The sequence below is a fragment of the Actinomycetospora sp. NBC_00405 genome (genome assembly GCF_036044095.1).
Classification (GTDB): domain Bacteria; phylum Actinomycetota; class Actinomycetes; order Mycobacteriales; family Pseudonocardiaceae; genus Actinomycetospora; species Actinomycetospora callitridis.
Genome location: NZ_CP107938.1, coordinates 4195229 through 4425914, shown reverse-complemented (window position 1 = coordinate 4425914; position 230686 = coordinate 4195229). Strand labels below are relative to the sequence as shown.

Below are 230686 nucleotides of genomic sequence, written 5' to 3'. Positions count from 1 at the left end.
CGGCGGGTCTGTGCGCACCTCGGGGCGACCGTCGTGTCCGTCGACTACCGGCTCGCCCCGGAGCACCCGCACCCCGCGCCGCTCACCGACGCCCACGCGGCGCTGCGCTGGGCCGGGGCCCGGCGGCCGTCGGACCGGCTCGTCGTCGCCGGGGACAGCGCGGGCGCAGGCCTGGCCGCCGGCACCGCCCTGCTCGCCCGTGACTGGGGTCCGCAGCTCGACGCGCAGCTCCTGCTCTACCCCGGGCTCGACCCGTCGATGGCGTCCGCGTCGACGGCGGAGAACGCGGACGGGCCGTTCCTCACTCGCGCGGACCTCGAGTGGTTCTGGGAGCGCTACCTGCCCGATCCCGCGCTGCGCCACGACCCGTCGGTGGCCCTGCCCGAGGTCGCGGGCGACCTGCAGGACGTCGCCCCGGCCGTCGTCGCCACCGCCGAGCTCGACCCCCTGCGCGACGAGGGACGGGCCCACGCCGACGCCCTCGAGGCCGCCGGCGTGATCGTCCGCCGGCTGGAGGGCGCCGGGCTCATCCACGGCTACTTCGGGCTCGCCGTGGCGTCGAGGGCAGCCCGTGAGGAGGGCGACCGGGCCCTCGAGGCGCTCCGGGACCTGCTCACGCGCTGAGGCCGACACGCGGGACCCGCCCGACGGCGGCACGCTGCGCCGAAGGGTTGTGGAGCCCTGGCGCGTCTGCGAGGCGGCCATCGAGCGTCCGCCCAGCGCCGGATGGACCGCCCGCCGCGCACCGATGGCCGCTCGCGGGGATGGCTGGGTGCGCACGAGCAACACGGTCCCGCCCGTCGAACCTCTCGTCGCCACGACCCGGGGACGACGCCCGTTCGAGGTCTCCAGGGCGCCGGAGGGGCTCGTCGCAGCCGTCCGAAGGCTCGCTATGTTGAAACGGTCCGATCACGGAAAGGTCACGACGGCACGCTCCCCCGTTGCGCCGCCGGGCCTGTAGTCGATGACGAGCGAGGTGACCGTGCCCCGACACGGCCTAGGCGAGCCGGACACCGTTCCGTTCTCCCTGAGCGGTACCCGGACGACGACGCGCGGAACCCGGTTCTCCCCGCGCTCCACCCCCGGCACCATCCTCGTGGCCGCCGTCGCCGCCGGTGCGGTCCTCCCCGCCGTGCAGGCCCTCAGCACGGCCCACGTCGCCGACGCGGAGGCCCCGCAGGCGCCGGACCCCGCGTCGACCACCGCCGCGCTGTCCCTGGCCTCCCAGCACCGCGCCGCGGGCACGGCGGGCCACTCGAGCTCGGTGAGCCCGATCTCCATGCCGGCCACCTCGACCGGGACCGCACAGCCCGCGGCCTCCTCGTCGTCCGACGACGAGCCCAGCGCCGGCGACGCCTCCGACGTCTCCTCGATGCTGAAGTCCATCGAGTACGAGCGCGAGAACGGGCCGCTGGAGTTCGGGCGGCCGTACGAGGCCGGCAACGAGCGCACCCTCGACGGCCAGATCGCCAAGGCGCTCGGGCTCATGGGTCTGCCGCAGCGCCTGGCCCCGGGCGTCAAGAAGATCATCATGCGGGAGTCCACCGGCAACGCCGACGCGGTGAACGACTGGGACTCGAACGCGGCGAGCGGCACCCCGTCCAAGGGCCTCATGCAGCTCATCGACACGACGTTCCGCAACGCGGTGCTGCCCGAGCTCGCCGACCGCGGCATCTTCGACCCGGTCGCCAACATCACCGCGGGCGTCCGCACGATGATCGCGAACCACAGCATCGACGACGTCCTGGCCGGTGGCCTGCGGAACTCGTCGGGCAACTACATCGGCTACGGCGGCGCGGCGATCCCCGACGACGGCCTGGGCCTCGCCGACTGACATCCCGTGCCCGGTGCGGGTATGCCGGAGCCATGAGCGAACGAACCTGGCTGATCACCGGCGCCTCGCGCGGTCTCGGCCGCGCCCTCACGGAAACGGTGCTCGAGGCCGGTGACCGCGTGGTGGCCACGGCCCGCGACGCCGGCGCCCTCGACGACCTCACCGCGAAGCACCCCGAGCGGCTCCTGACCCGCGACCTCGACGTCACCGATCGCGACGCCGTGTTCGCGGTGACCAACCAGGTCGCCGGCGAGACCGGCCGCATCGACGTCCTCGTCGCCAACGCCGGCTACGGCCTGGCCGGCGGGGTCGAGGAGGTCACCGAGCAGGAGGCGCGCCGGCAGGTCGAGGTGAACCTGTTCGGCGCGCTCTGGTCGATGCAGGCCGTGCTGCCGACCATGCGCGCCCAGCGCCGGGGCCACCTGCTGCCCATCTCGAGCATCGGCGGCGTCGGCGCCTTCCCCAACACCGGGCTCTACCACGCGACGAAGTGGGGCCTGGAGGGCTTGTCCGAGTCGCTCGCCCAGGAGGTCGAGCCCTTCGGCATTTACGTGACGATCGTCGAGCCGGGCCCGTTCCGCACCGACTGGAACGGCGGCAGCATGGTGCGCGCGACGCCGATGCACGCCTACGACGACGTCCTCGGGCCGCGCCGGCAGGCGATGGACGGCTCGTCGGCGTTCACCCAGCCCGGCGACCCCCGCCGCGCGGGCGAGGCGATGATCCGCGTCGTCGACGCCGACGACCCGCCCCGTCGTCTGCTGCTCGGCGAGTTCGCGGCGGACCTCGCCCCGAAGCTGTGGTCGCAGCGCATCGACGAGGCCGAGGCCTGGCGCGACGTCGCCGTCGGCGCCGACTTCCCGGAGGGCGAGCGCTGAGTTCTGTGGAGCGGGGCAGGTGGGCCCGAGGACCGCGAGCTGGAGATCAGCGCCGCGGCCTCGGGCAGGTCGAACCGTCCTGACCCTGCTCGAGGCGCCCGCCTAGACCTCCGGCCCCTTCTGCAGCGCCGGGCGCAGGGCGTCGAGGACGCCCGGGTCGTCGATCGTCGACGGCACGGCCTCGTCCTTGCCGTCGGCGATCCCGCGCATGGTCTTGCGCAGCACCTTGCCCGAGCGGGTCTTGGGCAGGGCGGGGACGATCGCGACGTTCTTGAACGACGCGACGGCGCCGACCTCGTCGCGCACCATCTTCACCAGCTCGGCGTTGAGCTCGGCCTCGTCGCGCTCGACCCCGGCCTTGAGCACGACGAACCCGCGCGGGACCTGGCCCTTCATCGCGTCGTGCACGCCGATGACGGCGCACTCGGCGACATCGGGGTGGCCGGAGAGGACCTCCTCCATCGAGCCGGTGGACAGGCGGTGCCCGGCGACGTTGATGACGTCGTCGGTGCGGCCCATGACGTAGAGGTAGCCGTCCTCGTCGAGGTAGCCGCCGTCCCCGGTGAGGTAGTAGCCCTCGTAGCGCGACATGTACGACTCGCGGAACCGCTCGTCGTCGTCCCACAGCGTCTGCAGGCAGCCCGGGGGCAGCGGGAGCTTGATCGTGATCGCACCCTCCTCGCCGCGGGGCAGCACCGACCCGTCCACGTCGAGGATCTCGACCTGGTAGCCGGGGACGGGCACCGACGGCGAGCCGGCCTTGAGCTCCATCGGCTCGAGCCCGCGCAGGTTGGCCGCGATCGGCCAGCCCGTCTCGGTCTGCCACCAGTGGTCGACCACCGGGACGCCGAGCTTCTCCGACGCCCAGGTCCAGGTCTCGGGGTCGAGGCGCTCTCCGGCGAGGAAGAGCGTCTCGAGGCTCGAGATGTCGTAGTCCTGCAGGAGCACCGCGTCGGGGTCCTCCTTCTTGATGCCGCGGAACGCGGTGGGCGCGGTGAACAGCGCCTTCACCCCGTGCTCCTGGACCACGCGCCAGAACTGGCCGGCGTCGGGCGTGCCGATCGGCTTGCCCTCGTAGAGCACGGTCGTCGCCCCGATGAGGAGCGGCGCGTAGACGATGTAGGAGTGCCCGACGACCCACCCGACGTCGGACGCGGTGAACATGACCTCGCCGGGCCCGACGTTGTAGATGTTGGGCATCGACCAGGCCAGCGCGACGGCGTGGCCGCCGTTGTCGCGCTGGACGCCCTTGGGCTTGCCGGTGGTGCCCGAGGTGTAGAGCACGTAGAGCGGGTCGGTGGCCGCGACGGAGACGCAGCCGACGGGCTCGGCGGCCTCCTCGGCCTCGGCCCAGTCGAGGTCGCGCTCGGTCATCGCGGCCTCGGCCTGCGGGCGCTGGAAGACGATCACCCGGCCCGGGTCGTGCTCGGCGAGCTCGACGGCCTTGTCGAGCAGGGGCTTGTACTCGATGACCCGCTTGCCCTCGATGCCGCAGGACGCGCTGACGATGGCGGTGGGCCGGGCGTCGTCGATCCGGACGGCCAGCTCGCGGGCGGCGAACCCGCCGAAGACGACGCTGTGGACGGCGCCGATCCGCGCGCAGGCGAGCATCGCGACGGCCGCCTCGGGGATCATCGGCATGTAGATGATCACGCGGTCGCCCTTGTCGACGCCGACCGAGCGCAGCACCCCCGCGAAGCGGGCGACCCGGTCGCGCAGGTCGGAGTACGTGTAGCGCTGGCGGTCGTCGGTCACCGGCGAGTCGTGGATCAGCGCGACCTGGTCGCCGCGTCCGGCGTCGACATGGCGGTCGAGCGCGTTGTGGCAGGTGTTGAGCTCGCCGCCCTGGAACCACCGCGAGAACGGCAGCGCGGAGGAGTCCATGATCGTGTCGGGTTCGCGGTACCAGTCGATCAGGCCCGCGGCCTCGCGCCAGAAGCCGTCGGGGTCGGTCATGCTGCGGTCGTAGGCCTGCTGGTACTCGCCACTCATGGGGCGACCCTAACGACGCGACAAGGCCCGGCGCACCGCCCGAGGCGACGGACAGATCGTTCCGTTCTGGATTTTCCCGTAGCCTCCCTACATGGCCCGCGTGTCTCCGGATCTCAGCTTCCTCGTGGACAAGGCGAGCGAGTCCCTCGCCGTACGGATGACCGCCGCGCTCGCCGACCTGGGCCTCACCGCACGGCAGTACTGCGTCCTCGACAAGGCCTCGGCCGGCGATCGGACGCAGGGCCAGATCGCCGAGGAGGCCCTGCTCGACAAGACCACGATGGTCACGACGCTCGACGGCCTCGAGCAGGCAGGCCTCGCCCGCCGTATCCCGTCGCCGACCGACCGGCGCGCCCGCCTCGTGGCGACGACCGACGCCGGCGAGGCCCTCGTCGAGAAGGCCGCGGCCGTGATCCAGGACCTCTACGACGAGGTGCTCGGCGTGCTCGGGCCGGAGCGCGAGGCCGTGGTCGACGGCCTGTCCCGGCTGGTCGGCCCGGGTGGACCCCTGGCCGTCGACGCGGGCGCCGCGCGCCGCCGACGATCGTCCCGAACCTGATGGAACATTTCGGGATAGTTCTGAAATAGACGTTCTGCTACGGTCGGACCATGCTTCGTGCCGCCCGCCCACGCACCGCGTCCCCCTGGGTCGCCCTCGCGGTGCTCAGCACCGCCATGCTCATGATCATCTTGGACGGGACGATCGTCAGCGTGGCCCTGCCCGCGCTGCGCGCCGACCTGGGATTCACCGACGCCGGGCTCTCGTGGACCGTCAACGCGTACCTGATCCCGCTGGGCGGGCTGCTCCTGCTCGCCGGACGTCTCGGCGATCTTGTCGGGCGCCGCCGGATCCTCGTCGCGGGCCTCGTGCTCTTCGTCCTCGCGTCGCTGGCGTGCGGGCTCGCGGCCGGCCCCGCGATGCTCGTCGCCGCCCGGGCGGTGCAGGGCGTGGCCGCAGCGCTCGCCTCGTCGGTGGTGCTGGGGATGGTCGTCGAGCTGTTCGAGAACCCCGGGGACCGCGCACGGGCGATGGGCGCCTACGCCTTCCTCGGCGCGGCCGGGGCGTCGATCGGGCTGCTGCTAGGCGGGGTGCTCACCGAGGCCCTCTCCTGGCGCGCGATCTTTCTGGTCAACGTGCCGATCGGGGCCGTCGCGACGGCACTCGTGCTGCGGATCCTGCCGCGCGATGCGGTGCGGCCCGGTGGCAGCCGCCCCGACCTGCTCGGTGCCCTGCTCGTCACGCTCGGCCTCGCCGGGCTGGTGTTCGCGATCGTCGAGCCGGGAGGCGCGCGTGGGGTCGCCGCCGCGCTGGCCGTGGTCCTGCTCGCCGGCTTCGGTCTCCGCCAGGCCCGGGCGTCGGCGCCGCTCGTGCCGCCGCGGGTGCTGCGCTCGCGCGCGGTGTCGCTCGGCAACCTCGCCCAGGTGCTCACCATCGCTGCGATGATGGGCTTCCAGTTCGCGACCGCCCTGTTCCTGCAGCAGGTGCTGGGCTACTCGCCGGCGGCCACGGGGGTGGCGATGACGCCGGTCGCGGTGATCATCGGGGTCGTCGCGCTGCGGGGCGCGGGGCCGCTCATCTCCCGGTTCACCGCCCGCCGCGTGCTGCTCGCCGGGCTCGGGCTGCTGCTCGGGGGCTTCGCCGTCCTCGTCGGCGCGCCGGGGACCGACTACCTCAGCGACCTCCTGCCCGCGCTCGTGCTCCTCGGTCTCGGGGCCGGGCTGGTCATGCCGTCGGTGACCACGATCGTGATGGCCGACGCGGACGCCGACACCACCGGTCTGACCTCGGGGCTGGCGAACACGGGTCAGCAGGTCGGCGGCGCGATCGGCATCGCCGTGCTCGCCGCCGTGGCGGCGACCGACGGCTTCCGCGCCGCCTACCTCGTGGCCGGCGCCCTGGTCCTCGCGGCATCCCTGGTGGTCACCGTCGGCCTCCGGCCTCGTGCCTGATCTTCTGAGCTATAGCTCAGAAGATCACGCACGTCGGGACTTGACCTTGGTGGCCACGCGGCGGGCCCCGGCGAGCACGTCGCCGGGGTCGACGCGCGTCAGGGCCCCGTCGGTGAGCACCGGCTCGCCGGCCACCCACACGTCGCGCACGCCCCGGGAGCCGCTGGCCCACACGAGGTTGGAGACGAGCTGGGCGTCATCGTCGGGGTCGATGAAGGCCGGGTCGTCGAGGCGGACGTGCACGACGTCGGCCCGGGCGCCGGGGGCGAGGACGCCGAGGTCGTCGCGGCCGAGCGCGCGGCCCCCCTCCCGCGTGGCCATGGCCAGGGCGTCGGCCGCGGTGAGCGCGGTGGCGTCGGCGCCCCGCAGGCGGGCGAACAGCGACGCGAGGCGCTGCTCCTCCCACATGTCGAGGTCGTCGTTCGAGGCCGGCGAGTCGGTGCCCAGGCCCATGCGGACGCCGGCGGTGCGCAGCTCGGCCACCCGCGCCGTGCCGGCGGCGAGCTTCGCGTTCGAGCCCGGGCAGTGGGCCACGGCGACGTCGTGGCGGGCGAGGATCGCGATGTCGTCGTCGGAGAGCTGGATCGCGTGTGCGGCGAGCACCCGTCCGCCCAGCGAGCCCGTCGCCTCGAGCATCGCGGGCACCGAGCCGAACTCGGCGCGCACGTCGTCGTCCTCGCCCACCGCCTCGGCGACGTGGAGCTGCATCAGCGCGCCCCGCTCCCGCGCGAGCGCCGCCGTGGTCACGATCGCCTCGGTGGGCAGCGTGTACGCGGCGTGCGGGCCGTAGCCGAGCTCGATGCGCTCGCCGGGTCCGAAGCGCAGCCCGTCGGCGTCGATCCAGCGCGTGATCGCGTCCCGCATCTGCTGCCAGGTGCCCAGGCGCTCCATCCCGGGCGCGGTGATGATCCCCGGCGTCATCACCACCCGGGAGCCGATCTCGAGCACCGCCTCGACGACGTGCTCGCTCTGGAAGTACATCTCGGCGGACGTGGTGACGCCGCCGCGCAGCATCTCCGCGGTGCCCGCGAGCATCCCGGCGCGCACGTCGGCGCCGTCGAGCTTGGCCTCGGCCGGCCAGACGACCTCGAGCAGCCAGCGCATCAGCGGCAGGTCGCCGCCCATCCCCCGCAGCACGGTCAGCGGGGTGTGCGCGTGGGTGTTGACCAGGCCGGGCATGAGCAGACCGGTCACCCGCGTCACCGGCGCGTCCGTGGCCGGCGCGGTGTCGGCCGGCCCGACGTGGGCGATCCGCCCGTCGTCGTCGAGGTCGACCACCGCGTCGCGCAGCACCGACATGGAGGCGTCGCAGGGCAGGACGACCGGAGCAGCGAGACGATGGGAGAGGCGGCGCACGGTCTCAGACTGTGCCACGGCCCGCGCCGAGCCCGAACCAGGCGAGGACGGCGAGCACGCGGCGGTGGTCGTCGCCCGAGTCCCGGGCGAGGCCGAGCTTGTCGAAGATCGACGAGATGTGCTTCTCGACCGCCCCCTGACTCAGGGCCAGGGTGCGCCCGATCGCCCCGTTCGCCCGGCCCTCGGCGACGAGCGCGAGCACCTCGCGCTCCCGCGCCGTGAGCGAGGCGCGGGGGTCGCGGCGGGCGAAGAGCGCCGAGACGACCTCGGGGTCGAGCACGGTGCCGCCCGCGGTGACGCGGGCCAGGGCGTCGGCGAGGTCGTCCAGGCGGGTGACGCGGTCCTTGAGCAGGTAGCCGACGCCCCCACCCGCGCCCAGGAGGTCCTGGGCGTAGGACACCTCGACGTACTGCGAGAGCACGAGGATCGCGGTGCCCGGGACGTCGCGACGCACGCGCAGCGCCGCCCGCAGCCCCTCGTCGGTGAAGTCCGGCGGCATCCGGACGTCGACGACCGCGACGTCCGGCCGGTGCTCCGCGACGGCCGCGACGAGCGCCTCCCCGTCGCCGACGGCCGCCACCACCTCGGCGCCGTTCTCACCGAGGAGGCGCACGAGTCCCTCGCGCAGCAGCACCGAGTCCTCGGCGAGCACGACGCGCATCAGCTCTCCCGGACCGGGAGGCTCGCGGTGAGCACCGTCGGGCCGCCGGCCGGGCTGGTGATCGCCAGCGTCCCGTCGACGGTGGTGACGCGGTCGGCGAGGCCGGCGAGGCCGTGCCCCTTGCCGGAGTGCGCGCCGCCCCGGCCGTCGTCCTCGACGGAGACGACGAGCCGGTCGTCGTCGAGCGCGGCGGTGACCGTGGCGCGCGAGGCCGCGGCGTGCTTGGCGACGTTGGTGAGCGCCTCGGTGACGACGTAGTACGCCGTCGTCTCCACCGCCGCGGGCAGGCGCCCGGGCACGGCCACGTCGAGGGTGACCGGGACGGGGCTGCGCGCGGCGGCCGCGCCGAGGGCGGCGTCGAGCCCGCGGTCCGAGAGCACCGGCGGGGCGATGCCCCGGGAGAGCGCGGAGCTCGGCGAGGGCCTCGCGGCTCTGGGCGATCGCCTCGTCGAGCAGCGGGCGGGCCTTCTCCGGGTCGTCGTCGAGGCGTCGCGAGGTGGCCTCGAGGTCCATGGTCATCCGCACCAGCCGTTGCTGCGGACCGTCGTGCAGGTCCCGCTCGAGGCGGCGCATGGTGGTCGCCTCCACGTGGACCGCGGCCCGCCGGCCGGTCGCGAGCTCGTCGGCGCGGGCGCGCAGGGCGGCGGTCTGGTTGGTCAGGAGCCCGCGGGCCAGCGCCGCCCGGGTCGCGACGAGCCCGCGGACCAGCCAGGGGAACACGGCGAGCATCACCGCACCCAGCACGGTGTTGACGACGATCTCGGCGACCCGGCTCTCGGTGCCGCTGAGCAGCCAGAACAGGCCCCGGCGGTCCTCCGGGCCGTCGGGCAGCGCCCACTCCCACGCCACGAACAGCAGGCCCCCGAGGCCGCCGACGCCCCAGCACAGGGCGATCAGGGCGGTCGCGAGACGGACCGGGAACCCGAGCACGGCGTGCAGCAGGTCCCGCCACGCCTGCGGGTCGCCGATCATCGCCAGCGAGAGCGCCGGGCGGCCCGCCCCGGGCACCGCCACGCGGTAGTGGTGCGGCGGCAGGGCACGGCCGGTGACGCGTTCGGTGCTGCGGCGCTCCACGGTGGCGAGCCCGCGCGCGGCCCACAGGGTGGCGGCGAGGATCGGGACGCCGATCCAGAGGATCAGGGTGGACACCCCCAGCGAGAAGCCCGCGACGGCGACGACGAACGCGGCGACGCCCAGCGGGAGCCCGGCGAGCAGGTAGGCGGTGCGGCGCCACAGGCCGCCGGCGGCCTCGTCGGTGTCGGTGGGCGTGGGTACGGCGAGCGACATCGTGGTCATGCCTCCGGACCCTGCTCGTCGTCCACGGCCGGCCCCAGCCGGTGATCCTCCCGGTCAGGGTAGGGACAACCCCACCCCGGACGGGGCGCCTGCCGGCTGTCGAGGTCGCGCGGTGCCGCGGACCGTGGTCCGCATGTCGATCCTCGCCGTCTCCCCTCCTGTCCCCCGCCCCGTGCGCGCCGCGGTCGTCGTCTGGCTGGTCGCCGTCGGCGCCGGGGTCGCCGAGACCCTGGTCCACCTCGCCCTGCCGGACCCTCCCGGCCCGGCCGCGCTGGCCAAGCGCGCCCTGATCTACGCCGGGGTGGTCGTGCTCGTGCTCGCGCTGCCGGGGGGCCGCAACACCGTGCGGTGGACGCTCGCCGTGCTGCTCGGGGTGGTGGGGACGGCCTCGCTGGTCGTCGAACCGCTGACCTGGCTGGCGACCGGGGCCTCACCCGTCGCGTACCTCGCCGGCGCCGGGGTGCCGGACCTCGCCGTCGTCGCCCTGCGGGTCGTGCACCTGGCGGCGGTCGTCGTCGCCCTCGTGCTCATGTTCCGGCCGGAGGCGAACGCGTTCTTCCGTCACGCGCGGCCAGCTCGGCGAGCGTCCGGAGCTGGCGACGCATCATGACGAGATCACCCCAGGCGAGGGCGTACCGCAGGAGCCCGCCGCGGCGGGCGCCGTCCACCGTGACCGTGGCGACGAGCCGGGAGCCGCGGGGGTCGGGCGCCACGGCGTAGGTGACCGCGAACTCCGCGAGCGAGCCGGTCCCGCGCCGCCGGAGCCGCAGCGTCAGCTGCTCGCCGGGATCGAAGGAGTCGACGACGAAGAGCACCAGCAGGCGCTGCCCGACACGCAGGTCGTCCGCGCCCGGGGTCAGCAGGCGCGGGCTCCGTCGGCCGCGGTTGTCGAGCAGGTCGTAGCTGTACGGCGCGACGGTGAGCTGGCAGACCCAGAGCCACAGGTCCTCCGGGCTCGCCGCCGACGTGACGCCGCGGGTCCAGCGGGCCCGGGGCACGGGCACCAGGACGTCGGCCGGGGTGTGCCGGGCGCGCTCGTCGGGCGTCGTGCCCCAGTGCTCCGGCAGCTCCACCGGGCTACCGCTCGAGGAGAGAGCGCAGCGAGCGCAGCGGCGGCAGCCAGGCGCCGGCGTCGGGCAGGGTGTCGAGGCTGACGCGCGGCAGGGGCTCGCGGAAGACGCCGTCGATGTCCTCGAGGTCGAGGAAGTCGACGATCTCCGAGGACACCGCGAACGCGGCGTACTCGCGGAACCCGATGACGGTGACCGTGACGCCCTGCGCCACCAGGTCCTCGAGCGGCTCGCGGAACGCCCGCCCGTCGCCGGAGGCCACGACGACGTGCGCGAGCCCGCCCTCGGACCGGCGCAGCTCGATGTGGGCGAGCATGTCGTCGTCGACGTCCGAGTCGTCGGCGGACTTGGGCTTCGCGAAGACCGCGAAACCGACGTTGCGCAGCGCCTCGACCCAGGGCCGCACGATCTCGGTGGAGCCCGGCACGACGTTGGTGAACACCGTGGCCTCGGCGACGCCCTCGGGCCCGGCCTCGCCGAGCAGCCAGCGGCCGACCGCGTCGAAGCGGGGCCGGAACGCCGACGTCGGACGCGTGCCGAGCAGCGAGCCGAGGCTCATGTCGATGTTCGGCGCGTCCCAGACGAGCAGCGTGCGCGCGGGCGGCGCCTCCGTCGTGGGTACCGCGCCGACACCCTCGTCGACCCGCACGTCGGCGCCGCCGGCGATGTCGGTGGGCGGGCTGGCGAGGTCGGCGGGCGACGGCGCGGGTGACACGGGGCCGACTCTAACCGCCCGGCGCCGGGTCCGATGGGTGCTCAGGACTCGCCCCCGGCAGCTTCGGTGCGCACCAGGAGGAGATCGCGGCTCGGGCGCCCCTCCTGCTCGGCGCGGGCCTCGAACTTGGTGCGCGGACGCCACGCCGGCCGCGGCGCGAAGCCGCCGTGCGGGTTCTCGAGCAGCGGCTCGGCGTCGGTCACCTCGAGCATCCACTCGGCGTAGTCGGCGACGTCGGTGGCGAGGTGCAGCGTGGCGCCGGGCGCGAGGCGGGAGGCCATGAGGGCGACGGTCGCGGGCTGGACCAGGCGGCGCTTGTGGTGCCGGCGCTTCGGCCAGGGATCGGGGTAGAAGACGCGCAGGCCGGCGAGCGAGTCCGGGGCGACGAGGTCCTCGAGCACCACGACGGCGTCGCCGCGCAACAGGCGCAGGTTGGGGAGCTCCTGCTCCTCGAGGCGCATGAGCAGCTGCGCGAGCCCGGGGGGATAGACCTCGACGGCCACGTGGTCGGCGTCGGGCTCGGCGGCGGCGAGGGCGGCGGTCGTCTCGCCCATCCCGGAGCCGATCTCGAGCCGCAGCGGGGCCCGTCGGCCGAACCAGGCGGAGGCGTCCAGCCGGCCGTCGTCGAGCGGCGGCCGTGGGCCGTCGGGGTCCCGGTCGAAGCCGGCGGCGTTCGCCCCGTACCGCGTCCAGAGGCGGTCCCAGGCCCGCTGCTGACCGGCGGTCATCCGCCCGCCGCGGTCGGTGAAGCTGACCACCGAGCGGCGCGGGACGTCCGGTCCGGACGTCGGGCGCGTGTCGTGATCGGTCTCCACGTCCTGATCCTCACATCCCGCGCCCCGGCGCGAGAGGTGCGGGACCGGTGGTGGGGTCAGGTCCTGCGCAGCGAGGCCAGCGACGCGTCGTCGGGGGTGATCCGGATACGGACGGCCGCGTCGGGCAGGCCGAGGACGGCGCCGACGAGCCTGCGAGCCGAGGCGTCGGCCTCCGCGAGGCGGTCGACCACCACCTGCTGCCCGGAAGGGCCGAAGCGCAGCGTCCATCCGCCGGAGGCGAAGGTGGCGGTCACCGCGTGCACCACATCGGTGAGTCGCGGCAGCGGCCTGGTCAGCGGCTCTGCCAGGGCGGGCGTGCGGCGCCGGGTCAAGGGGACGAGGGTCACATCCGCACATCGCGCAGATCACAGACCGGGTTAGCGGATTCGCGCGAGATGACCCGGTCGGGCGATCGGTGGTCCCCGGACGGCCTCCGTGAGGGCCTCTGTCAGGGCCCCTGTCAGGGCCTCCTCTGTCAGGGCCTCTGTCAGCGCCCGCCGCCGCCGGACGAGGGGCCGCCCTCGATCACCTGCTGACGCTGCGTCTGCCGCGCGCGGCGCTGCTGCTCGTACTGACTGCTCATCTCCGACTCGATGGTCTCGCTGCGCCGCCGGCTCCGGACGCGGGCGAGCAGCAGCAGCGTCAGCCCGTGGAGCACGCCGAGCAGGAGCATGACGCCGCCGAGCTGCGTGATGACGATCTGCACCGTGCCCTGGACGTCGAAGGGCCGGTACGTCGAGATGAGGGCGAGGAAGCCCAGCGCCACGAGGTGGAACAGCACCCCGAGCAGCCGGTTGGTCGAGACCGCCGTCTCCTCGGAGTCGAAGACGTCGCGAAGGAATCCGATCCCCGAGCGCATGAGGATCTGGCCCACCACCAAGGTGATGATCGCGCCGACCACGACGATGAAGAGATACGTGCCGGTGTCGAGCACGGGGTGCCTTCCTCGCAGGTGACGGTTGGTGAGCAGTCTCCCCCGATGGGCGATCACGCGAAACCCTCCGGAGTCCTGCCGAACCGGCCTCGCGGGCACGGTCCGGCGCCTACGCTGCCACGGCTGTGGGCCCCCTGCGCAGCGCCGTGGTCGCGACATGCCGTGCGCTGTCCCCGCGGGTGTCGCTGCCTACTGCCGACGCGGTGGAGGCGATCGCCGACCGGATGCTCGCCACGCCGTCCCTCGTCGTGGCCGGGCCCGTCTCGTCGGGCAAGTCGACGCTGGTCAACGCCCTGGTGGGACGCCGGGTCGCCCCGACGGGGGCGGGCGAGTGCACCAGGCTGACGGCCCATTACGTCCGCGGCCCGGCCGATCGGCTCGACGTCGTGCTCGTCGACGGCACGCGCCGGCCGCTGCCGCTCGCCGCGGGCGGGCGGGTGCCGGCCGCGGTCGGCGACCGGCTGGGCGTCCGCCCCGAGGACGTCGACCACCTGGTGGTGACGCTCACGAGCGCGGCGCTGGACGACCTCACGGTGATCGACACCCCGGGCACGGGCTCGGCGCGCCGACCCGGGGGTGTTCCCGGCGGCGCCCACGCCGATACGGCGCTGGTCGTGCTGCCGGCGACGGCGCACGCGGGGGACCTCGACGTGCTGCCCGGGCCCGCGGCGCACGGCCCGGCGGGGGTCGTCGCCGTGCTGGGACGCGCGGACACGGTGGGTCCCGACGACGGCCGCGACCTCGCCGTCGAGCTCGGGCGACGGCTCGGCGACCGCGTGGGGCCGGTGACCCCGGTGATCGGCCTGCTCGCCGAGACCGCGGTCACCGGGGCGCTGCGCGCGGAGGACGTCGGCGCACTGCGGGTGCTCGCGGGGGCCGACCCGGCGGTGCTCGAGGTGGCCCTGCTCGACGCCGAGCTCTTCACGACCGCCGAGCTGCCCCTGCCGGTCGAGGCCCGGACGCGGCTGCTCGAGCTGCTCGACCTGCGCGGCCTCGCCCTCGGGATCGCGCTCCTGCGCGCCGACGCCGCCGCGGGGGTCGGGGAGCTCTGCGACGCCCTGCTCGCGGCGTCCGGGCTCGCGACGCTGGTCCGACGACTGCACGACGAGGTGCGCGCCCGCAGCGACCTGCACGCGGCGACGGCCGGGGTCCGCGACCTCGCCGCGCTGGGCGAGGCCCTGGGCCGCACCGAGGCGCAGGACGGCGCCGGGCGGGGCGAGGGCACCCGGGTCGGCGCCGCGGCCGCGGCGCTGGCGCGCCGGGAGGCGTTCACCGAGCGGGCGCTGCTCGCCGCCCGGGCGCGGCTGTGGGCGGGCGCCCTGGGGCTGCCCGCCGAGCTGCTCGACGAGGTCGACCGGCTCGCCTCGGCCGGGCCCCCGGACGTCCGCGCGGGCCGCCCGGGCGCCGGTCCGGTGGAGGTGGCGGGCCACGCCGCCCGGCGCGCCGCCTGGTGGCGCGCGTACGGGTCGTGGGGCTCGCCGCGGCGCATCGCCGACCTCGCCCACGTCGTCCACCGCACCTACGTCGGGATGTGGCAGGACCTCACCGCGCAGCCCCGAGGCGCCGCGGAGCGGAGCCCGACCCGATCGAACCCCGACCCGATCGAACGGAGCGCCGCCGTGACCGGGCCGTCGTGACCGCGTCAGGGCGGGACGTCCCCGCCGAGGTCGCGCGCACCCGCGAGGCGCTGACGACGCTGCTCGCCCGTCTCGACCCGGACGCCGCCGCCCGGGCCGCAGCCCCGCCCCCGCCGGCGCGGCCGACCGTGGTGCTCGCCGGTGCGCCCGCTCGGGGTCGCCGGGAGCTGCTGGCGGCGCTGCTCGGTCTGGACGAGGTCACCGTCGGGCACGCCACCCACGACGACCTCGGCGTGCCGCTGCTCGAGGAGCTGGACCTCGTCGTCCCCGCCCGCGGCCCCGACCCCGGGAGCTGGCCGGTCGACGGCGCCACCGCGGCGCTCGTGCTCGCCGACGCCGCCGCCCCGCTCGGCGCCGAGGAGCTCGACGCGCTCGCCCGCGCGGCCGGCCGGGTGGACACCGTGGTGTTCGCGCTGACCCGCACCGAGGCGCACCGCGGCTGGCGCACGGTGCTCGAGGCCGACCGCGCCCTGGTCGCCGAGCACGTCCCGCGCCTCACGGGTGCGCCGTGGTTCCCGGTCTCCGCCGAGCTCGCCCGCCGCGCCGGCACCGCGACGCCGGAGGCGGCCGAGGCGCTCCGCCGGCGCTCCGGCCTCGCCGCCCTGCAACGCGAGCTGCACCGCCTCGTCGCGCGCCGGCGCCGGATGCTCGCCGAGGCCAACGCGCTGCGCCTGCTCGCCGCCGGGCTGGACGGCGTCGCGGCGCGGGCCGAGGCGACCCGGAGCGCCCTGCGCGCCCCGGCCGACGGCGTCGGCGACCTCGCCCGCCGTCGTGACGAGCTCCTCGCCGCCCGGGCCGCGCTGCGCCGTGACCACCACACGCGCTGGCGCGCGGACCTCGCCGCCGCCCGCGTGGCCGCCGCCGACGACCTCGCCGCGCGCGTCCGCGCCCTCGGGACGGCCATGCGCGGGCGCATCGACGACGCCGACCGCCCCGGGCTCGCCGCGATGCCGCGGGAGCTCGCCGGGGAGGTCGAGACGCTGGCGGCCGCCGTGGTCGAGGGCCTCGGCACGCGCCTGCGCGCGCTGGTCGCGGCGACCCTCGCCGACCTCGTCCCGGCCGGTGAGCTGCCGTCCCTGCGGGTTGCCGATCTCGGGGCCACCGACGTCGCCGGGTCCGGCCTGGTGCCACCCCCGCGGACCCGTCCCGCCGAGGACCGCCTGCTCGTCGTGGCGGGCGCGTCGGGCGGGCTCGGGCTCTCCCGCCTGGCGCTGCTGCCGCTGCTCGCCGTCCCGATCGCGCCGGTCGCGCTCGGTGCCGCGCTCGTCCCGGTATCGGTGGGGCTCGGGCTCGGCGCGGCGGGCTGGGTCGCGCGGGCCCGGCGCCTCGCCGCCGACCGCGCGCACCTGCGCCAGTGGACGGCGGAGGCGCTCGCGGAGGTGCGCGGCGACCTCGACCGCGTCCTCGCCGACGCCCTCATCACCACCGAGCGGGAGGTCACGCTCGCCCTCGACGCGGCGCTCGAGCACCGCGCGCGGGATCTCGACGACGCGCTGGCCGCCGCGGAGCGCGCCGTGCGGCACGCGGGCGCCGACCGGACCGCCGCCGACCGCGTCGCCGCGCACACCGCGACGGAGGCCCGCGAGGGGCGCGACCGCGCCGAGACGCTGCTGCGACGGCTGGCCGCGCTGCGGGACCGCGTGGACGTCCCCGAACCGCACCCACGCATCGAGCCCGCGACCTAGTCTCGCGGACATGGTCGAGCTGCCCGACGACTCCGCACTCAACCCCGAGGCGCACGTCGATCCGGGTGGCCCCGCCGCGGAGCTGCTCGTCGCGGCGCCCGACGGCCCGCACGCGCTCGGTCCGGCCACGGTCGACAGCGACGCCGACGGCCGCGCCGACACCGCCGTGGTCGCCGGGCCGGACGCCCTCGAGCTGGGCACGGACGTCGACGGCGACGGGCGCGTCGACGTGCTCACGCGCGTGCTCGCCGACGGCACGGCCACCACCGCCACCACGCCCGGACTGCCGGGCGAGGGCTGGGACGAGGGCCCGCCCCCGCCCGCGCCGACCATCGATCCGGTCACCGGACGGTGGGTCCGCGGCGGTTGATCCTCGGGGTCGGTCGCTCCCGGACGGTAGGTTCGGCGCCCGTGGAGAGCTCCGCGACGCACGCGGTCGGCCACCCGGTCGACCAGGACTTCCTCGCCCTGCCCCTCACGGCCCTCGCCGACGCCGCGCTCGACGCCGCGCGCCGGGGCGGGGCCCAGCACGCCGACCTGCGCGTGCACCGTCTGCGCACCCAGCACCTCGAGCTGCGCGACGGCCGGGTGGTGGTGGCCGCCGACTCCGAGACCCTCGGGCTGGCCGTACGCGTGCTGCGCGACGGCGTGTGGGGGTTCGCCGCCCACGTCGACCTGACGCCCGAGGTCGCGGTAGCCACGGCGCGGCGGGCGCTCGACGTCACCGCGACTCTCGCGTCGCTGGCCACCGAGCGCGTCACGCTCGCCGACGAGCCCGTGCACGCGGGAGCGGTCTGGGTCTCGCCGTACGACGTCGACCCCTGGGCCGTCGACGTCGCCGAGAAGATCGCCCTGCTCACCGACCGGTCGGCGGCCCTGCTCGCGGCGTCCGGCGTCGACCACGTCTCGGCGAGCCTCGTACAGGTCAAGGAGCAGAGCTTCTACGCCGACACGGCCGGCACCACGACCACCCAGCAGCGCGTGCGCGTCGACCCCGACATCTCGATCACCACGGTCGACCGGGCCGGTGGGGCCTTCGAGTCGCTGCGCACCCTCGCACCCCCGGCCGGGCGCGGCTGGGAGTACCTCACCGGCACCGGCTGGGACTGGGGCGCCGAGCTCACCGAGCTCCCGGAGCTGCTCGCGGAGAAGGTGCGGGCGCCGAGCGTCGAGGCGGGCCCCACCGACCTCGTCATCGACCCCACCAACCTCTGGCTCGTCATCCACGAGTCGATCGGGCACGCCACCGAGTACGACCGCGCCATCGGCTACGAGGCGGCCTACGCCGGCACGAGCTTCGCGACCCCCGACAAGCTCGGCACCCTGCGCTACGGCAGCGACGTCCTCACGGTCACCGGCGACCGCACCGTCCCCCACGGCCTCGCGAGCGTCGGCTACGACGACGACGGTGTGGCCGCGCAGGAGTTCGACCTCGTCCGCGACGGCGTGCTCGTCGGCTACCAGGTCGACCGGTCGTTCGCGCCGCGCCTCGGCCTCGACCGGTCGAACGGCTGCGCCTACGCCGACTCCGCGGAGCACGTGCCCCTGCAGCGGATGGCGAACGTATCGCTGCAGCCCGACCCCGTCACCGACCGGCCGACGTCGGACCTCATCGGCGCGGTGGAGGACGGCCTCTACGTCGTCGGCGACCGCTCCTGGTCGATCGACATGCAGCGCTACAACTTCCAGTTCACCGGGCAGCGCTTCCACCGGATCCGCGGCGGCGAGCTGGTCGGGCAGGTCCGCGACGTCGCCTACCAGGCGACGACCACCGACTTCTGGGGCTCGCTCGAGGCCGTCGGCGGGCCCTCGACGTGGCGCCTCGGCGGTGCGTTCAACTGCGGGAAGGCCCAGCCCGGCCAGGTCGCACCGGTCAGCCACGGCTGTCCGTCGGCCCTGCTGCGCGGCGTGACCGTCCTCAACACCGGGAGCGGATCGTGAGCACCACCGGATCGGCCCTCGTCGAGCGCGCCCTCGCGATCGCGGCCGCGCAGGTGCCGGACGCGGGCGCGGTCGCCCTGGTCCGCGAGGTCTCCGAGGCCGTCGTGCGGTGGGCGAACTCCACGATGACCACGAACGGCAACACCGTCGAGCGACGGCTCTCGGTGGTCGTGCTCGTGCCCCTCGAGGGCGGCACCGGCGCGGGTGTCGCGACCGTCCCGGCCCCGACGGGACTCGCCGACGGGCCGGAGGGCGACGCGGTGCTCACCGACGCCGTCGCGGGCGCGGTGCAGGCCGCCCGCCGGGCCGGTCCCGCCCGCGACGCGGCGCCGCTGCCCGAGCCCTCCGGCGCCGCCGACGCGCACTGGGACGAGGGCGCCGAGGACACCTCGACCGCCGTCTTCGCCCGGCTCGCCGAGGAGCTCGGCGCGTCCTTCCGACCCGGCGAGGCGTCGTTCGGATTCGCCGACCACCGCGTCACGACGACGTGGCTGGGCACCTCCGCGGGGGTCCGCCGCCGCTGGGTCGAGCCGTCCGGGTCGGTCGAGCTCAACCTCAAGGACCCGTCCACGGGCACGTCGGTCTGGGGCGGGGAGGGTGCGACCGACATCGCCACGGTCGATGTCGCCGCCCTCGTCGGACGTCTACGGAACCGGCTGCCGTGGGGTGCCCGGCGGATCGACCTCCCGGCCGGGCGCTACGAGACGCTGCTGCCGCCGTCCGCGGTGTCCGACCTGATGATCTACCTCGCCTGGTCGATGGGCGGGCGGCCCGCGCAGGAGGGCCGCTCGGCCTTCTCGCGCGCCGGCGGTACCCGCGTCGGCGAGCGGCTCGGGGACCTGCCCCTGACGCTCGCGGGCGACCCGGCCGGCGCCGGGTTCGCCGACCTCGCCTACACCCCGGTGCTCGCGACGACCTACTCCGGCGACGAGGTCTCGGTGTTCGACAACGGCGCCACCACCGGGCGTGTGGAGTGGGTGCGCGACGGCACGGTCGCGACACTCGCCTACCCGCGGGCGGCGGCCACCGAGTACGGGGCGTCGTTCGCGGCGCCCACCGACAACCTCGTGCTCACCGGCGGTGACGACGCCACGGTCGAGGAGATGGTGGCGACCACCGGACGCGGCCTGCTGCTGACCTGCCTCTGGTACATCCGCGAGGTCGACCCGACGACGCTGCTCCTCACCGGCCTGACCCGCGACGGCGTCTACCTGGTGGAGGGCGGCGAGATCGTCGGCGAGGTGAACAACTTCCGCTTCAACGAGTCGCCGCTCGACCTCCTGCGCCGCGCCACCGAGGCCGGCGCCACCGAGCGCACGCTGCCGCGCGAGTGGAAGGACTGGTTCACCCGCGCCGCCATGCCCCCGCTGCGCATCCCCGACTTCCACATGACCTCGGTGTCCCTCGGCCGTTGATGGGCTCCGCCCACGTGAGGGTTCTGGGTCGTCCCGGCTACCCGAACCACTCACGTGCGCGAAGCGCATCATGGAGGGCGTGATCCGGTCGGTGATGCGCTACACCGCGCCCCAGACGGCGTGGGAGGCCGAGGTCCCCGTCCGCGGGGACGTCGCCGCGCTCGCGACGCTGCTCGCCGAGGGCGGGGCGGTGGTCCTCACCGGCGCCGGGATCTCCACCGACTCGGGCATCCCCGACTACCGGGGCCCGACGAGCGCGCAGCGCCGCCACGCCCCGATGACCTACGACGCGTTCGTCGGCGACCCCGTCGCCCGGCACCGCTACTGGGCCCGCAGCCACGCCGGCTGGCCGCAGATCGCCGGCGCCCCGCCCAACGACGGGCACCGGGCCGTCGCGTCCCTGCAGCGCGCGGGCCTGCTGACCGGCGTCATCACCCAGAACGTCGACGGGCTGCACCAGAAGGCGGACGCGCGCGACGTCGTCGAGCTGCACGGGGCACTGGGTCGCGTCGTCTGCCTCGGCTGCCGCGCGGCGCTGGGACGCGAGCGGGTCCAGGAGGACCTCGCCGCCCTGAACCCGGACTTCGACACGCGGGCCACGGAGATCAACCCGGACGGCGACGCCGAGCTGCCGGACGCCGAGCTCGACCGCTTCACGATGGCCGGCTGCCCGTCCTGCGGCGACGGGCCGCTGAAGCCCGACGTCGTCTTCTTCGGCGAGACCGTGCCGCGCCCCCGGGTCGACCACTGCTTCGAGCTCGTCGAGCGGGCGCGCTCGCTGGTCGTCCTCGGCTCCTCGCTGACGGTGATGTCGGGGTTGCGCTTCGTGCGCGCCGCGGCCCGCCGTGATCTCCCCGTCGCCGTCGTGACCGCCGGCCCCAGCCGGGCCGACGACGCCGCCACCATCCGTCTCACCGAGGCGCTCGGAGAGGTCCTGCCTGCGACGTTGACCATGCTCGGCCTCGGCGAACGAGCCTGAATCGTTCAGCTTGATCGTGTAAGTGAGTCCCCCGACAGCGACTCGGCGGTGTCGCGGAGAAGAAGTCTCGTTAACGTCGGAGACCACCATCGGAGGCTGATCCCGGGCACGTCGCCGTGTCGGGGGTTTCTTCCGTTCCCGAGGCGACCGGGCCGCTTCGCGGTCTCGGCGTTCGGCGATCGAGCGACCGAGGAGACGCATGACTGCCGTTCCGACAATCCAGGGACTCGACAACCCGCCGATCCGACGCCGCGAGGTGCTCGACTGGGTGAACGAGGTCGCGGACCTCACCACGCCCGACAGTGTCGTGTGGTGTGACGGGTCCCAGGACGAGTGGGACCGGCTCACCTCCGAGCTCGTCGAGGCCGGGACCTACGTCCAGCTCGACCCGGCCAAGAAGCCGAACTCGTTCCACGCCGCCTCCGACCCCGACGACGTCGCGCGCGTCGAGGAGCGCACCTTCATCTGCTCGGTCAACGAGGCCGACGCGGGGGTCACCAACAACTGGATGGACCCGGCCGAGATGAAGGCCACGATGAGGGAGCTCTACCGCGGCTGCATGCGCGGTCGGACGATGTACGTCATCCCGTTCTGCATGGGGCCGGTGAACGCCGAGCACCCGAAGCTGGGCGTCGAGATCTCCGACAGCGCCTACGTCGTCACCTCGATGCACATCATGACCCGCATGGGCCCGGAGGTGCAGCGACGCCTCGACGAGGGCGACACCGAGTGGGTCCCGGCGCTGCACTCGGTCGGCGCCCCCCTCGAGCGCGGCCAGCAGGACGTCAAGTGGCCGTGCAACGACACGAAGTACATCAGCCACTTCCCGGACACCCGCGAGATCTGGAGCTTCGGCTCCGGGTACGGCGGCAACGCGCTGCTCGGCAAGAAGTGCTACTCGCTGCGGATCGCGTCGGCGATGGCGCGCGACGAGGGCTGGCTCGCCGAGCACATGCTGATCCTCAAGCTGATCAGCCCGGAGGACAAGGCGTACTACATCGCGGCCGCGTTCCCGTCGGCCTGCGGCAAGACGAACCTCGCGATGCTGCAGCCCACCATCCCGGGCTGGCGCGCGGAGACCGTCGGTGACGATATCGCCTGGATGCGCTTCGGTGCCGACGGCCGGCTCTACGCGGTGAACCCGGAGTTCGGCTTCTTCGGCGTGGCGCCCGGGACGAACTGGAAGACCAACCCGAACGCGATGCGCACCATCGAGCAGGGCAACGCCCTGTTCACCAACGTCGCGCTGACCGACGACAACGACGTGTGGTGGGAGGGGCTCGAGGGCGATCCCGAGCACCTCACCGCGTGGACCGGGGACGACTGGACGCCCGGCTCGGCCAAGCCGGCGGCCCATCCGAACTCGCGCTACACCGTGCCGATCTCGCAGTGCCCCGTCGTCGCGCCCGAGTGGGACGACCCGCAGGGCGTGCCGATCTCGGCGATCCTCTTCGGCGGCCGCCGCAAGACGACGATCCCGCTGGTTACGGAGTCCTTCGACTGGCAGCACGGCACCTTCATGGGCGCCACGATGTCGAGCGAGATGACCGCCGCGGCCAAGGGCGGCAAGGGCCAGGTCCGCCGCGACCCGATGGCGATGCTGCCCTTCCTCGGCTACAACGTCGGCGACTACTTCCAGCACTGGGTGGACGTGGGCAAGAACGCCGACGCCACCAAGCTCCCGTCGATCTTCTACGTCAACTGGTTCCGCCGGGGCGAGGACAACCGCTTCCTGTGGCCCGGGTTCGGCGAGAACAGCCGCGTGCTGAAGTGGATCATCGAGCGCCTCGAGGGCAAGGCCGCGGCGACCGAGACGCCGATCGGTCACGTCCCGAGCGCCGACCAGATCGACGTCGAGGGTCTCAGCGAGCCGATGGAGGACATCGAGGCGTCGTTGCGCTTCGACGTCGACGAGTGGCGCGAGGAGCTGCCCCTCATCGAGGAGTGGTTCTCCAAGATCGGCGAGAAGCTGCCGACCTCCATGCGCGACGAGCTCGAGTCCCTCAAGCAGCGCCTCGACGCGAGCTGATCCGCTCTCCCCGACCGCACGACACGGCGCCCTCGCTGCTCACGGGAGCAGCGAGGGCGCCGTGCGTTCGTCCGGGATCAGCAGCAGCGTCCCTGTGGGTGGCGTTCCTGGTGGTCGGTGCGCGCCCGCCAGAAGGCCCGCTCACTCATCGGCGGCTCGTCGTGACCGGCACGCGCGTGGTGCGCGAGGTACCGGTCGTAGGCGTCGGCCCCGAGCACCCCGCGGAACCACCAGCGCACGGCCCGGTATCCCTGCCCGAGTGCGGCGACCATCAGTGCCCTCCTCCCCGGGTCGGCGCCCCCGCCGAGGCGAGCCACTGCTTCTCGAGCTCCTTCTCCGACGGGGTGGGGATCAGGCCCGAGGGCCCGTAGCGCCGCGACGGCACGGGCTCGTCCTCCTTGCCCGGGGACCCGCCCGACCGGACCGAGCGCACGGCGGCGACGGTCGCGGCCGCGAGCACGATCAGGGTCAGCACCAGGAAGATGATCGACAGGCTGCCCTGGATGAACGTGTTGCGCACGACCGCCTCCATCTGGGCGGGGTTGCGCGCCGCACCCATGCTGGTGCGGCCCGCGGCGATCGCGTCCCGGTAGGCGAAGTGCTGGGCCCAGTACCCGACGCCCGGCACCGGGGAGAAGATCTTGTACAGCGACGCGGTCACCGTGATCACCGCGACGGCGACCAGGGGCACCAGCACGATCCACAGGTACTGCACGGTGCCGCGGCGCGCGATGATCGCGAGACACACCGCGAGTGCGATGGCCGCGAGCAACTGGTTGGCGATCCCGAACAGCGGGAAGAGCGTGTTGATCCCGCCCAGCGGATCGGTCACTCCCATGATCAGGATGCCGCCCCAGCCGCCGACCATGACGACCGTCCCGATCCACGCCCCGGTGCGCCAGGAGGTGTCGCGGAAGCGCGGGACGAACGTCCCCACCGCGTCCTGCAGCATGAAGCGCGCCACCCGGGTGCCGGCGTCGACGGCGGTGAGGATGAACAGCGCCTCGAACATGATCGCGAAGTGGTACCAGAAGCTCGCGAGCGCGGCGCCGCCGAGGAACTGCGACAGGATCTGGGACAGGCCCAGCGCCAGCGTCGGCGCACCTCCGGTCCGCGAGATGATGCTCTGCTCGCCCACCATCGCCGCGGTCCCGGCCAGCTGCTGGGGGGCGATGTCGACGCCCGCCAGCCCGAGCGAGTTGACCCACACCGCCGCGGTCTCGACCGTGCCGCCGGTCAGCGCCGTGGGCGCGTTCATCGCGAAGTAGATGCCGCGGTCGATGGAGATGGCCGCGACCAGGGCCATGATCGCGACGAACGACTCCATGAGCATGCCGCCGTAGCCGATGAAGCGCGTCTGGCGCTCCTTCTCGATCAGCTTCGGCGTCGTGCCCGACGAGATGAGCGCGTGGAAGCCGGAGAGCGCCCCGCAGGCGATCGTCACGAACAGGAAGGGGAACAGCGGACCGGGGACGACCGGCCCGTCCGACCGGGTGGCGAACTCGCTGAACGCGGGGGTGGCGACGTCCGGCCGCACCACGACGACCGCGACGGCGAGCAGGACGATCGTGCCGATCTTCATGAACGTCGACAGGTAGTCGCGGGGTGCGAGCAGCATCCACACCGGCAGCACCGCGGCGACCACGCCGTAGATCACGACACACCAGGCGAGGGTCGTACGGCTGAGGGTGAACGCCTCGGCCAGCCCGCTCTCGGAGATCCAGCCGCCGGCGATGATCGCGAGCAGGAGGAGGGCCACCCCGATCCCGGAGACCTCGCCGACCTTGCCGGGTCGCAGGTAGCGCAGGTAGAAGCCCATGAACAGCGCGATCGGGATCGTCATGGCCACCGAGAACACGCCCCAGGGGCTCTCGCCCAGGGCCTGGACGACGACCAGCGCGAGCACCGCGATGAGGATGATCATGATGGCGAGCGTCGCGATCACCGCGGCGGCACCGCCGATGACCCCGAGCTCGTCGCGCGCCATCTGGCCCAGCGAGCGCCCGCCGCGGCGCATCGAGAAGAACAGCACCAGGTAGTCCTGGACCGCCCCGGCCAGCACCACGCCGACGATGATCCAGATGGTGCCCGGCAGGTACCCCATCTGCGCGGCGAGCACCGGACCGACGAGCGGGCCCGCGCCCGCGATCGCCGCGAAGTGGTGCCCGTAGAGCACCCGGCGGTCGGTCGGCAGGTAGTCCTGCCCGTTCTCGGAGTGCTCGGCCGGGGTGGCGCGCCGGTCGTCGGGCTTGAGCAGCTTGCGCTCGATGTAGGTCGAGTAGAAGCGGTAGGCGATGAGGTAGGTGGCCACCGCGGCGAACACGAACCAGATCGCGTTGACCGTCTCGCCCCGGACGAGCGCGACCATCACCCAGCCCAGGCCGCCGAGCAGGGCGATCACCGCCCAGACGGCGATCCGCGCGGGCGTCCAGCGCCGGCGCTCGTGCTCGAGCACCTCGTCGTCGACCGCCGGTGGCAGTTCCTGGTCGGGCGGCGCGGCCACGCCGCCCGATCCTCCTGACGTCGTCGTCATCGCGACCTCCGCTCGGAACGGATCGGACTTCCGGGGAGGATAGGTCCTGGGACGCCGCGGTGTCCTTGATCAATTCACGCGAAGTGTCCGCTCGGTGACCGTCCGCCGTGTGCGCCTACGCTCTGCCCGCATGGACCAGCTCGGTCGGCCGCCGTTCCGGCCGACCCCCGCCGCCGGCACGCTGGCCGACGTCTCGCCCTCCCTGGCCGCCGCGCTCGGCGTCGAGGGGTTCGACGACCACCTCGGCGTCGGGCCGGCGCGCGGCACGGCGCTGATGCTCGTCGACGGGCTGGGCGCGGACCTGCTCGCCGAGCACGCCGACCGGGCACCGGTCCTGGCCGAGCTCGCGGCGCGCGGGCAGACGCTGCTGGCCGGGTTCCCGTCGACGACGGCCGTCAGCGTCACGAGCCTCGGCACCGGCCTGCCCTCGGGCGAGCACGGCATCGTCGGCTACAGCATGGGCGTGCCGCCGCTCGACGACCCGGGCGCGCCGGCGGAGACGGTGCTCAACACCCTGCGCTGGTGCGCCCACGGGGCCACCGACCCCGTCGACCTGCGGCGCGAGCTCCCGCCCGAGGAGGTGCAGGCCGCCCCGACGGTGATGCAGCGCGCCGCCCGGGCCGGGGTCGCGGTCACCACGATCGCCCCGGAGATCCAGCGTCGCTCCGGCCTCACCCGGGCGGCGTTGCGGGGCGGCCGGTTCCACGGGGTGTCGGCCCTGGGCGACCTGGCCGCCGCGGTGCTCGACGCGCTCGCCCCGGGAGCGGCCGGGGAACGCGCGTTCTGCTACGCCTACCACGGCGACCTCGACATGCTCGGGCACACGTTCGGCCCGGGCTCGACGCCGTGGCTGATGCAGCTCACGGTGATCGACCGGCTCGTCGGCGCCATCGCCGAGGAGCTGCCGTCGGACACGCTGCTCGCCGTCGTCGCCGACCACGGCATGGTCGGCACCGACTCCGGCTGGCGGATCGACCTCGACACCAGCCCCGAGCTCCTCACCGGGGTCCGCCGGCTCGCGGGCGAGGCCCGCGTGCGCCACGTGTTCACCGCCGCGGGTGCCGCCGACGACGTGGCCGCGGCCTGGCGCTCCGAGGTCGGCGACGCGGCGTGGGTGCGCACGCGCGACGAGGCGATCGATGAGGGCTGGTTCGGCCTCGAGGTCACCGACACCGCCCGCGGGCGCATCGGCGACGTCGTCGCGGCGGCCCAGGGGAACTGGACGCTCGTGCGCTCCCGCATCGAGCCGATGGAGACCGCGCTGGTCGGCCACCACGGCTCGCTCACCGACGCCGAGCAGCGCGTCCCGCTGCTGCTCGCCCGGGGCTGACGGTCCGTACGATCGGGCCCCGATGAGCGAGGAACCGTCGGCCGACGTCCGGGAACTGGCCACGCGCGTGTTCGACATGGCCCGCGACGGCGACGCCGCCTCACTGGCGGCCTACCTCGACGCCGGGGTGCCCGTCGACCTGACCAACGAGAAGGGCGACACGCTCGTCATGCTCGCCGCGTACCACGGGCACGCCGACGCGGTGGCCGTGCTGGCCGCCCGCGGGGCGGACGTCGACCGTCTCAACGACCGCGGTCAGGCGCCCGTCGCCGGCGCGGTCTTCAAGGGCGAGGACGCCGTGGTCCGCGTCCTCGTCGAGGCGGGCGCCGACCCCCTCGCCGGGCACCCCACGGCCGTCGACACCGCCCGGATGTTCGGCCGCGAGGACCTGCTGGCCCTGCTCACAACGCCTTGAGGATGTCCTCCACGCGCGCCTTCGCGTCACCGAAGATCATCGATGTGTTCGCGCGGAAGAACAGCGGGTTCTGCACACCCGCGTAGCCCACCGCCATCGAGCGCTTGAACACGACGACGTTCTTGGCCTCCCACACGCGCAGGACGGGCATGCCGGCGATCGGGCTGCCCGGGTCCTCCATCGCGGCGGGGTTGACCGTGTCGTTGGCCCCGATGACGAGCACGACCGAGGTCGACGCGAGGTCGTCGTTGATCTCGTCCATCTCGAGGACGACGTCGTAGGGCACCTTGGCCTCGGCGAGCAGCACGTTCATGTGCCCCGGCAGGCGCCCGGCGACGGGGTGGATGCCGAACCGGACCTCGATCCCGCGCTCGACGAGCCGCCGGGTGAGGTCCGCGACCGGGTACTGCGCCTGGGCCACCGCCATGCCGTAACCCGGGACGATGACCACCGACGACGCCTCGGTGAGCATCTCCGCCACGGCGTCGGCGTCGACCTCGCGGTGCTCGCCCTCCTCCGTGCCCGACGACGCCGTGCCCGACTCGACGCCGAACCCGCCCGCGATGACCGAGAGGAACGAGCGGTTCATCGCCTGGCACATGACGTAGGAGAGGTACGCACCCGAGGACCCGACGAGGGCGCCGGTGACGATGAGCAGGGTGTTGTCGAGCAGGAACCCCGACGCGGCCGCGGCCCACCCCGAGTAGCTGTTGAGCATCGACACGACGACCGGCATGTCGCCGCCACCGATCGACGCGACGAGGTGCCAGCCCAGCGCCAGGGCGACCGCGGTGATCGCGATCATCAGGCCGAGCGAGGGCGTCACGGTGAAGGCGACGGTCAGCGCGGCGAACGCGACGAGCGCGCCCAGGTTGAGGGCGTTCTTGCCCGGCAGCGTCAGCGGGCGTGACTTCATCCGCCCGGAGAGCTTGCCGTAGGCGACGATCGAGCCGGTGAACGTCACCGCGCCGATGAAGACGCCGATGCCGACCTCGACGGAGTGGATCCCGAGGAGCTCGGTGGGCACGGTCGTCTGCGCCGGACCGACCGCCTCCACCTCGAGGTAGCCGTTCCACCCCACCAGCACGGCCGCGAGGCCGACGAAGCTGTGCAGCAGCGCGATGAGCTCGGGCATGCCCGTCATCTCGACGACCCGCGCGCGCCAGAGCCCGATGCCGCCGCCGACGACCATCGCGACGGCGAGGAGCGCGATCGCCCCTGCCGTGAGCGACTCGGCAGCGAGCACCACGGTCGCGACGAGGGCGACGGCCATGCCGGCGATGCCGTAGGCGACGCCCGCCCGCGCGGTCTCGTGTCGGGAGAGCCCGGCGAGACTCATCACCGTCAGCAGGGCTGCGACGATGTAGGCGGCCGTGGCTGCGCTCCCGGCGCTCATGAGGCAGGCCCCTTCGTGAACATCGCGAGCATCCGGCGGGTCACCGCGAAGCCACCGACGATGTTGATGCTGGCCAGCAGGATCGCCACGAACGCGAGCACCGAGACGACCGCGCCGTGCTGCCCGAACTGCAGCAGCGCCCCGACCACCACGACGCCGGAGATCGCGTTCGTCACCGACATCAGCGGCGTGTGCAGGGCGTGGTGGACCTTGCCGATGACGTAGTAGCCGATCACGACGGCCAGCACGAACACCGTGAGGTTGGTGGCGAGTGCCGGCGGCGCGAAGGCCGTCGCGGCGAAGAGCACTGCGAACGCCACGGCGATCAGCGTGTAGCGCCGGGCCGGGGAGGTCGGCTTCGCGGGCGCCACCACCGGCGTCGACGCCGCAGGCTCGACCGGCGCGCCCGGCGCCGCCGACACCGAGATCGGCGGCGGGGGCCAGAGCACCTCGCCGTGGTGGGTGACGGTGACCCCGCGGACCACGACGTCGTCGAGGTCGAGCACCAGCCGCCCGTCCTTCTCCGGGACGAGGAGCCTGAGCAGGTTGACGAGGTTCGTGCCGTAGAGCTGGGAGGCCTGCGCGGGCAGCCGGGCCGCGAGGTCGGTGTCGCCGACGATGATGACGCCGTTCTCGGTGACGACGACCTCGTCGGCCACCGAGCCCTCGACGTTGCCGCCCTGGCCCGCGGCCATGTCCACCACGACGCTGCCGGGCTTCATGAGCGCGACGTCGGCGGCGGTGAGCAGCCGCGGCGCCGCGCGGCCCGGGATCAGCGCGGTGGTGATGACGACGTCGACGTCCGCGGCCTGCTCGGTGTAGATCTCGGCGGCCCGGGCGTCGTAGGCCTCCGAGGTCGCGCGGGCGTACCCGTCGGAGGACTCCTGCGCCGCGTCTCCAGCCTCCACGGCGAGGAAGTCGCCCCCCAGGGAGTGGACCTGCTCGGCGACCTCGGGCCTCGGGTCGGTGGCCCGCACGACGGCGCCGAGACTGGACGCCGCCCCGATCGCGGCGAGGCCGGCGACCCCGGCCCCGGCGACGAGCACCTTGGCCGGCGGCACCTTGCCCGCGGCGGTGACCTGCCCGGTGAAGAAGCGGCCGAAGCGGTGCGCGGCCTCGACCACCGCGCGGTAGCCGGCGATGTTGGCCATCGAGCTCAGCACGTCCAGCGACTGCGCGCGGGAGATGCGCGGGACGGCGTCGGTGGCGAGGACCGTGATCCCGCGACGCGCGAGGTCGGCGAGCAGGTCCGGGTTCCGCGCGGGCCCGACCATGGCGATCAGCGTCGTGCCCGGGGCGAGGCGGTCGAGGTGCTCGGCGTCCGGCGTGCGCAGCGCGAGCAGGACGTCGGCGGACCAGGGATCCCCGATCTCCGCGCCGGCCGCCGCGTAGGCGTCGTCGGTGAAGCTCGCGCGCTCCCCCGCCCCCGGCTCGACGACGACCGTCGCCCCGAGGTCGATCAGACCCACCACCGTGGCCGGCGTTGCGGCCACCCGGGTCTCGCGGGCCCCGGGCTCCCGGGGGACACCGATGCGCACCGTCGCGCTCCTCTGCTCTCTCGCCCGCCACGTGCGCCGTCACCAGCAACGACGCCGCGCGGACCGCCCGGACGTTCGTCCGAACGGGCTGCTGATGGCGACCCTAATCTCACGTCCGAGAAACATCCGCGTGGAGGTCCTGTGTCACATCTCCGACGATCGTCGCCGCGCCGTGGAGGGCGCACCGTCCTCGACAGGTGCCGGGGACGGCGCCACGCTCGCCGACGTGCCCGACGTGCCCGACGTGCCCGACGTGCCCGACGTGCCCGACGTGCCCGACGAGCTCGAGCAGCGACTCGACGACCTCCGCGCGCAGGCCTCCGACCGCATCCCCATGCGCGAGCTGTTCGCCCTCGCGAAGGCCTTCCCCGCCGCCTCGGTCGCGGACATGGAGCACCTGCTGGACGGCCCCATCCACGAGCACAAGGTCGTCGCCGTCAGCCCATGGACTTCCCGCGCGCGCCGGAAGAAGATCGACGACGAGGAGCTGGTGCAGAAGGCCGTCGGCGGATGGGTGCGCGAGGCGGGCAAGCGCGACGGCGCGGCCCTACGCGCCCTGCTCGACACGCACGCGGCGACGATGCCGCGCACGGCGCTGCGCTACGCCGTCGAACAGCTGCCCGCCGAGGAGAAGGCCCACCACCTGGGCCTCCGCGGCCACTGACCGGACCCGGAATCCGGACGCGAGCCCACGACGTTGTACCCAACATGCGTGATCCCGTCCTCTCGGTCCTCGACCTCTCCCCGGTCCCCTCCGGCACGCCGACCTCGGCGGCGCTGCACGAGACCATCGAGCTGGGGAAGACCGTCGAGCGAGCCGGCTACCGGCGGATGTGGCTCGCCGAGCACCACGGCATCCCGAGCGTCGCGAGCTCCAGCCCCGAGATCCTGATCCAGGCGGTCGCGAGCGCGACGAGCACGCTGCGCGTCGGGTCCGGCGGGATCATGCTGCCGAACCACAGCCCGCTGAAGGTCGCCGAGACGTTCCGCGCGCTGGAGGGGCTCCACCCGAACCGCATCGACCTCGGCATCGGCCGCGCCCCGGGCACCGACCCGCGCACCGCGATCGCGCTGCGGCGCAGCCGCGAGGCCCTGACGGCCGACGACTTCCCCGAGCAGTTCGCCGAGCTCCGCGGCTACGTCGACGGCTTCCCCGAGGAGCACCCCTTCGCCGGGATCGTCGCCATGCCGAACGACGTCCCGTTGCCGCCGGTGTGGATCCTCGCGTCGAGCTACTACGGCGGGCAGGCCGCGGCCGCCTTCGGCACGGGCTTCGCCTACGCCGGACACTTCGGCGGCGCGGACCCGGGCCAGGCGACCCGGATCTACCGCGAGCAGTTCCGCCCGAGCGACGCCGCGGGCGCCCAGGACCCGCACGTCATCCTCGCCGCCGCGGTCATGTGCCACGAGGACCCGGAGCGCGCCCGCGCCATGGGCCGCGCGCACGCCCTGTCGATGGCCCGCCTGCGCACCGGCAACCCGGGCCCGCTGCCGAGCCCGGAGGAGGCCATGGCGCACGACTGGAGCCCCGCCGAGCTGCAGGTCGAGCAGTCCATGGCGTCGAAGATGACGGCCGGCACCCCCGACGAGGTCCGCGACGACCTCGAGCGCCGGGCCCGCGAGGCGGACGCGGACGAGGTCATGCTCGTGACGCCGATCCACGACATCGCCGAGCGGCGCCGTTCGTACGAGCTGGTGGCGCAGGCCTTCGGCGTGTCCGGGCCCGGCGTGACGAACGCCCCGCCGTCGCTCGCCCAGGTGTAGTGCTCGTGTAACCGCCCGGAAACAGCTCCCCCGCAGCGTGGGGGCATGCCCGCGACCACCACCGGGGCGGCCACCCCGGTGCCGACCCACTGCCCGTACTGCTCGCTGCAGTGCGGGATGACGCTGACCCCGCGGGAGCAGGGTGCCGGCCCGGTGCTCGAGGTGGCGGGCGCGAACTTCCCCACCAACCGCGGCGGGCTCTGCGAGAAGGGCCTGTCGTCGGCCGAGCTGATCGACCACCCGGACCGGCTGACGACGCCCCTGGTCCGCGACCACCGCGACGCGCCCTTCCGCGAGGCCACCTGGGACGAGGCCTACGACCGCATCGCGACGGCGCTGACCGTCGCCCAGGAACGCCACGGCCGCGACGCCGCGGGGCTCTTCGGCGGGGGCGGGCTGACCAACGAGAAGGCCTACCAGGCCGGCAAGTTCGTGCGGGTCGCGCTGCGCAGCGCGTCGATCGACTACAACGGCCGCTTCTGCATGTCGTCGGCGGCCGCCGCGGCGACCAAGGCGTTCGGGATCGACCGCGGGATGCCGTTCCCGCTGGCCGACATCGCCCGCGCGGACACCGTCATGCTCGTCGGCTCCAACCCGGCCGACACCATGCCGCCGGCGATGCGCTGGTTCGCCGCCGGCGTCGAGCGCGGCGCGCGCCACCTCGTCGTCGACCCCCGCTACACCGCGACCGCGGCGACGGCCGACGTGCACCTGCAGCCGGTGCCGGGGACCGACCTCGCCCTGGCCAACGGGCTGCTCCACCTCGCGATCAAGCACCGTCTCGTCGACGCGGGCTACGTCGCCGAGCGCACCACCGGCTGGCCGGCGGTGCGGCGCGCGATGCGCCAGTACTGGCCCGACCGCGTCGAGCGGATCACCGGCGTCCCGGTGCGGGTCATGGAGCGCGCGGTGCACCTGCTCGCCGAGTCGCGGGCCACCATGATCCTCTCCGCGCGCGGCGCCGAGCAGCACGCGAAGGGCTCGGACACGGCCCTGGCCTGGATCAACCTGGCGCTCGCCCTCGGTCTGCCCGGCCGCCCGTCCTCCGGGTGGGCGACGATGACCGGCCAGGGCAACGGCCAGGGTGGGCGCGAGCACGGACAGAAGGCCGACCAGCTGCCCGGCTACCGGATGCTCGCCGACCCCGCCGCCCGCGCGCACGTCGCCGGCGTCTGGGGCATCGACCCCGACGAGCTCCCGCAGCCCGGGGTGTCCGCCTACGAGATGCTCGACCGCCTCGGCACGCCCGGTGGTGTGCGGGCGCTGCTGGTCATGGCGTCGAACGTCGCGGTCTCGGCGCCACGGGCCGCCCACGTCCGGGAACGGCTCGCCGACCTCGACTTCCTGTGCGTCTCGGACCTGTTCCTCAGCGAGACCGCCGAGCTCGCCGACGTCGTCCTGCCCTGTGCCCAGTGGGCCGAGGAGGAGGGCACGATGACCAACCTCGAGGGGCGCGTCCTGCGGCGACGCCGGGCCGTCGAGGCCCCCGACGGCGTGCGCAGCGACCTCGTCGTCCTCGCCGAGATCGCCGACCGGCTGGGCCGTGGGTCGTTCTTCGACCGCGAGCCCCGTGCCGTGTTCGACGAGCTCCGCCGGGCGAGCGCGGGCGGGAAGGCCGACTACGCGGGCATCAGCTACGAGCGCATCGACGCCGAGCGCGGCGTCTTCTGGCCCTGCCCCGCCCCGGGAGACGACGGAGTGGCTCACCCCGGCACGCCGCGCCTGTTCCGGGACGGCTTCGCCACCCCGGACGGGCGCGCCCGCTTCCACGTCGTGCACCACCGCGACGCCGCCGAACCGCCCGACGACGAGTACCCGTACCGCCTGACGACCGGGCGCAGCCGGGCGCACTACCAGTCCGGCACGCAGACCCGGCGGACCAAGGCTCTGCTCGACGCCGAGCCCGAACCGGTCGTCGACATCCATCCCGACCTGGCCGCGCGGCTCGGCGTCACCGACGGGAGCGACGTGTCGCTGCGCACCCGGCGCGGGACGGCGCGGATGCGCGCGCGGCTCTCGCCGGAGATCCGTCCCGACACCGTCTTCGCCCCGTTCCACTGGTCGGGCGGGGCGACGATCAACGACCTCACGAACCCCGCCCTCGACCCGACGTCCCGGATGCCCGAGTTCAAGACCTGCGCCGTGGCCCTCGAGGCCGCGGAGTCCACCCACGGAGAGGACGCCGACACGTGATGACCACCCCGCGATTCCTGCAGGGCGCGTTCGAGTTCGAGGGGCACGGGCTGGCCAAGCCCGCGCTGCTGGACCCGAGCCTGAGCTACACCGTGCCCGAGGGGGTCACCGGCCAGGTGCTCTACGTCCGCGCCGGCAACTCCTCCGACGAGCTCGTCTCCGTCCTGCTCGCCTTCGACGGCGCGCCGTCACGGTGGCTCCCGGTCGGCGCGAGGAGCGACATGCACGTCTCGCTTCGCGTCGTCGAGGACCTCCTCGCTGGCAGCACCGTCGAGATCCATTACTCGGCGCCCGAGGGTGCCACCGGCACCCTCGTCGTCGACTGCGGACTGGTGGAGGTCTAGGGGTGACGCAAACCGCGGAACGACCGGAGACCGAGCAGGAAGGCTCCTCGCAGAGCCGCCTCGTGGTGGTGGGCAACGGCATGTCCGGGGCCCGGGCACTGGAGGAGATCCTCGCCCGCGGGGGCGGGGACACCTTCGCCATCGAGGTCTTCGGCGACGAGCCGTACGGCAACTACAACCGGATCCTGCTGTCCGAGGTGCTGGCGAACGCGGCGGGCAAGGCCGTGGACGACGAGGACGCCGACGGGGAGGACGAGCTCTACCTCAACCCCCTGGACTGGTACGACGAGAACGGCATCACGCTGCACGCCGGTGTACGGATCGTGCGCATCGACCGGCACGCCAAGGTCGTCTACGGCGACGACGGGTCGGTGACGCCGTACGACACGCTCGTCCTCGCCACCGGCAGCCGCTCGTTCTTCCCGCCCATGGAGGGCATGTGGGCGTCGAAGACCGAGCTCACGCGTGGGGTGTTCGGGTTCCGGTCGCTGGACGACGCGACGTCGATGCTCGCCCACATCACGGAGCACCGGACCGCGGTGGTCATCGGCGGCGGACTGCTCGGGCTCGAGGCGGCCGCGGGGCTGCAGGCGCACGGGGTCGCGGTGCACGTCGTGCACCCCACCGAGGTGCTGATGAACCAGCAGCTCGAGGCCGAGGCGTCGAAGGTGCTGCGCTCGAAGCTCGAGGACATGGGCATGCACCTGCACCTCGGGGTGAAGACGAACGAGATCCTGACCGACCACGGCCGGGTCTCCGGGGTCCGCTTCACCGACGGCTCCGACCTCGCGTGCGACATGGTCGTCGTCACCGCCGGCATCCGCCCCAACATCGGGCTCGCGATGGTCTCGGGGCTCGAGACGCAGCGCGCGATCGTCGTGGACGACAAGCTGCGGTCGGTCGACGACGACTCGATCTTCGTGGTCGGCGAGTGCGCGCAGCACCGCGGCGAGGTCTACGGCGTCGTCGGGCCGTTGTGGGAGCAGGCCGCGGTCCTCGCCGACGTCGTCACCGGAGCGAATCCCGATGCCGAGTACCACGGCTCGCGGCTGGCGACGAAGCTCAAGGTCGCCGGTGTGGACGTCGCGCAGATGGGCGTGAAGGTCCCCGAGAGGTCGTCGGACGAGTTCGTGCAGTTCTCCGAGACCGGGCGCGGCGTCTACCAGACCGTCGTCATCCGCGACGGCACGCTGATCGGCGCGACGCTCGTCGGCGACGTCAGCAAGGTCGCGGCGCTGACCCAGGCCTTCGACAGCCGCTCGGCGCTGCCCGAGGAGCGCATCAAGCTGCTCTTCGACCTCGGCAGTGCCGGCGACGCCGCGAGCGCCGCCGACCTCCCGGCCGACACCCAGATCTGCAACTGCAACGGCGTTTCCAAGGGCGACCTCGTCGCCTGCGTCCACGACGGCGCCGAGTCGGTGTCGGCGTGCATGGCCGCGACCCGGGCGGGCAAGGGCTGCGGCTCCTGCAAGGGGCTCGTCAAGGAGGTCGTCGAGGCGGCGCTCGGGGGCGCGGGCGTGGAGGACCCGGCAGACAGCTACTACGTGCCGGGCATCCCCCTGGACAAGCCGACGCTCATGGCCGAGATCCGGTCGCGGGGCCTGACATCGGTCTCGAGCGTGTTCGCCGAGCTCGCCCCGGACGGGAAGGAGCACGTCGGCTCGAAGATGGGCCTCACCGCGCTGCTGCGGATGATGTGGCCCGACGACCACGTCGACGAGCGCGACGGCCGGTTCATCAACGACCGGGTGCACGCCAACATCCAGCGCGACGGCACGTTCTCGGTCGTGCCGCGCATGTCCGGCGGCGTCACGAGCCCCGACCAGCTGCGCCGCATCGCCGACGTCGCCGACAAGCACGAGATCCCGATGGTGAAGCTGACCGGCGGTCAGCGCATCGACCTGCTCGGCGTCCCGAAGGAGAAGCTGCAGGAGGTCTGGGCCGACCTGGACATGCCCTCGGGCTGGGCGTACGGCAAGAGCTTCCGGACGGTGAAGACCTGCGTCGGCACCGACTTCTGCCGGTTCGGGCTGGGGGACTCCACGCGGCTCGGGATCGACCTGGAGGAGCGCTACAAGGGCGTCGAGGGGCCGGCGAAGATGAAGCTCGCCGTCTCCGGATGCCCCCGCAACTGCGCCGAGTCGATGGTGAAGGACGTGGGTCTCGTCGCCGTCGAGAGCCAGGAGGAGGGGCAGGACTGCCGGTGGCAGATCTACGTCGGCGGCGCGGCCGGGGCGACGATCCGCAAGGGCGACATCCTGGCCACGGTCGACTCCCACGAGGAGGCGCTGCGGATCACCGGGCGGTTCCTGCAGTACTACCGCGAGAACGCGAACTGGCTCGAGCGCACCTACGACTTCGTCCCGCGCATGGGACTCGACCACCTGATCGGCGTGGTCGTCGACGACGTCGAGGGCATCGCGGACGAGCTCGACGCGCGCATGCAGGAGACCGTCGACCGCTACGCCGACCCGTGGGCGACCGACCGGACCGAGGCGACGCCCGGCCAGTTCCACGACGCGCTGCCGCTGGTGCCGCTCCCGCAGGTGCCCATCAGGACGAGCTCGAGCCGGGACGGCGTGTCGTCGTGAGCAGCACCGAGGAGGCCGTCGAGGTGCGTCTGGGCCCCGTCGACCGCATCCCCCTGGGTGAGGGGCGGGCGTTCCTCGTCGGCGACGAGCCCGTGGCCGTGTTCCGGCCGCGCTCGGGCGGGCTCCACGCGCTGCGGGCGATCTGCCCCCACCGCGGCGGGCCGCTCGCCGACGGGCTCCTCGACGGCGAGGTCGTGATGTGCCCGCTGCACAACCACCAGTTCTCCCTGGTCGACGGCTCCTGCGCGACCGGCGCCGACGACGTCACGGCCTATACGGCGACCGAGGAGGACGGCGAGCTGGTGGTCCGTCTGGGCTGACGCGCTCGTGGGGGCAAAGAATGGGCGCCATGCCGACCGTCGACCGCTTCTCCGACGAGATCGTCCTGCACACCGCGGCCTTCGCGGACGCCGTGCACACCGCAGGCCCGGAGGCGCGGGTCCCGTCGTGCCCGGACTGGTCGGTGCGCGACCTCGCCGAGCACCTCGGCGCCGTGCACCGCTGGTGCGCCGGCACGGTGTCCCGGCCCGGCGAGAAGCTCGTGCGCCGGGGGCCCACCGACCCGCCGATGCCGGCCGCCGACGACGAGATCTCGACCTGGCTCCTCGAGGGCGCCGCGACGGTGACCGCGGCGATCCGCGCCGCCGGCGAGGACACGGTGGTCGGTGGCTTCGGGACCATGGTCCCGGTGTCGTTCTGGGCGCGGCGACAGTGCCACGAGACGCTGGTGCACCGCATCGACGCCGAGCTCGCGGCCGGCGGTCCGGTGCTGGCGGGCGTCGACCCGCTGATCGCCGTGGACGCCGTCGACGAGCACCTGGCGATCATCGCGATGGGGGCCGGGCGCCGTCCCGAGCTGCGCGCGGACGGCGCGACGCTGCACCTGCACGCGACGGACGAGGGTCTGGACGGCGCCGGCGAGTGGGTGGTGACGCTCGGCGCCGAGGGCCCGGTGATCGAGCACGCGCACCGCAGGAGCGACGCGGCGGTGCGCGGTCCCGCGAGCGCCCTGCTCACCGTGCTCACCGGCCGCGAACGCCCCGAGGACGCCGGTGTCGACGTCCTCGGGGCCTCGGAGCTGCTCACGCTGTGGCGTGAGCAGGGGGCCATGTAATTGGAGCGACGGAGCTACAGCGACCCGGTGAAGACCGCGTGCTCGTGGTCGAACGAGGGCACCACGTCGACCTGGGCCTCGCCCGCGTCGGTCGTCGTGGAGAACGCGACGTCGTAGGTCAGGCTGCGGCCGGGCTGGAGCTGGTTCTGCGGGGGCAGGCCCATCTCGCTGTCGAAGACCTGGGAGGCCGGGGCGCCTGCGGTCGACATCGCGACCGACAGCAGGGTCGGGTCGAAGGCCTGGCCGGTGTTGTTGGTGACGCGAACGGTCACCTGGAACGCGTGCGGGTTGGTGTTCCCGGCCGCGTAGCTGGAGGGGTCGTAGGCGGTCGGCCGGTCGACGGTGACGGCCAGCCCGTCGGCGTAGGTGAAGGTCTGGCCGAAGCCCACCGCGGACGTGGCCGGGGCCGAGGTGCCGGAGGTGCCGGGCGTGCCGGAGGCGGCCGGGGTGGTGGCGCCGATCGCGGACAGGTCCTCGCCCAGCTGGGTCACGGCGTTGGCGACGATGACCATGCCGGTGATCCCGAGCGCGACGGCCAGCACGCAGGCCACGACGCCGCTGACGGCCGTCCTGGTGTTGGTGGCGGCGCGGCGACGGGCGCGCTGCACGCCGACGAGGCCGAGCACCAGGCCGACGACCCCCAGCAGGATCGCGCCGATGCCGAACAGCGGGATCAGGCCGACCACCAGGCCGCACAGGCCCAGCACCAGCCCCGCGATGCCGAGGCCGTTGCGCGGCGGGACGGGCGGCTGGGGCATCCCCGGCGTGCCCGGCATCCCCGGCGTGCCCGGCATCCCCGGCGTGCCCGGCATCCCCGGCGTGCCCGGCATCCCCGGCGTGCCCGGCATCCCCGAACCCGGCGCCATCCGGGGCGCCGGCACCGCCGCCGCGCGGGCGGCGTCGAGCGCGGCCCGCGGGATCGGCATGGTCGGCGGCTCGACCGGCGCCGAGGTCTCGGCGGGAGCGCGGTGACGCGGCGGCTGGACGGTGGTCATCGTGTGCGTATCCCCCGACGAGATGCGTGGTGCCCGCCGGATGGCGGACCTGCCGCTGATGTCGTCGGGGGCGACGATCCGTTAGCGCCGTCACCGGAACGAGTGAACGCTCGCTCAGAGGGTCAGCACGAGCTTCCCGAACGTCGAGCCCTTCTCGAGCTCGTGGTGCGCGGCGGCGGCGTCCTCGAGCGGGAACGTGCCGGCGATCCGGACCGTGAGGACGTCCTCGTCGATGAGCCGGGCGATCCCGGTGAGGGCGACGCCGTCGGGCTCGACGAGGAAGTCGGTGACCCGCTTGCCCTCGGCGTGCGCCCGCTCGGTGAGGCCCTCGGGCACGCCGGAGGGCACGCAGACCAGCAGGCCGCCGGGGCGCATCACGGCCAGCGAGGTGGGGCCGTTGATCTCGGTCAGGTCGACGGCGACGTCGATGTCGCCCGTGGCCTCGGCGACGTCCTCGGTGCGGTGGTCGATCGCCTCGTCGAGCCCGAGCGCGACCAGATCGGCGTGCTTGCCGGCCGAGGCGGTGCCGATGACGTAGGCGCCGCGGGCCTTCGCGATCTGCACCGCGAGGTGGCCGACGCCCCCGCCGGCGGCGTGGATCAGCACCCGCTGGTCGCGCTGGACGTCGGCAGTGTCGACGAGGATCTGCCAGGCGGTGAGGGCGGCGAGCGGGGTCGCGGCGGCGGTCACGTCGTCGACGTCGTCGGGGATGCGCGCGAACTGGCGGGAGGGGCCGGTGACGTACTCGGCGTAGCCGCCGGCCTGCCGCGGGAACCAGGGCATCCCGTACACGCGGTCGCCCACCGCGAAGCGCGTGACGCCCATGCCGACGGCGTCGACGACCCCGGCCACGTCCCAGCCGACCGTGAACGGCGGCGCGGTCATGTCTCCGCCGGCTGAGCCGAGCCCGGCACCGCCCGCGCGGACCTTGGTGTCGACGGGGTTCACGCCCGCGGCCGTCACGCGGACCCGGATCTCGGTGGGGATGGGCTCGGGCACCGGGGCGTCGGTGAGGTGCAGGACCTCGGGCCCGCCGGCGGTGTCCTGGGTGATCGCGCGCATCGTCGTGGGCATGTCCCCCGCGTGCCCCGGGACCGCCGCGGGCACACCCCGTCTGCGCAGCTCCGCTTCGCTGCGTGCGTCGCGAGCAGGCCGGGAACGCGCCGGACCCCGTCGGTAAACTGGGTGTCATGGTGCAGTCCGAGCCCGGCACACGCGTGCCCGAGAAGCCGACCCTCGACGGCCTCGAGGACCGGTGGGCGCGCGTATGGGAGGACGAGGGCACCTACGCGTTCGACCGCACGGCCACGCGCGAGCAGGTGTACTCGGTCGACACCCCGCCGCCGACGGTGTCGGGGTCGCTGCACGTCGGGCACGTGTTCAGCTACACCCACACCGACATCGTCGCCCGCTTCCAGCGGATGCGCGGCAAGCAGGTCTTCTACCCGATGGGCTGGGACGACAACGGCCTGCCCACCGAGCGCCGCGTGCAGAACTTCTACGGCGTGCGGTGCGAGCCGAGCCTCCCCTACGACCCGGACTTCACCCCGCCGGAGAAGCCCGGGAAGCAGCAGGTCCCGATCTCGCGCAAGAACTTCGTCGAGCTCTGCGAGACGCTCACCGCCGAGGACGAGAAGGCGTTCGAGGAGCTGTGGCGCCGCAACGGCCTGTCGGTCGACTGGTCGCACGGCTACCAGACCATCGACGCCCGGGCCCGCGCGATCAGCCAGCGCGCGTTCCTGCGCAACGTCGAGCGCGGGCAGGCCTACGTGTCGATGGCGCCGACGCTCTGGGACGTCACGTTCCGCACGGCCGTGGCGCAGGCCGAGCTCGAGGACCGCGAGCACACCGGCGCGTGGCACCGGGTCGGCTATCACGGTGATGCGGGCGACGTCTTCATCGAGACCACGCGACCGGAGCTGATCCCGGCGTGCGTCGCGCTCATCGCGCACCCCGACGACGAGCGCTACCAGCCGCTGTTCGGCACGACGGTGCGCTCGCCGCTGTTCGACGTCGAGGTCCCGGTGCTCGCGCACCCGGCGGCCGAGATGGACCGCGGCGCCGGCATCGCCATGTGCTGCACGTTCGGCGACCTCACCGACGTCCAGTGGTGGCGCGAGCTCGACCTGCCGAACCGCACGGTGATCAACCGCGACGGCCGGCTCCTGCGCGAGACGCCCGAGTGGATCACCTCGGAGATCGGCCGGCAGCGCTACGAGGAGCTCGCGGGCGCGACGGTGCACACCGCCAAGGAGCGGATCGTCGCGATGCTCACCGAGACCGGCGAGCTCGTCGGCGACGTCCGTCCCGTCACGCGCCCGGTGAAGTTCTTCGAGAAGGGCGACAAGCCGCTGGAGATCGTCTCCAGCCGCCAGTGGTACATCCGCAACGGCGGGCGGGACGCGGCCGTGCGCGACGAGATGATCGCCCGTGGCCAGGAGCTGCAGTGGCACCCGGGCTACATGCGCCACCGCTACGAGGACTGGGTGCGCGGCCTCAACGGCGACTGGCTGGTCAGCCGCCAGCGCTTCTTCGGGGTGCCGGTGCCGGTCTGGTACCGGCTCGACGCCGACGGCGAGGTCCTGCCCGACGAGGTGCTGACGCCCTCCGACGACGCCCTGCCCGTCGACCCCTCGACCGACCTCCCGCCCGGATTCACCGCCGACCAGCGCGACGTCCCGGGCGGGTTCACCGGCGACCGCGACATCCTCGACACGTGGGCGACGTCGTCGCTGACCCCGCAGATCGCCGGGCTCTGGAGCATCGACGACGACCTGTTCTCGCGGGTCTTCCCGATGGACCTGCGTCCCCAGGGCCACGACATCATCCGCACCTGGCTGTTCTCGACGGTGCTGCGCAGCCACCTCGAGCACGACAGCCTGCCCTGGGCACACACCGCGCTGTCCGGCTGGATCCTCGACCCGGACCGCAAGAAGATGTCGAAGTCCAAGGGCAACGTCGTCACGCCGATGGACCTGCTCGTCGAGTTCGGCTCCGACGCGGTGCGCTACTGGGCCGCCAGCGGGCGTCCCGGCGTCGACACCGCGTTCGACCGCGGCCAGATGAAGGTCGGCCGCCGCCTGGCGATGAAGCTGCTCAACGCGTCGAAGTTCATCCTCGGCGTCGGGGTGCCGGCCGGGGAGCCGGACCTCACCGCGGTGTCGATGCCGCTGGACCGCGCGCTGCTCGCCCGTCTCACCGAGGTGGTCGAGAAGGCGACGACGGCCCTCGACGGCTACGACTACGCGGTCGCGCTCGAGGCCACCGAGCAGTTCTTCTGGTTCTTCTGCGACGACTACCTCGAGCTGGTCAAGTCCCGTGCCTACGGGGAGTTCGACGAGGCCGGACGCGACTCCGCGCGCGCCACGCTCGCGGCCGCGCTGCGGGTGCTCCAGCGGCTCTTCGCGCCGGTGCTGCCGTTCGTGGCCGAGGAGGTCTGGTCGTGGTGGCAGGAGGGCTCGGTGCACCGCGCGCCCTGGCCCGACATCCACGAGCTGGCCACCTCCGCGGAGGCCGACCCGCAGGTCCTCGAGGTCGCGTCCGACGTCATCGGGAGCATCCGCCGGGCGAAGTCCGAGCAGAAGCTCTCCATCCGCACCGAGGTCGAGAGCCTCTCGGTGCAGGCCGCGCCGGCGGCGCTCGAGGCGCTGCGTGCGGCGCTCGCCGACGTGCGGGCCGCCGGGCGGGTGCGCGACGTCGAGCTCGTGGTGTCCGCGGACGGCGAGCTCGTCACCACCGTCGGCGCCCCCACCGGCTGACCTCCCCGTGGACGACCTCCTCGACTGGGTCGACGATCCGGACGCGGGCTGGAGCGTCGGCACGTTCGGCGCGCTCGCGGAGTTCCTGCGCGACCCCGACGAGCCCGCCGACGTGGTGCACGCGGCGCGTCGGGCCTCGGTGGTCACGCCGCGCGGGGGCGTCGCCGTCGCGCTGACCGACGACGTCCTGGCGGTCGCCTGGGAGCGGCGGGCCGGCGAGAGCTGGAGCCAGGCCGTCGCGCTCTGCCTGCTGCTGCCCTCGGGCGGACGGTCGGTGATCACCGAGCTCGGGCCCGACGAGGATGCGCTGCGCGCCGGGGACCGCGACGCGGTGCTGGTCGACCTCGGCGTCGGCGCGCCGCACCTCGAGGCCTGCGTGCGGACCGGCGACGCGTCGCTGCTGGCCGAGCTCCGAGCGGTCGAGGGGCGGCCCCTCGCGGAGGCCGGGCACCTGGCCACGGCGCTGGTCGAGGCCGGCCCGCACCGGGTGTTCCGCACCGGGATCGCGCGGCTCGAGGTGTTCACCCCGATCCCGCCGCCGACCGGCGCCAGCCCGGACGGGCCGCACACCCACCTGCTGCCGCGCCTGCTCGCACGCGGCCGGACGCACGCGGCGACGGACCCGATCCCGGCCGGGCACGCGCCGGGCGCGACCATCCATCTCCCGCACCCGACCCGAGCCGTCGACGGGCGACGCGTCCCGACGCGCGCCGACCGGCACCGCCGGGGCCAGGAGATGCTGGCTCGGTTCGGCGACCCGGCGGTGGTGGCGGCCAAGGCGGCGGTCGACGATGCGCTGGCGACGTCGACGGAACCGCCCGCGTGGGCGCTGGGACGGGAGTACCGGGCGGCGGTGGAGCTGGCGCTACGGCAGTGCGAGGAGCTGTCGCCCGGGCATCCCCACGTCCAGGCGTGGCGACGACACGTCCCACGGGAGCGGGTGGACGGCGGGTCCGACGGTGCTGATCAGCCGCTCACCCACGACCCCGCCCAGTAGTGATCGGGCGGGCAGGCAGCGGAGGGGCTCAGTCCTGGAGCTCGGACTGCGGCGTGATCGCGAAGCGGAACTCGTCGCCGTCGCCGCGCTCGGCGTCCGGGACGCGCTCGACGTCGAGCACCTTGTCGTCCAGGGCCGACGCGGCCTGGGGCTCGAGGAAGATGACGGCGCCGCCGCCCTCGAGCACGGTGTCGTCCGCCGCAGGGGTAGGTGCCACGGAGAGCTCGAGGCCCTCCTCCGCCATGTTGGGCGTGGCCGCGATGCGCAGACCCGACCCTTCAGGCATCTCATTGGTCTCGAGGATGGTCGAGATCGCCTCGGCCGCCGTCTCCGTCAGTGCCAGCATGCCTCGTTACCATACGGATCACGGATTGGTCACGCACGTGGATGCGCGTGCCGTCACGCGACCGAATCCCCAGCTCAGGCCAGAACGACTGCCCGAACACGGAGGGGAACGACCGAATGGCCCTCCCGGTGAGCCCGGACCCCACCGATCGGCGCGCGGCCGTACTCCGAATGCTCGACGCGTCACCGGACGGCCTCTCCGACGCCGCCCTCGCCCGGGCGCTAGGCGACGGCACCCGCCCCCAGACGGTCAACCAGCTCTGCCGGCGCCTGGTCGCCGAGGGTGCCCTCGAACGCGTCGGCACCCGTCCGATCCTCAACCGGCGCCCCACCCCTCCCGCCCGCCGGCGGGGTCGCAAGACGGCCGCGCCGAGCGCTCCGGACCCGTCGCCCGGTGCGCCGCCCACGGAGCTCCGTGCGCGCGGGACCGGCAGCCGCCGGACGGGGAAGGCCACGCCGGCGACGAGCGGCCGCACGGCCGGAGACGTCACGACCCCCGCACCGAACGCTTCGAAAACCGAAGCATCTCCCGCAGCGCCGCCGACCCGGGCGTCAGCCCGGTCGAAGAACGGCCGCCGGACCGCCGACGTCACCGCTCCCACGCCGAACGCTTCGAGAACCGAAGCGTCTTCCGCGAGGGAAGCGACCTCAGAGCCGCAGAACACGTCCCCCGAGCCGGCGAAGCCGAAGGGGCGCAAGCAGAGCACGGCCGAGAGCGCGGCACCCCAGGCCGACGCCGTCCAGGCCGAGCCGGCCCACGAGGGCCTCACCCCGGCGCCGACACGGACCGCACCCGTGGCACCGACCTGCGGGCCGCCACCGTTCGACGTGCTGCAGGCCTGGTCGCGGGTGGCGAACGTACAGGCGCTCGTCGCGGACTGGCTGGTGCGCCGGGGGGCGACGCTGCGGTCGGCCACGCTCGACGGGCAGGGACCGACCCGCGACCTCGTCGCGTCTCTCGACGGCGACGACGTGCACGTGGAGGTCACGGGATGGCCCGCGGACGGCGCGCGGACCCATCCGACGACGATCGCCGGCGACTGGTTCTCCGGCGCCGAGCAGGCGGCGGCACAGCGACGTCGCGCACACCCGAAGGCGCGCATCGTCATCGCGCTGCCCGACACGCGGCGCTACCGCAGCCTCACCGAGCAGCGCGCGACGTCGTTGGCGGGCGCGGGGGCCGAGGTGTGGTTCGTCGACCCGGCGGGGTCGATCCACGCCCGGTGAGGCTTGCCTACCGGTTCACGCCGGGCGGCCCGGGGTAGGACCTCGGTGCCACCACGCGAACGAGAGGTACCCATGTCCGCCGACATCACCGAGATGATCCTCGACGACCACGACTGGTTCCGTCGTCAGTTCCTGCGCCTCGCGGACCTGCGGGAGCAGCCCGAGGAGGCCGAGCAGGTCTGGAACGCGCTGGCGATCCACCTCGAGGTCCACGCCTCCGCCGAGGAGCAGCACTTCTACCCGTCGATGGCCCGCCGGGCGGACGACGAGGACGCCTCCGCGACCGAGGACGCCGTCGGTGACCACGACGAGATCCGCGAGGGCACGGAGAAGGCGCGGAAGGCGACGGTCGGCAGCCAGGAGTGGTGGGACGCCATCGACGAGACCGACCAGGCGAACAACCACCACATGGCCGAGGAGGAGCGCGACGACCTCGAGCCCTTCCGGAAGGTGACGTCGCTGGCGTTCCGTCAGGAGCTCGGGGCGAAGTTCGAGCAGTTCAAGGTCGAGCACGCCGGTGGGCGCGGGCTGTCGTTCGAGGAGAAGGACCCCCAGAAGTACGTCGAGTCCGTCACCTCCTGACGTCGCCCGGGCTGACGTCCATCCGGGTCAGCGCGGCGGGTCCCCGGCCCCGTCGAAGCCGACCGGGGACACGGCGTCGGCGTTCGACGTGAGCCCCGGGATGTCGGGCTCGGTGACCAGCACCGCCGCGGACCCGGCCAGGACGAGGACGAGCAGCGTGGAGAGCGCGGGCACGACCCAGCCCGGCCGGTCGCCGCGCGGCCCGTCGGCGCGCGGCAGGGGGACGAGCGCGTCGTCCGGCAGCGGGAAGCCGTCGGTCGGGCACGGGTCGTCCACCGGGCCGGCGTCCTCCTCGTGCCGGGGGAGCACCAGGGCCGCGGCCCACGGCAGGGAGCTGGCCTCGGGGGGCGCCCAGAGCAGGGTCGCGTCGGCGCCCTCCGGGTCGGCGAGGTGCTCCACGACGGGCGTCTCGCGGTCGGCCACGACGATCGTGAGGACGTCGGTCACGTCATCGCCGAGGCCGTCGGTGATGATCTCGAGCAGCGCGTGCTCGACGAGGCGGGTGAACTCGCCACGGGTGAGGTAGACCTCGGCCTCGCCGGCGGTCACGACCAGTTCCTCGCCGTCCGACACGCACATGATGTGGCGGGCCTCGCGCAGCTCGCGGCTCAGGTGTGCGGCGTCGCGCCGGCTGACGGCGTCGGGACGGTCGCGCAGCGAGTCGGCGAGCTCCGGTGCGACCACCGCGAGCTTCGCGTGCACGACGCCCGAGAGCAGGCCGTCGAGGCGCGCGTTCAGGTCGACCGGGCCGCCCTCGGCGATCTCGACCCCGTCGTCGGCGGCGCGCACCGGCCACACGGCCAGCTCGTCGCCCCGGGTGTCGACGACGACCGCCGGCGAGCCGGCGGCCGAGCGCGCGAGCTGGTCGCCGGCCCACGCCACCGCGTCGGGCAGCCAGGAGGGATCGGGCAGGCCCGCGAGGTTGACGGCTTCGGTCAGCACCGCGAACCGGTGCTCGTCGAGGTCGCCGGGCACCACGAGCACGAGGTGGTCGGGCCGGCTGCCCTCGGCGGCGACGAGCTCGGCCAGTGAGGCGCCCAGCACCTCGGTGTCACCGTCGGCGAGCTCCACGTCGATCGTGCGGTACTCCGCGTCGTCCACCCGGATCACCGCCGAGGAGCCCGGGACGGCTTCCAGCACCATGACCCACCGGTCCACGTCTCCTCCTTCCCTTTCATACTCCGAACAGGCCGACGTTCACTCGTCTGTTCGGTCTACCAACGCGCTGCGTCAGCCGGTTGCCGGGATCTTCACTCATGAGTGATCGAGAGGGATAGTCCGTTCGGCGATTGGCCAGTGCCGGGTCCGCTACGCTCGCGCTCCTCGCCCGGGAGGTGCGCCGACGGGAGGTGTCGTGGTCACCGCCGACGCCTCCCCGCGCGCCCGCGCCCATCCCCACCTCGTCCACCCCCACCTCGTGCCACTGTGGCGGGGGCTCGTGGTGTACCGGGTCGTGGCGCTGGTCGCGGCCGTGGTCAACCTCGTGCGCTTCGACGAGGTGTGGGCGCGCCCGGTGCTCGGGATCGTGGTGGTCGCCGCGATGGCCGTCTGGACCGCGATCTCCTCGCGTCGCTACCTGCGCTCCGGCGACCCGGCCACCGCCGTCGCCGACCTCCTGCTGACCGCGCTGGCCACCGCCTCGACGCTGCTCGTCGACACCCCCGACCGCGTCGCCGCCGGCGGCTCGGTGATCACCACCGTGTGGTCGGCGGGGCCCGTGCTCGCGATGGCGATCGCCCTCGGGTGGCGGGGCGGTCTCGCCGGGGCGGTGGTCACCCTCGCCGTCCTGTTCGGGGTGCGGCGCGCCCTCGACGCCGACCTGCTCTTCGACGCCCAGCTGCTGCTCGTCGCCGGGCTCGCCGTGGGGCTGGCGGCCGACACGATGCGCCGCTCGGTCGAGCAGCTGCGCGCCGCCGCCGCCCGCGAGGCCGCGACGGCCGAGCGCGAACGGCTGGCCCGCGACATCCACGACGGCGTGCTGCAGGTGCTCGCCCTCGTCCGCCGGCGCGGCGACGAGCTGGCCCGCCACGGGGTCGACGCGCCCGCCGTCGAGCTCGCCCGCCTCGCCGGCGAGCAGGAGGTCGCGCTGCGCCGGCTGATCACCTCGGCGCCCGTGCCGGCGGCCGACGGCACGGTCGACCTGTCCTCGCGCCTCGCCGGCGTGCTGCCGACGCACGCCTCGCTCGCCGTGCCCGCGCACGCGGTGCCCCTGTCCGCGACCGCCGTCGACGAGCTCGCGGCCGTGCTCCGCGAGGCCGTCACCAACGCCGCGGAGCATGCCCCGGACGCCGGGCTCTGGGTGCTGGTCGAGGCCGACGACGACGCGGTCACCGTGAGCGTGCGCGACGACGGCCCCGGCATCCCCGACGGGCGCCTGGAGCAGGCCGCGGCGGAGGGCCACCTCGGCGTCGCGGGATCGATGCGCGGGCGCGTCCGGGATCTCGGCGGCACCCTGTCGCTGCACACGGGCCCCGGCGAGGGCACGGAGTGGGAGATCGTCGTTCCGCGCAAGGAGGCGTGATGGTCCGCGTCATGGTCGTCGACGACCACCCGATCTGGCGCGAGGGCGTCGCCCGCGACCTCGCCGAACGCGACGTCGAGATCGTCGCCACCGCCCCGGACGGGGCCGCCGCGGTGCGCATCGCGCGCGCCGTGCGGCCGGACGTGGTGCTCATGGACCTGCAGCTCCCGGAGCTCTCCGGCGCCGAGGCGACGGCGGCGATCCGGGAGGCGCTGCCCGACACCCGCGTGCTCGTGCTCTCGGCGAGCACCGAGCACGGCCACGTCCTCGAGGCCGTGCGTGCGGGCGCGTCGGGCTACCTGGTCAAGTCGGCCGACATGGAGGAGCTCGTCGACGCGATCGACCGCACGGCCCGGGGGCAGGCCGTCTTCTCGCCCGGGCTGGCCGGGCTCGTCCTCGGCGAGTACCGGCGGCTCGAGTCCGAGGGCCCCGACGAGCCGCGCCTGACCCCCCGCGAGACCGAGGTCCTGCGCCTCGTCGCCAAGGGGCTGACGGCCCGGGCCATCGCCACACGGCTGACGCTCTCGCACCGGACCGTGGAGAACCACGTCCAGAACTCCCTGCGCAAGCTGCAGCTCACCAACCGCGTGGAGCTGACGAGGTATGCCATCGAGCGCGGTCTGGACGCCGACGAGTGACATGTCCTGATTGACATGTCGCAGCGGACAGGTGGATGCTCCTCGCCATGGAGCCCGAGACCGCCTCCGCCGACGAGCAGCGCCCCACCGGCCTGAAGAACTTCTCGGGCCTGCTCTGGGACGTCGGCGCGCCGCTCGTCGGCTACTACGCGCTGCACCTGCTGGGCGCGTCGGACTGGGTGGCACTGCTCGTCGCGACGCTCGCCGCCGGCCTGCGCCTGGTCTGGGTCGCGGTGCGCAGCCGCGAGATCACGTGGTTCGCCGCGGTGATGCTCGCCGTGTTCGGCCTCGGTCTCGCGCTGGCGTTCGTCGGCGGCGACCCGCGGTTCCTGCTGGTCAAGGACTCGTTCGGCACGGCGCTCGTCGGCCTGGTGTTCCTCGCGAGCCTGTTCTTCGGCAAGCCGCTGACCTTGTCGGCGTTCCAGACGTGGCAGCCGAGGGAGGCCGCCGAGATGGACGGCTTCTACCGGACGCTGCCGCCGATCCGGCGGATGTTCCGGCGCAGCGCGGTGGTGTGGGGCGTCGGCCTGCTACTGGAGGCGATCGTCCGCATCCCGCTGATCTACCTGCTGCCGATCGATGTCATGGTCGGCCTGTCGACGGCGATGATGGTGACGGTGATCGTCGGCCTGGCGGTCTGGAACGGCTGGTACGGCAAGCGCGCCGGCGCCCAGGCGCGCGCCTGGGCGGCCGAGCACGAGGTCGCGGCCCGAGATCTGGGACTGAGGGCCTGACGCTCAGCGCGCCGAGCCGACGCCGACCAGACGCTCCAGGCTCCACATCGCCCAGCCGTGCACGGCCTCGTACTGCCGGAGCCCGTACTCGCCGGCGAGGCGTCCGAACGGGAGCGGATCGCCCTCGCGGTGCTCGGCGTCCTCGGCCTCCATCAGCGGCCGCAGCTCCTCGATCTCGGCGGCGCAGTGCGCGGCGATGCCCTCGAGGAGCTTGCGCGCGTCGTCGGGCTCCAGCGACTGCACGAGGAACATGCGCAGGACCGTCTCGTCGCGCACCGTCGCCTGCTCGGGCCAGTGGAACATCCACCGGCGCAGCTCGGTGCGCCCGTCCTCGGTGAGCGCGTAGGACTTGCGCCCGCGCGGCCCCGTCTCGTCGACGACGACCTGGCCGGCCTCGGTCATCTTGCCGAGCTCGGGGTAGATGCGACTGTGGCCCGCCTGCCAGGCGTAGCGGCCGATGCCGCCGTCGAAGGCGCGGGTGAGGTCGTACCCGCTGGCCGGGCCCTGGGCGAGCAGGCCCAGCAGGGCGTGACGCAGCGACATGGCGCGACGCTACCAGTCCGTCTTGACATGTCCGTACGGACAGGTTGAGGTTGGCCCATGGCCACCACGCCCACTCCCACCCCGATCGGACGTCGCCCGGAGCTGGGCGGGCGGTTCGCCCCGGTGCCCGACGAGATCGACGCCGTCGACCTCCCCGTCGAGGGGAGCCTGCCGCCCGAGCTCACCGGGCGCTACCTGCGCAACGGCCCCAACCGGCTGCCCGGCGAGGAGCCCGGCCACCTCTTCACCGCGCACGGGATGCTGCACGGCGTGCGGCTGCGCGAGGGGCGCGCGGAGTGGTACCGCAACCGCTGGGTGCGCACCCGCGCGCTCGAGGGGCACCCGTTCCTGTCCGAGGCCGGCGTCGACCTGGCCGCGGTCCCCGCGAACACCCACGTCATCGAGCACGGCGGGCGGCTGTTCGCGCTGGTCGAGAACGGGCTGCCCTACGAGGTGGACCCCGACCTCGGCACCGTCGGGCCCTGCGACTTCGACGGACGCCTCACCACGGCGATGACCGCGCACCCGAAGACCGACCCGGTCAGCGGCGACCTGCACTTCTTCGGCTACTCGCCGTTCCCGCCGTTCCTGACCTACCACCGGCTCTCCGCCGACGGCAGCGACCTGGTCAGCCGCGGGGTCGACGTCGCGGGGCCGACGATGATGCACGACTTCGCGGTCACCGCCGAGCACGTCGTGTGGCTCGACCTGCCGATGACCTTCCAGTGGGAGCGGATGGCGACGGGCATGCCGTTCGGCTGGGACGAGTCGTACGGCGCGCGCCTCGGCGTGATGCGCCAGGACGACCCGGCGGGCACGGTGACGTGGTTCGACGTCGATCCCTGCTACGTCTTCCACGTGGGCGGGGCGCACACCGACGACGACGGGCGCGTGGTGGTCGACGGCGCGCGCTACGCGCCGGCGGACGTCGGGGTGATGTGGGGCGGCCCCGTGCCCGGCGACCCCGCGGCGGCCGCGGCGGCCACGGGCGCGGCGCGGATGCACCGTTGGGTGCTCGACCCGCGCGACGGCTCGGTCACCGAGACGGCGCTCGAGGAGCGGGGGGTCGAGTTCCCGACGATCGACGAGGCGCTGGTGGGACGCCCGTCGCGCTGGCGTTACGCCGTCGCCGACCGCGGGGCGGGCGGCGAGCGGGCCGGCGCCGTGGTCAAGGTCGACAGCGACGGCACCCTGGCCGCCCACGAGCTGGGTCCCGACGTCGTCGCGGGCGAGGCGGTGTTCGTCGCGTCCGAGGCACCCGGGCGCGCCGAGGACGACGGCTGGCTGCTGACGATCACCACCACGCGCGACGGCGCGGCGTCCCAGCTGCTGGTGCTCGACGCGACCGACGTCGGCGGGCCCCCGGTCGCCGCGGTGACCCTCCCCCGCGGCGTGCCCTCGGGCTTCCACGGCAGCTGGATCCCCGACGGAGGCGCTTCGCGCACGTGAGTGTTCTGGGTCGCCCCGGCGACCCAGAACACTCACGTGGCGAAGCCATCAGTTCAGGTGTGCGCGCCAGCGGCGGGCGTGGCGGCGGAGCTCGTCGGCGTCGCGGGGCAGGTGCTCCGCCCAGTGCTCGAGCAGGGCCGCGGCCTCGCCGAACGCGGCGCGGCGGCCGCGGACCTCGGCCAGCTCGGCGACCTCGACCGCGGAGACCCCGGGCAGGGCGAGGCGCATGCGCAGCACCCACCCGAGCTGGGCGAGGTCGCCGCGCGCCCGGTGGATGCCGCGCAGGTTGGCGAGCATCCGCACGAGCACGGACTCGCTGGTGACCGGCGCCAGGAAGGCGTCGTCGAAGGCCACCTCGGAGCCGAGGCCCGTCGACTCCCGGAACCGGCGCTCGCACTGCTCGCGGTCGAGCATCTCCCCGGTGAACGGGTCGAGGTGGCGCGCCGAGCCCACGGGGTGCACGAGGAAGTGCCCCGGCATCCCGACCGGCTCGAGCGCGATGCCCGCGCGGCGCCCGACCTCCATGCACAGCACGGCGAGCGTGATCGGGATGCCGGTGCGCCGGCCGAGCACCTCGATCAGCGAGGAGTTCCGGGGGTCGTAGTAGTCCTCGCGGTCGCCGTGGAAACCCTCCTCGACGAAGAGCCGGTGCACGAGGGCGTCGACGTCGGTGATGCCCACGGCGAGCCGGTCGATCTCGGCGCGCGCGTGCTCCGCGTCGGCCGACGGGTCGGCGGCGCGGGCGATCTCGAGCGCGCCCTCCAGCAGGTCCGGCTCCCCCGCCGCGACCAGGGCGAGGAACCGCTCCACGGCTGCCCGGCGCGCCGCGTCGTCGTCCACGCCGCGCATCCTGCCCCCGCGGGCGCCGGACCGCCGGACGGTCGAACGGGCGTGGTGGTCAGGCGGGCGCCGCCACCGCCCCGCTGCCGCGGGTCCAGGTCAGCGCCCCGTGCTCGAAGTTCTGCTGACGCCCGGCGGGGACGTCGTACTCGGCGCTGGTCGGATAGCCCAGCGGCGAGCCCTCCGCCCCGGCGCCCCGCCAGTGCTCGGCGATCGCGCCGATCACCGGCCACGCCCCGGTCCGTGGCGACCAGACCACCGAGCCGCGCTCGAAGTCGGTGCGCCGCCCCGTGCCGTCGACGGTCGGCGACTCGACGCGGGTCGGCTCGCCGAGCGCGTCACGGTCGGCCGCCCAGGCCGCCCGGACGTCGGTGGCCGACTCGTCGATGAGCGCCTTCACCTTCGCGCGCAGCGGCGCCATCTGGGCGTAGGCGATGTCGCCCGGGCAGGCGGTGTTCCCGACGTCGCGGTGCGCGAACAGCGCGGGCACCGTCGTCGTCTGGCCCTTCGGGAACCGCGAGGTGCCGCCGCCGCTGGAGGTGAGCCGTACCTGCTCGCCGGGGTCGCGGTACAGGCCGCCGAGCTTCCATGCCGCGAGGGCCGCCACGGAGTTCATGGTGGCTGCGCTCGGGGGCAGGGTGGAGTAGTTGCCCATCATCGCGATGCCCCAGGTCTCGCGGTTGAACCCGCCCGCGTGCGCGGCGACCACGGCCTTGTCCATGCCGCCGGCGCGGCCTTCGAAGATCGTTCCGTACTTGTCGACGAGGGCGTTGTAGCCGATGTCGCCCCAGCCCTGCTTCTCGGTGTGGTACGCGAAGATGGCTCGGACGACCGCCGGCGACTCGGCAGGGCTGTAGTCGTTCGACTCGCTGGTGTGGTGGATGGTCACCGCGCGCACCGTGGGTGTGGTCTCCGGACGCCAGGAGGCCTTCGTCTCGTCGGCGCCCCACTGTGCCCGCGTGACGTACTTCGGGGCGGCCGGCCCGCGCGCCGAGCCCATCGACCCGATCGCCTCGTCGTTGCTGCCGACACCGGGGTCGATCCGCACGACCTGCACCTGGTCGGTCACCGGCTGCCCGGCGCGCATCGCGCGGACCTCCACCCCGGTGCGGTCGCCGACCCAGATCGGATCGGTCCCACCGCGCCCCGGCGCGCCGGCGGGAGCGGTGTCGTCACGCTCGGCGCCCGCGGGGTCGAGGTTCGTCCAGGTTCCCCACCGCCCGGCGGCGTCGGTCGAGCGCAGGGACACGGAGTCGGGCGGCGGGCCGACCCAGGTCACGGCGACGAGACGCAGCGGCCTCTCGCTGCGCGCCTGCCGCGCGCCGAACGCGTCCCGGCCGCCCGGCGTGAAGGACACGGGCGCGACACCGGTGGCCACCGGGGCCGCGGGCGGCAGACCGGCCGGCGGCATCACCGCGTGCGCCGGGTCGAACTGCGAGGCGCCGGCGGGCGCCGTCGGGTCGGGGGGCACCTCCGGTCCGGCCGGCTGTGCCAGTGCCGGGCTCGGGAGCAGCAGCGCTCCCGTCGTCAGCAGCACGACGGCGCCCGTCCGCGTCCGCGTCACCCTGCGGGCACGCCCCCTCGGAGCACCGGACCCGACCATCGCGCACACACCTCCGCTCGCGTCGGCGGCCTCTTCATGATCCGCCGACGCACACGATGACCCCCACATGCGCACCACGCGCCACACCACGCGCAGAAGGCGCCCGGTCGGGTGACTTCGGGTCAGCGCTCCTCGCTCAGAGGTGAGCCTGCGCGAACGTCGCCACCGTCCTCATCGCCATGGCGTCCGCCCCGGCGCCGATCGGGCCCGCGACGACGGGGATGAGCTTGGTGACGTTGAGGGCGCCGCGTTTGGTGAAGCGCGAGGTGAGCCGGTAGCCGATGCGGGTGTCGAGCTGCCCGCGCACCTCGGGCGGCAGCCGGCGCAGGCCGTAGAGCAGCGAGGCGTTGACGAGATCGAGTCCCGTGCGCTCGGCGAGCTCGGTGCCGTCGCCACCGAGGACGCACACGAGCGCCGCGGTCCGGATCACCGGGTCCTCGAGGTCCCGGCCGCGCAGGTGGGCGATCGTGGCCGCCAGGCGCGTGCCGAGCAGGTAGAGCCCGGTCATCCCTGCCGGCGCGGTGACCACGAGCGTCGCGGCACCCCCGAGGCTGGTGAGCAGGCCCGAGCTGGCCGCGAGCCGGACGTGGCTGCCGACGACCCGGCGCACCGCGGCCTCGACGTCGTCCTCCGTCGCGCGCAACGCGTCGTCGGCCACCGACGCCGCGCCGGCGAACGGGCCGATCCCGCCGACCGCGCGCCGCCACAACTCGTCGATCAGGGTGTCGGGCAGACCCCGCGAGCTCGCCACCCGACCAGTGTCTCCGAGAGCGGCCCCGTCGAGAGCCTCAGTCCAGGAGGTCGCAGGCGGCGGTGAGCGTGCCGACCCAGCGCTCGCGCGCGTCGCGATCCCGCGCGCGCGCGAGGCGCTCGCGCTGGGTGCCGGCGTGCGCCCAGGCCAGGATCATCGGGTCGACGCGCGCGCCGTAGAAGGCGTCGACGACGAGCTCGGCGAGGTGGTGATCCGCGCTCGCGATCTCCTTGTACTCCCAGATCGCGATCAGCCTCGCGGGCGGCTCACCGAGCGCACCGACGCTGTCGAGCATCGCCACGGCCGTCGCGCCCCCGGGAGCGTCCGGGTGCATGTCGAGCAGCGCCGACCACACGGCGTCGGCGACGTCGCGCACCGCGTCGCGCTCGAGGTCGCCCCACGTCGCCCAGTTCTCGGCGATCCGGCCGAGCACGGTGCGCAGGTCGACACGCTCGTCGGTGAGCGCCGTGCGCAGCAGCCACGGGGTGAGCGCGCGCAGGTCGTCCGGCGTACCCACCGTGTTGCCCAGGGTGAGCGCCAGCGTGAGCGGGTCGGTGTCGGCGATCGACACCTCGCCGCCGTGGCAGTGGGGGCAGCCCGCCAGCGATTGTGGGGCCGGGTGCGCCACGAAGGCGGCCTCGAGTCCCCACAGTGCGGCGTCCACACCCGCATCCGTCTGCACGTCCATCGAGAGAAATATTCGTCCTCGCAACGCGACACGCTGGGCCGATAGGGCGAATATCCATCAGTGGTGTGACCGAGCGTCGCTCCGTGTACCGCCGAGCGTGTCAGCACGTCCACTCGTCTTGTCATCGAGGCGGCGGATTCCGACCGCGACACGCCCGGGACGGGCCGTACAGATCACATCAGCGGGCGTCCACGGGCGCCGTGGACGAGAGTCGGGACATGCGCTCGCGGTCCCAGGCCCCCACTCCCGGTCCCGAAATCAAGACCACCGGCGGCGTCGTCCGGGGCATCACCACGCACGACGTGCACACCTGGCGCGGCGTCCCCTACGCGGCGCCGCCCGTCGGCGATCTCCGCCTGCGCGCCCCGCAGCCCGTGGTGCCGTGGGAGGGCGCGCGCGACGCCTCGCGGTACGGGCCGGTGCCGATCCAGGAGCGCGTCGGCGAGTTCATCGGCGCGGGCAAGCACACGCCGATGTGCGAGGACAGCCTGACGCTCAACATCAGCGCTCCGACCACCCCGTCCGACGAACCCCGTCCCGTGATGGTCTGGTTCTACGGCGGCGCGTTCGTCGTCGGGGCGTCGTCGGCCCCCACCTACCGCGGCTACGACTTCGTGCGCCGCGGCGAGTGCCTCGTCGTGACCGTGAACTACCGCCTCGGCGCGCTCGGCTACCTCGACTTCTCCGGCTTCGGGACGCCCGAGCGGCCCATCGAGTCGAACCTCGGCCTGCGCGACCAGATCGCCGCCCTGGAGTGGGTGCGCGACAACATCGCGGCCTTCGGGGGCGACCCCGGGCAGGTCACCGTGTTCGGCGAGTCGGCCGGGGCGATCTCGGTGACGACGCTGATGGCGACGCCCGCCGCCCACGGCCTGTTCCACCGGGCGATCGCCGAGAGCTCGGCGCCGGGCATGGTGTTCGGCCAGGAGCGGGCGCGGGGCTGGGCCGCGGGGTTCGTCTCCGCCCTGGGTGCCGACGACGACCCGCTCCGGGGCCTCACGACCGCCACCCCGGACGAGCTGCTCGCTGCCGCCCGAATCCTGCGCGAGAGCATCGGGGACCAGCCGGGCACGATCCCCACCGCACCCGTCGTCGACGGTGACCTGCTGCCCGAGTCCCCGCTCGACGCGTTCGAGGGCGGCCGCGCGGTCGACGTCCCGTTGATCATCGGCACCAACGACACCGAGGGGCGCCTCTTCGAGCTCCCCCGCCTGCGGATGGACGTCCTGGTCAGCGAGGAGCGGGCGTCGCAGATGTTCGCGCTGACCCAGCCCGAGCTGCGTGACCAGGTGCTCGCCGCCTACGAGGGCACGGCGCACCGCAAGGACCTCGGCGGGGACTACATGTTCTGGTACCCGTCGGTGCGCGTCATGCAGGCGCACCGAGGACCGGTGTGGGCGTACCGCTACGACCTCACGACGCCGGTGCTGAACCTGATGGGCGTGCGGGCCACGCACGGCATGGAGCTCTACGCCGTCTTCGGTCTCGTCGACTCGGGCGCGGCCCGCGTCCTGACCGCACTCGGCGGGCGTCGCCACCTGCGGGCCCTGTCCGAGCGCATCCAGGCCGACTGGGTGCACTTCGCCCGATACGGCACGCCGGCCGGCCACTGGCCGACCTACGACACCGAGACCCGCCTCACGAAGATCTTCGATCGCACCGACCGCGTCGAGTCCGACCCCCGCCGCGAGCGCCGGCTCGCGTGGCAGGGGTTCCGGGGTTACGACTGATGACTGCCGGGGCGAGACGCGGGGCCACCCCACGACGAAGCTTCGAGGAGCGGAGCGTCCCCCGGGAAGAAGCCGCCGTCAGGACGACTTGGCGTTCCGCTTCCGGGACGCGACGCGCAGGGTGATCGCGAGGGCGACGAGGGCCACGACGGCGAAGACGATGCCGAGCACGATGTCGTCGAGCACCAAGAAGAAGATCAGCGCGACACCGACCGACAGGGCCGTGCCGAGGACCCCGATCCCGACGTTGAGCTTGAGCTCGCTCTGCTTCTCGGGCGCGTGGTCCGGGTCCGCGGCGGGGTTGCGGGCCTGGGGGGTCTTGCCCTGCTCCTCGGTCATGGTGTCCGGGTTACCCGGTCGCGCGCTCCTACAGCCATCCGGGCAGGACGAGCAGGGCCCACGCCAGCAGGGGACCCGTCACCACGACGATCCCGCTGTAGACGAGCATCCGGCGGTAGAACGCCTCGCGGTCGATGTCGGCCGGCGTGGACGCGAGCACCAGCGCACCGTTGGTCGAGAACGGGCTGACGTCGACGACCGTGGACGCGACCGCGAGCGCCGCGACCATCCCGACCGCGCTGACCGCCCCCTGCTGGAGGAACGGCAGCGCCAGCGGGATCGCGACGCCGAGGATGCCCGCCGACGAGGCGAACGCCGAGAGCACGCCGCCGAGGTAGCAGAGCAGCAGCGCCGCGATCAGCGGGACGCCGAGCGCGACGATGGCCTGCCCGACGTAGTCCACGGTGCCCGCCTCCTGGAGCACGGCGACGTAGGTGAGCACGCCGCAGACCAGCAGGATCGTGGACCAGGCGATACCGCGCGCGGCCTCGCGGTGCCCGGCCGGGCACAGGATCCCGAGCACCACCGCGATCGTCAGCGACAGCACGCCGACGTCGAGTCCGAACGCCACCGTGCCCACCGCGAGCGCCAGGATGCCGATCAGCGTGAGCACCTGGGCGCGGTCGACGGGCGGGGCCTCCTCCTGCTGCTCGGCGTCCTCCTCGATGTCCTCCTCGATGTCCTTCTCGGTGTCCGTGCTCGACGTGCCCTCCGGCCCGCCCACCGGCACGTTGTGCGCCACCCGCACGCCCGCCAGGGACCGGCCGCCGAGGACGACGAAGACGACCGCCGCGATCACCAGGTTGATCACGAGCGGGGCGAGGAAGAGCACCGTCGGGCTGAACGGGATCCCCGTCGGACCGACGACGCCGGCCACGAAGGTGCCGTAGACGCTGATCGGGGAGAAGGCGCCGGCCAGCGATCCGTGGACGACCATCATGCCCATGAGCAGCATGTCCACCCCGTAGCGGCGGGCGAACGGCATCGCCAGCGGCGCCACAATCGCGACCGCGAACAGCGCGCCGATCGCCGAGAACACCGCGGACAGCGTGAAGAAGATCCACGGCGCGGCGACGAGGTGGCCCCGCACGAGGCGCATGGACCAGCGCACCAGCAGGTCGACCGTGCCGTTCTGGTGGGCGACCGCGAAGAGGTAGGTCAGCCCGAGCAGGATGAGGAACAGGTCGCCGGGGAACTCGGCGAGCACGTCGTCGAGGCTCATGCCGACGACGAGCACACCGACGCCGGCCGCCGCCACGAACCCGAGCGCGCCGAGGTTGATCGGCAGCACCGTCGCGATCACGAACATCGCGACCAGCACCACGATGGAGACGATCACCGGCGTCACGCGCTCTCCTCCCGCCGCGCAGGCCACCCCGCCCGCCGAGAGGAGGATTCGCCCATACGGGTGGCGGCGTCGTCAATCCCGGCGCGCGGCCAGAGCCGTCGGCGCGGCCGTCACCGGCGTCGGCGCAGCCCCGAGGCCCGTCCGATCGGGCGGGCGATCGCAGCCCGGACGGCGTCCTCGCTGCCGACGAGGCGCACCTTCGTGCGGGCGCGGGTGACCGCCGTGTAGAGCAGCTCACGGGTCAGCAGCGGCGACTCGGCGGGCGGCAGGATCACCGAGACGCGGGCGAACTGGCTGCCCTGGGCGCGGTGCACGGTCATTGCGTGGACGGTCGCGATGCCGTCGAGCAGGGCCGGCGCGATCTCCACCGGCGCCCCGCCGCGGGCGAACACCGCGCGAGCACCCCGGGCCGTGGAGATCACCACCCCGGTGTCGCCGTTGTAGATGCCGCGGTCGTGGTCGTTGGCCGTCACCAGCAGCGGACGTCCGGGGTACCACTCCTCGTCACGGTCGGCGACGGGTCCGGCCTCGAGCACCCAGCGCTCGACGTCGGCGGCCCACCGGGTGACGCCCCACGGGCCACGCCGGTGCGCGCACAGCAGGCGGTGCTCGTCGAGGCGTGTGAGGGCGAGCGACGCGTCGCCGTCGAGCGCGGCCAGCTCGGTCTCGCCGGCGCCGCCGACGACCTCCTCGCGCAGCTCACGCAGGCCGCCGGGGTCGCGGGTGGTGAGGTCGGCGTCCTCGACGAACACCACGTCGTGGTGCCCGGCGCGCAGGGCGGCGACCGCGGCGTCGGCGTCGCCCTCGCGGATCGCGGCGGCGAGCGTGGCGATGGTGCCGTGGAACCGCCAGGTGCGGTCGAGCACCGTCACCCCGCCCCGCACCGGCGGGCCCGGCGCGCCGACGCGCTCCAGGGCCCGGTCGAACACCGGCTCCGGGTCGGCGGGGGCCGCGACGAGGTCGCCGAGCACCGCGCCCGCCTCGACCGAGGCGAGCTGGTCGGGGTCGCCGACGAGCACGAGCCGGGCGTCGGGGCGCACGGCCTCGAGCAGCCGCGCCATCAGCGTCAGCGACACCATCGACGTCTCGTCGACCACCACCACGTCGAAGGGCAGGTGCCGGTGGCGGTCGTGCCGGAACCGCGACGACCCGCGGATCGGCCCGAGCAGGCGGTGGATCGTGGAGGCGGAGAGCCCCGTGATGCGCGCGCGGTCGGCGTCCGGGAGGTCGACCTCGGCGAGCGCCTCCGACAGCCGCGCGGCCGCCTTGCCCGTGGGGGCCGCCAGCGCGATGCGCAGCGACGGGTCCTGGTCGCGCAGCACCGCGAGGAGCGTCGCGACGGTGGTGGTCTTGCCGGTGCCGGGGCCGCCGGCGAGCACGCTGGTCCAGCGCAGGGTGCAGACGGCGACGGCGCGGCGCTGCGCGTCGTCGGGCGCGCCTTCACCACCCTCCCGGGCGCGGAAGAGGCGGTCGAGCGCGACGTGGAGCCGCTCCTCGTCGACCTCCGGGGGCGGGGCGGCGGCGCGCTGCGCGATCGTGGCGCGGACCTGCTCCTCCTGGCGCCAGTACCGGTCGAGGTAGAGCAGGCCGTCGACCAGCCGCAACGGGCGCCCGGTCGCCGTGGCGGCGTCGTCGGCGACCAGGGGCGACGCGGCGACGGCCGCGGTCCACGGGGCGGGGTCGGGCCACGGCAGGTCCGAGGTGTCGACGACCTCGTCGCCCTCGGCCAGCACCGTCCGGTCGACGGCGGCGAGGTCCAGGCACACCGACCCGGCCCGCAGCGCGCGCACCACCAGGGCGGCGGCGAGCAGGACCTGCTCGTCGTCCTCGCCGCCGAGGCGCCCGAGACGGCGCGCGACGTGGACGTCGGTCGGCGCCAGGACACCGCGCGCGTTGAACGCGGCGAGCAGGCCCGTGGCCCGCGTCGCGAAGCGGATGCCCTCCTCGGCGAGGAGGTCACCGGACACCGTCGGCGCGCTCACCGCCGGCCCCCGTCGAGCAGGGCGCTGAGCTCGACGACGAGCGCGGCCGGCGGCGACCACGCGAACACCCCGCACGTCGTGCCGCCGACCACCGGGGTGTCCGGGCCGCACATGCCGCGCAGGAACAGGTAGAGCACGCCGCCCAGGTGGGTCGCGGGGTCGTAGCCGCGCAGCCGCCAGCGCAGGAATCGGTGCAGGGCGACCGCGTAGAGGATCGCCTGCAGGGGGTAGTGGGAGCTGATCATCGCGGTGGCCATGGCCGTCGGCCCGTAGTGCGCGGCGGTCAGCGGCTCGCGACCGGTCGGGCCCACCGGCCCCAGCCAGTTCGTCTTGTAGTCGACGACGACGAACCGCCCGTCCGGGCCGCGCAGGACACCGTCGATGCTGCCGGTGAGGTAACCGCGCAGCACCTGGTCGCCGAGGCCGTGGGCCTGGTGCTCGAGGGCGTCGGGGTAGGCGGCGAGCGGGTCGTCCGCGGGCAGGTGGCGGCGCAGGAGCGCCGCGACGGCGGCGAGCGTCACCAGTGGCGTGTCCACTCCGGCGCGGTCGCCACCGGCCAGCGGGAGCTCGAAGTCGAGCTCGGCGAGCCGGTCGGTGGGGGTGACGTCCGCGAGGCTCGCCGGCCCGCCGCGCGGCAGCGGCGTGCGCATCACCGGCAGGAGCGCGTCGGCGAGTGTCGTCGCGTCGACGTCGGCGTGCGGGTGGTGCCGCAGCTCCTCGGTGGCCGCGGCGGCGAGCGCGGCGTGCAGGTCGCCGGTGGCGGTGTCGACGGTCTCGAGCACGGAGTGCACGAGCGTCCCGAACGCCGCCCCGACGGGCAGGTCCGCCATCGGGGACGGGACGGGCTCGACCTCGTCGGGGGTCGGCGCCGCGGCGTCCTCCGGGTCGTCCTCGTCGACGATCGTGCGCTCCTCGGGCTCGCTGATCGGGGCGCCGGCGTGCGCCCCGGCGGTGAGCGAGGAGTACGACGAGCGCCGCCAGGCGAGGTCGAGGGGGCGGTCGAACGGGGCCGCGGCCAGGGCATGGGCGCGTCCCGCGGACGGGACGAAGGGCACGGCCGTGCGCGGCTCGACCCGCTCGACGGCGATGTCGTCCCCGGCCAGCACGCTCAGCTCCGCGAGGACGCGCTCGTCCTCGACCACCGGGTACGCGCCGTCAGGGCTCGTGCCCGGGGCGGGCCGCCCGAGGAACAGGCGCTGCACCGCGGAGTTCGCGGTGGTGGTCGCGGGCGCCCACCAGCACACGACCTGGCCCTGCGCGCGGGTCAGCGCGACATAGAGCAGGCGCAGGTCCTCACCGTCGTCCTCGGCGCGGGCCGCGGCGACGTGCTCGAGCCACGCGGGGTCGTCCTGCCCGCCGACCGCGCGCACCCGGCGGCCGTGCTCGTCGTGGTGGGTGACGACGGTCGGGGTGTCGGAGACCCAGCGGTCCCACCCGAACGGCACGTAGACCACCGGGAACTCGAGGCCCTTGCACTTGTGCACCGTGAGCACCTGGACCGCGCTGGCGTCGGACTCGAGGCGCCGGCTGCGCTCGGGACGCAGCTCGCCGGTGCCCGCGGCGGCCTCGGCCATGCGCGCCCGGAGCCACTCGACCAGCGCGACGACGCCGAGACGCGACTCGACCGCCGCGGCGTGCAGGACCTGGCCGATGTGGCGGATGTCGGTGATGCGCCGCTCGCCGTCGACGCGGGCGAGCACCCGCGCGGCGAGCCCGGTCTCCGCGGCCACGGCCTCGAGGAAGGCCGCGACACCGCGGTCGTGCAGCGCGGCGCCCCAGCGGCGCAGCATCGCGCCGACCTCGGGCAGGACGGCGTCGGCGTGGGCGTCGAGGTCGGTGGCGGCGTGCCCGAGGAACACCGTGAGCGCGGCCGCCCGGACCCGTCCCGTGCGGCCGGGCTGCTCGACGGCCTCGAGCAGGGTGAGCCACTCCTCGGCGCTCTCGGTGGCGAACACGCTGGTGGCCCCGGCGAGGACCGAGGGCACGCCGGCGACGGCGAGGGCCTCGCGGACCAGGCCCGCCTGCGCGTTGGTGCGCACGAGCACCGCGACGTCGCCTGGGCCGAGCGACGGGTCCTCCCGGCCGTCCTCCCAACGGGAGTCGGCGGCGACCAGCTCGGCGACGTCGGCCGCCAGGTCGGCCGCGATCCGCTCGCGGACCGGGCCGACCATCGGGAGCCCGGTCTTCCAATGCGCCCGCAGACCGGCCCGCGGGAGCACCCGCAGGCGGAACGGCGCCGGCCGGGGCGCGCCGACGAGCCTGCGCGTCGGGTGGGCGGACCCGACCCGCGGCACGACGATCTTCTCGTCGCCCAGCGCGGCGCCGCCGAAGACGGTGTCCAGGGCGCGCACCAGCGGCTCGTCACTGCGCCAGTTCTTCGTCAGCCCCTCGCGGGTGCCGGCGGTCTCGACGGCCTGCAGGTAGCTGACGACGTCGGCGCCGCGGAAGGCGTAGATCGCCTGCTTGGGGTCGCCGATGAAGGTCAGCGCCGTCGGCCGCTCCGCGGACTCCTCGTGGAAGGCGGCCCGCAGGATGTCCCACTGGATGGGGTCGGTGTCCTGGAACTCGTCGACCAGCACCACCGAGAACCGCGCCCGCAGCCTTGCGCGGGCGGCGGCGCCGAGCTGCGGATGGCGCAGCGCGCGGTGCAGGCGCAACAGCATGTCGTCGAACGTGAACAAGCGGCGCCCGCGCTTGCGCCTCTCGACCTCGGCGCGCACGGCCTCGGCGAACCCCGCCCGCGCGCCCGCGGCGTCGGGGGCGTCGCGCCCGGGCTCGATGCGCGCGCCCGGGTCGTTGACCACGGCCTGGCCGATGGCGAGCGCCGTGGCGCGGTCGAAGTCGGGGGTCTTCGCGCCGGGGACGGCGTACTTGCGCAGGTAGAAGTCGTCGACGACCTCGGTGACCACGTCGTCGATGCGCTCGACGAACGTGCCGTCGGGATCGGTGTCGCCGACGATCCCGAGGCCGGTGAGCATGTCCTGGCAGAACTGGTGGGTGGTCGCGATCGTGGCCGCGTCGAAGCCGGCGAGCGCGGCACCCAGCCGGGCGCGTCGGAGGGCCACGGCGGCGGCGTCGCCCACGGCGAGCAGCCGGATCACGGGGTCGTCGTGGCGGCGGGCGCCCGCCGGGTCGGCCAGCGCGCGCTCGGTGGCCACGAACCGGCCGCGCACCCGCTCGCGCAGCTCGCGCGTGGCCTCGCGGCCGAACGTCACGAGCATGACCTGCGGCAACGTCGCGTGGCCCTCGGCGACGTAGCGGGCCGCGAGCGCGGCGATCGTGTACGTCTTGCCGGTGCCCGCGCTGGCCTCGAGCACCGTGGTGCCGCTCGGGAGGTCGCCGCAGACGTCGAAGGGGCGCGTGAGCGTCGCGGTCATCGGCTGCCCAGCTCCTCGGCCTCGCGCACCGGAGTCCACAGCCGCGTGGCCAGCCCCGCGAACCGGCTCGGCGCCTCGCCCGTCGCCGCCCCGACGAGGTCGTCGAGCAGGCGGCGCCGCCCCCAGACGAGGACGTGCGCGGGGTCGTCCTGCTCGCCGCCGTAGCGGTTGGTCCACTTGTCGCGCGCCCGGTTCATGGCCGCGCTCTCGCCCTTCGTCGCCCGCGCCTGGGCGTACGCCTCCGACGTCTGGCACATCAGCGGGAGCGGCTCGAGCATGCCGTCGGTGTGCAGGGCGAGGAGGTCGGCGAGCACCTTCTGCGCCACCTCGGGCTCGAGCGGCCCGAGGGTGGAGACGGTGGTCGGCTTGTCCCAGGAGCCGCGGCCGACGGTGACGGCCCGCCAGGTGCGGTCCGGGTGGGCGGCGCTGAGCGCGAGCAGACCGATCCAGGCGCGCAGCCGGTGCTTGGGCGCCAGCCGCGAGAACGTCACGGTGACCAGCGTCGACTCGTGCACCCCGGCGACGGAGCCGACGAGCGTGTCCGAGGTGATGTCGACGTCGGTGGCGGCTGCCTCGCGCAGCCCGGTGACGGCGGCGGTCAGCGGTTCGACCTGACGGCCGATGTCGCGCACCAGACGGTCGCCGAGCGGGCCGGGCGGGAGCTCGCCGCGCCGACGTTCCGCCTCCATGCAGGCCGCGACGTCGCGGCCGTCGAGCCGGTCGCGCAGCAGGCGCTCGCCGATCGCCCAGCGTGCGAGGCCGTCGGGCTCGACCGGCACCGCCTCCGCCGTCTCCTCCTCCTCGCCGCGCGCGAACACCCCGAGGCGCTGCCGCAGGAACGCGCGCACCGGGTGCTCGACGAACTTCACGAGGTCGTCGACGTCGAGCGGCCCGCGCGGGCGTGCCGGCAGCGGACCGGGCAGGAACGGGACGACGGCGGAGCGTTCGGCGCGCAGCGCACGCGTGCCGGCGAGGGCGGCGCCGTCGAAGGAGAAGGGCGCGCTCGCGTCGAAGTCGCCCGCGTCGAACGGCTGGAGCGGGTTGTGCCGCGTGAGGTGGTCGCGGGCCCGCTCGGCGCCGTTCTCAGCGGTGGGGGCGAACGCGAAGGTGGCGTCGAGGGTGTCGAGCAGCTCGCCGATCGGCACCGCGGGCGGTCGGTCCGCCCCGGTGCGCTCGTCGGCGCCGGAGTGGACGACCACCAGGTGGTCGGTGGCGGCGACGATCGCGTCGAGCAGCAGCTGGCGGTCCTCGGCCGCGGGGTCGCGCTCGCCCACCCGCGGGTCGCGGGCCAGCACGTCGTCGCCGTCCGCGCGCGTCTCGCGGGGGAAGACCTGGTCGTCCATGCCCAGCAGGCACACCACGCGGTGCGGCACCGAGCGCATCGGCATCAGCGTCGCCACCGTGAGCGTGCCCGTGCGGAAGTTCGCTCGGGTGGGGCGCCCGGCGAGGCGGTCGGCGAGCACCGCCCGCACGTCGTGCAGCGTCATCGTCGGGTCGTGCGGGGCGCTCTCGAGCACCGCGGTGAGCTCGGCGCGCGCCTGCGCGAGCTGCCAGGCGTAGGCCGGGACCGTGGCCGTGAGGCCGTCGAGCCCGCGGCGCAGGGCCTCGATCCAGGCGGCGAGTGGCTTCTCGCCGCGCAGGTCCTCGAGCACCGCGCCCACGCGGTCGACCAGCTCGCCGAGGCGCCCGACGCGCTCGGCGTCGCCGGAGTCCACCTCGTCGAGCGGGAGCGCGTCGCCCAGCCAGTCGCCGCCGTCGGCCGACATGGCCACGCCGACCAGCAGGCGGTCGAGCCCCTGCGACCAGGTGTTCTCGCCGAAGCGCGCGAGGGAGAACGCCGCGCGGTGCGGCGCGTCGAGCCCCCAGCGGACCCCGGCGCGCTCGGCGAGCTCGCGCAGGCGCGGGAGGTCCTCGTCGTCGAAGCGGAAGCGCCGGCGGACCGGGTCGGACTCGGCGAGGTCGAGCAGCTGCGAGGCCGTCACCCGCGCGTCGGCGAGGTCCAGCAGCGTCGCGAGCGTGCCGAACAGCGGGTTGACCTCGCGCAGCGAGCGGTCGGCGAGCCGGACCCGCAGCCGGTGGCCGGGGTGGGCGGTCGCCTCGCCCTCGCCCGGCCCGAAGGACGCCGTGACCAGCGGGGCGAACGTCTCGATGTCCGGGCACAGGACGATGACGTCGCGCGGCTCGAGCGTCGGGTCGGCGCGCAGGATGCCGAGGATCGTCTCGCGCAGGACCTCCACCTGCCGGTCCGGACCGTGGCAGCGGTGCACGCGGATGCTGCCGTCGTCGATCGCGGGGCGAGCGGCGGGCGCGCGGTCGTGGCGCAGGTCGTCCTGGAGCTGGGCGAGCAGGGTGGTCGGCGTCGTGGCCGCCGCGTGGTGCCGGTCGGTGCGCGCGGCGCGTCCCCGGCGGGACAGGCGCAGCTGCAGCTCACGGACGTCGCGCCCGAGGCTCGCGAGCAGGGGGTGTGCCACGGCCTGCGCGCTCGTGTCGTCGGCGCGCCGGCTGCCCTCGCGTCCCTCGAGGCCCGTCCACAGCGCGGGCGAGGGGTGGGGCAGCCAGAGGTGGACGTCGTGGTCGACGGCGAGGGCATCGAGGACGGTGAGCTCGGTGTCCGAGAGGCGGGTGGCCCCGAACAGCGAGAGGCGCGCCGGGAACCGGCCGGCGGGCACGCGGACGTCCGCGACCGTCTCGGCCGGGCTCACCGTCGCCACCCGCGCCCGCAGCCGGCGCCACAGCTCGGGCTGCCAGCGCAGGTCGTCGGGCGTCTGCGTGTCGTCCCCGGCCGCCCAGGCCCGGACCAGCGCGGGCCGGTGGTCGGCGTAGCGGCTGAAGAGCCGGGCGAGGTGGCGGGCCGCCGCGAACCGGCGCCCCCGTCGCGTGTCGCCCTGGTCGCCGACGCCCAGGAAGGCACCGAGCGGCGCGCACCAGGGCTCCTCGGCGCACTCGTCGATGGTCTCGAGCAGCGGCCACACCAGGCGCTCCGGACGCCACGGGTCCTCGTCCGGGACCGACAGCACGCGCCCGACGACGTCCGCGGGCGACGGGAAGACGACGTTGGCGCACACCCCGTCGTCCCCGCCGGTGGTGCCGAGCCGGTGGGACAGCCGCTGCGCGAGCCACCGCTCGATCCCACGCGTGGGGACGGCGACGAGCTCGGGCGCGAAGGGATCGTCCGGCGGGTCGGCGAGCACGTCGGCCAGGGCCTCGACGAGCCGGTCGGCGCGCTCCGCGCGGTGCACGTGCAGCACGCCCCCACCTCCCCCGGCGACCCGATCCTGCTCGCTCGCGACGCTAGACGAGGGGGCCGACAGCTCCGCCCTCCGGGCTCGTGAGGGCGTGTCGGTACCCGGGACGAACCCCTCTTGACCTCGACCTTCGTTCACGCCGGAGCCTCGGGGCGTCGCCGTGTCGGAGGGAGTGGCCATGCGTGTCGTGCAGGTGGAGGAGTTCGGTGGACCCGAGGTGCTGCGTCCCGTCGACGCCCCCGATCCGGAGCCCGGCCCCGGCGAGGCGGTGATCGTCGCGTCGGCGTCCGACGTGATGTTCCTGGACACGCTGCTGCGCTCGGGGTGGGCGGAGGACTTCTTCCCGGTCCGCCCGCCCTACGTGCCGGGCAGCGGGGTGGCGGGGACCTGCGCCGGGCGCCGCGTCGTCGCCGACACCAAGCAGGTCGTGGGCGGGTCGGAGATCCCGGTCGGGGGCTACGCCGAGCAGGCCGTGGTGCCGGAGTCGGAGCTGATCCCGATCCCCGACAGCCTCACCGACCAGCAGGCCGTGGCCCTGCTCCACGACGGTCCGACGTTGCGGTCGCTGCTCGACGCCGTAGCCGCGCGGGAGGGCGAGCGGGTGCTCGTCCTGGCGGCCGCCGGCGGCGCGGGTGTGCTGCTCGTCCAGGAGCTGACGCGGCGCGGGGTGCACGTCGTCGGGGCGGCGCGGGGTTCGGTGAAGACCTCGCTGGTCCGCTCGCTGGGCGCCGCGGAGGTCGTGGACTACGGGTCCCCGTCGTGGACCTCGCGCGTCGGCTCCGTCGACGCCGTGCTCGACGGCGCCGGCAGCGCGCTCGGCCGGGCGGGGTTCGAGCTCCTGGCCGACGGCGGCCGCTTCGTCTCCTACGGCACGGCGGGCGGTGAGTTCGCGTCGCCCGACCCGGACGAGGCCGCGCGGCGGGGCATCGCCGTGACGGGCCTGACCGACCTCCCCCACCTCGACCGCGCGGCCCGGCGAGCACACGTCGAGCGGACCCTGGCCGAGGCGGCGGAGGGCCGCTACCGGCCGGTGATCGGTCAGACCTTCCCGCTCGAGAAGGCCTCCGACGCCCACGCCGCCATCGCGGCCCGGACGGCGGTGGGGAAGACGCTGCTGGTGCCGTGAGCGGTGGGCGTCGACGGGGTGGCGGGGCAAGATCTGCGATCCCGGAGCGGGCGTTCCGCTGAGCGGAGCGTTCGCTCCACGGATCGGGATCTTCGGTATGCCACGGGGCGCGGGGTGGGGCGAGAGAAGAGGACCGTGTCCTGAGGACACGGTTGCTACTTGCCGGGGAGGGGTGGGAGGGAGGCGACGATCCGCTCGGCGACCTGCTGCCCCAACCGGCAGGGGTTCTGGGCCTCGCCGCTCGATCCGATGCTGGCGCTGTCGAAGTTCACGATGAAGCCCTGCCCCTCGGCTGTGCCTACGGTGACGGAGCACGAGAGCGATTCGGGTGAGGCCTGCTCACGTGTCGCGGGCAAGCCCCCGACAGTCATCGGAGCAAAGAGGGCGAACTGCCTCACCCGATAGGTGTCGACGAGCACGTCCCGCCCGGGTACGACGATGAAGCTGACGAATCGCTCGCGATTGGGGCCTTCTCTTCGGCAGACCACCTCACGGGTCGGGAGAGATCGGCGCAGACCGCGTTCTGAGAAACCCAGTGACTCCCACATTGCGGCGTCGAGCGGGCCGGCACAGGGGTCATCCGAGTACGGGCGGACGTCACGCGGAGCGGAAGGAATCGGAGCCCCGTAGCGGGGGGCTTGAGGGGGACCGTCCTCGCTCCTGACTTCCGGGGCGCATGAAGTCAATCCCAAGAGCGCAACCAGAAGGACCAGACGGCCGAGCCTCATGGTTGGCGCAGCTGTGCGGCGGAAGCTTCATCGTTCGACTGGTACGTGGCGAACCCGGCACGCAGAGCCTCGATCTGCTTAGTGAGCTCGGTGATGCCCTGGTCGAGGGCCGCCTGGAACGAGGTCGGGCCCCCGACGCCTGCCTGTCCGAGAAGCTGGGCTGCGTCCAGACTGACTTGGTCGCGGGTCGGAGGATTGACCTGCCCCAACGATTGAGCCTCGTCCCGAATCGCAAAGAGCTCGTCCCGAGCCTGCTCCAACTCCCGGATCGCCTTCGGCGCCTGGGCGATGTCCACGGCGAAGGACCCGCCGCCGGGTTGGGTCATCGCGTCGCCCTCCTCCTGATCACCGACCGCTCACGCTAGCCACCGACGCCTCGCCGTGGGTGCGGTTCGGGCGAAGATCGAGGGTTCGGTGACGAACCCCCGCAGATCTGCAGGGGTTCGTCACCGAGACAGCGATCTACTGCCGCTCCGCGTTGGCGTGCACCGCGTCCCGGACGTACTGGGCCAGCCCGGGGGCGATGTCCTCGTACGTCTTCGTGAAACGGGGGTCGGAGACGTACATGTCGGAGATGCACGCGTGCATCTCGGCCGGGCAGTCGTAGAACCACCGAGTGATGTGCTGGCGGTGGGCCTCGGCGGCGTCCACCGCCACCGGCCCGTCCGCGGGCTCACCCGCCTGCAGCGCGGCGACGAAACGGCCGTGGATGTCGTCCATCTCGGCTTTCATCGCCTGCCAGTCGGCCTTCGTGTACTGCGAGGTGCGCTGCTGGGACTGGCGCCAGGCCTCGGTGTCGCCCCACCGCTCCCGCGCCTCCTCCTGGTACTCCTCCTTGTAGCCCTCGCCGAACAGTTCGCGCTGCTCGGCGGGGGTCAGTTGGATGCCGGACACTTCTGCCTCCAGGGCTCGGTCGATGGCCGTCACGAGCTCGCCGAGCTCGTCCAGCCGGGACATGACCGCGGCGCGCTGCCGGCGTAGGTGCCCGGCGACGTCGGCCTCGGGGTCGTCGAGGAGGACGGCGACCTCCTCGAGCGAGAACCCGAGCCGCCGGTAGACGACGACGTGCTGCAGGCGCACGAGGTCCTCGTCGGTGTAGAGCCGGTACCCCGACGCGCTCCGGCGGCCCGGGCGCAGGAGCCCGACCTCGTCGTAATGGTGCAGGGTCCGGACCGTCACCCCGGAACGCTCGGCGACCTGGCCCACCGTCCACGTGGTCGTCCCCGGTGCCGTCTCGGTCATGGCAACCACCCTCGGGCCTTCCGTCACGTGAGGGTCAAGGGCCGACCTCGAGCCCACCCCGGACGATACGAGTCGTTACGGTCTCGCGGGCGTTGCCGGACGATCGAGGGGGACGACGTGGGGCTGTTCGACGGACTGATCGGGAACGCATCGCGTGTCGATCCTGGGCAGGCTGCGCAGGAGTACGGCCGTCTGCTCTCCCGCGGCGAGCAGGTTCAGGCCGCCTACCTGCTCGTCCGCGACGCCTTCCTCTTCACGGACCGGCGGCTGATCCTCGTCGACAAGCAGGGCATGACCGGACGCAAGATCGAGTACCACACGATCCCCTACCGCAGCATCACGCACTTCAGCGTCGAGACCGCCGGGACCTTCGACCTCGACGCCGAGCTCAAGATCTTCCTCTCGGGGACGCCGATGCCGATCCAGAAGCAGTTCGGCAAGGGAGTCGACGTGTACGAGGTCCAGGCGCTGCTCAGCTCCTACGTCGTCCGCTAGCCGCCGGGACCGCGCACGAACCCGATGAGCCGCGGCACCACGCTGCGCGACGCATCCCCGGCGACGTCCGGCCGGAAGACGTCCCCGACGACGTCCTCCTCGGGCTCGCCGTACATCTCCAGGCTCTCGACCGAGCAGTGCTCCATCACGTCCGCGATGTAGGGGTCGGACAGGCGCCAGTGCTCCACGATCGCCGCCGAGTCCGGGTAGAGCTGGAAGCTGTGGGCGACGAGCCGCTCGTCGTCGACGAAGACCTGAACGGCGAGCTGGGGCCCGTGCTCCTCGACGAACGCCACCGCCCGCTCGACGGCCGCGCGGAACTCGTCGAGGTGTCCCTCGGTGATCCGCATCGTGTTGTGCAGCAGGAGCGGCGCGTGCCGCGTGGACCGGCTCACGACGCCACCCCCGAGGGCAGCAGGAGCGTCGAGTCGCCGAACTCGTGCCACAGGTACCGCTCCGCCACGGCCGCGTCGTAGGCCCGCCCGACGAGCGCCGGCCCGGCCACCGCCTCGAGCAGCGCCAGGTGGCTCGCCTCCGGCTCGTGCAGGCCGGAGACCAGCCCGTCGACGGTCCGCGCCGGGCGGTGGGAGCCGAGGACGAGGTCGGTCCAACCGTGTCCCGGGGACACGGTCCCGTCCGGCGCCGCGACGGTCTCGAGCGCCCGCACCACGGTCGTCCCCACCGCGACGACCCGCGCACCGGCAGCCCGCGCCGAATTGACGAGACGGGCGGTGGACGGCGGCACCCGGTACCGCTCGGCCGTCGGCGGCTCGTGCTTCTCCTGGCTCGACACCCCGGCGTGCAGCACGAGCGGGGCGACGGTCACGCCGCGCGCCATCACGCGCACGAGCAGCCGCTCGGACAGCGGGCGCCCGGCGCTCGGCATCTCCGCGCTGCCGGGCTCGGTGGCGTAGACGGTCTGGTGGTCCGCGAGCGGGAACCGTCCGGCGAGGTGCCCGTACGCGATCGGGTGCCCGTAGGTCGCGAGGTACCCGGCCCTCCCGACCGCCGGCCAGGGCCGCGCCTGCCACAACCGCCGCCGGGCGTGCTCGTCCGGGTAGGGCGCGACGAGGGTGAGGACGACGCCGGGCAGCGTGAGCCGGTCGCCGACCGCGACGTCGCGCTCCGGTCCGTCGGGGCGGCGGGGTTCGACCACCCAGTCGCCGTCGTCGAGGTCGGTCGCCACGTGCAGCGCCATCGCCCGCCCGTCGCGGTGCCGGGCGTCGAGGGCGGCCGGGAGGGTCGCGGAGGTGTTGACGACGAGCAGGTCGCCGGGGTCGAGGACGTCGGCGAGCTCGTGGAACCGCCGGTGCTCGACGACGCCGGGACGGGCGACGAGCAGCCGCACGCCGTCCCGGGCGAGGCCTCGGTGCTCGGGGGGCTCGTGGGCCTCCGCGCCGGGCGGGAGCCGGAAGGACGTCGCGGGCAGCACGGTCATGACGCCACCGCCGGGGTGAGGTCGGCGGCGCGGTAGCGGCCGCTCGGGTGGTCGCCGTCGACGAGGGCGCGCAGCCCGGGCACGACGGTCTCGGGCTCGGGGCGGTCGCTGATGTCCTCGCCCGGGAAGGCCTCCTGGTGCATCACGGTGCGCATGTCCCCGGGGTCGACGACGTGCACGCGCCACTGCGGGTTCTCGACGGCCAGCACCGCGCCGAGGTGCTCGAGCGCCGCCTTCGACGTGCCGTAGCCACCCCACCCGGCCATCGCCTCGGCGCCGGCGTCGGAGGTGACGGCGACGATCCGCGCCCCGGGCCGCAGCAGCGGGCGCAGCGCCTGGACGAGGCCGAGCGGCGCGACGACGTTGACGCGCAGCACCTGCTCGAGCACGTCGAGGGGGTAGTCGGCGAGCTCGGGCTGTGGACTCGGTCCGAGCAGGCTCGCGTTGAGGACGAGCAGGTCGAGACCACCGAGGTCGTCGGAGGTCTCGGCGAGCGCGGTGCGGTGGACGGGGTCGGCGACGTCGCCGGGGACCGTGACGACGCCGGGCAGGCCGGCGACGGCGGCGGCGAGCTCGTCGCCGTGGCGCGCGTCGACGACGACGCGCCAGCCGTCGCCGGCCAGGTCGGCGGTGAGCGCGCGCCCGAGCCCGCGGGACGCGCCGGTGATCAGTGCTGTGGGCTGGTGTCGGCTCATGTGCTCGACGGTGCGACCTGGACGGAAGTCGAGGTCAAGCGTTCCTCCGGAACGGCACCCGGCGAACCCGTCGTCGTGCCAGCCTCGCGATCGTGGCGGGCGGATACGCGGTCGACCTCGAGGCGCTGGGCCGGGCGGCCCGGGGCGTGCGCGCCACCGTCGACCAGGTCGAGGTCGGGCGTCTCGACGGCGTCGGGTCCGCGCCCGGGCACGACCGGTTGGGTGCAGCGTTCGAGGAGTTCGCCACGCGGTGGCAGCAGGGCGTGGAGGCGCTCGCCGAGGACGGCCGCGCGGTCGCCGACCGGCTCGCGGCGGCCGAGGCCGGGTACCGGCGGGCGGACACCGGAGCCGTCCGCGGCCTGGACGGGCTGGTGCGCGGTGCGGGTCCCGAACCGGGAGGGGCTGATGCCGCAGCTCGGCGCCACCGAGGACGTGGCCGCCCTGATCCCCGGCAACCCCGTCGCCCTGCGCACCGCCGGCGCCACCTACCGGCGGTACGCGCTGACGCTCGAGGAGGCCTCGTCCGGGCTCGGTCGTCGGGACGTCAGGCGGCTGGTCCGGGCCGGCCGCGGACGGTTTCCGCGCGGCGTTCGCTCCCGAGCCCCGACGCTGGTCGGACGCCGCCGCGGCCTTCGGCCAGGCCGCCCGCGCCGCCGACGACCACGCCACCGCGCTGGAGTGGGCGCGGGGACGGGCCGGCGAGGCCGTGGTGCTCTGGCGCGAGGCGCAGGTGGCATCGACGACGGCCCGCGCGCAGTACGACCAGGCGATCGCGGCAGGCGCCGTACCCGTGCCGTTCGTCGACCCCGGCGACGGCGCACGCGCCGACGCACAGCGGCTCCTCGCCGAGGCCCGGCAGCACGTGCGGGACTCCGGCGATCGGTCCGCCGCCGTGGTCACCGCGGCCTGCGCCGCCGCCCCGGCCGCTGCCGGGTTCTGGGGTGAGCTCGCCGACGGGGCGGGCGCGGTCGCGGCGGAGGCGGGCAACGCGCTGGCCTCGGTCGGGAACGCCCTGCTCCAGAATCCTCTGGACGCCGCGGCCGTCGTCGGCGGCGGCGCGCTGGCCGCGGTCAGCGCCGCCGGCGTCGTCGGGTCCGTGGCCCTCGACGCGACCGGCGTCGGTGCGGTCGCCGGTGTACCCCTCGGCGGGCTGTCGCTCGCCGGTGTCGCGACGGGCGTGGGCATCGCCGGCGTCGGCGCGGCGGACGCGATCGCCCACGCCGTCGGCGACGACCGCGTCGCGCTCTTCACCGTCGCGGCGGACGCCGACGCGGGGGCGGACGTGCCGCTCGCGCCTGCGGACCAATTGACGAGCGTCGGCGTCCCCGGCGCCCAGGAGCGGGTCCGCGAGCTTCCCGACGACCAGGCCGTCGAGGAGCTCTACGACGAGCTCGCCGGCGGCGGCTCCCCTGTCCAGTGGAACGGCTACTCGGGACAGCCACCCGTGCGTCTGGACGATGGCACGGTGATCGGGCTGCGCCAGAGCACGAAGCACGGGAGCACCATCGACATCAAGCTTCCGGACGGAGAGCAATGGAAGGTCCACATCCCGCAATGACCGAGGACGACGGCGCGACGAAGGTCCTTCTTCGCGGCACCTACGACGCCGTGAGCCTCGCGGAACTCCGTTTTCTGGTGAGCCTCGCCGAGCAGGGCGATGTCCCGTACCTCGAGCGAGAGCCCGTCGCGTTGCGCGAGGCGAGCCTGCGTGCGATCGAGTTCCTCCTCGACCACGGCTTGATGCAGCTGGGTGACCTCGAGGTGGTCGGATCGGCCGTGCCGGCGTCGGGCGAAGGTCAGCGCACGCGACCACCTCCGGTGCGGTTCGAGCCGTGGGCGATGAGCAACCACGAGGCCCTCGCCAGAGTCCGCCGGGAGTGGTGGGACCCCGAGAAGGATCTGGACCCGGGCAACATCTGCTGGCTCCAGAACACCCCCGCCGGCGACGAGGTCGCCCGTCGGATCGAGGCCGCCCGCGACACCTGAACCCGTTCCCCGCGATCGCGCCGCGCAGTAGCGTCGCCGGTCACGGAGGCGTTCCCATGGACATCCAGGCGCTCCGCTACGCGGTGACGCTGGCGGAGGAACTGCACTTCCGGAAGGCCGCGGAGCGCCACTACATCGCCCCGCAGGCCTTCGGGCGGCACGTGCGCGCGCTGGAGAAAGAGGTCGGGGCCCGCCTCTTCGACCGCACGAGCCGTCGCGTCACCCTCACCCCGGCCGGGGTCCGCCTCGTCGAGCGGGCGTGCGACGTGCTGGCGCGCGTCGACGACCTGGCCGCGGCGGTCCGCGACGCGCCGTCGGCGGACGACGACGGGATCGTGCGCGTCGGGATCCTCGGCTTCGGAGCGGCCGACCGCTGGACGGCGCTGCGCCGCCTGGTGCAGGCGCAGCTCCCCGAGAGCCTGCTCGTGCACATCGAGCTGGACTGGGACTCGCAGTTCGACGCGGTGCGCGAGGGCGAGGTCGACGTCGCGGTGGTGCACGACGTCGGGCCGGTCGACGGGCTTCGTCTCGATCACGTGCTGACGGCGGGCCGGGTCGCGGTCGTGCCGGTCTCGTCGCCGTTCGCCGACGCGGAGCACCTCGACGAGGACGACGTGGCGGGCTCGGCGTGGGTGCGGCCGATCGGGCGTCATCCCGGTCTCGGTCGGTGGGCCGGGCCCGCGATGCAGGTGTCGCGCCGCAGCCCGATGGTGCGCACCCCTGCCGCGATCCCCGCGGCGGTCGCGACGTCCGGAATGCTCGGCGTCCACGGCGACCCGGCGAGGCGCTTCTTCGCCCGCCCCGACGTGCGGTTCGTCCCGCTGGCGGGCGACGAGTGCCGCGTCTCGGTGGCCACGCGCGTGGAGGACGACTCGCGCGTCGCGCTCGCGTTCCGCCAGGCGGCGGATCTCGTCACCCTGGCCTGAGCTGTCAAGGGACGGATCGCAACCGAAACGGCACGTGATCCGGCGGACGAGCCGGGCCACGGTGGGCTCACGACCCCGACGACCGACCCCGACGACGTGGGAGGCCACGATGGCCCGGCGACTCAGTGACCACTTCGGCCACCTCTTCCCGACCACCGCGGTGGGCTCCTACCCGCGGCCGAAGTGGAACACCTTCGATCTCGGCGGCGAGGACATCCGCGTGGCCATGCGCCGCGGCGACTTCGCCGAGGCCTACTCCGACGGCGTGCGCGCGATGATCGGCGACCAGATCGACGCCGGCATCGACCTGCCCACCGACGGCCACCTCTGGTACGACCGCCACGAGGGCTTCATCTCGTCGTTCCTGCTCTACCCCGCCTACCACCTCGACGGCATCACGGTGGAGCCCGCGCCGAACCACCTGTTCGAGGCGTTCGGCACCGAGACCGCGGCGCCCTTCGCCGGGACGTGGAGCGAGACGGCCGTGACCGGCCCGATCGGGCGCGGCACCATGCACCTCGCCGACCTGTGGACGAGCGCGCGCGCCGTCAGCCCGCGCACCGTGAAGTTCTGCAGCGGGATGGGCCCGGCGAACCTCGCCGGCTGGCTGACCGACCGCCACTACCACGACAAGAAGGCGCTCTACCGCGACCTCGCGGCGGCCTACAACGCCGAGTTCAAGGACGCCGTCGCCGCCGGGGTCGAGGTGCTCCAGCTCGACGACGTCGGCTTCACCCTGCACCAGCCCGAGGACTACCCCCTCGTCGTCGAGACGCTCAACCAGGCGCTCGAGGGCGTCGACGCCCTGACGATCTTCCACATCTGCCACCTCGCCAGCGGCGTCCCGGTCGGCATCACGCCGTACGCCGGCTTCCACGAGCTCGTCGCGAACGAGCTGCGGGTCGACGCGGTCGAGTACGCCTTCGCCGAGACGGGCTTCCCCGACGACGACTTCAACTTGTGGTCGCGCTTTCCCAGCGACAAGGGCCTCGGCGTCGGCTGCATCGACATCAAGCGACTCGTCGTCGAGACGCCGGACGCGATCGCCGCGGGCGTGCGCAAGGCCGTCGAGCACGTCTCGCCCGACCGCGTCCATCTGACCTCCGACTGCGGCCTGTTCTCGCTGCCGCGGCCGATGGCGCGCGGGAAGCTCGTCTCGATGGCGAAGGCGGCCGAGCAGCTGCGCGCCGAGCTCTCCTGACCCGATGAGCGCCCGACACGACGACATCACCGTCCCCGGCCCGCCGCGGTGCGAGGAGGTCTCCGACGGCATCCACGCCTACATCCAGCCCGACGGCACGTGGTGGATCAACAACACCGGCTTCGTGGTCGGCCCGCAGGGCGTGACCGCGATCGACGCCTGCTCCACCGAGCGCCGCACCCGCGCGTTCCTCGACACGATCGCCTCGGTGACCCACCGGCCGGTCCGCACCCTGGTGAACACCCACCACCATGGCGACCACACCTTCGGCAACGCCCTGTTCGGGAACGCGGCGATCGTGGCGCACGAGAAGGCGCGGTCCGAGGCCATCGCGTTCGGCCCCGCCCGCGAGCTGCCCTACTGGCAGAACCCGGAGTGGGGCGACCTGCCCCTCGATCCGCCGTTCATCACCTTCACCGACCGCGTCGCGGTGCACGCCGGCGACCTGCGTGGCGAGGTGCTCCACGTCGGCACCCCGGCGCACACCACCAACGACTCGATCGTCTGGTTCCCCGACCGCTCGACGCTGTTCTGCGGCGACCTGGTCTTCCACGGCGGCACACCGTTCCTGCTCATGGGCTCGGTGGCGGGCGCGGTCGACGTGCTCGAGAACGTCCTGGTGCCCCTCGGTGCGCAGACGACCGTGCCCGGGCACGGCCCGGTGTTCCACGACCGGGCGCCGCTGGACGCGACGCTCGACTACCTGCGCTTCGTCCTCGACGTTGCCGAACGCGGCCGCGCGGCCGGCGTCGCCCCGCTGCAGGCCGCGCGGGACACCGACCTCGGCCGGTTCACCGACTGGCCCGACGCCGAGCGCATCGTCGGCAACCTCCACCGCGCCTACGCCGAGCTCGACGGCCTCGAGCGCGGCGGGACGATCGACGTCTTCGCCGCCCTCGACGACATGGTGACCTACCACGGCGGCCCGCTGACCTGCTTCGCCTGAGACCGCCCGCGCGGGGAGGACCAGCACGGTGAAACGCACTCCCTGACGCCCTCGAGAGGTGTCTTTCGCCCCGGTGATCTCGGTGCGGTGCCACCCTGGTCCCCTGTCGGCAGGGAAGGCAGGGCGATGACGACGATCTCCGGCGCGCGGGTGTTCGACGGGAACGACGCCCTCGGCGTGGCGAGCGTGACCGTCGAGGACGGGGTGATCACCGCGGTGCGCCCCGGGGCGGACGACGGGACGGGGGACGTCGACGGCCGGGGCATGACCCTGCTGCCCGGGCTGATCGACGCGCACGTGCACCTGCGCGGTGCCGGCAACCTCGGCCAGGACCTGCGCCACGGCGTCACCACCGTGCTCGACATGTTCTCCGCGCCGCCGCAGTTCACCGCCATGCTCCGGAGGCGGGCGCAGGTGCGCACCGACGAGGCCGACCTGCGCAGCTCGGGACTCATGGCCGGCGCGGTCGACGGCTGGCCCGCGGTGATGCTCCCGCCCGACCCCTCGGGCTGGCGCATGCCCGGGCTCTCGGGTCCGCAGGACGCCGAGCAGTTCGTGAACGACCGCGTCCGCGAGGGCTCCGACTACCTCAAGATCTTCGTCGAGAACAGCGCCGACGTCACCCGTCCCACCCTGAGCCCGGAGACGGTGGTCGCCGTGTGCGCCGCCGCGCGGTCCCACGGCCTGCAGACCGTGGCGCACGCGCCGACCCGGTGGGCGTTCGGGACCGCGCTCGAGGCCGGGGTCGACGTCCTCACCCACGTCCCGCTGGACGGCCCGGTCGACGATGCCGACCTCGCCGGCCTCGTCGTGTGCCCGACGCTGGCGATGATGCGGGCCCGCTCCGACGCCGCGAGCACCGACGAGCTCCTCGCCGACCCGCGCCTGCCCGCGGGGCTCGACCCCGAGGTCGTGGGGGCCCTGCGCGCCGGCGACCGGGGCCACCTGCCCGTGAGCACCGCGCCCGGCGTCTCCTACGACCACGCGACCGGAAACGTCGGGCGCCTCGTCGACGCCGGCGCGACGATCCTCGCCGGCACCGACGCCAACGACGTCCCCGGTCACGCCGCGGCGGTGCTGCACGGGGCATCGATGCACCTCGAGCTGGAGCTGCTCGCGCGGGCGGGCCTCACGCCGCGCCACGTCCTGCGTGCCGCGACCTCGCTGCCGGCGGACGTGTTCGGCCTCGCCGACCGCGGCCGGATCGCGCCGGGGAAGCGCGCCGACCTGCTGCTCGTCGAGGGCGACCCGCTGTCCGACGTCACCGCCACCCGCGACGTCCGCGCGGTGTGGCGCGCGGGCGTCCGTCTCTGACGGAGTATCCGGCCGTCTCGCGGAGGCGCTAGACGGCCCGAGAGAGCCCGATCGCCGCCGCCCGACCCCTGCCGATCGCCACAACGGGTGATGACCGGGACCTCCCCGACCGGCGCGGAACCGCGGGGGCAACACTGGGGCCGGCGGCCGGGTGGGGGCCGCGCATCCACGCCGGGGGAGGCATGGTCGTGACGTCCACTCAGGATCTCCGCATCGCTGCGGAGCTCGCGCCGCCGCGCGCCTTCGACGCGGCCTGCCGCATGGTGGTCGACTACCTCGCCCGCGTCGTCCCGCTCGACGCCTGGGCGGTCACGCGCGTCGCGGACGGACGGCAGACGATGCTGGTCACCGCCGACTCGGCCTACGGGCTCGAGCCCGGCGTGAGCGCGGCGTGGACCGACTCGATGTGCCAGTACATGGTCGCCGGGACCACCCCGCGCATCGTCCCGGACACCCGCGCGATCCCCGACCTGGAACGCATCGCGTGCACCGCCGCGGAGCAGGGGATCGATGTCGGCACCTACGTCGGCACCCCGATCGTCACCGGCGACGGGTCCCTGTTCGGCACCGTCGTCGGCATGAACCGCGAGCCGGTGACGACGACCCTGGACGACCAGGAGCCGCTGCTCGACCTGCTCTCCAGCTTGCTGTCCTCCGTGCTCGAGGCCGACTCCGCCGCGGTCGACACCGCCCGCGCCCTCGAGCGGGCGGTCAGCGACGCCGAGACCGACCCGCTCACCGGGCTGCTCAACCGCCGCGGGTGGGAGCGCTGGCTGGCGCGGGAGGACGAGCGCTTCCGGCGGTTCGGCGACCCCGCCTCGGTGGTGATGCTCGACAGCGACGGGCTCAAGACCGTCAACGACACCGAGGGGCACGACGCCGGCGACCGGCACCTGCGGCACACCGCCGCGGTCCTGCGCTCGGCGATCCGCAGCACCGATCCGCTCGCCCGCCTCGGCGGGGACGAGTTCGCGCTCGTGGTGCAGGTGGGCACCGAGGACGCGGAAGGCCTGGTCATGCGCCTGGGCGAGGCCCTGGACACCTCAGGCGTGCCGTGCTCGATCGGCACGGCCCCGTTCACCGTCTCCGACGGCTTCCCGGGCGCCTGCGCGGCGGCCGACGCCGCGATGTACGCCGACAAGCGCGCCCGGCGCGGTGGCGACCGCGCCTGATCTCTTCCCTTTCCAACGTATAGCCGACCACGGGGCTTGCGGCAAGACCCGGGTCCCGGCGCACGATCGCCGCTCACCAGAACGGGATCGGCGCCGTCGCGCGGCGCTGTGGGGAGGCCTGTGTCCACGCCGGGGTACGACGAGGAACTGCGAGCCGAACGCGACCACGTGTCCGGGCTGTACGCCCGCCTCGACGCGGAACGCGCGCGGGTGAAGAACGAGTACGACGCGGCGCTGAAGGGCGCCGGCGAGTCGCCCATGGAGCGGGACGTCGCGGTGCGCGCCGCGGCCACCCGGATGGAGCGGCTGGACGTCGCGGACAACGGGCTGTGCTTCGGGCGGCTGGACGCGCACTCCGGCGAGCGCTCCTACATCGGCCGGATCGGTCTGCGCGACGAGGACGACGAGCCGGTGCTGCTGGACTGGCGCGCCCCGGCCTCGCGCGCCTTCTACGTCGCCACCGGCGCGCACCCGGAGGACATGCGCCGGCGTCGCCAGTTCCACACGCGCGGGCGCCGCGTCGTCGACTTCACCGACGAGGTCCTCAGCCATCCCGGCGCCGGCATCCCCGACGGCGCCGACCGGGACGCCGACGCGGCCCTGCTCGCGGCCGTGAACGCGCCGCGCGGCGAGGGCATGCGCGACATCGTCGCGACGATCCAGGCCGAGCAGGACGAGATCATCCGCCTCGACCACCCCGGCGTGCTCGTCATCGAGGGTGGCCCGGGCACCGGCAAGACCGTCGTGGCGTTGCACCGCGTCGCCTTCCTGCTCTACACGCAGCGCGAGCGGATGGAGCGACACGGCGTGCTCGTGGTCGGGCCGAACCCGGCGTTCCTGCACCACATCGGCCGCGTCCTGCCGTCGCTGGGCGAGTCCGACGTCGTGTTCATGACGACCGGCGACCTCGTGCCGGGCCTCTCGGTCACCGCCGAGGACACGCCCGAGGCCACCCGGATCAAGGGCTCGCGGGCGATGCTCGACGTGCTCGCGGCGGCGATCGCCGACCGGCAACGGCTGCCCGAGGAGCCGCTGACGATCGCGCTCGAAGACGTCACGGTGCGCATCGACGCCGAGACCGCGCAGTGGGCGCGCGAGGAGGCGCGCGCGAGCGGTCTCCCGCACAACGAGGCCCGGCCGGTGTTCGCCGAGATCGTCACCTACGTCCTCACCGAACGGGCGGTCAGCCGGATCGCCCGGGGCTGGATCACCCGGTCCGACCGCGCCGCGTGGGCGCAGCTGCGCACCGACGTGCTCGATGAGCTGGGGAAATCCGAGGCGTTCACCGCCGCGCTCGACGAGCTGTGGCCGATCCTGACCCCGGCGACGGTGCTCGGCCCGCTCTACGCCTCGCCCGACCGGCTGCGCGCGGCCGGCGCGGACCCCGCGCTGTGGCGGGCCGACGGCGACGCCTGGACGGTGCCCGACGTGCCGCTGCTCGACGAGCTGGTCGACCTGCTGGGGCGCGACAAGGCGGCGGTCGACGCCGAGGAGCACGCCGTCCGGCAGGAGCGGCAGGCCGAGTCCGAGTACGCCGCCGGCGTCATGGAGATCCTGACGCTGGACCGCGAGGAGCTGGACGAGGACGTCGGGGTGACCGTCGACGACCTCATCCACGACGCACGCCTGGCCGAGCGGTTCGAGGAGCGCGACACCCGCGAGCTCGCCGAGCGCGCCGCGGCCGACCGCGACTGGACCTACCGCCACGTCGTCGTCGACGAGGCCCAGGAGCTCTCGGAGATGGACTGGCGGGTGCTGATGCGGCGCTGCCCGAGCCGCTCGTTCACCGTGGTCGGCGACCTCGCCCAGCGCCGGTCCCCGGCCGGGGCGAGGTCCTGGGGCGCGATGCTCGAGCCCTACGTGCCCGGGCGCTGGGCGTACCGCTCGCTGACGGTCAACTACCGCACCCCGGCCGAGATCATGGCCGTCGCCGCCGCGGTGCTGGCGGAGTTCGCCCCCGACGTCCGGCCGCCGGACTCGGTGCGGGCCTCCGGTGTGCGGCCGTGGTCCCGGCAGGTCACCGAGGACGAGCTCCCGGCCGCGATCGAGGCGTTCGTGCGCGACGAGGCCGCACGCGAGGGCACGAGCGTGGTGATCGGGACCGGCGGGGTGGCGCCGTCCGCGACGAAGGGCCTCGAGTTCGACGCGGTGCTCGTCGTCGACCCCGACCGCATCCTCGCCGAGGGACCGCAGGGCGCCGCCGACCTCTACGTCGCCCTCACCCGCGCCACGCAGCGCCTCGGCGTCCTGCACCGGGGCCCGCTGCCCCTGAGGGGCCTTCGGCCCACGTGAGCGATCTGGGTCGCCGGGGCGACCCAGATCGCTCACGTGCCGGTAGGCATCACGTCGTGAGCTGGGCGGTCGCCGTCGCCGCGGCCGCGCGGATGTGCCGGATGCTCGCCTCGGCGGCGGCGTCGGCGTCACGCGCCTCGACGGCGTCGACCACCGCGCGCAGCTCCGCCGCCGCCTCGGCCGGCCGGCCCGGCGCGGAGAGCGACGTCGCGCGCAGCAGCCGCACCCGCGCCTGGAGCCCGGCCAGCGTTTGCTGGAGCGGCCCGCTCGCCGACCCCTCCATGAGCACGTCGTAGAAGCGGTCCTTCGCGCCGAGGTGGTCGCCGACCTCGCCCGTCGCGGCGCTGCGGGCGATCTCGTCGACGGCACTGCGCAGCGCGCGGACCTGGTCGTCGCCGGCCCGCTGCACGAACCGCCGGACCGCGAGCGCCTCGAGGGAGGCGCGCATCTCGTAGATGTCGGCGGCGTCGGACGGAGACAGCGACGTCACCTCGGCCCCGCGCTGCGGGACGACGGTGACCAGGCCCTCGGCGGCGAGCTGGCGGATGACCTCGCGGACCGTGGCCCGCGAGACCCCGAGGCTCTCGGTGAGCTCGCGCTCGATGAGCCGCTCCCCGGGGCGCAGGCGCAGGTCGAGGATCGCCGAGCGCACCCGGTCGGTCACCTGCTCGCGCAACGGCGCGGCGACGCGCGGCAGCGGCTCGGGGCCCCAGACCGACGACGACACGGCGCCCATCGTCGCACCAGGCCCCAGCACCACGCGTCAGCGCGACGCGGCCAGCTCGGCGAGGATCGGCGCCGCGGTCGTCGCGGCGTGGATCCCGACGACGCTGGCGATCTCGAACATCTCGAGGATCTCCGCGACGGTCGCGCCGTGGCCCAGGGCGTTGCGCAGGTGCAGCTTGAGGCCCGGCACGTAGAGGTGGGTCGCCGACGCGTCGAACGCGCAGTAGACGAGCTCCTTGACCTTCGGTTCGAGCGTGCCGGTCTGCCAGGGCACCGACGAGAAGGCGACGTAGGCCTCGAACAGGTCCGGGTCCAGCTCGAGGATCTCGTCCCAGAACGTGTGCCAGTAGCCGCGGGTCGCGGTGAACTCGGCCTTGAGCCGCTCCTGGCGCTCGTCGAGCGGCGCCGGCCCGTCGCGCAGGCCCTCCTCCACGAGCACCTCGACCAGCAGCGGCACCCCGATGTTCGCGGCGTGGATGCCGAGCGTGCTCGTCAGCTCGAGCACCTCCATGATCTCCTGCGGCGTCGCGCCCGCGTCGAGCGCCGCGGCCACATGCTGGCGCACCCCCGGCGTGTAGAGGTGGGTCGCGGCGGCGTCGACGGCGATGTACAGCAGCTCGCGCACCTTCGGCGTGAGCGCACCCGGTTCACGGCGCCACGGCACCGCGGAGAACTCGAGGTAGGCGCGCACGAACGCCGGATCGAGCTCGAGCATCCGCTCCCAGGGCTCGCCCCAGGTGCCGCGCACGCGGACGAACTCGTCCTTGATGGCCTGCTGCTCGTCGGTGAGCGTCACGGTGTCCCCTTCCGCTCCCGCAGCCAGCGGGCGATCTCGGTGTGGTCGGCGTTCGGCCCGAGCTCGGCGAGCGCCTCGTCCCAGAGCGCGACGGTCGCCGCCGCGTGCCGGGTCGGGACGCTCGTGCTCGCGGCGAGGTCGAGGGCGATGTGGATGTCCTTCACCAGCAGGCCGATGCCGAAGCCGGCCCCGTAGGTGCCGGGCAGGATGTGGTTCGGCCACTTGTTCTCGGTCGAGCCGCTGCGCCCGGACGAGCCGTTGACGACCTCGAGCATCACGGCGGGGTCGAGCCCGAACTCCTCGCCGACGAGCACCGCCTCCGAGCTCGCGACGAGGTGGGCCGCCGACATCAGGTTGTTCAGCGCCTTGAGCGCGTGCCCGGCGCCGACCGGCCCGACGTGGCGCGGGCGGCCCATGGCGGCGAGCAGCGGTTCGAGGTCCGCGACGACGTCGTCGGGGCCGCCGACCATCACGGCGAGCGTGCCCGCGCGGGCCCCGGAGACGCCGCCGGAGACCGGGGCGTCGACCAGCACGCGCCCCGTGTCGGCCAGCGAGGCCGCGAGCGCGCGGGTGCGCAGGGGCTCCGAGGAGCTCATGTCCACGATCACGCGAGCTGTGTCACCGGCAGGGTCGAGCTCCGCCACCACCGACTCGACGATCGCCGAGTTCGGCAGGCAGAGCAGTACGGCCTCGGCGCCGTCGGCGGTCCCCGACGCCGATTCGACGACCGTCGCGCCGGGCACCGCGGCGGCGAACGCCTCGCGCGCCTCGGGCGAGGCGTCGTACGCCCGGACGGTCACACCCGCGTCGACGAGGCGCGACACCATCGGCGTGCCCATGTGCCCGAGGCCCACGAAGCCGACCGTGCGGCCGGAGGGACCGCTCACGACCGCTCCCTCGCCTCGGCCAGCACCCCGTCGGCGACCCGGAACGCCTCGAGGCCGGCGGGCGCGCCGCAGTAGGCCGTGGCCTGCAGCAGCGCCTCCTGGATCTCGGTCTCGGTGACGCCGTTGGTGAGCGCGCCGCGCACGTGCACCGCGAGCTCGTGGGAGCGGCCGAGCGCGGTGAGCATGACGAGGTTGAGCAGGCTGCGGGTGCGGCGGTCGAGCCCCGGGCGATCCCACACCTCGCCCCAGCAGCAGCGGGTCACGTACTCCTGCACGGGCCGGGAGAAGTCGCTGACCTGCGCCATCGACCGCTCGACGTGGTCCTCGCCGACGACCTCCTTGCGGATGGCCAGCCCGCGCTCGAAGCGGTCGTCGGTCCCGTTCCGGCCGCTCATCGCGCTGCCCGCCCGTACTCGTCCTCGGAGACCTCGTCGAGCCAGGTCGTCGTCCCCAGGGAGACCGCGAGGTGGGTCATGATCGAGCCAGGCCCGGCGCCGTGCCAGTGGCGCTCGTCCGGCGGCACCCAGACGACGTCGCCGACCGTGAGCGGCTGCGGCGTCTCGCCGTGCGTGCTCACCCACCCCGTCCCGGCGGTGACGACGAGGACCTGGCCCCGCTCGTGGTGGTGCCAGAAGGTCCGCGCGCCGGGGGTGAACGTCACCGAGTTGATCGTGGTGCCGTCGGTGGTCGGCAGCACCGGGTCGCCCCAGACGGTGCCGGTGAAGGTGGCACTGCGTGCTTCGGTGACGACGCCGTCGGCGCGCCCGTGGACGATCTTCACGAGGTGGTCTCCTGGGTCGTGGGCTGCTGGATCCGGACACCGCCGGCGAGGTCGCCGAGGGCGTCCACGACGCGGTTGGAGATGAGGTCGCCGTAGCCGAGGTGCGCGGCCATGCCGAACGAGGCGACCGGGCCCGCGGCGTTGAGCGAGGGCACGCCGAGGCGCGCGAGCAGCTCGGTGTAGAGCGTGACGTCCTTGGTCATCAGGCGGCTGGTGAGCCCGCCCTCGAGGTAGTCGCCCTCGACGATGCGCGGGAACCGGTTGCTCGAGGCGAACGACTGCCCGCTCCCGCCATTGATGGCCGCGAGCAGCGTGCGCAGGTCCAACCCGGCGCGCTGCCCGGCCACCATGACCTCGGCGGTCGCGGCGAGCGTCACCGCGTTGAGGAAGTTGTTGAGCAGCTTCGCGGAGTGCCCGGCGCCGACCGGACCGAGGTGGTGCACGGTCGCGGCCAGCGGCGCCAGGACGGGGCGGATCGCGTCGATCGCCGCGACGTCGCCGCCCGCCATGATCGTCAGCGTGCCCTTCTCGGCCGCCGCCGCACCCCCGGAGATGCCGGCGTCGAGGTACGCGACCTCCTGCGCCGCGGCCTCCGTGGCGAGCGCCACCGTCGACTCGGGCGACGCCGTCGACAGGTCCACCACGGTCGTGCCGGGTGCCGCCCCGGTGAGCAGGTCGCGGACCACCGGCTCGACGACCGTCGAGTCCGGCAGCGAGAGCAGCACCGTCGTACAGCGCCGCGCGACCTCGGCGGGGCTCCCGACGGCCTCGGCGCCGACGTCCTCCGCGCGGCCCGCGACGGGGTCGTGGCCGACGACCTCCCACCCCGCGTCCACCAGCCGGCGCGCCATCCGCCCGCCCATGTTGCCCAGCCCGATCACGCCGACCGTGGTCATGTCCGGTGTCCCTCCACCTCGAGTCGGATCACCAGGTCGTCGATCCCGGTGCCCTGCGCCCGACCGGGGAAGCGGCGTCCCACGTCGGCGTCGTGCCCGGCCACGAGCACCCGGCCCGGGCGGTCGGTGATCTCGCGCAGCGTGTCGAAGCCCGCGTACATGGCCTCGAGGTCGGCGACCACGAAGAACGGCCGGTCCCGCGTGAGCTCGTCGTAGAAGTGCAGCGCGTCGGCGGCCAGCACGACCTCCCCGCCCTCGACTGCGACGCGGGCGATCAGCTGACCCGGCGTGTGCCCGCCGACCTCGAGCAGCCCGAACCCGTCGCCCAGCTCGCAGTAGCCGGTGAACGTCGTGACCCGGCCCTCGTCCTGGGCGCGGGCCAGCGCGGCGATCTCGCCGGCCTCGGTGGAGTGCGCGAACTGCACGCGCCCGGCGTGCGGGCCCGTCCAGAACGCGAGCTCCCGCGCGGTCACGACGATCTCGGCGGCGGGGAAGCGGTCGAGGTTGCCGATGTGGTCGTAGTGCGCGTGGCTGACCACCAGCCGGTCCACCGTCGCGGCGTCGATGCCGAGCGCGGCCAGCGCGTCGACGGGGTCGACGAGCACCTCGCGGCCGCGACGGCGCCCGACCTCGGGGTCGAACCCGCAGTCGACGACGGTGGTGCGCCCGCCGCCCCGGACGATCCAGAAGAAGTAGTCCATGCGGAACGACTCGTCGGGCTCGCCGTAGACGTGCCAGTTCAGGTACGCCTCGGTGCGGGTGGTGACGCGCGTGCCGTAGCGGACGGCCCAGACCTCGTTGGTCATCGCAGTGCTCCGCTCCGGATCTTGGCAAGCACCGGCAGCAGGTGCTCGAGGAGCCCCTCGGGGTCCTCGGACATCGGGAAGTGGCCGCGTCCCGCCATGACCACGAGCTCGCCGCCCAGCTGGTCGGCGGCCCGCCGGCTCATCTCCGTGGTGGCCGAGTAGTCGTACTCGCCGCTGAAGACGTACAGCGGGCAGGTCGCGCGCCCGAGGCCGGCGGCGATCGGGGGGAAGTCGAGCGAGTAGAAGGCCGTGTCGCCCTGGTAGACGCCGGGGCCGTTGCTCGCGTAGCCCCACAGGGTCTGCGCGCGCTGTCCCTCCGGGCTCGACGGCGCGATCAGCCCGCCGACCCAGCTGGCCAGGAAGCCGGAGTGGTCGACGTCGGCGCGATGGGTCCACTCGACGAAGCGCCCGGCACTCCCGAGGCCGCCCTCCAGCGCGCACACCCCGGCGAAGCGGTCGCCGTGCTCGGCGGCGAGGTAGAGCGCGATCGCCCCGCCCATCGAGCAGCCCAGGAGCACCGGGCGGTCGAGCTCGAGTGCGTCGGCGACCGCGAGCACCGTCGCCGCGTACGTCGCGGTGTCGAGGGTGTAGCGGCGGTGCTGCCAGTCGTCGGGCGGATCGGAGCGCCCGTGCCAGGGCATGTCGAAGGCGACGACGCGGTGGTGGTCGGTGACCCGCGGGTCCTCGAGCAGGCCCCGGAACTGGCGCGAGTCGGCGCCCGCCGTGTGCAGGCACAGCAGCGGCGGGCCCTCGCCCGCGGTCTCGACGAAGATCCTCCGACCGTCGTCCAGGTGCAGGTAGCGCCCCACGCTCGGCCCGAAGCCCAGCGGCCGTGGCGCGGGATCCGGCCGTCGCCGGATCGGCGCCCGTTCGGTGTCCCGCAGCGCGTCGAGGAACCGGTCGATCGCGGGGGCCGCCCGCGCCCACACCTCGCGCCGGCCGGTGATCCGCTCGCTGCCGCGGGTGGCCACGAGGGCCTGCGCCGACGTCGCACCGCGCGGGGGCGGGTCGGCGCAGAACTCGGCCCACTCCGCGTCGGAGACGGCGAAGCCGACGTCCCAGGTGGCGTTGATGCCCGGCGCGCCCTCGACGCGCACGGAGCCGTCGACCACCCGGACCAGGGCGCGCGTGGCCCCGATCTCGAGCAGCAGGCTCCAGTCGGGTCCGGGCGGCAGGCCCGCGAGCAGGTCGTCGGTGAGCGTCTCCGCCACCCGTGTCTCGTCGAGCCACATCGCGCCTCCCCGTCGAGGACCTGTTGACGCCGTCGGGGCGCGACTCTACGTTCCAGATTGTCTGACAGCCAGACGAAGAAGCACCTCGGTGGCGAGGAGTGGTCTCGATGACGAGTCCCGAGCAGGCCGTGAGCACGCCGGCGGAGAGCCCGGAACGTGCGGAGAAGCGGAAGTCGGCGACCCGCGGGGCGTTCTTCGCCGAGTTCGTCGACATGTTCGACATCTATCTACCGACCGTGGTGCTCACCCCGGCGCTGCTCTACTTCCAGCCCGCGCAGCTCGACCCGGGCACCACCGCGATCTTCACGTCACTGGTCTTCGTCACCACGCTGGTCGGGCGGCCCATCGGCGCCGCGGTGTTCGGGGCGCTGGCCGACCGCATCGGGCGCCGGCGCAGCACGATCATCTCGGTGACGGGCTTCGGCGTGATCACGCTGCTCATCGCCTTGGTGCCCGGCTACACGACGATCGGGATCGCGTCGTTCTGGGTGCTCATCGTGCTGCGGTTCCTCGACGGGATCTGTCTCGGCGGCGGGTACACAGGCGCGCTCCCGCTGGCCATGGAGTACTCGACGAAGAGCCGCCGCGGTCTGCTCGGCGGGATCATCCTCTCGGCGTTCCCGCTGGCCTACGTCGCGATCACGCTGGTCGGCCTCGCGTCGTTCGCGCTCTTCCCGCTGGCCGGGCCGGACTCCCCGTACGCCGTGTGGGGCTGGCGCGTCCCGTTCGTGCTCGGCGCGCTGCTCGCCTTCGTCCTCGCGGCGTACTACGTGCGCAGCGTGTCGGAATCGGAGATCTGGGAGGCCGCCGAGGCCGCGAAGTCCGAGGGCACGTCGCAGGGCGGCGCCGGCCGGCCCCTCCTCGCGGTGCTGCGCAGCTCCACGTTCCTGCAGGTCTTCGCCATGATGACCGGGTTCTGGCTGACGCAGAACCTCGTGACGCTCTTCCTGCCGACCACCGTGCTGCGCAACCTCGTCGGCCTGTCCAACAACCAGCTGACCGTGACGTTGCTGATCGCGTACGTCTGCCTGGTCGGCAGCTACATCGCGGCGGGCGTGATCGGCCAGCGCATCGGGCGACGGCGGTTCTTCATGATCGGCGGGCTGCTGATCGCCACCGTCGGCGTGGGGCTCATGGCCGTGCTCGTGAACGGTCGCGGGCTGCCGCTCGGCGTCGTGATCCTCGTCGTCTGCCTGTTCTCGATCGTCGTCACCGCACCGTGGGGCGTCGTCCTGCCCTACATCACCGAGCGGTTCCGCACCGACGTCCGCGCCTCCGGCTTCGGCCTCGGGTTCAGCGTGTCGGTCGTGATCCCGTCCTTCTACGCCTTCTTCCTCGAGGGCCTCGGCGGGCTCATGCCGTACGCGACGGCCGTGCTCGTCCTGCTCGCCTTCGGCGGCCTGCTCGGGGCCGCCGGCGCGGCCGCGGGCCCCGAGACGAAGGACGTCGACTTCGAGTGAGGGGCCTGCGGCCCACGTGAGGGATTTGGGTCGCCCCGACGACCCAGAGCACTCACGTGGGCGCAGCCCCTCACCGGTAGGCGCCGGCCTTGATGTCCTCGAGCAGGCCGGGGCCCGTGGGCGTCCAGTCGAGGGCCCTGCGGGTGTGGTCGCACGACGCGGCCATGTCCATCGCGAAGAACATGCCGATGAAGCCGAAGTGCTCGACGGCGTCCTCGGGCGCCACGGAGGTGACGGGGACGCCCAGCGCGTCGCCGATCGCCTGCGCGATCTCTCGACTGGGGATCGCCTCCTCGGCGACCGCGTGCAGCCGCGCCCCGGCCGGGGCCTGCTCGAGCCCGAGCCGGACGAGCCGGGCGGCGTCGGAGACGTGCACCGCCGACCAGCGCGTCGAGCCGTCCCCGACGTAGGCGGACACCCCCTGACGCCGGGCGGCGGTGGTGATGAGGGCGATGAAGCCGTGGTCGCCGTCGCCGTGGGTGGTGGGCGCGAAGCGGACGCTGACGGCGCGGACGCCGCGATCGACGTAGGCGAACGCCAGGTTCTCCGCGCCGCCGCGCGGCGAGTCCGGACCGATCGCGGGCGACGGATCCGCCTCCGTCCCGGGTCGCCCGGCTGCGAGCCCGGCCACCCCGCTGGCCAGCACGAGCGGCCGGCCGGTGCCGACGAGCGCCTCGCCCAGGGTCTCGACCGCGACGCGCTCGGCCCGGTTCGACTCCGCCGGGTCCGCCCAGTCGTGCTTGTTCGCGAGGTGCACGACCCCCTCGGCGTCGGCGGCCCCGCGCCGCAGCGCCTCGAGGTCGTCGAGGTCCCCGCGCAGGACCGTCACGCCCTTGGCCTCCAGCGCGGCGGCCGAGGCGTCGGAGCGGGCGAGCCCGACGACCTCGTGTCCCGCGCCGAGCAGCTCGTCGACGGTGGCGGAGCCGATCCAACCGCTGGCTCCGGTGACGAATACACGCATGATGCGTGGCCTCCTCTGCCCTCACGGGCGACCATGTCAGGTACTGACATCACTGTAGACCCTGATGTCAGCGACTGCCATCAGTACGCTGGGCCCATGGTCCGCTGGAAGCCCGGGGCGCGCGAGCGGCTGCAGGCCGCCGCCCTCGAGCGGTTCGGCGCGCAGGGCTTCGACGGCACGACGGTCGCGGAGATCGCCGCCACCGCGGGGCTCACCGAGCGGACGTTCTTCCGGCACTTCGCCGACAAGCGCGAGGTGCTCTTCTCCGGCCAGGACGAGTTCGAACGGCTGTTCCTCGCGGGCATCGAGGAGGCGGCCGGCTCCGACCCCTTGGCGATCGTCGCGGCCGCGCTCGAGGGCGCGACCGCGTTCTTCCCCGACGAGCGACGCTCGTGGTCCCGCGCGCGCCAGCGCGTCATCGACGCCGACCCGGGCTTGCAGGAGCGCGAGCTCCTCAAGCTCTCCGGCCTGGCCACGGCGATGACCGACGGCCTGCGCCGCCGCGGCGTCGACCCGACGGCGGCCGCCCTGGCCGCCGAGAGCGGCGTCGCCGTCTTCCGCGTGGGCTTCGCGACGTGGATCGCCGAGGGCGAGGAGCGCCCGCTCGCCGAGATCCTGCGGGCGGTGCTGACGCAGCTCCGGTCGCTGGTCACCGCGCCCCAGGTCTGAACGCTAGGCGCGCCGCTGCTCCTCGGCGAGGAAGTGGGCGGCGTCGGCGGTGGCGGGGTAGAGCGCGCGGTAGTGCTCGTGGAAGGCGTCGTAGCGGGCGGTGCGCTCGGGGTCGGGCGTCACGGTGGCCACGATCGGGTTCCAGCTCGCGAGATCGGCGTCGAGCCCGAGCGCCCGGGCGGCGAGGACGGCGTCCCCGAGCGCCGCGCCGGTCGTGTCGGCCGGGACGTGCTGCTCCTGCCCGGTCACGTCGCTGACGATCTGCGTCCAGAGCCCGCCGCGGGTCCCGCCGCCGACGGCGACCAGGCGCGGGTCCGGTCCACCGGCCTCGCGGAGGGCCTCGAGGTTGTGCCGCACCCCGTGCGCGATGCCCTCGAGCACGGCGCGGTACAGCTCGGCGCGGCCGTGGCCCGTCGTCAGCCCGAGCACCAGGCCGCGGGCGTCGGGGTCGAGGATCGGGGTGCGCTCGCCGGCGAAGTAGGGCAGCAGGAGCAGCCCGCGGGCTCCCGGCGGGACGTCGGCGGCCTCGTCGGTCAAGGTCGCGTAGTCGGCGCCGACGAGGTCACGCAGCCAGGCCGTGATCGCGCCGGAGGTGGCCATCCCGGCCGCGGTGGTGAACGAGCCGGGCGCGACGCCGCGGGTCGCCCACAGCGCCGGGTGCCGCACCGGCGCGTCCGCGACCTGCACCAGGAACATCGTCGTGCCATACATGACCATCGTGTCGCCGGCGCTCTCCACGCCGACGCTGGCCGCCTCGGCCCAGGCGTCGATCGTGCCGGTGACCACCGGTGTCCCGGCCCGCAGCCCGGTCTGCGCCGCCGCGTGCTCGGTGACGACCCCCGCGACCTCCCCCGGCCACTGCAACCGGGGCAGGGCGAGGCCGGGGGCGACGAGCTCGGCCAGGTCGGGGGCCCAGTCGGCGGCCTCGAGGTCGTACATCGGGTCGCACTGACTCGCCGAGTGGTGGTCGAGGACGTACTCGCCGGTCAGGCGGTGCACGAGGTACGAGCTCGCCATGAAGAAGTACCGCGTCGCGTCCCAGACCCCGGGCTCGTGACGCTGCAGCCACCGCCACTTGGGCCCGACCGCCTGGCTCGACAGCGGCGTGCCGCCGCGCGCGACGATCGCCTCCGCGCCGATCTCGTCGGTGAGCTCGGCGATCTCGCGGGTCGCGCGGGTGTCGACGCCGTAGAGGATCGCGGGACGCAGCGGGCGTGCGTCGGCGTCGGCGGGCAGCAGCACCGGCCCGATGCCGCTGACGCCGACCGCCTCCGGCGTGCCGTGGGCGAGCAGCTCGCGGGTCAAGGCCGCGAAGTCGGCCCACCACACGTCCTCGGCGTCGTGCTCGACCCACCCGGGGCGCGGGAACGACGTCGCGTGCTCGACCTCCGCCCGCGCGACGACCGTGCCGTCGCCGGCGTCGACGAGGACGCCCTTGGACGACGACGTCCCGATGTCGATCCCGAGGACGAACGTCACGGTGCGCGACACTAGAGACCCGGTCCGCCTGCCTTCCAGGAAATGCTTCGGAAACCGAAGCGTCCTCCCGAGGTCAGTCGAGCCCTCACCCCGCCAGCCACTGCACCCACGTGCCGTGCCCGTCGACCCAGGCCAACGGGCGGTGCCCGTCGCGCGTCAGCAGGAACGGGACTGGGCCGGGCGGGGGTACGGGCAGGTCGGACGGGGGCGGCTGCGGGAGATCGGCGAGGACGGAGGCCGACTCGTTGGCGAGCCACACGGCATCGAGCTCGCCGGCGGCCCGGGCGAACGCCGCGCGCCGGTCCGGGGGCAGGTAGGTCAGGACGGCGGAGTGGTGGACCACGAGCGTGGCCTCGCGCGGCGCCTGCTCGGCGAGCGCGTGGAGCTCCTCGACGAGATCGCCACGCACGATCCGCGGCGGGTCCTCGCGAGCGACCGCGGCCGCTGCCTCGAGCCGATCGACGCGCTCCGGCTCGCCCGGCCACACGAGGCACGCGAGCCAGTGCAGGTCGTCCGGATCGGCGACGTCGAGCGGGTTCAGGTCGATCCCTGCGCGCCAGACGACGGTCGGCTTCTCGTCGGGCAGCGGCGCCGGACCCCGGACGTCGCAGGTCAGCACCGGTGTGCCCGGGAGTCGGACGTCCTCGCCGTCGGCGCACCGGTAGTGGTAGCCGTAGCGGTCGGGATACAGGCACAGCCCGGCGCTCGCGCCGACCTCGAGCAGGGCCAGCGGACCCTCGAGCGCGGCCAGCGCCGGGAGCAGCGTGGCGCACCGCGCGGGCTCGTTGGTCTGCGTGCGCCGTGCGAGCATCGTCGCGACGACCTCGTCCCGGCGCTCCAACACGACCTCCCGGAAGGCCGCCTGGTCCGGCTGGACGCCGGCCAGGAAGCGGACGGTCGCGAGCAGAAGGTTGGGCTGGCGCTTCTCGGGCGGAAGCTCCATGAGGAGGGCCACCACCTCCGCGTCGTCCGCGACGCCGCGGGCGAGCTCCTCGTAGAGCGGGCTGCGACCCCGCGCCTGGGCGACAGCGAAGCGCCGGTAGTTCTCGGCGACCCCGAGCTCCGGCTCGTTCCCGATCACGAGGCGCTCCGCGCACGTGAGTGTTCCGGGTTGCCCTGACGACCCAGAACACTCACGTGGCCGTCGGCCATCACCACGCCAGCGGCAGGCGGTGCAGGCCGTAGATCAGGGTGCGGTGGCGGAACTCGGGCTCGCCGGCCAGGCGCAGCCCCGGGAAGCGCTGCAACAGGGCCGGGAACGCCACGCGCATCTCGATCCGCGCCAGCGGGGCGCCCAGGCAGTGGTGGATGCCGTGGCCGAAGGCGAGGTGCGGGGACGGCGGGCGGGAGATGTCGAGCTCCTCGGCGTGCTCGACGACCTCCGGGTCGTGGTTGGCCGCCACCAGCGACGCGATGACCAGCTCGCCGGCCGCCACCGGGTGCCCGCCGAGCGTCGTGTCCGCGACGACGGCGCGCGGGAAGCTCCCGTGCACCACGGTCAGCCGGCGCAGCAGCTCCTCGACCGCGCCGTCGACCGCCGAGGGGTCGTCGCGGACCCGGGCCAGCTGGTCGGGGTGCTCGAGGAGCGCGAGCGTACCCAGCGACAGCATGTTCGACGTCGTCTCGTGCCCGGCGACGAGCAGCAGGTTGCCGATGCCGATCAGCTCGTCGTCGGTGACGTCGTCGGAGTGCTCGCGGATGAGCATGCCGAGCAGGTCGTCGCCCGGGGCCTCGCGGTGCCGGGAGACGAGGCTCGACATGTAGACACGGGACTCGTCGGCCAGCCGCATCCGCTCGCTCGCCTCGATCGTGCTGTCGAGCTGGCGGGCGCTGCGCTCGGTGAACTCGCCGCGGTCCTCGTACGGGACGCCGAGCAGCTCGCAGATCACCATCGACGGCACGGGCAGGGCGAAGTCGGCGACCAGCTCCGCCGACCCCGCCTTCTCCATCGCGTCCAGGTGTTCGGTGACGATCTCCTCGACGCGCGGGACCAGGCGCTTCATCCGCTTGACGGTGAACTCGCCGGTGAGCATCCGCCGCAGCCGCGTGTGGTCCGGCGGCTCCTGCCCGAGCAGGTTGCCGGCCTGGCGACGGCGGAACTCGGCGGTGTCGCGACCGGCCGCCACCAGCGCCGGAGGCGCCGGGACGCCGTCGAGGCGGAAGCGCTCCGGGTCGCCGTGCAGCTCACGGACGTCGGCGTAGCGCGTGACCATCGTCGCCTCGTGCCCGAACGGCGTCGCGACCCGGCGGGTCTCCCCCGCGTCGCGCAGCTCCTCGACCTCGGGCAGCAGCGTGAAGCCGTCGCGCTGCGCGGCCACCTCGCCGGTCCACGCGTGGGTCGCCTGGTCGGTCATCGCGGTCCTCCCGGTGACGGTGGTGGGCCCCCGCCCTCGATGGTGCTCCCTCGAATCAGGTGCCGCCCGCGTCCTGCCCGGAACCTCCGGAATGCACCCGAACGGCGATCCCGTCGAGATAGGCGTCCACCGCGCGCTCGAGGATCCCCTCCTCGGCAAGGACGTCCTCGCTCTCGAAGCCGCCCTCGTACCAGAGGCGCGTCATCGAGGGGTACCGCTCCTCCTCGAAGTACCGCTCCCAGAACACCGCGTTGATCGACGACCAGTACTCGGCGAACCCGACGCCGGTGCGCCGGACCTGGTCCTGCTCGCTGGTCGAGTCGCGCGCGAGGCCGGTGACCAGCGAGCGCAGTGCGATCGCGGCGTTGACCGTCTCGGCCGGGGCGAGGCCGATGTCGAGGAACGGGGCGAAGAACGCGTCCTCCATGCCGAGAACGTGCGGCCCCATCGGCAGGCGGCTCCCGTGGTGGAGGATCCACGGGTGGCGGGCGTAGAGCTCCCACAGCGCCCGGGCCTGGCGGGCCGCGGCGTCGCGCCAGGGCTCGCCGGTGTGGGGGTACAGGTCGCCCGTGATCTCGGCGAAGGCCGCGTCGATCATCAGGGCGACGAGCCCCTCCCGGCTCTCGACGTGCGTGTAGAGCGCCATCACCCCGACGCCGAGGTCGGCCGCGACCGCGCGCATCGAGAGCTCCTCGAGCCCGGCGGCGTCGGCCCGGGCGAGCGCGGCCGCGACGACCTGCTCGCGCGTCGTCCGCGCCGGCCGACCCCGTCCCGTCGCGGGACCCCGTCCCCAGAGCAGGTCGAGGTGGTGCTCGTCGCCCATCCGCACTCCCTTGCCTTTCCGGACAGCGTCCGCTTAACCTAGCGCAGGCACTTTCCAGACGTTGTACCGAAAGGATCGCGATGATCCGCACCAAAGACCTGCGGCGCACCTTCCGACGGCGCGGCGCGGTGGTCGAGGCGGTCCGCGGCATCTCCCTGCGGGTCGAGCCGGGCGAGCTCGTGGCCGTCCTCGGCCCGAACGGCGCCGGCAAGTCGACGCTGCTCCGGATGCTGACGACGCTGCTCGGCCCGACGTCGGGCACCGCGGAGGTCGCGGGCATCGACGTCGTCGCCGACCCCACCGGGGTGCGGCGACGGATCGGCTACGTCGGCCAGGGCAACGCCGGCGGCCACAACCACCGCGTGCTCGACGAGCTGATCACGCAGGGCTCCTTCTACGGGCAGACGCGCGCCACGGCCCGCCGACGGGCCGGCACGCTGATGGAGGCCCTCGAGCTGCAGGGGCTCGAACGCCGCACCGTCGCGTCGCTCTCCGGCGGGCAGAAGCGGCGCATGGACGTCGCGATCGGCCTGATGCACCGGCCCGGGCTGCTCTTCCTCGACGAGCCCACCACCGGCATGGACCCGCAGGCCCGCGCCAACCTCTGGGAGCACATCACCCGCCTGCGGGCGGAGCACGACACCACCGTCGTCCTCACCACCCACTACCTCGACGAGGCCGACGCCATGGCCGAGCGGATCGTCGTCGTCGACCACGGCGAGGTCATCGCCGACGCCGGCAGCGCCGAGCTGCGCACACGCCACGCCGAGGACCGCCTGGTGCTGCACGTCGACGACCCCGCGACGGTCGCGGGCCTGGTCGAGGGCTCGCGGGCGCTCGCCGACCGCGTGGAGCTCCGCCTCACCGGCGGAGCCCGGGTGCTGCCCGGCCTGCTCGCCCGCCTCGACCGGGCCGGCGTCACCGTGCACTCCGCGCACCTGCACGAGGCCAGCCTCGACGACGTCTTCCTGGCCCTGACCGGCCGGAGCCTGCGCGAGGAAGGAGCCGCGGCATGAGCGTCGATGTCGCCTCGCCCCCGGACCTCGTCGCACCCCGGGCGGGCTTCGTCCACGACACCGCCGCCGTGTTCGTGCGCGAGTTCGCGCTCGTCCTGCGCGACCCGTTCTCGCTGATCTTCTCGCTGCTCCAGCCCCTGGTCTTCCTCGGGCTGTTCGCCCCGCTGCTGGCCGGATCACTGTCGGCCGACCAGCTCGGCGGCGAGTCGCCGCTGACGTGGTTCCTGCCCGGGGTCGTCGTGATGATCGCCCTGTTCGGCACCGGGAGCACCGGCGCCAACCTGCTCTTCGAGCTCATGACCGGCAGCTACGAGCGGGTGCTCGCCACCCCGATCTCGCGGGCGTCGATCCTCGTCGGGCGGGCGCTCAAGGAGCTCGCCCCGCTCGTCGTCCAGGCCGTGATCATCACGCTGGCGGCCGTCCCGTTCGGCGTGACGTTCTCGCCCGTCGGCGTGCTCGTCGGCCTGGCGATCCTCGGGGTGTTCGGCGTCGGGCTCGGGGCGCTGTCCTACGCGCTCGCGCTGGCCTCGAAGAACCGCGAGTGGCTGTTCTGGGGCGTCCAGCAGACGCTGATCTTCCCGCTGCTGATCCTCTCCGGGATGATGCTGCCGCTCGAGTCCGGGCCGGCCTGGATGCAGACGGCGGCGACGGTGAACCCGCTGACCTACGTCGTGGACGCGGAGCGGGCGGCGTTCACCGGGGCGCTCGGCGACCCGTCGATCCTGTACGGCGCGATCGCCGCGGCGCTGACCTGCGCCGTCGGGCTCGTCGTCGGCATCCGGTCGGTGCTCCGGAGCGCGGGCTAACTCAACGGACGGGCGTTCTCCGCGAACCCGGCCCACGGGTCGGTCTTGCGGGCGAGGCGGCGTGGGATCGAGCGGACGTCGTGCTGGTCGGGCGTGACGCGGGCCAGCTCGTCCCAGTCCAGCGGCGTCGCGGTCGGCCCGCCCGGACGGGCCCGCGGGGAGTAGGGCATCACCGCGGTCTGGCCGTAGGCGTTGCGGCCGATGTCGAGGAAGGTCCGGCCGCCGCGGGCGTCCTTGCGCACCTCCGTCGTGAGCTCGTCGGGGTCGTCGGCGGCCACCGCCTCGGCGATCTCGATCGCGGCCTCCCGGACGGCCTCCTGGTCCGCGGAGCCGTCGAGCGGCGCGACGACGTGGTAGCCGCGGCTGCCGGTGCTCTGCAGGAAGGCGACGAGGCCACGGCCCTCGACGGCGTCCCGCACCGCCCGCGCCACGTCCCGGATGCCGGCGAGGTCCTGGCGCTCGCCGGGGTCGATGTCGACGACCAGCCGGTCCGGACGCTCCAGCGCGCCCGCGACGACGTTCCAGCCGTGCAGCGTGACGGTGCCGAACTGGACGAGCCGGATGAGGTCGGCGGTCTCCTCGACCTCGGGGTGGTGCACGACGTCGTCCGCGTCCTTCTTGCGCTCGCGGCGCGGGGTGTCGACGGTGTGCAGGCCCTTCGGCGCGCGCTTCCCGGCGTCCTGCTGGACGAACCCGCCGGCGTTCAGGCCGTCGGGAAAGCGCTGCAGGGTCAGGGGCCGGCCCGTCAGGTGCTTCAGGACCGTCGTCGCCACCGAGTCCCAGTACTGGGCGAGATCGGCCTTCGTGACGTCCTCGCCGCCCTCGCGGGCGGGCAGGAGCACCTTGTCCGGGTGCGTGACGTCGATGCCGGCGACGGTCGTCATGTCCCGGCGTTTGCCTCAAGGGGCCCGTCGACAAACCTGCCGGTCGTGGACCGCGTCCGGCTCTCGAAGCGCCTGTCCCGCGCCCTGCGTCACGACCCGGGGCGCGTGGGGCTGACGCTCGACGCGCAGGGGTGGGTGTCGCTCGACGCGCTGTGCACCGCGTTGCGGGTGTCCCGCGCCGACGTCGAGGACGTGGTGGCGCACGGGTCGAAGGCGCGCTTCGAGCTGGCCGACGGACGTATCAGGGCCCGCTACGGGCACTCGCTGCCCGGCCGCGTCGCCCTGCCGCCGGCCGACCCGCCCGACGAGCTGTTCCACGGGACGTCGTCGCCCGTGGTCGACGCGATCCTGCGCGACGGCCTGCTCCCCGGCGGCCGCCAGTACGTCCACCTGTCGCCGGACCCCGACACCGCGCTCACGGTCGGCGCCCGCCACGGGCGGCCGGTCGTGCTGGCCGTGGACGCCCGCGCCGCCGCCGCGGACGGCGTCGTCTTCCGCCGCGGCAACGACGACACCTGGCTGACCGACGCGCTCGACCCCCGCTACCTGCGGCGGGCGTGAGCCAGGACGAGGTCGGCGAGCTGTCGCGGGCGGACGTCGGTGTCGTCGAGGTCCTCGAGCCGGTGCCACCCGGCGGCGAGGTGCGGCTCCTGGCTGACCGGGTCGGCGGCGTCGATCCGGACCGCAAAGACGTGGTTGGTCTCGTGGTGCCGGTCCCAGCGGTTCTCCAGCTCGCCCCAGCGCTCGGTGATCGCGGCGCCGACGTCGAGCTCCTCGCGCAGCTCGCGCACCACCGCGTCCTCGGGCGTCTCCCCCGCCTCGACGTGCCCGCCGGGGAAGAACCAGTAGCCGGCGGCCCGCTCCTGCATGAGCAGCACCGCGCCGTCGCGCACCACCACGGCCCGGGCGATGAGCTCGGGGTCGGTCACGGAGCTCCTTCGGTCACGAGAAGGTCACAGCGCCACCGAACGGCACCGGCGCCGTCGGGGACCGGCCTAGCTTCCGCGCCGTGAGCGAGCAGGGTCGGACGTGGGTCATGGTCCTCGCCCTGGTGGTGCTCATGCCGATCGTGGCTCTGGCGATCTCCGCAGGCTCGCCCCAGCTCGCCGAGACGGTTTCGATCACCTCGGGGACGGGCCTCGTCGCCGCGGTGCTCCTGGTCGCGATCGTCGTGGTCGTGTCGCGGGTGCGGGGCCTGACGCGGGTGCTCGGGGTGGAGCTCGGCATCGCGCTGCACCGCGGGCTCGGCGTGGCCGTCGTCGGGATCACCATCACGCACGTCGTGTCCGCCGTCGTGCACTCGCATCATGGCCTGGGGATCCTCAACCTGTTCGCGGTCGGTCCGCCGATCAAGGTCGGGATCACCGCGGTGGTCCTCATGACCGTCCTCGTGACGCTGCGGCCCCGCGCCACGTCCCGTCGCTACGGGCTGTCCTCCCGGGTCCACGCGGCGCTCGGGGTCAGCACGGTGCTGCTCGTCGTCGCCCACGTGGTGCTGTTCGGGCACCTGCCGGCGAACCCGCTGGTGGGGGTCACCCTCGGCGCGCTCGGCGTCGTGCTGGTCGGCGTCGTCGTGCGGCGTTGGATCGCCGTGCCGCTGTTCGACCGCGGCCTGCACGTCGTGTCCGCGGTGCGCCCGGAGTCGTCGGACACCTCGACCGTGGTGCTCACCCCGGCGCGACGCGCGCTCGACCCCGCGCCCGAGCCGGGGCAGTTCGTGTGGCTGCGGCTGCGGCGTCTGCCCCTCGCCGAGGAGCACCCGTTCACGATCGCGGCCTCGACGCGGGCGGGTCGGCTCGAGCTGACCGTCCGCGACCGCGGGCCCTTCAGCAGCGGTCTCCAGGCCCTCGAGGTCGGGCGGCACGTGTGGGTCGACGGCCCGCACGGCGCCTTCGTGCCGATCGCCGCCACCGACATCAGCGGCGGTGGCCTCGTGCTCATCGCCGGCGGGGTCGGCATCACGCCGATCATGAGCATCCTGCGCGCCCACGCCGCGGCGGCCGATCCCCGCGCCCACGCCCTCCTGCTCGCCGAGCGCGAGAACGAGGCGCTCTTCGCCACCGAGATCCTCGCGCTCTCCCGGCGTCTCGACCTGTCGGTCCTGCGCACCGGCGGCCACCGCCTCGATCCCGGCATGCTGCGCGCCGTGCTGCCGACGGGCGTCCCCGAGAGCCACCGGTACTTCGTCTGCGGGCCGCCCCCGCTCGTCGGCGCGGCGCTCGACGGCCTCGGCAGCCTCGGCGTCCCCGCCCGCGCCATCACCACCGAGCGCTTCGGCTGATCTTCCGCGGTGACGTCAGGAGCCGGCGAGCGCGCCGAGCTGTCCGAGGATCGTCATGTTGTCCCAGGTCACCCACAGCTCAGCGAGCTTGTCGCCCTGCACGCGAAAGACGCCGCCGAAGCTGAACCGGACCTTGCGCCCCGACGCCGGCAACGGGCCGAACGGACCTGTCTGCGTGCCCTCGTAGGTCGCCCAGATCCCGGCCCGGTCGCCCTCTACGACGACCTGCTCAAACGTCTGGACGTTGTCCTGGAACCCCGCGGTGTTCGCCCGCAGGAACTCCTTGAAGTCCTCGAGGCTGCGGACGTCGAAGTCCGGGGTCGCCTCGCAGTGCCGGACGAAGTCGGTCGCGACGATGTCGTCGAGCGCCTTGAGCTCGCGCGAATTCATCGCGTCCTCGAGCCGCTGGACAAGGTCACGGACCTGTGCGGCATCGGTCATGGCGGCGTCCCCCTCGAGGCGGGCGACGGTGTCCCGAGCGGCGCGAGTTCGCGCCTCTCCCACCAGAACGCCTGCGGACCGAGTCTCTCGACCTGCGCGAGATCGAGACAAGGACGGCCGTGCGTCTGTTCGGGTGGCGGTCCGGAGGGCGTTCACAGGACGAGATGGGGCGCGGGCAGTCAGTGAGGATCCGGCTCCGTGGCAGGCAGGATCAGCCCCTGTCGCACCTCCGACGACGTCAACCACGAACATGGGCGCGTGCAGCGACGCTGGCAGGCGCTCGGGCTCGCCCTCCTGGTCGGCCTGGCCGTCGCCTGCGGCGCCGAGCCCGTCGCGACGACCCCCGATCCCGCCGAACCCGCCGCGCTGCGCGCGATGACCTGGAACGTCCAGACCGGCGACCACGACCCGCCGGAGTGGGCGCCCGTCGTCGCCCAGCTGCGCCCGGACGTCCTGGCCCTGCAGGAGATCTGCACGGCCGACGCCGAGGAGCTCGCGCGGCTCCTGCAGCGCGACCACGGCCTCACCTACGAGGTCGTCCCGGGACCGATCCGTCCGCCGACCCCCGCCGAGGCGAATGCCTCCGTGAACGCCGCGCTCGGACCCGCCTGCGACACGGGTCCCGACGACGTGCAGTTCGGCCTGGCCGTGCTCTCGCTCCTGCCCGTGACCGGCGCGCGCATCACGACCTTCCCGCCCGACGCGCGCGACGAGCAGCGTGGCTACCTGTCCCTGCAGGTCACCACCCACGCGAACCGGCCCGTCACCGTCCACACCACCCACCTCGGGCTCAGTGGAGTGCAGGACGACCAGCTCCGTCGTCTTGCGGCCGACGCGGCGGGGGCGGCACCCGCCGTGGTACTCGGCGATCTGAACCTCCTCGCCTCCCAGCCCGAGCTCGCACCCCTGCGCCAGGGCTTCACCGAGGTCGACCCGGACGCCCGGCTCGCGACGAGCCTGCTCGGGAAGATCGACTACATCTTCCTACGCGGGCTCGTACCCGTCGGTGCGCCGGAGGCGCCGGACGTCACGGCGTCCGACCACCGACCGCTCGTCGCGACCTTGCGCCTGCCGTCGTGACGACCGCCGGCCGCTTCGTCGTCCAGCGCCACCACGCCTCGACGCTGCACTTCGATGTCCGGCTCGAGATCGACGGCGTGCTGGTGTCGTGGGCGGTGCCGAAGGGGCCGTCGACCGATCCGGCCCAGCGCCGTCTCGCCAAGCGCGTGGACGACCACGCGCTCGGCCACATCGACGTCGAGGGCCGGCTCGGCACGGGCACGGTCATCGTCTGGGACACCGGCACCTATCAGATGCGGACCGACGGCACCGCGGCCGAGGCCCTCGCGAACGGCCACCTCACCGTCGAGCTGCACGGCCAGAAGCTCACAGGCGGCTACGCGTTCCTCCGCACGGGCGGTGACGACTGGCTGATGATCAAGACCAAGGACGGGGCCGCCGGCCGCCACCGCGACCCGGCCCGGGACGAGAACACCTCGGTGCTCACCGGGCGCACGAACGACGACTACGCCTGACCCGCCGGCACCGCCGTGGCCAGGACCTCCCGGAGCGGCGTCGCCGGCCGGCCGAGCAGGCGGGGCAGCGTCGGGTCGACCGTCGCGAAGTCGCCGCGACGGCTCGCAGCGAACATGCCGACGAGCATGTCCGCGGCCGCCTCCGGTGCGCCGTGGCCGACCAGCTCGGCCCGGTAGTCGGCGTCGGACACCACGACACGGCGGATCGGGCGACCGGCGGCCTCCGAGGCCAGCGCGGCGACCTGCTCCATCGTGAGCGCCTCCGGGCCGGTGAGCGGCGGGGTGGGGCCGTCGAACTCGTCGCTGGCCAGGGCCAGGGCCGTGAGGTCGGCCAGGTCGCGGTGCGTGGTCCACGCGACGGGCCCGTCCTCGGGCACCCGGAGCTCCCCGGTGTGCCAGGCGCCCTGCAGGAGCAGCGGCACGGTCGAGGCGTAGAAGCCGTTGCGCAGCGACGTGAACGGCGCCCCGCACGTGCGGAGGACCTCCTCGTTGGCGGCGTGCTGGGGCATCGGCGGGAACGGCGAGTCCGGCCGGGCGCCCGCGTGGCTGGTGTAGAGCACGCGTTCGGCGCCCGCCGCGACGGCGGCCTCGATCGCGGCGCGGTTCTGCCGCAGGCCCTCCTCGCCGAGCGTGTTGGCCGACACCACCAGCACCCGCGACGCCCCCTCGAACGCCTCGATGAGGCTCGACGGCTCGGCGTAGTCGCCGCCGCGCACGCGCACACCGCGCTCCGCGAGGTCCCGCGCCTTCTCCGGGTCGCGGACGCTCGCGCCGACCTGCTCGGCGGGCACGCGGTCGAGCAGCCGCTCGAGGACGGCGCGGCCCAGCTGGCCGCTCGCTCCGGTCACGACGATCATGAGGACTCCGTTTCCAGTGGTAACGCTCGAACAGTAGCACTGTTGTTAGCGGTGGAAGCCCGTTCTCGCTATCGTCGGCATCGTGAGGACCGAGGGCGGCGCGGCCGGCCCGCGCGAGCGGATCGTCGCGGCGGCGCTGCGCCTGCTCGAGGAGGACGGGGCGGAGGCGGTCTCGACCCGCGCGGTCAGCGCCGCGGCCGGCGTCCAGGCGCCCACGATCTACCGGCTCTTCGGCGACAAGCAGGGCCTGCTCGACGCCGTCGCCGCCCATGGTTTCGCGTCCTACCTCGCGACCAAGACCGCCGCCGAGCCGGGTGACGATCCGGTGCAGGACCTGCGCGAGGGCTGGGACCTGCACGTCGGTCTCGGCCTCGCCCACCCCGCGCTCTACCGCCTGATGTACGCGCGCACCGGCCCGGGCTCGCCGGCCGCGACCGCCGCCGTCGACGTCCTCGCCAAGCACATCGGGCGGATCGCCGAGGCCGGACGACTGCGCGTGCCCGAGGACCGGGCCGTCGGCCTCGTCCGGGCCGTCGGCGAGGGCACGACCCTCACGCTCATCGCCACGCCCGAGGGCCGGCGCGACCCGCTCCTCGCGACCTCCGCGCGCGAGGCCGTCATCGCGGCGATCACCACCGACGCGCCCGCCCTCCCCGACCCCGGCCCCGTTCCCGCGGCCGCCGCCCTGCGTGCCGCCCTGCCGGACGTCGACACCCTCAGCGCGGCGGAACTCGGCGTCCTGCGCGAGTGGCTCGACCGGATCACCGGAGCCTCCGGTCGTCGCTGACGCCGGTGGCCGCCGGACGACGACCTGCAGCGGTCACCCGTCAGGCGAGCACGAGATCGGCGAAGTAGTAGCTGCCGGTGTCGGACGTCCGCGGGGTCCGGGAGCCGATCGATCAACGTCGCGGACTTCCCTTCGGCACGACGACGCGCGACGACCTCTCGGTGCAGCGCGACCACCCTCCACGGGCGTCGCATCGGTCGCGCCCTGGGATTGTCGACGCCGAACATCGGCATCCTCGCGGGCTCCACGTACACGAAGCCCTCGATGTAGACCGGTCGGTCGGGCAGCGGATGGTCGGCCGCGGTGCCGTGGAGCAGGAACCCTTGTCCGCAGGTGTCGACCCGCAGCTGCCCGTCCTCAGGGCCGGGAGCCGATTCCCGCCGGAGCAGCCCTCGCGTCACCGACCAGCAGTCATCGTCGGTGATCAGGTACTCCATGCCGTCGTCGGCAGCCTCCACCACGTTCCAGTCGTCGATCGACACGGCGAGCTCGCAGACGTCCCCGGTCGCCATCGCAGGGATCAGCCCCTCCATCAGGAGGAGCGCGAACACCTGCGCCCTCACCCGGCCGAGAGGGGGAGTCTCGTCCAGCTCCTCCGCCGTCGGCATCTCCTCCGCAGTCGACATCGCCACCGCCTCCTTCTGTCCTCGGGTCGTCATCTGGTTCTGACTCCCGCGGTCGCCGAGCGGTTCCTTCCAGTTCGGTCGACTCGGTCCGGTTGGGCACGCTGGGCCCATGACCGTCGACTACGGCCCCCACGGTTCGAGCCTGCGCGACCTGCCCCGGCTGCGGCGCACGCGACGACGGCGCTCGTCGAGCTGGGATCGCACCGGGGGCAACGACGACCGCGCCTCCCTCCGTCCCGGCGAGACCGCGACGATGCTCGACGTCGTCGGGGCCGGCGTCGTCACCCACCTCTGGATGACCGTCGCCGCGCCCCGCTCGCTGCGCCGGCCGCTCGGAGGGGCGGGCGACCTGCTGCGCCGTCTCGTCCTACGCGCCTGGTGGGACGGCGAGGAGCACCCGAGCGTCGCCGTCCCGCTCGGCGACTTCTTCGGTGTCGGCCACGGCCGCACCACCAACTTCGTCTCGCTGCCGCTGCAGATGAGCCCGGAGGACGGCAAGGCGTTCAACTGCTGGTTCGCCATGCCGTTCGGGTCGGGTGCGCGGATGGCGGTGACGAGCGAGGTCGACGACGCGGACGTCGTCGTCTACTTCTACGTCGACTACGAGGAGATCGACTCGCTCGACGCGGACATCGGGCGCTTCCACGCCCAGTGGCGCCGGCAGAACCCGACCGCGGGCGTGCGCCCCGGCCCGTCCAACGCCGCGTACCAGTTCGGAGGCACGAACCTGACAGGCCGTGACAACTACACGATCCTCGAGGTCGAGGGGCACGGGCACTACGTCGGCTGCGTGCTGAACATCCAGAACCGGCGCCGCACCCGGAAGTGGAACTGGTACGGCGAGGGCGACGACATGATCTTCATCGACGGCGACGAGTGGCCGCCGACCCTGCACGGGACCGGCACCGAGGACTACGTCAACACCGCCTGGTGCCCGACGCAGACCTACTCCGCGCCGTACCACGGGGTCACCCTCGCGGGCGGGAAGAACTGGCGCGGACCGGTCAGCCTGTACCGCTTCCACGTCGAGGACCCGGTCGTCTTCGAGCGCTCGATCCGCGTGAGCATCGAGCACGGGCACGCCAACAAGCGCAGCGACGACTGGTCGTCGACGGCCTACTGGTACCAGGCCGAACCCCACCGCCCGTTCGAACTGGCGCCGGTGGAGGATCGCCTGACGGGTCCGTGAGCCGGACGTCACTGCCCACTTGGCCAGGGTCACACCCCTCCGCACTGGCAGGACCAGCCCTGCACCTCGCACCATCGGTCATCCGTCCACGGAGGTACGCCTTGAACGACCAGGAGCGTTACGACCGCTTCCTCTCTGCCCTCGGTTTCCGCGCCAACCTCGACGGGACCCCGTCCGGTGGCGTGGACCTGATCGACCTCGACGGCGAGCCCGTCGACCCCGCCGTGCGCCTGCACGTGTGCCCCGAACGGCTGGCCGCGCACGTGTGCGACGAGCAGGGTGTCGCCCCCGGCGCCCACCCGTCGCTGGACGACGAGCCGGACGAGCTCGACGACCCCGAGGCCGCCTGCCTGCAGACCCTGCTCGCCCAGATCGAGGAGGCGATCCTCGTCCGCGAGCCGGGCAAGGACCACCTCGTGCTCGTCGACGGCGGCGTGCGGGCGGTGTCGGAGGACCAGGTCCCGGCCTGACCCTCGGTCTGCCCGGCGCCTCCTGGCCGTGACCCCGCCAGGGGCGAAGCGGCGTGACACGCTGGCTCTCACACGGCGTCGGGAGCGGCATGGTCGAGGAGAACGGACCACGGATCGCTCGTGTCGCATCCCTGACGGTCTTCCCGATCAAGAGCTGTGCGGGGATGGCGGTCGACCGCCGCGAGGTCACGACGACCGGACTGGCCGGCGATCGGCAGTTCATGGTCATCGGCCCCGACGGCCGGTTCAAGACCCAACGGCGCCATCCCCTCCTCGCGAGGGTGCGGCCGCACCTCGACGGTGACCGCCTCACCCTCGCCGCGGACAGCCGCGAGCCGTGCTCGGTCGACGTCGTCAGCGACGGCCCGAGGCGCCAGGTCGAGATTTTCGGTAAAGACCATCCCGCGCTCGACCACGGCGACGACGCCGCCGCCTGGCTCTCCGACGTGCTCGGGGTGGAGAGCCGGCTCGTCGGCGTCACGCCCGAGCACCACCGCCCCACCGACGGCCTCGTGCCCGGACTCTCCGGCTGGGCCGACAGCGGCTCGCTCCTGCTCCTCTCCCGCGCCGCGGCCGACGACCTCTCCGACCGCGCTGCCGAACGAACCGGCGAGCCGATCCCCCTCGAGCGCTTCCGCGCCAACGTCGTCCTCACCGACTGCGCGGCCCACGCGGAGGATTCGCTCGACCGCGTCCTTCTCGGGAGCACTCACCTGGCGTTCTCGAAACAGGCCGTGCGCTGCGCCGTCGTCACGGTCGACCAACGCTCCGGCGAGCGCGCCGGCCCCGAGCCGCTGGAGACCCTCGCGACCTACCGCCTCACCGACAAGGGCGTCGTGTTCGGGGCGAAGTACACGGTGCTGACGCCGGGCGAGGTCGCGGTCGGTGATGAGCTGCGCGAGGCGCCGACGACGTCCCGAGAGGCTGCTGACTCGTAGCGCCTCGACGCGCCGCCCAGCACGGTTCTACGGCGGGGTGCTGCCCGGCGCGTCGGCGGCAGGCACGGCGTCCGGCCGAGAGACCATGACGACGATGCCCGAAGGCTTGACGAAGACCCGGCAACAGACCGAGATCGGCGAGGGTCTCGCTGTGGGCTGCCTGGTCGCGGGCGTCAACGCGATCAGCTCGACCGCCCCGCTCGACACGGCGCTGACGAGCGCCTTCGACTCGTGGCCGTGGGTCTCGCGCTACCCGGCGGCGCGTCGTACCCCGAGACTCGCCGAGATCCTGCAGCGCAGCTCCGGGCGCCGCGGGAGCCGGGTCGCGCGGTGGAGTTCCTCCAGCGGGCTCTTCGTGCCCCAGCTCTGCGACGACGAATGGGACCTGGCCGCGGCCTGCGTCCACCTCGAGGAGGCGACGGCCATCCCCGCGCGACGGTGGTGCGAGCTCGCCGCGGCGTTCGAAGGCGTCGAGCCCGTCTTCGTGTGGCGAGCCCACCCCATCGATCCGCTCGACGACATGTGACTCGGACACTCGGCTGAACGGGCTCCCTCTAAGCAGCGTCGACGGCACCAGCCTGGAGCAGAGACTGCGGCATCGGCCGGTCGAGACGCCAGGTGATCGATATCGGGCGCTCGCCCGCGTGCTCTACGGCAGTAGCCGTCCCGAGGCAGAGGAACGGCGCGGACCCGAACTCGTCGGCGCGCGTCGCCCTCACGAACAGCACGACGTTGCTCGTTCCCTTGATGTAGCGCTGACCCATCGGCGACGCGAGCGCTGTGGCGTTCTGCGACTCCCAGTGGAAGAGGTCCGCCGAGATCGGGTAGTCCCGATATCTCGTTGATGGCGCGAAGTCCTTCTCCTCCTTGTGCAGAGTGACCAACAGCGCGTCAACGTTCGTCGCCTCCGAGTACACGACTCCGGCCGCCTGCCCACGCGTCTTGCGTGTCCCGTCGGCCCAACCGATACCCGCCAAGACCTCATCGCGCCGATAGGTGCAGTGCGACTGAAGCGAGACGCCCGGGACTCTGAGGTCCCTCGGGACCATCCGCGCCCGATCCGCGGCGAGCGCCATCAGGGTGCCCAACTCCTCGACAACAGCCGGGTGCCTGCGCAGCGTCCGCAGCGCCGCCTCGAAGGAGGCATGGCGACCGAGGTCTGGCCAGATCGTGTAGACGAGCATCCGCGCGAGGGCCTGGGCGTCCGGCGACAGCGAGGGGAAGGCCGGACCCTCAGGACTCAACAACTCACTGTAAGTGGCAACGCGACGTGGATCGTCCACGTGAATCAGGCTCGAGACCCGCCGGAGGAGTTCGTCCTCCCGGTGACCCGCGGGCTTCGTCGCGAACCCGGCCTCCCTCCGCAAACCGGTCCAGCTGACTCCAGCCACGCGACCGTAAACATCGGCGAGCTCCTGTCCGCTCGCCTGGAGGTAGTCCTCGAGCGACAGGTCGCCATGCGACCGGACGTCCTGCACCAGCGCCTTCCGCCCGCCCTTCAGACCCTGGCGCACGTTCTCGAGAACGACTCCCTGCGCGACACGATCGAGAATCAATCGCGAACCAGAAGGGAGGTATGGGAAGCCGTCTTCGATGTCACGAACCAGCCCGGCTCGGGTCGATCCGGTCAGCGCGCGATAACGGACGTCGAAACGGAACTCGCGGCGATGCTGGCCGATGAAGTCGAGGACGGTGAGCACCGCTTTCCCGGGCGCTCTCCGAAGCCCGCGGCCGAGCTGCTGAAGGAATATCGTCGCGCTCTGGGTGGGCCGTAGGAACAGGACGGTGTCAACCGTCGGTAGGTCGACGCCTTCGTTGTAGAGATCGACGGTGAACAGGCACGCGACAGCGCCCGAGCGAAGGTCGGCCGCCGCCTGGTCGCGCTCGACCGACGCGGTCCCACCGTGCACCGCGCGTGACGGGATGCCGGCCTCGCTGAATTTCCGCTCCATGTACTCGGCATGCGCGACCGAGACACAGAAGCCGAGGGCACGTACCCGCCGAGGATCAGCCACCCGATCATGTAGGGCGTTGAGGACGATCCGTGTTCGGGCGTCGTTGCCGGTGTAGAGCTGATCGAGGGCTTCGGTGTCGTAGGAGCCGCGCTTCCATTCGAGCGCGCTGAGGTCGGTGTTGTCCGCGACCCCGAAGTAGTGGAATGGACACAGCAGGTCCTGCTCGAGGGCTTCCCCGAGGCCGATCTCGACGGCTGTGCGGCCGCCGAAAAACTCCCGCACGTCGACGCCGTCGGCGCGGTCGGGCGTGGCGGTCAAACCGAGGAGTTCGATCGCCTCGAGCTTCCCGAGCAGCGCGCGGTACGAGGGCGCCTCCGCGTGATGGAACTCGTCGATCACGGCCACGTCGTACGCCGGAAGATCTACCTCGCGGAGCGACTGGACGGAAGCAAACACGTGTCTCCACCGGCTCGGGCGCTGGCCACCAACGAGCAGCTCGCCGAAAGTTCCGTCGCCCAACACCTCGCGGTAAGTGCGCTGGGCCTGCTCGAGCAGTTCCCGACGATGCGCGACGAACAGCAGGCTCTTCTCGCTGCCGCCGAGCCCCCGATAGTCGAGAGCGGCCACGACCGTCTTGCCCGTACCGGTCGCGGCGACGACGAGGTTGCGGTGACGGTCGTGCACGGTGCGCTCGGCCTCGAGGGCTTCGAGGATGCGCTCCTGGTGCGGGCGCGGGCGGACCTCGAGCCCCGAGAGGACCAAGGTGGACGGGCCGGAGCCTGCCTGGGCGCCGAGCGCACGGTCGAGAATCTCGGCGTCGCGGTCCGGGTCATAGGGCCTGAACTCGGGGTTGTTCCAGTAGGTGTCGAAGGTGGCCTCGAACTTGCGGACCAAGGTCGGCGTGGCGACCGAGGAGATGCGGACGTTCCACTCCAGCCCGTCGACCAACGCGGACTTCGACAGGTTGGAGCTCCCGACATACCCCGTGTCGAATCCGCTGTCCCGCCGAAACAGCCAGGCCTTCGCGTGCAGCCGCGTCGACTGCTCCTCGTACCGGATACGGACCTCAGCGCCGTAGCGGCGGACGAGTTCGTCAACGGCGCGCCGTTCAGTGCCGCCCAAGTACGTCGTGGTGATCACCCGCAGCGGCACGCCTCGCTCGCGCAACGCCGTGAGCTGCTCGGCGAGAAGGCGCGTGCCATGGAACTTGACGAACGCGCAAAGCAGGTCGACTCGGTCGGCACTCGCAAGCTCGGCGTTCAGCTCCGCGCCCAGACTGGGTTCGTCCGGAGTGTTGGTCAGCAACGCCGTGTCCGAAAGCGGCACTGTCGGTCGCATGACGCGATGAACGCCGGGTGCTACCGCCACTGCCAGCAGCTGCTCCAAGGCCACGACAGCGTCGTCACCGTGGTTCTGGTTCACCATCTCGACGATGCCGTTTACCAGTTCCCGACGACGATCACTGTCCGTCTGGTCTATCAGTGCACGACGGACGACCTCAGAGACGTGCCGGGCGAGAACGTCAGGCGCGCTTGCCTTATCGATCGCGTCGAACCGAGCGGCGCCGTTCGGCAGAGCACGTAGCCGGCGTTCGAGACTCCGCGTGTGCAGGAGTTCGTATAGCCCGTCGCCCACTCCCGCGTCCACGGCGGCAGAGTGGCACATGGTTCCGGTGGCCAGACGGTCAGTGCCGGGGACCAAGTCATGGGGGACGTCGCGACCTGAGCTTGCGACCGCCCGAGGTCTGCGACCGGTCACCAGGGACAAGTAACGGCCAACGAGAGCTCTGCGAACCCTTCGTAGGGCGGCACTGCTCCGAGCATCGACCACCCGATCGGGTGGCCAAGGTCGTCGTCAGGCACGGTGGGGCTCACGATCGGCAAGCCAGCGAACGCTGAGGGGGGCGTGTGACGGCGAGCGCGACCGCGAGCGAGTGGGTTGGTGTCGACACGCCTGTCGAGGTCGCCGGGGCAGCACTCGAAGGCGCCTACGTCGGAGGGGCCACGACTCCCGAAGCCGTTGACCCCAACCTCCCCGTTGATCTCAGCGCGCCGGACTGGCCAGCCGCATCGGTCACTCGGCCGCCGCACTACGGCGACCTGACGCCAGCCGCGCGGGCTGCTTTCCTCATCTGGCACCGCACAGGTCGGCGGGCGCCGCAGGCACCTGCCACCTGGGCGCTCCTGCACCTCTACGGCCTCGAACGCCGGATGCTCGTCGACGGTGACGACGATCCACAGCTCCGACGCGAGGCCGCCGAGCTCGGTGGCGTCTATGGCGCAGACCCCGAGGTGGCGAGGGTCGCCGAGATGCTCGGCGGACACCCTCGACCGACGATGTCGCCAGCCCTCGACGACCAGCCGGTCCCCGATGAGCTCCAGGTCGAGCTCGGCCGCCGGGCCCTCGGCTCCGAGCCGATCGACGCCGAGTGGGCGCTCGCGTGGGCCTGGTACCACCCCGACCTGCCTCGCCGCGACGCCGCGCGGCGCTTCCCCGACGAGTTCGCACGGCTGTGGCGGAACCGCTTCTCCGAGCGCTTCTCCGACGGCTTCCTCGCCAAGCCTCGCCGGCGCCGACTGACACTCGAGTACAGACCCGCGAACCCGAGTCTGCCGACGCCGCTCGAGCTCACGGTCGACGACGCCTCCGACGTCTTCTTGACCCCTGCCCCCGCGCGACTCTTCACCGACATCAACGAGCAGGTCGAATCCGAGCTGGCTTCCTACGTGCGATGGGCGACGAGCCATCCCGAGGAGATAGGGACGGTGCACGCAGCGGCTGTGCTTCCCGCGCCCCTCCTTGCCGGATCTCCAGCAGAGGCGGCGGCACAGCCTCTGGTCGATTACGCGGAAACGGTCCTCGGCGAGGACCACACCGCGATCGCCGACTGCGTACCGCTGCTGAACCTCTGGCTTGAGGCCGCTCGCCAGGACGACGTCGAGCGCCGCGACTCGGTCGCCCTCGCCCAGGTCCTCGACCGCAACGGGTTCGGCATCGAGCCAGACGTGCGCTTCGGTGGTCGTCCCATCAGCCGTCGTTCGCCAGCGGTCCTGTTCCGCCAGGCCGGGGTACCGGTGACGAGCCCGTCCGAGGCCTACGCGGCGGCTCTCGTCACCCTTGAACTCTGCGCAGCCGTGGCTTCCTCCGATGGCGTAGTGGACGAGCACGAGCAGGCGCTCCTCGTCGAGCAGGTGCACCGCGTCGAAGGGCTCACCGACGCCGAGCGGGTGCGGCTAGACGCCCACCGCGTCCTGCTGACCACCAGCAACGTTGATCTCGACGACGTCGCGGCGCGGGTGGTCGTGCTCGCGGAGGAGCAGCGCCGAGGAATCGGGTCCTACCTGCTCGACGTCGCGCAGGTCGACGGTGTCGTCACCGACGACGAGCGCCGTACCGTGCGCGCGGTCTACGAACTCCTCGCACTGGATCCCGGCGAGGTGGACGATCGCCTCGGCGCCCTCGTTCCTCCCGCCCCGCCCCCGCCCGATCTCCTGCCGGCCGACACCACCCCCACAAGCGCAGAGCCGGCCGAGCTCTTCGCGCTGGAGCCCGTGGCAGCAGACGAAGATTCGGGCGGCGACTCCCTGTTCGTTCTGACTCCAACGAGTCCAGACGAGGGCGACGAGTCCGCGCCACCCAGCGCGCCGGCGGAGGCGGCGTCCACGGCCGTGTCCACCGAGCCGGCCCTCGAGGACGCCGATGACGCGCCCGACCGGCTCGTCGCCCTCGACGAGAGCCGTCTCCGCGCCACACAACGCTCGAACAGCGCGGTGCAGGACCTCCTCGGAGCGATCTTCGCCGCCGACGAGCACGACGCCGTCGACGCCGAGCCTGAGACTGAGGCTGCAGGGCCCACCCCCCTCGCCGCCCTGGACACGGCGCACTCCGCTCTGCTGCGCGACCTCGCCAGCCGTGAGCGAATGACCCGGCCGGACCTGGAGCGCGCGGCGGCCCGGTTCGGCGTGCTCCCCGACGGAGCGCTGGACGTCATCAACGAAGCCGCCCTCGACCTCACGGATGAACTCGTGATCGAGGTGCTCGGCGACGAGTCGGTGATGGTCGACTCGGCGATCTACGAGGAGATGTGCGCATGACCGCCCCGGCCCGCGCCGCGAAGATCAAGCCCCGCGAGCGCGCCGCTCTGATCCAGTCGCTCCGCTCCGGGGTGGTGCCCCGGACCGGCCAGCACCTGATCCAGGTCGGTCGTGCGAACGAGGTGCACGCGCTGCTCGGCGACGTCGATCGGATCGCGGACGGCGGCACCGCAGCCCGATTTATCATCGGGGACTACGGATCGGGAAAGACGTTCTTCCTCAATCTCGTCCGCGCGGTCGCAGCGCAGCGGAAGCTGGTGACGCTGCACGCCGACCTGAACCCCGGGCGGCGACTGGCCTCCAGTGGCGGACAGGCTCGTGGCCTGTACACCGAGCTGATGCGCAACGCCGGCACTCAGACCAAGCCGGAAGGGGCGCTGTCGGGCGTCGTCGAACGGTTCGTGACGCAGGCGATGGACGAAGCCAAGAGGACCGACACGAGCCCTAGTCGCGTCATCAAGTCACGTCTCGAGGACCTCCAGGAGCTGGTCGGCGGCTACGACTTCGCCATCGTGATCGAGAAGTATTGGCGCGGGTACGACACCGACGACGACACGCTGAAGGCCAACGCAGTGCGCTGGCTTCGCGGGGAGTACTCCACGAAGACGGAGGCGCGTGCGGACCTCGGCGTACGCACGATCGTCGACGACGACTCGTTCTACGACCAGCTCAAGCTGCTCGCCCGCTTCGTGCGGCTCGCGGGCTACAAGGGGCTGCTCGTCTGCCTCGACGAGATGGTCAACCTCTACAAGATCGCGCAGAAGGGTAGTCGCGAGGCGAACTACGAGCAGATCCTGCGCATCGTCAACGACTGCCACCAGGGCAGCGCAGAGGGAATCGGGTTCCTGTTCGGCGGCACCCCGGACTTCCTCACCGACTCTCGGCGCGGCCTCTACTCCTATGGAGCGCTGGCGGGTCGGCTCTCGGAGAACCAGTTCGCGACGAACGGGCTGGTCGACTACTCGGGTCCGGTGCTGCGCCTCGATCAGCTCACACCCGAGGACTTCCACGTGCTGCTCGAGAACCTGCGCCACGTCTACGCCTCAGGCGATCCCGCGCACTACCTGGTGCCCGACGAGGCCCTGGACACCTTCATGGCCCACTGTCGGCAACAGATCGGTGACGCGTACTTCCGCACCCCGCGCACGACCATCAAGGCGTTCTGCGATCTGCTGTCATTGCTCGAGCAGAACCCGGATCGCGACTGGCGTGAGGTCCTCGGCCACACCACGGTCGCAACTGAGGAGAACCCAGACCTGGCACCCCTGGACGACGATGACCTCGTCGTCCGATAGAGCCTTCGAGCGTCTCGCGCGCCCAGTCCAGAAATGGGTCTACGAGCAGGGCTGGAAGAACCTGCAGGACGCTCAGTCCCGCGCGGTCGAGCCGATCCTTGCCGCGAAGCCCGACGTTCTCGTCACAGCGTCGACAGCGGGCGGCAAGACCGAGGCGGCCTTCCTGCCGATCCTGTCGGCCCTGGTCGAGAGCCGGGAGCGCGGTGAGACGCCGAGGGGTGTCGAGGTCCTCGCCATCTCCCCGCTCAAGGCCCTGATCAACGACCAGGCCGAACGGCTCGAGGGGATGTGCACCGACCTCAACGTGCCCGTCCACGCGTGGCACGGCGACATCACCGCCACCCGCAAGAAGCGGGTCTGGCGCGACCGCGCGGGCGTCCTGTTCATCACCCCGGAGTCAGTCGAGGGATTGCTCTGCCTGCGAGGGGACAGCGTGAAGAGCCTGCTGGGGGCGCTGCGCTTCGTCGTCGTCGACGAGCTGCACGCCTTCCCGGGCTCAGCGCGTGGCGCCCAGCTCGCGTCCCTGTTGCATCGTCTGGACCTCCTGGCCCGACGGCGGACTCCACGGATCGGACTGTCGGCGACGATGGGCGACCTCGCGATCGGCGCGGAGTTCCTGCGACCCGGGCGCGGCGACCACGTCGAGGTCATCAAGGGCGCTGACCAGCAGCGACCGCGAGCCACGGTGCTGCGCGGCCATATCAGCGGCCGCGAGACCGGCGGGGTGTCGGCCGTGGCGAACCGGGTCTACCGGACGATGCGCGGCCGCACCAACCTCGTGTTCACCAACACCCGTCGGGAGGTCGAGCTCTACGCCGACCGGCTGCGTCAGGAGTGCGAACGAGTCCGGGTCCCCAACGAGTTCTTTGCCCATCACGGGAGCCTCGCGAAGGCCGAGCGTGAGGCCGTCGAAGACCGTCTCAAGAGCGCCGAACCCGCGACCGCGATCTGCACCTCCACGCTGGAGATGGGCATCAACATCGGGCAGGTCGAGGAGGTGGCCCAGATCCGTTGTCCTCCCTCGGTCGCTGCTCTGCGTCAACGCTGGGGACGCTCGGGGCGCCGGCCCGGCGAGCGGTCCGTGCTGCGGACGTACGTCAGCGAGGAAGCCCTGACGTCGGGCACCGCGCCGCACGAGGCGATTCGTGCGGACCTCGTCCAGGCTGTCGCGATGATGGAGCTGGTGCTCGAGCACGACTGGTGTGAGCCGCCCGAGACCGGCGGGCTCCACCTCTCGACCCTCGTCCAGCAGGTGCTCTCGCTGACGGCACAGCACGGTGGCGTCTACCCGCACCAGGCTGAGTCCGTGCTGTGCTCGAGCCATGAGCGCAGCGACGGGAGAGGCGGCGGAGGCCCGTTCGTCGTCGACGGAGAGACCTTCGCCCAACTGCTCACTGCCATGAACGACGCCGACCTCCTGATGAGCTCGTCGGACGGATTGCTGCTCCCGGCGAAGCGCGGCGAGCGGGAGATCGAGGACTGGTCATTTCTCGCGGCCTTCGAGACGCCCGCGGTGTTCCGGGTGCTCGCGCAGGGCCGGGAGATCGGCTCGATCGACGCCGGCAGTGCCCTCGCACCCGGTTCGGGCCTCGTCCTCGCGGGACGACGCTGGCGGGTGATCGCGGTCTACGAGAACGTGAGCGAGGTGGAGGTCGTCGCCGACGTCACGGGGACGGCACCCCGCTTCCCGGTGACGGGTTCTGCACGTGTGCACGACCGGGTGCGCGAGGAGATGCGGGCGCTCTACCTCGGAGACGTCGTGCCGGAATACCTGGACGAACCCGGACGGACGCTGCTGGCCGAGGGACGCTCGATGTTCGCGAAGCTCGAGCTGCACCAGCGAGACCTTGTCGGCTGGGGCCGCCACACGATGATCTTCCCCTGGCGAGGGGACCGCGTCCTCGACACCCTGCGCGTCGTGTTGCGCCACGCGGGCGTCGACGCGGACCGGGAGGGCGTCGCGATCGTGGCAAAGGCGACCGAGGACGTCGTCGACAAGATCATGGGGAGGCTGGCGGGGGCCGCTCCGCCTGAACCGCTCGACCTCGCCGCGACCGTGCCGGACAAGCGCGTGGAGAAGTGGGACGAAGTGCTCTCGGCGCCGCTGCTCGACCGGGCCTACGCGGCACGGGCGCTCGACGTCGAGGGAACGTGGGACTGGTTGCGGTCGCGATCCGCGGGAGAGTCGGCTCGCCCGTCCTCGACGGTCAGCGTCCCCAAGCTCGCGGCCCCCGCAGACGCGAGCACGCTAGGCCCCCTCGTCAAGCGCGGGACGACCCCGCTGGCGGTGATCGACGTCGAGACGACCGGCCTCGCGGTCGGGCGAGGGCACCGCATCGTCGAGATCGCGGTGGTGACCTGTCGACCGGACGGCAGTGTCGAAGACTTCTGGCACACGGTGCTCGACCCGGGCCGCGACGTCGGCCCGACCCGGATCCACGGGCTGGACATGGTCGACGTGATCGGTGCGCCGACCTTCGGCGAGGTGGCGGGTGACATCGCGGCTCGGCTGGAGGGACGGGTGGTGGTCGCCCACAACGCACCCTTCGACCTCAGTTTCCTGGATGCCGAGTTCGCGAGGGCGGGCCATCCGCTCCCGCCGCTGCCCGCTTTGTGCACCATGGCGCTCGTCGACACGACCGGCTCCGCAGCGGGTCGGTCGCTCGCTGAGGCGTGCGCGTCGCACGGCATCGCGCTCGTCGACGCCCACAGCGCGCGCGAGGACGCTCTGGCCACGTCCGCGCTGCTCCGGGCCCAGCTGGGTCTCCTCGAGGCCGCGTCCTTCGTCGAACTGGGTATCTCGCGTCGCCACCTGCCAGTGGCGTGGCCGGCGATCGCGCCGTCAGGTCGGTCGGCGCCGCGATCGCACCCCAGCGCTCGCCTCGCGAGCAGCTCGCCGACGTGGACCTCGGCCGGCGAGGCCGCCTACGCCGAGGCGCTGACGTGGGCGCTGGAGGACGGGGAGATCACGAGCGTCGAGCTCGACCACCTCGTCGGCGTGGCAAGGACGTGGGAGCTCAGCGACGTCTCCGACGTCCACCGTCGGGTCCTCGCTGACCGGGACTCGACAGCGGAGACGCTGCGTCAGCTCGACGTTGTCGAGCGGACCCACCACCTGATCGCTCCGACCGCCTCGACCTAAGAGACCAGCTCGAGCAGGTAGGCCGCCCCGTGGTCCAGCCCCGACGGTCCGGGCAGGCTCTCCAGCTCCTCGGTGCCCTCCTCCCCGATGCGGCGGATGCGGTCGACCGACCACATGCGCACGGCGTCGGGAAGGAGCGGCCAGAGCATGCCGTCGGCGGCCCAGAGGTAGGGCTCGACGACCAGGCGCCCGGTCACGGCGAGCATCGCGTCCGCCGGCCACCGCTCGTCGGAACTTGCCAGCAGGGGCTGGACGAACCCTGCGTCGAGGACGGGCGGCACTTCGGTGCCTGGCAGGCGCACCGTGCCCGCGACGGTGGGCGTGGGGACGGGGCTGCCCTCCTGCGTCACGCCAGCACTCGACGCGGCCGCGGTCGACGTCACCCGCAGCGCGAAGCCAAGTCCGGCGAGCCCGCCGGTGACCACGCCGTCGCACTCGCCGTCCGCAAGCGTGCGGGTCGGGACCACCGCCACCAGCCGCACGGTGCGACGGTAGCTGCCGGACCGAGCGAAGGCGCAAAGATCGAGTGAACCGTTCGAGCGCTGCCCGACACGTGACCCAGCTGAGGAGACACGTGGTGGAACCGAGCGACGCGGAGCTCTACGAGCAGCTCGTCGGCTATCTCGCCGCCGAGGGCGCGGTCGACGAGGACCGCATGCGGGGACTGGTCGTCCTCACCGAGTTCGATCACCGTCCCCTCCCCGTGCCGCTCCGCCTCCACATCACCGCAACGAGCTTCGGGGACCATCTGCGCGCGGCGGCTCCGGACGCGGGCGTCATTGGCCCGACGTCCAGCCGGTTGAGGCCGCCTGGCGGCTCTTCCTCGTCCACCTCGAGGACGCCGTGCGGACGGCGAAGCCCGGCGAGACGGAGCTCCAGCTCGACCGCACCGGCGTGGCGCCGCGAGCCGCCGACGCGTGATGGGCCCTGCGACTCCTCCGAGAACACGAACGGGCGATCTCGCGCCGAGGCCCTGTCACTGATCGTCGCGCCGCAGTGGGATGAACGGGTCACACGAGCGCGGAGGGGAACGGCCATGACGAGCACCGAGACGAAGATCGGCGGGGCGTGTGGGGTGCTGGCCGCGCTGGCCATGATCCCGGCGTATCTCGTGGGGACTCCGGACGAGCCCCGCACGCCGGAGGAGGCCGCTGGCTACTACGACAGCGCGTCCTGGTTCGTCACGGCCAACGGGTCGCTGCCGATGCTGCACGTTCTGCTGGGGCTGGTGTTCCTCGCGGTGCTGGTCCACGTGCTGCGCCGGGCCGCAGGCCCGTCGGGGGCGGTCTACGTCACCCTCGCCGGCGGGGTGCTCTTCTTCGCCCTCACGTCCGCAGGCTTCGCGGCCGAGGTGGCCTATCCCGCGGCGGTCGTCCGGTTCGGTGAGATCGTCCTGCCCGCCCTCGCCCAGCCGCTGCTCGCGCTGTCGGTCTGGAGCTACCACTACGCGCAGATCGGGGCGGCCGCGATGATCCTGGCGACCTCGCTCGTCGCATACCGGTCCAAGGCCCTGCCGACGTGGGTCGCCGGCGCCGGCGTGCTCGGCATCCTGCCGCTGCTGCACCTCTGGCTGCCCCTGGTCGCCGCCCTCAGCAGCCTGCTCTGGTTCGCGGTGATGGGCGTGGCGCTGCTCGTCGCGCCGACTGCGGCCACCACCACGGACAGGGCGACAGCACCGGCGGCTCTCTGACCAGCCGCCGGCCCGGAAGGCGTGCGCGACCCGAGGTGCGGGGTACTGCGCCAACGGAAGCACGCCCGACCTAGGAGGCCACCACCGTGTCCCACCAGCCGCCCGATCCCTACGAGTTCCTGCCCGACGTGGCCTCGTTCAGCGTGACGAGCTCCGACGTCACCGACGGTCAGACCCTCCCGAACGCGCAGGTCAGCGGCATCATGGGCGCCGGGGGCGAGGACGTCTCGCCGCAGCTGGAGTGGTCCGGCGCGCCCGAGGGCACGAAGAGCTTCGCCGTGACCTGCTACGACCCCGACGCGCCGACGGCGAGCGGGTTCTGGCACTGGGCGGTCACCGGCATCCCCGCCTCCACGACGAGCCTGCCGCGCGACGCCGGCGACCCCGAGAAGGGCCTGCTGCCCGACGGGGCCATCACCCTCCCCAACGACGCCGGCGCCAAGCGCTACATCGGTGCCGGGCCGCCCGCCGGGCACGGCGAGCACCGCTACTTCTTCGTCGTCCACGCCGTCGACGTCGAGGACCTCGGCGTGGGCGCCGACGCGACTCCGGCGTTCCTCGGGTTCAATCTCTTCTTCCACAGCATCGGGCGGGCGATCATCACCCCGACCTACGAGATCAGCGGCTAGCACCCAGGGGGCGTCGGTGGTGGACGACGAGGACAAGCCACCACCGCCGACCCTCGACCGTGTCCAGGCGTTCAGCGACGGCATCTTCGCCATCGCGATCACGCTGCTGATCCTGCCGCTGACCGAGGCCCAGATCCGGGACGGTCAGGTCGTCGAGGACCTGCTCGCCCTGCAGCACCAGTTCCTCGCGCTCTTCCTGAGCTTCGCGGTGATCGGGCGCTTCTGGCTGCTGCACCACGACGACCTGCGGATGATGACCGCCGCGGGCCCGAAGATGCTCGTCGGCAACCTCGTCTTCCTCTTCTTCGTCGTGCTCCTGCCCTTCCCCACCGCGCTGCTGGGCGACGGGGACAGCGCGGCCGGGACGATCATCTACGCGCTCGCGCTGATCGCGACGTCGCTGAGCTCGCTGTTCATGTGGCTCTGCGCCGAGCGGGACGGCGTGACCGGCAGCGAGCGCGCCCGGCGGTGGGCGCACGAGAAGTACTGGGGCACCGGGGCCATCGTCCTGGCGTTCCTGCCCTCGATCCCGCTCGCCTTCGTCTCGCCGATGTGGGCGCGCATCAGCTGGGCGCTCGCCTTCCCGCTGGGCCTGCTGGCCGACAGGCTCGGGGAGCGTCGCCGGCCGTCAGGAGCGTCGACGCAGACCCCGTAGGACGACGGCGCTGTAGACCGCGACGGCCAGCAGCACCGCGCCCAGCACGACCGGCGCCCACAACGACACGACCAGCCCGTAGACGACGGCCGCGGCACCGAGCAGGCTCCCGATCGCGACGATCAGACGCAGACGGGTGCGGCGGCCGCTGCGGTCGGGACCCGGTGCCACCACGACGCCGGACGGTACGCGCGGGAGGACGGTCATGGTCACCGGCGAGCAGGTGCACCCCGAGGACATCGACGCGTGGCGGGCCTGGCTCGCCGAGCACCACGATCGTGGCGTCGGCGTGTGGCTCGTCACCTGGAAGGCGCGCACGCAGCGCCCGACCGTCGGGTACGAGGAGGCCGTCGAGCAGGCCCTGTGCTTCGGGTGGATCGACAGCACCAACCGCTCGCTCGACGACGAGCGCTCGATGATGTGGTTCGCCCCGCGCCGGCGCGGCAGCGGCTGGGCGCGCTCGAACAAGCAGCGCATCGAACGGCTCGAGGCGTCGGGTCAGATGGCACCCCCCGGGCGCGCGCTGATCGACGACGCCAAGGCCGACGGCTCCTGGACGATGCTCGACGACGTCGAGGACCTGGTGGTCCCACCCGACCTTGCCGAGGCCTTCGACGCCCACCCCGGTTCCCGCGCGCAGTGGGACGCGTTCGGCCGTTCCAAGCGCCGGGCGATGCTCGCGTGGGTCGCCGAGGCCAAGCGGCCGGCGACGCGGGCGGGGCGGGTCGCCCAGGTCGCGGAGCGCGCGGCGGTCGGGGACGTCGCGTTCCCGCGGCCCGCTGGCGGGTAGCCGGGACGTCATGATGACCGTCATCACCCACGTCACCCTCACGCCCGGCCGCGAGCCGGAGTGGGACGCCGCGATGCGCGACCGTCTCGAGACCGCCCGCGACAAGGAGGGCTGGGTGGGCAACCAGCTCGTCATCCCGCTCGACGCCCCCAACGAGCGCACGGTGATCGGCACCTGGACCACCCGCGCGGCGTGGGAGGCGTGGCACTCCGACGAGGCGTTCCTCGAGACGCGCGAGCGCATGGAGGGTCTGCAGGACGGTCCGAGCGACATGAGCTGGTACGAGGTCGTCTCGGACGAGCGCGCCTGAGCGCGCCAGGATGACGGGGTGACCGCACCCTGGGTCCTCGACGAGGACGACGCGCTGGAACTGCTCGCCTACCTCGTCACCGCGGCGCGGACCCAGGTGGACGAGGCGGCCGAGTACGGGCCGATGCGCCTGCTGACCGCTGCGCACCGCCTGGCCGAGGCGATGGGTCCCCGCTCCTCGGCGGCGACGGCCGAGGCGCTGTCCGGGCCGCTGGCGGACATGCCCCTGCTGGCCGTGCCGCGGGAGCGCACCGCGTACGTCGAGCAGCTCGACGCGACCTGCCGGTCGCTGGCCGCGCACCTCAGCGCGCGGTACGGGGCCGAGACGTGACCGACCCCGTGCTCGACGCCATCCGGCGCCGGCGGGTCACGCGGGCGATGACCGACGAGCCCGTGGAGCGCGCCGACGTCGAGACCATTCTCGACGCCGCGCGCTGGGCGCCGACGGCCGGCAACCGGCACCTGCAGCGCTACGTCGCCACGACCCACCCGGGCACGCTGCGGGTGCTGCGCATGGTGTCGCCCGGCATGATCCCCCGCCCACCCGCGGCGATCGTGATCTGCGTGGACCGCGGCCTCTCCGAGCAGTACGGCTTCCGGCCCGAGGCGCCCGGACCGTGGATCGACGTCGGCACAGCGACGGCGACGATCCTGCTCGCCGCGCAGGCGGTGGGCCTGGGTGCGGCGCCGGTGAGTTCGTTCAGCCACGCCGCGGTCGCCGAGGCGCTCGGCCTGCCCGACGGTTGGGACCCGGTGCTGATCGTCTGCCTCGGCCACCCCGCCGACGACCAGCCGCGACCGATCAGCCCGAACCGCAGGCTGACCTGGCGCGACCTCACGCAGTGGGTGCCCGGGGACCTCTAAGGCACCGCCACCGCCCGCGACACCACGACGACGTCGCTCTCGTTCCCACGGGCCTGGCGCAGCTCCGGCGGGCGCGGGGTGAAGCTCAGCACCGCGCCGAGGCCGAGGGTCTGGTCGTCGACGCGCAGCGCCACCGGCCCCGGGATCGCCACGTCCACCACGACGCCCTCGCGCCCGACGTCGTCGAGGCGCAGGTCCAGCGGGCCGGGACCGGGGTCCGCCGACAACGGCGGGCGGCCGGGGTAGAGCACGGTGATCGGGCCGCCTCGCTCGCCGCGCAGGAACATCGTCGGCGCGCCGCGCGGCGAGCTCAGCAGCAGCCGCACGCCCGTCGGCGTCCGCTCGAGCACGGTGGCGACGGGGCCGGGGACGGGGAGCGGCGGCGCGGGCCCGGTGCCCACGAGCTCGTCGGACGGCCACCCGTCCAGAGCGACGGGCGCGCCACCCGCGTAGCTCCGGATCCACGGCGCCGGGGCCTCGTCGGCCGTCACCCACCGGGCATCCCCGCGGTCGGCGTCGAGGACGTAGGCGAGGCTGCTGCCGTAGGGGGTGCGGGCGTCGGCACGGTCGAGGAACAGGCCGCCGGCGCCGAGGATCAGCACCCAGACGACCGCGAGGATCGGCAGCGCGTAGCCGCGCACGGCGCCGGGCTGCGGCAGCGCGGACAGCGCCGCGCCGACCGGCACGCCGACCAGCACGAACACCGCGACGGACAGCCCGTCGGAGATCCCCGCGATGTCGAAGGACGCCACGGCGAAGGGGATCAGCAGCGCCACGAGGGGGACCGCGCCGAGCACGAGGAACGGCACCGCCAGCCAGAGCCGCTCCCCCGCCAGCAGGACGATCGTCAGCCCCAGCGCGAGGCCCGCGACCGGCCAGGCGAGCAGGAACGCCGAGCTGGGCGCCACCACCACCAGTGCGGCGGAGAGCAGCGCCAGCACGAGCAGGGCGCCCGCGCACAGGGCCGCGCCTCCGGGCCGCCGCCGCAGCAGGCTCACCGCGAGCGTCGTCACCGCGAACGCCAGCACCCCGGCCGCGATCTCGTAGAACGTGGGCCGGCCGAGGAACGGGCCGATGTCGGCGTACGCGGGGCGGATCCAGACGAGCGCCGCCCAGAAGCCGATCCCCGCCGCGACGGCGACGGCGAGCGAGACGACGTACGTCAGAGCGCCCACGAGGACGCCCCCGATCGTCGCCTTCCGCCGGATCCGGGCGACGACGATCAGCACGACGACCAGCAGCAGCGCCAGCCCGGCGACCGCCCAGGCCCAGATGCTGTCGTAGGTGACGAGGTGGCCGAGCACGATGAAGTAGGTGCGGTCGCCGGCGACGGGCGCGCCGGAGGCGGCGGGGTCCAGGGGCGCGAGGTCCCGCGCGCCCAGAGCCCGCGTCAGCGCGAGCGCGTTGCCGCCGTGGTTCTGCACCGAGGCCCGGCTGAGATTCGCAGGGGTGTCGCCGGGGGTGTGGTACTGGTATGGCCGCTCGATGAACGCCGCGTTCAAGCCGGGCCGGCCGGCGTCGAGGACGGGCGAGAGGTCGGTGTCGTTGGGCAGGAAGCGGTAGACCTCGACCGCCGACGAGTCACCCCGGGGGTGGGGCACACTCGCGGCCCACGCGTCGATCAGCCCGGCGTTGCCCGGCGAGGTCTGGAACAGCAGCGACGGTCCCTCGACGCCCCGGGCCTCCCAGTTGAGGACGACGGTCGGGCGATCGGGGGGCAGCTGCTCCCGCACCCACGCCCGCGCGCCGTGCAGCCCGACCTCCTCGCCGTCGGTGAGCACGACGGTGACGTCGTTGCGCAGCGGCGGGCCGGCGCGCAGGGCCCGCACGGTCTCGAGGATCGTCGCCACGCCCGACATGTCGTCGGCCGCGCCGGGCCCGGCGGCGACCGAGTCGTAATGGGCCATGAGGACGACGGCGCCGGTCGGGTCGGTGCCGGGCAGGGTGGCGACGACGTTCTCGACGCGCGCGGCCCGCGCCTGCCCCTCCTCGGCGGCGAGCGAGGCCGTCGCGTCGACCCGGGGCGCGAGACCCTCGGCCGCCAGCCGCCCGACCAGCGCGTCCCGGGCCGCGTCGGACGCCGGGCTGCCGAGGGGACGCGGCTCGCGGGCGAGCTGGTCGACCACGGAGACGGCCCGGTCGGCGCTGAACTCGGCGGGCGGGGCCGAGGCGGGCGCCGGGTCGGGCGGGCGCTCGAGGAGCACGGCGTAGACGCCGATCACCGCGAGCAGCACCACGGCCAGGAGGCGACCCCACACGGCGAGCACCGTGCCGCACCGGCGGGTCGCCCGCCAGACACGACCAACAAGATCGGCCGTCCGGCCGTGGCGTGATCGAGGTGGCATGGGTCACGGTGGAGAGGACACCGATGTCGAATGCTAAGGAGCCGCGAGCATGGGACAGCTCGACGGGAAGGTCGCCTTCATCACCGGGGCAGCGCGGGGGCAGGGACGCAGCCACGCGCTACGGCTCGCGCGGGAGGGCGCCGACATCATCGGCGTCGATCTCTGCGAGCAGGTCGGCACCGTGCAGTACGCGATGTCGACGCCCGAGGACCTCGCGCAGACCGCGAAGGAGGTCGAGGACCTCGACCGCCGGATCGTCACCCGCCAGGCCGACGTCCGCGACAAGCGCGGGCTGCAGGAAGCGTTCGACGCCGGGGTCGCCGAGCTCGGCCGGGTCGACATCATCCTGGCCAACGCGGGCATCGCGAACCAGGTCGGCGGCGAGCCCGAGGACGAGGAGCGGGGCTGGCAGGACGTCATCGACATCAACCTCACGGGCGTCTACAACACGGTGCGGGTCGCGGCGCCGCGCATGATCGAGCAGGGCGACGGCGGAGCGATCGTGCTGACGAGCTCCACCCAGGGCCTGTCCGGGCGTGGTGGCGACGGCGGCGGGGCGATGAGCGGCTACGCGGCCGCCAAGCACGGCGTCGTCGGCCTGATGCGGACGTTCGCGCACTGGCTGGCGCCGCACAGCATCCGCGTCAACACCGTGCACCCGACCGGCGTGAACACGCCGATGGTGGTGAACCCGCAGCTCGAGAAGTGGATGGCGGAGAATCCCGAGAAGGGCGACGCGCTGGCCAACCTCCTGCCGGTCGAGATGGTGGAGGCCGTCGACATCTCCAACGCGATCCTCTACCTGGTGGGCGACGCCGGGCGCTACGTCAGCGGCGTGACCCTGCCGGTCGACGCGGGGTTCAGCGTCAAGTGACGGAACTGGATCGCCTGCCCGACGTCCGGGAGAAGGTCGCCGCGCGGGTGGTCGGCCGGGAGCGGGAGCTCGACCTGCTCCTGGCCGCCGTCGCGGCCGGGCGCGACGTGCTGCTCGAGGGCCCGCCGGGGACGTCGAAGTCGACGATCCTCGCGGCGATCACCGCGGAGTGGGACGTGCCGCTGGTGTTCGTCGAGGGGAACGCCGACCTCACCCCGACCCGGCTGGTGGGCCACCACAGCCCGGCGCGGGTGCTGCGCGAGGACTACTCGGCGGACACCTTCGTGCCCGGGCCCCTGCTCGACGCGATGCGCTCGGGCGGCTTCCTCTACGTCGAGGAGTTCAACCGCGCGCCGGAGGACACGCTCAACACCCTGCTCACGGCCATGGCCGAGCGCCGGATCGCGGTGCCGCGCGTCGGCACCGTCGAGGCCCTGCCGTCGTTCCGGGTGGTCGCGACGATGAACCCCTACGACACGATCGGCACGACGCGACTTTCGACGTCGGTGAGCGACCGGCTGTGCCGCCTCGCGATCGGCTACCAGGACGCGACCGCCGAGCGGGCGATCGTCGCGGCCCGCACCGACCTGGAGCAGCCGCAGCTGATCGCCGACGCGGTGGCCCTCACCCGGGCCACCCGCGAGCACGAGGCGATCCGGCAGGGCAGCAGTGTGCGCGGGGCGATCGACCTCGCGCTCGTGGTCGACCGCCTGACCCGGCTGCGCGGCAACACCGACGCGTACCCCGACCTCGTCCTCGACGGGATGCTGCTCGCCCTCTCGGGGCGCATCCACCTCGACGAGGTCGTGGAGGCGACGCCGGAGGACGTGCTGCGCTCGATCTGGGAGTCGTACTTCGTGCTCGACCCGGCGCGCGCCGAGCCGGGTTGAAAGCAGGTCGCGGCCGAGGGACCGGTCACCCGGCGGGCGAGGCGGCCGTTGCGCCGGAGACCGAAGCAGCTCAGCGAGGAGCCGGCGCTCTACGAGCGGGACGGTGCGGGCGGCGGGCTCGTGCTCTCCGACGGCACCCGGCGCCGGCGTCGTCGCGACCGCTCGGCCGGTGGCCCGACCGCGCCCGGGGCGTTGGACGAGCCCGCCGAGGTGGTGCCGCTGGAGGACCTGGGTGACCGTCCCGGGGACGCCGTCGCCCGCGAGCGCCTGCGACGGATCGCCCGTCGGCTCGCCCTGCGCCGGCCCGACGAGGCGGACGCGACGGGGACGGCCGGCGAGCTCGTCAGCGCCCGGTGGCACGGCGCGGGCGACGACCTCGACCTGGACGCGACCCTCGAGGTGCTCGCCGCGAACCCGATGCCCACCGACGAGGACCTGATCGTCCGCGAGCGTCGTCGCAGCGCGCGGACGGTGGTGCTCGCCGTCGACGTCTCGGGGTCGATGACCGGGGAGCGCGCGCTGACCGCGGCCGCCACCGTCGGCGCGCTGGCCGGCGAGCTGGGTCGCGACCGGCTCGCGGTGCTCGCGTTCTGGTCCGACGCCGCGGTGCTCGTGCGCCCCGGCGAGCGCGTCGCCCCACTCGCGGTGCTCGACCTGCTGCTGCGCGTGCCCACCCGCGGGCTGACCAACCTCGCCTTCGCGCTCACCACCGCGGCGCGGATGGTCGGCGGGACGCGCGACGCGCGGGTGCTGCTGCTCTCCGACGCCGTGCACAACGCGGGCCCCGATCCCCGCGGCATCGCCGCCCGGCTGCCGCGCCTCGACGTGCTGCTCGACGTCTCGGGCGAGCGCGACGTCGAGCTCGGCCGCGACCTCGCGCGCGCGGGCCGGGGCCGGTGCCGGCCCGTGCGCGATCACACCGACGCGGCGCCGGCCCTGACGAGGATCTTCACCTGACGGGGCGGTGCGTGAGCAGCGCCGCGGCCACCACGACCGGCCACACCGACTGGACCAGCATCACGATGCGCTGCGACGTCCCGTACCAGGTGCCGCTGGTGATCAGTTGCACCGTGAACCAGGCCACGAGGGCGGCCAGCACGACGACGACGATCGCGGATCCCCGCCGCAGCCACGGCGACATCGACGGCGAGAACGCGAGCCCCAGCGGCCAGAGCGAGTAGGCCAGCCACGCCAGACCGGCCGCCACCATGTGCACCGCGGAGTAGCCGCCGACCGGCTGCGGGTTCAGCGCCGTGACCAGGAGCAGCACCCCACCCGTGCCGAGGAGCACCCAGGCGGCCGAGGGGATGCGCGTTCGTAGACCGACCGCGACGAGCACGTGCAGCACCGCGGCGACCCCGAGGGTCGCTGCCATGATCCACCGGCTGGTCGCGGCGAGACCGGAGAGCGCGCTCAGCGACTGGTTCCACGGCTCGGGCCCGGGCCACGCGGACTGGGCGGCCCCGAGACCGACGACGAGCACCGCCGGCGCGAGCACCGCGAGCGCGAGCGTCGTCCACCCGACACCGCCCCACGCCCGGCCCACGGGTCCACGCCACGACGCGACCGCGACCCGGACCGGCCACACCGTCTGCACCAGGAGGATCGCGCGCTCGGCGGCACCGAGCCACGTGCCGTCGGTCCAGGCCTGTGCGCAGAGCCACACCAGCGCCGCGGCCATGAGCGCGAGCGCGACGACCGAGTCCCGTCGCAGGCCGGGGTCGAGGCCGCGGTCGGCGGCGAGCGGGATCGTCCAGGCGATGAAGGAGAGCAGGCCGGTGACCGTTGCCGTCATGTGGATCGTGGAGCTGCCGTGCGCCGGCTGGGCGGCCAGGGCGGCGACGACCACGGCCGCGCCGCCGACACCGAGGAGCAGGCGAGCCGGGCGCGGGAGGTGGCGCAGTCCGAGCGCCACGGCCAGGTAGATCACGCCCATGGCGGTCAGGACCGTGGCCATGATCCACCGGTCGGTCGCGCCCCGGCCGGCGAGCGTGCTGACCGTCTGGCCCACCGCGTCGTAGGTCCCCGGCGGTTGCACGGACTCCGCGACCAGCCCGCCGACGACCAGCAGGAGGGGCGCCGTGGCGGCCAGCGCCACCACGACCGGACCTCGCAGGCGCTCGCGAGGAGCCTCCGTGGTCACCACTGCCATCGCTCGGAGCCCCTTCCGCCCGTGTCGACGCGGCGACTACCCGATGATCTCGCGGCGGCACACCCCGCGCTGCGCCGTCACCCCTCCGGTGTGCCCAGCATCAACCCGGTGTCCAGGCTCCGGATGACGAACCGTGTCCTCGGGACACGGTCGTCAGCGGCCCAGGGTCGCGCTCGGCGTCTCGCCGAAGCGGGCGCGGTACTCGGCGGCGAAGCGGCCCGCGTGGGCGAAGCCGTGGCGGTGGGCGACGTCGGCCACCGTCGTGGCGGCGCCCGGGTCGAGGGCGAGCAGGTCCGCGCGCACGGCGTCGAGGCGCCGTCGTCGCAGGTGGGTGACCGGCCCGATCCCGAACTCGGCGTGGAAGATCGTGCGCAGCGTGCGCTCGCTGACCCCGGTGAGCCGGGCGAGCTCGGGCGCCGTCGGCGGGGACGCGGGGTCCTCGGCGGCGCGGTCGAGGACGCGGCGCACGACCGTCGACGACGCCGGCGGGGCGGGCGTGCGCAGGGCGTCGCTGAACGAGTGCGGGTGGCCGAGCAGCAGCGTCGTGCACACCAGGGTCTTGAGCGACGACCACACCCGTGCCGGCGGTCCCTCGGAGCCGGCGGCGGCGCAGGTGCTGCGGACCAGCTCGGCGGGCCCGCCCAGGGCCCCGCGGACCCGGGGTGCCTCGAGGTCGAAGGCCACCGGCCGCTCGGGCGCGCGCCCGAGCAGCGTCGCGAGCTCGCGCTCGAGGTCGTCCCGCGCGATCTTGAGGACGAGCAGCTCGAGGCCCGGGTCCCACTGCATCGTCAGCGGCCCGGACGACGAGAACACCGCGCCGGTCGTCCGGTCGGCGCGCACGCGCATGCCCCGGTGCTCGGCGCGGAAGCCGCCGCGCGACGGCAGGTGCACGGTGGCGAAGTCGTCGAGGGGGTGCGAGCGGATCTCGACCGCGGCGCCGTAGGAGAACCGCAGCAGGCCCAGCCCGTCGCCGCCCACCCACCCGACGTCGGCGCGGAACGGGGCACCGCGGCGGTCGACCGTCATCCGGTGGCCGGTCATCAGCTTCTCGGTGCGCTCGTGGGCGTCCTCGGGGTCGTCGGTGCGGAACCCGCCCCGGAGCACTGCCGCCACAAGAGCACCTCCCTTCGCGCAGTGACCCAGACCACTGGGACGGCGACCGGGTGTCAAGGTCCGCCGTAAGAGGACGTCCCCCCGCCGGAAGCGGCTACCGGCCCGCGCGACCCGCTCGTACGTTCGCGACCACCGCTGAACCACGAGGACGTGACGCCGGTGTCGAACGAGACCGTCATCCCGCTCGGCGAGTACGCCGACGGCGACTTCTACCCCGGCTACGAGCCGCGCCTGGAGTCCCGGCCGTTCCTCGCCGAACCGCTGGCGCCCTTTACCCGCGAGGACGAGTCGCGGTTCTGGATGCGCGACTCGCAGCACTTCTCCGAGGGCATCACCCCCGCGAGCATGGGCCTGCTCGAGGACGCCCAGACCTGGGGGACGCAGTACGGCGCCGAGATCGTCGGCATCCCGCCCACCGCCGGCATGGTCAACCGCATCGCCGGCGTGCACGTCTACCTCGGCCAGTGCCCGATCACCTCGCCATGGCAGATCGGTGCGCGCGCCGAGCGCTTCGGTGCCTTCGCCGGCCCTCGCCTCGCCGACTTCGGGACGTACTGGGCGGGCTACCGCGCCGAGCTCGAAGCGGCGTACGCGCACTTCGACGGGCTCGACGTCGACGCGTTGTCGCTCGACGAGCTGCACGACGCCTTGAAGGACGCCCACGCCTTCCACCGCCGCGGGTGGGGCGTGCACTTCGAGGTCATGTACCTGCTCGCGGCCAACTACGTCGGCTTCTTCCAGCTCGCCACCGACCTCGGGCTCGACACCGGGCAGATCGCGCAGTGGCTCGCCGGCGAGGAGACGTCGTACCTGCACACCGACGCCGAGCTCTGGCGCCTCGCCGGGCGGGCCCGCGAGCTGGACGTCGCCCTCGCCCTCACCGAGCCCACCGTCGAGGCCGCCCGGGCGGCGCTCGACGCCGCACCGCAGGGCGCGACGTGGTGGGCGGAGTTCGAGGCGTTCCTCGCGGTGTGGGGCCAGCGCACCGACGAGACCGCGACGATGGACCGGCCGTCGTGGGCCGAGCACCCGGCCACCCCGCTGGCGTCGATCCGGGAGTTCCTCACCCGGCCCGAGGGCCACGACTTCGCCGCCGCCCGCCGGGACGTGCTCGCCGAGCGGGACCGGCTCGTCGACGAGGCCCGCGCGACCCTCACCGAGGAGGGGCGCGTCGCCTTCGACCAGGCCCTGGCCTCCAACCGGTCCGCGAACTTCGTGTGGTGGAACGAGGAGCACAACTTCCTCATCGACCGGCGCATCCATCTGCCGGTGCGCCGGCTGACGCTGGCCGTCGCCGACCGCCTCGTCGCCGACGGGCGTCTCGCCGCGCGCGAGGACGTGTTCTTCCTCTTCCGCCACGAGCTGCTCGATATGCTCGCCGGCGGCGGGCCCTCGGACGCGCCGGCGCTCGTCGTCGCCCGTCGCGACTACTACGACCACTGGTCGGCCCGGGGCAGCGAGCTGCCGCCCGTCGTCGGGAGCGTCCCGGACGCGGTCCACGACCCGATCATGACCGAGCTCTTCGGGCTGACCCCCGAGTACTTCGCCACGATCAAGGCGCAGGGCACCACAAGATCACTGAGTGGCTTCGCGGCCGGGCGCGGCACCGTCGTCGGCACCGCCCGCGTGGTGCGCGCGGCGCAGGACATCGACCAGGTCCGCGACGGCGACGTCCTGGTCTGCGGCGGCACCACCACCGAGTGGACGCCGGTGTTCGGGCTGGTGGTCGGGTGCGTCACCGACACCGGCGGCACCCTGAGCCACACCGCGATCATCGCCCGCGAGTACGGCATCCCGTGCGTCGTCGGCACCGGCGTCGCCACGTCGACGATCAGCACCGGCGACCGGGTGCGCATCGACGGCGACCGCGGCGTGGTGGAGGTGCTGGCGTGACGGATCTCGATCTCGAAGCCCTCGATCTGGAATCCCTCGCGGGCACCGCCGAGCGCGCCGCCCGGGCCGGCGGCGCGGTGCTGCTCGAGTACCAGGACCGCGTCCTGGAGGTGACCCTCAAGGACGAGCGCGTCGACGTCAGCTCCTCGGCCGACCTCGCCGCGCAGGAGGCGGTGCTCGCCGCGATCGCGGCCGAGCGCCCCGACGACGTGGTGGTCGGCGAGGAGTCGCCGTCGGACACCGGCGTCGCGTCCGAGGGCCTGGTCTGGTGGGTCGACCCGCTCGATGGCTCCCGCGCCTACATCGACGGCTTCCCGTGGTTCGCGACGGCCGTGGCGATCACCGTGGGGGGCGAGCCGGTGGTCGCCGCGGTGTACGACCCGTTGCGCGACGAGCTCTACCGCGCGGTGCGCGGCGGCGGGGCGACCTGCAACGGGCGTCCGCTGCGGGTGGCGGCCGCCGAGAAGGTCGCCGAGGTCGTCGTCATCGTCCAGGCGCAGTCGTCCGACCCGGCCGTGATCGCCGAGTTCGCCCGGCTGATGCGGGCGATGCTCACCGTCTCGGCCGGGGTGCGCTTCCCCGGCGCCCCGGCGCTCGTCATGGCCCACATCGCCGCCGGTCACCTCGGCGGCTACGTCGAGCGCGACATGAACCCCTGGGACGTCGCGGGCGGGCGCCTGCTCATCGAGGAGGCCGGCGGGCGCGTGACCGACTTCGAGGGCCGGACCCGAGACGCGTCGTCGCGCTACGACGTCGTCGCCAGCAACGGCGCGGTGCACGACGAGCTCGTCGCCGCGACCGGCATGCAGTTCGAGGAGGGCGGATGACCGTCAACACGGAGCTGGCCGTCACCACCACGGGTGGCTGGGCGCGCCCGGGCTGGTGGGACGTCGTCGAGCCCGCGGAGGCCGCCGGGCGGTTCGGGCCCGACGACGAGAAGGAGCTCTACGACGACTACTGCCGCCTGGCGATCTCCGACCAGGAGCGCTGCGGGCTCGACATCGTCACCGACGGCGAGCACCGCAGGCGCGGCTGGATCGAGAACATCACCGCCGCGCTGCCGGGCCTGGTCCTGCAGCCCGCGCCACGGCGGCTCGGCGCGCTGGGCTACGACATGCTCGACGTCTGGAAGGTCACCGAGCCCCTCGAGGAGCTCGCGTGGATGTGGGACTTCGTCGGCGAGTACCGCTTCCTGCGCGCGGCCACCGACCGGCGTCCGCGCGTCGGCATGCCCGGGCCGTACGGGATGACCACGGAGCTGGACTTCCGCGACGTCTACCCGTCGCGCAAGGCGTGCGCGGAGGCGCTGGTCCCGGCGCTGCGCGGGCACATCCGCGAGCTGCTCGACGCCGGCTGCGACTACATCCAGCTCGAGGAACCGATCACGCCGGCCGTCGCCGACGACGACCGGAGCCCGGCGTCGATGGTCGAGATCATCAACAGGGTGGTCGACGGCTTCGACGACTGCACCTTCACCGTGCACATCTGCTTCGGCTCGTTCCGGCGCCTGCCCTACGCCAAGCGGACCTACCGGTGGCTCTTCCCGACGCTGCTCGACGCGAACGTCCACGGCTTCAGCCTGGAGTTCGGCGGGCGCGAGATGGCCGAGATCGACCTCGTCGGCCAGTGGGACCCGGGCCGGATCCTCTCGGCGGGTCTCGTCGACATCAAGACGCACTACGCCGAGACCCCCGACGACCTGGTCGAACGTCTCCACACCTGCCTGAAGTACCGGAACCCGGACGCCCTGGAGATCTCCACCGACTGCGGGCTGCGGCGCGTGCCGCGGAACCTCGCGATGGCGAAGATGACCGCCGCCGCGGAGGCTGCGAGGAGGGTGCGCCGCGATGGGTGACGTCTCCTGGCGCGCCGAGACGGTCGGCAGCCTCCTGCGCCCGGCCGAGCTGCGCGACGCCATGCTCGCCGGGACGTCCGATCTCCGGGCGCCTCAGGACCGGGCGGTGCGCGACGCGCTGGCCCTGCAGCAGGAGGTCGGGCTGCCGGTCGTCAACGACGGCGAGATGCGACGCCGGATTTGGCACGGCCCGGTGCTCGACATCGCCGACGGCTTCGACCCCGAGGGCTTCACGCGCACCTGGACCGCGCCCGACGGCCGGACCGCCTCGCACACCTCGCCGGTGGTGGCGTCGCGCCTCACCGAGCGCGGGAGCCTCGTCGACGTCGAGGCGGCGTTCGTGCTCGCGCACGCCGACCGGCCCGTCAAGGTCACCCTGCCGGTGCCCACCAACTTCCTGAGCTACTGGACCCCGGGCGTCTCCGACCAGGCCTACGCCGACCCGCAGGAGTTCCTCGACGACCTCGTCGCGATCCTCCAGCGCCAGGCCCGCGCCCTGGTCGGCGCCGGCGTGCGCTACCTGCAGCTCGACGCCCCGAAGTACACGTTCCTCGACAACCGGCTGATGTTCCCGGACCCCGCGCGGTGGGCGGACCAGCTCGCTGCGCACCTGCGCACCGACCGGCGCGTGTTCGACGGCCTGCCCGACGACGTGGTGACCGGCATCCACATCTGCCGCGGCAACTACCGCAGCATGTTCGAGAGCACGGTGCCCTACGACGAGATGGGCGAGGTGCTGTTCTCCGAGGCCCGCTACGACCGGCTGCTGCTCGAGTACGACGACGCCCGCGCCGGCGGCTTCGACGCCCTGCGCCACGTGCGGCCCGAGAGCACCGTCGTCCTCGGCCTCGTCACCACCAAGCACCCCGAGCTCGAGGACGTCGACGACCTGCGCCGACGGATCGACGCGGCGGCGGAGCACCTGCCCCTCGACCGTCTGGCCCTGAGCCCGCAGTGCGGCTTCGCCAGCACCTGGGAGGGCAACGAGCTCTCCGCCGACGACCAGCGACGCAAGCTCGAGACCGTCGTGCGCACCGCGGACCTCGTCTGGTCGTAGGTCGGGCCTCACCGTGCGGCCACCTCCCCCGCGAGCGCCGCCTGCGGGACGTCGTCGACGAGACGCAGGTCGGCGACGTACATCGCGTCGTCGGTGACCTCGTCGGGCTCGGCCACGGCCTTGAGTCGCACCGGAGCGCCCGGGCGGAGGGCGGTGCGGAGGTAGCGGCGGATCTCCCGCACCCGGTAGCGCCGTCGGCAGAGCGCCACCGCCTCGCCGTGCTCGGTGCCGGCCGACAGCTCCGGGTCGAGGTAGAGCGCCCCCTCCAGCCAGAGGCGCCCGTCGGCCGGCTCGAACGCCGCCCAGTTCACGGGGAAGAGCCGCCCGGCGACGTCGAGCACGTCGACGTGACAGGTGCACGCGTCGCCGCTGACCGGCGCGGCGATCACCGTGCCGCGGCCGTCGAAGCAGCCGAACTCGTCGACCATCCACCTCTCGCCGCCCGAGAGCGACGGCAGGTGATCCGCCGTGTAGATCGCCGGCGCGACCTCGAACTCACGTCCGACCACCACCGACGGCAACGCCCCGGCCGCGAGGTGCTGCGGGAGGAGCTGCACCGTCAGCTCGCCGTCCCACCGTTCCTCGCGCAGCGCCCGGCGGCCGAGCGTGCGCCGGACGAGCTCCTCCCGGTCCTCGTGGTGGCGCCCGGCCACCCGCCGTTCCTTGTCCCGTCGCGCTCGCGCGGGCTTTCCCATACCTGCCTCCTCGGGTCTCCTCTCCTTCTTGGAGTCCCGCGGAGTCGCTGCGGTTCCCGTCGATTCGTGGCCTGTGGACAACTCGGCGGGAGACCTTGCAGGTCGCGCAGAACGCTTCGGTTTCGAAGCGTTCTCAGCGGGTGGGGAACGAGTCTTTGGAGACCTGCTCGGGCAGGGCGAAACTGCACGGCTCCCACGGCACCAAAGACTCCTCGCCTTCAAGCACCCGGTGGACGTGCTGCTCGACCACGGTCGCCGCTTCGGCGGCACCGAGGGTCCACGGCTCGAACCCACGGGCGGGGTCGATGGCGGGCTCGCCGCAGACCAGTCGCCCCTCCCTCACGAGTTCAACCATCATCGGCCCGGCGCGCCGCAGGAGCGTCACTCGACCTTCACCCCCTTCGACGATCTTGACGAGGGCGACGGCGTGGAGGAGGTCGATCCAATCGTCGCGCGCTTCGTCGACCAGGGCCGACTTGAGTTCGTCGTCCCTCATCCGTTCGCCTCCATCGGCGTGTGCACCTTGAGGCGCTGGTCGACGGGCGCGTTGATGTCGACCGCAGACTCTCCCTCCGTCGAGGCAGCCGTCGGTCGCCACGTGATGTAGGTGCCGTCCTCGAGCAGCACGACCGATCGCCTCTCGTTCACCTGGACAACCTGCCCACCTTCCGCCAGCGCGCGGTACACCTCGTCGACCTCCTCGGACGTGTCGAGCTCGCGGGTCGGCACCTTCATCTTCTTCGCACTCCCCGGGCGCCCGATCAGGACGCCCTCATTCGCTGCGTGCTCCGCGGCGGTCAGGCCGTTGTAGCGCCCGAGGGGTGGGGCCTGGTCGCCGCCGTCCCCTGGTGCGCCGGCCGGCACCGCCCCGGCGGCGCGGGTGGCGCGTTCAATGCGTCCGGCAGCGCCGACGCCGCCGAGTGCGGAGAGTCCCGCTCCGGTGAGCACCTCGCCGGCCCAGCGGGTGGGGTTGGTGGCCGCCTCGCGCGGGGCGAGCGCGGCCGTGACGGTCTCCGCGGGGTGGGTGACGGCGTGCGCGACGCCGGTGCCCAGGTCCTGCCAGCCCTGTGCCGCCGTGGCGGGCTCGACGAGGAAGCGGGTCGGGTTGACCTGCCAGAGGAACTGGCCGGTGGCGGCAAGCTCGGACCATGCACCGCCGGCGAGGTCGCCGAGGAAGCCCCCGAGCGCCTCGGCCACCGACGGCGCCGGCGGGGCGAGATCGCGGGCGTGTGCCACCGAGGCAGCGGCTCGGTTCCCCGCCGCGGAGACCTCGACCCGGGCAGCCCGGAGCCGGTCGACGGCGGCGACCGGGTCCGCCGCCCACTCCCGGACGGCGGTCGCGGCCTCGTCGCGGGATCGCTCGAGGACGTCGGCGTACTCGGCAAGGGCGTCGGCCGCTTCCAGGAACGCCTCGCCCGTCCCGGTCCACAGCGGCGGAACCGGCTCGAACACACGGCGGAAGGAGTCGGCCGCCTCGCCCTGCCAGTCGCCGGTGTCGATGCGGCGCAGCCCGTCGCCTGCGCCGACCAGTGCGGCCCCGAGCCGCGCCATCGTCGCCTGGACGGCTCGGACCCCGGCGGGGTCGCCGGGCAGCAGCGCGGCCGGGTCCGCGGTCTCGCCGAGCTCGGCCACGTCCGCCTCACCCGCCCCAGCGGAACCGTTCGACGGCCAGGTCCTCGGCGCTCGCGTAGGCCCTCGCGGCCTCGTCGAGACCGCGCGCGAGGGCGTTGCCGTCGTCGGTGAGGTTGGCCAGACCGTGGGACCAGCGAGTACAGAAGTCGGCCGTGACCACCCCGAGCGGCTCGTGGCCGAACACGGCGGGCGTCGTCCCGAGGTCGCCGACGTCGTGCGCGGCGAGCTCGTCCATCACGGCGTTCACCCCGTGGGCGGCGTCGAGCAGCGACTGCATCACCATCCGCACGTCCGGCACGGACCGCGACGCTAGGCAACGAGGCAGCCCCGTGGGTGCGGTTTCGTCGGAGTCGTCCCGGCAGAATCCGGCCCGTCATGGACGACGAGGCACGGACGGCGCGGACCGACGACTACGTGCGCGCGGTCCTGCGCGTCCCGGACCTCGGGCTCGTCCTGCGACCGCGGCCGCCCGGGACGGTGCGCGGGACGTTCCCGTTCGACGGGCCCGTGCACGTCGTCACCGCGTACAACCCGGGCGCCGAGCGTCCCGGGAACGCCGAGAACGCCTCGCGGCAGGCGCGTCTCGAGGCCGACCTCGACGCGCGGGGCCTGCGCCGGTGGACCGCGGTGGCGAGCGCCGAGGACGGGTCGTCGGCGGAGGTCGGCGCGCTGGTGGTCGGCCTCGACGACGCGGTGGCCTGCGCGTTCGGCGCGGCCTGGGGCCAGGACGCCGTGTTCCGCTGGAGCCCGTCGGCGTGGACCGTGCTCGCCTGCGACGATGCGCCCTCGGTGGACCTGGGGTGGGAGATCGTGTGACCGAGCCCGGGCGGTTTCGGAGCTCGGGACGTGCGCCACCCGCGCGACCTCGTGCGTCGCCGGCGGGAGCGCCCTGCTCGGCGTGCTCACAGCCGTCCTCGGCGCGGTCCTGCCCGGGACGGCCCTGAGCGCGCTCGGACGTCGGACGACGCGGCGGGCCGGGCTCGCCTGGGCGGCGGTCGGCGTCGCCTTCGTCCTCCTGATCGTCGCGGCGGCGTTGGCCTGAGATCGGCAGGATGGGCGCCATGAGCGACACGCGTTCCTGGAACGACAAGGTCATCGACGAGTTCCGTGCCAACGAGGGCCGCGTGGGCGGCCCGTTCGAGGGCGCCCCGCTGCTGTTGCTGCACCACATCGGCGCCAAGTCGGGCACCGAGCGCGTCACGCCGATGATGTACCAGGCCGTCGGCGACGACCTCGCCGTCTTCGCGTCGTACGCGGGCGAGGACGTCCACCCGGCCTGGTATCACAACCTGCTCGCGAACCCGGACGTCACGGCCGAGATCGGCACCGACACCGTCGCCCTGCGCGCGCGCGACCTGCCCGCCGACGAGCGGGCCCCGATCTGGGAGAAGCAGAAGGCGGACTACCCGGGCTTCGCCGGCTACGAGCAGAAGACCTCGCGCACCATTCCCGTCGTGCTCCTCGAACGCCGCTGATGCCACGCCCGGTGTGGAACAAGCTCGCCGGCAGGCGCGGCGAGCTGCTCAGCCGAGAGCTGGCCCCGGACGTGCACGCCGAGCGCTGGGCGCGGCGCTACGACGGCACGGTCGGTCCGCTCAACCGCTGGGTCGACCACGTCCGGGACACGACCTACGAGAACATCCCCTACTTCGACCCGGCGAGCGCCGGTGCCGGTGCGCACGTCCTCGTGCTGCTGCAGGACCCGTCGGGCGAGGCGGAGGAGGGGTCGGGCTTCGTCAGCAAGCACAACAACGACCCCACCGCGCACAACACCAACATCGCGACCGAACGGGCCAAGCTCGGCTACGACATCTCGTTGCACTGGAACGTCGTGCCGTGGTGGGTGGCGAACACCGCCAAGCCGATGCGGTCGCTGTGGAAGGAGTCGGTGCGCGCCCAGCCGTACATGGTCGAGATGCTGGAGATGCTCGACCCGGCGCCGACCGAGGTCATCCTCCTGGGACGACCGGCGGCGCGTGCCTGGGACCGGCTCGTCCGGGCCGGGCTGCCCGAGGCGTTGCGCGGGGCGACGGTCCAGACCGCGCCGCACCCGAGCCCGCTGGTCTTCCCCCGCACCGACGCGGCGACGGGCCGCGGGAACAGCGACCTGATCGTCGAGGCGATGCGCATGGCCGGGCAGCGGGCGCGGGGCGAGAAGGTCCGGCCGGCCGCGGGTGGGCCCGCGGGTCGGCGGCGCCCGTTCTGAGGGTGCTTCTTTGCCGAACCGGGCCGTTGCGGGGCGGGGATCTCGCTAGCGTGATCCGCGACCGGTGCGGCGAGAGGGAGGACGGCCCGATGACCGAGCCCCAACCCCCGCCGCTCCGGGCCGACAGCCCCACCGCGCTGTTCGACGGGCGGGTCGTCGAGCGGTACCGGCCCCCCGGGGCCGGGGGCGGGGACTTCGCGGTGGACCTGGCCAACGCGCCCCAAGCGATCCGGGAGCTGGAGGAGGCGGCGAGGGAACTCTTCGATATTCGAAGGGAGGCCGAGCAACTCGGGAAGGTCACGCCGCCCTCGCGGGACCAGGTCAGCCTCGACGCCGCCACCCTGCTCGGGGTCTCCGCCGTCGGCGGGAACGGTTCCTTCCTCCAGGCGCTGGACCAAGGCATCCAGCAGGTCAACGACATGATCGCGGGCCTGCGGAGTGCGCTGGCCGGCTACGACGGCGCGGACGAGCGGAGCGCAGCGGCGTTGAGGGAGCCGTGAGGCGGGCCCTCCTCCTCGGCGCGGCCGCGGCTCTCGTGATCCTCGGCGGCTGCTCGACGGCCCCGACACCCGGTCCCGCGCCAGCCCCTGACCGATACGGCGCTCCCGAACCGAGCAGGTCGCTCGACGCGAGCGGCGTCGCCGACCGACCGTGTTGGGTGCTGCGGGCGGAGCAGCTCGAGAAGGCCGGCCTCGAGCCACGCGGGCAGCTCGATCCGCTTCCGGCCGGACGACCCGCCTGCGTCTGGGAAGACTCCGCGTTCACCCAGCAGACCTCGGTCGCGCTCTACCCCGATCGCGACTACTTCGTCGACACCTACCGTGCCCGCGGCATGTACCAGCTCTTCGAGCCCGTCACGGTCAGTGGCCTGCCTGCGGTGCTCCAGCAGACGACCCCCGGAGCGCTGACGTGCACCGTCACCACGGGCATCGCGGTCGGGCAGGCCGCGGACGTCACCGTGAGCGAGATCGGCGTCGCACCGGGCACGAGGTCGAGGTCCTGTGAGAGGGCCACGCGGGTATCCGAGATGGTGATCGAAAACCTGCCCGCGTCGCCGCCGAAGTGAGCCAGTCGGTCGACGGGTTCGCCGCCTTGCTCGCATCGCTCCCGCCCTCGGCCGGCGACACGATCCTGGTCGGCGTCGACGGCTTCTCCGGGGCCGGGAAGACGGCGTTGTCAGAGGCGCTCGGTCGCCGGGAGGGCGTCCAGGTCGTCTCGATCGAGGAGTTCTATCCCGGCTGGGACGGTCTCGCGCAGGGCCCGCCGCGGGCGGCCGACGGGCTCGTCGAGCCGTTGCGGAATCGGCGCACGCCCCGGTGGAGGTCGTGGGACTGGGAGCACGACCGCGAGGGCCCGGAGAGGGAGCGCCCGTTGCCCGGACCCGTCGTCATCCTCGAGGGCTGTGGCGCGGGAGCGCGGGTGCTGCGGGCGCACCAGGCGCTGACGGTGTGGGTCGACGTCGCGCCGCATGAGCGCGAGCGGCGGCTGCGCGAGAGGGAGGACTGGCCGGCCTACGCACCACACCGCGAGGCCTGGCAGCACCGCGAACGCGCGCTCGCGGTGCAGGAAGGGCTGCCGGAGGCCGCCGACGCCCTCATCCGGTACCACTCGGACGGGAGCCTCGACATACGTCCGTCACCTCTGCGATGAGGTCGGATGCTCCTGCGGTGGGTAACGTCCCGCACGTGACCGCGACGACCGAGGACACCGCACCGACGACACCGGACGTGTCCCCCGGTGACGTGGAGCGCTGGCGCGAGGTCGCCCGGTGGAAAGACCGGTCGCTGCAGAGCTCGTCCGGCATGCTCAGCCCGGTCCTCAACGGCCTCGCCGGGGTCGGTGGAGAGATCACGTCGTTCCTGCGCAAGGTCCCCGGCGTCTCCCAGGTGGACGACAGCGTCCAGGGGATGATGCACCAGCTCGCGGCCGCGGGCGCAGGTGCGGGCGCGGCGACCCTGCGGCGGGAAACGGTCTTCGCGGACTTCCGGGCGCAGGGCCACGACGTCACCGACTTCAAGGACATCCGCAAGCTCGACATCGCGCAGGTCGAGGCGGCGATGCCGCGGCTCGACATCGGCTACACGGTGTTCGCGGGCATCCAGGGCGGGGTCACCGGCTTCCTGTCCGGCGCGGGCATCACCGCCGCCGCCGGCGGGACCAACGGCGCCGGCATCGGCAGCCTGCCCGGCATCGCGGTGACGGTGGCGACCTTCACCGGCGACACGCTCGTCACCGTGGCCTCCTGCACGCGGGCCGTCGCGCACGTCGCGGCCTACTACGGCTACGACGTCACCAAGCGCTCCGAGCAGATCATCGCGCTGGCGGTGCTCGCGGTCGGGCTGTCGTCCGACGAGGACGCCCCCGGCGCCTACCAAGAGCTCACCGAGCTCATCACGGCGAAGACCGAGGAGAACCAGAAGCGCAAGCAGCAGCAGGCGCAGATCAAGCGCCTCGGGCAGGCCGTGTACCGCCGCCTTCTGGCCCAGATCGGGCAGAAGGAGTTCGCGCAGCTCGTGCCGGTGCTCGGGATCGGCGTCGGGGCGGTGCTCTCGGCGCGGCTGCTGGCCACCGTCGTCGACACCGCCGAGCACCTCTACCGCGAGCGCTTCCTGCACGACAAGTACGAGCTGCCCTTCGGCGTCGATCTGCCGTTCGACCCGACGACCTACCGGCGCTACGTCGACGGCGAGCCCGACGACGGTGGCGACGACGCGGACGACGAGGGCGACGAGATCTTCGCGGGCGCCTGACCGCGCCCGAGACCTCGCGGAGCGTGACCTCGTGGACCGAGTGCTCGCGGTGATCGACGGAAGAATACGGACACTGGGTGTCAGCGACGTGCCGCCGCTGACCCAGAACCCCTAACGCTCCGTCGACTCCCCGAGGTGGGCACGGATGTCGGCGACGGAGGTGAACACCCGGTACCCGAGGGCGCGCAGGCGGTCCTGGGCGGGCTCGGTGAGGTCGGGGTCGAGCACGACCGGCGGGGCGAGGGCACGCCGACTGATCCCCGTGGGCCAGAGGGCCGCGGCGTCGGTGAGCACGCCGCCGCCGCGCGGGTCGTGCACCCGGGCCTCGCGGCGCGGGGGCGGGAAGCCCTGGGCGGCGAGGTCGTCGACCAGGTCCTCGAGCGTCTCCGGCACGGCCTCGCCCAGCACCGCACGCCCGGAGCGCCCGCGTCGCGGCCGGTACTCGGTGTGGCCGCCGGGCGCGGACTCGACGACGGCGAGCGGCCCGGTCGGCGCCGAGGGCGTGATGCCCGCGGCGGCGGCCGCCTCGAGCACCGGGGCCAGCGCCGCCTCGGGGTCGGTGACGTAGCGGGACTCCGCGACGCGGACCACCGGCCAGCCGCACCGCCGCAGGTCGTGCTCGGCCTCGACGTCGGCGCGGGTCGCCGCGCGCCGCTGCTCGTCGCCGTCGCACACCACCGCCAGCCGTCCGTTCGCCCCGGTGACGACGAGGTCGAGGGTCCGCCCGTGCACCTCGACCTGCGGGACGACGGCGAACCCGGACGCGGAGAGGTCGGCGAACACCCGCTGCGCGAACAGGCTCCCGAACGCCGGGTGGCGGTGGTCGCGGTCCACCAGGCCGGGCGCCGGGCGGTTCTCCGGCGCGCCCGCGGAGCCGTCGGGCTCGGGCGCGGTGACGTGCTCGAGGAGCTTGCGGCGCAGGTCGGCGGGGGCGAGGTCCTCGGCGGCGACCGAGTGGAACAGCCACATCTGGTCGCGGGCCCGGGACGCGGCGACGTTGAAGGCCTGGCGGTAGCGCTCGGCGGTCAGCGACACCAGCCGGTGCCCCGGCGCGACGACCATGGAGAGCCAGACGACGTCGCGCTCGTCACCCTGGAAGTCCGCAGCGACGCCGACCCGCAGGCGCCGGGTCTCCCACTCGTCGACCCCGAGCCGCTCGCGCAGCAGGCCGTCGATCAGCTCGACCTGCCCGTGGCCCTGCAGCACGACGACCCCGAACGTCGCGCCGGCGTAGGCCGGGTCGGCGGCGCAGCGTGCGACGGCGTCGACCAGCGCGGCCGCCTCGGCGTCGTTGGCCAGCGACGAGCCCTGGCCGCGCACCGTCGCGTCGGGCACGAACGTCGCCCGTAGCGGCGGGAGGCGGTCGGCGCCGAACTGGCGCAGCGGCACCAGCGGCGCCCCCGCACCCGTGTCGTCGGGCCCCGAGTAGAACTCCCGCGACGACCAGCCGACGATCTCGGGCATCGAACGGAAGTGCTCGCGCAGCCGGATCGGCGGGCCGAACGTCGCCCGGAACACCGAGAACACGCTCGCCCGCGGCGTGAACTGGCTGCGCAGGTAGAACGGCACCTCGGGCAGGTCGGTCTCCAGCCGGGCGAACGCGGGCTCGAGCGAGCCGACGCCGACGTCGGCGGGCGTGCACTGCCGGTCGTCGCCCACGACGATCACGCGCGGGGCGAGCCAGAGCAGGAAGAGGCTGGTCAGGTCGGCCTGGCTGGCCTCGTCGACGATCACCACATCGAACGCGTCCGGCCGCGGCTCGACGGCGGCGAGCACCTCGCGGATCGGCATCACCCACGCGGGCACGGCGTCGCGGGCGACGGCGACCGCCTCGCGGGCCGCGGTGCGGTAGCGGTCGGCGAAGCGCCCGGTGCCCCGACCCACGGCGGACACCGACGCGCGATGGCTCTGCAGCGCGCGCATCTGCTCGGCCGTGACCCGGGACAGGCACGCCCGCCACGCCTGCGCCGCCGCCAGCCGGGCCGTGACCCGCGCGAGCTCGACGTCGAGGTCGGCGAGGCGGTCCGGGGCGTCCTCGGCCGTGGCCCACTGTGTGACACGCGCCACGGCCCGCGCGAACGCCCACGTCCGGTCGAAGCGCGCCTCGCGCTCGGGCCACGCCTCGCCCGCGTGCGCGCGCAGCAGGGCGAGCACCCCGGGCGCCGCGCGTTCGAGGCGCTCGCCGAGGGCGTCGGCGCGCCGCTGGTCGCGGGCCTCGTCGTGCGCCGCCTCCACCGCGAGCACCGCGTCGACGTAGGTGTCGGCGTCGCGGCGGCGCAGGGCCTCGAGCACCGCGATCAGCTCCGGCGCCTGGCGGGCCAGGGGCACGCCGCCCTGGACGCGCTCGACGACCTCCTCCAGCTCGCTGCGGGCGAGGTCGGCGGCGCGGGTGTCGTCGACGTCGAGGCTCAGGGTGGCGAGCACCTGCAGCCGCGCCAGCGAGTCCACCCGCGGGCGCTCGGCCGGGGGCAGGGCGGAGAGCAGGCGCCGGACGTCGACCGCTGCGGTGAGGACCTTCCCGACGGCGAGGCACGTCGCGCGCAGGGCGAGGACCTGCTCGACGAGCATCGCGCGGTGCTCGTCGCGGCGCACGGGGCGACCGAGCGGCGCGAAGCCCTCGGCCAGCCGGTCGGTGATCTCGAGGATCCGCAGGTGGTGCGCGATGGCGGTGGCACCCGAGACCGTGGTCGGCTGGGCGCCCTGCAGTCGGATCGACGCCAGGTACGGCTCGACGGCCTTCTGCTCGTCGGGCTTGAACAGCCGTTTCGTCGTGCCGCCGTCGGCGAGGAACGCCGCGAAGCGCTCGAACACCGGCGCCGCGGCGGCGGGGTCCACCCCGTCGTCGACCCGCACCTGGGCGGGCCCGGCACGGCGGTCGTGGTCGAGCACCGCGTCCACCGCGCGCAGCCCGTCGACCGCACGACCCCACAGGTGCCCGGCGCGCCCGGAGAGCAGCGCGTCGGCGACCCCGTGCGCCCACTCCGCGTCCTCGCCGGTGTCCTCGAGCTCGGCGAGCGCGTCGGCCACCCGGCGGCTGATCGTCGGGAGGTGCGCGGCCGCCTCGGACGGCAGGCGCCCGAGCGCGGCCACGACCTCGCCCGCGTCGCCGCTGGTGGCGTCCAGGCCCCGGGTGACGGTCTCGGCGAGGTCGGCGACGTGGCTCTCCGGCGGCAGCTCCACCGGCGGCGGGAGCACCTGGCGGGCGCGTTCGCGGCGCGCCGGGGTCTCGGTGGCGAGCAGGGCCCGGAGCTCGGCGAACTCGTCGTTGGTCAGCGCGGGCTCGGCCGGGAGCTCGGCGTCAGGGCCGACGACGTCGGCGAGCCAGCCGTCCTGCGCGCGGGCGGCGAGCACGCGACGGGCGACCTCGGTGCGGGTGCCGGTCATGCCGGGCCCGAGGTCGCGCTGCACCGAGGTCTCGGCCGCGCGCTCGGCGACCAGGGCGGCCAGCGCGGCGTCGCGGTCCGCGCGCAGCCCGTCGCGGCGCTCCACGAGCTCGGCGACCGTGCGGTCGGCCTCGTCGGGGTCGAACTCGGTGCTGCGCGCCTCGAGACCCGCGATGCCCGCGCCGAGCCCGGGGTCGCCGCCGTCGGAACCCTCGGCCAGCGAGATGCACAGATCGCGCATCTCCGGCGGCAGCTTGTCGCGCAGCACCCGCAGGGCCTGCGCCTTCTCGCTGGTCACGAGCACGCGGCGGCCCTCGGCGAGCAGCGCACAGAGCAGGTTCGCGATCGTGTGGGTCTTGCCGGTGCCCGGCGGCCCCTCGACGACGACCCCCGAGTCGCGACCCAGCCTGCTGAGGATCCGGCCCTGCGCCGCGCCGACGGGCAGCGGGAAGAGCGGGTCGACGACGGGCGCCTCGTCGCGCCCCGTGCGGGCGAGCCAGGCGGCCCGGTCGGCGGGCTCGATCGCCTCGACGAGCTGGGCGAGGCCGACGGGCAGGGGGCGTTCCGAGTCGGCCAGGTCGGCGACGATCGCGTCGTAGAACGTGCGCAGCGCCGTCGCCCCGCGCCGGCGGGCGACGAGCGTGGGGGCGGGCACCAGCGTGGTGCCGGGCCCGATCGGGGCGATCCAGTCGTCGCCGCGGGCGTGCTCGACCCGCAGGTGCCGGTCCGCCCACCCGGCGAGGAGGGCGACGAGGTCGGGGTCCAGCGGCGACGCAGGCGTGACGTCCTCGGCGGGCGCGGCGTCGTCGACGAGCCCGGTGCCGGCCAGCAGCTCCTCGTGCTCCCAGCGCGCGGCGTCACCCGCGAGCGTCACGACCATCTCGTCGCCGTCGTGCTCGATGCGCACCGGGCGGGCGAGCAGGTGGACCCGGACGTCCTGGTCGGGCGCGTGCAGCAGGCCGCCGGCGAGGACGAGCTCGACGGCCTCGGGCTGGTCCGCCGCCGCGCGCATGAGGTCGAACAGCGCGTCGAACGTCGCCCTCATCGGGCCCTCGGCGGAGGCGCGCAGGATCTCGTCGCCGGCCTCGGCCGGGCGCCGGACCGCGCTCTGGTCGGCCACGTCGACGAGGGCGAGCTCGCCGACGTGGTGACGGGTGTGGCGGACGGGGCGGGCGCGGGCGAGGGCCACCCGTCGCAGCACCTCGACCAGGCGCTGGACCCGGTCGCGCAGGGCGGGGTCGTGCTCGGGACGCACCGTGGCCGGGGTGTCCCCGGACGTTCCGCTCGCGATCCGGAGCGGTTCCTGCGGCACGGCCACGACCTCGCTCCCTCCGCCCGCGTGCTCGGTCCTCCGGCGGACCACAATCGCATCCCGGTGCAGGTGCGGGCACGTGAGCCCGTCCTTGCTGCGAACCTTGCCGCGAACCTTGCCGCGAACCCTGCCGCGAACCCTGCCGTGCACCCTGCCGCGAAACCCGAGGGAACCGCGCGGGCCCCGCGCCCGTCGAACCCGTGACCGACCCGAGAGGAGGACGCCATGGGAACGACGGAGGCACGTGACCCCCACGACCCCGCCGAGGTCGCGCGGTTCCTCACCGGCCTCGCGGCCGTCGATGCCCGGGCGGAGCGGCGGAACGCCGAGATGCTGCGGGTGCGGTACGGACGGTCGCGGGCGCTGTCGGCCGGGGCGGATCTCGCCCTGCTGGACGCGGCGGACGCGTTGCACGAGCACGGCTGGGGTCCCCGCGACGTCACCGAGGTGGTGCGCAGGCGGCTCCCCGCGGGGCGGCTCGTGCTCGCCGTCGACGTGCTCGGCGCGGCCGCGGCACGGCGGCCCAGCGGCGACGCGGCCACCGACGCCGACCTCGCCGACCTGGGCGCGGGGCCGGGCACGGAGCCGCCCGCGCGCGACACGCCGTTGGTGGTGCAGTGGAGCACGGTGCGAGGTGTCGATCCCGACGCCGCCCTGCGCGCGGCGGTGGCGCTGGTCGGGCTGATGCGCTCGCTGCCGGCCCTGCCGCGCCTCGGGGAGGAGGCGCGGCCGCCGGACGGGGTCGACGCACGGGTGCTCGCTCGCGTCCGGGGGCTGCTGGCGAAGGCCGAGTCCACCGAGTATCCCGAGGAGGCCGAGGCGCTCTCGGCCAAGGCGCAGGAGCTGATGGGGCGCCACGCCCTCGCGCAGGCCCTCGTCACCCCGGCCGCCGACACCGGCCCGCGCGCGGCGGCGCGGCGTCTGTGGCTCGACCCGCCGTACGCCGGCGCGAAGTCGAGCCTCGTGCACCAGGTGGCCGCGGCGAACCGGTGCCGGGCGATCGGCCTCGCCGCGCTGGACATGGTCACCGTCATCGGGCACGCCACCGACCTCGCGACGGTGGAGCTGCTGGTCACGTCGCTGCTGGTGCAGGCCGACCGCGCGATGCTCATCGCGGACGACGGCACGGTGCCCCGCTCGCGGACGCGCTCGTTCCGGCACGCGTTCCTGCTCGCCTACGCGACGAGGATCGGCGAGCGCCTCGCCGCGGCCGCCCACGAGGCCCAGGCGCAGGCCCGCGCCGAGCTGGGCGAGGGCCTGCTGCCCGTGCTGGCCGCGCGGGCGGAGGTCGTCGAGCGCACGGTGGGCGAGCTGTTCCCCCGCGTCACCCGCCGGCGCTTCAGCGTCAACAACGGGGCGGGCTGGGCGGCGGGACGCGCCGCGGCGGACGCCGCCAGCCTCACCCCGGGCCGTGACGCGCTGGCCACCGGCTAGGCACCGGTAGGCCAGGATGCCCCCGTGGCCGGGAACCGCGAGCGACGCGCCGAGAAGAAGCGCAGGCGCGACGCGAAGCGGGGCTTCGACGCGAAGGCCGGGCCCGACGATCCGGGCCTGCCCTCCGAGTCGCTCCAGGCGGTGCTGCGCAGCACGGCCGGCGACCTCGCCGGCGGGGACGAGAACGCGCTCACCGAGCTGCGTCACGTCCTCGTCGAGCACCTCGCCCGCCGGCGCGACCGTGTCCTCGAGGCCTGCGACGCGGTCACCGCCGAGGTGACGGCTCCCGCCGAGGGTCCTCTCGGCGCCGAGCTCGCCGGCGGCGGCACCGTGTCGTCGTGGGCCGAGCGGGAGGGCGTGCGCACCGAGGAGGCGGCCGTCGCGACCGTCCGCCTTCTCGCGTCCTTGACCTGAACGATCGTCGAGGTTCTACGTTCGGCGCCATGACCGAGAACATCCGACTCGCCGTCGTGGTCGGCAGCGTCCGCGAGGGCCGCTTCGGACCGGTGGTCGCCGAGTGGTTCGCCGACCGTGCCCGCCGGCGCCCCGAGCTCTCCGTGGACGTCGTCGATCTGGCCGACACCGGGCTCGACCAGGCGTTCGCCGAGCGCGTCGGGCTCGCGGACGCCCTCGTCGTCGTCACCCCCGAGTACAACCACAGCTTCCCCGGCCCGCTGAAGACGGCGATCGACGCGACGTCGGGGCAGCTGCGGGACAAGCCGGTGGGGTTCGTGGCCTACGGCGGCATGTCCGGCGGGCTGCGCGCGGTGGAGCAGCTGCGGCCGGTGCTCGCCGAGCTCCACGCCGTGGGGCTTCGCGACACCGTGAGCTTCCACGGCGCGGCCGGGGCCTTCGACGGCAGCGGCCGGCCGCGCGAGGAGAGCGCGAAGGAGGCCGCGGCGGCGGTGCTCCTCGACGCCCTCGTGTGGTGGGCCCGCACCCTGCGCCGCGCCCGGGACGAGCGCGCCGTGGGGAGCCCGACGTGAGCGAGCACCCCCGTCCCTATCCGGGCCAGGAGCTGTCCGTCGGCGAGGTGGCCGAGCGCAGCGGCGTCCCCGTCTCCGCGCTGCACTTCTACGAGCGCGAGGGACTGATCTCCAGCCGCCGCACGTCGGGCAACCAGCGCCGCTTCCGCCGCGAGGTGCTGCGCCGGCTGTCGTTCATCCGCATCGCGCAGCGCGTGGGCATCCCGCTGGCCGAGGTCCGGGCCTCGCTCGACTCGCTGCCCGACGGGCGCACCCCGACCCGCGCGGACTGGGAGCGGCTCTCGGCGCAGTGGCGCGAGGAGCTCGACGACCGCATCCGGCGCCTCGAGCAGCTGCGCGACGACTTCACCGGCTGCATCGGCTGCGGCTGCCTCTCGATCGACCGCTGCGGCCTCGCCAACCCGCACGACCGCCTCGGCGAGGACGGGCCGGGGCCGCGTCGTCTCGTGGGTTGACCACGTCATGTGTCGTGGTTACCTTGGCCACGACAGATGACGTGGTCAGGAGGCCTGCATGCGGTTCAGCACGCTCGGGGTGTGTGTCCACACCGGGGACGTCCCGGCGGTCCGGTCCTTCTACGTCGACGTCCTCGGGTTCGCGGTGACGCTGGACATCGGCTGGTTCGTCAGCCTGCGGCACCCCGATCACGACGACCTCGACCTGTGCGTCGTGCACCGCGACCACGCGCTCGCCGGGATGGGCGGGCCGGTAGCCGGCGTGGTGCTCGCGTTCCTCGTCGAGGACGTCCACGCGGAGCACGCCCGGCTCGTCGAGCTCGGCGTGCCGGTCGACGTGGCGCCACGCGACGAGCCGTGGGGCCAGCGCCGGTGCCTGGTGCGCGACCCGGCCGGCACGGGCGTCGAGCTGGTCCAGGTCACGGCGCCCGATCCGGCCTGGGTCGCCTCGTCCACGTCCGCGTCGTGACCGCCCGCCCGCCCCGCAACCCGCAGCGTCGCGACCAGCTCCTCGACGCCGGCCTCGCCGTGCTCGCCGAGCAGGGCGCGCGGGGCCTGACGTTCCGGGCGGTCGACGCCCGCGCCGGGCTCGCCACCGGCACGGCGACCAACTACTTCGCCGACCGGGACACCCTGCTCGCCGAGCTCGGCGAGCGGATCCACACCCGTCTCGAGCCCGACGAGTCCGAGCTGGCGGCCGCCCGCGGCGGGGACCCGACCCCGACGGTGATGCGCCGCCTGCTCGAGCGGGTGCTCGCGCGCCGGGAGGTCTACGTGGCGCTGCTGGAGCTGCGGCTGGAGGCGACCCGCCGGCCGGCGCTGCGCGAGTCCCTGACCGCGACGGTCCGGGCGCGCTTCGAGGCCGACGTGGCGTTCCACGAGGAGGCCGGGGCGCCGGGTGGGCGGCAGGCCGTCGCGCTGCTGCACCACGCGATGGAGGGCCTGATCCTCGACCAGCTCACGCTGCCCGGGGCGCTCGGCGACCCGGACGACGCCGGGGCCGTCGCCGAGCAGCTCGCAGCGGCGGTGCTCAGCCGAGAGCCGTGATCCGGCCCGGCGGGGGCGCCGGCACGGCGTCGGGGTGCAGCGCGGCGGCCAGGGCCTCGATGCCGTCGACCAGCCGCGGGCCGGCGCGGACCACGTAGGACGCGGAGTCGATCGCGACGAGCGGCACGCCGGGGAGCTCGGCCCGCACCGCATCCGCCTGCGCGATCGCGTCGTCCAGCCCGAACCCGCACGGCGCGACGAGCGCGACGTCCGGGGCGTGCGCGCGGGCCTCGTCCCAGGTCGTCGCGACGCTGCGCCCGCCGTCGATCCCCGCGAGCGGCTCCCCGCCCGCGCGGCGCACCATCGCCGGCACCCAGTGCCCGGGCAGGAAGGGCGGGTCGACCCACTCGAGCGCGAGGACCCGGGACCGGTGCCGGCCCTTCACGGCCTCGTCGACGGCGTGCAGACGTTCCTGCAGCTCGGCGACCAGCGCCTCGCCCGCCGCCGGACTGTCCGCGGCGCGTGCCACGGAGGCGATCGCGTCGAGGACCTCGTCGAGGGTGTGGGGGTCGAGGGTCAGCACGGTCGCGTCGAGGTCGAGGGTGTCGAGCGCCTCGGCCACCGTCGACGCCGGCAGCGCGCAGACCCGGCAGAGGTCCTGGGTGAGGACGAGGTCGGGGGCGGCGTCGCGCAGGGCCTCGCGATCGAGCGCGTACTGCGGCAGCCCCTGCGCCGCCCGCTCGCGGACCGTCGCGTCGATCTCGGTGGGCGTCAGGCCCGCCGGGAGCGCGGTGTCGACGACCACGGGGCGCGTGGCCCTGATCGCCTCCGGCCGGTCGCACTCGAAGGTCACGGCCACGAGATCGTCGGCGAGACCCAGCGCGCCGACGATCTCCGTGGCCGCCGGCAGCAGCGAGGCGATCCGCACGTGCTCGACCCTATGTGAGTGATGTTCCCGGCTATAGCCGGGAACTTCGCTCACGGAGGTCGCGTCAGCCCGTCAGCGGGCGGGGGTCGAAGACGGCGCGGATGCGGGTCACGCGGCCGTTCTCGACGGTGCTCCAGTTGACCGTGGAGATCGGCTCGGCCTCGGTGGTGTGCAGGTCGTAGATCGTCGCGACCTCGGGGCCGTCGACGAAGACCTGCCGGATCGTCACGCCGGTCACGATGCCGAACAACCCCCGCAGGCTCGCCACGTTGTCCTCGAGCCCCTCGACGTGGCCCATCGGGCCGTCGAAGACGACGTCGTCGGCGAGGACGTCGTACAGGGACCCGGCGTCGCGGCGCCGCCACGCGTCGAAGTAGGCGGTCATGGTGTCGGCGGGGGTGCGGTGCGTCGTCGTGGTCACGGACCCAGCCTGGGTCCCGATCTCCCAGAAGTCGAAGAGCTGTTGGCGCTCGCTGCTACAACTGACGCTTATGGAGCTGCACCAGCTGCGCTACCTCGTCGCCGTCGCCGAGGAGGGCGGGTTCACGCGGGCCGCCGCGCGCGAGCACGTCGCCCAGCCGGGCATCAGCGCCCAGATCGCGCGCCTCGAGCGCGAGCTGGGGCACGTGCTGTTCGACCGCTCGGCGCGCGGGGTCCGTCCCACGCCCGCCGGGGAGGCCGTGCTGCCGCACGCGCGCGCCGCGCTCGCCGCGGTCGCCGCCGTGCGCGACACCGCCGACGAGCTCGCGGGCCTCGTCCGCGGCCGCGTGTCGGTCGGCATGGTGCGCGGAGGCGGCGTCGTCGACCTGCCCGGCCTGCTCGGCGACTTCCACCGGACCCACCCGGGCGTGGAGATCCGGCTGGTCGAGGCGGCCACCGACGCACTGCTCGACGGGCTGCGCCACCACGACCTCGACCTCGCGTGGGTCGGGCGGCACGGCGACCCGCCCGCGGACCTCGACGTCGACGTCGTGCTCGACGTCCCGCTGGTCGCCGTCCTGCCGCCCGGGAACCCGCTCGGCGACACCGTGACGGTGGCCGACCTCGCCGAGCACCCGGTGATCACCCTGCCGCGCGGGGCGGGGGTGCGCGCGGCCCTCGACAGCGCCGCGGAGGACGCCAGGATCGTGCTGACGCCGGCGCTGGAGGCGGGCTCGCCGGTGGTACTCCTCGACCTCGCGGTGCAGGGCCTCGGGGTCGCGATCGTTCCCGAGCCCGCCGTCGCCGGACGTGACGACGTGCGGGTGGCGCCCCTGGTGCCCGAGGTCCGGGCTCGGATCGACCTCGCCCGGCGCCGGGACGCGCCCCTGAGCCCGGCGGCCCGCGCGCTGCTCGCCCGGGCTCGGGAGTGGATCGCGTAGCCGACAGAATCGGACGGGTGGACCTGTTGCTCGGGGTACGCCTGTTCGTCCGGGGCGCGGCGACGGTGTTCCGGTCGCCGCGGCTGCTGGCGCTGGGCGCCGTGCCGGCCCTTCTCGTGTCGGTGCTCTACGTCGGCGCGCTGATCGCGCTCGGCGTGTGGCTGCCGGACCTGGCGGCCGGGATCACCCCGTTCGCCGACGGGTGGTCCGAGACGGCCCGGACGGCAGCGCGCCTCGCGGCCGGCGTCGCGATCGTGGCCGCGGCGGGGGCGACCGCCGTCGTCACCTTCGTGGCGGTGACCCTGGCGGTCGGCGGGCCGTTCTACGAGAAGCTCTCCGAGACCGTCGACGAGGAGCTGGGCGCGGTGCCCACGCCGGCGGGGTCGTGGGCTGGCGCCGTCCTGCGCGGGGTGCGGGACGGGCTGCTGCTCATCGGGCTCTCGGTGCTCGCGGCGGTGCCGCTGTTCCTCGTCGGTCTGATCCCGGTGGTCGGGCCCGTGCTCGCGCCGGTGGGGGCCGCCCTCGTCGGCGGACGCCTGCTGATGATCGAGCTGACCGCACCGGCCCTGCAGCGTCGCGGGCTGGACTTCGGTGGCCGGCGGCGGCTCCTGCGGTCCCGCAAGCTCCTGACCTGGGGCGTCGGGATCCCGACGTACCTGCTCGCGGCCATCCCGCTCGTCGCGATCCTGGCCGTCCCGGCCGGCGCGGCGGCGGCGACCCTGCTCGCCCGTGAGCTGCGGGGCGAGCCGGTCGCACCTCAGGCGTAGTCGGCCCAGTTCGGCATCGGGGCGCCGTGCAGGCTCGCCTCGAGGCGGTCGAGGTACCAGCGCCAGCCGCTCTCCACGTCCTCGCGCTTCAGGCCGTCGGCGAGGCGCTGGGCGAAGAGGAGCACCGCGCCGTCGCCGAGGGGCTCGACGGTGAGGTCGAGGTGCCAGGAGCGCTCCTCGCTCTCGGGGAACTGGAGGACGAGGTGGCGCGGCGGCTCGCAGGCGAGGATCCGCACGTCTGCGGGGTCGGGGACCTCGTCGCCCGCGTCCGCCTCGCCCGTCATCGTGAACGCGACGGTGCCGCCGACGCGGGGCTCGCCGGTCCAGGTGCCGATCCAGCGGCCCAGGCGCTCGGAGTCGGTGATCGCGGCCCAGACGTCGTCGACGGGGTCGGGGTACTCGCGGCGCCACACGAGCGTGGTCGTGCCGTCGGGGTCGGTGCGGGTCTCAGCCGGCGGTGCGGTCATGACGGTCTCCTTCGTCGGCGGCGGCGCGGCGGGCACGCCGGCCGCGGTGCATCTCGGTGTCGAGGGCGTCGAGCCGGCTCGCGGGGCCGGCGCTCCCGAGTGGTCGGAAACGCTGCAACCAGGCGTCGAGCTCCGCGAGCGGACGCCGGTCGAGTCGGTAGATGCGGTGCTGACCCGCGACCCGCGACGTCACGAGCCCCGCCTCGCGCAGGATGCGCAGGTGGCGACTGATCGCCGGGCGGCTCACCGGGAAGTCCGCGGCGATCTCGCCCGCCCCGACCTCCCCGTCGGCCAGGCGCTCGAGGATCGCCCGGCGTACCGGGTCCGCGAGCGCATCGGCGGGGAACACAGTGGGATATGTAACCAGATTCTTCATTAACCGTCCAGCTACACATCGCGCGCGAGTGCGTGGCGATACGGACGCTCGATGTCAGCGACGGACCGCCGCTGACCCTCAGAGCAGCGTCGGCTGCTCCTCCTCGTCGTCACCGTCGGCGACGGTCACCTCGGGGGCGTAGCGCGCCGCCGCAGGCAGGACGCGCAGGGAGCCCTCGGGCCCGCGGGAGACCAGGCGCATCGCCTCGAGCAGCCCGACGACGTCGACGGCGAAGCGGTCGCCATCCGCGATCGCTGCCTTCGACCAGTACCGCCCGTACTCGCCGACCAGCTCCGCGAGCACCTCGCGCACCGACGGCCACGGGATCGGCTCGGGGTCCTCGGCCGGTCGGAACTGGTAGATCAGCTCGCTGACCAGCAACAACGCGGCGTGAGCGACGGTGCCGGAGCCCGGGAACGCGACGTCGGAGCAGCCTCCGTCGACGTCGAGCGCGGCGAAGCCCTCGGCGCGGGCCTCGACGACGAGCCCCGTGCGCGCCTCGATCCGGCGCGCCTCGTCGCCCGCGTGCCGCCGGAGCTCGGCGAACCGTGCCGGGTCGAGGTCGTCGGCGTGGACCACGGGGTCCTCCACGAGCCGCCGTCGCGCCGCCGTCGACGCCGACCCGCGGGCGCGGGCCCGGGCGAGCAGGTCGGCCGGCGTCTCGGCCCCCGCGACGGCGCCGACCGGCAGGAGCGCCATCCGGTCCTGGCGGACCTCGAGCAGCGCGTCGGCATCCGCGTCGTGCTCGTAGAGGCCCACGCCGCGGTCGAGCTCGCGCACCATCCCGTGCGCGATCAGCCAGCGCAGCGCCGTCACCAGCGCCCGACGCGACGCGGTGTCGGTGTCCATCACGATGCCGGCCTCGGCGGCCGCGGAGTGCACGCCGTTGACGAGGTCCCGCAGGCTCGTGCGGTCGGGGCCGGAGGTCGTCGCCGCGAGCACCAGGACGAGCGCGGTGTACTCGGACGGCGTGAACGCGCGCGGCGTCGTCGAGATCGTGCGCAACGGCCGGTCGGCGGGCACGTGCCCGACCTTGACCAGCCGCGCCGTGTCCGCGGTGACGACGAGGCGGTAGTTCAGCTCCTGCGTGAACCACGCGTCCAGTGCGTCGGCGTGACGGCGGACCAGCGCGACGATCTCGGGGTCCGCCTCCGCCGTGCGCCACGGACGTGTCAGCAGGGCCCGCGTCGCGGCGACCAGCTCGCCGTCGCGCTGCGGGTCGGAGCGTGCGGCGGTCACGGCGCGCACCCCGTGATCAACGGGGACTTCGCGCGCGTAGAAGCAGCGAACAGCGCGTTCGCTGCGAGACTCACGGCGCCGGCTCCACGGTCAGGGTGAGGTCGCGGACGCGCAGGGCGCCGGCGTGGGTGGGCACGCTGGTCGAGGTCCCGGGCGCGCGGGCGACGGTGCAGCGGACGCCGTCGAGGGTCACGGTGCCCGAGGCGCCCGGAGACAAGGCCGGGCCGAGGTCGGCGACGGCCCGGGTGAGCACGCGCTGGAGCTCGCGCAGGGCCGGCTCGGACAGGCGCGCGGTGAACCCCTCGGCCCCCGCCTCGACCAGCTCGGCGCGCGCGGCGGCGGACCGACGCTCGGCCTCCGCACGCTTCGCGAGCAGGTGGCGACGCTCCTGGCTGCGGTCCTGGACGCGGCTGGTGCGCCCGCGGCTGGTGGTGTCGCCGCGCTCGCGCAGGCTGACCGGCACCTGCGCGGTCGGCGCGTCCCACCACGACACCGCGGCGTCCACGGGGTCGGTGTCGTCGCCGCCGGCGCCCCCGAGGTGCCGGGCGCCGGCGAGCCCGAACGCCGCGGCCGCGATCTCGTGGACCGAACCGGGGTCGCTGCGGTCGAAGAACAGCGCGAGACGCAGGTAGTCCGCGCGCCGCGACGCCCCGGCGGTGCCGCTGCGCGAGAGCCGGGTGAGGTTCTGGGTCAGGGTGCGGACGGCGTCGACGGCGTCGCGCTCGAGGACCTGGATGCGGCTCGGACGTCCCGGCGCGCCGAGGAACCACGACGCGAGGTTCTCCCAGTCGGCCTCCACCGCACCCGGCTCGCGGCGCACGCGCACGCTCGACAGCCCCGCCGCCGCGACCCGGGCCGCGAGCCCGTCCGCCGCCCGCTCGACGATCACCGGGACGCGCGGCAGCACCGTCTCCAGCAGCGCGCCGACCGGGCGGGCCCGGCGGCGCAGCGCCTCGAGCCGCTCGCCGACGTAGCCGACGAGGACCTCGGAGAAGAACGCGAACTCGTCCTCGTCGAGGTCGAACCGCGACTGCCACTGGTTGATCGCCGCGAAGAACTGGGTGATCTCCGCGGAGAACGCGACGTGCGGATCGAACACCGCGCGCACGGCCTCGGCGAGCCGGTCCGGCGGCGCGGTCCCGGCGTCCAGGCCCACGAGGAGGTCCAGCCCCGCCCGCAGCTGGTCGAGGCGGCCCAGGGACACGTCGCGCACGTCGTCGACCTGCGAGAGCACGCCCTCGACGACGTCGTGCACCTCCTGCCCGACGCGCGTGATCAGGTAGCGGTTGCGGCGCCGGTAGTAGTCCTCGACGGTGCCGACCTGGCCCACCGACGCCGACACCTCGAGGTTGCCCCAGCCCCGCAGCGCCTCGAGCCGGGCGGTCACGGTGCCCTCGTCGAGGTCGGTGTCCAGCCGTGCCGTCACCTCGGCCGGCGTCAGCTCGGCGAAGAACGTGCCGGCGAAGACGGTGAGGATCGCCCGGTACTCGGGCGACTCGGTGACGTAGGCGAAGACGGAGGTCCGGACGCCGCTCACCCCTTCACCTCCAGGGAAGCCCCGTCCCAGCGGTAGTGCACGAGCGCGATGGCCCGCAGCTCCGGGTCGCGCAGCACCTCGGTGATCGCGAGCGCCGGGACGTTCGGGTGCGTGCCCCAGAGCCGCTCGGAGGTGACGACGAAGTCGACGTCGAGGTCGACGAGCAGGCCGAAGAGCTTGGCGTGGTTGTCCTCGGACACCTTCGCGAACGCGTCGTCGAGCAGCACCAGCCGCGGCGCGCCCACGCCGTGCGGATCGTGCGCGGCGGCGCTCGCCGCCGCCGCGGCGGCCATCGGCAGCACGGTGACCAGCTTCTTCTCGCCCTCGGACAGTGTCGTCCGGCGCGTCAGCAGCTCGTCGCTGCGCCCGGGCCGGCGCAGGTAGAGCCGCATCTCGTGCCAGGTGCGGTAGTCGAGGACCTCGCCGATGACGCTGCGGTACGACGCCTCGGGATCGTGGGTGCGCGCCTGCTCGACGAGTGTCTTCACGGCCTCGCGCACCTGGTCGTCCTCGTCGGGACTGCGCAGGTCGGGGTGCTTGCCGAGGAGCTCCAGCGCCGTCGCGGTCTCCGGGTCGAGGTCGCCGCGCGGGCGCCAGTCGAGCCGCACGCCGATGCCCTGGCTGGACGTGACGCCCTTGAGGATGCGGTTCATCCGGTCGACCAGCTCGCGCGCGGAGAACAGCGCGTCGGCGACCTCGCGGGCGATCCGGCCGTGCAGCAGGTTGCGCAGCGCCTGGTCCTGCTGCGCCGACAAGAGGCTCACGGCCCGCCGGCGCTGCACCGCGACGCGGTGCACCATCTGCGCGAGCACCGCCCGCGACGGCCCGCTGACGTGCACCGCGAGCGGCATCCCGTCCGCGGACCGGGTGCTCTCGATGTCCCAGCCGCTGGCCAGGTCCTCGCGGGCCGTGCGCAGCGCCTTCTCCAGCGCGTCCTCGCTGACGGCCCGGCGCGGCGCGGGCAGCCGCGCCCGCAGGGCCGCGACGAGCTCCTCGGCGCCCTCGACGGTGTCGGCCAGCGACGGGAGGGGTTCCGGGGCGAGATCCTCGTCGGCGTCCTCGACCGCTTCGGTCGACCGTTCCGCCGCCGCCAGCAGCCCCGGCACCGCGGCCGCCTCGACCAGCCGTCCCCGCGCCCCGCGGACCGCTCCCCGGCGCTCGTCGAGGGCGCGGCGGGTCTCCTCGAGCGTCATCTCGGCCTTCGACACGGCCACCGCCGCCGCCGTCTGCTGCTCGCGGGCGCCCTCGAGCTGCCCGGCGACCTCGCGCAGGCGGTCGTCGAGCTCGCCGACGCGCGCGGCGACCTTGGCCGGCTCCTCGCCGAGGGACTCCTCGATCGTCGACAGCTCGGTGCGCACCGACGCCCCGTGGGCGGCGGCGGCGCGGTGCTCGCCGACGGCGGTCGCGTGGTCGGCCGCGTCCCGCTCCCAGGCGCTGATCGCCTCGCGCCACGCGCGCGCGGTCCGGGTGAAGCGGTCGCGGGCGGAGTCCACGCCGGCGAGCGCGCGCTCGGCGTCGACCACGGACTCGAGCAGGCCGTCGAGCCGCTCCGGGTCGGTGGGCACACCCGCCTCGGCGGCCGCCCGGGACAGCGCCGCCCAGGCGTCGTCGGCGCGGCGGCGGGCGTCGGTCGCCGACGCCGTCAGCTCGCGGTGGCGGGCCTCGGCGCCCTCGGCGTAGCGGACGGCGCCGGTCGCGGCGGCCACGGCGTCGTCCACCCCACGCGTACCGGGCAGCTCCGCGACGAGCCGGCGCAGCGTCCCGGCGTGCGCGTCGAGGACGTCGGAGGTCGCGCGGGCGGCGTCGCGACGGGCCTCGGCGTCGGTGACCAGCGCCGCGAGCTCGGCGAGACGTCGCGCCCGGGCCTGCGCGCGGGCACCCGCCCCGACGTGCTCCGCGGCGGGCTTGGCGTGCCGTCCGCGCAGGGGGCCCAGGCCGAAGGTGCCGTCGGTGGCGACGTGCACCGGGCCGGCCCCGACACCCACGCCCGCGAGCACCTCCGCGACGGCCTCGACCGGGACCTCGCCCGTGTCGACCGGCGCCAGCAGGGTGTCGAGCGCGGTGCCGTCGGCGGGGGCCGACGGACTCACCGTGAGGTCGCCGATGCGCAGCGTCCCCCTGCCGTCGGAGCCGTCGACGGCCGCGGCGAGCAGCCCCGACGCCTCCAGGGCCGCCTCGAGGCCGGCGCGCTCGGCGTCGCCGAGGTGGTCGTGGAAGTCGACGAGCGAGGCCAGCCGCGTCCCGTCGGCGACGTCGTCGTCGGTGCGCCAGGACGCGCGCGGCAGCGCCAGCTCGCCGGCGTCCTCGACCCGCGCGTGCTCGGCGCGCCACTGCGCCAGCTCCGCCTCGACGTCGGTGACGCGGGTGGTGGCGACGGTCCGCGCCTGCGTGAGCGTCGCCGTCAGGTCGTCGGCGGCGTGCCGCGCGCGGGCCCGCCGGGCCTCGGCGGCGCGGCGCAGGTCGGTGTTCCCGGGGTCGTCGGCCTCGTCGTCCCCGACCGCGGGCACGGCGAGCCAGCCCGCGGCCCCGTCCGGCTCGGCGGGCGGTACCGCGGCGACGTGCTCGCCGAGGCGCCGGGTCCAGCCGGCGACGGCGTCGGTGTGCTCGTCGGCGGCGGCGCGCGCGGCCCGGCGGGCGGCCGCGGCCTGCTCGGCGGCGGCCTCGTGCGCGGCGAGCGCGTCGGCGGCGGCGACGTCCGCGGCGTCGGCGGCCTCCGTGGCACGCCGGGCGCCGCTCGCGCGCTCGGCGACGTCGCGGACCGTCGTGCGGTGGGTGCGCAGGGCGTCGCCGACGGCGGTCAGGGGGCCCGCGAGGTGGGCGGTGAGGTCGTCCTCGGGGTCCTGCGGCACGTCGACGGTGGTCTCGCCCACCTCGTCGCGCCGGGGCTCGGGGGCCGGCGTCGGCGGGTCGGGGAGGGTCGTGGCGATCGACGGGGCGGACGCGGCGCGCGCCGCGGCGGCGACCGCCCGCAGCCCGTCGGCCACCCCGGCCAGGTCGGAGTCGAGCTGACCGCGGGCGGCGGCCACGGCCGAGGCGGCGGCGGTGACGCGGTCGCGGGCACGGGCGCGGTGGCCGTCGAGGGTCGCGGTGTGGGCGTCGGCGCGGGCGACCTCGTCGCGGCGGCGCACGAGGTCGGCGTGCGCGGTGTACTCGGGGAGCGCCGCGAGGCCGGCGCGCTCGGCGGTGGCCGCGGCGTGGTCGTCGGTGAGGTCGGCGACCACCGTCGCGGCGCTCGCCTGCGCGGCCGTCGCCTTCTCGACGCCACCCCGGTCGCGCTCGAGGCGGCGGGCCGCGGTGCGGGCGGCGTCGACGGTGCCCGCGGTGTCGTCGACCGCGGCCGCGAGGACGCGCCGGGCGTAGTCGGTGTAGGTCTCGACGGCGCCGTCGAGCGCCTCGGCCGTGCGCGCGAGGTCGGTGACGTTGCGGCGGTGGTCCTCGAGGTCCTCGAGCGGTTGCGCGGCGTCGTGCACCGCGTCCTCGGGGACGGGCGGCAGCGCCTCGCGCAGCGTGCGCGGCAGGTCGGTGTCGATCCGGTCGCCGACGCGCGGGTTGCGCACCTGGTGCAGCAGCCGGAAGTACGCGCCCGGGTCGACGCCGCCGAAGAACCGCCGCGCGATCTCGGCGCGGTACTCGGCGGTGGACGTGAACACCTGCCCGCGCGTGCCCAGCTCGGCGCGCAGCACGTCGACGGAGAAGGGGACGTCGGCCTCGGTGAGCCGCAGATCGATCCGGACGCGGCGGTCGGTGGAGAACCACCAGGTGGCGACGCGGTCGGTGCTGCGGTTGGCGCGGATGCCGCAGCCGATGGTGCGGTACTCGGTGTCTCCTCCTGCGGCGCATCTCTCGAACTCGATCCACAGGTAGCCGGTGCGCTGGGTGTCGTCGTGGTCGGACAGCATCCAGCTGCGCAGCACTCCGCGCTGCTCGCCCGCCGCGTCGATCTTGCGGACGTCGGCCTCGAGCAGGAACGGCAGCAGCATGTTCATCGCCGTCGACTTGCCCGACCCGTTGACGCCGCGCAGCAGCAGGCGCCCGCCGGCGAACTCCAGCACCTCGTCCTGGTACTGGTAGACGTTCAGGATGCCGGCGCGGGAGGGCCTCCAGCGCTGCTCGGGATCGTCAGCGGGCACCCGGACGAGGGTACGGAGCGGGTCCTACGTGCCCGCCAGCCAGTCGGGGTCGCCGACGAGGGCGAGCACCTCGCGGGGGGTGTCGACGAACCGTGGATCGCCCGCCGCACCGCGCTGCCAGGTCAGGGCGCGGGCGACGACGGCGGCCCGGCAGGCGGTCTCGGCGAGCCGCACGAGCTCCTCGTGGGGTGCGAGGTCGGCGAAGGCGTCGAGATAGGCGTCGCGGGGCCGGGTGATCGCGGGGTCGTCCGCGGCGACCTGCAACGTCCGCCGCAGCGAACCCAGCGCGACGAGCAGGCTGGCGAACGGGTGGGCGAGCACGGCGTCGCCCCAGTCGGCGAAGCGCCCGTCGACCAGGACGTTGCCCACGTGCAGGTCCTGGTGGTCGACGGTCGGGGCGGCCGTCCCGTCGAGCTCGCTCGCCCACCCGGCGACGAGGGCGCGGCGGTCGTCGTCGGGGCCGCCGATGGTCGCCACCGCCTCGCCGAAGCGGTCGACCAGCGCGCCGGGGGTGGCGTCGGGGACGGCCGTGGCCCGGAGGTCACCGAGGTGCGCGGCCAGGGCGCGCTGCAGGCGGGCGTAGCGCGGGAGGGCCGCCGTCATCGCGTCGGAGGGGTCCGCGTCGGTGTCGCGGACGCTGGGGCCGTGGTCGGGCAGGAGGAGCCGCCGGTCGTCGACGGCGAGCGGCGCCGCGACGGCGTCCGGGGCGAGGCGGGCGATCAGGGCGTGCAGCGGGACCTCGTGCGCCATGCCGGGCGCGGGCTCCTTGAGCCAGAGCGGGCCCTCGGCCGTCGGGATGCGCAGCACCGTCGACCAGGCGCGGTGGCGCTGCTCGACCTCGCCGGTCGGCCGCAGGCCGGTGGTCTCCGCGACCCACGCGAGCACCTCGTCGCGCCAGGCGGCGGTCCCGCGGGTGGTCATGTGCGCGGTCCCACGGCGTCGTGGACGACGTCCCTGCGCGGAGCGAAGAGTGCCGCCGTGGCGACGACGGCGGCACCGCCGAGAAGGGTGGCGGTCAGGCCGATCGCGTCGGCGACGACGCCGCCGAGCAGCGGGCCGCACAGCAGCCCGATCGCCTGTGCCCGGACCGCGGCCGCGGAGCCGGCGGAGGGCTGGTCGGAGTAGAGGCGGGTGCCCCAGAGGACGGTCACGTTGACGATCGTGTTGTAGGCGACGCCGAACGCCGCGGCGGCGACCATCACGGCGACGAAGTGGTCCGGCGCCACCCCGATGGTCGCGATGGCGGCTGCCTCCACGAGCGCGCCGAGGACGAAGGTCGACGTCGCGCCGAGGCGACTGATCAGGTCGGCGGCGCCGCCGGCCAGCAGGCTGGTGACGCCGGCGACGCCGAGCAGGGCGCGTCCGGCGGTCTGGTCGAGGCCGGCGGTGCGCGCGGCGTCGACGGCGAAGGTCCAGAACGGAGCGCTGCCCAGCCCGACCAGGAGGGCAGCGGCGAGCATGGGCGCCGCGGCGCGGCCCCGGCGTGGTCCAGGGGGGCCGTCCCGTGGTGGGTCGACCGGCGCCTGGGTGCCGCGCGACAGCACGGAGGCGGCGAGCAGGGTGCTCGCGGTGGCGCAGACGGCGAAGCCGAGGAAGGCACTGCGCCAGGCATCGCCCGCCGCGATCGCGATGGGCGCGGCGATCGCGACGCCCCAGCCGGTGCCGCAGCTGATCGTGGACAGCGTCCGGGCCCGGACCGTCGCGGGCAGCCGGTCGACGGCGTCGGCGAACGGGGGCTGCACGAGCCCGGCGCTCGCGCCGGCGGTCGCCACCCCGAGGGCGAGCACGGCGGGGCCGTGGGCGACGGCGATGACGGTCGTCCCGGCCACGGCCAGCAGCCCGCCCGCGACCACGGTCGCGCGTTGACCGACGCGGGCGACGAGCCTGCCGACCACGCTGGCCGTGCCGACATAGGTGACGTAGGCCAGCGTCCCGACGGCCCCGAGCGTGGTGGCGGTGAGCGCGAGGTCGTCCTTGATGTCGGGCAGCAGCAGCCCGTAGCCGTACCGGGCCATCCCGAAGGCGGTCGCCACCGCCGCCGATCCGGCGAGCGCGAGCACGATCGCCGACGGCGGTGCCGAGCGGTCGACGTCGCGCCGGCGGTTAACGGAACGACCCCGTGGTGTGCTGGAGCGGGCACGAGGGTCCTGAGTAGCAGGCGTCCCGATCGCAGAGCCGGCACGCACGGACCGCGTCGGCCCGATCGGTTGCCAGGCCCGCCGCCACACGGCTCAGCAGCTGCTCGAGCGCGGCGCGCTCCGGTCCGGACAGGTCTACGAGCAGAGGTGCCAGCGCTCGGGCGCGTGCGGCGAGGACGGCGCCGGCCAGGCGCGAACCCTCGTCCGTGAGCACGAGGGCCGCCGTGCGGCGATCCGCCCCGGGCCCGCGACGGACGAGGCCGCGCTCCACGAGCCGGTCGACCAGGCGCACCGCGGCCGGCTGGGAGCGCCCCACGATGCCGGCCAGCTCGCCCACCGACCCGCCCGGCCACGCCTGGATGTGCACCAGCGTGCCCGCCTCGGCCTCGCTGACCCCGGAGTCGTCGCCCACCGCGGCACGCAACCGGTCCAGGACCCCGAGGGCGGTGACGCCCAGGAGCTGGTCGAGCCGGTCCATATCGTATGCGTACCACATCTGATGCACTCTGCATATGTTGCAAGCGCCCGCCGCGCGTCCCTACGACGCCGACTACCGTGCCCGGCGTGCTCGTCGTCCTGCCGCCGTCGGAGACCAAGGCGCCCGGTGGGCGCGGGCGCCCGCTCGACCTTGACGCGCTCTCGTTCCCGTCGCTGAACCCGACGCGCAAGGTGCTGGTCGACGAGGTCGTGGCGCTGGCCGCCGACCTGCCGGCCTCGCGGGCGGCGCTGGACATCTCCGAGCGCCAGGACGATGAGATCGCCCGCAACGCCGCCCTGTGGACCGCGCCGACGGCGCCGGCGCTGCGGCGCTACACCGGGGTGCTGTACGACGCGCTGGATCCGGCGTCGCTGACCCCGGCCGCCCGGCGTCGCCTGCTCGTCTGCTCGGCGCTGTTCGGGCTGGTCGGTGGCACCGACCCGATCCCCGCCTACCGGCTCTCGGGCGGGAGCGCGCTGCCGGGTCGTGACGGGTTGCGGACGCTGTGGCGCCCCGAGCTGATGCCCCTGCTCGCCGACGCCGACGACCTGGTCGTCGACCTGCGCTCGGGTCCCTACGCCGCGCTCGGCCCGGCCCGGGGCGCGGTGACCCTCGACGTGCACAGCGAGGCGGCGGACGGCTCGCGCACGGTGGTCAGCCACGCGAACAAGTCGCACAAGGGCCGCGCCGCCCGGCTCCTGGCGTCCTCCCGGCGGCGCCCGAAGGACGCCGGCGGGGTCCTCGCGCTCCTGCGCGACGCGGGCCTGCGCGTCGAGCAGGCCGGCGACCACGCCCTGGTGCTCGTCGTCCCCCGCTGAGTCGTGTGATCGACGGGGCTTTCCTGGCGTTGGGTGCAAGCGTGGACGCAGGGCTTGCACTCAGTGCAGGTCGGCCAGCACCGCGTCCGAGAAGGGCGGCCAGGCGGACTTGGCCCAGTCGCCGAAGTCGCGGTCGGTCAGGGCCACGGCGGCCGCGCCGGCGTCCGGGTCCACCCACAGGAACGTGCCGGACTGGCCGAAGTGGCCGAAGGTGCGCGGGGAGTTCGACGCCCCCGTCCAGTGCGGGGACTTGCCGTCGCGCAGCTCGAACCCCAGACCCCAGTCGTTGGGCTTCTGGTGCCCGAAGCCCGGGATCGTGCCGTTGAGCCCGGGGAACTGCACCGACGTCGCCTCGGCCAGCGTCGACGGGTGGAGCAGGGTCGGCGCCTGGAGCTCGGCGGCGAGGCGGAGCATGTCGTCCAGCGTCGAGGTCGCGCCGTGGCCCGGCGAGCCGTCGAGGGTCGTCGACGACATCCCGAGCGGCTCGAGCACCGCCTCGTGCAGGTAGTCGGCGAAGCCGATGCCGGTCGCCTCCTCGATCGTCGAGGCGAGGACCTCGAAGCCCGCCGACGAGTACAGCCGCCGCGCGCCGACCTCGGCCACCGAGCGGTGCTCGCCGAACGCCAGCCCCGAGGTGTGGGCGAGCAGGTGGCGCACCGTCGAGCCCTCGGGCCCGGCGGGCTGGTCGAGGGCGATCGCCTCCTCCTCGACCGCCACCAGCGCCCCGTAGGCCACCAGCGGCTTGGTCACGGACGCCAGCGGGAAGCGCCGGGCGCCGTCACCGCGGGTACCGCGCACCGTGCCGTCTGTGGTCACCACGCCGGCGGCGGCGTGCTCGACGGGCCACTCGTCGATCAGGGCGAGGCTCTGCACCCGCGCGAGCCTAGGGTCAGCCGGCGAGCGCGTCCCGGACCGCGCCCGCGGCGTCGTCGAGCAGCGACTTGCCGGCGTCGTAGCCCCGCGGCTGGTTGGACATCAGCACGACGACGTAGCGGCCGTCGACGTCGGGCAGGCCCGTCGAGTGCAGGTCGATGCTCGACTGCAGGCAGCACAGCCAGCCCTGCTTGGCCGCCGCGGCCCCGCGGCGGTCCGGGTCCAGCAGGCCGAACGCCTGGTCGAACCCGTCCGCGGCGGTGTCCTGCGCCCCCTCCAGGCCCGAGAGCACGACGTCCCGGTCGGCGGGGCTCAGTCGCGTGAGGACGAAGCCGTAGACCGTGGCGACGTCCCGCGCCGACGTCTCGACCTCGCCCCACTGCCCCACGCGCGCGGGCGGCCGGGTCTGCGTGAGGCCCAGCCGCGCGGCGATGCGCGTGACGCCCTCCTCGCCCCCGAAGCGCGACCACAGGCCGTTCATCGCCTCGTCGTCGCTGAGGCTCAGGGCGCGCCGGATGCGCTCGTCGTCGGCGGCGGTGGTGGTCACCTGGCCCGTCTCCCGCCGCGACAGGATGTCCGCGATCGTGAACAGCTTGGCCACCGACGCCGCGCGCAGCTGGGTGTCGCCCTGGTCGTTCGTGGTCGTCTGGCCCGTGCTGCGGTCGAGCACGGCCACGCCGAGCGTGACGTCCTCGCGTTCCTGCCCGGCGGAGGCGGTGGCGTCGACGGCCGCCCGGGCCAGCGACGGCGTCGGGGCCGGGGTCTGGGGCGCCACCCTGGGTGGTGGCGTCGCCACCACCGGCCCAGGCACCGACGCCGGGGTGGTCGGCCGCGGTCCGGCGGTCGAGCAGCCGGCCACGAGAGCCGTGACCACGAGCACGGACGCGGCGAAACGACGTCTGCGGCCGGCGATCACACCGATGATCCTCCGCCCGATCGTGTGAGATCCGCGCGTCGACACCCGGCCGGAGCCGCCGACGTCACATGACCGTCACGCCGCCAGGACGACGTCGTCGGCGCGCAGGGCGGCGACGACGTGCTCGGTCATGGACCGCTGGACCGCCCACTGGCGCCCGGGCTTGGTCATCGCGGTGAGCCGCAGCGTCATGCCCGACGACGACAGCGACTCGACCCCGAGCACCTGGGGCTTCCGGAGCACGTCCGGTCCGTGGCCGTACTCGTCGATCCCGGCGGTGGCCGCCTGCTCGGCGGTCGCCGCGGCGCGGGTGATGTCGGTGTCGAGGGCCAGCGGCACGTCGACGACGGCGACGGCGTGGTCCTGCGAGCCGTTGCCGACGCGCTCGATCGTGCCGTTGCGCACATACCAGACCATGCCGGCGACGTCGCGCACCGTCGTCGTGCGCAGGCCGACGCGCTCGATGGTGCCGACCGCGTCACCGAGGTCGACGTGGTCGCCGACGCCGTACTGGTCCTCGAGCAGCATGAAGATCCCGGACAGGAAGTCCTTGACCAGGTTCTGGGCCCCGAAGCCGATGGCCAGCCCGAGCACGCCCGCGGAGGCGAGCACCGGCGCGAGGTTCACACCGAACTGGCTCAGCACCATCATGGACGCGGTCCCGAAGATCAGGATCGTCGCGGCGTTCCGGATCACGGAGCCGACGGTGCGGGCGCGCTGGGCCCGTCGGGCGGACCCGAAGGCCTCGATGCGGTCGGCGTCGCTGACGCCGCGCCGCCGTCGCAGCAGGCTGAGCATCCCGGGCACGCCGGCTCCGGCGGCGACGTGCCCGATGACGCGGTTGACGACGAAGCGCAGGACCACGGCGACGAGCACGATGAGCGCGACGGTGACGCTGACATGGACGAGACCGTCGACGGTGAGGGCAGGGGCGAACGGCACGGCGACCACCTCGGGGAGCGGGGAGCTGAGCAGCGGGGAGCGCTGGTCTGGAGATGCCGGCACCGCACCGTGCCGGACGATCCGGTAGGTCGCAAACCACCTGGGCACACGCGCGTGTCCGGCCGATCGGGGCGTCCGGCACCCTTCGTCACACGCGGGCCCCGCACGAACGGGCGCGTCGAACGGGTGTCGGAGCCGGGAGCGGGGTAGAGAACCGGACATGGCGACCAGTAGCGCGGGCACGACCCGCCGCGACCGATCCCCCTTCCTGGTCGCCGCCGCCGTGGTGGCCGCCGTACCCGGGCTGGTCCTGCACGTCGCGGGCCTCTCGCTGTCCCCGCCGGTCGACGCCCTGCTCTACGGCCTGGCGATCATCGGGGCGGCCTTCCTGCTGTCCTGGGCCGCGGAGGCCGCGCAGGTCGACATCTCGGCGGGTCTCGCGATCGCGCTGCTCGCGCTCGTCGCGGTGCTGCCCGAGTACGCCGTCGACTTCGTGTTCACCATCCAGGGCGGCGAGGCGTACGCCCAGTACGGCCCGACGTGTCTGCCGCCGGGCTCGACGGAGCAGTCGCCCTGTGGCCTGGCGCTGGCCAACATGACAGGGGCCAACCGGATCCTCGTCGGCGTCGGGTGGGCGCTCGTCGTGCTGCTCGCCGCGTTCCGGCTGCGCCGAGGGGGCGCCGACGCTGGGCAGGACGGCCGCGCCGGCACGTCGCACGAGCCGGGCCGCCCGACGAAGGTGACGCTGGAGCGCACCGACTCCGTGCCGCTGGTGTTCCTGCTCATCGCGACGCTCTACTCGCTGACCCTGCCGCTGCGCGAGAGCATCACGCTCGTCGACACCGTCGTCCTCGTCGGGATCTTCGTGCTCTACAGCATCCGGGTGTCGAAGGCGCCCGCCGAGGACCCCGACCTCATCGGCCCGTCCGCCTGGGTCGGTCGGATGGACGCCCCGAAGCGCCGAACCGGCTACATCGGGCTCTTCGTCGTCGCCGCCGTGATCATCCTGCTGTGCGCCGAGCCCTTCGCCGAGTCGCTCGTCGAGACCGGCACCGAGCTGGGCATCAGCCAGTTCTTCCTCGTCCAGTGGCTCGCCCCGCTGGCGTCCGAGGCGCCCGAGCTGCTCGTCGCCGGGCTCTACGCCTGGCGTCTCAAGACCACCGACGCGCTGGCCACGCTGGTGTCGTCGAAGGTCAACCAGTGGTCGCTGCTCGTCGGCACGCTTCCGGTGGTGTTCGCCCTGTCGGCCGGCTCGTTCAACGGCCTGCCCATCGACGCGATGCAGCGCGAGGAGCTGCTGATCACCGCGGCGCAGTCGCTCTTCGCCGTGGCGCTGCTGGTGACGCTGTCGATCACCGTGGTCGGCGCGCTGAGCCTGCTCGGGCTCTTCGCCGCCCAGTTCGTCCTCGCCGCGACCCTGCCCCCGCCCCTGCAGGAGCTCGAGCTGCTGGTGCTCTCCGTCGTCTACCTGATCGCCGCGATCGTGCTGTTCGTCCGGCACCGCCAGGCCCTGGTGAGCCTGGTCCGCGACGGCCTGCGCACCCCGTACTCCGACCTGACCGAGGCGAAGTGAGCGACCGCAGACTGGCCGTGATGCTCGTACACGGCGTCGAGAGCGCGGGCGAGCAGTACGCCGCCCGGGCGACCGAGCTCCTGCGCTCCGAGTTCACCCGCATCGCGGGCGTCTCCGCCGACGAGGCGCTGGTCATCGAGCCCGCGTTCTGGGCGCCGGTGTTCGAATCGGGGCAGGAGCAGCTCAGCGAGCGCCTCAGCGGTCCCGGGGCGACGTGGCTGCTGAACATGCTCGACGCGCTCGCCGCGCGGGCGAGCCAGGGCTCGACCCCCGCGCTGCTGGCGGCGGCGTCCACGGCGGGCCTGCGCTGGCTGCCCGGGCTCGAGAACGCGCACTTCCCCACCCTGCGCTGGCTGATCGTGCACTACCTGGGCGACGCCGTGGCCTACCGCTCGGGCACCGACGGGACGGGGCACTACGAGCAGGTCCAGGCCGTGCTGGCCCGCAGCCTGCACGAGCTCGCCCTCAAGGCCGGCGACGACGCCCCGCTGGCGGTGCTCGGGCACAGCCTCGGCAGCGTCGTCGCCAGCGACTTCCTCTACGACCTGCAGGGCGTGGCGCACGGGACCCCGCTGTCCCCCGGCGCCCGGGCGGCCCTCGACGACACCCCGATCGAGCGGGGCGAGACGTTCGGCTGGTTCTACACACTCGGCAGCCCGCTGGCCCTGTGGGCGCAGCGCCACCCGGAGTTCGGCGTCCCGCTGACGGTGCCGCACCCGGAGTTCCCCGAGCACCACCCGGACCAGCGCGGCGAGTGGGTCAACGTCTACGACCCCGACGACGTCATCGCCTCACCGCTGCGCCCGCTCAGCGACGCCTGGGCGCGCGCAGTGCGCGAGGACCGGCGGGTCGGTGTCGGGCCGTGGTGGCTCGGCTGGACGCCCCTGGCCCACCCGTACTACTGGAACGACCGCCGCGTCGTCACACCGATCGCCTCGCAGCTCGCCCAGGCCTGGCACCGCCTCTGAGCTGCGTGCACGGGATCACTCGCCGCGCACACCGGCGTCGACGAGCGCCCGGCACACCGTCGGCCCGGGAGAGTTCGTCGCCCGCACGCACTGCCGGTAGGCCCGGGCCGCGGACGGTCCGGACACCACCGGCCCCTCGTCGTCGGCGGTCTCCCGAGGCGCCGTCACGGTGGTGCGCGACGTCCGGGTGCTCCGGGTCGTGGTGGGCCGGGACGTCGACGACCGCGGGGACGTGGCCGTGGTGGTCGTGGTGGTCGTGGTGGTCGTCGTGGGCGGTGGTGCCACCGCGCGCGGGGTCGTCGGCGGCGGGGCCGCGTCCGTCGTGGTCGGCACGGCGGCGGGCGCCACCGCCACCACGGGTGCGACCGGCGCCTCGCTCGTTCGCACGATCTGGGTGCCGGCACCGAGGCCGACGGCCAACGTCGCGACGGCGAGCGCCGCCACGGCCCACGAACGGATCTCCGTCATGACGACGCATCGCGAGACCGGCCCCCGGAGTTACCTCCAGGGACACGATCGGTGGGCACGGCTCACGCGCGCGCCCGCTCCACCTGCTCGATCCGGTCCTCGGCGGCCTCGTCGGTCAGCCTGCGGCCGGCCTCGGCGTCGCGGGTGAGGTTCTCCCCCGTCTTGGGGTCGAAGACGTGCACCTTGCGGGTGTCGAGCCAGAACTCCGCCTCGCGGCCCTCACGGATGCGGCTGGTGGAGTCGATCGATACGACGGCCTGGGTGCGCAGCTGGTCGGAGTCGAGCTCGCGGGAGAGCTTCTTGAGCTGCTCGGTGACGTCCGCCGGCGCCTCGTACGGGATGTAGGCGTACTGGGCGTCGCCGAGCCACTCGGTGACGTCCACCCGGGCGTTGAACGTCGTCCCGCGCGGCTTCTTGGCCTCGTCGACGAGGCTCGCGTCCTCGAAGTACTCGGGGCGGATGCCGACCAGCAGCAGGTCGTGGCCGCTGACCTTCGTCGCCCGCTCCTCGTCCAGCTCGATCTCGCCGAACGGGGTCTGCAGCGCGTTCCCCGACACCGACGCGGGCAGGAAGTTCATGGGCGGCGAGCCGATGAACCCGGCGACGAAGAGGTTGACGGGCTGCTCGTAGAGCTCGCGCGGCGACGCCACCTGCTGGATGACGCCCTTGCGCAGCACGCACACACGGTCGCCGAGCGTCATGGCCTCGGTCTGGTCGTGGGTGACGTAGACCGTCGTGATGCCGAGCCTGCGCTGCAGGCGCGCGATCTCGGTGCGCATCTGGCCGCGGAGCTTCGCGTCGAGGTTCGACAGCGGCTCGTCGAAGAGGAACGCGTCGGCGGCGCGGACGATCGCCCGACCCATGGCCACGCGCTGGCGCTGACCACCCGAGAGGTTCGCCGGCTTGCGCTCGAGGTGCTCGCGCAGCTCGAGGACGTCGGCGGCCTCGTCGACCCGCTTGCGGACCTCGTCGTCCGACACCTTCGCCAGACGCAGCGGGAACGCGATGTTCTCGTAGACGGTCAGGTGCGGGTAGAGCGCGTAGTTCTGGAACACCATCGACAGGTTCCGGTCGCGCGGCGCCCTGTCGTTGACCCGGTTCCCGGCGATGACCATGTCGCCCGAGGTGATGTCCTCGAGCCCCACGATCATCCGCAGCAGCGTCGACTTCCCGCAGCCCGACGGCCCGACCAGGATCATGAACTCGCCGTCGGCGATGTCGAGGCTCACGTCGTTCACGGCGGGGAAGCCGTCGCCGTACTTCTTGACGATGTGGCTCATCTCGATCGAGGCCATGGTTATCCCTTCACGGCGCCGTTGGTCAGACCGGCGACGATACGTCGCTGGAAGAGGAGGACGAGGACGATCACCGGGATCGTCACGATGACCGCCGCGGCGGCGATGGGTCCGTTCGGGGACTCGAACTGCGAGGCACCGGAGAACAGACCGAGGGCCGCGGGCACCGGTCTCGCCGCCTCGGTGGAGGTCAGCGAGATGCCGTAGACGAAGTCGTTCCAGGCCAGGAAGAACGCGATGATCGCCGTGGTGAACACGCCGGGCGCGGCGAGCGGGACGATCACCTTGCGGAACGCCTGCCACGGCGTGGCCCCGTCGACCTGGGCGGCCTGCTCCATCTCCCACGGGATCTCGCGGAAGAAGGCCGACAGCGTCCAGATCGAGATCGGCAGCGTCAGCGACAGGTACGGGATGATGAGGCCCGGCCAGGTGTTGTAGAGCCCGATCTGGCGCCACAGGTTGAACAGCGGCGTGACGATCGAGATCACAGGGAAGATGGCGACGGCCAGCGCCGTCGACAGGATGATCTTCTTGCCCGGGAAGTCGAGGCGCGCGATCGCGTAGGCCGCGAACATCGACAGCAGGCACGAGATGAACGTGGCGATCAGGCAGATGCCGAACGAGTTCACCAGCGCCGGCAGGAAGAGCCCGGCCGCGTCGCCGACGAGGATCTGCTCGTAGTTCGCGCCGGAGAACGCGGTGGGCAGGAACTGCCCGTTGGCGATGTCGTCCGAGGACTTGAACGACAGCGACACGATCCACGCCACCGGGAAGAGGCAGTAGATGATGATGATCAGGCCGCCGATTCCCCAGCCGACCTTCTCGCGGGTGGACACCGTCTACTCCCCTCGCGCCTGGGACAGGTCGACCTTGAAGCCCTTGATGAACAGCGCGCTGATCAGCACCACCGACAGGAACAACAGCACCGACACCGCCGACCCCAGCCCGATCTCGACGCGCTCGATCGTCTGCCGGTAGGCCAGGAACGAGACGGTCTCCGTGCTGTTGGCACCCGCCGTCATGACGAACACCGAGTCGAAGACGCGGAACGCGTCCAGGGTGCGGAACAGGACGGCGACCATGATCGCCGCCTTCATGTTCGGCAGCGTCACCCGCCGCAGCCGCTGCCACGCCGTCGCGCCGTCGACCTTGGCCGCCTCCTGGAGCACGTCGGGCACCTGGGCCAGGCCCGCGAGGAGCAGCAGCGAGATGAACGGCGTGGTCTTCCAGATCTCGGCCAGGCAGATCACGAACAGCGAGAGGCCCTGCGTGCCGAACCAGTCGGTGGTCGCCGAGACCCCCGGGATCCACGAGAACCAGGAGTTCACGAACCCGGAGTCGACGCTGAACGCGAACTGCCAGGCGAACGCGGAGACCACGGTGATCACCGCGTACGGGATGAGGATGACCGTGCGCAGGACCGGCCGCAGCCCCCGCAGCGCGTTGAGCATCACCAGCGCGAGCCCGAAGCCCAGGACCAGCTCGACCGCCACCGTGACGACGGTGATGAAGGCGGTGACGCCGAACGAGGTCCACCAGACCGAGTCGGTGAGGATGACGCCGTAGTTGCCCAGGCCGACGAACGACGAGTTCTGAGGGTCGGTGAGGCGGTAGTCGAACAGCGAGTCGTAGATCGCCTGGACGATCGGGTACGCCGTGACCAGCAGCATCACTGCGAAGGCGGGGCCTGCGAGGTACCAGCCGAGCCGGCGCTCGGCCCGCGACTTGTCGTTGCGGTTGCCGGCGGTGGGATCGACGGCGCTGGTGGGTCGGTCCATCGTCGTACTCACAGGCCACCCCCGTCCGACGGCAGCACGGTGGCGACGCAGGAGCGACCGGACAGCAAGGGAGCACGCCGATAGGGATCGTTGCGGGGGATCACAGCAGAGCCTCCTTCCTGAGCACCGCGGTGATGAGCGACGTCGCCGCCTCGTTGGTCGCGCCGGGCGTCACCGAGCCCGGCGGGTGGAAGGTCCGCTGGATGCCGCCGGAGACCTCGGCGTAGTACGGGGTCTGGGGCCGCGGCTCGGCCAGGGCGAGGGAGTCACGGATGAACGGGGCCATCGGGAACTCGGCCACGACCTCCGGGTCGTCGAACACCGAGGGCCGCGAGGACGGGTTGCCGTTCGAGACGAAGTAGTACGACGAGTTCGCCGGGCTGGAGATGCACGTCGTCGCCTCGTAGGCGAGGTCCGGGTGTTCGCTGAACGCGCCCACCCCGAGGTTGATGCCGCCGAGCGGCGGCGCGCTGGGCCGGTCGGGCGTGGTCTGCGGGTAGATCGTCCATCCGTAGTCGTCGGGCACCGACTGCTGCAGCGTGCCCTCCTCGACGGCGGACTTCGCCTTCCCCCAGATGAACGGGTAGTTGACCATGAACGCGGCCGAGCCGGACTGGAAGGACTCCGCGTTGGTGTCCTCGTCGGCCGTCGGGAAGCCGGGCGGTGCGACCCCGGCGTCGCCGAACGCGCGCAGGATCCGTGCGGCCTCGATGCCGGGCGGGGCGTTGAGGCCGAGCTGGACCAGCGCGGGGTCCTCCTCGCCGACGTTCGTGATGATCGAGCCGCCACCGGACTCGACGAGGGCGTTGACCCACACCGTCAGCGACTCGCCCCGGACGCCCTGCGCGGCGATCTGCGTCTGGGCCCGCGAGGCGGCCTGGATGATCTGGTCCCAGGTCACCGGCCTGCTCATGTCCAGACCCATCCCCGCGACCGCGGACTTGCGGTACCAGAGGAGCTGGGTGTTGGCCCAGAACGGCACGGCGACGAGACGGCCCTGCCAGGTCGAGGCCTCGATCGAGCTGGGGAACCGGTCCTCGCGGGCGGCCGCCTCGGCGGCCGGCGGCATCGGCGCGAGGAAGCCGGCCTGCGCGAACTCGGGCACGTAGGGCGGGTCGATGCTCATGATGTCGATCGACGAGTCGTTGGCCGCGAGGCGGCGCACGAGCTGCTGGCGCTGCTCGGACGCCTGCCGGGGCAGGGTCGACGTCGTGATCGTGTAGCGCCCGTCGGAGGCCGCGGTGCAGCGCGCGGCGATCTCGGCCTGACCCCCGTCGTCGGGGTTGATGTACCAGGTGAGCACCGGCGGCCCGGCCGGGCCGGAGCTGCAGGCCGACACCAGAGCGGCCATGACCGCGACCACGACGGTCATGGACCACCGCAGCCGTCGTCGTGGGTGGCCCATTCGGTCATCCCCTCCCCAGCACGGGCGATGGAAGCGCTTCCGGGGGGAGACTGGTGACCCGGGTCTCACAAGTCAAGCGCTCAGAGCGACCGGCTGATGACCCTGTGACGTTTGGGGCAATGTGCTCGCTCATCGGATGCAGTGCCCCCGCTGGCGTCTGGAACCGCTTCCAGCCACATGCCATGCTCCGCCCTGTGACCGGGGACACGGGTGGTGCGCAGGCGCCGCTGCGCTCTGCGTCGCGCGTGACCCTCGACGACGTGGCCCGCCACGCCGGGGTCTCGGCAGCGACGGCGTCGCGCGCCCTGGGCGACGGACCCCACGTCGCGGCGGCCACCCGGGAACGCGTCCGCGCCGCCGCCGAGGAGCTGGACTACGTCGCCTCCCCCGAGGCCACCCGACTCGCGGGCGGGCCGACGGGCCGGGTCGCCGTCCTCGTCCCGCACCCGTCGCGATGGTTCTTCGGTGAGCTGCTCGAGGGCCTCGAGGGCGAGCTGCGCGCCGCCGACCTCGACCTCGTCCTCTTCCGCGTCGGCGGGCCCGAGGAGCGCGCGGCGTTCTTCGCCCGCCTGCCGGCACGGCGCAAGGTGGACGCCGTCGTGGTGCTCACGCCGGTGGACGAGACCGAGCACGCCCGACTCGCGTCCCTCGACGTCGCCGTGGTCGCCGCGGGCGGGCGGGTCGCGCCGTACCCGTCGATCGCCGTCGACGAGCACGCGGCCGGGCGCCAGGCCATGGACCACCTCCTGCACCTCGGGCACCGGAGGATCGGGATGATCGACGTGGAGGACGCCGGGCGGCCCGACGGCCGGCGCGCGGCCTGGGAGGCCGCGCTGCGCGACGCGGGCGTCGAGCCGGACGGGGACCTCCTCGTCACCGTGCCCGCGGACGGGGAGGGCGGCGCCGACGGGATGGCCCGCCTGCTGGGCCTGCGCTCGCCGCCGACCGCCGTGTTCGCCCACAGCGACGAGATCGCCCTCGGCGCGGTGCGCACGCTGCGCCGGGCGGGCCTGCGCGTCCCCGAGGACCTGTCGGTGATCGGGATCGACGACCACCCGCTGGCCGCGCTCACCGACCTCACGACCGTCGCGCAGCCGGTCCGCGAGCAGGGCCGGCGGGCCGGCGAGCTCGTGCAGGCCGCCCTGCGCGGCGAGCTGGACCAGCAGGCCGTGACGCTGCCGACCCGCCTGGTGCTGCGCAGCACCACCTCGCCCCCGGCGGCCCCGCGGTGACCGCGCCGGACCTGCGTCTGCGGGCGCCGACCCCGGAGCTGCTCGCCCTGCCGTGGGAGCGGCCCCTCGGCGAGTGGGACGCGGCCACGGTGCCGTTGCGCGAGCTCCCCGTCGGACCGAGCCGCCACCTCGTGCGGTTCGTCGAGGCCGACGGGACGCTCTGGGCCCTCAAGGAGCTGCCGCCGCGCATCGCGCGCCACGAGTTCGACGTGCTGCGCCACCTCGAGGTCGAGTGCCTCCCGGCGGTGCGCCCGGCCGGGCTCGTCACCCAGCCCGACCACGACGTCGCGATCCTGCTGACCCGCTACCTCGTGGGGTCCTGGCAGTACCGGCGCCTCATCGCGCGGCTGCCCCCGAACCGGCCCGCGCACCGCGCGCGCCTCTTCGACGCCATGGTCGGCCTGCTCGTCGAGCTGCACCGCCACGGCGTCTACTGGGGCGACTGCTCGCTCGCCAACACGTTGTTCACCCGCGACGGCCAGCTCTACGCCGCCCGGCTCGTCGACGCCGAGACCAGCGAGGTGCACCCGTCGCTGTCCGACGGGCAGCGCGCGCAGGACCTGGAGATCCTCGTCGAGAACGTGGCGTCCGGGATGGTCGACCTCGCGGCGAGCCTCGGCCGTCCGCCCGAGATCGAGGACGAGCTCATCGCGGAGGCGATGACGCTCCCGGAGCGCTACGACGCGTTGTGGAACGCGCTGCACGCGACGCCGCAGTTCGCCTTCGGCGACCGCTACCGGGTCGAGGGGACGGTGCGCGAGCTCAACGACCTCGGCTACATCGTCGACGAGGTGAACCTGGCCCCGTCCGGGGACACCGAGGAGGGCGGCGGCGGGCTCGTGCGCCTGCGGATGGCCGTCGGCGACCGCACCCACCACGCCCGGTACCTCAAGGAGCTGACCGGGCTCGAGGTCGGCGAGGGCCAGGCCCGCATCCTGCTGGGCGACCTGCGGGCCCACCAGCGCGCGCTCAGCCGCGACCAGTCCCGGCGCGTCACCGAGGGCGAGGCGATCGCGAGCTGGCTGCACGACGTCCTCACCCCCGGCATGCGGCGCGCGCACGCCGCGGTGCGCCACGTCGGGACTGCGGTGCAGGCCTACTGCGACCTGCTCGAGGTCCGCTGGCTGCTCTCCGAGCAGGCCGGCGCGGACGTCGGCACCGAACGGGCGCTCGAGGCGCTGGCCGAGCGGGCGCCCACGGACTCCGCGGCCCGCGCGCTCGTCGCCGACACCGCGTCCGACATCCCGATCGTCGCCCCCGACCCGGCCGTCCCGCCGGTGCCCCCCGACTGGTGAGTACCGGTGATCAGGGCACGGCGAGCCACACCGCGGCGTCGGGGCCGAGCCGCCCGTCCTCGAGGGGAACGCTGGTGAGCAGCACCTCGTCGTGGGCGGGCAGGTCGACCGGTGCGTCGGACAGGTTGACCACGCAGGCGAAGCCCTGCTCGCGGCGCAGGTGCAGCACCGCGTCGCCGGGGGCCGAGACCCAGGTCAGGTCGCCGTCGCCCAGCGCCGGGTGCGCGCGCCGACGGTCGAGGACTGTGCGGTAGAGCTCGAGCACCGAGTCGGGGTCGCCCTGCTGGCGCGACGCGGCGTAGCGCGCCCACCCCTCGGGCTGCGGCAGCCACGGCTCGGCCGCCCCGTCCGGGCTGAAGCCTGCCGACGCACCCTCCTGGTCCGACCACGGGAGCGGCACCCGGGCGCCGTCGCGGCCGCGGACCGTGTGCCCGGAGCGCTCCCAGGTCGGATCCTGACGTTTCTCGTCAGGAATGTCCTCGACCTCGGGCAGGCCCAGCTCCTCGCCCTGGTAGACGTACATCCCGCCCGGCAGCGCGGCCTCGAGCAGCAGGGCCGCGCGGGCGCGCCGGGTGCCCAGCACGAGGTCGGGGGCGTCGTCCGAAGCCGGCGGCACCGCAGACGTCGGGACGTTCTCCGGCTCGCGGGCGGGCCGCCCGTAGCGGCTCGGGTGGCGGACGACGTCGTGGTTCGACAGCACCCAGGTGGCCGACGCGCCGACCCCGCGCAGGTGGCCGGTGGTGACGTCGATGGCCTCGCGCAGCGCCGTCGGGTCCCAGGGCGCGACGAGGTAGTCGAAGTTGAACGCGGTGTGCAGCCGGCCCGGCGCCACGTACCGGGCGAGCCGCTCCGGCGCGGGCGTCCAGGCCTCGGCGACGAACATGCGGTCGCCGGGGTAGGCGTCGGCCACCCGCCGCCACGACTCGTAGATCTCCAGCACCCCGTCACGGTCCACGAACGGGTGCCCGCCCGGGGCGTAGCTGCGCCCGAGCATGTCGTCGGCGTCGCCGAGGTCGGGCAGCCCCGCGTCCTTGACCAGCCCGTGCGCGACGTCGATGCGGAACCCGTCGACGCCCCGGTCGAACCAGAACCGCAGGACCGCCTCGAACTCGGCGGCGACGTCCGGGTGCGCCCAGTTCAGGTCGGGCTGCCCGGGGTCGAACAGGTGGAGGTACCAGGAGCCAGCCGTCCCGTCCGGATCCGGTACGCGCGTCCACGCCGACCCTCCGAAGTGCGAGCGCCAGTTGTTGGGCGGCTCGGCGCCGTCGGGGCCCGACCCCGGCCGGAAGACGTAGCGGTCGCGCGCACCGGGCTCGTCGGCGAGCGCGGCCCGGAACCACACGTGCTGGTCGGACGTGTGGTTCGGGACGATGTCGGGGATCAGCCGCAGCCCGTGCTCGTGGGCGTCGACGATCAGCTTCTCGGCGTCCGCCACGCTGCCGTAGGCCGGGTCGATCGCCCGGTAGTCGGCGACGTCGTAGCCGGCGTCGGCCTGCGGCGAGGCGTACCAGGGATTGATCCACAGCGCGTCGACGCCGAGGTCGGCGAGGTACGGCAGCCTCTCGCGGATGCCCGCGATGTCACCGATCCCGTCGCCGTCCGCGTCGGCGAAGCTGCGGATGTAGACCTGGTAGATGACGGCGTCGCGCCACCAGGGCGTGTCGGGCACAGACGGCTCCCGGGTCGATCGTGGGGGGACGGCCCCTCCCACGATGCCCGATGAGCCCGGCCTCAGGCGCGGACCGTGGCGCGCTCCTCGATCTCGTCGTCCTCGTACTCGTCCTCGAACTCGTCGTACTCGTCCTCGAGGTCCTCCGGCGCGGTGATCTCCTCCGGCGCCGGGGCCTCGTCGATGCCCTCGGGAGCGCGGTGGGCGCGCAGCGTCTCGGTGGCCCGGCGCAGCATCTCCAGCGCCTGCGCGGCGAGACGGACGACGAACGCGAGGAAGAGGCGCGCCTGCTCCATCACGAACGCGACCGCCGCGCCCGCGCTGCTCTGCCCCTCGGGGGCGGCCTCCTTCGTGCCGCCCGCGCTGCCCGTGCTCTCGCCGAGACGGTCGGCCAGCCCGTCGACCTTCTCGACGGCGCGGTCGACCACGGCGGCCAGGACGCGGCCGGCGAGCACGGGGAGCATGCGCTTGGCGGCCTCGCCCAGGACCTGGTTGCTCATCTGACGGGGACCGGGGGTGGTGCCGTTGGTGGTCATCGCGCCCGACGTTAGGCGTGCACAACCGGATCGACACTCCCCCGACGGCACCCACCCCGGTGGCACCTGCCCGTCCCCGCTCGCATCCGGACCAGGCCTACACCGGACGCTCGAGCATCTCCCGGAGCGCGGCGTCGATGAACGCGGTGTCGTCCGGGTTCTGCCCGCCGCCCGCGAAATGGCCCCACACGCCCGGGATGACGCGGACGTCACCCTGCGGGATGTGCTGCGAGGCCCAGACCTCGTCCTCGGGCGGGAAGTAGAGGTCCTTCTCCGCCGGCATCGCGAGCAGCGGACAACGGATGGAGCTCAGCGCCGCCACCGTGTCGCCGTCGAAGCCGGGGGTCTGCCCGACGTCGCCGTGCTCCCACGTCCACAGCATCGTGAGCAGGTTGTTCGGGTCGCGTCCGTCGAGCCAGAAGCCCTCCCAGAAGCCGACGAGGAAGTCCTCGAGCGAGACGAACCCGAGCCGGCGCCACTCCTCCTGCCAGTAGAACGCCTGCGAGAAGCCCCAGCCGGCGTAGATGCGGGCGAACGCGCGGAGCCCGCGCAGGGGCGGCGCGTCCGGCGCGTACCACCCGTCGGCGAAGGCGGCGTCCGTGCGCATCGCCTCGCCGAGCGAGTAGAGGAAGACCTTGTTGTGGTCCGCGGTGACGCTCGACCCGCAGAACGGGACGGCCCGCTGGACCATCTCGGGGTGGCTCACCGCCCACTGGTAGGTCTGGCCCGCGCCCATCGACCAGCCGGTGACCAGCGCGAGGGTCTCGATCCCGAAGTGCTCGGTGACGAGACGGTGCTGCGCGGCGACCTGGTCGTGGAACGTGACGAACGGGAAGCGCGCGCGGTCGTGGGGCATCGGCTGGTTGCTCGGCGAGCTCGACAGCCCGTTGCCGAGCATGTTCGGGACGATGATGAACCACTCGGCGGGATCGAGCGCCATGCCCGGCCCGATGAGCCATTCGTTGTCGGTGTGCCACCCGGAGAACCAGGTCGGGTAGACGATCGCGTTCGACCGGTCGGCGTTGAGCGTGCCGTAGCTCCGGTAGGCCAGCCGGGCGTCCGGGAGCGTCATGCCGTGCTGGAGGACGACGTCGCCGAGCGGGAAGTGCTCGGCGTCGGTGGGTGGCGGCATGCGTGGGCCCTCTCGGTCGACGGTGACCCCCGACGCGCATCGGAGCACGCCGGCGGGCCGTGCCGTCGCCGCCGGGCGTGATCGTCACGAGACCGCAATCTCCGCGGCCCGGTGGCAGCATGGAAGGCGATGCGGCAGCCGGGGCGACGGGAACGTCTGTGCGCCGCGCGCGAGCGCGACGGCGACACGTGCCTCTGGTGTGCGCGCCGCCTGACCGGCACCGTCGCCGCCACCACCGACCACGTCGTGCCCAAGGTCAAGGGCGGGCCGTCGTGGCTGGAGAACGAGGTCGCCGCCTGCCGCCGCTGCAACGGCGAGCGCGGGCACCGCGGGGCGGTGGAGTGGCTCGAGGAGTGCGAGCGACGCGGCTGGTCGCCCGACCCCGTCCGCCTGGAGCGGGTGCTCGTGTCGCTGGCCGACGCCATCGCCGAGCGGGGTGGTCAGCGCCGCGCGAGACCGCACCTCGACGCGCAGCTGCGCCGGCTGCGCAAGCGCTGGCCCTCGGCGGCCTAGCGGTCCCCGTAGGCGGCGTCGAAGAAGGCGAGCTCCAGGTCGACGGTGCGCCGGAAGACCTCGCCCATGCGTTCGCGGGCGTCGGCGGTGGCCGCGACGCGGTCGGTCTCGGCGCGCAGGAGGCCGACCCAGGCCGTGAACCCGGACCCGCGGTGCAGGTCGATCCACTCGCGGTGCAGCCAGTCGGGCGGCGCGGCGTCGGGGCGGGCGGCCCAGTCGAGGTAGAGCCACTCGGCGACGAGCAGGACGGTCAGCGCGACGCCGTAGTCACCCGACCGGCGGGCGCCGTCCATGAGGTCGAGGAAGCCCTGCGTGGGCGGGAGCGGCTCCACCGGCGTCGTGACCCCGAGGCGTCCGAGGGCGCGCGCGAAGTAGTCGTCCTCGTCCGAGGCGACGAGCCCGAGCTGGCGGGCGATGGCCAGGCGGGCCTCCGTGCTGTCCGCGGAGGCCACGGCGGCGCCGAGCAGGGCGACGAACCGGTCGAGGAACAGGGCGTCCTGGGCGAGATAGCGCGCGAGGACGGCGTCGTCGACGGTGCCCGCCCAGAGCTCGCCGACGAACCGGTGGCCGGTCGCGGCGTTCCAGGTGGTCGACGTCGCGGCGCGCAGGTTCTCGGAGAAGCTCACGCCTCACTCCGGTCTCGAGGATGCGGCTTTCCTGGCGTTGAGTGCCAGCGTGGACGCAGGGCTTGCACCGGCCCCCACCCATATGGCGCGGCCCGGGCACCGGCGAGCGGGGCGTCGCCGATGACCGGGCCGCGGGGCATCCGGGCGCGCGCGGGAGGCCACGCACAGCCCGGGGGTGCTCAGCGGGCGAACTCGTCGGGGTCGGGACCCAGGCGCTCCGCCTTCTCCATGCTGTTGATCGTGTTCATCTCGTCGTCGGAGAGCTCGAAGTCGAAGATCGCGAAGTTCTCGCGGATGCGCTCCGGGGTCACCGACTTCGGGAAGATGATGTTGCCGAGCTGGATGTGCCAGCGGAGCACCACCTGCGCGGGGGACTTGCCGTGCGCCTGCGCGATGTCGGCGAACTCGGGGGCGTCGAGCAGGCCCTTGCCCTGGCCGATCGGGCTCCACGCCTCGGTGCGGATGCCGTGGCGCTCGTGGTACGAGCGCAGGCCCGCCTGCTGCATGTGCGGGTGCAGCTCGATCTGGTTGATCGCGGGCACCGTCTCGGTCTCGGAGAGGATCCGGTCGAGGTGGTGCGGCTGGAAGTTCGAGACGCCGATCGTGCGCGTCTTCCCGTCGGCCTTCGCCTGCTCCAGGCCCTTCCACGTGTCGACGTAGAGGTCCTTGCCCGGCAGCGGCCAATGGATGAGGTAGAGGTCGACGTGGTCGAGCCCCATCACGCGCAGGCTCTCGTCGAGCGCCTTCTGCGAGTCCTCGTAGCCGTGGTTCGAGTTGTTGCACTTCGTCGTGATCCACAGCTGGTCACGCGGGATGTCGGACTTGGCGACGGCCTCGCCGACCTCGGCCTCGTTGCCGTACATCTGCGCGGTGTCGATGTGGCGGTAGCCGGCGTCCAGCGCCGCCATCACCGTCTCCGCGGTGTCCGACGGGTCGATCTGGAACACGCCGAACCCCAGCTGCGGGATGGTCGTGCCGTTGTTCAGTTCGATACCGGGGACGTCACTCATGCGGGTCGATTACCCGGGACCGTCCGGTCCTCAACCAGCGGTGTGAGCGGTCGTCGGCGCCCGGACACCGACGACCGCCCACCGGCTACGCCGTGGCGAAGGCGCCGAGGGTGGCGTTCGGGCGGACGCCGGCGAACGAGCGGTGCCAGGTCCGGTAGTAGGCGATCTCCTCGTCGCTGCGCAGCTCCCAGCCGTGCTCGACCGTCGGCGCCTCCGCGTCCTGCGCGTCCTCCTTGGCCTTCTCCTTCTCCACGAGCTTGGCGAGCACGTCACCGGCGCCGGAACCGTCACCGAACTGCTCCTTGCCGCGCCAGATGATGTCGTAGGGCACCATCCCGTCGAACGCCTCGCGCAGCAGCTGCTTCTCGGTCCGCTCGTGGATCTTGAGCTTCCACTCCGCGGGCAGCGCGAGCATCTCGCGCATCACCGTGGCGTCGAGGAACGGCACCCGCGCCTCGAGCCCGTAGTTCATCGTGGCGCGGTCGCAGCGCTGCAGGTTGAGCTCGTGGAGGCTCTCGATGGAGCGCACCAGCTCGGCCTGCAGGGTGTCCGGGGTGGAGAACTCGTCGCTGTGCACGTACTCGTAGCCGGCGAACAGCTCGTCGGCGCCCTCGCCGGTGAGCACCACCTTGACGTGGCGCACGGCCTCGCGGGCCAGCAGCAGGTTGGGCACCGCGGAACGCACCAGCGCCGGGTCGAAGTGCTCGATCACCGTGACCGCCTCGTCGAGGGCCTCCTCGAGGTCCTCGGGGGTCGGGACGATCTCGTGGTGCTCGGTGCCCAGGTACTCGGCCACCGCGCGGGCCGCCAGCAGGTCGGCCGAACCCTCGGTGCCCACGGCGAAGGTCGGCAAACGCTCGCCCTTCTCCTGCGCGACCTTCGCCGCGATCGCCGCGACGATCGCGGAGTCCAGACCGCCGGAGAGGAACACCCCCACCGGCACGTCGCTCATCATGTGACGGCGGATCGAGTCCGAGAGCACGTCGCGGATGTGCCCGAGGTCCTCCTCGGTCCACTGCTTGTCCGGCGCGAGCCGCGCCGGGCGGACCTCGACCGGCACCGCGTCGGCGAACCGGACCATCGCGCCCTCGGCGACGTCGTGGCCGGCGATGCCCGGGGTCCACACGTGTCCGGGCGGGAACGCCTCCACATACGGCTGGTCCTCCGGGTCGAACGCGCGCAGCTCACTGGCGAAGATCGTCGTCCCGCCCAGGCGCGCCCAGTACAGCGGCTTGATCCCGATCGGGTCGCGCGCCACCGCGCCGCGCCCGTCGGTGTGGGCCATGGCCAGCGCGAACATCCCGCGCACCTCGTGCAGCGCCGCCGAGCCGTCGCGCAGCACCAGCCGGAACGCCGACTCCGTGTCCGAGTCGGTGGCGAAGCGGACCTCCGAGAGCACGTCCCGGATGTCCTCGTGGTTGTAGATCTCGCCGTTGCCGACCACGTACGCCGAGTCCGTGTCATCGGCGATCGGCTGCTTGCCGCCCGTCACATCCATGATCGACAGACGCTGGTGGCCCAGCCACGCGTTCTCCAACTGGATCCGGCCGGTGTCGTCAGGCCCTCGGTGGTGGATTCGAGCGAGCATCCGCTCGCATTTCTCGGCATCGATCGAACCGTAGGCAGCGACGATTCCGCACACGTGTGCTCACGCATCCTCGTATCGGGGTCGTTGTCCAGACAACCACGATCTACGCCGCCACGCGCCGTATCGGGGCACGCGTCACGTGGCCTTAACGGTCAAGGCCCGTCAGCGCCAGGCGAACACCGGCTGCTCGAGCCCGTCGACCCGCGTGGTCCGCCCGTGCAGCGCGACCTCGCGGAACTGCAGCAGCACGGCGCCGGTGGGGGCGTGGATGTAGTGACCGACGAGTGGCATCTGCACCACGGGCCGCGGCGACTCCTCGATCGCCAGGTAGCGCGGCTCGACGTCGAGCTCGTCGAACGTGATGTGGAAGAGCTCGGAGACCTCGTCGGGCGAGGGCACGAGGTCGGCGACCGCGCCGGGCCCGGCCATCACCACCGGGGTGATCACGAAGCCGGAGCGGGTCGGGTAGTCGTCGAGCATCCCGAGGACCGCGTCGGGACCGAGGGTGAGCCCGAGCTCCTCGTCCAGCTCGCGGAGCGCTGCGGTGACCGTGTCCTCGCCGGGGTCGACCGAGCCGCCGGGCAGCGCGAACTGACCCGGGTGGTCGCGCAGCTTCGAGGTGCGCCTCGTCAGCAGCACCCCCGGCCCGCGCTCCGGGTCGTCGAGGACGACGACGGCGACGGCCGCCCGGCGCAGGTCGGGGCGCTCGGCGACGCGCCGGTCGTCACGGTCGTGGCCGCGGACCCGCGCGGCCACCTCGGCCGCGGAGGGAGGTGTCATCCCCAGAAGATGCCGGTCGGATCGGCGTCGATGATGTCGAGCAACGGCGCGGGCGAGCCGGCCTTCGTCTCGTCCGGGTAGCGGTGCCAGCGTCCGCTGGAGTCCGGCCAGAGCAGGATCCAGCGGTCCTCGTCGGGCACCAGGCGCAGCTGGGCGAGGGGTTCGGTGGTCCAGTTGGTGCCCAGCTCGGGGAACACCGGCGCGCGCCGGACCGAGATCGTGATCCGGCCGGCGCGCTCGGTGTACGAGATGCGCAGCGAGTCGCGCTGCGCCTCGGGGACGCGACGGGCGCACCACTGCCGCACGAGTGCGCGGTGTTCGTCGGGGACCTCCACGGGCGTCACTGTGACACGCCCGCCCCGGCGCCCGGGAGTGCCCCGCACCACCGATCAGCCCACAGCCGACAGCCGGAGCCCGACGACCACCCGGTCCACGCCGGACGGGCGCGGCCTGCCAGCATGCGCCGTCGAGCAGGGCGGGCGAGCCGGGACGACGACCGGGACGAGAGGGGCGAGGCGTGGGCGCTGGGACACGCCGCGGGAGGGCTGCGCGGACCGGTGCCGGCGCGCTCCTCGGGATCGGGCTCGTGCTGGGTGCGGCCGCGTGCGGCGGCGCCGCGACCCAGCCCGGTGCGGCACCGCCGGCCGCCGCGACCTCCGCGGCGCCCGCGACCCCGGACCCCGCCGTGCGCCCCTACTGCGACACCGTCACGCGCGTGCAGGGCGAGCAGGCCGCCCCCGGCGCGGGCCAGGGCGGGGTGCCGACGTCCTCGGCCGCCGCCCGCCAGCAGGTCGCCGACCTCGTCGCCGTCGCTCCGCCCGAGATCGCCGGCGACTGGCGCACGGTGCAGTCGCTGACCGACCAGGCGCTGGCCTCGCTCGCCGACACCGGCGGCGACCCGTCCCGCATCGACCGCGCGACCCTCGACCGCCTCCAGCGCGAGGCCCAGCCCGCGGTGACCCGCATCCAGGAGGTCACCCAGCAACGTTGCGGCATCACCTTCCGTCCACCGGGCTGAGGCAGCGCAGCCGCAGCGAGGGTCACCCTCGCTGCGTCACACGCAGCCGAGGCGTCCCTCGCTCCACGTGCGGCGAGAGGGATGGATCGAGCGAGGGTCACCTTCCCTGCGCCCCAAGCAGCTGAGGCGTCCCTCGCTCCAGACCCCGAGCCCCGCCGACACTGGCCGCCGGGGCGGCGGAAACCTACGGTCACGCCCGTGACCGAGTCCATCAGCCGCTTCCCCGTCGTCGAGCTCGACGAGCTCCCCGACGACCTCCGCGAGCGCGTCGGCGCCATCGCCGAGCGCTCGGGGTTCGTCCCCAACATCTTCCGCGCCCTCGGCCACCGGCCGGCGGAGCTGCGGGCGTTCCTCGACTACCACGACGCGCTCATGGAGCGGGAGTCCCCGCTGTCGAAGGCCGAGCGCGAGCTGGTGATCGTCGCGACGTCCGGCGCCAACCACTGCACCTACTGCGTGGTCGCCCACGGCGCGATCCTGCGCGTCCGCAGCAAGGAGCCCGAGCTCGCCGACCACGTCGGCATCAACCCCTACGGCGCGTCGCTCGACCCGCGCCGGCGCGCGGTCGTCGACCTGGCGCTGTCGCTGGCCCTCGAGTCGGCCTCGCTCAGCGAGGACGACCTCGACGACGCCCGCGACGCGGGCCTGTCCGACGAGGAGATCTGGGACATCGGGGCGATCACCGCCCTGTTCGCGATGTCCAACCGTCTCGCGCACCTCACGGCGCTGCGCCCCAACGCCGAGTTCTTCGGCATGGGCCGCGAGCCACGAGGGTAGGCCGCCTCCATGAGCACCACGGTCGCAGTACTCGGCACCGGGATCATGGGCGCGGGGATGACCCGCAGCCTGCTCCGCGAGGGCCTCGAGGTCACCGTCTGGAACCGCAGCACCGAGAAGGCGAAGCCCCTCGCCGACGACGGTGCACGGGTGGCGGAGACGGCGGCCGAGGCGGTCGCCGGCGCCGACGTCGTCCTCACGATGCTCTTCGACACCGACGCCGTGGCGCAGACGATCGAGCCGGTCCTCCCGCGGTTCCGCGACGGCGCGGTGTGGGTGCAGGCCAGCACGGTCGGCATCGAGGGCACCGACCGGCTCGCCGCGCTCGCACGCGACGCCGGCGTCGACTACCTCGACACCCCGATGCTGGGCACCAAGGCGCCCGCCGAGAACGGTCAGCTGGTGGTGCTGGCCTCGGGTCCGTCGTCGCTGCGGGACACCGTGGCGCCTGTCTTCGGCGCGATCGGCTCACGCACCCAGTGGGTGAGCGAGACGATCGGCGACGCCAGCAGGCTCAAGCTCGCCATCAACGCCTGGATCGGCGTCATGGTCAACGGCATCGCGCAGTCGATCGCGCTCGCGCGCGGGCTGGGGGTCGACCCGCAGCAGTTCCTCGACGCCGTCGACGGCGGCGCGGTGAACGCGCCGTACGTGCAGCTCAAGGGCAAGGCCATGATCGACGGCGATTACACGCCCTCGTTCGAGCTCGACGGCGTCATCAAGGACACCGACCTGATCACCGCGGCGCTCCGCGAGGCCGGGGTGGACACCACGCTGGCGACCGCGGTGCGCGACCGACTCGCCGCCGCGTCGTCCGACGGCCACGGCAGCGAGGACATGGCTGCCGTCGTCCACGCCTACTGACCCCCTCCGTGCGTGATCTTCTCGGCGATAGCCGGGAAGATCACGCACGAGGGATCAGGCGCCGGGGGTGTTGCGGGCCAGGTCGAGGGCGTACTGCGGCCAGAACTCGCCGGCGGAGGGGGCCCCGCGGCAGTCGCCGTCGGAGTCGCCCGGCTCCTTGACCCAGAGGAACGCCGCGACCTGCGGCGATCCGGTGTCGCGCGTGGGCGGGGTGCCGAGCGCACGGCCCGGCGGGTTGCACCAGGTCGGCTGCTCGGACCCGTTGTAGGTGCCGTTGCCGTTGCGGCTGGTGTCGATGACGTAGCGGGCGCCGCCGAGCTGGTCGGAGACCCGGTTGCCGTAGGCCTCGACCTGCTCGGTCTCCATGAAGTTGGCGACGTTCAGGGCGAAGCCGGCGGCGTCCGCGACCCCCGCCTTGCGCAGCCCGTCGGCGAGCTTGCCGATGTCGGTGACGAAGCCCGGGTTGCCGGCGTCGATGTAGACCTCGCCGCCCGCGCCCGTGAGCGTGCGCACCGCCTCGGCCAGCAGCTCCTCGCGGCCCTCCTGCTCGCCCTGGCCCTCGCAGTTGGTCAGCGTCTGCGGGAGGGCGTCGGGCTCGAGGACCACCACCGACCGGGTGCCGCCCATGCCGCGGGCGAAGGCGCTCAGCCACTCGCGGTAGGCGCCCTCGTCCCCGGCGCCGCCGCTCGAGTACTGCCCGCAGTCGCGGTTGGGGATGTTGTAGGCCGTGAGGACCGGGGTGCGGCCGGCCGCGCGGGCCTGCGACACCACGCCGGCCACCTCGCCCTCGACGCCGCCGGTCTCGCCGGTGGGCCAGATCGCCAGGGGCTGGCGCGCGATCTTCTCGAGTGCCGCGGCGTCCTCGGTGCGTCCCTCGGAGCGCCACTGCTCGATCTGACGAGCGGCGGACGACGACGGGTCGACCCAGAACTCCGAGGCGGCCGGGGCGACCGGTGGGGCGCCCTCGGAGCCTCCCTCGCCGGAGTCGCCGCTGCAGGCGGCGACGCCCAGGGCGGTGGCGACGACGGTCACGGCGGCCACCCCGGCCACGAGCCATCCGCGGCGGGTCCGGCGGGAGCCATCGCGGCGCTCGGCACCGCGGGTCTCGGCACCGCGCGGCTCGGCACCGCGCGGCTCGATCCGGATGGGCTCGGTGTCGGCTTCCGGCATCCCCGGCATCTTCTCCGGCAACTTCGACACCTCCGCTCCACCGCGTCGTCCGTGCGTCTCACGTGCCACCGTCGTGCCACCCCCGGGCGTGTCGTCCATTCGGACCTAGGCTCCCAGGCCACCCCGTGGCGCCGGTGTGGGGGGAGGCGCCGCCCGACGCGGCCGGCCGTCCGCTCACCCGGCTGTCACCCGAGCAGGGGCCCGGATCGCGATCGTCGAGCTCCCCGACCCGCCGGGAGCGAGCGACGGGGGTCACGATGCGGCCGCCGGCCCGGCCTCCGGTACCTCGACCCAGCGCGCCTGGGACGGCACGCCGCGGTCGTCCACGAGGAAGAGCATGTAGCGGCCCGCGGGGGCGAGCGTGCGGTCCTCCGGCAGGGTCACCGAGACGCCGGTGTCGGTCTTCGTCATGTCCAGCGCGATCGAGCGCTGCCCGACGTCGGTGACGTGGGTCGACGCCATCGGCGCCATGAGGCGGGCGCTGGTGATGCGCGCGGCGTCGGGCGTCGGGACCTCGGCGGTGCGCCCGAGCGCGAGCGTCGTGGGGGCCTCGCCGACCGTCGGCTGCGGCCCGCGGAACAGGTACGGCGGCGTGTAGATCTCGATGCGCTGCTCGAACGTGCCGGGGATCGTGCCGGCGGCGTCGTCGAACAGGGGATCCGAGCCCACCGTCATGACGCGCCCGTCGGGCAGCAGCATCGACGCCGAGTGGTAGTTCCGGCCCACCTGCGGGTCCGCGGCGTAGTCGAGCGTGTTGGTCGCCGGCCGGTAGAGGCGCGCGTTGTGGTTGTTGGAGTTGCCCTTGCCGCGATAGTCGCGCGACCCGTTGCTGATCAGCAGCGAGTCGTCCGGCAGCGTCGTCAGGTTCGGGTAGCGCGTGCCCTCGGGCAGCATCGGCCCCGGCGTCCACGTCGGGTTCGGGCTCTTGAGGTCGATCGTGTCGATCCGGGCGCTCGACCGCGGGCTCTCGCCGACGCCGCCGCCGCCGACCACGGCCACCCGCTGATCCTGAACGGGGCCGACCCAGGCCGAGCCCGCGGTCTCCAGCAGATCGGGGTCACGCATGCCGGGGATCGGCGTGAAGATGTTGTTCTCGAGGTTCCACATGCCCGGGACGCGGCCGAGCTCCGACGAGCCGTACCCGGCGTTCGCGCCGGAGTAGAACAGCTGGTCCTCGCGCGCGGTCTGGAACAGCGCCGGGTAGGTCGGGAAGTACTGGGTGAGGTCCTTGCGCTCGGTCCACCGCCGGGTGGCCGGGTCGTAGATCTCGTTCTGCCCGTTGAGGATCTCGCCCGTGCCGTCGAGACCCGAGACCGCGATGACGCTGCCGTTCGCGAGCGGCGTCAGCGTCGGGTACCAGCGCTTGAAGAACATGTCCCCGACGCGCTCGTAGGTCTCGGTGAACGGGTTGAACTCGTAGGTCTCCTCGATGCCCTGGTAGTCCTGCTTCTCCATGGTCATCGCCTGGCCGAGGGCGTAGATGTTCTGCCCCTCGACGGGGGTGAGCCCACCCACCGAGTACTGCTTCGGGCCGACGGCCACGTACTGCGGACCGGGCGCCACGGCCTCGGCGAAGACGATGGTCTCGCTGGCGGTGACCGTCGCGCCGCGTCGCGTCGCGACCTTGTTCGCCGGCTGCACCGTGAACGCGTGGCCTGCGCGGTAGACGAGGCCCTCCGGCGAGAGGAACTCCGTGCCGGCGGGGAAGGTGCGCGGCGCCGCGTCCGGGTCCTCGTTCTTGACCGTCACGCCGCCGGCGGCGTTGACCACCGCACCGTCGAGGCGCTCGTAGCGCTGGGTGCCGCCCGCGATGAGCAGGTTGCCGTTGCCCAGGAACGTGTGGCCGGCGCAGAACATGTCGTCGGGCGTGGGGATGACGCGGCTACGTCCCGTCGCGGGGTCGTAGACGAGGCTCTTGAAGGTCCCCGCGTTGAACATGTCCTCCTTGTTGCCGGAACCGGCGATGAGGAGGATGCGCCCCGTCGGGAGCACGGCCGCGTGGATCGCGTTGACCTTCTGGTCGTCGGGGAGGTCCACGACGTCCCACTTGCCGAACTGCTCCTTGTACTCCTGGCTGTTGATCAGCTGCTGGTGCCGGAGCTCGGAGATCCACGCCCAGGCCGGCGGGACGTTCACGCCGAGCATGACCGCGGGGACGACGACGAGGAGCAGGAAACGCTTGACCCGCCTGGTCAGCCCCTGCTCGATCAACTCGCCTCCGTCCGTCGCCCTTCGATGTCCGGCGGCACCCCTGCGGGTTCCTGCCGGGCAGGACCGGCCACCGCGGCCAGTGCCACCACACGCACGGCGACCGTCGGTGCATTGACCGAGCCGGTGTCGGGCGCGCGGCTCCCACCGTCTCGTCCGTCGTGTCGCTTTGCTGTTTCGTTACCGATGCTAGACCCCACCGAGACCGGCATCACGGCCTCGGTCCCCTCGGCCTCGAGCTCCGCCGGGGTGGAGAACAGCATCGGCGGGCGCTCGCGACGCGGGCCGGGGCGCGGGGTCCGCTCGGGGCCACGGCCCGGGGCGGCGTCCGGACGGGGTGCCGGCGACGGCGGGGTCGGACGGCCGACCGGGGTCTCGCCCGGGCGCCCGTCGGGCCGCGGCGCGGGCGGCGGCGGGACCGCACCCTGGTGCTCGGCCGCGGGGGCGACGTAGCGGCCGCCGTGCTCGGCGGCCGCCGGACGCTCGCCCGGACGGACCGGCGGGGCCGGGAACGGGCTGGGCGCCGGACGCGGCGTGGGCCGGGGACGCGGTTCCGGGGCCCCGCCGGGGGGACGTGCTCCCGGCGGGACGGCGGACGGTGCGGGCGGCGGGCCGGCGGGACGCGGGGGCCCTGCGGGGCCTGCGGGGCCTGCGGACCCGGGTGGGGTCCGGGCCGCGGCGGCTGGCCGGGCTGGCCCTGCGGTCCGGGCTGGCCCTGCGGTCCGGGCTGGCCCTGCGGTCCGGGCTGGCCCTGCGGTCCGGGCTGGGGCGCCGGGCCCGGCGTGGGGCGCGCCCGCGGCACCGGGGACGGCGTGGGGTCCACGACGGGGGTGTCGTCGCGGGCGTGGCGACGGCCCGGGGTGGGCCGGTCCGGGGTGGGCCGGTCCGGGCGTCCGTCGCGCGGGGTCGGCTTCGGGGCGCCGTCGGTCCCGGCCCGGCGGTCGCGGCCGGCGAGCGAGGCGGTGCGGACCCAGCCGGCGGGCAGGTCGCCCTCGGAGACGGCCCCGGTGCGGTCGGCCTCGCGCGCCCCGACGCCGGCGGGCACGGCCTCCGGGCGGGGCGAGCGGCGGGTGGCGGTGCCGGCCGCGAGCAGGGCGTCGAGCGCGGCGCGCTCGAGAGATTCGGTGGTGATGCCCGAGCGGCCGTCGGGCAGCACGGCGGGCGGCGCGGCGTCGATGGCCGGTTGGCGGCCGACGATGCGCTCGACCAGGCACAGCACGGGCGGCGCGAGGCAGGCGGCCAGCGCGACCGCCGGCCACAGCAGCACGGCGGGCGCGGCGTAGCCCTGCAGGATCGCGAGCACGATCGCGCCGATGAGCAGCGCCGCCCACTGCAGGTGACGGCGGAAGGTCAGGATGTGGTCGGCGCTGGACGACAGGCCCTTCGGCGTGACGACGAACTTGGCCGGCAGCCGCAGGATCGTCGCGATCAGGGACGCCGCGAAGATCGGCGCCGCGAAGATCGACATCAGCATGCCCTTGATGCCCGAGGAACCCTCGGGCTCGTAGGGGCTGACGTTGTAGCGGCGGTTGCGCAGGTAGACCCAGAGCTGGAACGCGGTCGCGTCGATGTAGAGCGCCAGCCACAGCTGCACCGGCACGACCACGCCCTGGACGCCCAGGGCCAGGAAGAGGCAGGCGTTGACCGCGCCGAGCACCCAGCCGATGGCCATCGACGGGTAGAACGTCGTGATCAGGACGTAGTGCAGCGCCCGGCCCGGCGAGAGGCGCGGCAGCCGGAAGATCATCTCCTTGAGCAGCACCTCGAAGGTGCCGCGCGACCAGCGCATCTGCTGGGAGAAGAAGTCGCCCCAGGACGACGGTCCCTCGCCGACCGCCAGCACGTCGGGGGTGTAGACCGACTTCCACCGCCGCCCGGACGCCGGGTTGCGCCGCGTGTGGAACTTCAGGCCGGTGGCCATGTCCTCGGTGATCGAGTCCGAGAGGCCGCCGACGGCCCGCAGCGCGCTGATCCGGATGGCGTTGTTCGTACCGACCAGCATCGCGGCGTTGTAGCGGTTCGCCGCGCGCTGGATCAGCGAGTGGAACGGGAACTGCTGCGACTCCGCCGCGCGCGTCACGAACGTCTCGTCGTTGGCGTAGCACTGGGGGCCCACGACGTAGGCGACGTCCGGGTCGCGGAAGTAGCCGAGGATCCGCTCGGCGTAGTTGGGCAGCGGCACGTGGTCGGGGTCGACGGAGAGGAAGACCTCGTACGAGTCGCCGTGCTCGGACACCCAGGCGTTGTAGTTGCCGTGCTTGGTCTTGGCCTTGAACGCGCCCTTGCGCTGGTTGTACTTCTCGATCCCCTTGCGGGTGAAGTGGTTGACGCCCAGCTCGCGGCACATCGCCTTGACGTCCGGGTCGTCCCCCTCGTCGAGGATCCAGACGTCGAGGATCCCGTCGTACTGGATGCGCAGCGCCGCCTGGAGCGTGCCGCGCACGACGTCGATGGGTTCCTTGCTCGGCACGATCGTCGTGAGGAAGGCGATGCGCTGGTCCGGCCGCGGGGGCACGGGCACCGGGTCGCGGGAGATCACCGAGGCGAGCGACAGCGAGAAGACGTTGATCAGCCGCAGGAGCTCCATGAGACCGATCGAGCCGATGACGACCCAGTTCGCGTAGATCGCGAAGGTCGAGCCGAAGACCGGCGGCCGGTGCGAGGGGTGCAGCAGCCAGAGGAAGAAGAGGGCCTCGAAGGCGAGGTTCAGACCGGCGACGAGCAGGGACCGGGCGACCCGACCGCGACCGTGCACGGCGTCGACCCCGCGGTAGGCCACCCGGTAGGCGCCCTCGGCGGGGTCGGGCTCGCGGATCGGCCCGGCGAGCTGGGAGAACTCCTGGATGCGTCGGCCGACGACGAGTTCGGACTCGTCGACCTCATCCGGGGGTCGCTCGGCAAGAAGGGTCATCGGCCGTTTCGTCTCGATTCTCGCGACACCGAGTGGTCGGTCGTCACGAGCCTCCCGTCGTCATCACGGCCCCTCACGGGCCCGCGAGGGGCGGTCGCCGCCGACGTGCGGTCCTCCCGTCGGTCATCTCCTCGCCGGAACCGTCGTGGTCAACGGTCCCGGAAAACGGTAAGGCCATCACCCACCGTGCTCACCCAGGGGGACGTTCTTCGGCCGGTCCGGGCCCCGGCACCCCGAAACATCGCACAACGTTGGCCCGTTCGAGGGAGACCGCACCGTCGTCACCCGCAACGACACCCATCCGTGACCGATGACGCACGGTAGTGCGGTCACGACCGACCGGCGCCACCGGGTGGGAGGTCGTGACGCTCCACGGCGGCCAGTCCGCCGTCGCGGATCTCGGCCGTCATGTAGGTGCAGACGGGCTCACGACGGCGCTCGGTGGGCGAGCCGGGGTTGAGCAGGCGGACCCCGCCGGGGGTCGTCGAGTCCCACGGGATGTGGCTGTGCCCGAACACGAGCACGTCGACGGGGGTGTCGCCGTCCGGCCCGAACCGGGCGTCGCAGCGGCGCTCGCGGCCCGTGGCGGCGCCGGTCTCGTGGGTGACCGCCAGGCGCACCCCGTCGATCTCGGCGATCGCCGTCTCCGGGAGCCGCGCGCGCAGCGCCTCGCCGTCGTTGTTGCCCCAGCAGGCGACCAGGCGCGCCGACCGCTGCTCGAACGCGTCGAGCAGCTCGGGGTCCATCCAGTCGCCCGCGTGCACCACGACGTCGGCGGCGTCGAGGGCCTCCCAGACGGGGTCGGGCAGCACCCGTCGGGTCGGTCGGCGCACGGGGAGGTGGGTGTCGCTGGTGATCAGCAGCCTGGTGGTCGCCGCGGTCACGCGATCACCGCTCCAGCAGCAGCGCGTGCAGCGCGACGAAGGCCACCGGCGAGTAGAGCAGGACGACGAGGGCGGGACCCGTGGTGCGCAGCCAGGTGCGGGTGCCGCCGGCGCCGAGGTCCTCGATCCCGTGGTCGAGGGTCAGGGTGACCGGCCCGACCCGGACCCGCCACGACCAGGTGCGGGCCTGCTCGTCCACGGCGAGGACCTCGAAGGGGACGTGCACCAGCCCGGCCGCACGCACCGTGCCCTCGAGCCCGGGACGCAGCCGGCGCGGGCCCGGGCCGGAGACGGTCACGCCGGAGATCTGGGGCGCCCAGCGCGGCCAGCGGTCGAGGTCGGCGTAGCGCTCCCACGCCTGGTCGGCGGGGAGCGGTCCCGTGGCGCGGAGGGTCGTCTGCACGGTCGGGGGCGTACCCGCGACGGGCCTGGACGACGAACACATACTCCGAGTATGGTTTCGACGCACCCTGGTACGTCCATGTACCGAACCGACACCGGGAGGCCCCCGTGGCCCTGTCGTCGCTGCCCTCGTCCGTCGCCGCGTCGGTCGGCCGGTCCGTCGCCTCGTCCGTCGCGTCCTCGTCCTTCGGGACGACGCTGCGGTGGGGCGCCACCCACGGGCTCATGCGCGCGGCGATCCGCCGCCAGGTGCGCGCCGGCAATCCGGACGCCCGCCTGCTGCTCGACCCGGTGATGCAGGCCGACCCCTTCCCGCACTACGAGACCCTGCGGTCGTCGTACCCCTTCGCGCCCGGCGCGTTCGCCCGGCTGACCGTCCACCACGACGTGTCCACGGCGGTGCTGCGCAGCGACGACTTCGGCGTCACCCACCCCACGCAGGTCGTGCCCGCGCCGGCGCGGGCGGCGCTCGCCCTGGCCGGCCCGCCACGGAACCCGGGCCCGATCGAGCCGCCCTCGATGCTCGCGGTCGACGCGCCGGATCACCCGCGCTACCGCAAGCTCGTCAACCGGGCCTTCACCGCGCGCCGTGTGGCGGCGCTGCGCGAGCGCACCACCGAGGTCGCCCAGGAGCTCCTCGACGACATGGACCGGGCCGCCCGGGACGGCGACGGCCGCACCGTGGACCTCGTCGCGCACTACGCGAGCCTGCTGCCGGTCACCGTGATCAGCGAGATGCTCGGGGTGCCCACCTCGATGCGCGAGCAGTTCCTGAGCTGGGGCGACGGCGCGGCCACCTCGCTCGACATGGGCCTGACCCGGCGGGCGCACGCGAGCATGGAGGCCAACCTCGCGGCGCTGAACGACTGGATGCGCGAGCACCTGCGCCGGCTCCGGCGCGAACCCGGGGACGACCTGCTCTCGAGCCTCGTCGGCGAGGTCGACGACGACGGCGCGGGCCTGTCCGAACAGGAGCTGGTGTCCACGGCGCTGCTCGTGCTCGCCGCCGGGTTCGAGACGACGGTGAACCTCATCGGCAACGGCACCGCGCAGCTCTTCGCCCACCCCGATCAGCGCGAACGGCTCGTCGCGGAGCCCGACCTGTGGCCGAACGCCGTCGACGAGATCCTGCGCTTCGACCCGCCCGTCGAGCGCACCGCGCGCCGGGCCAAGCGCGACACCGAGGTCGCCGGCACCGCCGTGGCCGAGGGCGACCTCGTGGTGACGGTGCTCGCGGGCGCCAACCGCGACCCGCACGTCTTCACCGACCCGGGCACGTTCGACGTCGCGCGGGCGAACGCCAAGGAGCACCTCGCGTTCTCCAGCGGGCCGCACTTCTGCCTCGGGGCGCAGCTCGCGCGCATGGAGGGCGAGGTCGCGCTGCGCGCCCTGTTCGAGCGCCACCCCCACCTCGCGCCGGCCGGCCCCGCACGTCGCCGTCCGACGCGCATCCTGCGCGGCTACGCGGAACTGCCCGTGCGCCTCGAGCCGGCGGTCGCCCGGGTCACGTGAAGGCGCTGTGGCCCGTGATCTCGCGCCCGACGATGAGGGTCTGGATGGTCTCGGTGCCCTCGAAGGTGTGGATCGACTCGATGTCGGCCATGTGCCGCATGACGTGGTTGTCGAGCAGGATCCCGTTGCCGCCGAGCATGTCGCGCGCCTCGGCGAGGATCCACCGGGCCTTGCGCGTGTTGTTCATCTTGGCGAGCCCGGCGATCGTCGGTGCGAGGTCCCTGTTCTCCGGCTGGTCCTCGGCGAGCTGCGCGATCTGCATGCAGTAGAGCTGCATCCCGGTCAGCTCCGCGAGCATCTTCACGAGCTTGTCCTGGATGATCTGGTTCGCGGCGAGCGGCTGCCCGAACTGCTCGCGCTCCAGGACGTAGCGCAGTGCGGCGTCGTAGCCGGCGGTCGCGTGCCCGAGCGCCATCCACGCGCACGTGCCGCGGGTGGTGGCCAGCACGCGGCCCGTGTCCTTGAAGCTCTCCGCCCCCGGCAGCCGATCGCGCTCGGGCACCCGCATTCCGTCGAGGCTGACGTCGGCCTGCCACACCGAGCGCATCGAGCCCTTGCGGGGGATCACGGTGCCCTCGTAGCCGGGTGTCGTGGTGTCGACGAGGAAGCCGAGGACGGTGTTGGTCCCGGTGTCCCGCGCCCAGACGACCGTCCGCCCGGCGATGCTGCCGTTGCCGATCCAGCGCTTGCGCCCGTCGAGGATCCAGTCGTCACCGTCCCGGCGGGCCGTGGTCTCCAGCGAGACCGAGTCGGAGCCGTGCTCGGGCTCGGTGAGGCCGAAGGCTCCGACGAGGTCGAGGCGGGCCATCGCGGGCAGGAACTCCTGCTTCTGCTCCTCGGAGCCGAGCATCGCGATCGACTTCATCGCGAGCCCCGACTGCACGGCGTGGAACGTCGCGAGGCTGCCGTCGCCGCGGGCGAGCTCCATGGCCACCAGGCCGCAGGTCAGCGGGTCGTGCCCCGGGCACCCGTAGCCCTCGATGTCGTCGCCGACGATCTCGAGGTCGGGCAACCCGCGGATGACCTCCCACGGCATCTCCGCGGCGTCCCACGCCGCGGGCGCGGCCGGGGACACCACGCGGTCGACGTAGCGGCGGACCGCCATGAACGTCTCCCACTGCGCGTCGTTGAAGCGCCGGCGCACGGAGAAGAAGTCCGTCCCGAGGGCCTCGGTGAGCGGCGCGTCGCTGTCGACCGGCATCGCGGATCATCCCCTCGTCGGGGCGGTCGGCCCGCCCACTCCCGACGGCGGTTCCCCGTGGGCGGGGCCACCACGCCCCGGAGCGCAGGATGACGCCATGACCGCACCCGACGAGACCGATCCGGCGCGGGTCGTCCGCGCCTTCCTCGCCGACCTCGAGCGCCTCGACGTCGACGCCGCCTGTGCGCGCCTGCACCCCGACGTCGTCTACGAGAACGTGTCGCTGCCCCCGGCACGCGGGCGCGAGGCCACCCGCCGGGTGCTCGGCCTGCTCACGAGCCGCGCCACCGGCTTCCGCGCGGAGAACCACCGCGTGGTCGCCGACGGGCCGGTGGTGCTCACCGAGCGGACGGACACCATCGAGATCGGTCGGCTGCGCACCTCGTTCTGGGTGTGCGGCACGTTCGAGGTGCACGACGGGGTGATCACGCTCTGGCGCGACTACTTCGACTGGGCCGCGGTCACCGGTGCGCTGCTCGCGGGGACGGGCCGGGCGCTGGTGTCGCTGCTGCCGGGACGGCGCTGACGCCCGTCGGGTGTACGCCAGATCGCCCCTGGTCACCGTTCCCGGTCGACGCGGACGGCACGCCCGGACGGGTGCATCCACACCGGGTCCGTTCGCGCTAACGTCCGCCGGCGACCAGCACGTTCAGCACCGAGCGGAGGATCGTCATGGCGGGCAAGTTCGAGGTGTACGAGGACAAGGCCGGCAAGTTCCGGTTCCGTCTCAAGGCCAGCAACGGCCAGATCGTCGCGTCCGGCGAGGCCTACGAGACGAAGGCCGCCGCCAAGAAGGGCTGCGAGTCGGTCCAGAAGGCCGCCACCGGCGCGCCCATCGAGGAGAGCGCCTGAGCCGCCGACCCTGAGCCGTCGACCTTGGGCCGAGGACCTGGGCCGGACCACCCGTACGGGTGGTCCGGCCGTGTCACCTTCCCCGGTCGTCGGATAGCCTGGACACACAGCGAGACGGTTGACAGGCCGGCGCAGCCAGGAGGGGCGACCCGTTCCTCCGACCTCCGCCGGGTCGGGTCCCCTGTCCTCCGTCATTCGCGCGGCCCGCACGACCTGCGGCCGCGCGGTCCACGGCCGGGCCACGCTGGACGTTCGTCCACCCCGTCCGTGGTCGTGCTCCGGGGGGAGTGGATGGACGGACAGGCACACCGCACCGACGGTGAGCGACGCGACGCGAGCGAGTACCTCGTGGTGGTGGTCGATCGCAGCGGGCGGTTCCGCGATGCGTACGGGCCCTACGGCCTGACGGCGGCCCATCACGAGGCCGAACGGCGGCGCCACGCCCTGATCGGCGCCGGCGAGTACGCCGCCGATGTGCGGATCGCGCGCCACCACCCGGTGGCGATCCCGCGGCCGCGAGGCCACTGGCGCCTCGGCGAGCCCTGAGCGCCCCGGCGCCGACACGGGCGCCGGGGAGCCACGGGGGCGTCAGGCGATGTGGCGCCCCGAGATGGCACGGGCGATGACGAGCTGCTGGATCTGCTCGGTGCCCTCGAAGATGTCGTAGATCTTCGAGTCGCGGTGCATCCGCTCGACGGGGTGCTCGCGGGAGTAGCCGGCGCCGCCGAGTATCTGGATCGCGCGCTCGGTGGCCCAGACCGCGACGCGGCCGGCCTTGAGCTTCGACATCGATCCCTCGCCGGCCTCGAAGGCCACGCCGTTGCGGCCCATCCAGGCGGCGCGCCAGACGAGCATGCGGGCCGCGTCGATCTCGGTCTTCATGTCCGCGAGCGTGAACGCGATCGACTGGTTGTCGATGATCGGGCGCCCGAACGTCTCGCGGGTCTTCGCGTACTCGAGGGCGTACTCGTAGGCGCCCCGGGCGATCCCGATCGCCTGCGAACCCACCGTCGGGCGCGAGAGCTCGAAGGTCTGCATCGCCGACGAGCCCTTGGACTTCACGCCCTCGCGGGCGCGGGCCAGGCGCTCGTCGAGCTTCTCCTTGCCGCCGAGCAGGCAGGACCCGGGGACCTTGACGTCGTCGAGGAAGACGTCCGCGGTGTGCGACGCGCGCAGGCCCATCTTCTTGATCTTGCGGGTGGACTCGAGGCCCGGGGTGTCCGGCGGGACCACGAACGCCGCCTGGCCGCGCGAGCCCAGCGACGGGTCGACGACGGCCTGCACGACGTGGATGTTGGCGATGCCGCCGTTGGTCGCCCACGCCTTGGCGCCGGTGAGCGTCCACTCGTCCTTGGCCTCGTCGTACACCGCGCGGGTGCGCATCGCCGAGACGTCCGAGCCGGACTCGGGCTCCGAGGAGCAGAACGCCGCCACCTTCACGTCGGCGGCGTCGCCGTAGCACTGGGGGATCCACTCGACCATCTGCTCGGGCGTGCCCGAGGAGAAGATGCCGGCGACGGCGAGGGTGGTGCCGAAGATGGCCATCCCGATGCCGCCGTCGCCCCAGAACAGCTCCTCGTTGACGAGCGGCAGGCTCAGGCCCGTCTCGTCACCCCAGAAGCTGGCCAGGGTCTCGAAGTTGTAGAGCTCGATCTTCGCGGCCTCCTGCAGGACGGGCCACGGGGTCTCCTCGCGCTCGTCCCACTCGGCGGCGGCCGGGCGGATCACCTCGGCGGCGAACCCGTGGGCCCAGTCGCGGAGGTCGTCGTGCTCCTCGGAGAGCTCCATGGAGAAGGTCATCGCGGGACTCCTGTCACGCCGAGGGGATCGTGAACATCTTCTGCAGCGCCGTCGCGAACCCGACGTCGCCCGACACCTTGAGCTTGCGCGTCATGAACAGCGTGATCGGCGACGCGTTGTTCGTGACCACCTTGAGGAACTGCACGCCGTCCATCGAGAGCTCGGTGCGCGGCTCCTCGGCGAGCTCCTCGGACACCTCGCAGGTGCCGTGCTGCATCGCCGTCTGGTAGCTGTCGTCACCCCCGCCGGGGGCGCCGGTGACGTGCCAGTGCACGACCTGGCGCTTCGCGCTCGACCCCTTGGAGGAGTAGAACTCGGCCATCCTGCCGAAGATGGCGTCGAGAACGGGCCGGCGCACCTCCGAGGACATGACGGCCTCGAGCTGGCCCTTGCCCGTGCTCTTCACCAGCCGCGCGAACAGGGAGGGGTCGATGTCCTTCGCACCGCCGCCGGCCAGGCCGTCCCGCAGGGCGCCCACCAGCTCTTCCTCGGAGAGGGACTTGGGGTCGACACTGCGCCCCAGCTCGTTCACGTCGATCTTCTCGGGCACGGTCGACTCCGGCATCGTCGCGGGGTATGCGGTCCCTGCGGTCCCGCCATCGAGCACTACTTTACGCATCGGTAGATTGGATTCGCCAGCGTGACCCCCACCGCACGTCCGGCACGGCAGCGTCTCGCTCCCGAGGTGCGCCGGCGCCAGGTGCTCGACGCCGCCGTCGCGGTGTTCTCGGAGCAGGGGTTCCACGGTGCGTCGATGGACGACGTCGCCGCGCGCGCCGGGCTGTCGAAGCCGATGGTCTACGCCCACGGCGGCAGCAAGGACGAGCTGTTCGCGGCGTGTCTGCAGCGGGAGGCCGAGCGCCTCCTGCGCTCCGTCGAGGCCGCATCATCCGGGGCGGCCACCGAGGACACGTCGAACGACCCCCAGACCCGGCTCTGGCTCGGCCTGCGCGCCTTCTTCCACGCGCTCACCACCCGCCGTGCGGGCTGGACGGTGCTCTATCGGCAGGCGTCGACGGGCGAGTTCGCCGGCGAGGTCGACGCCCTGCGCGGCCGGATCGTCGCGCAGGCCGCCGCCCTCATGGCCGACGGGCTCGGTATGCCGCAGGAGGCCGTGCGCCCGTACGCGCACACCCTGGTCGGGGCGGCCGAGGGGCTCGCGGACTGGTGGCTGACCGGACCCGCGCCGGTGACCGGCGACGACGCCGCGGACGTCCTCGCGGGCATGCTCATGTCCGCGGCCTGGCCGGGGCTGGACGCCCTGCGCTCCGGCCGGGTCTGGAGCCCGCCGCAGGACCCGCGGGGCCGGACGGGCGCGGGACGCGGCATCGGGCCGTATTCCCCCGTCTCGCCCGACGACTAGACACTGATAGAGAGCGCGATCGCGTTCTCTCGCCCCGTCTAGGGCAGGCCGTAGAGAGCCCGAGACGACCCGATCCGCGACACGCCGATCGCGATTTCTCGCGAGGTATCGGGCGGACGCTAGAGAGGTCCATACGCTCGTAGCGCCCAGGCCCGACCCGGAGGTGCGCATGGACCCCGTGCGGAACCCGTACGCCCCCGGCGCGGGCCAGCGCCCGCCGGAGCTGGCCGGCCGCGACCGCGAGCTCGGCGCGTTCGACGTGGTCCTCGAGCGGGTCGCCCGCGGCCGCCCGGAGCGCAGCCTGGTGCTCACGGGCCTGCGCGGGGTCGGCAAGACCGTGCTGCTGGGCGAGCTGCGCTCGATGGCGGTCCGCGCCGGGTGGGGCGCCGGCAAGATCGAGGCGCGGCCGGACGCCGACCTGCGCAGGCCCCTCTCCGCCGCGCTGCACCGCGCGGTGCGCGACCTCGCCGTGCACCACCGCGCCCCCGACCGCGTCGAGGACGCCCTCGGCGTGCTCAAGGCGTTCGCGCTCAAGGCGACGCCGTCGGACGCGAAGATCAAGGACCGCTGGCAGCCCGGCATCGACGTGCCCGTCAAGAACGGGCGGGCGGACTCGGGCGACATCGAGATCGACCTCGTCGAGCTGTTCGGGGTGTGCGCCGAGCTCGCTGCCGACGTCGGCGTCGGCATCGCGCTGCTCATCGACGAGATGCAGGACCTGCAGCTCGACGACGTGTCCGCCCTGTGCGCGGCGTGCCACGAGCTCTCGCAGTCCGGGGCGCCGCTCGTCGTCGTCGGCGCGGGGCTGCCGCACCTGCCGGCCGTGCTGAGCGCGTCCAAGTCCTACTCCGAGCGGCTGTTCCGCTACGTGAACATCGGCCAGCTGGACCGCGCCGACGCCGACCTCGCGCTCACGGTGCCGGCGAAGCGGGAGGACGCCGAGCTCACCGAGGCCGCCCTCGAGGCGCTCTACGAGGTCTCGGGTGGCTACCCCTACTTCGTCCAGGCCTACGGCAAGGCCGCCTGGGACGCGGCGGTGCAGAGCCCGATCGACGCCGACGACGTGCGCATGGCGGCCCCGGAGGCCGGTACCGAGCTCGCCGTCGGCTTCTTCGGCTCGCGCTACGAGCGCGCGACCCCGGCCGAGCGCGAGTACCTGCAGGGCATGGCCGAGCTGGCCGAGGGCCGCGACGAGCCCGTGACCACGGCCGCGCTGGCCCAGCACCTCGCCCGCAAGCCCTCGTCGCTGTCCCCGGCGCGCGACAGTCTGCTGCGCAAGGGCCTGGTGTTCTCCGCCGAGCGCGGCTGGATCGCGTTCACCGTCCCGCACTTCGGCCGCTTCCTGCTGGGCCGCGACTGAGGTCGGACTAGCCCGGACGAGTGAACTGTCGCAGTCGCGGTAACGCGCCCTCCCCCTCCGCCGACACACCCGATGAGCCCCGTGGCGCTGCCGGACCCCCGACCTGGCAGGGCCACGGGGCCTTCCTCGTTCCGGGCCCGTTCCCCCGTCAGGCCCGCGTGAGGTCTCCGCGGCCCTGACCCGAGAGGCAATCCGGGCGCCCCGTACGATCCCGACGTGTCGGATCCCAGGCTGGAGATCCAGATGCTTCACGACCGCGTGATGGTCGCGCCCGCCCAGGGCGACGGCGAGCGACGCAGCAGCGGGGGCATCGTGATCCCGGCGACCGCTCAGACGCCCAAGAAGCTCGTGTGGGGCGACGTGTACGGAACGGGCCAGCACGTCCGCAGTGTCGCGGTGGGGGATCGCGTGCTCTACGGCCAGGACGACCACTTCGAGGTCGACGTGGCCGGGCGCTCCTTCGTCGTGCTCCGAGAGCGCGACCTGCACGCCGTCGCGAGCGCGACGACCGAGTCGACGAGAAGTTCGAGCGGAACGGGGCTGTATCTGTGACCTCACCCGGGGGCCGCACACCCGAGGAGACGACCGTCGACCCCGCCGTCGACGATCGCCATCGGGACGCCGAGGACGTCGACGCCACGGCCGACACCGACGGGTCGGGGCTCGACGAGCCGACGCGGTCGATGCCCCCGGAGCGCGCGGCGGAGACCGACGCCGAGCGCACCGAGTGGATCCCCGTCAGCGACGACCGGCCGACGGGCCCCCAGGGGCCACCACCCCGGGGTCACGGTGCCCACGAGGCCGGCGACGACTCCTCCGGCGGCGGCCGACGCCGCCCCCTGCTCATCGGTGCGGCCGTGGTCGGGCTGCTCGCCGTGCTCTACGTCGGCGACCTGCTGATCTCCTCGACCGACGTGCCCCGCGGGGTCGCCGTCGCCGGGGTCGAGATCGGCGGCATGGGCAAGCCCGAGGCCGAGCAGGCGCTCAACACCCAGCTCGCGGGCCGGCTCACCCAGCCCGTGAGGCTGCAGGCCGGGTCGAGCACCGCCACGATCGACCCACGTGCCGCGGGCCTCGAGCTCGACGTCGAGGGCACCATCGCCCGCGCGGGCGAGCAGCCGTTCAACCCCTGGACGCGCCTCACCTCGTTGTTCGGCACCCGCGACGTGGCCCCGGTGACGCGGGTCAACGGGTTCGCGCTGGGCCAGGCGCTCGACGGGGTCCGCCCGCAGCTCGACCGCCCCGCCAGCGAGGGGACGATCCGCTTCGAGAACCTCGAGCCGATCGCCGTTCAGTCCGTGCCCGGCCAGGTCGTCGACGGCGCGGTCGCCGCCCAGGCCGTCATCGAGCACTGGCTCGACCCGACCCCCGTCGGTCTCCCGATCGTCGAGGCCCCGGTCACGGTGACGCCCGCCGCCATCCAGGAGGCGCTCGACACCGTCGCCCGTCCCGCCGTCGCCGGTCCGCTGACCGTCGTCGGCGACGGGAAGAACGCGACGGTCACCAGCCGCGCGATCACCACCTTCCTGACCTTCCGTCCCGACGGGCAGGGCGGCCTCACGCCCGGCGTCGACGAGCCCGCCGCGATCGCGGCCGTCGAGCCGCAGCTCGGCACCACCGAGACCGAGTCGCGCGACGCCACCCTCGAGTTCGGTGGCACGACGGCGACCGTCGTGCCGGCCGTCGTCGGCCGCGAGATCGACTGGCCGCGGACCTTCGACGGGATCGTGGAGGCGCTGCGCCGCCCGGACGACGGGACCACCCCGCCGATCTTCACCCCGCCGCCGGTGACGCCCGGCGCCGAGCCGGCGTCCCCGCCGCCCGCCACCGGACGCGCGATCAACGCCGTCTACACGACGACGCAGCCGGAGGTGACCACCGAGTCGCTGCAGGCCCTGGGCCCCGCCACGCTCGTCGGGGAGTTCACCACGCGGGGCTTCAAGCCCGACTCGGGGCAGAACATCCGGCGGATCGCCGAGATCGTCAACGGCAAGATCATCGAACCGAACTCCGTGTTCAGCCTCAACCAGGCCGCGAGCCCCCGCAACGAGGCGAACGGCTTCGTCCCCGCCGGGATCATCGACGACGGCGCCCCGGGCCGCGGCGTCGGCGGCGGCGTCTCCCAGTTCGCGACGACGCTCTTCAACGCGGGCTACCTCGCGGGGCTCGACGACGTCGAGCACAAGGAGCACAGCTACTACATCAGCCGCTACCCGGCGGGCCGCGAGGCGACCGTCTTCGAGGGCTCGATCGACCTGCGGCTCGGCAACGACGGGCCCACGCCGGTGTACATCCGCACCCAGTGGACCCCGTCGTCGATCACGGTGCAGCTCTACGGCATCAAGCGCTTCGAGGTGACCTCGGAGCCCGGGCCGCGGGTGAACCCGACCCCGCCCGGGGTGCGCGACCTCGGCGCCAACCCGGAGTGCAAGCCCTCCCAGGGCTCGGAGGGCTTCACGATCACCGACACCCGGGTGCTGCGCGACGTCCGGACCGGCGAGGTCCGTCGCGAGCCCCGCACGGTGCGCTACGAGCCCCAGCCCACCGTCACCTGCAACGGCCAGTGACCGCCTCCGGATCGACGGGCTCGGCGGGCTCGGGGTCGACCGAATCTCGCTCGGCCGGTGACGCGGCGTCCGACGCCGCGTCCCGCGCCGCCGATCGCGCTCGCGGCGAACTGGCCGGGCTCGGGCGCTCGGGGGAGGGCGAGGCACCGAGCCGCGCGGTCGAGCTGCTCGGACGCGTCGGCCTCGTGGGCTACGGGCTCGTGCACGTGCTCATCGGGGTGATCGCGGCGCAGATCGCGCTCACCGGCGGCGGGCAGGCCGACCAGCAGGGCGCCCTGACCGCGATCGCCGCCGAGCCTTTCGGGTTCGTGGTCCTCGTGGTCGTCGTCGCCGGGCTCGTCGCGTTCGGGGTGTGGCAGGGACTCGCAGCCGTCACCGGCTTCCGCTGGGCGTCGGGCTGGGAGCGCACGCAGCGCCGGATCGGTGCCGGCGCCAAGGCGCTCGGGGTGCTAACGGTGGCCCTCATCGGCCTGCGCCTGCTCGTCACCGGCTCGTCCGGGTCGAGCAGCGGTGGCTCGCAGCAGGCCACTGCCGGGCTGCTCGCGCTGCCCGCGGGCCAGGTCCTCGTGGGCGTGGTGGGCCTGATCGTCCTCGTGGTCGCCGGCGCCACCGCGTGGGCGGGGATCACGGCCGACTTCGCCGAGGACCTCGACTGGTCGCGGCTGCCCGCGCAGCTGCGGCGACCGGTGCGCTGGCTGGGGATCGCCGGGCACGTCCTGCGCGCCGTCGCCTTCGCCGTGATGGGCGTGCTCTTCGGCGTCGCCGCGATCCGGGCCGACCCGTCCTGGGCCGGGGGCCTGGACGGGGCGCTCAAGACCCTGGCGGGCCAGCCCTACGGGCCGCTGCTCCTGCTCGTCGTCGCGCTGGGCTTCGTCGCGTTCGGCCTCTTCTGCGGCGCCGAGGCCTGGGCCCGCCGCGTGTGACCTCCGGTCACCGACACCGCTCCCGCAGCGCGATCGCGTCGAACGGCGCGTGCACCTTGACGTCGTTGTCGAAGTAGACGACGACGTCACGCCCCGCCGGAGCGGGTGGCGGCGGGTCGTCGGGCGCCACCGTGTCCGCGGACGTCGGGGCCCCGCCGGCGGCCCAGGCGCGGATCGTCGCGGCCCACCGGTCGAGCGCGTCGGGGGTGTAGCCGCTGGCGTAGAGCTCGGTGTCGCCGTGGAGGCGGACGTAGACGAGGTCGGCCGTGACGTCGTCGAGGCACGGGAAGGTGCCGGCGGTGTCCGCGACCACGAGCGCGACGCCGTACCGGCGCAGCTGGGCGACGAAGCCCGGGTCGCGGAAGCTCGCGTGCCGGACCTCCATCGCGTGCCGCAGCGGACGGTCCTCGTCGGTGGTGGTCGCGGGCTCGGGGACCTTGTCGGTGTGCCCCGCGGCCAGCGCCGCGGCCTCGGCGGTGGTGCGCGGCAGCAGCCGCAGGAAGTCCTCGATGCGCTCGGGGTGGTAGCCCAGGTTCGGCGGCAGCTGCCACAGGACCGGACCGAGCTTGGGACCGAGGGCCAGCGGACCGGAGGCGAAGAAGTTCGCGAGCGCCTCCTCGACGCCGCGCAGCTTCTTCATGTGCGTGACGAAGCGCCCGCCCTTGACCGCGAACACGAAGTCGTCGGGCGTGCGCTCCGCCCACGTCCGGTAGCTCGAGGCGCGCTGGAGGCTGTAGAAGGAGCCGTTGATCTCGACGGTGTCGAGGCGCTCGGCGAGGAACTCCAGCTCACGACGCTGGACGAGACCCTTCGGGTAGAACACCCCGCGCCACGGCGGGTAGATCCATCCCGAGGTCCCGATGCGTGTCCGCACGTGAGTGTTCCGGGTCGTCATGACGACCCGGAACACTCACACGGCGACGCCATCAGAGCGAGGCGACGTCGAGCTCCATGATCGAGTTCTCGGCGGCCTCGACGATCGTGCGGCGGGAGCTGAGCTCGGGCAGCACGTTGCGGGCGAAGAACCGCGCGACGGCGATCTTGCCCTCGTAGAAGTTCTGGTCGCGCCCCGCGGTGCCGGCGTCGAGCACCTCGCCCGCCACCTCGGCCTGCCGCAGGAGCAGCCAGCCGATGAGCATGTCGCCCACGCTCATCAGGAAGCGGACCGCGTGCTGGCCGACCTTGTAGAGGTTGGTGACGTCCTCCTGCGAGGAGGTCAGGTAGCCGACCATGCTGCCGAGCATCGCCTGGACATCGCCCAGCGCCGAGGCGAGCAGCGCGCGCTCCTCCTTGAGCCGCCCGTTCCCGCCCTCGGCGTCGAGGAACGCCTGGACCTGGCCGGCGACGTGCATCAGCGCCTGGCCGTTGTCCCGGACGATCTTGCGGAAGAAGAAGTCCTGCGCCTGGATCGCCGTGGTGCCCTCGTACAGCGAGTCGATCTTGGCGTCGCGGATGTACTGCTCGATCGGGTAGTCCTGCAGGTAGCCCGAGCCCCCGAGGGTCTGCAGCGACTGGATCAGCTGCTCGGACGCCCGCTCGGAGCCGACGCCCTTGACGATGGGCAGCAGCAGGTCGTTGACCTTCTCCGCGAGGGTGATGTCCTCGGCGGAGACCGCACCCCTCTCGGCCTCCGGGGCCTCGCCGAAGCGGACGACGTCCTGGTAGGTCGACGTGAACGTGTAGACGGCGCGCAGGCCCTCGGCGTACGCCTTCTGCAGCATCAGGCTGCGGCGTACGTCCGGGTGATTGGTGATCGCCACGCGCGGCGCGGTCTTGTCCGTCTGGCGCGTGAGGTCCGCGCCCTGGATGCGCTCCTTCGCGTACTCCAGCGCTCGCAGGTAGCCCGTCGAGAGCGTGCCGATGGCCTTGGTGCCGACCATCATCCGGGCGTACTCGATGACCTGGAACATCTGCGCGATGCCGTCGTGGACCTCGCCGAGCAGCCAGCCGGTGGCCGGGACCCCGTTGCCGCCGAAGGTGACCTCGCAGGTCGCCGAGGCGTTGAGACCCATCTTGTGCTCGACGTTCGTGACGAAGGCGCCGTTGCGCTCGCCCGGCTCGCCGGTCTCGGGGTCGAAGTGGAACTTGGGGACGAGGAACAGCGACAGGCCCTTGGTGCCGGCCCGCGCGCCCTCGGGGCGGGCGAGCACCAGGTGCATGATGTTCTCGTTGAGGTCGCCGGCGTCGCCCGAGGTGATGAAGCGCTTGACGCCCTCGATCGACCAGGTGCCGTCGCCGTTGTCGCGGGCCTTGGTGCGGCCGGCGCCCACGTCGGAGCCCGCGTCCGGCTCGGTGAGCACCATGGTGGCGCCCCAGCCGCGGTCGACCATGAGCTGCGCCCAGTGCTTCTGCTGCTCGGTGCCGTTGCGGTAGACGACCGAGGCGAAGTTCGGGCCCGCCATGTACATGAAGACCGGCGCGTTGGCGCCGAGGATCATCTCGCCGGCGGCCCACTGGACGGTGGGCGGGACGCCCATGCCGCCGATCTCGTTGTCGGCCGAGAGCCGCCACCACTCGCCGTCCCACAGCGTGTGGAACGACTTCTTGATGCCCTCGTCGAGGTGGGCGGTGTGGGTCTGCGGGTCGAAGCGCACCGGGTTGCGGTCGCCGGACTCGTAGGAGTCGGCCAGCGGCCCCTCCGCCATCGCCGCCACCTCGCCCAGCAGGGCGCGGGCGGTCTCCTCGTCGGCGTCCGCGAAGGGCCCGGAACCGAAGCGGTCCTGGACGCGGAAGACCTCGAAGAGGTTGAACTCGATGTCGCGGACGTTCGCCCTGTAGTGGCCCATCCCGCCTCGCTCCTGTTCACCACGTGGTGTGCGGTCGGCGTCTCTACCGGCCGGTAACCGCAGAGTATTACTCCGGGGTAACCCTGTCGAGATCGGCTTCGGCGCGTCCACCGTGGGAGACTCGCGCGCAGCGTCCCGGACGGAGGAGCGGTGGCAGGCGACGGGCGACGAGGGCGGCGATCGTTCGACCTCCGGACCTGGCTCGCCGGCGTCGACCCCGGCCTGACGCGCCTGCGCCTCGCGGCGATCGCCGTCACGTCCATGATCGCCGCGGTCGCGGTGGTGGCCGTCCTGCGCGCGCTGCTCGACCCGTCCGAGCCGGTCACGGTCCTGCTGTTCACCGGCGTGCTGGCGATGGTCTCGAACCTCGCCGTCAACGAGCCCACCCTGCCGCGGCGGCGCACGACCACCGCGCTCCTGATCCTGCCCGCGGCGGCGAGCACCGTGGCCGGGGCGTTCGTGGCGCCCTACCCGATCGCGTCCGCGGTCTCGTTCGTCGTCGTCATGGTGGTCGCGGTCTGGGTCCGCCGCTACGGGCCGCGCGGCTTCGCGCTCGGCATGGCCGCCTTCATGCCCTTCTTCTTCACCCAGTTCCTCAAGGTCGCGCCCGCGCAGGTGCCCTGGCTGCTGGTCGCGGTGGTCGTGGGCGTCGCGTCGACGCTGCTGCTGCGCGGGGTCGTCTTCGCCGAGCGTCCCGCCCGGACGCTGCGGCGGATGGTGACGGCCTTCCGGGCGCGCGCCCACGCGCTGGTCGGCGAGATCGACGACGTGCTGGTGGAGCTGCCGCGCGAGGGCCCGGACGAGGGCGACCTCGAGAGCGTCCGCAAGGCCCGCGCGCGGCTGCAGGAGGTGGCCCTGCTCGTCGAGGACGCCCTCGAGCAGACCACCGCCGGGCGCGTCTGGCCGGGCCTCGACGACGACACGCTCGCGCTGCGGGTCGCGGACGCGGAGCTCGCCCTCGAGCGCCTCTCGGTGGTCGTGCGACGCCTGGCGCTGCCGCCCGCCGACGGCCCGCCCGAGCCTCTCGACCCGGTCGTCGTCGCGGCGCTGCGCACCGGCGTGGGCCACCTGCGCACCGCGCTGGGGGCCGGCACCGACCAGGCGACGATCCTCGAGGCGGCCGCGGACGCCCGTGCCGCGGTGGCCGGGCTCGTCGCCGACACCCGCGCGGGCGGGGAGCGCGTGCAGCGCACCGCCTTCGCCATCCGACGGGTGGCCGACGCGATCCACCACGCGCAGCTCGACGCCCCGTCGCCCGCCTCGGCGCCGGGGCCGCGGGAGGCAGGGACGCCGGTGGGCGGTACCCCCGGGGGCGCCCCGTCGCCGGACGGGCTCGCCGACCGGCCGGAGCCGGAGAGCGCGGTCGACATGCCGGAGCGCCGCCCCGCCGAGGACGACGTGCGACCCGAGGAGGAGCCGCCGCGCCCCGCGGGCGGGATCGCCGTCACGACGCGCCAGGCCGTGCAGGTCGGGGTGGCCGCGACGCTCGCGATCGTCGTCAGCGAGTCGATCGCGCCGCAACGCTGGTACTGGGCGGTGATCGCCGCGTTCGTCGTCTTCGCCGGCACCAACAGCCGCGGCGACCTGCTCACGCGGGGCTGGGGCCGGGTCGTGGGCACGATCGGCGGGGTGGTCGCCGGCATGGGGCTCGCCGCGCTGGTGGGCGACGACCAGGTGCTGTCGCTCGTGCTGCTGTTCGTCGGCGTCTTCCTCGCCCTCTACCTGGTGCGCATCTCGCCGGCGATGCTCGCGTTCTGGATCACCGCGGTGCTCGCGCTGGTGTACGGCCTCATCGGCCAGTTCAGCGTCGAGGTGCTCCTGCTGCGGATCGAGGAGACCGCGATCGGGGCGGCCGCGAGCGTCGTCGCCGCCTTCCTCGTGCTGCCGCGGGGGACGCGCGCGGCGTTCGGGGAGGCGGTCAGCGAGCTCGTCGACGCGATCGACCAGGTGCTCGCCGACGCCACCGACCGGCTGGTGGGCCGCCCGACCACGACCTCCCGACGGGAGGGCGTGCGGGCGATGGACGACGCGCTGGTGACCCTGCGCCAGCGCGCCCAGCCGCTGGCCGTCCCGCTCGCCCGCCGGCGGGCGCGGTCGAGCTACCAGCGGGGCCTGCGGGTGCTGGTGGTGTGCGACGTCTACGCGCGCTCGCTGGCGCGCAGCGCCGACCACATCACCGACCCGAGCTGGGCCGCGACGCTCGTGCCGGCCTCGGAGCAGGTGCGGGCGAACCTCGACGGGCTGCGCGACGTCCTCGTGCGTGGGAAGCGCGCCTCGGACGGCGGGCAGGTCCGGGCCCGCTCCGCCGAGCGCCTCGTCGACGCCGCAGAGGAGCACGCTGCCCGGTCCGCCGACGATCCCCACCGGCGTACGGCGATGCTCGGGGTGGCCCGTCTCCTGCGCCGCATCGACCAGGCGGTCGTCGGGCTGGCCGTCGATCTGGGTGCCGCCGAGGACCTCGACAGCGACGACGGAGATCAGTCGCCCAGCACCGCCGCCAGCGCGGGGGTGGCGAACACCCGGTCCGGGTCGTAGTCGTCGCGCACCCGCCGGAAGTCGGACAGGCGCGGGTAGGCGCGGGCGGTGTCCTCGGCGGTCCAGTCGGAGCGCGACGCCCAGTGCGGGCGCCCGCCGTGCGCGCGCAGCACCCGGCAGGCCCGCTCGAGCACCGGGGCGTGATCGGTGCCGCGCGGCACCCGCACGGCCACCCAGGCCGTCGGCCGGTCGTGCGCGGGGTGCAGCCAGCCGGACTCGGGCGCGCCGACGCGCAGGCGGACGGGGAGCCCGACCTCGAGGTGGTCGTCGGCGAGCGCGGCGAACAGCTCCCGGGCGCCCTCGGCGAGCGCCGCCCGGGGCAGCGCCCACTCGGTCTGCTCGTAGCGGACCGCGGGCGGGCTGGACAGCACCCGGTACATCGGGCCGGTGGCCGAGACCCGGCGCGCGAGCCGCGAGACCGCGCGGTTGAACCGCGGGACGAGACGGGGCAGGGCGCGCTCGACGACCACCGCGCCCCCGAGCGCGGTGCGTCCGGTGGCGCCGGCCACGGTGACCCCGAGGCTGCGCTCGGGCTCCTCGGTCTCCGCGTCCTCGTCGGTGTCCCCGGTGTCGGTGCGCTCGGGCAGCGGCTCGGCCCAGCGGGTCAGCGCCGTGCCCGCCGACGGGAACACCGCGGCCTCCGCCACCGGGTGCTCCGTCCAGAACGCCGGGTCGAGGACCTCGTCGACGGGCCGCGGCGCGCGCGTCACCCGGACCCGGCCGGCCGGGACGACGGCGAGCTCCGCCTCGACCACGATGCCCAGCGCGCCCAGCGAGGTGCGGGCGCCATCGAGGTCGGCGACGGTCACGTCCCGCAGGCGACCCCGGCCGTCGACGAGACGCAGCCCCGCCACGGCCGCGGACAGCGAGCCGTGCGCGGCCCCGCTGCCGTGCATGCCGACGGCCAGCGCGCCCCCGACGGTCGGGGCGGCGAGCTCGAGCGGCGCCTCGAGCGCGAGGTCACGGGACGCGAGCTCCTCGTGCAGCTCGCCGACCGTCGTGCCGGCGCGGACGCGGACCGTCGGCCGGCCGGGGCGTCCGCCGATCCCGGTGACCCCGCGGAACGCGGAGAGGTCGACATGGACGCCGTCGGTGACCGCGAGCGCGCTGAAGGAGTGCCCGGCGCCGATCGGCCGGACGGTCTGGCCCCGCTCCGCCGCGCGCCGCACCACCGCCGACACGCCGCTGTCGTCGAGCGGGCGCACCGTCGCGGTCGGCCGGCACTGCTGGCCTCCGGACCAGTTCGTCCACACGGACGCCACCCTAGGGGCTCGACGCGGGCGGGATCCGCCCGCGCGGGCGACCGCCGTCTCCGGCGGTCCCCGTGGCGGTCCACACGGACCCGTCGCTGCGCTCGCCCGAATCAGGCCGCGAACTTGCCGATCGCGACGTCCACGCTGTCGGTGAGGGTCTGGCGCACCTTGTCGCCGGTGCCCTCGGTCTGGTCGGTGAGGTCGCTCGTCTTCTCGGCGATCTTGCGGGCGGCTCGGCGACCGCGCCAGCCGAGCGACGGCTTCCCCTCGGTGTCCACCGCGGCCAGGATCAGGCCGCCGAGGATGCTGAGGTTCTTGAGGAACTGCTGCTGGTCGGCCGCCTTCTCCGCCGGGTCGGACTTCTCCCAGAACGGGTGACCCGCGACGGTGGTCGGCACCAGGGTGCCGGCCAGGGCCAGCGACGCCAGCCGCGGGAACTTGTTGACGGCCAGCAGCACCCCGGCCCCGATCTTGACGCCGGCGTCGATCTTGACCAGCTGGTGGGGCTCGGACGGGACCTGGTCCGGCAGGCTCGGCGCGGCCTTCTCCAGCAGCGGGGTGGCCTTCTGCACCCGCGGCTCGGGGTTGAGCAGGGTGTCGACCCCGCCCTTGATGAAGATGGCGGCCAGCAGGGGCCGGGCGAGACGACGGATGAGCACGGAAGCGACCTCCACGGGGCGCGACGACGACGGCGGGACCGGGCACGCCGGAGGACCGACGGGTCCGCGCGGGTGCCGCAGCATAGCTCCGGCCGTTGCTGCCCTACGGGCGGCGTCCGCCCGGAGCGCCGGGCCGCCCGTGACGGACGACCCGACGGACCGGTACCCGTCGGCGGCGTCAGCGACGCAGCGCGTGCCGCCCCGACCGGGTCTCCTCGCGGCGCCAGGTGTGACGCCCGCCCTCGCGCTCCGCGTCCTCGCGGGTCCCGTGGTCACTGCCCATCGGGCGGCGCCGGCGCTCGGCGCGGCGGCGCAGCTCGTCCTCCGGGTTCTCCGCGGCCTCGGGGGCCGGCGGCGGGGGCACGGTCGGCACGTCGCGCAGACCGCGTCCGTGGTGCTGTGCCCACTCCTCGTCCTGGATCGGCAGCGCGCCGGATCCGGGATGCGGCTCCGGGACGTGCACCGCGTCCCGGTCGCGCTCGCGCCACGACGGCCGCGGGATGTTCCGCGACCGGTCGACGCTCAGCTCGTGGAAGATCGGCGTCGGGTCGTCCCCGAGCGTCGTCAGCGCCCGGTCCCCGACTGGCCGCTCCGTGCGCCGCTCTGCGCGCCGCTCCGTCCGTCGCTGGTCGACGACGGGGGCGCTCCCGGCCCCGCCGGCATAGCCCCGCAGCGCACCCGTGCCGGCCCCCGGCCGGTCGAGCGGCGAGGGCTCTTCCCACACCCACGTGTTGTTCCCGTCCAGTCGCCACCCGCCGGCTCCGCCGAGCGCTCCTCCGGACCCCAGGTCGTCACGCCACACCCACACTTCGACCTCCCCGACTACTGATCCTTCGGCCCGTCCGCCGTGGCCGCCGAACGGCCGAATGACGTCGAGCATCTGGCTTCCTCAACGGCAGCACCTGGAGAGGACTTGGGGCCCGGATCCCGCCGACACGGCCATTCGCCCGCGACACGCCGATGGATCCCCCGGCCGGGTGTCACTCCCTGGAGTGCCGCGGGGTTTCAGGAGGGGTCCGATTCGCATGGAGTCGGACGGACGTCGCACGGCAGCCGCCCGCCACCCGTGCTCCGACACTGCGGCCGGGGCGTGCAGGCACCACGATCGACCTCGTGCGATGCGTGGTGACCGGAGCGACGGGCTACATCGGCGGGCGCCTCGCCCCACGCCTGGCGGCGGAGGGCCACGAGGTGCGCTGCGTCGTGCGCGACCCCGCGAAGATGCGCGACACCCCGTGGGCGCAGCAGGTGGAGATCGTCGCGGGCGACGTCCTCGACGAGGAGTCGATGCGCCGTGCCTGCGAGGGCGCCGACGTCCTGTACTACCTCGTGCACTCGCTCTCCGAGCACGGCTTCGCCGCGGTCGACCGCCGCGCCGCGCTGATCAGCGCGCAGGCCGCCCGCGAGGCCGGCGTGTCGCGGATCGTCTACCTCGGCGGCATGCACCCCGAGGGCGTCGAGCTCTCGGAGCACCTCGCGTCGCGCGCCGAGGTCGGCGAGACCTTCCTGCGCTCGGGTGTCCCGACCGTCATCCTGCAGGCGGCGGTGATCCTCGGGTCGGGGTCGGCGAGCTTCGAGATGCTGCGCTACCTCACCGAGCGCCTGCCGGTGATGCTCACGCCGTCGTGGGTGCACCACCGCGTCCAGCCCATCGCCATCCGCGACGTCCTGCACTACCTGGTCAAGGCGGTGACGCTGCCGCCCGAGATCAACCGGACGTTCGACATCGGCGGACCCGACGTCCTGACCTACCTGGAGATGATGGAGGGCTTCGCCGAGGTCGCGGAGCTGCCGCGACGGACGATGCTGCCGGTCCCCGTGCTGACCCCGCGCCTGTCGTCGCACTGGGTCAACCTCGTGACCCCGGTGCCCCGCTCGACGGCCGTGCCCCTCATCGACTCGCTCGTGCACGAGGTCGTCGCGGCCGAGCACGACATCGACCGGTTCGTCGCGCCGCCCGAGGCCGGGCTCACCGGCTTCCACCGCGCCGTCGCCCTGGCGCTGCAGCGGGTCAGCTCCGGCCAGGTGGAGACGCGCTGGTCGGGCGCGAACGCGACGTACGCGCCGTCGGACCCGTTGCCGTCGGACCCCGCGTGGGCGGGCGGCACCGTCTACACCGACAGCCGCGAGCGCCACGCGTCCGCGTCGGCCGAGCACGTGTGGCACGTCGTCACCGGCATCGGCGGCGAGCGCGGCTGGTACTCGTTCCCGCTGGGCTGGTGGGCGCGCGGCGTCATGGACCGGCTCGTCGGCGGGGTCGGGCTGCGCCGTGGCCGTCGGGACGCCGACTCGCTCAAGGTCGGCGACGCCCTGGACTGGTGGCGTGTCGAGGAGTGCGTCGACGAGGGGGTCTCACGTCTCGACCCCGACGAGACCGCGCTGGCCCCGGGCGAGCGGCTGCTGCGCCTGCGCGCGGAGATGAAGGCGCCGGGCCTCGCGTGGCTCGAGCTGCGGGTCGCCCCCACCGAGGACGGCTCCCTCTATCGGCAGCGCGCGATCTTCTTCCCGCACGGGCTCGCCGGCCACGCATACTGGTACGTCATCGCCCCGTTCCACGCCCTGGTCTTCGGCGGCATGGAGCGACGCATCGTGGGCGCCGCCGAGCGTGTGGAGCGCGGCGAGGACCCGGAGCCCCCGACCGGCGTCGTGGCCCGTCTGCGTGACCGGCGCTCGCGCCGCGACGCCGAGCGCGCCCGCCCCGTGCTGCACACGGGGACCTGACGCGCCCGGCCCGGCGACGTCAGGAGCCGGCGGCGTCCAGCGTCGCGACGGTGTCGCGGTCGAGCTCGAGGGTCGCGGCCCCGCAGTTCTCCACGAGGTGCTCCAGCGAGCTGGTGCCCGGGATGGGCAGCATCACCGAGCTGCGCTGCAGCAGCCACGCCAGCGCGACCTGCGCCGGCGTCGCACCCAGGGCGTCGGCGGCACGCGCCGCGGCGTGGCCCGGCTCGGCGAGCTTGCCGGCGTCGGCCGGGGCCCACGGGATGAACCCGATGCCGTGCGCGGTGCAGTGGCGCAGCACGTCGTCCGAGGAGCGGTCGACCAGGTTGTAGCGGTTCTGCACCGAGGCGACGTCGACGATGCGCCCGGCCGCCTCGATCTCCGCGACGGAGACCTGGCTCAGGCCGACCTCGCGGACCTTGCCCTCGCGCTGCAGGTCGGCGAGCAGGCCGAACTGCTCGTCGGCGGCGACGTGCGGGTCGATGCGGTGGAGCTGGAAGAGGTCGAGGGTCTCCACGCCGAGGCGGCGCAGGCTCATCTCGGCCTCCTGGCGCAGGTAGTCCGGGCGCCCGCAGGGGATCCAGCGGTTCGGTCCGGTGCGCAGCAGGCCCGCCTTGGTGGCCACGGTGATCCCGCGGTACGGGTACAGCGCCTCCCGGATGAGCTCCTCGCTGACGTAGGGCCCGTAGGAGTCCGCGGTGTCGACGAAGTCGACGCCGAGCTCGACCGCCCGCCGCAGGACCGCAACCGCGTTCTCCGGGTCCTTGGGGGGTCCCCAGATGCCCTCGCCGGTCAGGCGCATGGCGCCGTACCCGAGGCGACGCACCCGCAGGTCGTCGCCGAGCGTGAACTCTCCGGAAGCAGACACGGGGCCCGTCTCGACAGCGGTGTCGTCGGTCATGTGCTCACCCTTTCCGGCCGTGTTCTTGTCCAGCCGTGACCACCAGCGTGGCATCCCCGGCCGCCGCGTGTCGGGGCGCGTGTCCGATGTCCCATCCACAGGGCGCAGACGTCCCCGATCGGATCACGTCGTGGGCATCCACCGGGCCGTCAGCGCGAGCCCCTCGGCGATCCCCCGGGGTGCGAACCCCAGCGCCCGGGCGCGGTCGTCACGCACCCGGTAGCCCCCGATACGGCCGTAGACCACCGACCGGCCGGCGAAGGGCGGCGCGCCCTCCGGCAGCTCCGAGCCCTGGGGGAGAGCACGGACCCGGTGCTCGCTGCCGGCCGCCCCGCAGTAGGTGTCGAGCACCTCCGGGAACGAGGCGACCTCCCCGCACAGGACGTGGCGACGGCCGGTCTCCCCGCGGTCGTGGACGAGGAGCTGGCCCATCGCGACGTCCTCGGCGAGCACCCAGCCGACGCGGGCGTCGACGATGTCGCCGACCGCCCCCCGGGCCGCGGCCGCGAGGAGCTGGTTGTAGCTCAGGGGCCCGCGCGGCGAGGGGCCGTACACGTTGACGACGGTCGCGACGACGGCGTCGATGCCGCCGGCGCCCGCCGCGTCGAGCACGACCTCGTCCGCCTCGGCCTTCGTCGTCGAGTACGGGTCGGTCAGCGCGGTGCCCCCGGCGGCGTCCTCGTCGATGACGCAGCCGGGACCGTCGGGATCCGGCACGCAGATCGCCGCGCTGGTCGAGGTGTGCACCAGCCGGCGCACCCCGGCGCGCCGGACGGCGTCGACCACCCGCGCGGTGCCGCCGACGTTGAGCTCGTGCGCCTCGGGACCCGGTGCGCCCACCGCGGCGGCGAGGTGGAAGACGCTCTCGCAGCCGTCCATCGCGCGCACCAGGGCCTCGCCGTCGGCGAGGTCGGCGGGCACCCGTTCCACGCCGTCGGGCAGGACGTCCGCGCGCGCCGGGTCGCGCACGACGGCGCGCACCGCATGACCCCGCGCGTGCAGCAGCGCGACCACGGCCGACCCGACGAAGCCCGTGGCGCCCGTGACGAGGAACATCGCCGCATCGTGACACGGACCGCGCCCGGATCCACCAGCACGGACGACCGGCCACGGGAGGCCTGGCTGATGACCCCTGACGCGACGACCGCCCGCGTCGTCCTCACCACCACCGACTCCGCCGACGAGGCGGAACGTCTGTCCCGCGTGCTCGTCGACGCCCGGCTCGCGGCCTGCGTGCAGATCGCCGGGCCGGTGCGGAGCGTGTTCCGGTGGGAGGGCGCCGTGTCGGTCGAGGAGGAGTGGCAGCTCTGGCTCAAGACCGACCTCGCGCGCGTCGACGACCTCAGCGCCCGGCTCGTCGCCGAGCACACCTACGACGTGCCCGAGGTGCTCGTCCTGCCCGTCGTCGGCGGGCACGGGCCGTATCTGGCGTGGGTGACGCAGGAGACGGAGCGGAGCGGAGTCGACCCGTGACGCAGGAGACCGCGCGATCGGGAGCCGCTGACGGTTAGCCTCGAACAACGATGTCGTCGCCGGGGGTCGCTGCGCGCCCGGCGGCGCTGCGCCGTGGCGACCCGGGCTTCCGCCCGATCGCGGTCGGCCTGTTCTGCGCGGGCTTCACGACGTTCGCGCTGCTCTACGCGACCCAGCCGCTGCTGCCCGCGCTCGTCGGCGCCTACGGCATCACGCCCGGCGCGGCGTCGCTGTCGATCTCGGTCAGCACGGCCGCGCTCGCGGTCGGCGTCATCCCCGCGAGCGCCCTGTCGGAACGCTGGGGCCGCCGTCCGGTGATGGTCGGCTCGCTGGCCGCCGCCGTCGTGTTCGGTCTCGCCGCTGCCGTCGTGCCCGGGTTCGCGCCGCTGCTGGTGCTCCGCGGGCTCGAGGGGCTCGCGCTGGCCGGGCTCCCCGCGGTCGGGATGGCCTACCTCGCCGACGAGATCGACGGTGAGCACCTCGGCGGCGCGATGGGCCTCTACATCGCGGGCAACTCGGTCGGCGGCTTCGGCGGGCGGATCATCGTCAGCGCGATCGCCGACCTCACCGGGTCGTGGCGCTGGGCCCTCGGCGGGATCGCGCTGGTGTCGGGCGCCTTCCTCGTCGCATTCGTGCTGGTGCTGCCCGCCTCACGCCGCTTCCGACCGCGCCCCGTCGGCGTGGGGGAGCTGCTCGGCGCCGCCCGTACCCACCTCCGCGACCCCGTGCTGCGTCGCTTCTACGCCGTCGGCCTGCTCGCCATGGGCGTGTTCGTCTGCGCCTACAACTACGTGACGTTCCTGCTGCTCGGCCCGCCGTTCCGGTTGCCCGCGCTCGTCGTCGGCCTCGTCTTCGTGCTCTACGCGGTCGGCACCGCCACCTCGACCCGCGCCGGCCGCCTCGCCGACCGTCTGGGCCCCCGGCCCGTCCTCCTCGGGGCGGCCGGGGTGGCCGGCCTCGGCGCCGCCGCGATGCTGACGACGTGGCTGGGCGTCGTGGTCGTCGGCCTCGCCCTGCTGACCGTCGGCTTCTTCGCCGCGCACACCGTCGCCAGCGCCTGGGTCGGCCGCCGCGCCGAGCACGGCCGCGCCGTCGCCTCGGGCCTGTACCTCGGCGCCTTCTACGTCGGCTCGTCGGTCGGCGGGACGCTCGGCGGCGTCGCCTACGGCGTCGCGGGGTGGCCCGCGACCATCGGCTTCGTGCTCGTGCTGCTGGCCCTGCTGGCGGCCGTGGTGTGGCCGCTGCGCGCCGACCGTCTGGCCTCTCCCGCCTAGCCCCGTGCGATGTCGCTGAAGCGGCTGTAGTGCAGCTGGTGGGCGACGGTGATGGTGGCCGTCGGGCCGTTGCGGTGCTTGGCGAGGATCAGGTCGGCCTCGCCGGCACGCGGGTCGTCGCGCTCGAAGGCGTCGGGACGGCTGATCAGCATGACCATGTCGGCGTCCTGCTCCAGCGACCCCGACTCGCGGAGGTCCGAGAGCATCGGCTTCTTGTCGGTGCGCTGCTCGGGGCCACGGTTGAGCTGGCTGATCGCGACCAGCGGGACCTCGAGCTCCTTGGCCAGCAGCTTGAGCTGACGCGAGAACTCCGAGACCTCCTGCTGGCGGGACTCGACCTTCTTGCCCGAGGTCATCAGCTGCATGTAGTCGAGGATGATCAGCTTCAGGTCGTGGCGCTGCTTGAGGCGCCGCGCCTTCGCCCGGATCTCCATGATCGTCATGTTGGGGGAGTCGTCGATGAACATCGGCGCCTCGCTGATCTCGCTCATCCGCCGGGCGAGGCGCGTCCAGTCGTCGTCGGTCATCGACCCGGAGCGCATGTCGGCCAGACGGATCTTCGCCTCGGCCGACAGCAGGCGCATGACGATCTCGGTGCGGCTCATCTCGAGCGAGAAGAACGCGGAGGTGAGGCCGTGCTTGATGCTCGCCGAGCGAGCGAAATCCATTCCCAGCGTGGAGTTGTGCGTCGGCACCATCGAGGAGCCCGCGAGGTAGAGGTGCTCGGTGTTGTCGACCTCCACGCAGCGAACCGGCACCGATGTCGTCCGGCGGACGTCGACCACGTACCGGACCCCGGCGCGGGTGGCGTCCTTCCCTCTCTGCCGCTCCTTGTGGGCGAGGCGCTTGCGCTCGAGCCGGAAGACTTCCTCGGTGGTCGAGAACGTCACGAGGTAGGCGGTGCTCGTGCTCTCGGTGCGACCCCGGACCCTCTTGGTGACGGTCGAGCAACGGAGCCCGAGGCTCGCGACCAGCTCGGCGACGTCGGCCGCCAGTCTCGCGTTGGTGACGGCGAACTGGAGCACACCTGTTGGAAGGACGGTTCCATCGGTGTCGAGGAGCCCGGCCAGGAGAGCTCGGCGCTGCCCCTCGGACGCCCGGAGGTACTCCACGGGGATGTGCTTGTCCCCGAGCACGCCGAGAGCGCGGAGCCGGGCCTGCACCGTGCCGTGGTGGTCACGACACGCCTGGCACCGCACGAGGCCGCACGAGGGGCCTCCGCAGTCCTGGCACGTGGGGGCCGGAACCGGCGCGGAGACGAAGCGGGCGCGCCCGCCGCAGGACCGGCCGCAGGTGCGGACCTGGGTTGTCGCAGGCCGGAAGAGCGCCCCGCAGACGACACACGGACGTTCTGCCCGCTCAGGGTCGGCCGGGAGCCGCAGTCCGTACCGGAGAGGACCGACCAGCGGCGCCTCGAGCCCCTCGGCCTCGACGTGCGCGGCGATCTCCGGGTCGGCGCTCGTGAACGACGCGGAGGCGGACGTGCCGTCACCCAGCCAGACGCCGAGGGCGTAGGGCGGAACGGCGAGGTCGCGCGCAGGCAACTGCAGCGGCGCGGCGACCGCCACCGAATGGTTGATCCGACGGTCTGCCGTTTCGCAGCGCAGCGTTGTGGCGATCTCTCCGGTCGTGCGTACCCGCGGGGGAACGTGCGCGGACCGGCGGGACGCCCTCGTGTCCGTGAGCCACTGGTGCTGTTCATCGGCCACGATCACGGTGCCGTCCGAGAACTCGACCTCGAAGCAGGGACGCCCGACCATGACCTCGGTGGCCGCCACGACGCGTGTCGGTCGGCCGGACGCGTCCAGGAGAACGTCGCCCACGCGGACCGATTCCATGGTCGTCCAGCCGTCGGGCGTCGCCAGCGGTGTGTCCAGAGCGAGTGCCTTCCCGATCCCCGGACGGGCCGCCACGATGATCATCTGGCCCGCGTGCAGACCGTTGGTGACGTCGTCGAGGTCGGTGAAGCCGGTGGGCACGCCGAAGGACACACCACCGCGCGAGGCGATGGCGTCGATCTCGTCCATCGTCGGCTGGAGGACGTCCTCGAGGGCCACGTAGTCCTCGGTGACCCGGCGGTCGGTGACCTCGTAGACGGCGGCCTGGGCGCGGTCGACGACGTCGTCGGTGTCCGCGCCCTCGGAGCCGTGGTAGCCGAGCTGCACGATGCGCGTGCCCGCCTCGACGAGGCGACGCAGGATCGCGCGGTCGGCGACGATCTCGGCGTAGTAGCCGGCGTTGGCGGCCGTGGGCACCGCCGCGATGAGGGTGTGCAGGTACGGCGCCCCGCCGATGCGCAGGAGCTCACCCCGGCGCTCGAGCTCGGCGGAGACGGTGACGGGGTCGGCGGGCTCCCCGCGGCCGTAGAGGTCGAGCACGCACTCGTAGACCGTCTGGTGGGCCGGACGGTAGAAGTCGTCGGGCTTGAGCATCTCGATGACGTCGGCGATGGCGTCCTTGCTGAGCAGGATCGCGCCGAGCACCGACTGTTCGGCGGGGAGGTCCTGGGGCGGCTGCCGGTCGAACTCGGTGGGCGCAGCCCCCTGTCGGTCCCCACCCCGTCCGGACGTCCCCCGATCGTCCAGTACCGCCACGTCGGTCCCCTCCCTCGCCTCGGACGCGTACCCGGCGGGACACGTCCGTCGAACACACGTTCTAGCAGGGCCCACCGACAGCCCCGGCGACACCGGACCGGCCGGCGGCGCTGACGCGGTCTCCCGACCGTGTCGACCGCACGCTAGGTCCCCGTCGTGCAGGGCTCCAACAGGCCCTGGGGACGCCCTGGGGACAACACCGGGATCGGTCCACCGAGCACACCCCCGCGGTGGGCACGCACGTGGGGACAACCTGTGGGCAATCCATGATCTCGAACGGTCGTCGCAGGTGGGGGACCTGTGGGCGTTGTGGACAACAAGTGGATGAAGGAGTCGTCGGCGCGTCGTCCGCCGCGTGTCGTCCCTGTGTTCACCCGGTCGCGCAGCGTCGCGAGCCGAGCGGGGGCCGGCGCTCGCCGGGCGGGGGAGCGGCGGTGCGGACGGGTCGAGCCGGAGATCCCCGGCGGGCCGTGTCCGGACACACGTCGGGCCCGGACCGTCGTGCGGTCCGGGCCCGAGGTGGTTCGGGGGACGAGGCGGAAGTCGACCTCGTCAGGGCGTCGTCAGCCGCCCTGGACGTCGAGGGGGAGGTCCACCGCGACGTCGGGGTGCAGGCGCACCGTGACCTTGTGGTCACCGGTCGACTTGATGTGACCGGGGATGGCGACGAACCGCTTGTCGAGGTTCGGGCCGCCCTGTGAGCGCACGGCCGCGACGATGTCGGCCGGGGTGACCGAGCCGAAGAGACGCCCGCCCTGGCCGGCCTTGCCGCTGACCGTGACGGTGCCGAGGCCCTGGATCTGCCCGGCGACCTCCTTGGCGTGGTCCAGGTCGCGGATCCGCTTGCCCTCCTGGGTGCGGCGGATCGTGTCGACCTGCTTCTGGGCGCCGCGGGTGGCCACGATGGCCAGGCCGCGGGGCAGCAGGAAGTTGCGGCCGTAGCCGTCCTTGACCTCGACGGTGTCGCCGGGGCCGCCGAGGTTGGCGACGTCGGCGGTGAGGATGAGCTTCATGTCGTCCTCCCTCAGCGCGCGGTCGACGTGTAGGGCAGGAGCGCCATCTCGCGGGAGTTCTTCACCGCGACCGCGACGTCGCGCTGGTGCTGCGAGCAGTTGCCCGACACCCGGCGCGCACGGATCTTCCCGCGGTCGGAGATGTACTTCCGCAGGAGGTTCGTGTCCTTGTAGTCGATCAGCTGGTTCTTGTCCTTGCAGAAGGTGCAGACCTTCTTCTTCGGCTTGCGGATCGGCGGCTTCGCCATGATTCCTTCACTTCCAGGCGTGGTGGCCCGCCGCGCCGTGGGGCGCCGGGCGGGCCGATTCGTACAGGTCGATGCGGGCGGGAGCCCAGGTCAGAACGGAGGCTCGTCGTCGTAGCCGCCACCGCTGCCGCCGCCGGAGGACCCCGCGGCCGGAGCGGAGGCCCAGGGGTCGTCGCCCCCGCCGTAGCCCCCACCGGAGCCCCCACCGGAGCCGGAGCCCCCGCCGGAGCCACCGCCGCCGTAGCCGCCGCCACCGTTGCCGCCCCCGCCGCCGTAACCGCCGCCCCCGGAACCCCGGGAAGCCTTGGTGACGGACGCGGTGGCGTAGCGCAGGGACGGGCCGACCTCGTCGACCTCGAGCTCGATGACGGTGCGCTTCTCGCCCTCACGGGTCTCGAAGGACCGCTGCTTGAGCCGCCCCTGCACGATGACGCGGGCCCCGCGGGTGAGCGTCTCGGCGACGTTCTCCGCGGCCTGACGCCAGATGTTGCAGCGCAGGAAGAGGGCCTCGCCGTCCTTCCACTCGCCGCTCTGGCGGTCGAAGGTGCGCGGCGTCGACGCCACGGTGAAGTTGGCGACGGCGGCACCCGACGGCGTGAACCGCAGCTCCGGGTCAGCAGTGAGGTTGCCGACCACGGTGATGACGGTGTCGCCGGCCATCAGGCAGCGCCGGCCTTGCCACGACGCCCGGCGAAGGCGGGGTCGCGGCGCATGACCTTGGTCCGCAGCACGGACTCGTTGAGCGCGAGCTGCCGGTCCATCTCCTTGACGGTGGCCGGCTCGCAGTTGATGTCGAGGACGGCGTAGATGCCCTCGGCGTGCTTGTCGATCTCGTAGCTGAGGCGACGACGGCCCCAGACCTCGACGTTCTCGACGGTGCCGCCGTCCTTGCGGACGACGTTGAGGAACGTCTCCAGGGACGGGGCCACGGTGCGCTCGTCGAGGCTCGGCTCGAGGATGACGACCAGTTCGTAGTGGCGCACGAGTACCACTCACCTCCTATGGGCTCAGCGGCCACGGACGATCCGTGACAGGAGGGGTTCTCGGTCCGTCCAGGCTACCGAACCGGCCTCCGAGCGCCCTCACCAGGTCCGACGCAGCGCCGGACCCGGCGGTTCCCGGGAATCCTCAGGCGGGGACGGGCGTGCGCGCGGCGACCGTGGTCCCGGCGTCCTCGTCGACCTCGGCCTGCACGTCGGTGTCCTCGTCGACGGGCTCGTCGCGGTCCCCGGCCACCTCGGCCGTCACCTCGTCCGCGTCCGCGGGCTCCGCCGCGGCCACCGGCGCGGCGGCAGCGCCACCCACCGACGACGGCGAGACCGCGCGGCCGAGGACGACCCGGCGCACCGTGAACGCCGCGACGCCGGAGAGCGCCAGGACCGCGATGAGCGCCGGCACCCCCACCCCACCCTCGGTGAGGGCGTCGACGGGCAGGGCCTGGACCTGGCTCGCGGTGGTGACCGCGCTGGCCGGGTCGTACCCGAGGTAGGCGGGCGAGCCGGCGCGCAGCCCCGGGAAGGCGGAGCCGAGCAGCAGGTTCGGGTCGAAGGCGCGCACACCGGGTGCCGGGCCCGCCGCGCCCTTGAGGAACGACGAGGGCAGTGCGCCGAAGGCGGGCGCGAACGCCGGCGCGGCCGCGGCGGCCTGCTGGGGCGTGAAGGTCGGGGCGGCGGCGGGGGCGGGCGTCGGGACGGCCGCTCGCGAGCGCGGGGTGGCCGTGGCCGCCGGGCGCGGGGCGTCGAGCACGGCGCCGGTGGTCCCGCTGAGCTGCTCGGTGGCCTGGCGCAGCGGCGGCGCGGCCTGGGCGACCTGCTCGCTCACGGGCTCGACGACCTGCACCTGGACGCGGCAGAGGATGCCGCCGACCAGCTGCGTGATCGGCTTCATCCCGGTCCGGACCTCGCGCTCGAACGGCAGGCCGAGCGTCGGGATGATCTTGACGGTCTGCCCCTCCTCCGCGCGCACCGTCTCGCCGCAGCGGGCCTCGACGACGTCGTCGGCGGCGGGGGCCGCGAGGGCCGAGCCGGCACCCAGCAGCAGTGATCCCGTCACCAGGCCGCCGGCGATGAGGCTCGTCAGCAGACGGGGAGGACGCACGCCCATGGAGGAGGACCTTTCTGACGAGCCCGGGGAGACCGGGACAGGCCCCACTGGGGGAGCGGGCCGTCCCGGCGGCACGTGAACCCAACGAGCGAGTAACCCGGTGGTGACGACGACCCTCACCCGGCTGCCGGAGCGTTCGGCGGGCGACACGCCACCGCAGCCGGACCCGCCCTCATCGTGGGACTCCAGTCCCTCCGCGTGCTCGTCCGAACAGCCCAACGACGGGGTCGAGGAGCGCGTCCACCCGGGCCAACCGGCGGGCGTCGTCGGGCGCGTCGTCGAGGACACCGCCGTCCGGGTCGTCCAGGCCGCGGGAGAACGAGGGGTCCCGCGGCGTGCGGATCGGGTCGTGCTCGGGACGCAGCACCGACCGGACCACGAGCGCCGCGACGACGAGGACGGCGAGGTCGCGCACGAGCACCGAGCCGTAGAACCAGGGCGCGGGCAGACCCTTCGCGTCGGTGCCGAGGTAGTAGTACATCCGCGGCGCCCAGACCAGCGCGTCGAGCACCATCCACGCCAGCAGCGGGCGCCAGCGCGGGTACGCCAGGACCGCCAGCGGCACGAGCCACAGCGAGTACTGCGGGCTCCAGACCTTGTTGGTCAGCAGGAACGCGACGATGACGAGGAACGCGATCGCGGCGAACCGGGGCCGGCGCCGCGCGCGCACCACGAGCACGGCGATCGCCAGGCAGCACACGGCGAACAGGACCGCGCTGACCGCGTTGAGCACGGTGGGGTCCTGCCCGGGGGCGAGCTGGCCGTCGAAGCCGCTCCAGCCCGTGAGCCCGGAGACGACGTTGTAGAGCGAGTCGGGGTCGGCGCCCCGCTGGCCGTTGAGACGGAAGAACTCCCACCAGCCCGCCGGCGCGGCGAGGGCCACCGGGAGGTTCACCAGCCCGACCGCCAGGACCCCGGCCGCGGTCGCCTGAGCCCAGGCCCGCAGACGTCCCGCGCGCAGGCAGAGCAGCAGCAGCGGATACAGCAGGAACAGCGGATAGAGCTTCGCCGCCGCACCGACACCGAGGATCACGCCGGCGAGCACCGGACGGCGCCGTGCCCACGCGAGCATCCCGAGCGTCGCCGCCGCGACGGCCAGGGTGTCGAAGTTGGTGAACGCGTGGACCGCGACGAGCGGTGACACGGCGGCGAGGGCGGCGTCCCAGGGACGCCCGAGTCGCAGGCGCACCACGGCCCAGACGGTCACCAGCCAGGCCAGCGCGAGCCAGAACGCGGAGAGGTCGAAGTAGACGACCACCGCCAGCCCGCCGGGCAGCAGGCCGGCGTCGGCGCCGGCGAGCCAGAGGTCGGCGAGGCGGGCGTTGGCCCACTGGAAGAACCCGGTGAGCACCGGGTACTCCATGTAGCGCACCTGCTCGGAGCCGTCGTCACGACGGTCGACCCAGGACGTCACGTAGGGGATCCCGCCGACGTCGAGGCGCTCGGCGGTGTAGAGCGGGACGGTGTCGGAGTAGCACATCGCCACGTACTGGCGGCCGTCGCGCCAATCGAGCTCGAGCCCGTTCTCGCCCGGGTACTGCTGCAGGCACGGCGCCTTCGCGAACCACGCGAGCGCGAGGGTGGCGATCGCCAGCAGCATCACCACGCGCAGCGGGGTGAAGTGACGGGCCCGGCCCGCGACGGCGTGCTCACCGAGCGGGCCACCGACGACCGCCGAG

The 230686-nt window shown here is 73.9% G+C and carries 218 protein-coding genes and 2 pseudogenes (2 of these 220 cut by a window edge); 109 read left to right on the top strand and 111 right to left on the bottom strand.

Features of this window, described 5'->3' with window-relative positions; all coding sequences use genetic code 11:
• The 3 genes from OG774_RS21820 to OG774_RS21810 form a co-directional block, all read left to right on the top strand.
• Positions 1-624 carry the 3' portion of an alpha/beta hydrolase gene (locus OG774_RS21820; RefSeq protein WP_328304291.1) on the top strand. It extends 315 nt beyond the left edge of the window, so the window shows 624 of its 939 coding nt (coding positions 316-939); its start codon lies off the left edge, out of view; its stop codon occupies positions 622-624.
• A 472-nt stretch (positions 625-1096) separates the two neighbouring features.
• A complete protein-coding gene (locus OG774_RS21815; RefSeq protein ID WP_328304289.1) occupies positions 1097-1834 on the top strand; it encodes a transglycosylase SLT domain-containing protein in 738 nt (245 codons plus the stop codon).
• A 32-nt stretch (positions 1835-1866) separates the two neighbouring features.
• Positions 1867-2712: an oxidoreductase gene (locus OG774_RS21810; RefSeq protein WP_328304287.1), complete on the top strand. Its 846-nt coding sequence runs from the start codon at positions 1867-1869 to the stop codon at positions 2710-2712.
• A gap of 102 nt (positions 2713-2814) precedes the next feature.
• Here OG774_RS21810 and OG774_RS21805 read toward each other — a convergent pair whose 3' ends face one another.
• Complete coding sequence (locus OG774_RS21805) at positions 2815-4704, bottom strand: propionyl-CoA synthetase (RefSeq protein WP_328304285.1); 1890 nt, start codon at positions 4702-4704, stop codon at positions 2815-2817.
• Positions 4705-4795: 91 nt separating this feature from the next.
• Between OG774_RS21805 and OG774_RS21800 the strand changes: the two genes are divergently transcribed.
• Together OG774_RS21800 and OG774_RS21795 are read left to right on the top strand one after the other, a co-directional pair.
• On the top strand, positions 4796-5263 hold the full coding sequence (locus tag OG774_RS21800) for a MarR family winged helix-turn-helix transcriptional regulator (RefSeq protein WP_328304283.1): 468 nt from the start codon (positions 4796-4798) through the stop codon (positions 5261-5263).
• 50 nt (positions 5264-5313) lie between these two features.
• Complete coding sequence (locus OG774_RS21795; RefSeq protein ID WP_328304281.1) at positions 5314-6654, top strand: MFS transporter; 1341 nt, start codon at positions 5314-5316, stop codon at positions 6652-6654.
• A gap of 24 nt (positions 6655-6678) precedes the next feature.
• Here OG774_RS21795 and OG774_RS21790 read toward each other — a convergent pair whose 3' ends face one another.
• The 4 genes and pseudogenes from OG774_RS21790 to OG774_RS21775 form a co-directional block, all read right to left on the bottom strand.
• Entirely contained in the window at positions 6679-7953 is a 1275-nt protein-coding gene (locus tag OG774_RS21790) for an amidohydrolase family protein (RefSeq protein ID WP_328311079.1), read from the bottom strand.
• A 61-nt stretch (positions 7954-8014) separates the two neighbouring features.
• On the bottom strand, positions 8015-8671 hold the full coding sequence (locus tag OG774_RS21785; protein WP_328311077.1) for a response regulator transcription factor: 657 nt from the start codon (positions 8669-8671) through the stop codon (positions 8015-8017).
• Entirely contained in the window at positions 8671-8946 is a 276-nt protein-coding gene (locus tag OG774_RS21780) for a sensor histidine kinase (RefSeq protein WP_328311075.1), read from the bottom strand. Before OG774_RS21780 ends, OG774_RS21785 begins: the two co-directional genes overlap by 1 nt.
• 184 nt (positions 8947-9130) lie before the next feature.
• Positions 9131-9958 (bottom strand): annotated as a pseudogene (locus OG774_RS21775) (sensor domain-containing protein); the annotation flags it as partial.
• Between the two features lie 142 nt (positions 9959-10100).
• On the opposite strand from OG774_RS21775, the gene OG774_RS21770 reads away from it, so the two are divergent.
• Positions 10101-10577 (top strand): hypothetical protein, encoded by a 477-nt coding sequence (locus OG774_RS21770; protein ID WP_328304279.1) that lies wholly within the window; start codon positions 10101-10103, stop codon positions 10575-10577.
• Here the strand turns inward: OG774_RS21770 and OG774_RS21765 are convergent.
• The 5 genes from OG774_RS21765 to OG774_RS21745 form a co-directional block, all read right to left on the bottom strand.
• Complete coding sequence (locus OG774_RS21765) at positions 10495-11040, bottom strand: polyketide cyclase (RefSeq protein ID WP_328304277.1); 546 nt, start codon at positions 11038-11040, stop codon at positions 10495-10497. The genes OG774_RS21770 and OG774_RS21765 overlap by 83 nt on opposite strands.
• A 4-nt stretch (positions 11041-11044) precedes the next feature.
• Positions 11045-11752 carry an NYN domain-containing protein gene (locus tag OG774_RS21760; RefSeq protein ID WP_274196304.1) on the bottom strand — a complete coding sequence of 236 codons (708 nt, stop codon included), beginning with the start codon at positions 11750-11752 and terminating at the stop codon, positions 11045-11047.
• A 41-nt stretch (positions 11753-11793) separates the two neighbouring features.
• A complete protein-coding gene (gene trmB / locus OG774_RS21755) occupies positions 11794-12480 on the bottom strand; it encodes a tRNA (guanosine(46)-N7)-methyltransferase TrmB (RefSeq protein ID WP_328311073.1) in 687 nt (228 codons plus the stop codon).
• Between the two features lie 143 nt (positions 12481-12623).
• Positions 12624-12821, bottom strand: coding sequence for a hypothetical protein (locus OG774_RS21750; RefSeq protein WP_328304275.1), 198 nt, complete (start codon positions 12819-12821; stop codon positions 12624-12626).
• Between the two features lie 233 nt (positions 12822-13054).
• Positions 13055-13501, bottom strand: coding sequence for a hypothetical protein (locus OG774_RS21745; RefSeq protein WP_274188839.1), 447 nt, complete (start codon positions 13499-13501; stop codon positions 13055-13057).
• A gap of 125 nt (positions 13502-13626) precedes the next feature.
• Here OG774_RS21745 and OG774_RS21740 point away from each other — a divergent pair, with 125 nt between their 5' ends.
• The 7 genes from OG774_RS21740 to OG774_RS21710 all read left to right on the top strand — a co-directional run bounded on the left by OG774_RS21740 (position 13627) and on the right by OG774_RS21710 (position 23187).
• Positions 13627-15138, top strand: a complete 1512-nt coding sequence (locus tag OG774_RS21740; protein WP_328304272.1) for a dynamin family protein — start codon at positions 13627-13629, stop codon at positions 15136-15138.
• Positions 15135-16823 carry a dynamin gene (locus OG774_RS21735; RefSeq protein ID WP_328304270.1) on the top strand — a complete coding sequence of 563 codons (1689 nt, stop codon included), beginning with the start codon at positions 15135-15137 and terminating at the stop codon, positions 16821-16823. The genes OG774_RS21740 and OG774_RS21735 overlap by 4 nt, the downstream gene beginning before the upstream one ends.
• Before the next feature lie 10 nt (positions 16824-16833).
• Positions 16834-17193, top strand: coding sequence for a DUF6802 family protein (locus OG774_RS21730; protein WP_328304268.1), 360 nt, complete (start codon positions 16834-16836; stop codon positions 17191-17193).
• Positions 17194-17234: 41 nt separating this feature from the next.
• Positions 17235-18764: a TldD/PmbA family protein gene (locus OG774_RS21725; protein ID WP_328304266.1), complete on the top strand. Its 1530-nt coding sequence runs from the start codon at positions 17235-17237 to the stop codon at positions 18762-18764.
• Positions 18761-20179, top strand: coding sequence for a metallopeptidase TldD-related protein (locus tag OG774_RS21720; protein WP_328304264.1), 1419 nt, complete (start codon positions 18761-18763; stop codon positions 20177-20179). The genes OG774_RS21725 and OG774_RS21720 overlap by 4 nt, the downstream gene beginning before the upstream one ends.
• A gap of 79 nt (positions 20180-20258) precedes the next feature.
• Positions 20259-21158 carry an NAD-dependent protein deacetylase gene (locus OG774_RS21715; RefSeq protein ID WP_442873900.1) on the top strand — a complete coding sequence of 300 codons (900 nt, stop codon included), beginning with the start codon at positions 20259-20261 and terminating at the stop codon, positions 21156-21158.
• Positions 21159-21357: 199 nt separating this feature from the next.
• The gene (locus OG774_RS21710; protein WP_328304262.1) at positions 21358-23187 is read left to right on the top strand and encodes a phosphoenolpyruvate carboxykinase (GTP); all 1830 of its coding nucleotides are present in this window, start codon (positions 21358-21360) and stop codon (positions 23185-23187) included.
• A 77-nt stretch (positions 23188-23264) separates the two neighbouring features.
• Here OG774_RS21710 and OG774_RS21705 read toward each other — a convergent pair whose 3' ends face one another.
• On the bottom strand, positions 23265-23459 hold the full coding sequence (locus tag OG774_RS21705; RefSeq protein ID WP_274188846.1) for a YbdD/YjiX family protein: 195 nt from the start codon (positions 23457-23459) through the stop codon (positions 23265-23267).
• The gene (locus OG774_RS21700) at positions 23459-25720 is read right to left on the bottom strand and encodes a carbon starvation CstA family protein (RefSeq protein ID WP_328304258.1); all 2262 of its coding nucleotides are present in this window, start codon (positions 25718-25720) and stop codon (positions 23459-23461) included. The genes OG774_RS21705 and OG774_RS21700 overlap by 1 nt, the downstream gene beginning before the upstream one ends.
• Positions 25721-25850: 130 nt before the next feature.
• Here OG774_RS21700 and OG774_RS21695 point away from each other — a divergent pair, with 130 nt between their 5' ends.
• Together OG774_RS21695 and OG774_RS21690 are read left to right on the top strand one after the other, a co-directional pair.
• The gene (locus OG774_RS21695; protein ID WP_328304256.1) at positions 25851-27050 is read left to right on the top strand and encodes an alkaline phosphatase family protein; all 1200 of its coding nucleotides are present in this window, start codon (positions 25851-25853) and stop codon (positions 27048-27050) included.
• A gap of 22 nt (positions 27051-27072) precedes the next feature.
• The gene (locus OG774_RS21690; RefSeq protein WP_328304254.1) at positions 27073-27465 is read left to right on the top strand and encodes an ankyrin repeat domain-containing protein; all 393 of its coding nucleotides are present in this window, start codon (positions 27073-27075) and stop codon (positions 27463-27465) included.
• Here OG774_RS21690 and pntB read toward each other — a convergent pair.
• Positions 27452-28861, bottom strand: coding sequence for a Re/Si-specific NAD(P)(+) transhydrogenase subunit beta (gene pntB / locus OG774_RS21685; RefSeq protein WP_328304252.1), 1410 nt, complete (start codon positions 28859-28861; stop codon positions 27452-27454). The genes OG774_RS21690 and pntB overlap by 14 nt on opposite strands.
• Entirely contained in the window at positions 28858-30399 is a 1542-nt protein-coding gene (locus OG774_RS21680) for a Re/Si-specific NAD(P)(+) transhydrogenase subunit alpha (RefSeq protein WP_328304250.1), read from the bottom strand. The genes pntB and OG774_RS21680 overlap by 4 nt, the downstream gene beginning before the upstream one ends.
• A gap of 130 nt (positions 30400-30529) precedes the next feature.
• On the opposite strand from OG774_RS21680, the gene OG774_RS21675 reads away from it, so the two are divergent.
• The 7 genes from OG774_RS21675 to OG774_RS21645 are packed head-to-tail and all read left to right on the top strand — an operon-like array spanning position 30530 to position 38405.
• A complete protein-coding gene (locus tag OG774_RS21675; RefSeq protein ID WP_328304248.1) occupies positions 30530-31063 on the top strand; it encodes a DNA alkylation repair protein in 534 nt (177 codons plus the stop codon).
• A 44-nt stretch (positions 31064-31107) separates the two neighbouring features.
• Positions 31108-32163 (top strand): LLM class flavin-dependent oxidoreductase, encoded by a 1056-nt coding sequence (locus tag OG774_RS21670; protein ID WP_328304246.1) that lies wholly within the window; start codon positions 31108-31110, stop codon positions 32161-32163.
• 45 nt (positions 32164-32208) lie between these two features.
• Positions 32209-34356, top strand: a complete 2148-nt coding sequence (locus tag OG774_RS21665; protein ID WP_328304244.1) for a molybdopterin oxidoreductase family protein — start codon at positions 32209-32211, stop codon at positions 34354-34356.
• The gene (locus OG774_RS21660) at positions 34356-34700 is read left to right on the top strand and encodes a molybdopterin oxidoreductase (RefSeq protein ID WP_328304242.1); all 345 of its coding nucleotides are present in this window, start codon (positions 34356-34358) and stop codon (positions 34698-34700) included. The genes OG774_RS21665 and OG774_RS21660 overlap by 1 nt, the downstream gene beginning before the upstream one ends.
• Before the next feature lie 2 nt (positions 34701-34702).
• Positions 34703-37291, top strand: a complete 2589-nt coding sequence (gene nirB / locus OG774_RS21655) for a nitrite reductase large subunit NirB (protein WP_328304240.1) — start codon at positions 34703-34705, stop codon at positions 37289-37291.
• Complete coding sequence (locus OG774_RS21650) at positions 37288-37611, top strand: Rieske (2Fe-2S) protein (RefSeq protein ID WP_328304238.1); 324 nt, start codon at positions 37288-37290, stop codon at positions 37609-37611. The genes nirB and OG774_RS21650 overlap by 4 nt, the downstream gene beginning before the upstream one ends.
• Before the next feature lie 29 nt (positions 37612-37640).
• On the top strand, positions 37641-38405 hold the full coding sequence (locus OG774_RS21645) for a maleylpyruvate isomerase family mycothiol-dependent enzyme (RefSeq protein WP_328304236.1): 765 nt from the start codon (positions 37641-37643) through the stop codon (positions 38403-38405).
• A 14-nt stretch (positions 38406-38419) separates the two neighbouring features.
• Here OG774_RS21645 and OG774_RS21640 read toward each other — a convergent pair whose 3' ends face one another.
• Positions 38420-39400, bottom strand: coding sequence for a hypothetical protein (locus tag OG774_RS21640; protein ID WP_328304234.1), 981 nt, complete (start codon positions 39398-39400; stop codon positions 38420-38422).
• A 114-nt stretch (positions 39401-39514) separates the two neighbouring features.
• Complete coding sequence (locus tag OG774_RS21635) at positions 39515-40474, bottom strand: NADP-dependent oxidoreductase (protein ID WP_328304232.1); 960 nt, start codon at positions 40472-40474, stop codon at positions 39515-39517.
• 116 nt (positions 40475-40590) lie between these two features.
• Between OG774_RS21635 and valS the strand changes: the two genes are divergently transcribed.
• Positions 40591-43158 carry a valine--tRNA ligase gene (gene valS / locus OG774_RS21630; RefSeq protein ID WP_328304230.1) on the top strand — a complete coding sequence of 856 codons (2568 nt, stop codon included), beginning with the start codon at positions 40591-40593 and terminating at the stop codon, positions 43156-43158.
• 7 nt (positions 43159-43165) lie between these two features.
• A complete protein-coding gene (locus tag OG774_RS21625) occupies positions 43166-44155 on the top strand; it encodes a DUF6925 family protein (protein WP_328304228.1) in 990 nt (329 codons plus the stop codon).
• A gap of 28 nt (positions 44156-44183) precedes the next feature.
• On the opposite strand, the gene OG774_RS21620 is transcribed toward OG774_RS21625, so the two are convergent.
• On the bottom strand, positions 44184-44501 hold the full coding sequence (locus OG774_RS21620) for an adhesin (protein WP_274196328.1): 318 nt from the start codon (positions 44499-44501) through the stop codon (positions 44184-44186).
• Between the two features lie 794 nt (positions 44502-45295).
• On the opposite strand from OG774_RS21620, the gene OG774_RS21615 reads away from it, so the two are divergent.
• Complete coding sequence (locus tag OG774_RS21615; protein WP_328304226.1) at positions 45296-45727, top strand: hypothetical protein; 432 nt, start codon at positions 45296-45298, stop codon at positions 45725-45727.
• 72 nt (positions 45728-45799) lie between these two features.
• Positions 45800-46309 carry a hemerythrin domain-containing protein gene (locus OG774_RS21610; RefSeq protein ID WP_328304224.1) on the top strand — a complete coding sequence of 170 codons (510 nt, stop codon included), beginning with the start codon at positions 45800-45802 and terminating at the stop codon, positions 46307-46309.
• Positions 46310-46336: 27 nt separating this feature from the next.
• Here OG774_RS21610 and OG774_RS21605 read toward each other — a convergent pair whose 3' ends face one another.
• Entirely contained in the window at positions 46337-47467 is a 1131-nt protein-coding gene (locus OG774_RS21605) for a hypothetical protein (protein WP_328304222.1), read from the bottom strand.
• 196 nt (positions 47468-47663) lie between these two features.
• Between OG774_RS21605 and macS the strand changes: the two genes are divergently transcribed.
• Genes macS through OG774_RS21590 form a run of 3 tightly spaced genes read left to right on the top strand, consistent with a single transcriptional unit; the run spans position 47664 to position 50202 of the window.
• Positions 47664-48830, top strand: a complete 1167-nt coding sequence (macS, locus tag OG774_RS21600; protein ID WP_328304220.1) for a MacS family sensor histidine kinase — start codon at positions 47664-47666, stop codon at positions 48828-48830.
• Complete coding sequence (locus tag OG774_RS21595) at positions 48830-49468, top strand: response regulator transcription factor (RefSeq protein WP_328304218.1); 639 nt, start codon at positions 48830-48832, stop codon at positions 49466-49468. The genes macS and OG774_RS21595 overlap by 1 nt, the downstream gene beginning before the upstream one ends.
• Before the next feature lie 47 nt (positions 49469-49515).
• Positions 49516-50202 (top strand): VC0807 family protein, encoded by a 687-nt coding sequence (locus OG774_RS21590; protein ID WP_328304216.1) that lies wholly within the window; start codon positions 49516-49518, stop codon positions 50200-50202.
• 3 nt (positions 50203-50205) lie between these two features.
• Here the strand turns inward: OG774_RS21590 and OG774_RS21585 are convergent, their stop codons facing one another.
• Positions 50206-50745, bottom strand: a complete 540-nt coding sequence (locus OG774_RS21585; protein WP_328304214.1) for a PadR family transcriptional regulator — start codon at positions 50743-50745, stop codon at positions 50206-50208.
• A 57-nt stretch (positions 50746-50802) separates the two neighbouring features.
• On the opposite strand from OG774_RS21585, the gene OG774_RS21580 reads away from it, so the two are divergent.
• The gene (locus OG774_RS21580) at positions 50803-52194 is read left to right on the top strand and encodes a carotenoid oxygenase family protein (protein ID WP_328304212.1); all 1392 of its coding nucleotides are present in this window, start codon (positions 50803-50805) and stop codon (positions 52192-52194) included.
• 48 nt (positions 52195-52242) lie between these two features.
• Here the strand turns inward: OG774_RS21580 and OG774_RS21575 are convergent, their stop codons facing one another.
• The 4 genes from OG774_RS21575 to OG774_RS21560 form a co-directional block, all read right to left on the bottom strand.
• Positions 52243-53034 (bottom strand): SirB1 family protein, encoded by a 792-nt coding sequence (locus OG774_RS21575; RefSeq protein ID WP_328304210.1) that lies wholly within the window; start codon positions 53032-53034, stop codon positions 52243-52245.
• A 58-nt stretch (positions 53035-53092) separates the two neighbouring features.
• A complete protein-coding gene (locus OG774_RS21570) occupies positions 53093-54598 on the bottom strand; it encodes an N-acetylmuramoyl-L-alanine amidase (protein WP_328304208.1) in 1506 nt (501 codons plus the stop codon).
• Positions 54599-54773: 175 nt separating this feature from the next.
• Entirely contained in the window at positions 54774-55388 is a 615-nt protein-coding gene (locus tag OG774_RS21565; RefSeq protein WP_328304206.1) for a hypothetical protein, read from the bottom strand.
• Positions 55389-55425: 37 nt separating this feature from the next.
• Complete coding sequence (locus tag OG774_RS21560) at positions 55426-56052, bottom strand: hypothetical protein (protein ID WP_328304205.1); 627 nt, start codon at positions 56050-56052, stop codon at positions 55426-55428.
• Between the two features lie 242 nt (positions 56053-56294).
• On the opposite strand from OG774_RS21560, the gene OG774_RS21555 reads away from it, so the two are divergent.
• Positions 56295-57806 carry a carboxylesterase/lipase family protein gene (locus OG774_RS21555; RefSeq protein WP_328304204.1) on the top strand — a complete coding sequence of 504 codons (1512 nt, stop codon included), beginning with the start codon at positions 56295-56297 and terminating at the stop codon, positions 57804-57806.
• 78 nt (positions 57807-57884) lie between these two features.
• Here OG774_RS21555 and OG774_RS21550 read toward each other — a convergent pair whose 3' ends face one another.
• The 5 genes from OG774_RS21550 to recC all read right to left on the bottom strand — a co-directional run bounded on the left by OG774_RS21550 (position 57885) and on the right by recC (position 68100).
• Positions 57885-58145: a hypothetical protein gene (locus OG774_RS21550; protein WP_328304202.1), complete on the bottom strand. Its 261-nt coding sequence runs from the start codon at positions 58143-58145 to the stop codon at positions 57885-57887.
• Between the two features lie 28 nt (positions 58146-58173).
• Positions 58174-59493 carry an SLC13 family permease gene (locus OG774_RS21545; protein ID WP_328304200.1) on the bottom strand — a complete coding sequence of 440 codons (1320 nt, stop codon included), beginning with the start codon at positions 59491-59493 and terminating at the stop codon, positions 58174-58176.
• Between the two features lie 110 nt (positions 59494-59603).
• Positions 59604-61475 (bottom strand): exodeoxyribonuclease V subunit alpha, encoded by a 1872-nt coding sequence (recD, locus tag OG774_RS21540; RefSeq protein ID WP_328304198.1) that lies wholly within the window; start codon positions 61473-61475, stop codon positions 59604-59606.
• Positions 61472-64852, bottom strand: a complete 3381-nt coding sequence (locus OG774_RS21535) for a UvrD-helicase domain-containing protein (RefSeq protein ID WP_328304196.1) — start codon at positions 64850-64852, stop codon at positions 61472-61474. Before OG774_RS21535 ends, recD begins: the two co-directional genes overlap by 4 nt.
• On the bottom strand, positions 64849-68100 hold the full coding sequence (gene recC, locus OG774_RS21530) for an exodeoxyribonuclease V subunit gamma (RefSeq protein WP_328304194.1): 3252 nt from the start codon (positions 68098-68100) through the stop codon (positions 64849-64851). Before recC ends, OG774_RS21535 begins: the two co-directional genes overlap by 4 nt.
• 175 nt (positions 68101-68275) lie before the next feature.
• Here recC and OG774_RS21525 point away from each other — a divergent pair, with 175 nt between their 5' ends.
• Positions 68276-69223, top strand: a complete 948-nt coding sequence (locus OG774_RS21525) for a zinc-binding dehydrogenase (protein ID WP_328304192.1) — start codon at positions 68276-68278, stop codon at positions 69221-69223.
• A 155-nt stretch (positions 69224-69378) separates the two neighbouring features.
• Here OG774_RS21525 and OG774_RS21520 read toward each other — a convergent pair whose 3' ends face one another.
• From OG774_RS21520 to OG774_RS21510, 3 genes are all read right to left on the bottom strand, one after another.
• On the bottom strand, positions 69379-69951 hold the full coding sequence (locus OG774_RS21520; protein WP_328304190.1) for a DUF3558 family protein: 573 nt from the start codon (positions 69949-69951) through the stop codon (positions 69379-69381).
• Positions 69948-70277 carry a PE domain-containing protein gene (locus OG774_RS21515; RefSeq protein ID WP_328304188.1) on the bottom strand — a complete coding sequence of 110 codons (330 nt, stop codon included), beginning with the start codon at positions 70275-70277 and terminating at the stop codon, positions 69948-69950. The genes OG774_RS21520 and OG774_RS21515 overlap by 4 nt, the downstream gene beginning before the upstream one ends.
• Before the next feature lie 136 nt (positions 70278-70413).
• Complete coding sequence (locus OG774_RS21510; protein ID WP_328304186.1) at positions 70414-71193, bottom strand: MerR family transcriptional regulator; 780 nt, start codon at positions 71191-71193, stop codon at positions 70414-70416.
• Between the two features lie 117 nt (positions 71194-71310).
• Here OG774_RS21510 and OG774_RS21505 point away from each other — a divergent pair, with 117 nt between their 5' ends.
• Positions 71311-71688: a PH domain-containing protein gene (locus tag OG774_RS21505; RefSeq protein ID WP_328304185.1), complete on the top strand. Its 378-nt coding sequence runs from the start codon at positions 71311-71313 to the stop codon at positions 71686-71688.
• On the opposite strand, the gene OG774_RS21500 is transcribed toward OG774_RS21505, so the two are convergent.
• From OG774_RS21500 to OG774_RS21485, 4 genes are read right to left on the bottom strand one after another with little or no spacing between them, the layout of a single operon-like run.
• Complete coding sequence (locus tag OG774_RS21500) at positions 71685-72083, bottom strand: hypothetical protein (RefSeq protein ID WP_328304183.1); 399 nt, start codon at positions 72081-72083, stop codon at positions 71685-71687. The genes OG774_RS21505 and OG774_RS21500 overlap by 4 nt on opposite strands.
• Positions 72080-73126 carry an S-adenosylmethionine:tRNA ribosyltransferase-isomerase gene (locus tag OG774_RS21495; RefSeq protein ID WP_328304181.1) on the bottom strand — a complete coding sequence of 349 codons (1047 nt, stop codon included), beginning with the start codon at positions 73124-73126 and terminating at the stop codon, positions 72080-72082. The genes OG774_RS21500 and OG774_RS21495 overlap by 4 nt, the downstream gene beginning before the upstream one ends.
• The gene (locus OG774_RS21490; protein ID WP_328304179.1) at positions 73123-73821 is read right to left on the bottom strand and encodes an SDR family NAD(P)-dependent oxidoreductase; all 699 of its coding nucleotides are present in this window, start codon (positions 73819-73821) and stop codon (positions 73123-73125) included. The genes OG774_RS21495 and OG774_RS21490 overlap by 4 nt, the downstream gene beginning before the upstream one ends.
• Entirely contained in the window at positions 73818-74294 is a 477-nt protein-coding gene (locus tag OG774_RS21485) for a hypothetical protein (RefSeq protein WP_328304177.1), read from the bottom strand. The genes OG774_RS21490 and OG774_RS21485 overlap by 4 nt, the downstream gene beginning before the upstream one ends.
• Positions 74295-74377: 83 nt before the next feature.
• Between OG774_RS21485 and OG774_RS21480 the strand changes: the two are divergent.
• The 8 genes and pseudogenes from OG774_RS21480 to helR all read left to right on the top strand — a co-directional run.
• A pseudogene (locus OG774_RS21480) lies at positions 74378-75379 on the top strand (putative T7SS-secreted protein); the annotation flags it as partial.
• The gene (locus OG774_RS21475; RefSeq protein WP_328304175.1) at positions 75376-75807 is read left to right on the top strand and encodes a hypothetical protein; all 432 of its coding nucleotides are present in this window, start codon (positions 75376-75378) and stop codon (positions 75805-75807) included. The pseudogene OG774_RS21480 and the gene OG774_RS21475, both read left to right, overlap by 4 nt.
• Before the next feature lie 56 nt (positions 75808-75863).
• A complete protein-coding gene (locus OG774_RS21470) occupies positions 75864-76733 on the top strand; it encodes a LysR family transcriptional regulator (RefSeq protein ID WP_328304173.1) in 870 nt (289 codons plus the stop codon).
• Between the two features lie 109 nt (positions 76734-76842).
• Positions 76843-77934, top strand: a complete 1092-nt coding sequence (locus OG774_RS21465; protein ID WP_328304171.1) for a hypothetical protein — start codon at positions 76843-76845, stop codon at positions 77932-77934.
• A gap of 4 nt (positions 77935-77938) precedes the next feature.
• The gene (locus OG774_RS21460) at positions 77939-78880 is read left to right on the top strand and encodes an MBL fold metallo-hydrolase (RefSeq protein ID WP_328304169.1); all 942 of its coding nucleotides are present in this window, start codon (positions 77939-77941) and stop codon (positions 78878-78880) included.
• Positions 78881-79006: 126 nt separating this feature from the next.
• Entirely contained in the window at positions 79007-80194 is a 1188-nt protein-coding gene (locus tag OG774_RS21455) for an amidohydrolase family protein (protein WP_328304167.1), read from the top strand.
• Positions 80195-80382: 188 nt separating this feature from the next.
• The gene (locus OG774_RS21450; RefSeq protein ID WP_442873899.1) at positions 80383-81366 is read left to right on the top strand and encodes a GGDEF domain-containing protein; all 984 of its coding nucleotides are present in this window, start codon (positions 80383-80385) and stop codon (positions 81364-81366) included.
• A gap of 120 nt (positions 81367-81486) precedes the next feature.
• Entirely contained in the window at positions 81487-83658 is a 2172-nt protein-coding gene (gene helR, locus OG774_RS21445) for an RNA polymerase recycling motor ATPase HelR (RefSeq protein WP_328304163.1), read from the top strand.
• Positions 83659-83707: 49 nt separating this feature from the next.
• Here helR and OG774_RS21440 read toward each other — a convergent pair whose 3' ends face one another.
• Genes OG774_RS21440 through OG774_RS21405 form a run of 8 tightly spaced genes read right to left on the bottom strand, consistent with a single transcriptional unit; the run spans position 83708 to position 89782 of the window.
• Positions 83708-84394, bottom strand: coding sequence for a GntR family transcriptional regulator (locus OG774_RS21440; RefSeq protein WP_274196363.1), 687 nt, complete (start codon positions 84392-84394; stop codon positions 83708-83710).
• Between the two features lie 27 nt (positions 84395-84421).
• Positions 84422-85180, bottom strand: coding sequence for a carboxymuconolactone decarboxylase family protein (locus OG774_RS21435; protein WP_328304160.1), 759 nt, complete (start codon positions 85178-85180; stop codon positions 84422-84424).
• Positions 85177-86067: an NAD(P)-dependent oxidoreductase gene (locus tag OG774_RS21430; RefSeq protein WP_328304158.1), complete on the bottom strand. Its 891-nt coding sequence runs from the start codon at positions 86065-86067 to the stop codon at positions 85177-85179. Before OG774_RS21430 ends, OG774_RS21435 begins: the two co-directional genes overlap by 4 nt.
• Positions 86064-86462, bottom strand: a complete 399-nt coding sequence (locus tag OG774_RS21425; RefSeq protein WP_328304156.1) for a carboxymuconolactone decarboxylase family protein — start codon at positions 86460-86462, stop codon at positions 86064-86066. Before OG774_RS21425 ends, OG774_RS21430 begins: the two co-directional genes overlap by 4 nt.
• Positions 86459-86848, bottom strand: a complete 390-nt coding sequence (locus tag OG774_RS21420) for a cupin domain-containing protein (protein WP_328304154.1) — start codon at positions 86846-86848, stop codon at positions 86459-86461. The genes OG774_RS21425 and OG774_RS21420 overlap by 4 nt, the downstream gene beginning before the upstream one ends.
• The gene (locus tag OG774_RS21415) at positions 86845-87744 is read right to left on the bottom strand and encodes an NAD(P)-dependent oxidoreductase (protein ID WP_328304152.1); all 900 of its coding nucleotides are present in this window, start codon (positions 87742-87744) and stop codon (positions 86845-86847) included. The genes OG774_RS21420 and OG774_RS21415 overlap by 4 nt, the downstream gene beginning before the upstream one ends.
• Entirely contained in the window at positions 87741-88550 is an 810-nt protein-coding gene (locus OG774_RS21410; protein WP_328304150.1) for an N-acyl homoserine lactonase family protein, read from the bottom strand. The genes OG774_RS21415 and OG774_RS21410 overlap by 4 nt, the downstream gene beginning before the upstream one ends.
• Entirely contained in the window at positions 88547-89782 is a 1236-nt protein-coding gene (locus OG774_RS21405) for an alpha/beta fold hydrolase (protein WP_328304148.1), read from the bottom strand. The genes OG774_RS21410 and OG774_RS21405 overlap by 4 nt, the downstream gene beginning before the upstream one ends.
• A gap of 107 nt (positions 89783-89889) precedes the next feature.
• Here OG774_RS21405 and OG774_RS21400 point away from each other — a divergent pair, with 107 nt between their 5' ends.
• Positions 89890-91242, top strand: coding sequence for an MFS transporter (locus tag OG774_RS21400; protein WP_328304146.1), 1353 nt, complete (start codon positions 89890-89892; stop codon positions 91240-91242).
• A gap of 70 nt (positions 91243-91312) precedes the next feature.
• On the opposite strand, the gene OG774_RS21395 is transcribed toward OG774_RS21400, so the two are convergent.
• Positions 91313-92203 (bottom strand): SDR family oxidoreductase, encoded by an 891-nt coding sequence (locus OG774_RS21395; RefSeq protein WP_328304144.1) that lies wholly within the window; start codon positions 92201-92203, stop codon positions 91313-91315.
• Positions 92204-92299: 96 nt separating this feature from the next.
• Between OG774_RS21395 and OG774_RS21390 the strand changes: the two genes are divergently transcribed.
• Positions 92300-92872: a TetR family transcriptional regulator gene (locus tag OG774_RS21390; protein WP_328304142.1), complete on the top strand. Its 573-nt coding sequence runs from the start codon at positions 92300-92302 to the stop codon at positions 92870-92872.
• 3 nt (positions 92873-92875) lie between these two features.
• Here OG774_RS21390 and OG774_RS21385 read toward each other — a convergent pair whose 3' ends face one another.
• From OG774_RS21385 to OG774_RS21370, 4 genes are all read right to left on the bottom strand, one after another.
• Positions 92876-94351 carry an FGGY-family carbohydrate kinase gene (locus OG774_RS21385; protein WP_328304140.1) on the bottom strand — a complete coding sequence of 492 codons (1476 nt, stop codon included), beginning with the start codon at positions 94349-94351 and terminating at the stop codon, positions 92876-92878.
• Positions 94352-94436: 85 nt separating this feature from the next.
• Positions 94437-95432, bottom strand: coding sequence for a DUF2332 domain-containing protein (locus OG774_RS21380; RefSeq protein ID WP_328304138.1), 996 nt, complete (start codon positions 95430-95432; stop codon positions 94437-94439).
• Positions 95433-95502: 70 nt separating this feature from the next.
• On the bottom strand, positions 95503-96705 hold the full coding sequence (locus OG774_RS21375) for a cytochrome P450 (protein WP_328304136.1): 1203 nt from the start codon (positions 96703-96705) through the stop codon (positions 95503-95505).
• A 55-nt stretch (positions 96706-96760) separates the two neighbouring features.
• Entirely contained in the window at positions 96761-97528 is a 768-nt protein-coding gene (locus OG774_RS21370) for a TetR/AcrR family transcriptional regulator (RefSeq protein WP_328304134.1), read from the bottom strand.
• An 80-nt stretch (positions 97529-97608) separates the two neighbouring features.
• Here OG774_RS21370 and OG774_RS21365 point away from each other — a divergent pair, with 80 nt between their 5' ends.
• A complete protein-coding gene (locus tag OG774_RS21365; RefSeq protein WP_328304132.1) occupies positions 97609-98544 on the top strand; it encodes an ABC transporter ATP-binding protein in 936 nt (311 codons plus the stop codon).
• The gene (locus OG774_RS21360) at positions 98541-99350 is read left to right on the top strand and encodes an ABC transporter permease (RefSeq protein ID WP_328304130.1); all 810 of its coding nucleotides are present in this window, start codon (positions 98541-98543) and stop codon (positions 99348-99350) included. Before OG774_RS21365 ends, OG774_RS21360 begins: the two co-directional genes overlap by 4 nt.
• On the opposite strand, the gene OG774_RS21355 is transcribed toward OG774_RS21360, so the two are convergent.
• Entirely contained in the window at positions 99347-100234 is an 888-nt protein-coding gene (locus OG774_RS21355) for a DNA polymerase domain-containing protein (protein WP_328304129.1), read from the bottom strand. The two genes, OG774_RS21360 and OG774_RS21355, sit on opposite strands and share 4 nt — an antisense overlap.
• A gap of 45 nt (positions 100235-100279) precedes the next feature.
• Here OG774_RS21355 and OG774_RS21350 point away from each other — a divergent pair, with 45 nt between their 5' ends.
• Entirely contained in the window at positions 100280-100795 is a 516-nt protein-coding gene (locus OG774_RS21350) for an RNA 2'-phosphotransferase (protein ID WP_328304128.1), read from the top strand.
• Here the strand turns inward: OG774_RS21350 and OG774_RS21345 are convergent.
• The gene (locus OG774_RS21345) at positions 100777-101163 is read right to left on the bottom strand and encodes an NUDIX domain-containing protein (protein ID WP_328304126.1); all 387 of its coding nucleotides are present in this window, start codon (positions 101161-101163) and stop codon (positions 100777-100779) included. The genes OG774_RS21350 and OG774_RS21345 overlap by 19 nt on opposite strands.
• A gap of 80 nt (positions 101164-101243) precedes the next feature.
• Here OG774_RS21345 and OG774_RS21340 point away from each other — a divergent pair, with 80 nt between their 5' ends.
• Complete coding sequence (locus OG774_RS21340) at positions 101244-102515, top strand: integrase (protein WP_328304124.1); 1272 nt, start codon at positions 101244-101246, stop codon at positions 102513-102515.
• Positions 102516-102530: 15 nt separating this feature from the next.
• Here the strand turns inward: OG774_RS21340 and OG774_RS21335 are convergent, their stop codons facing one another.
• Positions 102531-102956: an ester cyclase gene (locus OG774_RS21335; protein ID WP_328304122.1), complete on the bottom strand. Its 426-nt coding sequence runs from the start codon at positions 102954-102956 to the stop codon at positions 102531-102533.
• A 258-nt stretch (positions 102957-103214) separates the two neighbouring features.
• On the opposite strand from OG774_RS21335, the gene OG774_RS21330 reads away from it, so the two are divergent.
• Both OG774_RS21330 and OG774_RS21325 read left to right on the top strand, forming a co-directional pair.
• Complete coding sequence (locus OG774_RS21330) at positions 103215-104036, top strand: endonuclease/exonuclease/phosphatase family protein (protein ID WP_328304120.1); 822 nt, start codon at positions 103215-103217, stop codon at positions 104034-104036.
• Positions 104033-104491: a DNA polymerase ligase N-terminal domain-containing protein gene (locus OG774_RS21325; protein WP_328304118.1), complete on the top strand. Its 459-nt coding sequence runs from the start codon at positions 104033-104035 to the stop codon at positions 104489-104491. The genes OG774_RS21330 and OG774_RS21325 overlap by 4 nt, the downstream gene beginning before the upstream one ends.
• On the opposite strand, the gene OG774_RS21320 is transcribed toward OG774_RS21325, so the two are convergent.
• Positions 104482-105348, bottom strand: coding sequence for an NmrA family NAD(P)-binding protein (locus OG774_RS21320; protein ID WP_328304116.1), 867 nt, complete (start codon positions 105346-105348; stop codon positions 104482-104484). The genes OG774_RS21325 and OG774_RS21320 overlap by 10 nt on opposite strands.
• Before the next feature lie 82 nt (positions 105349-105430).
• Between OG774_RS21320 and OG774_RS21315 the strand changes: the two genes are divergently transcribed.
• The 5 genes from OG774_RS21315 (at position 105431) to OG774_RS21295 (ending at position 109884) form a co-directional block, all read left to right on the top strand.
• On the top strand, positions 105431-106135 hold the full coding sequence (locus OG774_RS21315) for a TetR/AcrR family transcriptional regulator (protein WP_328304114.1): 705 nt from the start codon (positions 105431-105433) through the stop codon (positions 106133-106135).
• 735 nt (positions 106136-106870) lie between these two features.
• On the top strand, positions 106871-107950 hold the full coding sequence (locus tag OG774_RS21310; RefSeq protein WP_328304112.1) for a glycoside hydrolase family 172 protein: 1080 nt from the start codon (positions 106871-106873) through the stop codon (positions 107948-107950).
• Between the two features lie 101 nt (positions 107951-108051).
• The gene (locus tag OG774_RS21305; RefSeq protein WP_274196391.1) at positions 108052-108420 is read left to right on the top strand and encodes a hypothetical protein; all 369 of its coding nucleotides are present in this window, start codon (positions 108052-108054) and stop codon (positions 108418-108420) included.
• An 89-nt stretch (positions 108421-108509) separates the two neighbouring features.
• On the top strand, positions 108510-109358 hold the full coding sequence (locus tag OG774_RS21300; RefSeq protein WP_328304110.1) for an MOSC domain-containing protein: 849 nt from the start codon (positions 108510-108512) through the stop codon (positions 109356-109358).
• A 94-nt stretch (positions 109359-109452) separates the two neighbouring features.
• Entirely contained in the window at positions 109453-109884 is a 432-nt protein-coding gene (locus OG774_RS21295; protein ID WP_328304108.1) for a hypothetical protein, read from the top strand.
• Between the two features lie 28 nt (positions 109885-109912).
• Here OG774_RS21295 and OG774_RS21290 read toward each other — a convergent pair whose 3' ends face one another.
• The gene (locus OG774_RS21290; protein ID WP_328304106.1) at positions 109913-112960 is read right to left on the bottom strand and encodes a DUF3427 domain-containing protein; all 3048 of its coding nucleotides are present in this window, start codon (positions 112958-112960) and stop codon (positions 109913-109915) included.
• A gap of 260 nt (positions 112961-113220) precedes the next feature.
• Here OG774_RS21290 and OG774_RS21285 point away from each other — a divergent pair, with 260 nt between their 5' ends.
• From OG774_RS21285 to OG774_RS21275, 3 genes are read left to right on the top strand one after another with little or no spacing between them, the layout of a single operon-like run.
• Positions 113221-115407: a TerB N-terminal domain-containing protein gene (locus tag OG774_RS21285; RefSeq protein WP_328304104.1), complete on the top strand. Its 2187-nt coding sequence runs from the start codon at positions 113221-113223 to the stop codon at positions 115405-115407.
• The gene (locus OG774_RS21280; protein WP_328304102.1) at positions 115404-116702 is read left to right on the top strand and encodes an ATP-binding protein; all 1299 of its coding nucleotides are present in this window, start codon (positions 115404-115406) and stop codon (positions 116700-116702) included. The genes OG774_RS21285 and OG774_RS21280 overlap by 4 nt, the downstream gene beginning before the upstream one ends.
• Entirely contained in the window at positions 116683-119844 is a 3162-nt protein-coding gene (locus tag OG774_RS21275) for a DEAD/DEAH box helicase (protein ID WP_328304100.1), read from the top strand. Before OG774_RS21280 ends, OG774_RS21275 begins: the two co-directional genes overlap by 20 nt.
• On the opposite strand, the gene OG774_RS21270 is transcribed toward OG774_RS21275, so the two are convergent.
• A complete protein-coding gene (locus tag OG774_RS21270) occupies positions 119841-120326 on the bottom strand; it encodes a hypothetical protein (RefSeq protein WP_328304098.1) in 486 nt (161 codons plus the stop codon). The genes OG774_RS21275 and OG774_RS21270 overlap by 4 nt on opposite strands.
• 554 nt (positions 120327-120880) lie before the next feature.
• On the opposite strand from OG774_RS21270, the gene OG774_RS21265 reads away from it, so the two are divergent.
• The 3 genes from OG774_RS21265 (at position 120881) to OG774_RS21255 (ending at position 122818) form a co-directional block, all read left to right on the top strand.
• Entirely contained in the window at positions 120881-121534 is a 654-nt protein-coding gene (locus tag OG774_RS21265; RefSeq protein WP_328304096.1) for a hypothetical protein, read from the top strand.
• Between the two features lie 86 nt (positions 121535-121620).
• On the top strand, positions 121621-122163 hold the full coding sequence (locus tag OG774_RS21260; RefSeq protein ID WP_328304094.1) for a YbhB/YbcL family Raf kinase inhibitor-like protein: 543 nt from the start codon (positions 121621-121623) through the stop codon (positions 122161-122163).
• Between the two features lie 16 nt (positions 122164-122179).
• Positions 122180-122818: a TMEM175 family protein gene (locus tag OG774_RS21255; protein WP_328304091.1), complete on the top strand. Its 639-nt coding sequence runs from the start codon at positions 122180-122182 to the stop codon at positions 122816-122818.
• Here the strand turns inward: OG774_RS21255 and OG774_RS21250 are convergent.
• Positions 122792-122992, bottom strand: coding sequence for a hypothetical protein (locus tag OG774_RS21250; RefSeq protein WP_328304089.1), 201 nt, complete (start codon positions 122990-122992; stop codon positions 122792-122794). The genes OG774_RS21255 and OG774_RS21250 overlap by 27 nt on opposite strands.
• Positions 122993-123023: 31 nt before the next feature.
• Between OG774_RS21250 and OG774_RS21245 the strand changes: the two genes are divergently transcribed.
• The 4 genes from OG774_RS21245 to OG774_RS21230 are packed head-to-tail and all read left to right on the top strand — an operon-like array spanning position 123024 to position 124781.
• Positions 123024-123608: a YdeI/OmpD-associated family protein gene (locus OG774_RS21245; protein WP_328304087.1), complete on the top strand. Its 585-nt coding sequence runs from the start codon at positions 123024-123026 to the stop codon at positions 123606-123608.
• Between the two features lie 10 nt (positions 123609-123618).
• Positions 123619-123918, top strand: a complete 300-nt coding sequence (locus OG774_RS21240; RefSeq protein ID WP_274196411.1) for an antibiotic biosynthesis monooxygenase family protein — start codon at positions 123619-123621, stop codon at positions 123916-123918.
• Positions 123919-123936: 18 nt separating this feature from the next.
• Positions 123937-124248: a DUF6092 family protein gene (locus OG774_RS21235; RefSeq protein WP_328304083.1), complete on the top strand. Its 312-nt coding sequence runs from the start codon at positions 123937-123939 to the stop codon at positions 124246-124248.
• On the top strand, positions 124245-124781 hold the full coding sequence (locus tag OG774_RS21230) for a nitroreductase family protein (RefSeq protein ID WP_328304081.1): 537 nt from the start codon (positions 124245-124247) through the stop codon (positions 124779-124781). Before OG774_RS21235 ends, OG774_RS21230 begins: the two co-directional genes overlap by 4 nt.
• On the opposite strand, the gene OG774_RS21225 is transcribed toward OG774_RS21230, so the two are convergent.
• Positions 124778-127039 (bottom strand): M20/M25/M40 family metallo-hydrolase, encoded by a 2262-nt coding sequence (locus tag OG774_RS21225; protein ID WP_328304079.1) that lies wholly within the window; start codon positions 127037-127039, stop codon positions 124778-124780. The two genes, OG774_RS21230 and OG774_RS21225, sit on opposite strands and share 4 nt — an antisense overlap.
• Before the next feature lie 136 nt (positions 127040-127175).
• Between OG774_RS21225 and OG774_RS21220 the strand changes: the two genes are divergently transcribed.
• Genes OG774_RS21220 through OG774_RS21210 form a run of 3 tightly spaced genes read left to right on the top strand, consistent with a single transcriptional unit; the run spans position 127176 to position 129847 of the window.
• Positions 127176-128000 carry a mycofactocin-coupled SDR family oxidoreductase gene (locus OG774_RS21220; protein WP_328304078.1) on the top strand — a complete coding sequence of 275 codons (825 nt, stop codon included), beginning with the start codon at positions 127176-127178 and terminating at the stop codon, positions 127998-128000.
• Entirely contained in the window at positions 127997-128890 is an 894-nt protein-coding gene (locus OG774_RS21215; RefSeq protein ID WP_328304076.1) for an AAA family ATPase, read from the top strand. Before OG774_RS21220 ends, OG774_RS21215 begins: the two co-directional genes overlap by 4 nt.
• Before the next feature lie 48 nt (positions 128891-128938).
• Positions 128939-129847 (top strand): vWA domain-containing protein, encoded by a 909-nt coding sequence (locus tag OG774_RS21210; RefSeq protein ID WP_328304074.1) that lies wholly within the window; start codon positions 128939-128941, stop codon positions 129845-129847.
• On the opposite strand, the gene OG774_RS21205 is transcribed toward OG774_RS21210, so the two are convergent.
• Together OG774_RS21205 and OG774_RS21200 are read right to left on the bottom strand one after the other, a co-directional pair.
• The gene (locus tag OG774_RS21205; protein WP_328304072.1) at positions 129840-131042 is read right to left on the bottom strand and encodes a DUF998 domain-containing protein; all 1203 of its coding nucleotides are present in this window, start codon (positions 131040-131042) and stop codon (positions 129840-129842) included. The genes OG774_RS21210 and OG774_RS21205 overlap by 8 nt on opposite strands.
• Positions 131043-131195: 153 nt before the next feature.
• Entirely contained in the window at positions 131196-132155 is a 960-nt protein-coding gene (locus OG774_RS21200) for an AraC family transcriptional regulator (protein WP_328304070.1), read from the bottom strand.
• A 159-nt stretch (positions 132156-132314) separates the two neighbouring features.
• Here OG774_RS21200 and OG774_RS21195 point away from each other — a divergent pair, with 159 nt between their 5' ends.
• Genes OG774_RS21195 through OG774_RS21180 form a run of 4 tightly spaced genes read left to right on the top strand, consistent with a single transcriptional unit; the run spans position 132315 to position 136960 of the window.
• A complete protein-coding gene (locus tag OG774_RS21195) occupies positions 132315-134048 on the top strand; it encodes a PEP-utilizing enzyme (protein WP_328304068.1) in 1734 nt (577 codons plus the stop codon).
• Positions 134045-134875: an inositol monophosphatase family protein gene (locus OG774_RS21190; RefSeq protein ID WP_328304066.1), complete on the top strand. Its 831-nt coding sequence runs from the start codon at positions 134045-134047 to the stop codon at positions 134873-134875. Before OG774_RS21195 ends, OG774_RS21190 begins: the two co-directional genes overlap by 4 nt.
• Positions 134872-135903 (top strand): cobalamin-independent methionine synthase II family protein, encoded by a 1032-nt coding sequence (locus tag OG774_RS21185; RefSeq protein ID WP_328304064.1) that lies wholly within the window; start codon positions 134872-134874, stop codon positions 135901-135903. The genes OG774_RS21190 and OG774_RS21185 overlap by 4 nt, the downstream gene beginning before the upstream one ends.
• Entirely contained in the window at positions 135896-136960 is a 1065-nt protein-coding gene (locus OG774_RS21180; protein WP_328304062.1) for a cobalamin-independent methionine synthase II family protein, read from the top strand. Before OG774_RS21185 ends, OG774_RS21180 begins: the two co-directional genes overlap by 8 nt.
• Positions 136961-136968: 8 nt before the next feature.
• Here the strand turns inward: OG774_RS21180 and OG774_RS21175 are convergent, their stop codons facing one another.
• From OG774_RS21175 to OG774_RS21160, 4 genes are all read right to left on the bottom strand, one after another.
• Entirely contained in the window at positions 136969-137655 is a 687-nt protein-coding gene (locus OG774_RS21175; protein ID WP_328304060.1) for a hypothetical protein, read from the bottom strand.
• Between the two features lie 133 nt (positions 137656-137788).
• The gene (locus OG774_RS21170; protein ID WP_328304058.1) at positions 137789-138151 is read right to left on the bottom strand and encodes a hypothetical protein; all 363 of its coding nucleotides are present in this window, start codon (positions 138149-138151) and stop codon (positions 137789-137791) included.
• Complete coding sequence (locus OG774_RS21165; RefSeq protein WP_328304056.1) at positions 138148-139287, bottom strand: putative T7SS-secreted protein; 1140 nt, start codon at positions 139285-139287, stop codon at positions 138148-138150. Before OG774_RS21165 ends, OG774_RS21170 begins: the two co-directional genes overlap by 4 nt.
• Before the next feature lie 7 nt (positions 139288-139294).
• Positions 139295-139585: a hypothetical protein gene (locus OG774_RS21160; protein ID WP_328304054.1), complete on the bottom strand. Its 291-nt coding sequence runs from the start codon at positions 139583-139585 to the stop codon at positions 139295-139297.
• A gap of 77 nt (positions 139586-139662) precedes the next feature.
• Between OG774_RS21160 and OG774_RS21155 the strand changes: the two genes are divergently transcribed.
• From OG774_RS21155 to OG774_RS21120, 8 genes are all read left to right on the top strand, one after another.
• On the top strand, positions 139663-140103 hold the full coding sequence (locus tag OG774_RS21155; protein ID WP_328304052.1) for a DUF3293 domain-containing protein: 441 nt from the start codon (positions 139663-139665) through the stop codon (positions 140101-140103).
• 82 nt (positions 140104-140185) lie between these two features.
• Positions 140186-140329, top strand: coding sequence for a hypothetical protein (locus OG774_RS21150; RefSeq protein WP_328304050.1), 144 nt, complete (start codon positions 140186-140188; stop codon positions 140327-140329).
• A 19-nt stretch (positions 140330-140348) separates the two neighbouring features.
• On the top strand, positions 140349-140762 hold the full coding sequence (locus OG774_RS21145; protein ID WP_328304048.1) for a nitroreductase family deazaflavin-dependent oxidoreductase: 414 nt from the start codon (positions 140349-140351) through the stop codon (positions 140760-140762).
• A complete protein-coding gene (locus OG774_RS21140) occupies positions 140762-141493 on the top strand; it encodes a hypothetical protein (protein WP_328304047.1) in 732 nt (243 codons plus the stop codon). Before OG774_RS21145 ends, OG774_RS21140 begins: the two co-directional genes overlap by 1 nt.
• 89 nt (positions 141494-141582) lie before the next feature.
• A complete protein-coding gene (locus OG774_RS21135; protein ID WP_328304046.1) occupies positions 141583-141993 on the top strand; it encodes a hypothetical protein in 411 nt (136 codons plus the stop codon).
• Complete coding sequence (locus OG774_RS21130) at positions 141990-142559, top strand: DUF3558 domain-containing protein (RefSeq protein ID WP_328304044.1); 570 nt, start codon at positions 141990-141992, stop codon at positions 142557-142559. The genes OG774_RS21135 and OG774_RS21130 overlap by 4 nt, the downstream gene beginning before the upstream one ends.
• Before the next feature lie 26 nt (positions 142560-142585).
• The gene (locus tag OG774_RS21125; protein ID WP_328304042.1) at positions 142586-143143 is read left to right on the top strand and encodes a hypothetical protein; all 558 of its coding nucleotides are present in this window, start codon (positions 142586-142588) and stop codon (positions 143141-143143) included.
• 35 nt (positions 143144-143178) lie between these two features.
• Positions 143179-144243: an EcsC family protein gene (locus OG774_RS21120; RefSeq protein WP_328304040.1), complete on the top strand. Its 1065-nt coding sequence runs from the start codon at positions 143179-143181 to the stop codon at positions 144241-144243.
• A gap of 111 nt (positions 144244-144354) precedes the next feature.
• On the opposite strand, the gene OG774_RS21115 is transcribed toward OG774_RS21120, so the two are convergent.
• Positions 144355-148944, bottom strand: coding sequence for an AAA domain-containing protein (locus OG774_RS21115; protein ID WP_328304038.1), 4590 nt, complete (start codon positions 148942-148944; stop codon positions 144355-144357).
• Positions 148945-149163: 219 nt separating this feature from the next.
• On the opposite strand from OG774_RS21115, the gene OG774_RS21110 reads away from it, so the two are divergent.
• Genes OG774_RS21110 through OG774_RS21085 form a run of 6 tightly spaced genes read left to right on the top strand, consistent with a single transcriptional unit; the run spans position 149164 to position 152860 of the window.
• On the top strand, positions 149164-150372 hold the full coding sequence (locus OG774_RS21110; RefSeq protein ID WP_328304036.1) for a DUF2786 domain-containing protein: 1209 nt from the start codon (positions 149164-149166) through the stop codon (positions 150370-150372).
• A 24-nt stretch (positions 150373-150396) separates the two neighbouring features.
• The gene (locus OG774_RS21105) at positions 150397-150786 is read left to right on the top strand and encodes a hypothetical protein (RefSeq protein ID WP_328304034.1); all 390 of its coding nucleotides are present in this window, start codon (positions 150397-150399) and stop codon (positions 150784-150786) included.
• A 29-nt stretch (positions 150787-150815) separates the two neighbouring features.
• Complete coding sequence (locus OG774_RS21100; RefSeq protein ID WP_328304031.1) at positions 150816-151358, top strand: NADPH-dependent FMN reductase; 543 nt, start codon at positions 150816-150818, stop codon at positions 151356-151358.
• Positions 151355-151813, top strand: coding sequence for a redox-sensitive transcriptional activator SoxR (gene soxR / locus OG774_RS21095; RefSeq protein ID WP_328304029.1), 459 nt, complete (start codon positions 151355-151357; stop codon positions 151811-151813). Before OG774_RS21100 ends, soxR begins: the two co-directional genes overlap by 4 nt.
• A gap of 58 nt (positions 151814-151871) precedes the next feature.
• Positions 151872-152282 carry a VOC family protein gene (locus tag OG774_RS21090; RefSeq protein ID WP_328304027.1) on the top strand — a complete coding sequence of 137 codons (411 nt, stop codon included), beginning with the start codon at positions 151872-151874 and terminating at the stop codon, positions 152280-152282.
• Positions 152279-152860, top strand: coding sequence for a TetR/AcrR family transcriptional regulator (locus OG774_RS21085; RefSeq protein ID WP_328304025.1), 582 nt, complete (start codon positions 152279-152281; stop codon positions 152858-152860). Before OG774_RS21090 ends, OG774_RS21085 begins: the two co-directional genes overlap by 4 nt.
• Here OG774_RS21085 and OG774_RS21080 read toward each other — a convergent pair.
• Positions 152844-153728 carry an ABC transporter substrate-binding protein gene (locus tag OG774_RS21080; protein ID WP_328304023.1) on the bottom strand — a complete coding sequence of 295 codons (885 nt, stop codon included), beginning with the start codon at positions 153726-153728 and terminating at the stop codon, positions 152844-152846. The two genes, OG774_RS21085 and OG774_RS21080, sit on opposite strands and share 17 nt — an antisense overlap.
• A 64-nt stretch (positions 153729-153792) precedes the next feature.
• Positions 153793-154149, bottom strand: coding sequence for a nuclear transport factor 2 family protein (locus tag OG774_RS21075; RefSeq protein ID WP_328304021.1), 357 nt, complete (start codon positions 154147-154149; stop codon positions 153793-153795).
• Between the two features lie 70 nt (positions 154150-154219).
• Here OG774_RS21075 and OG774_RS21070 point away from each other — a divergent pair, with 70 nt between their 5' ends.
• Both OG774_RS21070 and OG774_RS21065 read left to right on the top strand, forming a co-directional pair.
• Positions 154220-155089 carry a LysR family transcriptional regulator gene (locus tag OG774_RS21070; protein ID WP_328304019.1) on the top strand — a complete coding sequence of 290 codons (870 nt, stop codon included), beginning with the start codon at positions 154220-154222 and terminating at the stop codon, positions 155087-155089.
• A gap of 17 nt (positions 155090-155106) precedes the next feature.
• Positions 155107-155856 (top strand): EI24 domain-containing protein, encoded by a 750-nt coding sequence (locus OG774_RS21065; protein ID WP_328304017.1) that lies wholly within the window; start codon positions 155107-155109, stop codon positions 155854-155856.
• Here the strand turns inward: OG774_RS21065 and OG774_RS21060 are convergent.
• The 8 genes from OG774_RS21060 to OG774_RS21025 form a co-directional block, all read right to left on the bottom strand.
• The gene (locus OG774_RS21060; RefSeq protein WP_328304015.1) at positions 155847-156323 is read right to left on the bottom strand and encodes an SRPBCC family protein; all 477 of its coding nucleotides are present in this window, start codon (positions 156321-156323) and stop codon (positions 155847-155849) included. The two genes, OG774_RS21065 and OG774_RS21060, sit on opposite strands and share 10 nt — an antisense overlap.
• Entirely contained in the window at positions 156304-156672 is a 369-nt protein-coding gene (locus tag OG774_RS21055) for an ArsR/SmtB family transcription factor (protein WP_328304013.1), read from the bottom strand. Before OG774_RS21055 ends, OG774_RS21060 begins: the two co-directional genes overlap by 20 nt.
• A 105-nt stretch (positions 156673-156777) precedes the next feature.
• Positions 156778-157938: a TIGR02678 family protein gene (locus OG774_RS21050; RefSeq protein WP_328304011.1), complete on the bottom strand. Its 1161-nt coding sequence runs from the start codon at positions 157936-157938 to the stop codon at positions 156778-156780.
• 70 nt (positions 157939-158008) lie between these two features.
• On the bottom strand, positions 158009-159475 hold the full coding sequence (locus tag OG774_RS21045) for a TIGR02677 family protein (RefSeq protein ID WP_328304009.1): 1467 nt from the start codon (positions 159473-159475) through the stop codon (positions 158009-158011).
• The gene (locus OG774_RS21040) at positions 159472-163605 is read right to left on the bottom strand and encodes a TIGR02680 family protein (RefSeq protein WP_328304007.1); all 4134 of its coding nucleotides are present in this window, start codon (positions 163603-163605) and stop codon (positions 159472-159474) included. The genes OG774_RS21045 and OG774_RS21040 overlap by 4 nt, the downstream gene beginning before the upstream one ends.
• A gap of 24 nt (positions 163606-163629) precedes the next feature.
• The gene (locus OG774_RS21035) at positions 163630-164526 is read right to left on the bottom strand and encodes an aminoglycoside phosphotransferase family protein (protein ID WP_328304005.1); all 897 of its coding nucleotides are present in this window, start codon (positions 164524-164526) and stop codon (positions 163630-163632) included.
• Positions 164523-165665 (bottom strand): MFS transporter, encoded by a 1143-nt coding sequence (locus tag OG774_RS21030; RefSeq protein ID WP_328304003.1) that lies wholly within the window; start codon positions 165663-165665, stop codon positions 164523-164525. The genes OG774_RS21035 and OG774_RS21030 overlap by 4 nt, the downstream gene beginning before the upstream one ends.
• A gap of 43 nt (positions 165666-165708) precedes the next feature.
• Positions 165709-166239, bottom strand: coding sequence for a MarR family winged helix-turn-helix transcriptional regulator (locus OG774_RS21025; protein ID WP_328304001.1), 531 nt, complete (start codon positions 166237-166239; stop codon positions 165709-165711).
• 68 nt (positions 166240-166307) lie between these two features.
• Between OG774_RS21025 and OG774_RS21020 the strand changes: the two genes are divergently transcribed.
• Positions 166308-167039: a YaaA family protein gene (locus tag OG774_RS21020; protein WP_328303999.1), complete on the top strand. Its 732-nt coding sequence runs from the start codon at positions 166308-166310 to the stop codon at positions 167037-167039.
• Positions 167040-167099: 60 nt separating this feature from the next.
• Here the strand turns inward: OG774_RS21020 and OG774_RS21015 are convergent, their stop codons facing one another.
• The 3 genes from OG774_RS21015 to OG774_RS21005 form a co-directional block, all read right to left on the bottom strand.
• On the bottom strand, positions 167100-167912 hold the full coding sequence (locus OG774_RS21015; RefSeq protein WP_328303996.1) for a serine hydrolase domain-containing protein: 813 nt from the start codon (positions 167910-167912) through the stop codon (positions 167100-167102).
• A 16-nt stretch (positions 167913-167928) separates the two neighbouring features.
• The gene (locus OG774_RS21010) at positions 167929-168687 is read right to left on the bottom strand and encodes a serine hydrolase (protein ID WP_328303994.1); all 759 of its coding nucleotides are present in this window, start codon (positions 168685-168687) and stop codon (positions 167929-167931) included.
• 216 nt (positions 168688-168903) lie between these two features.
• On the bottom strand, positions 168904-169770 hold the full coding sequence (locus OG774_RS21005; protein WP_328303992.1) for a mechanosensitive ion channel family protein: 867 nt from the start codon (positions 169768-169770) through the stop codon (positions 168904-168906).
• Positions 169771-169990: 220 nt separating this feature from the next.
• On the opposite strand from OG774_RS21005, the gene OG774_RS21000 reads away from it, so the two are divergent.
• Positions 169991-171343, top strand: coding sequence for a sodium:proton exchanger (locus OG774_RS21000; protein WP_328303990.1), 1353 nt, complete (start codon positions 169991-169993; stop codon positions 171341-171343).
• Complete coding sequence (locus tag OG774_RS20995; protein WP_328303988.1) at positions 171340-172311, top strand: hypothetical protein; 972 nt, start codon at positions 171340-171342, stop codon at positions 172309-172311. The genes OG774_RS21000 and OG774_RS20995 overlap by 4 nt, the downstream gene beginning before the upstream one ends.
• Before the next feature lie 15 nt (positions 172312-172326).
• On the opposite strand, the gene OG774_RS20990 is transcribed toward OG774_RS20995, so the two are convergent.
• The 5 genes from OG774_RS20990 to OG774_RS20970 all read right to left on the bottom strand — a co-directional run bounded on the left by OG774_RS20990 (position 172327) and on the right by OG774_RS20970 (position 177224).
• Positions 172327-172779, bottom strand: a complete 453-nt coding sequence (locus OG774_RS20990; protein WP_328303986.1) for a hypothetical protein — start codon at positions 172777-172779, stop codon at positions 172327-172329.
• A 62-nt stretch (positions 172780-172841) separates the two neighbouring features.
• Entirely contained in the window at positions 172842-174074 is a 1233-nt protein-coding gene (locus OG774_RS20985; RefSeq protein ID WP_328303984.1) for an ABC transporter ATP-binding protein, read from the bottom strand.
• Positions 174075-174076: 2 nt separating this feature from the next.
• On the bottom strand, positions 174077-174910 hold the full coding sequence (locus OG774_RS20980; protein WP_328303982.1) for a carbohydrate ABC transporter permease: 834 nt from the start codon (positions 174908-174910) through the stop codon (positions 174077-174079).
• A gap of 3 nt (positions 174911-174913) precedes the next feature.
• Entirely contained in the window at positions 174914-175852 is a 939-nt protein-coding gene (locus OG774_RS20975) for a carbohydrate ABC transporter permease (RefSeq protein ID WP_328303980.1), read from the bottom strand.
• Positions 175853-175952: 100 nt separating this feature from the next.
• On the bottom strand, positions 175953-177224 hold the full coding sequence (locus OG774_RS20970; protein ID WP_328303978.1) for an extracellular solute-binding protein: 1272 nt from the start codon (positions 177222-177224) through the stop codon (positions 175953-175955).
• Between the two features lie 227 nt (positions 177225-177451).
• Between OG774_RS20970 and OG774_RS20965 the strand changes: the two genes are divergently transcribed.
• A complete protein-coding gene (locus OG774_RS20965; RefSeq protein ID WP_328303976.1) occupies positions 177452-178489 on the top strand; it encodes a LacI family DNA-binding transcriptional regulator in 1038 nt (345 codons plus the stop codon).
• Entirely contained in the window at positions 178486-179784 is a 1299-nt protein-coding gene (locus OG774_RS20960) for a DUF4032 domain-containing protein (RefSeq protein WP_328303974.1), read from the top strand. Before OG774_RS20965 ends, OG774_RS20960 begins: the two co-directional genes overlap by 4 nt.
• A gap of 10 nt (positions 179785-179794) precedes the next feature.
• Here the strand turns inward: OG774_RS20960 and OG774_RS20955 are convergent, their stop codons facing one another.
• From OG774_RS20955 to OG774_RS20945, 3 genes are all read right to left on the bottom strand, one after another.
• Positions 179795-181453, bottom strand: coding sequence for a glycoside hydrolase family 13 protein (locus tag OG774_RS20955; RefSeq protein ID WP_328303971.1), 1659 nt, complete (start codon positions 181451-181453; stop codon positions 179795-179797).
• 62 nt (positions 181454-181515) lie between these two features.
• A complete protein-coding gene (locus OG774_RS20950) occupies positions 181516-181989 on the bottom strand; it encodes a hypothetical protein (protein ID WP_328303969.1) in 474 nt (157 codons plus the stop codon).
• 97 nt (positions 181990-182086) lie between these two features.
• Positions 182087-183121, bottom strand: coding sequence for an alpha/beta fold hydrolase (locus OG774_RS20945; RefSeq protein ID WP_328303967.1), 1035 nt, complete (start codon positions 183119-183121; stop codon positions 182087-182089).
• Between the two features lie 129 nt (positions 183122-183250).
• Here OG774_RS20945 and OG774_RS20940 point away from each other — a divergent pair, with 129 nt between their 5' ends.
• The gene (locus OG774_RS20940; protein WP_328303965.1) at positions 183251-183634 is read left to right on the top strand and encodes an HNH endonuclease; all 384 of its coding nucleotides are present in this window, start codon (positions 183251-183253) and stop codon (positions 183632-183634) included.
• Here the strand turns inward: OG774_RS20940 and OG774_RS20935 are convergent.
• The 5 genes from OG774_RS20935 to OG774_RS20915 all read right to left on the bottom strand — a co-directional run bounded on the left by OG774_RS20935 (position 183631) and on the right by OG774_RS20915 (position 187973).
• Positions 183631-184260: a TenA family protein gene (locus OG774_RS20935; RefSeq protein WP_328303963.1), complete on the bottom strand. Its 630-nt coding sequence runs from the start codon at positions 184258-184260 to the stop codon at positions 183631-183633. The two genes, OG774_RS20940 and OG774_RS20935, sit on opposite strands and share 4 nt — an antisense overlap.
• A 179-nt stretch (positions 184261-184439) precedes the next feature.
• Positions 184440-185270 (bottom strand): aldo/keto reductase, encoded by an 831-nt coding sequence (locus tag OG774_RS20930; RefSeq protein WP_328303961.1) that lies wholly within the window; start codon positions 185268-185270, stop codon positions 184440-184442.
• An 85-nt stretch (positions 185271-185355) separates the two neighbouring features.
• Positions 185356-186912 carry an asparagine synthase (glutamine-hydrolyzing) gene (asnB, locus tag OG774_RS20925; protein ID WP_328303959.1) on the bottom strand — a complete coding sequence of 519 codons (1557 nt, stop codon included), beginning with the start codon at positions 186910-186912 and terminating at the stop codon, positions 185356-185358.
• Positions 186913-187020: 108 nt separating this feature from the next.
• Positions 187021-187638 (bottom strand): NUDIX hydrolase, encoded by a 618-nt coding sequence (locus tag OG774_RS20920; protein ID WP_328303957.1) that lies wholly within the window; start codon positions 187636-187638, stop codon positions 187021-187023.
• Positions 187635-187973, bottom strand: coding sequence for a DUF3024 domain-containing protein (locus OG774_RS20915; RefSeq protein ID WP_274189005.1), 339 nt, complete (start codon positions 187971-187973; stop codon positions 187635-187637). Before OG774_RS20915 ends, OG774_RS20920 begins: the two co-directional genes overlap by 4 nt.
• 182 nt (positions 187974-188155) lie before the next feature.
• On the opposite strand from OG774_RS20915, the gene OG774_RS20910 reads away from it, so the two are divergent.
• The 3 genes from OG774_RS20910 (at position 188156) to OG774_RS20900 (ending at position 190297) form a co-directional block, all read left to right on the top strand.
• Positions 188156-188656 (top strand): hypothetical protein, encoded by a 501-nt coding sequence (locus tag OG774_RS20910; protein ID WP_328303952.1) that lies wholly within the window; start codon positions 188156-188158, stop codon positions 188654-188656.
• Between the two features lie 198 nt (positions 188657-188854).
• The gene (locus OG774_RS20905) at positions 188855-189433 is read left to right on the top strand and encodes a peroxidase-related enzyme (RefSeq protein ID WP_328303950.1); all 579 of its coding nucleotides are present in this window, start codon (positions 188855-188857) and stop codon (positions 189431-189433) included.
• Positions 189434-189442: 9 nt separating this feature from the next.
• Positions 189443-190297, top strand: a complete 855-nt coding sequence (locus OG774_RS20900) for an NAD(P)-dependent oxidoreductase (RefSeq protein WP_328303948.1) — start codon at positions 189443-189445, stop codon at positions 190295-190297.
• 54 nt (positions 190298-190351) lie between these two features.
• Here OG774_RS20900 and OG774_RS20895 read toward each other — a convergent pair whose 3' ends face one another.
• The 5 genes from OG774_RS20895 to OG774_RS20875 form a co-directional block, all read right to left on the bottom strand.
• Positions 190352-191497: a glycoside hydrolase family 6 protein gene (locus OG774_RS20895; RefSeq protein WP_328303946.1), complete on the bottom strand. Its 1146-nt coding sequence runs from the start codon at positions 191495-191497 to the stop codon at positions 190352-190354.
• 222 nt (positions 191498-191719) lie between these two features.
• Positions 191720-193678, bottom strand: a complete 1959-nt coding sequence (locus OG774_RS20890) for a galactose oxidase early set domain-containing protein (protein WP_328303944.1) — start codon at positions 193676-193678, stop codon at positions 191720-191722.
• A 208-nt stretch (positions 193679-193886) separates the two neighbouring features.
• Positions 193887-196586 carry a glycosyltransferase family 2 protein gene (locus OG774_RS20885; protein WP_328303942.1) on the bottom strand — a complete coding sequence of 900 codons (2700 nt, stop codon included), beginning with the start codon at positions 196584-196586 and terminating at the stop codon, positions 193887-193889.
• 329 nt (positions 196587-196915) lie between these two features.
• Positions 196916-197470, bottom strand: a complete 555-nt coding sequence (locus OG774_RS20880; protein ID WP_328303940.1) for a metallophosphoesterase family protein — start codon at positions 197468-197470, stop codon at positions 196916-196918.
• 4 nt (positions 197471-197474) lie between these two features.
• On the bottom strand, positions 197475-197873 hold the full coding sequence (locus tag OG774_RS20875; protein ID WP_328303938.1) for an SRPBCC family protein: 399 nt from the start codon (positions 197871-197873) through the stop codon (positions 197475-197477).
• A 107-nt stretch (positions 197874-197980) separates the two neighbouring features.
• Between OG774_RS20875 and OG774_RS20870 the strand changes: the two genes are divergently transcribed.
• Positions 197981-199384, top strand: coding sequence for a cytochrome P450 (locus OG774_RS20870; RefSeq protein ID WP_328303936.1), 1404 nt, complete (start codon positions 197981-197983; stop codon positions 199382-199384).
• Here the strand turns inward: OG774_RS20870 and OG774_RS20865 are convergent.
• Positions 199377-200585 (bottom strand): acyl-CoA dehydrogenase family protein, encoded by a 1209-nt coding sequence (locus OG774_RS20865; protein ID WP_328303934.1) that lies wholly within the window; start codon positions 200583-200585, stop codon positions 199377-199379. The two genes, OG774_RS20870 and OG774_RS20865, sit on opposite strands and share 8 nt — an antisense overlap.
• 97 nt (positions 200586-200682) lie before the next feature.
• Here OG774_RS20865 and OG774_RS20860 point away from each other — a divergent pair, with 97 nt between their 5' ends.
• The 3 genes from OG774_RS20860 (at position 200683) to OG774_RS20850 (ending at position 201983) form a co-directional block, all read left to right on the top strand.
• Positions 200683-201111: a limonene-1,2-epoxide hydrolase family protein gene (locus tag OG774_RS20860; protein ID WP_328303932.1), complete on the top strand. Its 429-nt coding sequence runs from the start codon at positions 200683-200685 to the stop codon at positions 201109-201111.
• 146 nt (positions 201112-201257) lie between these two features.
• Positions 201258-201437, top strand: a complete 180-nt coding sequence (locus OG774_RS20855; protein WP_274197748.1) for a YegP family protein — start codon at positions 201258-201260, stop codon at positions 201435-201437.
• A gap of 291 nt (positions 201438-201728) precedes the next feature.
• Complete coding sequence (locus OG774_RS20850; RefSeq protein ID WP_328303929.1) at positions 201729-201983, top strand: hypothetical protein; 255 nt, start codon at positions 201729-201731, stop codon at positions 201981-201983.
• A gap of 42 nt (positions 201984-202025) precedes the next feature.
• Here the strand turns inward: OG774_RS20850 and OG774_RS20845 are convergent, their stop codons facing one another.
• Positions 202026-203237, bottom strand: a complete 1212-nt coding sequence (locus OG774_RS20845) for an acyl-CoA dehydrogenase family protein (RefSeq protein WP_328303927.1) — start codon at positions 203235-203237, stop codon at positions 202026-202028.
• Positions 203238-203250: 13 nt separating this feature from the next.
• On the bottom strand, positions 203251-203802 hold the full coding sequence (locus OG774_RS20840; protein WP_328303925.1) for an SCP2 sterol-binding domain-containing protein: 552 nt from the start codon (positions 203800-203802) through the stop codon (positions 203251-203253).
• A gap of 75 nt (positions 203803-203877) precedes the next feature.
• On the opposite strand from OG774_RS20840, the gene OG774_RS20835 reads away from it, so the two are divergent.
• The 5 genes from OG774_RS20835 (at position 203878) to OG774_RS20815 (ending at position 209450) form a co-directional block, all read left to right on the top strand.
• On the top strand, positions 203878-204600 hold the full coding sequence (locus tag OG774_RS20835) for a TetR/AcrR family transcriptional regulator (RefSeq protein WP_328303923.1): 723 nt from the start codon (positions 203878-203880) through the stop codon (positions 204598-204600).
• 169 nt (positions 204601-204769) lie between these two features.
• Positions 204770-205960, top strand: coding sequence for an ATP-binding protein (locus OG774_RS20830; protein ID WP_328303921.1), 1191 nt, complete (start codon positions 204770-204772; stop codon positions 205958-205960).
• Between the two features lie 216 nt (positions 205961-206176).
• Entirely contained in the window at positions 206177-206512 is a 336-nt protein-coding gene (locus tag OG774_RS20825) for a GroES family chaperonin (protein WP_328303919.1), read from the top strand.
• A complete protein-coding gene (locus OG774_RS20820; RefSeq protein ID WP_328303917.1) occupies positions 206509-208527 on the top strand; it encodes a VanW family protein in 2019 nt (672 codons plus the stop codon). Before OG774_RS20825 ends, OG774_RS20820 begins: the two co-directional genes overlap by 4 nt.
• Positions 208524-209450 carry a DUF1206 domain-containing protein gene (locus OG774_RS20815; protein ID WP_328303915.1) on the top strand — a complete coding sequence of 309 codons (927 nt, stop codon included), beginning with the start codon at positions 208524-208526 and terminating at the stop codon, positions 209448-209450. Before OG774_RS20820 ends, OG774_RS20815 begins: the two co-directional genes overlap by 4 nt.
• 7 nt (positions 209451-209457) lie before the next feature.
• Here OG774_RS20815 and OG774_RS20810 read toward each other — a convergent pair whose 3' ends face one another.
• Positions 209458-210345 (bottom strand): DUF72 domain-containing protein, encoded by an 888-nt coding sequence (locus OG774_RS20810; protein WP_328303913.1) that lies wholly within the window; start codon positions 210343-210345, stop codon positions 209458-209460.
• A gap of 31 nt (positions 210346-210376) precedes the next feature.
• Positions 210377-212236, bottom strand: a complete 1860-nt coding sequence (locus tag OG774_RS20805; RefSeq protein ID WP_328303911.1) for an acyl-CoA dehydrogenase — start codon at positions 212234-212236, stop codon at positions 210377-210379.
• A gap of 150 nt (positions 212237-212386) precedes the next feature.
• Between OG774_RS20805 and OG774_RS20800 the strand changes: the two genes are divergently transcribed.
• Entirely contained in the window at positions 212387-214771 is a 2385-nt protein-coding gene (locus OG774_RS20800; RefSeq protein ID WP_328303909.1) for an FUSC family protein, read from the top strand.
• On the opposite strand, the gene OG774_RS20795 is transcribed toward OG774_RS20800, so the two are convergent.
• From OG774_RS20795 to OG774_RS20785, 3 genes are all read right to left on the bottom strand, one after another.
• Positions 214714-216024 carry a D-arabinono-1,4-lactone oxidase gene (locus tag OG774_RS20795; RefSeq protein ID WP_328303907.1) on the bottom strand — a complete coding sequence of 437 codons (1311 nt, stop codon included), beginning with the start codon at positions 216022-216024 and terminating at the stop codon, positions 214714-214716. The two genes, OG774_RS20800 and OG774_RS20795, sit on opposite strands and share 58 nt — an antisense overlap.
• Positions 216025-216134: 110 nt before the next feature.
• On the bottom strand, positions 216135-216683 hold the full coding sequence (locus OG774_RS20790; protein ID WP_274192150.1) for a DoxX family protein: 549 nt from the start codon (positions 216681-216683) through the stop codon (positions 216135-216137).
• Between the two features lie 178 nt (positions 216684-216861).
• The gene (locus OG774_RS20785; protein WP_328303904.1) at positions 216862-217563 is read right to left on the bottom strand and encodes a hypothetical protein; all 702 of its coding nucleotides are present in this window, start codon (positions 217561-217563) and stop codon (positions 216862-216864) included.
• A gap of 233 nt (positions 217564-217796) precedes the next feature.
• Between OG774_RS20785 and OG774_RS20780 the strand changes: the two genes are divergently transcribed.
• Complete coding sequence (locus OG774_RS20780; protein WP_328303902.1) at positions 217797-219404, top strand: SDR family oxidoreductase; 1608 nt, start codon at positions 217797-217799, stop codon at positions 219402-219404.
• 19 nt (positions 219405-219423) lie between these two features.
• Here OG774_RS20780 and OG774_RS20775 read toward each other — a convergent pair whose 3' ends face one another.
• The gene (locus OG774_RS20775) at positions 219424-220302 is read right to left on the bottom strand and encodes an aldo/keto reductase (protein WP_328303900.1); all 879 of its coding nucleotides are present in this window, start codon (positions 220300-220302) and stop codon (positions 219424-219426) included.
• Positions 220303-220425: 123 nt separating this feature from the next.
• Positions 220426-221358 (bottom strand): NAD-dependent epimerase/dehydratase family protein, encoded by a 933-nt coding sequence (locus OG774_RS20770; protein ID WP_328303898.1) that lies wholly within the window; start codon positions 221356-221358, stop codon positions 220426-220428.
• Positions 221359-221427: 69 nt separating this feature from the next.
• Between OG774_RS20770 and cutA the strand changes: the two genes are divergently transcribed.
• Both cutA and OG774_RS20760 read left to right on the top strand, forming a co-directional pair.
• Positions 221428-221775, top strand: coding sequence for a divalent-cation tolerance protein CutA (gene cutA, locus OG774_RS20765; protein ID WP_328303896.1), 348 nt, complete (start codon positions 221428-221430; stop codon positions 221773-221775).
• 50 nt (positions 221776-221825) lie between these two features.
• Positions 221826-223049, top strand: a complete 1224-nt coding sequence (locus OG774_RS20760; RefSeq protein WP_328303894.1) for an MFS transporter — start codon at positions 221826-221828, stop codon at positions 223047-223049.
• On the opposite strand, the gene dnaB is transcribed toward OG774_RS20760, so the two are convergent.
• The 7 genes from dnaB to OG774_RS20725 all read right to left on the bottom strand — a co-directional run.
• Positions 223046-225643 carry a replicative DNA helicase gene (dnaB, locus tag OG774_RS20755; RefSeq protein ID WP_442873898.1) on the bottom strand — a complete coding sequence of 866 codons (2598 nt, stop codon included), beginning with the start codon at positions 225641-225643 and terminating at the stop codon, positions 223046-223048. The genes OG774_RS20760 and dnaB overlap by 4 nt on opposite strands.
• A 563-nt stretch (positions 225644-226206) precedes the next feature.
• Complete coding sequence (rplI, locus tag OG774_RS20750; protein ID WP_328303892.1) at positions 226207-226656, bottom strand: 50S ribosomal protein L9; 450 nt, start codon at positions 226654-226656, stop codon at positions 226207-226209.
• A gap of 11 nt (positions 226657-226667) precedes the next feature.
• Positions 226668-226904 (bottom strand): 30S ribosomal protein S18, encoded by a 237-nt coding sequence (gene rpsR, locus OG774_RS20745; protein ID WP_274192142.1) that lies wholly within the window; start codon positions 226902-226904, stop codon positions 226668-226670.
• Positions 226905-226994: 90 nt separating this feature from the next.
• Complete coding sequence (locus tag OG774_RS20740) at positions 226995-227564, bottom strand: single-stranded DNA-binding protein (RefSeq protein ID WP_328303890.1); 570 nt, start codon at positions 227562-227564, stop codon at positions 226995-226997.
• Positions 227564-227896: a 30S ribosomal protein S6 gene (gene rpsF, locus OG774_RS20735; RefSeq protein WP_274192140.1), complete on the bottom strand. Its 333-nt coding sequence runs from the start codon at positions 227894-227896 to the stop codon at positions 227564-227566. Before rpsF ends, OG774_RS20740 begins: the two co-directional genes overlap by 1 nt.
• A gap of 136 nt (positions 227897-228032) precedes the next feature.
• Complete coding sequence (locus tag OG774_RS20730; protein WP_328303887.1) at positions 228033-229007, bottom strand: hypothetical protein; 975 nt, start codon at positions 229005-229007, stop codon at positions 228033-228035.
• 172 nt (positions 229008-229179) lie between these two features.
• Positions 229180-230686, bottom strand: the 3' portion of a protein-coding gene (locus OG774_RS20725) for a glycosyltransferase family 87 protein (RefSeq protein WP_328303885.1). 125 nt of this gene lie beyond the right edge of the window; the window shows 1507 of its 1632 coding nt (coding positions 126-1632); its start codon lies off the right edge, out of view — the gene reads right to left on this strand; it ends in the stop codon at positions 229180-229182.

Coding starts and splice junctions, on each gene's coding strand:
- OG774_RS21810 (WP_328304287.1), top strand. CDS start 1,867: ATGAGCGAACGAACCTGGCTGATCACCGGCGCCTCGCGCGGTCTCGGC.
- OG774_RS21805 (WP_328304285.1), bottom strand. CDS start 4,704: ATGAGTGGCGAGTACCAGCAGGCCTACGACCGCAGCATGACCGACCCC.
- OG774_RS21800 (WP_328304283.1), top strand. CDS start 4,796: ATGGCCCGCGTGTCTCCGGATCTCAGCTTCCTCGTGGACAAGGCGAGC.
- OG774_RS21795 (WP_328304281.1), top strand. CDS start 5,314: ATGCTTCGTGCCGCCCGCCCACGCACCGCGTCCCCCTGGGTCGCCCTC.
- OG774_RS21790 (WP_328311079.1), bottom strand. CDS start 7,953: ATGTCGGTGCTGCGCGACGCGGTGGTCGACCTCGACGACGACGGGCGG.
- OG774_RS21785 (WP_328311077.1), bottom strand. CDS start 8,671: ATGCGCGTCGTGCTCGCCGAGGACTCGGTGCTGCTGCGCGAGGGACTC.
- OG774_RS21770 (WP_328304279.1), top strand. CDS start 10,101: ATGTCGATCCTCGCCGTCTCCCCTCCTGTCCCCCGCCCCGTGCGCGCC.
- trmB (WP_328311073.1), bottom strand. CDS start 12,480: ATGACCGCCGGTCAGCAGCGGGCCTGGGACCGCCTCTGGACGCGGTAC.
- OG774_RS21730 (WP_328304268.1), top strand. CDS start 16,834: ATGGTCGAGCTGCCCGACGACTCCGCACTCAACCCCGAGGCGCACGTC.
- OG774_RS21710 (WP_328304262.1), top strand. CDS start 21,358: ATGACTGCCGTTCCGACAATCCAGGGACTCGACAACCCGCCGATCCGA.
- OG774_RS21705 (WP_274188846.1), bottom strand. CDS start 23,459: ATGGTCGCCGCACTCGGGCAGGGATACCGGGCCGTGCGCTGGTGGTTC.
- OG774_RS21700 (WP_328304258.1), bottom strand. CDS start 25,720: ATGACGACGACGTCAGGAGGATCGGGCGGCGTGGCCGCGCCGCCCGAC.
- OG774_RS21695 (WP_328304256.1), top strand. CDS start 25,851: ATGGACCAGCTCGGTCGGCCGCCGTTCCGGCCGACCCCCGCCGCCGGC.
- OG774_RS21690 (WP_328304254.1), top strand. CDS start 27,073: ATGAGCGAGGAACCGTCGGCCGACGTCCGGGAACTGGCCACGCGCGTG.
- pntB (WP_328304252.1), bottom strand. CDS start 28,861: ATGAGCGCCGGGAGCGCAGCCACGGCCGCCTACATCGTCGCAGCCCTG.
- OG774_RS21670 (WP_328304246.1), top strand. CDS start 31,108: ATGCGTGATCCCGTCCTCTCGGTCCTCGACCTCTCCCCGGTCCCCTCC.
- OG774_RS21665 (WP_328304244.1), top strand. CDS start 32,209: ATGCCCGCGACCACCACCGGGGCGGCCACCCCGGTGCCGACCCACTGC.
- OG774_RS21660 (WP_328304242.1), top strand. CDS start 34,356: ATGACCACCCCGCGATTCCTGCAGGGCGCGTTCGAGTTCGAGGGGCAC.
- OG774_RS21645 (WP_328304236.1), top strand. CDS start 37,641: ATGCCGACCGTCGACCGCTTCTCCGACGAGATCGTCCTGCACACCGCG.
- OG774_RS21640 (WP_328304234.1), bottom strand. CDS start 39,400: ATGACCACCGTCCAGCCGCCGCGTCACCGCGCTCCCGCCGAGACCTCG.
- OG774_RS21635 (WP_328304232.1), bottom strand. CDS start 40,474: ATGCCCACGACGATGCGCGCGATCACCCAGGACACCGCCGGCGGGCCC.
- valS (WP_328304230.1), top strand. CDS start 40,591: ATGGTGCAGTCCGAGCCCGGCACACGCGTGCCCGAGAAGCCGACCCTC.
- OG774_RS21620 (WP_274196328.1), bottom strand. CDS start 44,501: ATGCTGGCACTGACGGAGACGGCGGCCGAGGCGATCTCGACCATCCTC.
- OG774_RS21610 (WP_328304224.1), top strand. CDS start 45,800: ATGTCCGCCGACATCACCGAGATGATCCTCGACGACCACGACTGGTTC.
- OG774_RS21595 (WP_328304218.1), top strand. CDS start 48,830: ATGGTCCGCGTCATGGTCGTCGACGACCACCCGATCTGGCGCGAGGGC.
- OG774_RS21590 (WP_328304216.1), top strand. CDS start 49,516: ATGGAGCCCGAGACCGCCTCCGCCGACGAGCAGCGCCCCACCGGCCTG.
- OG774_RS21585 (WP_328304214.1), bottom strand. CDS start 50,745: ATGTCGCTGCGTCACGCCCTGCTGGGCCTGCTCGCCCAGGGCCCGGCC.
- OG774_RS21580 (WP_328304212.1), top strand. CDS start 50,803: ATGGCCACCACGCCCACTCCCACCCCGATCGGACGTCGCCCGGAGCTG.
- OG774_RS21555 (WP_328304204.1), top strand. CDS start 56,295: ATGCGCTCGCGGTCCCAGGCCCCCACTCCCGGTCCCGAAATCAAGACC.
- OG774_RS21550 (WP_328304202.1), bottom strand. CDS start 58,145: ATGACCGAGGAGCAGGGCAAGACCCCCCAGGCCCGCAACCCCGCCGCG.
- OG774_RS21535 (WP_328304196.1), bottom strand. CDS start 64,852: ATGACCGCGACGCTCACGCGCCCCTTCGACGTCTGCGGCGACCTCCCG.
- OG774_RS21525 (WP_328304192.1), top strand. CDS start 68,276: ATGCGTGTCGTGCAGGTGGAGGAGTTCGGTGGACCCGAGGTGCTGCGT.
- OG774_RS21520 (WP_328304190.1), bottom strand. CDS start 69,951: ATGAGGCTCGGCCGTCTGGTCCTTCTGGTTGCGCTCTTGGGATTGACT.
- OG774_RS21515 (WP_328304188.1), bottom strand. CDS start 70,277: ATGACCCAACCCGGCGGCGGGTCCTTCGCCGTGGACATCGCCCAGGCG.
- OG774_RS21510 (WP_328304186.1), bottom strand. CDS start 71,193: ATGACCGAGACGGCACCGGGGACGACCACGTGGACGGTGGGCCAGGTC.
- OG774_RS21495 (WP_328304181.1), bottom strand. CDS start 73,126: ATGACCGTGCTGCCCGCGACGTCCTTCCGGCTCCCGCCCGGCGCGGAG.
- OG774_RS21490 (WP_328304179.1), bottom strand. CDS start 73,821: ATGAGCCGACACCAGCCCACAGCACTGATCACCGGCGCGTCCCGCGGG.
- OG774_RS21475 (WP_328304175.1), top strand. CDS start 75,376: ATGACCGAGGACGACGGCGCGACGAAGGTCCTTCTTCGCGGCACCTAC.
- OG774_RS21470 (WP_328304173.1), top strand. CDS start 75,864: ATGGACATCCAGGCGCTCCGCTACGCGGTGACGCTGGCGGAGGAACTG.
- OG774_RS21465 (WP_328304171.1), top strand. CDS start 76,843: ATGGCCCGGCGACTCAGTGACCACTTCGGCCACCTCTTCCCGACCACC.
- OG774_RS21460 (WP_328304169.1), top strand. CDS start 77,939: ATGAGCGCCCGACACGACGACATCACCGTCCCCGGCCCGCCGCGGTGC.
- OG774_RS21455 (WP_328304167.1), top strand. CDS start 79,007: ATGACGACGATCTCCGGCGCGCGGGTGTTCGACGGGAACGACGCCCTC.
- OG774_RS21440 (WP_274196363.1), bottom strand. CDS start 84,394: ATGGGCGCCGTGTCGTCGTCGGTCTGGGGCCCCGAGCCGCTGCCGCGC.
- OG774_RS21425 (WP_328304156.1), bottom strand. CDS start 86,462: ATGAGCGGCCGGAACGGGACCGACGACCGCTTCGAGCGCGGGCTGGCC.
- OG774_RS21415 (WP_328304152.1), bottom strand. CDS start 87,744: ATGACCACGGTCGGCGTGATCGGGCTGGGCAACATGGGCGGGCGGATG.
- OG774_RS21410 (WP_328304150.1), bottom strand. CDS start 88,550: ATGACCAACGAGGTCTGGGCCGTCCGCTACGGCACGCGCGTCACCACC.
- OG774_RS21405 (WP_328304148.1), bottom strand. CDS start 89,782: ATGTGGCTCGACGAGACACGGGTGGCGGAGACGCTCACCGACGACCTG.
- OG774_RS21400 (WP_328304146.1), top strand. CDS start 89,890: ATGACGAGTCCCGAGCAGGCCGTGAGCACGCCGGCGGAGAGCCCGGAA.
- OG774_RS21395 (WP_328304144.1), bottom strand. CDS start 92,203: ATGCGTGTATTCGTCACCGGAGCCAGCGGTTGGATCGGCTCCGCCACC.
- OG774_RS21390 (WP_328304142.1), top strand. CDS start 92,300: ATGGTCCGCTGGAAGCCCGGGGCGCGCGAGCGGCTGCAGGCCGCCGCC.
- OG774_RS21375 (WP_328304136.1), bottom strand. CDS start 96,705: ATGACCGACCAGGCGACCCACGCGTGGACCGGCGAGGTGGCCGCGCAG.
- OG774_RS21370 (WP_328304134.1), bottom strand. CDS start 97,528: ATGGGCGACGAGCACCACCTCGACCTGCTCTGGGGACGGGGTCCCGCG.
- OG774_RS21365 (WP_328304132.1), top strand. CDS start 97,609: ATGATCCGCACCAAAGACCTGCGGCGCACCTTCCGACGGCGCGGCGCG.
- OG774_RS21360 (WP_328304130.1), top strand. CDS start 98,541: ATGAGCGTCGATGTCGCCTCGCCCCCGGACCTCGTCGCACCCCGGGCG.
- OG774_RS21355 (WP_328304129.1), bottom strand. CDS start 100,234: ATGACGACCGTCGCCGGCATCGACGTCACGCACCCGGACAAGGTGCTC.
- OG774_RS21335 (WP_328304122.1), bottom strand. CDS start 102,956: ATGACCGATGCCGCACAGGTCCGTGACCTTGTCCAGCGGCTCGAGGAC.
- OG774_RS21320 (WP_328304116.1), bottom strand. CDS start 105,348: ATGATCGTCGTGACCGGAGCGAGCGGCCAGCTGGGCCGCGCCGTCCTC.
- OG774_RS21310 (WP_328304112.1), top strand. CDS start 106,871: ATGACCGTCGACTACGGCCCCCACGGTTCGAGCCTGCGCGACCTGCCC.
- OG774_RS21300 (WP_328304110.1), top strand. CDS start 108,510: ATGGTCGAGGAGAACGGACCACGGATCGCTCGTGTCGCATCCCTGACG.
- OG774_RS21295 (WP_328304108.1), top strand. CDS start 109,453: ATGCCCGAAGGCTTGACGAAGACCCGGCAACAGACCGAGATCGGCGAG.
- OG774_RS21280 (WP_328304102.1), top strand. CDS start 115,404: ATGACCGCCCCGGCCCGCGCCGCGAAGATCAAGCCCCGCGAGCGCGCC.
- OG774_RS21275 (WP_328304100.1), top strand. CDS start 116,683: ATGACCTCGTCGTCCGATAGAGCCTTCGAGCGTCTCGCGCGCCCAGTC.
- OG774_RS21265 (WP_328304096.1), top strand. CDS start 120,881: ATGACGAGCACCGAGACGAAGATCGGCGGGGCGTGTGGGGTGCTGGCC.
- OG774_RS21245 (WP_328304087.1), top strand. CDS start 123,024: ATGGTCACCGGCGAGCAGGTGCACCCCGAGGACATCGACGCGTGGCGG.
- OG774_RS21240 (WP_274196411.1), top strand. CDS start 123,619: ATGATGACCGTCATCACCCACGTCACCCTCACGCCCGGCCGCGAGCCG.
- OG774_RS21220 (WP_328304078.1), top strand. CDS start 127,176: ATGGGACAGCTCGACGGGAAGGTCGCCTTCATCACCGGGGCAGCGCGG.
- OG774_RS21205 (WP_328304072.1), bottom strand. CDS start 131,042: ATGGCAGTGGTGACCACGGAGGCTCCTCGCGAGCGCCTGCGAGGTCCG.
- OG774_RS21185 (WP_328304064.1), top strand. CDS start 134,872: ATGACCGTCAACACGGAGCTGGCCGTCACCACCACGGGTGGCTGGGCG.
- OG774_RS21180 (WP_328304062.1), top strand. CDS start 135,896: ATGGGTGACGTCTCCTGGCGCGCCGAGACGGTCGGCAGCCTCCTGCGC.
- OG774_RS21175 (WP_328304060.1), bottom strand. CDS start 137,655: ATGGGAAAGCCCGCGCGAGCGCGACGGGACAAGGAACGGCGGGTGGCC.
- OG774_RS21170 (WP_328304058.1), bottom strand. CDS start 138,151: ATGAGGGACGACGAACTCAAGTCGGCCCTGGTCGACGAAGCGCGCGAC.
- OG774_RS21155 (WP_328304052.1), top strand. CDS start 139,663: ATGGACGACGAGGCACGGACGGCGCGGACCGACGACTACGTGCGCGCG.
- OG774_RS21145 (WP_328304048.1), top strand. CDS start 140,349: ATGAGCGACACGCGTTCCTGGAACGACAAGGTCATCGACGAGTTCCGT.
- OG774_RS21140 (WP_328304047.1), top strand. CDS start 140,762: ATGCCACGCCCGGTGTGGAACAAGCTCGCCGGCAGGCGCGGCGAGCTG.
- OG774_RS21135 (WP_328304046.1), top strand. CDS start 141,583: ATGACCGAGCCCCAACCCCCGCCGCTCCGGGCCGACAGCCCCACCGCG.
- OG774_RS21110 (WP_328304036.1), top strand. CDS start 149,164: ATGGGAACGACGGAGGCACGTGACCCCCACGACCCCGCCGAGGTCGCG.
- OG774_RS21100 (WP_328304031.1), top strand. CDS start 150,816: ATGACCGAGAACATCCGACTCGCCGTCGTGGTCGGCAGCGTCCGCGAG.
- OG774_RS21090 (WP_328304027.1), top strand. CDS start 151,872: ATGCGGTTCAGCACGCTCGGGGTGTGTGTCCACACCGGGGACGTCCCG.
- OG774_RS21070 (WP_328304019.1), top strand. CDS start 154,220: ATGGAGCTGCACCAGCTGCGCTACCTCGTCGCCGTCGCCGAGGAGGGC.
- OG774_RS21060 (WP_328304015.1), bottom strand. CDS start 156,323: ATGACCGCACCGCCGGCTGAGACCCGCACCGACCCCGACGGCACGACC.
- OG774_RS21035 (WP_328304005.1), bottom strand. CDS start 164,526: ATGACCACCCGCGGGACCGCCGCCTGGCGCGACGAGGTGCTCGCGTGG.
- OG774_RS21025 (WP_328304001.1), bottom strand. CDS start 166,239: ATGTGGTACGCATACGATATGGACCGGCTCGACCAGCTCCTGGGCGTC.
- OG774_RS21000 (WP_328303990.1), top strand. CDS start 169,991: ATGGCGACCAGTAGCGCGGGCACGACCCGCCGCGACCGATCCCCCTTC.
- OG774_RS20990 (WP_328303986.1), bottom strand. CDS start 172,779: ATGACGGAGATCCGTTCGTGGGCCGTGGCGGCGCTCGCCGTCGCGACG.
- OG774_RS20985 (WP_328303984.1), bottom strand. CDS start 174,074: ATGGCCTCGATCGAGATGAGCCACATCGTCAAGAAGTACGGCGACGGC.
- OG774_RS20975 (WP_328303980.1), bottom strand. CDS start 175,852: ATGGACCGACCCACCAGCGCCGTCGATCCCACCGCCGGCAACCGCAAC.
- OG774_RS20970 (WP_328303978.1), bottom strand. CDS start 177,224: ATGACCGTCGTGGTCGCGGTCATGGCCGCTCTGGTGTCGGCCTGCAGC.
- OG774_RS20950 (WP_328303969.1), bottom strand. CDS start 181,989: ATGACCACCAACGGCACCACCCCCGGTCCCCGTCAGATGAGCAACCAG.
- OG774_RS20945 (WP_328303967.1), bottom strand. CDS start 183,121: ATGCCGCCACCCACCGACGCCGAGCACTTCCCGCTCGGCGACGTCGTC.
- OG774_RS20940 (WP_328303965.1), top strand. CDS start 183,251: ATGCGGCAGCCGGGGCGACGGGAACGTCTGTGCGCCGCGCGCGAGCGC.
- OG774_RS20930 (WP_328303961.1), bottom strand. CDS start 185,270: ATGAGTGACGTCCCCGGTATCGAACTGAACAACGGCACGACCATCCCG.
- OG774_RS20920 (WP_328303957.1), bottom strand. CDS start 187,638: ATGACACCTCCCTCCGCGGCCGAGGTGGCCGCGCGGGTCCGCGGCCAC.
- OG774_RS20900 (WP_328303948.1), top strand. CDS start 189,443: ATGAGCACCACGGTCGCAGTACTCGGCACCGGGATCATGGGCGCGGGG.
- OG774_RS20885 (WP_328303942.1), bottom strand. CDS start 196,586: ATGACCCTTCTTGCCGAGCGACCCCCGGATGAGGTCGACGAGTCCGAA.
- OG774_RS20865 (WP_328303934.1), bottom strand. CDS start 200,585: ATGCCGGTCGACAGCGACGCGCCGCTCACCGAGGCCCTCGGGACGGAC.
- OG774_RS20860 (WP_328303932.1), top strand. CDS start 200,683: ATGACCGCACCCGACGAGACCGATCCGGCGCGGGTCGTCCGCGCCTTC.
- OG774_RS20855 (WP_274197748.1), top strand. CDS start 201,258: ATGGCGGGCAAGTTCGAGGTGTACGAGGACAAGGCCGGCAAGTTCCGG.
- OG774_RS20850 (WP_328303929.1), top strand. CDS start 201,729: ATGGACGGACAGGCACACCGCACCGACGGTGAGCGACGCGACGCGAGC.
- OG774_RS20845 (WP_328303927.1), bottom strand. CDS start 203,237: ATGACCTTCTCCATGGAGCTCTCCGAGGAGCACGACGACCTCCGCGAC.
- OG774_RS20840 (WP_328303925.1), bottom strand. CDS start 203,802: ATGCCGGAGTCGACCGTGCCCGAGAAGATCGACGTGAACGAGCTGGGG.
- OG774_RS20830 (WP_328303921.1), top strand. CDS start 204,770: ATGGACCCCGTGCGGAACCCGTACGCCCCCGGCGCGGGCCAGCGCCCG.
- OG774_RS20810 (WP_328303913.1), bottom strand. CDS start 210,345: ATGACGACCCGGAACACTCACGTGCGGACACGCATCGGGACCTCGGGA.
- OG774_RS20805 (WP_328303911.1), bottom strand. CDS start 212,236: ATGGGCCACTACAGGGCGAACGTCCGCGACATCGAGTTCAACCTCTTC.
- OG774_RS20785 (WP_328303904.1), bottom strand. CDS start 217,563: ATGCTCGACGTCATTCGGCCGTTCGGCGGCCACGGCGGACGGGCCGAA.
- OG774_RS20775 (WP_328303900.1), bottom strand. CDS start 220,302: ATGACCGACGACACCGCTGTCGAGACGGGCCCCGTGTCTGCTTCCGGA.
- OG774_RS20770 (WP_328303898.1), bottom strand. CDS start 221,358: ATGTTCCTCGTCACGGGCGCCACGGGCTTCGTCGGGTCGGCCGTGGTC.
- cutA (WP_328303896.1), top strand. CDS start 221,428: ATGACCCCTGACGCGACGACCGCCCGCGTCGTCCTCACCACCACCGAC.
- OG774_RS20760 (WP_328303894.1), top strand. CDS start 221,826: ATGTCGTCGCCGGGGGTCGCTGCGCGCCCGGCGGCGCTGCGCCGTGGC.
- rplI (WP_328303892.1), bottom strand. CDS start 226,656: ATGAAGCTCATCCTCACCGCCGACGTCGCCAACCTCGGCGGCCCCGGC.
- rpsR (WP_274192142.1), bottom strand. CDS start 226,904: ATGGCGAAGCCGCCGATCCGCAAGCCGAAGAAGAAGGTCTGCACCTTC.
- OG774_RS20740 (WP_328303890.1), bottom strand. CDS start 227,564: ATGGCCGGCGACACCGTCATCACCGTGGTCGGCAACCTCACTGCTGAC.
- OG774_RS20730 (WP_328303887.1), bottom strand. CDS start 229,007: ATGGGCGTGCGTCCTCCCCGTCTGCTGACGAGCCTCATCGCCGGCGGC.